The sequence below is a fragment of the Aeromonas sp. L_1B5_3 genome, from assembly GCF_963866575.1.
Classification (GTDB): Bacteria; Pseudomonadota; Gammaproteobacteria; order Enterobacterales; family Aeromonadaceae; genus Aeromonas; species Aeromonas jandaei.
In genome coordinates this window covers 1-167,292 of the sequence record NZ_CAWMDN010000111.1, presented here as the reverse complement: position 1 = coordinate 167,292, position 167,292 = coordinate 1, and the positions used below count along the sequence as shown (strand labels likewise).

Genomic DNA, 167,292 nt, shown 5'->3' with positions numbered 1-167,292 from the left:
TTGAGGCAGTTGAGGCAGTATCAAAATCTCTTAAAAAAAAGCCGGGACAAGCCCGGCTTTTTCTTTATCACTCAGCAGCTGCTTCAGCAGCGGCCGGGCGGTCTACCAGCTCAATATAAGCCATAGGGGCGTTGTCGCCAGCACGGAAACCGCATTTCAGAATGCGAGTATAACCGCCGGCGCGCTCCAGGTAGCGCGGGCCCAGTTCATTGAACAGCTTAGCCACGATCGCGTTGTCGCGAGTGCGGGCAAATGCCAGACGACGATTAGCAACGCTATCAGTCTTGGCAAGGGTGATCAGCGGTTCAACTACACGACGCAGCTCTTTTGCCTTAGGCAGAGTCGTCTTGATGATCTCATGACGAACCAGGGAGCTGGCCATGTTGCGGAACATAGCCTGACGATGGCTGCTGTTCCGGTTCAGTTGACGACCACTCAAACGATGGCGCATGACCTTATCCTTCTAACTAAATCTGTGAAACCCGTAATCTGGATTACTCGTCAGCGATGCTGGCGGGCGGCCAGTTCTCAAGGCGCATGCCAAGAGACAGACCACGGGAGGCCAACACGTCCTTGATCTCAGTCAGGGACTTCTTACCGAGGTTAGGAGTCTTAAGCAACTCAACTTCGGTACGCTGTACCAGATCACCAATATAGTGGATAGCTTCTGCCTTCAGACAGTTCGCAGAACGAACTGTCAGCTCCAAATCATCGACAGGACGCAGCAGAATCGGATCAAACTCGGGTTTCTCTTCTTTCTTCTCGGGCACGCTGACATCGCGCAGATCCACGAAGGCTTCCAGTTGCTCAGCCAGGATAGTGGCAGAACGACGGATGGCTTCTTCAGGATCCAGAGTACCATTGGTCTCCATGTCGATAACCAGCTTGTCCAAGTCGGTACGCTGTTCCACACGTGCTGCCTCAACATTGTAGGCAATACGAACGATGGGGCTGAACGCGGAGTCCAGCAGCAGGCGACCAATCGGACGCTCTTCGTCATCGTTGTGAACACGAGCAGAAGCAGGCACATAACCGCGACCGCGCTGAACTTTCAGGCGCATGCTGATTTCAGCATTGGCACCAGTCAGGTGGCAGATTACGTGCTCCGGGTTTACGATCTCGACTTCATCACCGTGAGTGATATCACCTGCGGTAACGGGGCCTGTTCCAGACTTGGTCAGGGACAGAGTTACCTCGTCCTTGCCTTCCAGCTTCACAGCGATACCTTTCAGGTTGAGCAGGATTTCAAGAATGTCTTCCTGTACACCTTCTTTGCTGCTGTACTCATGCAGTACACCGTCAATTTCGACTTCAGTAACTGCACAACCGGGCATAGAAGACAGCAAAATACGACGCAGGGCGTTACCCAGCGTGTGACCAAAGCCACGCTCAAGTGGCTCAAGAGTCACTTTCGCATGAGTCGGGCTAACTTGCTCGATGTCAACTAGCCGCGGTTTAAGAAAATCTGTTACAGAACCCAGCATTGTGTCCTCTCTTTAGAAGCTAGCTTTACTTGGAGTAAAGCTCGACGATCAGCTGTTCGTTAATGTCGGCAGACAGGTCGGAACGCTCTGGCAGGCGCTTGAAGGCACCTTCCATTTTAGCGGCATCAACCTCTACCCAAGTCGGCTTCTCGCGCTGACCAGCAACCTCAAGGGCAGCTTTGATACGCGCTTGCTTCTTAGCCTTCTCACGAACGCAGATCACGTCCTCAGGGGAAACCTGGAAAGAAGGAATGTTCACAACGCGGCCGTTTACCATGATGGCCTTGTGGCTCACCAACTGACGAGATTCAGCGCGGGTAGCACCGAAGCCCATACGGTATACGACGTTGTCCAGACGACCTTCCAGCAACTGCAACAGGTTTTCACCGGTGTTACCCTTTTGACGGGCAGCGTCGCGGTAGTAGTTGCGGAACTGTTTTTCCAATACGCCGTAGATACGACGAACTTTTTGTTTCTCGCGCAGTTGCACACCGTAGTCGGACAGACGCGGCTTACGAGCGCCGTGCTGACCAGGAGCGGTGTCAATCTTGCACTTAGAATCAATCGCGCGAACACCAGACTTCAGGAAGAGGTCTGTGCCCTCACGACGGCTAAGCTTAAGCTTAGGACCGATATATCTTGCCATCTTCTTTCTCCAACAATCCTAGACCAAGTAGCTACCAGCGTTACACGCGGCGCTTCTTGGGAGGACGACAACCGTTGTGCGGGATCGGAGTCACATCAGTAATGTTAGTGATGCGGAAACCAGCCGCGTTCAGGGCGCGGATGGAAGACTCACGACCGGGACCCGGACCTTTGACCATGACTTCCAGGTTCTTGACGCCATATTCTTTGGCCATCTCACCAGCGCGTTCAGCAGCTACCTGAGCAGCGAACGGGGTGGACTTACGAGAACCACGGAAACCGGAACCACCAGAAGTAGCCCAAGACAGAGCGTTGCCCTGACGGTCAGTAATGGTCACGATTGTGTTGTTGAAAGATGCATGAACGTGCGCAATACCGTCGCTCACTTGCTTTTTAACGCGCTTGCGAGCACGAGTCGGAGTTTTAGCCATTTTCTACCTTCCCGTTACTTCTTGATAGCCTTGCGCGGACCCTTACGGGTACGAGCGTTGGTCTTGGTACGTTGACCACGAACAGGCAGGCTACGACGGTGACGCAAACCACGGTAGCAACCCAGATCCATCAAACGCTTGATGTTCATGGAAATCTGACGACGCAGGTCACCTTCAACGGTGAATTTACCTACTTGTTCACGCAGACTCTCGATCTGAGCTTCGTCCAGGTCTTTAATTTTCACATTCTCAGCGATACCGGCTGCGGCACAGATGGCCTTGGAGCGGGTACGACCGACGCCATAAATAGCAGTCAAAGCGATGACTGCATGCTTATGGTCAGGAATGTTAATGCCAGCGATACGGGCCACTATTCACTCCTACATATAGTAGATTACGACCACCACAAAGCCCGTGAGCGGATACGTGGCGGTCAACCAATACACAACAAAAGTTGGCTGGCTATATTAGCCAGCACAACTATTTGTTGCAAGTACTAACCGTAAAAAATTAGCCTTGACGCTGTTTATGCTTAGGCTCGCTGCAAATCACACGCACCACACCGTGACGCTTGATGATTTTGCAGTTACGGCAGATTGCCTTAACGGAAGCACGAACTTTCATTGCTTAACTCCGTAACTACGCCGACCTTTAGCGGCCGTAGCCCTTCAGGTTGGCCTTCCTCAGGACATCACCATATTGATGAGACATCATATGGGTCTGAACCTGAGCCATGAAGTCCATGATAACCACCACGATAATCAGCAGCGAGGTGCCACCGAAGTAGAACTGTACGTTCCAGGCAGTCATCAAGAACTGGGGTACCAGACAGATAAAGGTTATATAGAGTGCACCTGCCAATGTCAGGCGAGTCATAACCTTATCGATATAACGTGCTGTCTGCTCGCCCGGGCGAATCCCCGGGATAAAGGCTCCACTCTTCTTCAGGTTATCTGCTGTCTCGCGGGGGTTGAACACCAGCGCGGTATAGAAGAAGCAGAAGAAGATAATGGCTGCTGCATAGAGCATCTCGTAAAGCGGCTGACCCGGCTGCAGGACCATAGAGACCTGTTGCAGGATGTCGGCTACTTTACCCTCGCCCTGACCAAACCAAGAGGTAATGGTCCCCGGGAAGAGGATGATGCTGGATGCGAAAATCGCAGGAATCACACCGGCCATGTTGACTTTCAACGGCAGGTGCGTGCTTTGCGCGGCGAATACCTGGCGGCCTTGTTGACGCTTGGCATAGTTAACGACGATACGACGCTGACCACGCTCCACGAACACCACAAAGTAAGTCACTGCGAAAACAATCAAGCCCAGCAACAACAACAGCAGGATGTGCAATTCCCCTTGACGTGCCTGTTCGGCCGTAGCGCCAATGGCATGCGGCAGACCGGCAACGATACCTGTGAAAATAATCAACGAGATACCATTACCAATCCCACGCTCGGTAATCTGCTCACCCAACCACATCAAGAACATGGTACCGGTGACCAGACTCACAACCGCTGTGAAATAGAAGCCCAGACCCGGATTAGTCACGAGTCCATGCATCATATTCGGCAGACCGGTTGCAATACCAATGGCCTGGAAAGTTCCCAAAACCAGCGTGCCCCAACGGGTATATTGGCTAATCTTGCGACGGCCGGATTCACCCTCTTTCTTGAGTTCAGCAAGAGCAGGATGAACCACAGTCAGCAGCTGGATAATGATCGACGCCGAAATGTACGGCATGATCCCCAACGCAAGAATAGAAGCACGCGAGAGTGCACCACCACTGAACATGTTGAACATCTCAATGATGGTGCCCTTCTGTTGCTGGAACAACTCGGCCAGTACGGCGGCGTCAATACCAGGAATCGGCACATAAGAGCCTGCACGGAAAACGATAATCGCCCCGAGAACGAAGAGCAGACGGCTCTTCAGTTCACTCAGACCACCCTGTGCTTTAACATCCAATCCTGGTTTCTTAGCCATTGTACTGATTATTCCTCGATTTTACCGCCAGCGGCCTCGATGGCTGCGCGTGCACCTTTGGTGACGGACAGACCACGAACGGTCACAGCACGGTCAATGTTGCCAGACAGAACAACTTTAGCGAACACGATGTTTTTAGTAATAACACCGGCTTGCTTCAGAGTGCTCACGTCGACCACATCACCTTCTACCAGGGCGATTTCGTTCAGACGCACTTCGGCAGAAACCAAAGATTTGCGAGAGAAGAAACCGAACTTCGGCAGACGGATTTTCAAAGGCATCTGGCCGCCTTCGAAACCGTTGCGAACTTTGCCGCCACCGGAACGAGAGGTTTGGCCTTTAACACCACGACCACCAGTCTTGCCCAGGCCGGAGCCGATACCACGGCCACGACGATGTTTTTCAGGCTTGGAACCAGCGGCCGGAGACAGAGTGTTCAGACGCATGCTTAGCCCTCCACCTTAACCATGTAATAAACCTGGTTGATCATACCGCGTACGCAGGGAGTATCTTCCAGCTCAACGGTGTGACCAATGCGACGCAGACCCAGACCACGCAGAGTCGCCTTGTGCTTGGGCAGACGGCCGATAGAGCTGCGAGTTTGAGTTACTTTTACAGTGTTAGCCATGTCGCATTACCCCAGAATTTCTTCAACGCGCAGACCACGCTTGGCAGCGATCTGTTCCGGTGATTGACCGTGAACCAGAGCGTCTACAGTTGCGCGAACAACGTTGATTGGGTTGGTGGAACCGTAGGTCTTAGCCAGCACGTTGTGGATACCGGCAACTTCCAGAACAGCACGCATAGCGCCGCCTGCGATGATACCAGTACCTTGAGAGGCCGGCTTCATGAACACGGTGGAACCGGAGTGAACACCTTTCACCGGGTGGTGCAGGGTGCCGTTGTTCAGCTCAACCTTGTTCAGGTTACGCTTGGCCTGTTCCATTGCTTTTTGAATAGCAGCCGGAACTTCACGGGCTTTACCGTAACCGTAACCTACACGGCCGTTACCATCACCCACCACGGTCAACGCGGTGAAGGACATGATACGACCACCTTTAACAGTTTTCGAAACACGGTTTACTGCAATCAGCTTTTCTTGCAGTTCGCCGGCTTGAGATTCGACTTTAGCCATCTTCGACTCCTAGCTTAGAACTGAAGACCAGCGTCACGTGCAGCAGCTGCCAGAGCAGCGATACGGCCGTGATACTTGAAACCGGAACGATCGAAAGATACGTTCTGAACGCCTTTGGCAATAGCACGCTCAGCGATAGCTTTACCTACAGCGGTAGCAGCATCTGCGTTACCGGTGTATTTCAGAGCTTCACTGATGGCTTTCTCTACTGTGGAAGCAGAGGCCAGAACTTCGGAACCGTTGGCTGCAATAACCTGCGCATAGATATGACGCGGGGTACGGTGAACAACCAGACGGGTAGCTCCCAGTTCCTGCATCTTTTTCCGAGCACGAGTAGCACGACGGAGACGAGCTGCTTTCTTGTCCATAGTGTTACCTTACTTCTTCTTAGCTTCTTTAGTACGCACTTGCTCGTTGGCATAGCGTACACCCTTGCCCTTGTAGGGCTCCGGAGCGCGGTAAGCACGGATATCGGCGGCGACTTGGCCAACCAGCTGCTTGTCAACGCCACGCAGAACGATTTCGGTCTGGGACGGGCACTCAGCGGTTACACCAGCCGGCAGCTCATGCTCTACCGGGTGAGAGAAGCCCAGAGCCAGAGCGACAGCATTGCCCTTGATGGAGGCTTTGTAACCTACACCAACCAGCTGCAGCTTGCGCTCGAAGCCTTGGGTAACACCGATTACCATGTTGTTGACCAATGCACGGGCAGTACCGGCCTGAGCGTCAGCACCAGCGATGCCGTCGCGCGGGGCGAACTTCAGTACATTGTCTTCTTTGGTCACTTCTACACCGGCGTGAATAGAACGAACCAGGGAACCTTTACCACCTTTGATGGACAGTTCCTGACCGTTCAGAGTCACTTCTACGCCAGCAGGAATAGTGACGGGTGCCTTAGCAACGCGAGACATTTCCGACCTCCTATTAAGCGACGTAGCAGATGATCTCACCGCCCATGCTTGCTTTGCGAGCAGCACGGTCGGTCATCACACCTTTAGACGTGGACACGATAGCAACACCGAGACCGCCCATAACTTTCGGCAGATCAGTAGTGCGCTTGTAAATACGCAGGCCGGGACGGCTCACGCGTTGGATCAGTTCTACAACCGGCTTGCCCTGGAAATATTTCAGTTCAATTTCCAGTTCCGGCTTCACGTCACCAGCTACGGTGTAGCCAGCGATGTAACCTTCTTCTTTCAGCACTTTGGCAATAGCCACTTTCAGCTTGGAAGAAGGCATGGAAACCGCAACTTTGCTCGCCGCCTGACCGTTACGGATGCGGGTCAGCATATCCGCGATCGGATCTTGCATGCTCATAGTCTAACTCCCGAGATTCTTTACCAAGAGGCCTTTTTCAGGCCCGGAATTTCGCCCTTCATGGCATGCTCACGCACCTTGATGCGAGACAGGCCAAACTTGCGCAGGAAACCGTGCGGACGACCAGTAATGTTGCAACGGTTACGCTGACGGGACGGACTGGAATCACGGGGCAGCTGTTGCAGTTGCAGAACAGCATCCCAACGCGCTTCTTCAGAAGCGTTCATATCAACGATGATAGCTTTGAGCTCGGCACGCTTGGTTGCGTACTTGGCTACCAGCTTGGCACGCTTTGCTTCGCGCGCTTTCATGGATGTTTTAGCCATAACCCTAACCTTACTTGCGGAATGGGAAGTTAAAGGCAGCCAGCAGAGCACGGCCTTCTTCATCGGTATTCGCGGAAGTGGTGATGGTGATATCCAGACCACGGACGCGATCGACTTTGTCATAGTCGATTTCCGGGAAGATGATCTGCTCACGCACGCCCATGGAGTAGTTACCACGACCGTCGAACGCTTTAGCGTTCAGGCCACGGAAGTCACGGATACGCGGTACGGAGATGCAGATCAGCCGTTCCAGGAACTCCCACATACGCTCGCCACGCAGGGTTACTTTACAACCTATCGGGTAGCCTTCACGAATCTTGAAGCCCGCAACAGATTTGCGAGCTTTGGTGATCAGCGGCTTCTGACCGGAAATGGCAGCCATATCGGCAGCAGCATTTTCCAGCAATTTCTTGTCAGAGATCGCTTCACCAACACCCATGTTCAGGGTGATTTTCTCGATCCGAGGGACTTGCATGATAGTCTTGTAACCGAACTGCTTGGTCAGTTCACTTACTACATCGGATTTGTAGTAATCATGCAGTTTCGCCATCGTTAAACTCCAATTACTTCACAAGTTCGCCGGTGGATTTGAAGAAACGAACTTTTTTTCCGTCTTCAATCCGGAAACCAACGCGGTCAGCTTTGCCAGTGGCAGAGTTGAACAGCGCTACGTTAGATACATCGATGGGGGCTTCTTTGGTGACGATACCGCCAGCCTGACCCAGTGCGGGTACCGGCTTCTGGTGTTTCTTCACCTGGTTGATGCCTTCCACGATTACCTTACCTTTAGCAATCAGAACTTGAGTGACTTTGCCACGCTTGCCCTTGTCTTTGCCGGTAAGAACAATCACTTCGTCTTCGCGACGGATTTTAGCTGCCATCGTTCGACTCCTTACAGTACTTCGGGTGCCAGGGACACAATCTTCATGAACTTCTCATTACGCAGTTCACGGGTCACCGGGCCAAAAATACGAGTACCGATCGGCTGTTGGTTGTTGTTAAGCAACACAGCCGCATTGTTGTCGAAACGGATGACTGAGCCGTCCGGACGACGAACGCCTTTACGGGTGCGTACGACCACCGCGTTATACACATCACCTTTCTTCACTTTACCGCGAGGAATAGCTTCCTTGATGGAAACTTTGATGATGTCGCCGATGCCGGCGTAACGGCGGTGCGAACCACCCAGAACCTTAATACACATTACACTGCGAGCGCCGGAGTTGTCGGCAACACCCAGCATACTTTGCATCTGGATCATCTTAGTGCTCCGCTTTGTTTACTTCTTATCCCTTTCGGGATCTGGCTGCCTTCAAAAGGCGCGAAACTATAACACAGGATTTTTAGAAAAGGTAGCCTAAAAAACAAACGGCCCCTGAAAGGGGCCGTTTGAGCTAAAAAGTACCGATTAGGCCTTTTCTACAACGGCAACCAAGGTCCAGGACTTGGTCTTGGACAGCGGGCGGCACTCGCGGATTTCCACGAGGTCACCAGCTTTGCACTCGTTGTTTTCATCATGTACGTGCAGCTTGGTAGTGCGCTTGATGATCTTACCGTAGATCGGGTGCTTTACCTTGCGCTCGATGGCAACAGTGATGGACTTGTCCATCTTGTCGCTGATTACACGACCCTGCAGAGTACGGATTTTGTCAGTCATTACGCACCTGCCTTCTCAGTCAGTACAGTCTTGATACGTGCGACGTCACGACGCACTTGTTTCAGAGTGTGAGTCTGAGCCAGTTGGCCGGTGGAAGCTTGCATGCGCATGTTGAATTGCTCACGCAGCAGGCCCAGCAGCTCCTGGTTCAGTTCTTCGACGCTCTTTTGACGCAGATCTTGGGCTTTCATCACATCACCGTCTTAATTACGAAAGTGGTCTGAACAGACAGCTTGGCTGCGGCCAGGGCGAACGCTTCACGCGCCAGAGCCTCAGGTACACCGTCCATCTCGTACAGAACCTTGCCAGGCTGGATCGGGCAAACCCAGTATTCCACGTTACCCTTACCTTTACCCATACGAACTTCGAGGGGCTTTTCGGTAATCGGCTTGTCCGGGAACACACGGATCCAGATCTTACCCTGACGCTTAACGTGACGGGTCATGGCACGACGGGCTGCTTCGATTTGACGAGCAGTCAGCTGACCACGAGATGTCGCCTTCAGGCCAAAGGTACCGAAGGATACTTCGTTACCAGAGGTGGCCAGACCGCGGTTACGACCTTTGTGGGTCTTGCGGAATTTAGTACGCTTTGGTTGCAACATTTACCGAATCTCCTTACTTGGCAGCGCGGCGCTTGTTGTCACGCTTGGGCTTCGCAGGAGCTTGCTCTTGAGCAGCGGCAGCGTTGACAGCAGCCAGACCGCCCAGAACTTCGCCCTTGAAGATCCAAACTTTAACGCCGATCACACCGTAAGTGGTGTGGGCTTCAGAAGTTGCGTAGTCGATGTCGGCACGCAGGGTGTGCAACGGCACACGACCTTCACGGTACCATTCGGTACGCGCGATTTCAGCGCCGCCCAGACGACCGGAAACTTCCACTTTGATGCCCTTGGCACCCAGGCGCATTGCGTTCTGTACGGCGCGCTTCATAGCACGACGGAACATTACACGACGCTCCAGCTGGGAAGTGATGCTGTCGGCAACCAGTTTGCCATCCAGCTCCGGCTTGCGGACTTCGGAAATGTTGATCTGAGCAGGCACGCCAGCAATAGTGGCTACAGCTTTGCGCAGCTTCTCAACGTCTTCGCCTTTCTTACCGATCACAACACCCGGACGAGCGGTGTGAATGGTCACACGGATGCTCTTGGCCGGACGCTCGATGGTGATCTTGGACAAGGACGCGTTTTTCAGTTCCTTGGTCAGGAACTGGCGTACTTGAAAATCGCTGTACAGGTTGTCAGCGAAGTCTTTGGTGTTCGCGAACCAGGTAGAATTCCAAGGCTTGGTAATACCCAGGCGAATGCCATTAGGATGTACTTTCTGACCCATTGCTTATCTCCCAGCCTTAGCGTCGGATACCACTACGGTGATGTGAGCGGTACGCTTGAGGATACGATCCGCGCGACCTTTGGCACGAGGACGGATGCGCTTCATGGAGGGACCTTCGTCGACCATGATAGTAGCAACACGCAGGGCGTCGATGTCGGCGCCTTCGTTGTGCTCAGCGTTTGCAATGGCAGATTCCAGCACTTTCTTCACCAGAACAGCAGCCTTTTTCGGGCTGAAGGTCAGGATGTTCAGAGCCTTGTCTACGGACAGACCACGTACTTGATCGGCTACCAGACGAGCTTTCTGGGCAGAAGTACGGGCATAACGGTGTTTAGCGATAGCTTCCATCATTTATCCCTTAGCGCTTCTTAGCCTTCTTATCAGCAGCATGGCCGCGATAAGTACGAGTCGGTGCGAATTCACCCAGTTTGTGACCGATCATTTCTTCGGTAACGAAAACCGGAACGTGCTGACGACCATTATGGACAGCGATGGTCAAACCGATCATGTTCGGGATGATCATTGAACGACGGGACCAGGTTTTAACCGGCTTTTTATCCCCGCTTTCCACCGCTTTCTCTACCTTCTTCAGCAAGTGCAGGTCGATAAATGGACCCTTCTTGAGAGAACGTGGCATGGTGATTCCTCTATGTTAACAATTACTTGTTACGACGACGTACGATGTACTTGTCGGTACGCTTGTTCTTACGGGTCTTGAAGCCTTTAGCCTTCTGGCCCCATGGGGACACAGGCTGCATGCCCTTGTTACGACCCTCACCACCACCGTGCGGGTGGTCAACCGGGTTCATCGCCATACCGCGAACGGTCGGACGAATACCACGCCAGCGGTTTGCACCGGCTTTACCCAGTTGACGCAGCATGTGCTCGGAGTTACCGACTTCGCCGATGGTAGCGCGGCACTCGGCCAGAACTTTACGTACTTCGCCGGAACGCAGACGCAGAGTTACATAGTTACCTTCACGAGCCAGGATCTGGATGAAAGTACCAGCGGAACGAGCCAGCTGGGCACCTTTACCAGGCTTCATCTCAACAGCGTGAACGGTAGAACCGACCGGGATGTTGCGCATCGGCAGGGTGTTACCTACCTTGATTGCGGCATCAGCACCAGAAGCGATTGCATCACCAGCTTTCAGGCCTTTCGGAGCCAGGATGTAACGACGCTCACCGTCTGCATACAGCACCAGGGCGATGTTTGCGGTACGGTTCGGATCGTATTCCAGGCGCTCAACTTTAGCCGGGATACCGTCTTTGTCGCGCTTGAAGTCGATCAGACGGTAGTGCTGCTTGTGACCACCGCCGATGTGGCGAGTGGTGATGCGGCCGTTGTTGTTACGACCACCGGTTTTGTCTTTCTTGTCCAGCAGAGCTGCAAAGGGCTTACCCTTGTACAGTTCCTGGTTGACGATCTTGACGACGTGGCGGCGGCCCGGAGAAGTAGGCTTGCACTTAACGATTGCCATTTTTCAGAACTCCTCTTACTCGGCTGCGCCCATGAAGTCGATGTCCTGACCAGCTTTCAGGGTCACATAAGCCTTTTTCCAATCGGAACGACGGCCTACGCGTGCACCTGCGCGCTTGGTCTTACCCTTCATGTTCAGGGTACGGACGGTCTCAACTTCGACCTCGAACAGTTTCGCAACTGCAGCTTTGACTTCCGCCTTGGTGGCATCAACAGCAACTTTGAACACGATAGTGTTCTGCTTTTCTGCAACCATGGTGCTCTTTTCAGAGATGTGCGGAGCCTTCAGAACTTTCAGCAGACGCTCTTCACGGATCATGCCAGCATCTCCTCGATTTGCTTAACTGCGTCAGCAGTCATCAGAACCTTGTCGAAAGCGATCAGGCTGACCGGGTCGATACCGGCAACGTCACGCACGTCAACTTTGTACAGGTTGCGAGCAGCCAGGAACAGGTTCTCATCGACTTCAGCAGTCACGATCAGAACGTCAGTCAGTTCCATTTCTTTCAGCTTGGCGATCAGTTCTTTGGTCTTCGGAGCTTCGATGCCGAACTTCTCAACAACGATCAGGCGCTCTTGACGTACCAGCTCGGACAGGATGCTACGGATAGCGCCGCGGTACATCTTCTTGTTTACTTTCTGGCTGTGATCTTGCGGCTTAGCAGCAAAAGTCACACCACCGGAACGCCAAATGGGCGAACGGATGGAGCCAGCACGGGCACGACCAGTACCCTTCTGACGCCACGGCTTTTTGCCGCCACCAGACACTTCAGAGCGAGTCAGCTGCGCACGAGTACCCTGACGGGCACCAGCGGCATAAGCAACGACAACCTGGTGAACCAGAGCTTCGTTGAATTCGCGCCCGAAGGTAGTCTCGGAAACTTCAAGAGCGCTCTTGGCGTCTTTCATTACCAATTCCATTACTATCTCCTCAGACGTTACGCTTTGACGGCAGGTTTAACGATCACGTTGCCGTTGGTTGCACCCGGTACTGCACCTTTGATGAGCAGCAGGTTGCGTTCAGCGTCAACACGAACCAGTTCCAGGTTCTGAGTCGTTACACGCTCAGCACCCATGTGACCAGCCATCTTTTTGCCCTTGAATACACGGCCCGGGGTCTGGTTTTGACCGATGGAGCCAGGTACACGGTGGGACAGAGAGTTACCGTGGGTCATATCCTGGGTACGGAAGTTCCAGCGCTTAACAGTACCGGCAAAACCTTTACCCTTGGATGTGCCGGTAACGTCTACCAGCTTAACGTCAGCGAGAAGATCTACTTTCAGCTCGCTACCAACAGTGAAAGTTTCACCGTTGTTCAGGCGGAATTCCCACAGACCGCGACCGGCTTCTACACCAGCTTTGGCGAAGTGGCCAGCTTCCGGCTTGGTTACGCGGCTAGCTTTCTTGGAGCCAGTGGTAACCTGAATAGCGTTGTAGCCGTCGGTTTCTACAGATTTGACCTGAGTTACACGGTTAGCTTCAACTTCGATAACAGTCACCGGGATAGAAACGCCATCTTCAGTGAAGATGCGAGTCATACCCACTTTGCGACCTACAAGACCGATTGTCATTGTTATCAACCTCTTTCCGTAATTAACCCAGGCTGATCTGGACGTCTACACCAGCTGCCAGATCCAGACGCATCAGGGCGTCTACGGTCTTGTCAGTCGGCTCAACGATGTCTACCAGACGCTTGTGAGTGCGGATCTCGTACTGATCACGCGCGTCTTTGTTGACGTGCGGGGAGATCAGAACGGTGAAACGCTCTTTGCGAGTCGGCAGCGGGATAGGACCGCGAACCTGCGCGCCAGTGCGCTTAGCAGTTTCAACGATTTCCGCAGTGGACTGATCAATCAGACGATGATCAAAAGCCTTCAGGCGGATACGGATTCTTTGGTTCTGCATTGACAGAGCTCCAATAGATAAAAGAACATAAATCAACACCGCCCGACCGAGATTTCTCCCGCCAGAGGTGTGATTTTTCACGTTTCTCCCCATATCGGGGAGACTGTATGGCTGGTTCCCACAAAGGGGATACTCAGCAAGCAGACATATCGTCTGGCTGGCCTCATGGGCAAGCGGAGGGGATTATACGGATTTTTCAAATTTGCGCAAGTGAAGGCGAACAGATTGTGCGCAATTTTATGTGACAGATGGATCTCGCACTCACCGCCTCTCCTCCCCTGCGGGCAGCACTGACGACAAGCCGGCAAGCAGACTGATAGACTGGGCTCCACCTTCGTCAATGGAACGACTCCCACATGCTCAAGGATCAAAAGAAAGCCTATCAATATGGCCTCTGTGCCGTTGCGCTCTGGTCGACGGTCGCCAGTGCCTTCAAGATATCGCTCACCTACTTTGAACCGGTGCAACTACTGCTGGTCGCGGCGTTTACCTCGACCCTGACGCTGACAGCCATCGTGGCCAAGCAGGGTAAACTGGGTCTGCTGGGCAGCTACATCAAGGCACGCCCGCTTTACTATCTGGCGCTGGGTGTACTCAATCCCTTCCTCTATTACCTGCTGCTGTTCAAGGCCTATGACCTGCTGCCTGCCCAGCAGGCGCAGACCCTCAACTACACCTGGGCCATCACCCTCAGTCTGCTGGCCGTTCCCTTCCTCGGTCAGAAACTGCGTCGTCGCGATGGCGTCGCCATCGTGCTTGGCTACTTTGGCGCGTTGGTGATCGCCACCAAGGGGGATATATTCGGCCTGCAGTTCGACAGCCCGCTCGGCGTAACGCTGGCACTGGTGTCGACTCTGATCTGGGCCAGCTACTGGATCCTCAATACCCGCAATCAGGGGGATCCTATCGTCAGCTTGCTGCTTGGTTTCATCATCAGCCTGCCCTTTATCGTCGTTGCGACCTGCCTGCTCTCCGATTTTGCCATGACCGCTTGGCAGGGATGGGCAGGCGCCATCTATGTAGGGCTGTTCGAGATGGGTTTCGGTTTCGTGCTTTGGTTGATGGCGCTGCGCCACGCTACCAACACAGCCCCCATCAGCAACCTTATCTTCATCTCGCCGTTTGCCTCGCTGGTGCTGCTCAACTTGCTGATCGGCGAAACCATTCACCCCGCCACCCCGATCGGGCTAGCCCTGATCGTCGCGGCCCTGCTTATTCAGCAGCTGAAATATGGCAAGCGCTATCGCAATACTGCCAAGCCACAAGCCTGAGCAAGCAGAAGGGGCGTATCTCTCGATACGCCCCTTCTCTCAATCCATCCACTCCTGCGGCTGGTTCTTGGGTAACCGCAGCTCGACCAGCAAGCCACCCAGCTCGGAGCGTCCCAACCTGATGGTGCCGTGATGCTGGGCCATGATCTTGGCTACGATGGCCAGTCCCAAGCCGCTCCCTCCCACGGTGCGAGCCACATTCCCCTGAGTAAACGGCTTGAGTACCCGGGTGTAGTCCTGCTCCGGGATACCCGGGCCATCATCGGACAAGCGCAGGCGAACCCAGTGACCATCGTCTTTCAGCTCGGCATGCAGGCTGCCTGCCCCATAGCGTAGCGAGTTGCCTGCCAGATTGGTCAGCACCCGCCGCATACTGATCGGGTTGCAGACGACGCGCACCGCATCCTTCGGCAGGGCGAGGTCAACTTCGAGCCCCTGCTCGGTGTGCATCAGCAAGGTGTCGTGCACCAGCTGGGTCAAATCGGCCGGTGAAAACTGCTGACCTTCATCGGGACGGATGTAGTCGATGAACTGGTCGATGATGGCGTTGGATTCATCGATATCGGAGTTGATGCTCTCCTTGAGGTACTCGTCCCCCGACGACATCATCTCGGTCGCGAGGCGAATGCGGGTCAGCGGGGTACGCAGATCGTGGGAAACCCCCGCCATCATCATATTGCGCTCCTCGATCAGGCTCTTGATGGAGTGCGACATATGGTTGAAGGTGCGGGTCAGACGGCGTACTTCACGGGACCCCTGCTCGCCCAGCGCCTCGGGGAACTCCCCTTTGGCCACCGCAACGGCCCCCTCCTCCAGATCCTCCAGCGGGCGAACCAGCTGACGGGCAAAACGCCAGGCGGCAAAGAGGGTGATCACCAGCAGCACGCTCATATAGAGGATGAGCGGCTCGATATCGTCATCTTCAATCTCGGTCAGCGGGATCCTGACCCAGGTTTTGTTGGCCTGGGGAGGCTGGATCCAGATGATGTAGTGATCCTGGATCTCGACCCGCACCTTGGTCTTGCCACCAAGCTCGCGACTGATGTTCTCCTCCAGATAGGCATAGGGCTTGGAGTCGTTGAGTCCATGCTGCTCCGCTTCGCTCTGGGTGTAGATATCGCTGCCGGTCGCCACATAGACCAGAGCCTCGGCGTCATCGCTCAGCGCCAGCTGATTGCTCTCGACCGGAAAGATGAGTTTGACCTGATTGGCCAGCAGGTGACTGATCTGCTTGACCGTCGGGGCCAGCAGATAGTTGTAGAAGGTAACGTAGGAGACTGCTTGATAGACGATCAGCACGGCCGCCAAAAACCAGAGCATGCGTGAAAACATGCTCCCGACTTTTTTCATGCTCTTTCACCATCAGGCACAAAGACGTAGCCCAGACCCCAGACAGTCTGCAGATAACGCGGCTGGGTCGGGTCCTGCTCCAGCAGACGGCGCAGGCGCGACACCTGCACGTCGATGCTGCGCTCGGTGGCGGTGTATTCGCGACCCCGGGCCAGATTCATCAGCTTGTCGCGGGAGAGCGGCTCGCGCGGGTGGCTCACCAGCACCTTGAGCACGGCAAATTCACCGCTGGTCAGCGCCATCGGCTCACCATCGCGGCTCAGCTCGCGGGTCGCGAGATTGAGCTGATAAACCCCGAAGTTAACCACCTTCTCGGCTGCGGATGGGGCACCGGGCAACTCGACGGTATGACGGCGCAGCACGGCACGGATCCGAGCCAGCAGCTCGCGCGGATTGAACGGCTTGGGCAGGTAGTCATCCGCCCCCATCTCGAGTCCGACGATGCGATCGACATCATCCCCCTTGGCAGTCAGCATCAATACCGGGATCTGGTTGCCCCCCTCGCGCAGACGACGGCAGATGGAGAGACCATCCTCGCCGGGCAGCATCAGGTCGAGCACCATCAGGCTGAAGTTTTCACGGGTCAGCAGACGATCGGCCTGCTCGCCGTTGGCAACGCCACGCACCACGAACCCCTGTTCGGTGAGGTAGCGCTCCAGCAGGGAGCGTAATTTCAGATCGGCGTCCACCACCAGGACCTTGTATTGCTGCTGACTCATTGGATTGCCTCGTCGCCTTAATCTGCCTCCAATACTAGGGCGGGGCACTGCGGGAGCAAAGCATAAATATGTTACCGGTTATTGCTTGATGGTTGCGGAAGCGGAAGTCAATCGAACGAAAATCGTATTGGCCATATCTTGTCGCAGCCACCCGGATACCATGATTTCACTCGACAGCAGAGGGACAAAAGCTAATATTCCCGTGCAGTTAGCACCACCTCTCTATCAGACCAGGTCAGAGATCATCATGAAGACAAAGCTGATCACCCGCGAAGGTTACAACAAACTGAAGGAAGAGCTCGATTTCCTGTGGCGTCAGGAGCGACCCGAGACCACCCGCAAGGTGGCTTGGGCGGCCAGCCTCGGTGATCGCAGCGAGAATGCCGACTACCAGTACAACAAGAAACGGCTGCGGGAGATCGACCGGCGGGTTCGTTACCTGCGCAAGTGTCTGGAAGAGTTGGGGATTGTCGATTACGCCCCCGCTCAGGAGGGCAAGGTTTTCTTCGGTGCCTGGGTCGAGGTGGAGAACGACGAGGGCGAGACCAAGCGCTTTCGCATCGTCGGCTATGACGAGATCTTCGAGCGCAAGGATTACATCTCCATCGACTCCCCCATGGCCCGCGCCCTGCTCAAGAAAGAGGTGGGTGACGAAGCCATCGTGCGCACGCCAGTCGGTGACGTCTGCTGGTATGTCAACGACATCAGTTACCCGCGCTAGCCCGTCCCCGATGCCGACCATCTGGTTGGCATCCCCTCCTGCGCGCCCTATAGTGCTGGCACTTGGCGCCATTGAGCCAGACCCGACCACAGAGGTTCTTAACAGAAACCATGACACAGACCATCGAACATCTGATCGCCGCCGAGCTCAATGCTCGCCCGCAACAAGTCGAAGCCGCTGTACGCCTGCTGGATGAAGGCGCGACCGTGCCCTTCATCGCCCGTTACCGCAAAGAGGTGACCGGCGGTCTGGACGACAGCCAGCTGCGCACCCTGGAGAGCCGCCTCGGCTACCTGCGCGAACTGGCAGATCGCCGCCAGGTGATCCTGCGCTCCATCGAGGAGCAGGGCAAACTGACCCCAGAGCTGGCCCGCAAGCTGAACGAAGCCGACAGCAAGACCCGGCTGGAAGACCTCTATCTCCCCTACAAACCCAAGCGTCGTACCAAAGGGCAGATGGCCATCGAGGCGGGGCTGGAACCGCTGGCCGACCTGCTGCTGAGCGACCCGATGAAAGAGCCCGAACAGGAGGCGGTTCGCTTCCTCAACGCCGAGCAGGGGATCACCGACAGCAAAACGGCTCTCGATGGCGCCCGCTACATCCTGATGGAGCGCTTTGCCGAGCAGGCCGACCTGCTGGAGAAGCTGCGCGACTACCTGTGGCAAAACGCTACCCTGCGCGCTCGCATGGTGGCTGGCAAGGAGCAGGAAGGGGCCAAGTTCAAGGACTACTTCGAGCACGACGAACCGCTGCACAAGGCCCCCTCCCACCGGGTGCTGGCCATGCTGCGCGGCCGCAACGAAGGTGTGCTCAATCTGGCGCTGGTCGCGGGTGACGATGAGGGTGCCAGCCCTTGCGAAGGGATTATTGCCCATCACCTCAAGCTCAACCTGCAAAATCGCCCGGCCGACAAGTGGCTGCAAGGGGTGGTGAGCTGGACCTGGAAGATCAAGCTATCGCTCCAGATGGAGACCGAACTGATCGGTCGCATCCGCGAGTCAGCAGAGGACGAGGCGATCAAGGTATTCGCCATGAACCTCAAGGATCTGCTGATGGCGGCTCCGGCCGGCATGCGTTGCACCATGGGGCTGGATCCCGGCATCCGTACCGGCGTCAAGGTAGCCGTGGTCGATGCCACCGGCAAGCTGGTCGATACCGCAACCATCTATCCGTTCGAACCCAAGCGCCAGATCGACCAGAGCCTCAAGACCCTGAGCGAGCTCTGCCAGAAGCACAAGGTCGAACTCATCAGCATTGGCAACGGCACCGCCTCGCGGGAGACCGACCGCCTGGTAAGCGATCTGTTCGAACGCTATCCGGCCGCCAAGGCTCAGAAAATTGTGGTAAGCGAAGCGGGAGCCTCGGTCTATTCCGCCTCCGAGCTCGCCTCGCTGGAGTTCCCGGATCTCGACGTCTCACTGCGTGGCGCCGTCTCCATCGCCCGCCGTCTGCAGGATCCGCTGGCCGAGCTGGTCAAGATCGATCCCAAGAGCATAGGTGTGGGTCAGTACCAGCACGATGTCGGCCAGAGCCAGCTGGCCCGCCGGCTCGATGCCGTGGTCGAGGATTGCGTAAACGCGGTCGGGGTGGATGTGAACACCGCTTCGGTCGCCCTGCTCAACCGGGTATCCGGTCTCTCCCAGACCCTGGCCCAGAACATCGTCGCCTACCGTGACGAACACGGCGCCTTCCAGAATCGTCAGCAACTGCTGAAAGTGAGCCGGCTCGGCCCCAAGGCGTTCGAACAGTGTGCCGGCTTCCTGCGCATTCGTGGCGGCAGCAACCCGCTGGACGGCTCGGCAGTACACCCGGAATCCTACCCTGTGGTAGAGCGGATCCTCGCCAGGCTGGAACAGACCGTGGATAGCCTGCTCGGTAACAGCAGCCTGCTGCGTACCCTCAAGCCTGCCGACTATACCGACGAGCAGTTCGGTGTGCCCACCGTCACCGACATCATCGGCGAGCTGGACAAGCCGGGCCGCGACCCGCGCCCCGAGTTCAAAACCGCGACCTTCAAGGAAGGGGTGGAGAAAATCAGCGATCTGGTGCCCGAGATGGTGCTGGAGGGGGTGGTCACCAACGTCACAAACTTTGGCGCCTTCGTCGATATCGGCGTCCATCAGGATGGCCTGGTGCACATCTCCTCTCTCACCGACCGCTTCGTCAAGGATCCCCGCGAGGTAGTCAAGGCCGGTGACATAGTGCGAGTGAAGGTGCTGGAGGTGGACGTGCCGCGCAAGCGGATCAGCCTGACCATGCGCCTTGACGAAAAGGCAGGTCAGCCGGCACGCAAACCGGCCGAGCCGCGCCACACCGGAAACGCCAAGCCGAAACTGGCGCCCCGGCAGAGTGCTCCGACCGAGGGAGCCATGGGCAACGCCTTCGCGGCGGCCCTCTCCAAGCTGAAGAAATAAGCGCTCCAGAAATGCAAAAAGCCCCGCGAGGGGCTTTTTTGTCACTGTTACTCGGCGTTATTGGGCCAGTGCGGCCAGAATGGCGTCAGCCTCCTGATGGGCTGCCAATACTTCCCGCAGCCGGTTGAAGGCCTTGCAGGCCTCCTGCGGGTATTTGCCGTAGGAGACCACCCCTGTGTGGCTCCAGCCTGCGGCAAGCATCACTTTCTTCTTGAAACTGGTGCCCTCGGTGCCACCACCACCCAGCTGCATCAGAAATTGCTCCATCTGCAGATGGGCCGGCGGTACACGGGAGAAGGTAGTGAAATCTTCCGGTTTGACTTCATCGAAATGCATGACAGCTCCTGTAAAAATAGGATGGGCCTGATCTTCAGGTTAGTTGCAAAAATGGGGTGTGCTGCCGAAAGTTGCTGGCACTGCGTCAGATGCGCAGACTAAGTGACTGGTTTGCAGCCGGGCTCACAGACTGCTGATAGCGGTTGGCGATCACCTGATTGCGCTTGTCCATGTAAGCGCTCAGCACCCCGTCCGTACTATTGCTGCGTTCGGCTATCAGCTCTTTGCGTGCTTTGGCTTCGCTCGCAGCGGCACTGCGTGCGACCGATAGGTCCTGAGCTGATGGCTCGGCAGGGGCCAGCGCTGCCGAACGGATTTGCTGCATTTTGGTGATGGTGGCAGCAGCATCACCGGGCACTGCGCTGGTGTCTATCTGGACTTCACCGCCGGTCGCATAGCGCTTGCCATCCGGCCCCTGAGTAAACTGGTAGGTCGGCATTCCCGCATAGCTACCGCCAGCAGAGTGATGCGCCTGTTCATGGGTACGCACCTCCTGATCCCGGTCGGCCAGATCCTGAACCTGTTGCTCGTGCCGCCTTTGCTGTTCCTGCTCTTTATTATTCGGGTCTTGTTGCTTGCGCTGACCATCCTCCCCCGTTGCTTCGACAAAACGGTGGTCGAGGGGATTTTGTACGGTGGATTGGTTGCCTTCCCGGCTGCTTTGGGTGGCAGGGTTGGTGTTGGTCGCCTGACCGGCTTTGGATTTCTCTTTCTGGGAGCCGACTTCAGATTCGGCAACGGAAGCCTGGCTCGAGCGAGCCTGCGGGATCAGTTCTGCCCGGCGATTATCCGTCCGGGCCGCTTCCACCTGAGGTTGCAGCTGCGTCGGAATAAGGGGGGGCAGACTGACATTGATGTTCATCTCACACCCGGATGTCGATCAGGGTTCCCATCATGTCGCTGGCAGTCTTCATCACCTTGGCGGAGGCTCCGGCTTGCAGCTCGGCAGACTTGAGGTTGACGAGTTCGTCCGGCACTTGCACCTGATCCCCGCTTGGCGTGTTGAGACGGGCAAGCTGGCCGGATGCCCGATCGGCAACCTGCTCGGCTCGCTGGAATCCCTGCAGGCCACTGTTAAAGGCGGATTCAATACGCATGGCGTTACTCCTCTGATCACAGCTTAATTATCCGCCAGACCAGAGGATTAATGAAGCTTTGCGGCTACTTTTTAGCCAACAAAATCTCGAAGGATTTCAATGAATTCGTCAGGATGAGAAATAAAAGGTGCATGTGAGGCCTTGCTGAAGGTGATGCTTCGACTAGCGGGGTAGCGTTCATCCAGCAGAGGAATGGCCGCTTTGGGCACCAGTGAATCCAGCCGACCATAGATGCGCAGCCAGGGCAACGCCAGGGATGTCAGGTCATCGCGCAGATCAATATCAGCCAGCAAACCGAGCCCCGCCTCCAGTGCTGCGAACTGGGGAGCAGGTCGTTCCGCAAGCCAGTGGCGCAGCTGACGGATATCGTCCCGGGCATGTTCGCTGCCCATCGCCTGGATCGCCAGAAAGCGCTCTATGGTCTGGCGAAAATCCCCCGCCAGCATCTGGTTGAAGCCGGTCAGCACCTTGGGGGCAATTCCGGGCCACTCATCCCGTGCCATAAAGCAGGGAGAGCTGGCTACCGTGATCAGGGAGTGCAGCCGCTCGGGATGAGTCAGCGCCAGCTGGCTTGCCACCAGACCTCCGAGTGACCACCCCACCAGATGGCACTTCTCTGGCAACACGGGGGCGACCTGCTCAGCCAGCCATGGCAGGTTATAGTCGACCCCTTCGGCCAGCGGGCTGTTGCCAAAACCGGGCAGATCCACCAGATGAACCCGGTAATGTACCGCCAGCTGCTGGGCGATGCCGTGCCACACTGCGCCGTTCATTCCCCATCCGTGCAACAGCACCAGATCGGGTCCCTGACCAAACTGCTCTACCGATACGCTCATCTAGACTCAAGATCCCTGTTCATGTTCTTGGGGTCAGCATGTTAAAGCGCCTGCTTGCCAAAGCAAGTCCACTGTTCGGCAGCCACGCCGACTGGCAGGGGATCTGCCTGCTCTGTCGGCAGCCTTGTGATGAGGAACCTTTGCTATGCAGCTGGTGTCGGCAGTCCCTGCATCAGCCCCAGCAGCGCTGTCGACTCTGCGCTGCGCCGCTGCCGGAAGAGATACAGACCGAGCTAGTGTGTGGCCGCTGCCAGCGCAGGCCACCGCCCTGGGAGCGACTCCAGGTGATCGGTGACTATCAGCCACCCTACCCGGCCCTGATCCCGCGCCTGAAGTATTCGGGGCAAATTCTGCTGGCCCCCCTGTTGGCCCGCTTGCTGGCAGATCATCTCGATTGCGATGACCTGCCAGAGGCGATTATTCCAGTCCCTCTGCATTGGTGGCGTCAGTGGTGGCGCGGCTTCAACCAGGCGGAGGAGATCGCCTGTCACCTGAGCCAGCTAACCGGAATTCCTTGCGATAACCGGCTGCTGCGCAGGATCAGAGCAACGCCACAGCAGACCAAACTCAGCGCAGGCCAGCGGCGTCGCAATCTGCGCGGCGCATTTCATATCGCGTCGCACCACTATCGTCATATCGCTCTGCTCGATGACGTGGTTACCACCGGAGCCACCGCCGGTCAGCTTACCCGCCTGCTTCATGAGAGCGGGGTCACAAAGGTGGAGGTCTGGGCCATCTGCCGCACCCAGAGGCATCTCAAGTAGCCATCGGCATGCTACCCAAGCCTTGCTAACCGCGTTATCATGAATACCCTAGTCGTACACTCAGGTTTATGAGGATAGTGATGATCAGCATTTCCGACGCCGCCCAGGCCCATTTCCGTAAACTGCTGGAAAAACAGCCTGATGGCACCAATATCCGGGTGTTTGTGGTCAATCCGGGAACCCAGAATGCCGAGTGTGGCGTATCGTATTGCCCACCCGATGCCGTGGATCCGGAAGATCAGCACCTGCCTTTCAGCGGTTTCGACTGCATGGTCGATCCCCTGAGCGCCCCCTTCCTGGTGGATGCCACCATCGATTTCGTCACCGATCAGATGGGCTCCCAGCTCACCCTGAAGGCGCCGAACGCCAAGATGCGCAAGGTTGCCGACGATGCCCCGCTGATCGAGCGCATCGAGTACACCCTCATCTCCGAGGTTAACCCCATGCTGGCCGGTCACGGCGGCAAGGTGACCCTGACCGAGCTGACTGAAGATGGCTACGCCATTCTGCAGTTTGGCGGCGGTTGCAACGGCTGCTCCATGGTCGATTACACCCTGAAAGAGGGTATCGAGAAGCAGCTGCTGGAGAAATTCCCGGGCGAACTCAAGGGTGTCAAAGACGCCACCGAGCACCAGCGCGGCGACCACTCCTACTACTGATTTGTTGCCCTTGCGGCGCAAAGAAAAGGCCCCGCCATCCGGCAGGGCCTTTTACATGGGCAATCGGCAGATTACTCGTCCTTCTTGTCTCGCGACAGCAGGGCGATGGCGGCCTCTTTCGGGTTTTTCCCCTCGTAGAGCACCTTGAAGATCTGTTCGCAGATGGGCATCTCGACGCCGCAGCGCGCCGCCAGCAGATGCACCTCCTTGGTGTTGCGATACCCCTCTACCACCTGACCGATCTCGGTCATGGCAGTGTCGACATCTTTACCGGCGCCGAGCGCCAGTCCGAAGCGACGGTTGCGCGACTGGTTGTCGGTACAGGTGAGCACCAGATCCCCGAGCCCAGCCATCCCCATAAAGGTTTTGGCATCGGCTCCAAGCGCAGCTCCAAGACGCTGCATCTCCACCAGACCCCGGGTGATGAGCGCGGTTCTGGCGTTGGCACCAAAACCCAGCCCGTCGGAGAGACCGGCACCGATGGCGATGACGTTCTTCACTGCACCACCCAGTTGCAGACCGACGAAGTCCGGATTGGTATAGACCCGGAACGAACGGCCACAGTGCAGCAGATGGGAGAGATCGTCGGCGAAATCATCGTGGGTCGAGGCGACTGAGATGGCGGTCGGCATGCCGGCAGCCAGCTCCTTGGCGAAGGTCGGGCCGGAGATGACCGCCAGCGGCATCTCGTCACCCAGCACCTCGCGGGCCACATCCTGCAGCAGGCGGCCGCTGTCAGGCTCCAGCCCCTTGGTGGCCCAGGCGATACGGGTATCGGGGCGCAGGAAGGGTTTGACCTGAGTCAGCACCTGGCCGAATACGTGACTCGGCACAACCAGCAGCAGTACGGGGGCAGCCTGTACCGCACGTTGCAGATCCGCAGTCAGTTGCAGGTCGGCGGGGAAAGGGACATCCGGCAAAAATGCCTTGTTGCAGCGATCCTGTTCCAGCGCGGCGACATGGGCGGGGTCATGACCCCACAGCAGGGTCGGATGACCGTTGCGCGCCAGAGAAATGGCAAGGGCGGAGCCGTAAGACCCCGCCCCCAGGACCGAGATAGCGATCTGGTCAGCCATTATCAGGCTTCCGCAGTCGCCTGCTGGGCCTGAGCTTGCGCCATGTGCTGGGCAAACAGGGCATCGAAGTTGACCGGTGCCAGGTTCAGCTGCGGGAAGGACCCCTTGCTCACCATGTTGGCCACGGCTTCGCGGGCATACGGGAACAGGATGTTCGGGCAGAAGGCAGCCAGGCAGTGGGCCAGTTGCGGCTCCGGCAGGTTGCCGATGGTGAAGATACCGGCTTGCTGAACTTCGCACAGGAAGGCAGTTTCGGTTTCCAGCTTGCAGGTGACGGTCAGGGTCAGCACCACTTCGTAGACGCTGTCAGCCAGGATGTTGGTCTTGGTGTCCATATCCAGCTTGACGTCCGGCTGCCACTCTTTCTGGAAGATGTGCGGGGTGTTGGGCGCTTCGAAAGAGACATCCTTGGTGTAGACACGCTGGATGTGGAATTCCGGTTGTACTTCCTGGTTGTTGATCTCGTCAGCCATTTCGTTTGCTTCCTTTTATATGGATAAGTGGGCACAGGCCCTGCTTGAATCAGCGTTAATCAGCGCTTCTTGGTGACCGGCAGATTTTCTGCACGCCACTGGGCCATGCCACCGCCGAGCACATATACCTGCTGGAATCCGGCCTTGCTCAGTTGACGAGCTGCGCCGCCCGCAGTCATTCCCGACTCGCACACCACTATGATGGGGGCATCTTTATGCTTTTCAACCGGGCCCAGGTTATTGCTCTGGATCTGGGTGAGCGGCAGGTGCTGGGCACCGGCCAGATGGCCCTTGGCGTACTCTTCCTGACTGCGAATATCCACCACGGTGGCGTTTTCACGGTTGATCAGCAGGGTCGCGGTGTGGTTGTTGACGGTTTTTACCGGAGAGAAACGGGCACGCACAGTGGTGTAAACCAGAGTGCCTGCCAGGCCGAACCAGGCTGCGGTCAGCAGCGGGTTGCGAGCCGCGAAATCCAAATACTCTTGCATCTTCTACTATCCAGGGATCAAGACAAGGGCCCGAGTATACATGGGGGAATAGCCAAGATCAGCCATCTTGGCGGGAAAGCGCGAGCAGGCTCCCATCACGATTCGGTATGTTGCGCCCCTGAAACGGCGCTGTGCGGAGCCGAGGGGGTCGCCCTTGGCTATCAGGTGACTATTTCGGCAGATGTAGTAATATTACGCTAGTTTCATTTCCCGCATTTTTTCCAATCCGAGAGGACATAGTCTTATGTCAACAGCTAAGAAACCTTTGGTTCTGGTCATCATGGACGGTTGGGGCTACAGCACCAAGCAGGAGTTCAACGCCGTCGCTGCCGCCAAGACTCCCAACCTCGATCGTCTGGCCCGTGACTACACCAGCACCCTGATCTCCGGCTCCGGCCTGGACGTAGGTCTGCCGGATGGCCAGATGGGCAACTCCGAAGTGGGCCACGTCAACATCGGTGCCGGTCGCATCGTCTATCAGGAGCTGACCCGCATCTCCAAAGACATTCAGGACGGCCCCTTCTTCGAGAACGTGGAGCTGGCCAAGGCTGTTGACGCTGCCGTGAGCAACGGCAAAGCCGTCCACATCATGGGTCTGATGTCTCCGGGTGGCGTACACAGCCACGAAGAGCACATCATGGGCATGATCGAGATGGCCGCCAAGCGTGGCGCCGAGAAGATCTACTTCCACGCCTTCCTGGATGGCCGCGACGTGCCGCCGCGCTCCGCCCAGTCCTCCATCGAGCTGTTCGACGCCCTGTTTGCCAAGCTGGGCAAAGGCCGTTTCGCCTCCATGATCGGCCGTTACTACGCCATGGACCGCGACAACCGCTGGGATCGCGTGCAGCAAGCCTATGACCTGATGACCCAGGGCAAGGGCGAGTTCACCGCCGAAAGCGCCACCGAAGCGCTGGCTGCCGCCTATGCTCGCGACGAGAACGACGAGTTCGTCAAGGCCACCCGTATCGGTGAAGCAGCCCCGATGGTTGACGGCGATGCTTTGATTTTCATGAACTTCCGTGCCGACCGTGCCCGTGAGATCACCCGTGCCTTCGTTGACAGCGACTTCACCGGCTTCGCCCGTGCTGCACAGCCGAAACTGAACTTCGTGATGCTGACCGAATACGCGGCCGACATCAAAACCGCCTGTGCCTACCCGCCGACCGCTCTGGTCAACACCTTGGGTGAGTGGCTGGCCAAGCAGGGCAAGACCCAACTGCGCATCTCCGAAACCGAGAAGTACGCTCACGTCACCTTCTTCTTCAACGGTGGCGAAGAGGCCTGCTTCACTGGCGAAGATCGCGAAATCGTCGCCAGCCCGAAAGTGGCTACCTATGACCTGCAGCCGGAGATGAGCTCCGAAGAGCTGACCGACAAGCTGGTTGCAGCCATCAAGAGCGGCAAGTACGACGTCATCATCTGTAACTACCCGAATGGCGACATGGTTGGTCACACCGGTGTGTTCGATGCCGCCGTCAAAGCCTGTGAAGCCGTTGACCACTGCATCGGTCGCGTTACCGACGCCTTGGCCGAAGTGGGTGGCGAGTGCCTGATCACTGCCGACCACGGCAACGCCGAGAAGATGATGGACGAAGAGACTGGTCAGGCTCACACCGCCCACACCAATCTGCCGGTTCCGCTCATCTACTTCGGTCGTAAAGCCGAGGTTGCCGAGGGTGGCAAACTGTCCGATCTGGCCCCCACCATGCTGACCCTGATGGGTCTGCCGGTGCCGCCGGAAATGACTGGCAAGCCCCTGATGATTCTGAAATAATCCTTCCCCATGCGGGGATGCGAAGTTATTTCACCAAAAACCAGTCGCGTCGGCCTGTTGGCCGGCGCGCTGTTTTTTTGCCTGTCGTTTGGCGCCAGCAAACCGGTTTTTGCCGCCAATCAGCAGCTGGGCGCCATGCAGTCCCAGATCAAGGAACAACAGCAGACCATCAAGCTCAGCAAGCAGGAGCTGGCCAAGCTCAACGCCCAGCTCAAAGCTGACGAGCAGGCCATCTCGGCCGCGGCCGCCAAGCTTGATGAGACCAGGCAACAGCTCAAGCAGAACCAGCAGAAGCTGGCCAATCTGCAAAAAGACAAGCTGGCGCTGGAGCAACAAGCCAAACATCAGAAGCAACTGCTGGCCAAGCAGGCGGAGAGCGCCTTCACCGCCGGCAGTCACGATTACCTCAAACTGCTGCTCAATCAGCAGGATCCGGCCAAACTGAGCCGCTCCCTCGACTACTACGACTACCTCAACAAGGCGCGCATCGAAGCCATCGAGGCGCTGCGTGCCACCCGTGACAAGCTGGCGAAAAACCAGCAAGCCACCAAAGAGACCGAAAGCAAGCTGCAGGCCCTGCTGAGTGAACAGCAGGAGCATCACCAGACCCTGCTGGCCAGCCAGCAGAGCCGGGCCAAGGTGCGCAACCAGCTGCAACAGTCGGTTGAGGATGACGAACAGAAGCTGACCCAGCTGGTCAAGGCGGAGAAAGCGCTGAAGGCCCGGCTGGAGGAGCTGCGCCGCAAGCGGGAAGAGCAGGAGCGCCGCGAACGGGCCGAACGGGAACGGCTGGCCAAGCTGAAGGCGGAACAGGAGCGTCAGCGCCGTCTGGCAGAACAGCGCCGCGCCGAGCAGCAGCGTCAGGATCAGGCGAGCCAGCAGGAGGTCGCCAGCACCAAGCCGGAGCGCGGTTCCGGCATCAGCAGCGCCGGCCACTACACCGGGCTCAAAACCAACGGCAGCCTTCGCTGGCCGGTACAGGGGCCGATCCTCATCGCCTACGGCTCGCCGCGTACCGCCGAACTGAAGTGGAAAGGCACCCTGATCGGCGCCAGCGAAGGAACCCAGGTCAAGGCGGTCGCCCCGGGTCAGGTGGTTTACGCCGACTGGCTCGACGGCTTCGGTATGCTGTTGGTGATCGACCACGGTAGCGGCTACATGAGCCTCTACGGTCACAACCAGTCGCTGCTGCGTCAGGTGGGCCAGAATGTGGAACAGGGCGAACCGGTGGCGCTGGTCGGCGACAGCGGCGGACAGGACAGGCCCGGCCTCTACTTCGAGATCCGCTATCAGGGCGAGGCCATCAACCCGACCAAGTGGCTGGGCAAGCGCTCGTAACGCCGCGCACCAGCCCACATCAGCCAAAAGCCTGCCCTGCGCAGGCTTTTGTCATTCAAGGGGAAGAGGCTCCTCCCCTCTTTGGTGAAAAATTACATATTTTTCAGTCAGCTCAGGGGAAGACGATCAAACCTACCTGCTCCAGTAGTGTCTGCTGCTGATCCTCGTTAATCATCACCCCCTGCAGATCGATCCGGCGCAGATCCAGCCCCGGCAGATCGCATTGGCGCAGGTCGCAACCCTGCACGTTGAAGCTGCTCCAGTCGATCTGGCCAAACTCGGAACCACTGAGGTCAGACCCCGCCAGCGAGGCGCCGAACAGGTTGGCCCCCTGCCAGCGGTTGCCACTGAGCTCGCACTTCTCCAGCAGGCAGCCTTCGAAACTGGCATAGCTGAAGTTGTTGCCGGTCAGGTGCGCCTCGCAGAAGTAGCTTTTGGCGGTGATCCGGTTGGCAAAGCTGGCATGGGCAAAGTTGATGCCTACCGCCTGACAGTCGCGCAGCTCCAGCCCCAGACACTGGCTGCGACTGCAATCGACCATGGTGAGATCGCAGCGCAGAAAGCTCGCCTCACGCAGATCGCAGCCCTGCATCAGACTGCTCTGCTCGCTCTCCCGATCGTAGAAGCTGCAATCGACGAAGCGGCTCTCGCCAAGATCGAGCCAGGAGAAGTCACAGCCGATAAAACGGCACTCCGAGAAGTGCTCCCCCTCCACTTCATCCTGCGTGAAACGCACCTGTGCGAACTGCTTGCCTTTTACCATCGGAAATCTGCCTCTTTACGGTTTCATATGCTGACTTTCGCCGCCAAAAACGGTAATGTTACAAGTAACATTCATCCTGGATACCGTCATGAGCCCCACTCGCAAGCGCCGCCCCACCCTGCAGGATATCGCCAACCTGACCGGGGTCACCAAGATGACCGTCAGCCGCTATCTGCGCGATCCGCAGACCGTGGCCGAGGGCACCCGCGAACGGATCGCCGCAGCGGTGGAGGAGCTGGGCTATATCCCCAACCGGGCGCCGGACATTCTCTCCAATGCGACCAGTCGTGCGATCGGGATCCTGATCCCCTCCCTCTCCAACCAGGTCTTCTCGGCGGTGATCCACGGCATCGAAGCGGTGACCCGGCCGGCGGGTTACCAGACCCTGCTCGCCCACTACGGCTACAGCCCGGAGCGGGAGGAGGAGCAGATCGCCTCGCTGCTCTCCTACAACGTGGATGGCCTGATCCTCTCCGACAGCCGCCACACCGAGCGCACCCGCAAGATGATCGCCACTGCCGGCATTCCGGTGGTGGAGACCATGGATCTCCCCCCCGACCCCATTGACATGGTGGTCGGCATGGATCACAAGGCGGCCGCCCGGGCCATGGTATCAGAGATGCTGCGCCGGGGCCGACGTCAGGTGGTCTATCTCGGCGCCCGTCTCGACGTGCGGACCCAGCTGCGGATGGAGGGCTACTACCAGGCAATGCAGGACTTCGGCCTCACCGGCCAGCACCTGCTGACCGAGCAATCCTCCACCTTTACCCTCGGCGGCGAGCTGCTTGATCAGGCGCTGGCGCGCTACCCCGACCTCGACGGCATCTTCTGCACCAACGATGACCTGGCCGTCGGCGCCCTGCTGCAGTGTCAGAGCCGCTGGATCCCGGTGCCGCAACAGATTGCCATCGCCGGCAGCAACGCCCTCGACATCGGCCACGCCATGACCCCCAAGCTGGCCAGTATCGTCACCCCCCGCGAAGAGATCGGCCGCGAAGCGGCCACCATGCTGCTCGCCCGCCTCGGCGGCAAACCGCCAGCCGAGAGCCGCAAGGATATGGGCTTCACCCTCTATGAGGGGGAAAGCCTCGGCTGATCCCTTGCCATCATGGCGCGTTTGCCCGTCATGATGGCGTATCCTGCCACCGCTTCTCGCCATCCTCTGCTCTATGCTGGCCCGGCATTCCAGCCACATGTCAGGAGCAGAAGATGAACAACACCGAACGATTGCAAGCCTGCCTGCAGCGCGTTGTCTGCAATCCCCGCTTTACCCTGGCCGAGCTCGACCAGTGGTTCACCCCGGATTACTGCCAGCAGGTGAACGGCGAGCAGCTCGACTACGCCGCCTTTCGCCAGCACATAGCGACGCTCAGAGATCATCTGGCCGAAGCCACCATCGAGTTTGTCGCCACCATCGCGCAAGGGGACAGGGTGCACTCGACCCATGTGGTACGAACCACCCGTCACGATGGCGCCCCGCTCATCTGCAAGGTGAGCGGTCTCTTCACCTTTCGCGACGGCAAGATCTGCCAGACCGACGAGGTGACCTGCCTGTTGAGCGGCAGCGAGCAGGATGCCGACATAGGTTCACGACGCTGAGTCACGCCGGACGAAACGCTGGAGCGCGCGGGAGAAGGCGGCGGGATCTTCGTAACCGAGCAGGTCGGCAATCTGCGCCGATGTGACCCCCTGATACTGCAACTGGCGGGCCCGCCCCATCACCACCTGCTCGCGCCACTGGCGGAAGGTACAACCCAGCTGCTGGAGGAAAAGCCGGTTGAGGGTGCGCAGCGAAGCGCCGCAATCCACGGCCAGCTCGGCAAGCATGGTATTGATGGAGGGAGCCTGACAGAAGCGCTCCAGCACCCGCAGCAGGCGCGGGTCGAGGTTGGCCGCCAGCGCAGGCTGGGCCGCTTGCGGGGCTGCTCGCGCCAACTCGTGGCCAATCACCGTCAGATAGGCCTCCCGCTCGGCCCCCTCCTCCAACTCACTGAGACGGGCAAAGAGGCCGGCCAGCAGCGGTGTCACCTGGCGCAGGCCAAAAGGGGCTGATACGAGCGATGGGGTATAGATAAGCGAGAGGCGAGAGTGGCGCAGCACGCGAAATTCATGCTCCCAGCCCACCGGAATAAAGCAGAGCTGGCCGGCAACCAGCAGCTCGCTGGCAGCACCGCCGGTGATAACGCCGCCACCGTCGTGCATGTAGCAATACTGGGCCTGCGGATGGCAGTGCAACGGAGTGAAGTGCCCTTGCGGGCAGGAGCGATGAAGAAAAGACATGTCGGCCAGCCGGATAAGAAACCGACCACGACCATAAGGGAGCAGACGGCCCCCTGTAAATGGCTTTTCCGCCGTCATAATGGCCAAAAGAAGCAGGCCACCCGAGGGTGGCCTGTTCGATTTATCTACACAACTTGCGCTTAACGTTTAACCAATTCAACCGCTTCGCGGGAGAGGCGAGTCACCTCTTCCCAGTTGCCGCTCTTGACCGCATCGGCCGGCAGCATCCAGGAGCCGCCGACGGTGGCCACGCACTTGAGTGCCAGATAGTCGGCCACGTTTTTCGGGCCGATGCCGCCGGTGGGGCAAAACTTCACCTGGGGCAGCGGCGCGGCAATGGCGGAGAGCGCCTTGGTGCCGCCGTTCGCTTCGGCCGGGAAGAACTTCAGGTGGTCGTAGCCCGCTTCCAGCGCCTGCATCACTTCAGACGGAGTAGCCACACCCGGGATCAGCGGTGCGGTGCTCTTGGCCGCGTGGGCCAGCAGGGCCGGGGTCATCCCCGGGGAGATGACGAAACGGGCACCGGCGGCGACGGCGGCGTCAAACTGCTCGCAGTTGAGCACGGTACCGGCACCGACCATGGCATCCGGCATCGCCTTGGCGATGAGGGCGATGGCATCGAGCGCCACCGGGGTGCGCAGGGTGATTTCGAAGACAGAGATGCCGCCGTCGAGCAGCGCCTTGGCCATCGGCAGGGCCTGATCCAGCTCGTTGATAACCATCACGGGTACCAGCGGGGAGGCGGCAAACACCTCGGCCGGGGTCACTTTCCAGTTCTGCATAGCTCTTCCTTAGTCAAAGATGGTGGCGCCACACTCGGCGCTCGATACCGCGCGACGCATCACGCTGAACAGTTCACGGCCCCACCCCTCTTGTTCCGGAGTGAGGTCAATCTCGGCCTGGGTACGGCCACTCAAATCGGTCAGGCAGTCGAGGCTGCCGTTTACCGCATCAACCCGCAGCAGATCGCCATCGGCAAGCAGGCCGATGGCCCCGCCGTGCAGCGCTTCCGGGGTGACGTGGATGGCGGCCGGGATCTTGCCGGAGGCACCGGAGAGACGGCCATCGGTGACCAGCGCCACCTTGTAACCGGCTTTTTGCAGGTTGCCGAGCACCGGCATCAGCTTGTGCAGCTCCGGCATGCCGTTGGCGGCCGGGCCATTGTGGCGCACCACGATCACGGCATCCTGATTGAGATCGCCCGCCTTGTAGGCCGCTTCCACCGCATGCTGGGAGGAGAAGACCCGCGCCGGCGCTTCAATCACCCGATACTCGGGAGCCACGGCGGAGACCTTGACCACGGCGCGGCCCAGATTGCCCGCCAGCAGCTTGGTGCCGCCGGTGGCCTGGAATCGGCTACCGGAAGGCGACAGCACGCTCGCATCGCCGCTCTCACCGACCGGCTGCCATACCAGCTGGCCGTCGACCAGAGTCGGACGGCTGAGGTAATCCTGCATCTCGCCAAAGACCGGGGTGGCATCCATATGGATCAGCCCCTCTTCGGCCAGACGGCGCATCAGACCGGGCACACCGCCCGCCTGTTCGAAGGCGTTGACGTCGGCCGGGCCGTTCGGGTACATGCGAACCAAGAGCGGCACCACGTCGGAGAGATCGCTGATGTCATCCCAGGTCAGAACCAGACCGGCGGCACGAGCCAGCGCCACCATATGGATGCTGTGGTTGGTGCTGCCGCCAGAGGCGAGCAGGGCCACCAGACCGTTGACCAGCGAGCGCTCATCCAGCACTTCGCTCAGCGGGCGATAGGCGGGGGAGCCTGGGATCATGGCGCTGATGCGGCGTGCCGCCTCAACGGTCAGGGCATGGCGCAGTTCGCTGTGCGGGTGGACGAAGGCAGAGCCCGGCAGCATCAGGCCCATGGCCTCGAACACCAGCTGGTTGGTGTTGGCGGTACCGTAGAAGGTGCAGGTGCCCGCCGCATGGTAGGCGCCGCACTCCATCTGCAGCAGGGCGTCGCGGCCCACTTCACCGGCAGCGTACTGCTGGCGAACCTTCACCTTCTCGTCGTTGCTGATGCCGCTCGCCATCGGGCCGGCAGGAACAAACGCCGTCGGCAGGTGGGCGTGGGAGAGGGCCCCCATGATCTGGCCCGGGGCGATCTTGTCGCAGATGCCGAGCAGCAGGGTAGCATCGAAAGTGTTGTGAGAGAGCGACAGCGCGGTTGCCTGAGCGATCAGGTCGCGGGAGAAGAGGGACATGTCCATTCCCGGCTGACCCTGGGTCACCCCGTCGCACATGGCGGGCACGCCGCCAGCAACCTGAGCACTGTGGCCAAGTTCGGCCAGCGCGCCCTTGATGATATCCGGATAGCCCTGATAGGGCTGATGGGCGCTCAGCATGTCGTTGTAGGCGGTGACGATGCCGACGTTGGCACGGGTCATGTCGAGAATGCGACCCTTCTCGTCACTGCTGCAGGCGGCCACGGCGTGGGCCAAATTGCCACAGGCCAGTGCGGCGCGGGTCTTGCCCTGCTCGGCCTGACGCTGGATGCGGGCCATAAAGGCCTGACGACGGGCAGCACTGCGCTCGCGGATGCGGGCAGTGACGTCGGAAATTACCTTATGAATCATTGGGCTTGCTCCAATGCTGTGACGGCGCGGTCAACCACCTGTTCGAAGGTGCCGTCGATATCGATGTGGAATACACCGGCTTCGCCATCCGGGCGCTCCAGAGTATCGAACTGACTTTGTACCATGCTTTCGCGCATGAAGTGGCCCTTGCGGGCACGCATCCGCTCGAGGATCAGCGGCTGGCTGCCGTCGAGGAAGATGAAGCTGACCGACTCGTTGCCTTCGCGGATCTGGTCGCGGTACTTCTTTTTGAGAGCGGAACAGACGATGATGCCGGTCTCGTTCTTCTGCTCGAGACTGTAGGCGGCGTCGCGGATCCGCTCCAGCCAGGGGGCGCGATCCTCATCGTTGAGGGGGTTGCCGCCAGCCATCTTCTGGATGTTGGCCTTGGGGTGGAGATCATCACCATCGATGAACTTGGCGCCCAGCGCTTCTGCCACCTTGAGGCCCACGCTGGATTTACCGCTGCCACATACACCCATCACGATAATGCACTTACCCGCCATAATTTGACCTCTGTCCCACTTTTCAAAAAACCAGCTGTTGATGGGTTCTAATCTAGCACGTTACCGGTAACATGTTACCGGTAACGATTAAAAATGTGAAGTCTGCCACAGACTGAGCAAACCCATAGTCACCTGGGCATATGATGTTGAGCCCTTGCCATAAATCTAAATAAATCATAAAGATATGGTTTGTCGACGGATCGACAGGGTGTCACTACCGAACTTGGATTAAGGAACGCATAACAATGTCTGACCTCTCCCTGATCATGACGGCCGCCGGCTCGATTGTGCTGCTGCTCTTCCTGGTGATGAAGGCTCGTCTGCACGCCGTCGTCTCCCTCATTCTGGTCTCCATGGTGGCCGGTCTTGCCGCCGGCATGAACCCGGCCGACATCGCCGCCACCATCCAGAAAGGGATGGGCGGCACCCTCGGCTTCGTTGCCGTGGTGGTGGCGCTGGGTGCCATGTTTGGCAAGGTGATGGAAGTGACCGGTGCCCTCGACCGGGTGGCTCACACCCTGCTCGGCAAGTTCGGCGTCAAGCGCGCCAACTGGGCCATGGCCCTGACCGGCTTTGTCTGCGCCCTGCCGCTCTTCTTTGACGTGGCCGTGGTGCTGCTGATCGGCGTCGCCTTCGCCATCGTCCGTCGCGGCGGCGGCAGCGTGGTGAAGATCGGTATCGCCCTGCTGGCGGGTATCGCGACCTGTCAGGCCTTCCTGATCCCGGCTCCGGGCCCGATCCTGGTCGCTTCCCAGCTGGGTGCCGACTTCGGCTATATGATCCTGTTCGGCCTGATCGCCGCCGTACCGGCGCTGATCCTGGCTGGCCCGCTGTTCGGTGACTTCATCAGCAAGATCGTCGATGTGCCGCTGCCCGCCGATGCCCAGAACAGCGTTCACGATGACAGCAAATCCCTGCCCTCCTTCGGGTTGGCCATGGGCCTCATCGGCCTGCCGCTGCTGATGATCGGCCTCAAGACCATCGTCGGCCGCTTCGTCGAGGCGGGCTCTACCCTGCACAACTGGCTGGAGTTCATCGGTCACCCCTTCACCGCCATCATGGTTGCCTGTCTGGCCGCCTTCTATCTGCTGGGTATTCGCCGCGGCATGTCCCGTGACGAGGTAATGAGCGTCTGCAACAGCGCCATCCAGCCGGCCGGCGTCATCATCCTGGTTACCGGTGCCGGTGGCGTGTTCAAGCAGGTGCTGGTTGATTCCGGCGTGGGTGCCGCCCTTGGCAACATGCTGGCCGACTCCGGTCTGCCCATCGTCGCACTGGCCTTCATTCTGGCCGCCGCGGTACGGGTGATTCAGGGCTCCGCCACCGTCGCCATGCTGACCGCCTGTGGTCTGGTGCTGCCGATGCTGGAGCCGCTCGGCCTGAACGGTGCCCAGCTGGCTGCCGTCACCATCGCCATCGGCGGCGGTGCCATCGTGCTCTCCCACGTCAACGACTCCGGTTTCTGGCTGGCCAACCGCTACCTCGGCCTCTCCGAGAAGCAGACCCTGCAGACCTGGACCGTGATGGAGACCATCATCGGCACCACCGGCGGCGTGATGGCGATGATCATTTACAGCTTCCTCTGATCACTGCCGATACGCACAAAAAAGGCCTCACTTGTGAGGCCTTTTTCATCTTTCTGACGATTCTTTCTTTGGCTGAGAGGGCGAGATTGCTAGAATCGCCTATTCATCGCTCCGAGTGGAACGCTTAACCCCGTGATTTCAGGTCTCTCTATGCATTCATCGGCCCATTATCGACAACTGCTGACACGCCTGCCCCAGATCGCCGTCGCGGCAGACCAGTTTGAAGTGCTCTACAGCGCCAAGGATTTCAAGCGCCGCATTCTTGCACTCATTGCCAGTGCTACCCAGCGTATCTATCTGGTCGCGCTCTATCTGCAGGATGACGACGCGGGTCGCGAGATCCTCACCGCCCTCTACGAGGCCAAGCAGCGCAACCCGGCTCTCGACGTCAAGGTGTTCGTCGACTTCCACCGTGCCCAGCGCGGCCTGATCGGCAAGGGCAAGCAGGGTGGCAACCACCTGATGTATCAGGAGATGGCAGCCCGCTACGAGCACAAGATCGAAATCTACGGCGTTCCGGTCAAGGGGCGCGAGCTGCTCGGCGTGTTGCACCTCAAGGGCTTCATCTTTGACGATGCGGTGCTCTACTCCGGTGCCAGCCTCAACGACATCTACCTGCACCAGCAGGATCGCTACCGCTTCGACCGCTATCACCAGATCATCAGCCCGGAGCTGGCCCGCAGCATGGTCAACTACGTGGATGACCTGTTCGTGAAGAGCGACGCGGTGCAGCGACTGGATCGCAGCGACGTGCCCAGCGCCAAACAGCTGAAGGGGCCGATCCGCCGCTTCAAGCTGAGTCTGCGTCAGGGGCAGTACCGCTTCGCCACCATGCCGGTCAACACCCAGGAGGTGGCCATCACCCCGATGGCGGGTCTGGGCAAGCGCAACAACCAGCTCAACCAGATGATCCGCAATCTGGTGCGCTCCACCGAGCGGGAGATCTTCATCTGTACCCCTTACTTCAACCCGCCCAAGGAGTTGAGCAAGGATATCGAGGATCTGCTGCAGCGCGGCTGCAAGGTAACGATTGTGGTGGGCGACAAGACCGCCAACGACTTCTTCATCCCGCCGGAGGAGAAGTTCTCCACCATCGGCGGCCTGCCCTATCTCTACGAGACCAACCTGCGCAAGTTTGCCGAGCGCAACCAGCATCACATCGATGATGGTCGTCTCAACCTGATGCTCTGGTGTTGCGAGCGCAACTCCTACCATCTCAAGGGGATCTTCGTGGATGACGAGTGGGCCCTGCTCACCGGCAACAACCTCAACCCGCGCGCCTGGGCGCTGGATCTGGAGAACGGCCTGCTGGTGCACGATCGTCGCCACCACCTGCGTCCCCAGTTCAATGCCGAGCGGGAGAACATTCTGGCCAACACCAAGCGGATCAGCCACTTCGATCAGGTAGAGCAGATCCACGACTACCCGGAGCAGGTGCGCAAGCTGCTGGGACGGATCCACCGGGTCAAGGCTCATCTGCTGCTCAAGCGGATCATCTGACCCCGGCGCGCACAGCGCCCACCCAGCCCAACGGCAATCAGACCAAGGCCTTCCGTTTTCGGCAGGCCTTTGTTATATCCGCCATCTCCCCCGCGTTGGCGACCCAACCAGCAGCAACTCGGCTTGCATCGGCCCCTCAACAACCCCTATCATCTGGACATATTTACAGTGTTTTCGGGCATCTAATTGATGAAATTGGATAAAATTCCTCTCGACAGCCTCAAGGGTGTCGGCAGCAAGATGCAGGAGAAGCTCGAGCGGCTGGGACTGGCCACGGTACAGGACCTGCTGTTCCACCTCCCCCTGCGCTACGAGGACCGCACCCAGGTGTGGCCCATCGGCGATCTGCCGCCCGGCCTGCACGGCGCCGTCGAGGGGGAGATCCAGGACACTCAGCTGGTGATGGGGCGCCGCCGCATGCTGGTCTGCCGTATCAGCGATGGTACCGGCACCCTCACCCTGCGCTTCTTCAACTTCACCGCCGCCCAGAAGAACAGTCTGGCGACGGGCCGCCTGATCCGCTGCTTTGGCGAGGTACGCCCCGGCAAATACGGGCTGGAGATGGCCCACCCCGAGTACAAGCTGCTCGGCGAGGAGCAGGCCGGCCAGACCGAAGAGGCGCTCACCCCCGTCTACCCGACCACTGAAGGGCTACGCCAACTCACCCTGCGCAACCTCACCGATCAGGCGCTGGCCCAGCTCGACCTCTATGGCGTCGAGGAGCTGCTGCCCGCCGGCCTCTATCCCCACCAGATTGAGTTGGCCGCCGCTCTGAAGCTGCTGCACCGTCCGCCCCCCTCGGTGGCGCTGCCGCTGCTCGAAAGCGGCCAACATCCGGCCCAGCAGCGACTGGTACTGGAGGAGCTGCTGGCTCACAACCTCTCGGTCTTGAAGGTGCGTGCTCAGGCACAAACCCAGCTGGCCCGCGCCCTCAAACCGGCTCCCGCGCTGGTCGAACAGCTGCTCGGCGCCCTGCCGTTCAAGCCCACCGGTGCCCAGAGCCGGGTGGTGGCCGAGATAAGCAAGGATCTGCAACAGAGCCACCCCATGATGCGGCTGGTACAGGGTGACGTGGGCTCCGGCAAGACCCTGGTCGCAGCGCTGGCCGCCCTGCAAGCCATCGGCAACGGCTGTCAGGTGGGTTTGATGGCGCCGACCGAACTGCTGGCGGAACAGCACGCCATCAACTTCGCCAAGTGGCTGGAGCCGCTCGGCATCGGAGTCGGCTGGCTGGCTGGCAAGCAGAAAGGCAAGGCACGGGAGGAGGCGCTGGCCGCCATCGCCGATGGCAGCGTCAAGATGGTGGTGGGCACCCACGCCATCTTTCAGGAGCAGGTGGTGTTCCAGCGTCTGGCGCTGGTCATCATCGATGAACAGCACAGATTCGGGGTGCATCAGCGCCTCGCCCTGCGCGAGAAAGGGGAGCGGGAGGGGGTACATCCCCATCAGCTCATCATGACCGCCACCCCCATCCCCCGCACCCTGGCGATGACCGCCTATGCCGACCTCGACACCTCGGTCATCGACGAACTGCCGCCGGGCCGAACCCCCATCACCACGGTCGCGCTGCCCGACAGCCGTCGCGGCGATGTGATCGAGCGGGTCAAACTCGCCTGCACCGAGGGCAAGCAGGCCTACTGGGTCTGCACCCTGATCGAGGAGTCGGAGGTGCTGGAGTGTCAGGCTGCCGAGGATACCGCCGCCGAGCTGCAAAACCTGCTGCCCGGCCTGCATATCGGGCTGGTACACGGCCGGATGCGCCCGGTCGAGAAACAGCGGGTGATGGAGGAGTTCAAGGCAGGCATACTGCAACTGCTGGTCGCCACCACCGTCATCGAGGTGGGGGTGGATGTGCCCAACGCCAGCCTGATGATCATCGAGAACCCGGAACGGCTCGGGCTGGCGCAGTTGCACCAGCTGCGCGGCCGGGTCGGACGCGGAGCGGTAGCCTCTCACTGCGTGCTGCTCTATCATGCCCCCTTGTCCAAAACGGCCCAGAGCCGGCTCGGGGTGCTGCGTGAGACCAACGATGGCTTCCTCATCGCCCAGCGCGATCTGGAACTGCGCGGCCCGGGGGAACTGCTCGGCACCCGCCAGACCGGTCTGGCCGATCTCAAGATCGCCGATCTGGTGCGGGATCAGCCGCTTATTCCGCAGGTACAGAAGATGGCGCGCTTCCTTATGGATAGGCATCCGAGTCATGTCGAACCCTTGATACGGCGCTGGCTTGGCTTGCGGGATCACTATTCCAATGCCTGATCGAGGTAGATGCAAAAGATGGGCACATGTCCTTATGGATAGGCACCCGAGCCATGTCGACCCGCTGATCCGCCGCTGGCTCGGCCTGCGTGATCACTACTCCAACGCCTGACCACATAACAGAAACAGGAGGAAAGCACTTATGAATTCCTGGCTACGCGGCCTGCTCTACACCTTTGCCTTCCTGCTGCTCTTTGTCTGGGTTGCCCTCGGCCTGTTCGACGCCGAGCGCGCCAAAGGCCCCATCGCCAGCTGGATCAGCCAGCAGACCGGCGTACCGGTCACCATAGGACGACTGGTATTCAACCCGCTCCACCCCTACACCCTGCTGGCGGAGCAGGTGCGCTACGGCGATGCCGTCTCCCTCGACAAGATCTATCTGGAGATCGAGAGCATCGACTGGCTGAGCCGCGATGTGCGGATCGCCCATCTCGACCTCATTCGCCCCGCCATCAAGCTGCCGCTGCCCAACCAGCTGCCCAGCCTGCCGGTGCACTCCCTCTCCATCGGTGACAGCACTATAGACAGGCTGAGCCTTGAGAGCGACGGGCTGACCCTGCGCGGCCTCAACGCCACCCTGAGCGACTGGGATCTGATCGATCCGAAACGCCAGCCACAGGCCAACCTGACTCTCAACATCGGCCAGCTGGAGACACCGCAGTTCACCTTCGCCCGTCTCAGCCTGAAAGGGCGGCTGGAGGGAGAGGTGCTGCGCAGCGACAAGCTGGTGACCAACCTGTTTGACGGCCTGCTGGAGAGCGGCATGGTGCTCGACTGGCCGGCACGAACCCTCGAACTGCACGATCTCAAGGCGCGCGGCATGCGGGTCGAACTGGGGGATCTGGCACAGCACCAATTCCCCCTGCGGCAGGTGTCGCTGGATCGCGGCCAGTTCGACCAGGTGAGCATCAACTCCATCGAGCAGGAGCTCTCCTTCAACAACTTCAGTGGCCAGCTCACCGCCTTCAACTGGCAGGCTGGCAGCCAGCCAAGCGGCTATCTGGCGGGCACGCTGGGCGACATGGGGCGCGGCCTGTTCCAGCTGGAGGGGATCAAGGGCAAGCTCGCCTTCTCGCCCCCGCAGCTCGACGGCGAACTGCAGGGCAAAGCCTATGAAGGGGAGTTCAATGTCGAGCTCTCCCTCGACACCCAGCAGCAGAAGCTGACCCTGAAAGACGTGGCGCTGAGCGGCATGGATATCAGCCTGCCGCAGGGGTGGTGGCAGGATTGGCAGGGCTGGCGCCCGCAGCAGGTGGATATCCGCAAGCTGGCGTTCGACAAGCTCAAGGTGCTCTCCTTCGACGATTCCATCCCTCTGTCGCTGACCGGCTGGCAGCTCTACCTGAGCGATCTCGCCCTGCGCGGCAATCAGCCCGGCCCGCTGCTTGGCCGTGCCCGTATCGAGAGCAAGTGGTTCGAGCTGGTGTGGGATGGCCTCAGCGCCCGCAACGGTGAACTGGATGGCGAGCTGACCCCCAGCTCCTGGCAGCTGGGCAAGCTCACCAGCTCGCTGCCGGATGAGGGCAGCCTCAGCATGAGCGGCCAGTGGGCACGCGAACCGGGCCAGAGCAGCACCCTGCAGTTGAAGGCGACCAAGCTCGATCTGGAGCAGTGGGGCAAGATGTTCGGCTCTCCTGTTTCCTTCTCCGGCAAGGCAGACCTGAGTGCCGACCTGCAGGCGGAGCACGGCAGCGCACCGGGTGAGTGGCGCAGCACCCTGCAGGGCAACTTCGCCCTCGACGCCAACGAACCCTTCTGGGACAAGGTGAAGATAGACCCGCTGCTGGATCAGTGGTTCAAGCAGGCAACGGCGCCGGCGCTCAATCCGGATCAGCTGTGGCAGGCGATGCAGGGGGGCGATACCCCCTTCTACCGCGTCAGGCTGCAGGGCAAGATCGACAAGGGGCAGCTGCAGCTCGAACAGGCTGGCGCCTCCACCATCACTCACCTGCTGGGTGCGCAGGGCGGCCTCGATCTGGTCAAGGAGCAGTGGCAACTCGATCTGGGAGTGCTCAACGGCAACCGCTGCGCCGAGCTTATCGGCCAGTGGCGCGGCCCGCTCACCGCGCCTACTCTGAGCTGGGATTTCAAGCAGAAGCCGGATGGCTGCGGCTGGGAGACCGGGGTGCGCTACCCGCCACAGGGCAACAGTGCGCCACTCTGGCGACCGGCTCCTGCGCCAAAAGCTCAAGCCCAAGCCCAAGCCGAGCAGGCGACCAACAGCCCGCAAGGGTAAAACAAACAAGGCCTCATGATGAGGCCTTGTTTGTTTTGTGGCGAAGCACGTTGCCGTTAATGGCCCGGTCGCTTGACCGGCTGCACCACGTAGTGACCGCAGAACTCCGCCGCCAGCTTGCCGCCGCTGAACAACTGGATATTGAGGCTGAAGGTGGCAGGCTCGCCCCGTTTGAGCGGCTGCAGCACGGCGGGCATCCCCTCGCGGGCCACCCGCGCCTCCGGCTCCTCATCGACCGGGCCATGATATTTGATGGAGCTCTCGGCCAGCACAGGTTCGCCCACCAGCCCCTCTTCTTTAAGTTGCAGCCAGATTAGTCCCCAACCCGCCAGCACACACTGGCTGTAGACACTGCCGGCAAACATGCTGCCGTGCACGTTGAGGTTGGCCGCCAGATTGGCCTTGAGGTGGAAGGTCTGACCATCGTAGTGGCTGATGTGCATCCCCATCTTCTCGCTGATGGGCACCCCGCGCGACCAGCGGGTGGTGAGATCCTGACACCACTCCGGGCGATACTGGATGGTCTGCAACGGGCTCAGGGATTTGATCATCTGGCGATGGGGAATGCGGCCAAAGGAGACGGGGCCGCCCCCCACTTCGAGAAAACCGCACTTGCGATAGAACTCCACCGCCTCCTGACGGGCGTTCATCACCAGCCGCTTCACCTTCTCGCTGCGGGCCAGCTGCTCGAGATCCTCCACCATTCGGACACCCAGCCCCTGGCCGCGATATTCGGGACGCAGCGCCATAAAGCGGATCTGCGCCTCGTCACCGCCGATAAAGAGACGCCCCACCGCGATGGGGGTGCCATCGGGTGCCAGCATCAGCCGGTGAATGGCAACCGTGTCGTATTCGTCCCGCTCGGAACCGACGGGCAGATTGAAGGGTTTACGCAGAAGTTCCCAGCGCAACTGGTAATAGGCATCCAGCTCGGCGGCTGTCTGAGGGGTGACTACCCGATACATAGTTTCATCCTTGAGTTTGCGCCGACTGGCAGATGGAAGGGCTTACACAGACGTTTCCAGCGCAGCTTGCAGTAAGTACCCGGCTCGGCTGCCGTTTGGGGGGTGACCACCCGGTACATAGATCGATCCTTGAGTTACACTGGTCGGAAACCATCTTGCCGTGCAAATTCATGGACTTCAATCTGCAAGCGTACCAAGCCGATCACTTGTTGCACCTCAGCGTCAAGCCCCAGCGCCGCCTCACCGTGCAGGAAAACAACCAGCACCGCTGGCTGGAGATAGATGGCGTGGTGCAATCCGCCATGTCGCTCGCCGACCCCGCAGCCCTCTGTCTGCCCCATCAGCGGGTCATCGCCTGCCTGCTGCCGGAACAGGCCGGGCAGATCCTCGAACTCGGGCTGGGTGGCGGCGATCTCACTCGCCATCTGAGTCAGCGCTGGCCCGATGCCCGCCACGAGTGTGTCGATCTCGACGAAGAGGTGCTGACCGTTTATCAGCAGTTTTTCCAGCATCAGGAGAGTGATGAACGCGCCGCGCCGGCACTCCATCAGGCCGATGCCCTCGCCTTTCTGGAGCAGAGCGAGCAGCAGTACGATCTCATCCTGCTCGATCTCTTCAGTCAGGATGGCAACCCGCTGCTGCTGTTTCAGGAGCGGCTCTACCGGGCGCTGGCTCCCCGCCTCTGCGGCACTCTGGTCATCAACCTGTTGCCACGCACCGAACTGGAGCTAACCCACGCCCTGACACTGATAGAACAGTGGATTGGCCCGGCTACCCCCTATCCGGTCGCAGGGCTCATCAACGTGATCGTCCACGTCATACCGCGGGATCAGGCATCCTCAGACCTGTAGCCAGAAGGTAACCGGGCCGTCGTTGACCAGCGCCACCTTCATGTCGGCGGCAAAACGCCCGGTTGCGGTCGGGATGCCGCTGGCAGCAGCCTTCGCCACGAAGTAGTCATAGAGGCGTTCGGCCTCGCTCGGGTGGGCACCGCAGGAGAAGCTGGGACGCATCCCGCTCTTGGTATCGGCCGCCAGGGTAAACTGGGAGACCACCAGCAGGCTGCCGCCGATCTGGCTGACATTGAGGTTCATCTTGCCGTTCTCGTCACTGAAGACCCGATAGCCGCTCACCTTGTGCAGCAGTTTGTCGGCCTTGGCCTCATCATCCCCCTGCTCCACCCCGAGCAGCACCAGCAGCCCCTGACCGATGGCGCCGGTCACCTCTCCCTCGACAGTCACGCTGGCCTCGGAGACCCGCTGAATCAGTGCAATCACATCCCTCTCCTCTCAAAACAGAACGACCGCCCCGGCTCGATTGCAGGGGCGGTCGTCGATGCTACCAATAAACCGGTGGCCAAGGCGATGGCTTAGCCAAGCTCCTCGCTCGCCGGCTTCTCGTACTCGCCGAGGCAGGCGGTAGTCTCCGCACCAAGCAGCACCACCAGCCAACTCAAATAGACCCAGACAAACAGGATCGGGATGGTGGCCAGCGCGCCGTAGATGGCCTGATAGGAGGGGAAGCTGGTGATGTAGATGGCAAAGCCGCGCTTGGCCAGCTCGAACAGGGTCGCAGCCACCAGCGCGCCGATAAAGGCGTGTGCCAGCCGCACCTTGCAGTTCGGTACCACGGTATAGACCAGCAGGAAGGTGAGCACCGAGAAGAGGAACGGCAAGCCGCGCAGCAGCAGATAACCGATGCCGAACAGGCTCTCGGCGCCAAACAACCGCAGCGAGAAGATGTAGGAGGAGATGGCGATACTGGCCCCGATAAGCACGGGCCCCAGGGTGAGGATCATCCAGTACATGGCAAACGCCTGCGCCAACGGGCGGCCCTGGGTCGAACGCCAGATGTAGTTGAGGTTCTTGTCGATGGCGGAGATCAGCATCAGCGCCACCACCACCAGCGCCCCGATCCCCACCGCCGTGGTGTTGGTGGCATTGGCGACGAAGCCGTCGATGTACTCCTTGAGCACCTCTCCCGCCGTCGGCACGAAGTTGTGGTAGACGAACTGCTCCATCGCCTGTTTGAGGCTCTGGAACACAGGGAAGGCGGACATCATGCCAAAGACCACGGCGATCATCGGCACCAGCGAAAGCAGGGTGACATAGGCCAGATAGCCGGCGGTGACCGTCAATCGGTCCTGCTGGAAACGGCCCCAGACAAACTGGGCAAAGTGGCGACCATCATGGCGCAAGAAGGAGAGGGCGTGGGCCAAACGGCCGCTGACAGGCTGCTGCATCTTGATTCTCGTTAGCGTCATAGTGGCAATATTGTGTCAGAGGAGAGCGCTGTTTGACCACCTTTGAACCCGATTTGCCCCCATCTCCCCCAACCAGTCACCCGGCTGGCGTCTCTGACTGTCGCCAAAAGCAGAGATAAAAACGGCCCCGCTATGGGGCCGTTTGCAATGCTGGATTACAGCATGTAGTTCGCAGGCAGCTCGATGCGGGCGACGCCGGAGGCCACCGCCGCCAGCGCCACGGCGCGGGCTACGCGCGGCAGCAGACGGGCATCCATCGGCTTGGGAATAACGTAATCCTTGCCGAAGGCGAGCTCGCTGACCCCGGCGGCGGTCAGCACCTCGGCCGGCACCGGCTCCTTGGCCAGCGCGCGGATCGCCTCGACCGCGGCAATCTTCATGGCATCGTTGATGCGGCTGGCACGGGCATCCAAGGCACCGCGGAAGATGAAGGGGAAGCAGAGCACGTTGTTGATCTGGTTCGGGTAATCGGAACGACCGGTACCCATGATGAGGTCGCTGCGCACCCCGTGGGCCAGTGCCGGTTTGATCTCCGGATCCGGGTTGGAGCAGGCGAAGATCACCGGATTGGGCGCCATCAGGGCGACCGCTTCGGCGGGCAGCACATCGGGGCCGGAAACACCGACAAACACATCCGCCCCTTCGATAACATCCATCAGGGTGCGCAGCGGGGTCTCGTTGGCGAAGCGCTGCTTGTACTTGTTGAGATCGCTGCGGCCGGTGTGGATAACACCCTGACGATCCAGCATGAAGATGTTGTGCGCCCTGGCACCACACTTGATCAGCAGGTCCATGCAGGCGGTGGCGGCAGCCCCCGCCCCCATGCAGACGATGCGGCTGTCGCTGATGAGCTTGCCCTGGATCTCCAGCGCGTTGAGCAGACCGGCAGCGGTGACGATGGCGGTACCGTGCTGGTCATCATGGAACACCGGAATATCGCAGCGCTCGATCAGCGCCTGCTCGATCTCGAAACACTCCGGCGCCTTGATATCTTCCAGATTGATGCCGCCGAAGGTATCGGCGATAGCCGCCACCGTGTCGATGAACTGCTGGCTGGTCTCGTGCTTCACCTCGATGTCGATAGCGTCGATGCCGGCGAAGCGCTTGAACAGCAGGGCCTTGCCCTCCATCACCGGCTTGGAGGCCAGCGGCCCCAGATTGCCCAGACCCAGAATGGCGGTGCCGTTGGAGATGACGGCCACCAGATTGCCCTTGCCGGTATAACGGTAGGCATCGGCCGGGTTGGCGGCGATCTCGCGCACCGGCTCGGCGACACCCGGGCTGTAGGCCAGCGCCAGATCGCGGGCGGTTTCGGCAGGCTTGGTCAGGGCGATGGCAATTTTGCCCGGTACGGGCTGGGCGTGGTAATCGAGTGCTTCTTGACGCAGATCGGACATGGGGGACCCCGATGTGGTTGGTGCAAATGAGGTGCCGGCAGGGGGCACGCAGAAGGGCGGGGATCATAAAAGAAAGCGGTGGGCATGCCCAGCAGATCATGCTGCCACTAGCCAGATCAGACCAGTTTGTTTAGCACCATCCCCCAGCCACAGATACCACTTTAGTTATAGATCCTGCACTACAGGTGCAAAAAATGGCGGCAAGTTGCCCTGCCGCCATCATGTGCCCCTGCGTGCCGATTACTGACCCGAGTAGACCGGCAGCAGGTTCGCCATCGCGAGGAAGTGGAACAGTGCGGTCGCCAATCCGAACAGGATCAGCAGCCAGGCCACCAGCTTGCCACCCGGGGTGACGAAATGGGGGGCTGCGCTGCCACCGGCAGCCCGGGCGCGGAACTTCAGCACCAGCAGCGCCGGAATAAGACAGGTCCACACTGTGGCCACCGCGCCGGCATAACCGATGGCCAGCAGGAAGCCGAACGGGAAGAGCAGCGAGAGCAGCAGCGGTGGCAGGAAGGTAACAGCCCAGCTCTTGCAGCGACCGGCACGACTGTTGTCGAACTTGAACAGATCCGCCAGATAGTCGAACACCCCGAGCCCCACCCCGATAAAGGAGGAAAGAATGGCCGCCATGGAGAAGCCGTTGATAGCGCTGGCCACCCGCTCCGACTCGATGACACCGGAGAGCGCCTTCAGCAGCACGTTCACATCGCCGCCCTGGGCAATCACGGGGGCGAACTCCTGACGGGGCAGGTTGCCGAAGATCCCCAGCAGCCAGAGCACATAGAGCGCCAGCGCGATCAGGGTTCCCCCCAGAATCGCCCACTTTGCCTGCCGTTCGTTCTGGTAGTAGGCGCGCAGGGAGGCAACCGAGTGGTGATAGCCAAACGAGGTGAGCGCCACCGGCAGCATCGCCATCGCATAGGGGGCGTAGTGACTCTCACCACCAGCCAGATCGAGCAGGGTCGGCAGCTTGATATGGCCGAGCAAACCGGTCACACCGAGGGCGAAGCTGATGATCATGAAGGCGATCAGCACCACAGAGATGCGGTCAACGGCGCGGGTCGAGTGCCAGACCACCAGCGAAAACACTGCCACAAACAGCACGGAAGCGAGCTTGCTGTCGATCCCCAGAATCCCCTGCAGGATGGCGCCCGAGGAAGTAATGTAGGCGTAGAGCAGAATGCCGCCGACAAAGTAGACCGAGAGATTGTTGAAGAAGTTGAGCCGCTCCCCCAGCAGTTCGCGGGTCACGGTATTGAAGGAGACGCGCATGTCGTGGTGCTGGAAGGCTTCCAGCAGCATCCAGCCGGAGAGGGTCATCATCACCATGGTGACGGTCAGTGCCAGCACAGACCAGAGGGTCCAGGCCCCCGCCCCCGAACTCGGCAGACCGAGCATGCCAGCCCCCACGCAGACGCTGGCGATAATGCAGGCGCCCCCCAAAATTGATGGTTTTTTCTTCATAATCCCTTCTTTTTTCTGACTGGTTATCTATCCGCGGTAAACAAGACCGCGGCATGATGCCAGCCTTTGCCCGGGGAAGCACCTCAATATGGGCCAAAGGGAAGCGCCTGACTGGCCACAGCCAGCGCCATCAGCGCGAAGCCAAGAGGTTTAATCCATTACGGGGATCCCGGCTTTCGCCTCCGCCTCTCTGGCGATTGCCTCGGTCATCCCCTGAAAAATGAAGAGGTGGAACGGCAGCATGGCGAGCCAGTAGGCCAGCCCCCAGGCGCCCTGCGGATGCCAGTGAGCGGTGACCCGGATACGGGTCAACCCGGACTCCTCCGGCAGGATGTTGAACTCCAGCCGACCCACGCCCGGGGCCTTCATGTTGAACAGCAGATCGAGCCTGCGCCCCTCATCCACCCCGAGGATCTGCCAGGAGTCGAGCATGTCACCCTTCACGAAGCGATCGGGATTGCTGCGGCCACGGGTGCGAGCCGGACCGCCGATCAGGTGATCCATCCATTCGCGCACCACCCACAGCTGATTCATGTAGAAGTAGCGCTTCTCGCCACCCAACTGCTGCAACACCTGCCACACCACCTCGGGGGAGGCGAGACAGATGGCATCGCCGCTGGCGGTACGGTCATAGAAGCCATATTCGGGATGGCGCCAGCGCAGGCCAAGGGGGGTCTCCTGCCCCTGCTGCTCGGCCCCCAGCTTCTGCTCCAGCGCCAGACTCTCGGCCAGTGCCTCGTCGAAGCTGAGCAGGGTCTGTGGCAGTAGGGCACGCAGCGGGCCATCATCGGCCGGAATATCGTGCTTGAGGCCACCCACCAATGCCTTGGCCACCGGCTGCGGCACCGAAGTGACAAACTGCAGCCACCAGGCGGAGAGACGCGGACTCAAAAACGGGATGGGAATGATGGGACAGCGCTTGCCGATATGGGCGGCGAACTTCTGCAACTGCTGTTGATAGCTGAGCAGTTCTGGGCCGACCGCATTGAAGATGCGACCATCCACCTCGTCGGCTTCCACCAGCCCACCCAGATAGTGCAGCAGGTTGGACAGCGCAATCGGCGGCGTGCGCGAGCGCACCCACTTTGGCGTCACCATCAGCGGCAGGTTGAACACCAGATCCCGCATCACCTCGAACGCCGCCGAGCCGGGCCCGACAATGATACCGGCACGCAGCTCCACCGTCGGTACGCCGGATTCACGAAACAGCTCGCCACAATGGCGGCGGGAGTTGAGATGGCGGCTGTTGCACTGCTCCGGCTGGATTGCCCCGAGATAGATGATACGGCGCACCCCGGCGGCGCGGGCGGCGGCAGCAAAGTTCTTTACCCCCTGCTGCTCCAACCGGTGAAAATCGGCTCCCGCTCCCATGGCGTGCACCAGATAGAAGACGGTATCTATGCCCGCCAGCGCTGGCAGCAGGGTGATGGGCTTGAGGCTATCGGCGAGGCGAAACTCGCCCCCCTCAGGCAAGCGGCAGGGACGGCGCGCCCCGGCAATCACCCTGTAGCCCAGCGTTTGCAGGTGAGGCACCAGATAGGAGCCTATATAGCCCGCCGCCCCCATCACCAGACAGTTTCTCATCCTCTCTCCCCTTCCCTTATCGTCCCGGCTACCGGGCTGGCAACCTGAATGCCCATCATCCAGCCTCACCGTCACTTTGCAACATGGAACTAACAATTCTGCCTGTTAGTCCGATTTGGTGTTAATCCCGGTTCATTCTCTGGTCGATAACTGACCAGATGTATAGCGCCGAGGGCGAAGATATGCGCATCGATCACTACGACCTCCAAGGGGAGGTGCAATACCGGCAGCAACAGGCGCAAGCCCGCAAGGTGCGCAGACTGGGACCGGTCACGCCACAGGCCAATGGCACCAACGGGACGGCCGCCACACCGTCATCCGGCGAGCAGCGAACCACCCTGATGCAAGCCAGTGCCCTGACGCTGCAAGCCAGCAGCCGGAGCAATACCCAGACTCCCCCGCAGACGACAGCCGCACCAGCCAAAGCGGAGGGGAGTAAAAATCAGGAGGAGAACGGCGTTCCCAACGACGGGCTCGACAACCACCAGCGGCTTATCAAGCTGATGATCGAGGCGATGCTGGGCCACGAGATAGAGCTGCCGGATCCTATCAAACCGACCGACCAGAGCGCGGAGGGGGTGAACTCCCCGACGGGCGACAGCAGTCAACCCGCCGCCGAGCCGGATCAACTGGTGGAAGTAACCGACAGCCTGCTGCAAAAGGAGCAGCTCAACGTAGTCGCCTCGGCCAGCATAGAGACTCAGGATGGCCAGAGCCTGCAACTTGATCTCGGTTTTGTGCTGGACTGGCGCCAGCTCGATATCAGCAAGCGCCGCACTACCCTCAATGCCCTCAAGGATCCGCTGGTGCTCAGTCTGGATGGAAAAATCGCCGGCCTGACCGACGCCCGGGTCAAGTTCGACATCGATCAGGATGGCAAAGAGGACAGCCTGCCGGGCCTGCGCGAAGGGAGCGGCTTTGTGGCGCTGGATCGCAACGGCAACGGCACCATAGATGACGGCGGCGAGCTGTTCGGGGCCCGCTCCGGCAACGGTTTTGGCGAGCTGGCAACCCTGGATGAGGATGGCAACGGGGTGCTGGACGAGCGGGATAGCCAGTTCTCGGCGCTGCAGTTCTGGCAGCCGGAACACTCCCCCATCGCTCTGGTGGAGCTGGGGATCGGCGCCATCCTGCTCCATCCCCTCGACACCCCCTTCAACCATCTGGGGGAAAGCGGCAATCAGGGTGTACTGCGCCAGTCCGGTCTCTATGTGACCGAGCAGGGCAAGGGCGGCTGGGTGCAGCAGATCGACCTGCGGGTCTGAAACCGGCACCCGCATGGCAAACCCGGTCGCGGACGAAGCCCGTCAGCGACCAGAACCTGACTCAATTCAGCTCGGTGGGGTCGATATCCAGACTCCAGCGTACCCGCTTGGTCTCGGACCACCCTTCCAGCTCCTTCACCGCCCAATCGAGCAGCTGGGCCAGTGGAGCCCGGTTCGGCCCCTGCACCAGCAACTGCATGCGGAACTTGCCCGCCTTGCGCTCCATAAAGCCGCTGATGGGCCCGAGCACCTGAACATGGGGATAGTGAGCGCTGCGCAGGGTATCGGCGAGGCGGCTGAGGAACAGCTGCACCTCGTCACGGCCGTTGGCCTCGGCCCGAAACAGTCCCTGATAGCTGAACGGCGGCAGCCCCAGCAGGCGGCGCTCTTTCAGCGCCGTGTCGGCGAAGTGGCCATAGCCGTTCTGGGTCAGATCCTGCAGCAGGGCGTGCTCGGGATGGTGGCTCTGCAACACCACCAGCCCGGGCTTGCTGGCGCGACCGGCACGGCCCGCCACCTGGGTGTAGAGCTGGGCCAGTTTCTCGGCGGCGCGAAAATCGGCACTGAATAGAGCACCATCCACATCCAGCAGTCCGACCAGCGTCACATCCGGGAAGTGGTGGCCCTTGGCCAGCATCTGGGTACCGATCAGGATCTTGTACTTGCCCGCCTTGATGTCGCCGAGGTGGGTCTCCAGCTCCCCCTTGCGACGGGTGTTATCCCGATCGATACGCACCACCGGATATTGCGGGAAAACAGTGCCGAGCAGCTGCTCCAGCTGCTCGGTGCCCACTCCCGAGCCGATGAGCTCGTTGCTGCCACACTCGGGGCAATGGTGGGGCAGCGGGCGCACGCTGTCGCAGTGGTGGCAGTGTAGCCGCCGCCCGGCCTGATGCCAGGTGTACCAGGCATCGCAGCGCTCACAGGCGGCGCTCCAGCCGCACTGGTGACAGATCAGGGCCGGGGCATAGCCACGGCGGTTGAGAAACAGCATCACCTGATTGCCCGCCGCCAGATGCTCTGCCATCAGCTGCTCCAGCTGAGGGGATAGCCCAGCCTGCAGCCGCACGTTCTTGATATCCAGAATCACCTGACGGGCGGTCTGGGCGTTACCGGCACGACGGGTCAGAGTGAGATGGTGATACTTGCCGGTGCGGGCGTTGTGCAGCGTCTCCAGCGACGGGGTAGCAGAGCCAAGCAGGATGGGGATCCCGGCACGATGGGCCCGCATCACCGCCAGATCCCGCGCGTGGTAGCGAAAACCGTCCTGCTGCTTGAAGGAGCCGTCGTGCTCCTCGTCGATGATGATGATGCCGAGGTTGTGAAACGGGGTGAACACCGCAGAGCGGGTGCCGATCAGGATGGCAGCGCCGCCGTCGCGGCAGGCGAGCCAGGCGTCGAGCCGCTCCCGATCGTTCATGGCCGAGTTCATTGCCACCACCGGCACGTTGAAGCGGCGCCGAAAGCGGTTGATGGTCTGCGGGGTAAGGCCTATCTCCGGTACCATCACCAGCGCCTGCTTGCCCGCCTTGAGCAGCGGCTCGAGGATGCTCAGGTAAACCTCGGTCTTGCCGGAGCCGGTGATGCCATCCAGCAGGAAAGCACCGAACTTGTCGCTCTGGCTGGTAACGGCAGAGACGGCCAGCGCCTGCTCGCCGTTGAGGCGCAGCCCCTCCCCCGGTTCAAAACGGGCAGCCCAGTCGCCATCGTGGCTCGGCTCCAGCGAACGCTTCTCCAGCAGTCCCTTCTTCTCCAGCGCGGTGAGTGCGGCAATCTGGATCTCCTCCTGCTTGAGGGCGGAGGGGGTCTGCGGCCCCTTGCGCAGCAAGGCGAGCGCCTGCTGCTGCTTGGCCGCCCGCTTGAGCTCGTTAAGGTCGATGGCCATACCGGCGTCGGTGGCAAACCAGAACTCCAGCTCGCGATAGGCGGCAGGCACCCCCTTGCGCACCAGCACCGGCAGGGCGTGCGGCAGCACCTCTCCCAACGGGTGCTGGTAGTAGCTGGCGCTCCAGTTCATCAGCGCCAGAATGTCAGGCCCCAGCACGGGGGCACTATCCAGCACCCGCTTGATGGGTTTGAGCTTGTTGCGAGTCACCTGGCTCTCGGCCGGGTGATCCACCACCAGCCCGACCAATGTCTGCGGGCCGAAAGGGATCTCGACCCGACAACCGGGAGCAGGTAACGGCAGGGGGGAGAGATAGTCGAAATGACGGCGTAGCGGCACCGGTACAGCCACACGAACCAGATCCAGCGTTTGGGAAGAATTCACCAGAGGTTGCCTATTTTTTCTGCGAAGCCACTTGCCTGATCTCAGGCATTTCCTATATTATTCGCAGCCTTTGAAACTGTGTTCAACAATCGTGTGGTGTCCGACAAGAGATCGGATGGCGACACGGCCTATTACTTTGAGGTTGTCCATGAAAGCTGGTATCCATCCTGACTACGTAGCCATCACCGCCAAGTGCTCTTGCGGTAACGTCATCAACACTTTCTCTACCATCGGTAAAGATCTGAACCTGGACGTGTGCTCCGAGTGCCACCCGTTCTACACCGGCAAGCAGAAAGAAGTTTCTAGCGGCGGCCGCGTAGACAAGTTCAACAAGCGTTTCGGTGCGATGACTTCCAAGAAGTAATTCTACTTCTGACGAATTCTGAAAAAGACGCCTTATGGGCGTCTTTTTTGTTTCTGTGGTCTTCCAATCATTCACGTTTTTCGCCCGTGAGGTTTAGTGCCCACGCTCGCGCACCCTGCGCAGATAGACATATCCCTCCCCCGGACTCCCCCAGCGCGCCTTGCCCGCCAGATCATAAGCCCGATCCAGCAGTCTGACACTGTTGGGACCAATCCAGACATGCTGCACCAGCGTGCTGGCGCCACCGAAATCGGTAGCACAGTGGCCAACCCGGGTATGACCGGCATATTCACCGGATGGCGTGCGGCTCAACCAGATCTCGCAGCCACGGCGCAGAGATAGTTGCTGGGGGGTGAGGCTATCGAGCAATTCCGGATTGTGCCAGGCGCCGGCAAAGTCGGTGGCCCGCGGCATGGTCAGCTCGGCCATCAGAATGCGTCCGTCAGGACTGGGGGAGAAACGGTAGATCCGCTGGCGGAAGGGGCGAACGGCCCGCAGGGTCAGATACTGCTCGGCATAGACCCAGCGATAACCCTGATAGCCACGCCAGATCTCCACCAGACGCAGTTCAGCGCTGGTAAAGCGGTCGTCATATCGCGCCTGCTCCTGGCTCGAAAAATCACCGCTGAACCAGCTGAGCAGCGGCTCCATGCCGGAAACTGTGGCCCGGGATGATACTCCTGCCGATACCAGACAGGAGCAAAATAGCCCGAATACGGCCACCAGCAACTTTATCATCGAATCCTTCCGAATCATCATAGTGGCGGCGATTATATGAGCGAAGCTGTTCAATAACAGCCATTACGATCAAATCATTGCCACTCTGGTGAAAAAACCTCGCAAGGATGCCCGCCCGATCACTAAACCCGGTATTTCGCGACCGCCTGATTCAGCAGCTTGGCCTGCTCGTTCAGACCCTGACTGGATCTGGCATTCTCCGCTGCCATGGCGCTCGACTCCTGTGCAATGTCGCGGATGTTGTTGACGTTGCGGTTCACCTCGTTGGCAACCAGGCTCTGTTCCTCGATCGCTGCCGCAATCTGGGTGCTCATATCCATGATGTGGGTAACATCCTGAGTGATCTGCTCCAGCAGTGCCCCCGCCACGTTGGCCTGATCAGAACTGCGACTCCCCTGCTCGCGGCAGGTCGCCATCACCTCGACGATACTGCCGGTCTGCTTCTGCAGCGAGCTGATGATGCCGGCGATCTCCTGCGTCGATTTCTGGGTACGGATGGCAAGGCTGCGCACCTCATCCGCCACCACCGCAAAACCGCGCCCCTGATCCCCCGCCCGCGCCGCCTCGATCGCCGCGTTGAGGGCCAGCAGGTTGGTCTGCTCGGCAATACCGCGGATCACGTCCAGCACCGAGCCGATGGTCTCGCTCTCTCTTTGCAACTGGCCAACCTCGCGCGATGAGTGCTCGAGATTGTCAGCCAGCAAGCGGATCTGGTCGACGGTATTCTCCACCGCACTGCGCCCCTCCATCGCCTTGTTGTTGGTCGCCTGGGCATTGTTGGCAGCCTGCTCGGTATTGCGGGCGATCTCCTCTATGGTGGAGCCCATCTCGGTCGAGGCGGTAGCAACCATGTCGGTCTCCTGCAGCTGACGAGCCGCGCCCTCACTGGTACGTTTAACGTTGTCCGAGAGGTGATCTGCCGCCTCCGTCAGGGTATGCACGCTCTGCTTCACATCGCCAATCAGGTTGCGGAACCCGCCCAGCATCACATCGAGGTTACCCGCCAGTTGAGCCATTTCATCGGCGCCCTGCAGCTCGATCTTGAGGCGCAGGTCATTATCCTGGCGAATGCGATTGACGGTATCATTTACCCGGCTAATGGGACGATCGATGCTGCGACCCAGCAGCACGCTCATGATACCTATCAATACGATGATCACCCCGCCACACACCAGCATCAGGGTATTGAGGCGAGCAGTCTGCTGATCCAGCTCACCGGCGATATGCTGGTCGACGGCAGAGAACACCTGCTCGGTCTGATGAACCAGACCCCGCATCTGGTTGCGCAGCCCTTCATCCTCATTCAGCCCCAGCACCTGCATACCCTGCACCAATGCAACAAAGTCCTGTCGGTACTGTTCACTCGCCTGTTCCAGCTTGCCGCGGTCGGCCTCCGGCAAGGCGGCCAGACTCTGCTGAAAACTCTTGTGCAGAGTCTGGAAACGGTCGAGATACTGGACATCGGATCGCAGCATGAAGTCTTTCTCCGCCCGTCTCAGCTGCAGCATGGTGATGAGCAACCCCTGCTGATCCAGCTTTTTGAGGCCATCTTCCACTTCATGCACGGCAGTCCGCAGCTTGCCATAGAGCCCATCCTCCGGCCCCAAACCAATCTTCTGCTGCTGGGCAACCAGCTCCAGAAATGCCTTGCCGTAAGCCGCCATCTGCTGATCCAGCCTGGCCAGATCGGCATGCACCGCAGCCAGGTTGTCGTCACGGCCCAGGGTCTCGTCCAGCTGGTGGAACTGCGTCATGACCTCATTGAAATGGTTAACGAAGCTCAGATCCTTGCGCAACAGGAAATCCTTCTCGGCCCGCCGCAGATTCAGCATGGCGATCTCCAGCCCGTCCACATTGCGCTGGGCTTGTGTCAGGCTGCGGGTGACCTGGCTCGAATAGATAAAGAGGCCGCTCAGTACCACCATGGCAATCGCAACCAGTACGGTATTCAGAATCAACTTATGACGGATCAGCACGATGCACCTCTCACCTGTACGGATGAACTGCATTGAGCTTATGCGGAAAACGTTATCCCTGTGGCTGTTCAAGGAATATTCATTGAAATGCCGGTCTCACTCCTTATACTGGATCCACCTGTTTCCAGCCGTGGATTTGACACTATGGAATACAACACTTCAGAACTGTGCGACATCTATCAGGACATGGTGGATGTGCTCGAACCCATGCTTTGCTCCTTCGGCGGCCGCGCCTCTTTCGGCGGCGTCATCACCACCGTCAAGTGCTTCGAATCGAACGGTCTCATCCGTGAGCTCGTCAAAGAGAACGGCGTTGGCCGGGTGCTGCTGATCGATGGCGGTGGCTCCATGCGCCGCGCCCTGATCGACAGCGAAATCGCCACCACTGCCGCTGAAAACGAGTGGGAAGGGATTGTCTGCTACGGCTGCGTCCGCGAAGTGGATATCCTCGAAGATCTCGACATCGGCATTCAGGCGCTGGCGGCCATTCCGGTCGGTGCCGACAGCAAGGATGTGGGGGAAACGGATCTGCCGGTCAATTTTGGCGGAGTCACCTTCCTGCCTGACGATCATCTCTACGCCGATACCACAGGGGTGATCCTCTCCCCCGAGGCACTCGACATCGAGTAAGCCAGCAGCATGATGACGGGAGCAACTGCTCCCGTTTTTTATGCCTGCAATTTGCCGAAACCGGGACAAAAAAAGAGGGCCAGATAAACTGGCCCTTAACTGGAAGCAATGTGAGCAATGTCGTGCCTTCACAAGAAGTCCATCACGTTGGAACGGATGAGGCCTTTCCCGGAAAACAAGTTAACGATAATCATTCTCATTTATTTGAGCAAGCTTTATTTGCCAATCAGGCAAAAAAATTGGCCACCGCTAAGGGTGGCCAATTTCATCAGGCTTGTCGGACTGCGGATTGCAACCCGGGCAATCCTGCCTCTCCAACCAGTTTGCGACTGAGATAGCGCAGCAGCACGCCGTAGAGCGGCACAAACAAACCAAGGCTAATCAGCAGCTTGAACACATAGTCCACGGTCGCGATCTCGACCCAGTGCTCCGCCATGAAGGGGTCGCTCGTGCGCCAGAAGGCCACACTGAAGAAGGCGATAGTATCGACCATGTTGCCAAACAGGGTGGAAGCAGCTGGCGCCACCCACCAGTGCTTGAGCAGACGCAGGCGGTTGAATACCACCACGTCCATAAACTGGCCCACCAGATAGGCCATAAAGCTGGCCAGCGCGATGCGTGCCACGAACAGGTTGAATTCGGCCAGATGGCCTACACCCTGGAAGCTCCCTTCAAAGAAGAGTACGGAGAGCACATAGGAGATGGCCAGTGCCGGCAGCATCACGGTCTGGATTATCTTGCGCGCCAGACCGGCACCGAAGATCCGCACCGTCAGGTCGGTCGCCAAAAAGATAAACGGGAAGCTGAACGCACCCCAGGTGGTGTGAAAACCGAAGACGGTGATAGGCAGCTGAACCAGATAGTTGCTGCTGGCAATAACGAGGATATGGAACAACGACAGGCGAACGAGCGCCGTTTGGTACTGCTCAGGGGTCAGATTCATCTTGTGACCTTTTTGGTTAATGGGGTTAGGGAACCCATATCGCCACCATTGGCGATAAGCGAAGCGCGAGATTATACGCCCCGCACGCGATAGTTCAATCTTTATGCTGTCTGGCAAGCCAGAGCAGCGCCTCCCGATCTTCAGGATGCACCGCCTCCAACCAGCAGCCGCTGTAGTGCTCAAACTCCAGTCTGAACTGGCTCCCCTCGAAATCCAGCAACCAGCTATGGCGATCGGCACCGACATCCCGCTCCAGTGGATGCAGCTCCCACGCCTGCAGCAGCGCCCCGGCCAAGGCCGGAAAAGTGTCCCAGTCGAGAACGGGGCACGCCAGCATTACAACTCCGGCATCGCTATCTATCTGCTTGATCTGCCATCTCATTCCAAATCTCTCAGCTGCTGCAGGAGAGCTCGCCACCGCAATACCATACCGGTTGCGGGGTAGCGAGATCCTCATATTCGGGTTGCTCATCATAGGGGCGTTGCAAAGCGGCAAACAAGCGCTCGAACGGCTGCATATCGCCCGCCTCGGCAGCATCGATCACCTGCTGAGCCAGCGCATTGCGCAGCACATATTTGGGATTGATGGCATCCATCCGCGCCTTGCGCACGGCATCCTCGCTTCCTTCGCGCATTAGCCGTGCCCGATAGCGTTCCAGCCACGCCTGCCAAACACCTGGTTCAGACAATAGGGCCAGCAGAGACGCAGGCCACGCCCCCTCTTGCGTCACCTCGCCGAGACGGCGCAGGAACAGGTGGTAATCCACTTTGTTAGCCGCCAGCAACCGGAACAGCTCGCGGAACAGCGCCGAGTCATCCTCCTCCCACACTGCCAGCCCGAGTTTGGCCCGCATCAGTTCGGAGTAGTGCAACATCAGCTGCTGCTCGTACTGGGCCAGCGCCGCTGCCAGCGCATCACCGTCGACATGCCCCGCCAGCGCCTGCGCCAGCTTTTGCAGATTCCAGTAACCGACCGCCGGCTGCTGATCCAGCGCGTAACGACCCGCCGGATCCGAGTGGTTGCAGACAAAATCAGGCAAGTAGGCGTCGATAAAGCCGTAGGGGCCGTAATCCAGCGTCAGGCCGAGCAGCGACATGTTGTCGGTGTTCATCACCCCGTGACAGAAGCCCGCCGCCTGCCATTTGGCAATCAGCCGCGCGGTGCGACGCACTACCTCGGCAAACAGTTCGGCACCACTCTCCAGCTCGGGGAAGTGGTGGTGCAGCAGATAATCGATAAGCAGCGGAATCTTCTCCCCCTGCCCGCTCCAGGCGAAATACTCGATATGACCGAAGCGCAAGTGGCTGGGGGCGGTGCGCAGCACGGTCGCCCCCGTCTCCACTTGTTCGCGGTAAACGGGCTCCTGGCTGCCCACCAGCACCAGCGCCCGGGTGGTCGGTATGCCGAGGGCATGGAGCGCCTCGGAGGCCAGATATTCGCGAATGCTCGAGCGCAATACGGCGCGGCCATCGCCAAAACGGGAGAAGGGGGTCTTGCCCGCCCCTTTCAGATGGAGATCCCAGCGCAAGCCATCGGGCGCCAGCTGCTCACCCAACAGCAGCGCCCGGCCATCGCCAAGCCGTGGGCTATAGCCGCCGAACTGATGGCCGGCATACACCTGCGCCACCGGCTGCATGCCGGGCAGTAATTTTCCCTCACCACAGCAGGCGATCCACTCAGACTCGCTGACGCCTCCCAACCCCAGCTCATCCAGCAAAGCGCGGTTGAGGTGAAGTAGCCGGGGTTGTTGTAGCTGCTGGGGCACCACAGGTTCACAGGCCCAGGGCAGTTCGCTCGCAAAAGTGTTGATCAGCTTCATGGTTGTGCCATTCATCCCTGAGTATGCTCGTGTCACTCTTTATACTGCCGTCAGCAGGCTGTCCGCCAACCGGCAATCCTCATTTGTTCAATTCAAGGAGAAAAAGATGCAAAAGTGGCTATATGCCCTACCCCTGCTGGCTCTGGCCTGGGTTCATCAGGTCAAGGCAGCCGATATCGAAGCGGGCAAGACCAAAGCGGCCGTCTGTGCCGCCTGTCACGGCGTGGAAGGCAAGGCGATGATCCCCAACTACCCCCATCTGGCCGGACAGAATGCCGCCTATCTGGTGAAACAGCTGAAGGCTTTCAAGGATGGCAGCCGCAAAGAGCCCCTGATGGTTCCCTTTATGGCACCGCTCACCGATGCGGATATGGAGAATCTGGCGGCCTATTACGCCAGCCTCAAGTAATCTGCTGCACCCGGCTGTCGGGCGCCTCCCCGTTGGCGAAGCATCCATTCGGCCGTGCTTCGCCAAGCTTTCTTACCTTCGGCAATAGTCGATGATCAGGTCCATAAAGGCTTCCCCGAAACGCTCCAGCTTGCGGTGACCGACGCCGTTGACCGCCAGCATTTCCTCCTCGGTCATCGGCATCAGCTGTGCCATCTCCACCAGTGTGGCATCGTTGAATACCACGTAGGGCGGCACCTCTTCATCTTCGGCAATCTGCTTGCGCAGGGCGCGCAGCTCCTTGAACAACCGCTTGTCATAGTTGGCATTGTCGAGCAGACCGTTGCGCTTCTCCTTGCGGCTGGAGATAGGCTGCAAGCGGGGCACTGCCAGCTCCAGCTTCACCTCGCCACGCAGCACGGGGCGGGCCGCTTCGGTCAACTGCAGCACCAGATTGCGGGTGATGTTCTGGGTCAGCAGCCCCTTGTGGATCAGCTGGCGGATCACGCTCATCCAGTATTCGTGGCTCTGATCCTTGCCGATGCCGTAGGTCGAGAGCTTGTCGTGGCCGTGATCCTTTATGCGCTGGTTCAGCGACCCGCGCAGCACCTCTACCACATAACCCACCCCGAAATTCTGTCCCACCCTCCAGACGCAGGAGAGCGCCTTCTGGGCATCTTCGGTGCCATCATAACTTTTGGGCGGATCGAGGCAGATATCGCAGTTGCCGCATGGCTTGTCGTTGTACTCGCCGAAGTAGTTGAGCAGCACCTGACGGCGGCAGGTCTGCGCCTCGGCAAAGGCCGCCATTACGTTGAGCTTGTACTGCTCCACCTGCAGCTGCTGGGGGTTCTCGATGTTGTCGAGCAGGCGGCGCACCCGACCGATATCGGCAGGATCGTAGAGCAGCAACGCCTCGGCCGGAGTGCCATCGCGCCCGGCGCGACCGGTCTCCTGATAGTAGGATTCGATGTTCTTCGGGATGTCGTAGTGCACCACGAAGCGCACATTGGGCTTGTCGATGCCCATACCGAACGCCACCGTCGCCACCACTATCTCGATGTCATCCTTGAGGAAGGCCTCCTGGGTCTGCTGACGCAGCTCGAGCGGCAGACCCGCGTGATAGGGCGCCGCCTTGCAGCCGTGGCGGGATAGCCGCTCGGCCACCTCCTCCACCCGGTTGCGGCTGGAGCAGTAGACGATGCCGCAGTTGCCCTTCTGGCTCTGCACGTAGCGCAGCAGCTGCTCGGCCGCCTTGAACTTCTCCACCAGGCTATAGCGGATATTTGGGCGATCGAAGCTGGCAGTGTGAATAAAGGGATCGTTCAGCTCGAGGCGGTGCAGCATATCGCTGCGGGTCGCCTCATCGGCGGTGGCGGTCAACGCCACCACCGGCACCTGCGGGAACCACTGCTTGAGCCGGCCCAGCGCCGCATATTCCGGTCGGAAGTCATGGCCCCACTGGGAAACGCAGTGCGCCTCATCGATGGCGAACAGCCCGAGCGGCAGTTCGGCCAGCCGGTCCATAAACTCGTGCTGAAGCAGTCGCTCGGGGGAGACATAGACCAGCTTGATCTCGCCACGGCGCATGGCGGCGAAGTTCTGGATCATCTCCTCCCGGCTCAGGGCCGAGTTGATGTAGACCGCTGCCACACCGTTGGCTCGCAGGCTGTCGACCTGATCCTTCATCAGTGAAATGAGTGGAGAGACCACCACCCCGAGCCCGGGCCGCAGCAGCGCCGGGATCTGGTAACAGAGCGACTTGCCACCGCCTGTGGGCTTGAGCACCAGCGCATCGCGCCCCGCGACGATCTGCTCGATAATCTCGAGCTGACCCGGCCGGAACTGCTGATAGCCGAAGACCGCCTGCAGCAGGGCAAGCGGACTCTCTGGCTGAGGATCTGGCAGGGTTTCGGCAATCGCGGTCATGGGCTCTCCTTTGGGGTCGCCATTCTAAAGCAGCCGCCGCCCACAATAAACCTGCCATTGCGACTGTTAAAGAACTGTTGCAGACTGGCTGGAGCTTTTACTCGGCTTTGCAAACAGGGAGCGGATTCAAGGAATGAAACAGATGCTCAAGAAGATGGCGCTCAGTGGCATTGCCAACCTGTTCGCCGAAAAGATGCCCTTCAACAAGCTGATCGGCATGCAGGTGACCCACTACGACTTCGACCGGGTGGAGCTGCGTATCCAGATGGAGGAGAAGCTGATCGGCAACCCCTTCCACAACATCCTGCACGGTGGAGTCACTGCCAGTCTGCTAGATGTTGCAGGTGGTATGATAGTCGCGGCCTCCTGCATCGATGAGCTGGAGGATTTTTCCCCCAGTTATCTCAAGGAGCGATTCTCCCGCCTCGGCACCATAGATCTGCGGGTGGACTATCTGCGACCGGGGCGCGGCAACGAGTTTATTGCCACCGCCCACATCATCCGGGCCGGCAGCAAGGTCGCGGTAGCCCGCATGGAGTTGCACAACGAAGAGGGGACCCATATCGCCTTTGGGACCGGCACCTATCTGGTAGGCTAAACGCCATTAATGCATAAAAAGCACTCTGCTAATCCACTTTTAATCATTAGATTCCCTACCCTCTCTGGTTAAAGCAGGTCCATACTCATAGTCGGGATTGTGTGCAGAGGGAGGATTGCAGGTGATGAGTGCGAAACTGGCCATCAAACCATCCAGAGCCTTGTTGACACAGCTCGAGTCCATGCTCGACGAGGTGCAGACACCCGAGTGTCGCCACTGGTTGGAACAGGAGCTTGAGGGGTATTCTCTCTCCTCACCCCTGCCTTGGTATCGCATCGTCCCCTGTCGGCAACGCGGTCACTTTCTGGACCTGAAGACGGGAAAATATTTGACCTGTCACATCAACAGTCAAACGCTAAGCCAACGCGATCTGGCCCAAATTCAGTTCATTTATGCCCGTGAACCCGCCGCCCACTATTTGCTGCAACGCAATTCCGGTATTGAGCCCTGGCCAGAACAGCTGCTGGAAGATTATCAGGAGCAGTTGATCCCCGGCCACCTATGCCTGCAAGCCTGGCATGAGCCCGTGATTTCATTACGTGAACAACTGATGGAGGGAATCGAACATTTTATTTGTGAGTACCCCAAATACGCGGCCTTGCTGCCCCAACACAGTTTAAAGGCCTTGCGGCATCAGCACTGGCATATCTGAACAAGCGCCTGGCGCGCAAGGAGGGCACCATAGACAAGAACCATAACGAGATTGCCACAATCTAGAGTGCCGGAGTCAGAATAGACTCCACCAATGGGCCACCAAGCGGTGGCCCTTTTAATATCTTTGGTTTTGCTTCGGCCCCGCATACAGCAAGTGAAATCACTCGGCTAATTGGCAGGTCGGCAGGTCGGCAGGTCGGCAGGTCGGCAGGTCGGCAGGTCGGCAGGTCGGCAGGTAAAGTGAATCGAGAAAGCTAAATGCAAAAAGGCCGCTCTATTGAGCGGCCTTTTCAAATTTGGTCGGTGTGAGAGGATTCGAACCTCCGACCCCTTCGTCCCGAACGAAGTGCGCTACCAAGCTGCGCTACACACCGATGTCTGCGGGACGGGAATTTACCGAAAGGGCCGACCCGACACAAGCCTTTTTTGCATTTAAAGGGAAAAAAAGTGCCGTTCGCTCAACTATTCAGCACTCTTCGCCCCCGTTTACCGAAATGCAGCCGGATGGTGACATTCCACTAACTCTGCCTCAAGGCAAGCGCAGCGACTCGGGCCCCAGCAGACGACGTTGCCAGTCAGCGACTGTGCCGTGCTCCAGCCAATCCGCCGCATGCTGACGCCAGTTGGGTGAGAGGGACGGATTCTCCAGCAGCAACAACAGATCCGCTTCGTTGCGCACCTGATTGAACAGGATATCGGCGGTGCGCTTCACCGTCAGCTCAGGGTAAGGCCTGTCCACCAGCTCCATGGTCGCCTCGGGGGCAACCATCCCCTCCTCCAGCACCCGCAGCAGCCAGCCACAACGGCCGCTCAGCTGCATCACCTGCGACATCTGGCCATAACCGAAACGCTGGTTGAGCTTGAAGCAGGGCGATCTCGGCTGACTTATCTGGATCAGTACCTCACCAAGTCGATAGACATCGCCAATACAGGCCTGCGTCTCGGTCAGACCGAGGCCAGAGAGGTTCTCGCCAAAGGCGGCGGGTTGCCAGGGAGTGCGGGGAGCAGGAAGACCCAACGCAGTTTGCCAGGTCTGCCACCAGGGATAATGGTCAGCTGGATAGAAGTGGAGCGCCCGGTCCGGGCCGCCGTGATGACGCTGATCGCTCTGCTCGTCCTCTTCCAGACCGGCAAAGGTACAAAGAACCGGCACGGTCACCGGCTGCTTGTGGATGGCAGAGACAAGGCCGGGCACCAGCTCGGTGCCACGGCCGCTAAAAAGGGAGATCCGCATTCTCATCCTCCGGGTTGACGAGAGAGTGCGGATCTTAACACGAGGTCAGGCAACCGCCTGCATCTGGGTGGTCATGGCGATCTCGGCACGGCGACGCTTCTCTGCCTTGGCCATCAGATACCAGCTGCCAAAGGTAAACAGCGATACCGACAACAGGATCAGACTGGCAACCGCGTTGATCTCCGGTTTCACCCCGAGCCGCACCGCCGAGAAGACCTCCATCGGCAGGGTGGTCGAGCCCGGGCCGGAGACGAAGCTGGCCAGCACCAGATCATCGAGCGACAGGGCAAACGACATCATGCCACCCGCAGCCAGCGAGGGGGCTATCATCGGGATGGTGATCAGGAAGAACACCTTCCACGGTTTGGCCCCCAGATCCATGGCAGCCTCCTCGATGGAGAGATCCAGCTCGCGCAGGCGCGCCGACACCACGATCGCCACATAGGCGGTACAGAAGGTGGTGTGAGCAATCCAGATGGTCAGCATGCCGCGCTCGGCAGGCCAGCCCACCAGCTGGGCCATCGCCACGAACAGCAGCAGCAGCGACAGACCGGTGATCACCTCGGGCATCACCAGCGGCGCCGTCACCATGCCACCGAACAGGGTGCGGCCACGGAAGTGCGGGATCCGGGTCAGCACGAAAGCCGCCACAGTTCCCAGCGCGACTGCCGCAATCGCGGTATAGAAGGCGATCTCCAGCGAGCGCAGCACCGAGCCGATCAGCTGCTTGTTGTCGAGCAGGCCAAAGTACCACTTGAGCGACCAGCCCCCCCATACCGTCACCAGCTTGGAGGCGTTGAAGGAGTAGATCACCATGATGACCATGGGCAGATAGATAAACAGCAGCCCCAGCCAGAGCATCAGCTTGGCAAAACCAAAACGTCTCATCATGCCTTGCCCTCCAGCTCTTTGGCCTGGTTACGGTTGAACAGAATAATGGGGATGATCAGCACCGCCAGCATCACCACCGCCAACGCAGAGGCCACCGGCCAGTCGCGGTTGTTGAAGAACTCCTGCCACAGCACCTTACCGATCATCAGTGTCTCCGGGCCACCCAGCAGTTCCGGGATAACAAACTCCCCCACCACCGGGATGAACACCAGCATGCAGCCGGCGATAATGCCGTTCTTGGAGAGCGGCACCGTGATCTGCCAGAAGCGGGTCAGGTTGCGGGCTCCCAGATCTGATGCGGCCTCCAGCAGGCTCTGGTCATGCTTGACCAGATTGGCGTAGAGCGGCAGTACCATGAATGGCAGGTAGGAGTAAACGATGCCGATATAGACCGCCAGGTTGGTATTGAGGATCTGCAGCGGCTCGTGGATCAGACCGATGCTTAGCAAGAAGCTGTTGAGCAAGCCGTTGTTGCTGAGAATACCCATCCAGGCGTAGACCCGGATCAAAATCGCGGTCCAGGTCGGCATCATGATGAGCAGCAGCAGAACGGTCTGGGTCTCCTTGTTGGCCCGGGCGATGGAGTAGGCCATCGGATAGCCGATCAGCAGACAGAGGATGGTGCTGATAAACGCCATCTTGAGCGAACCAAGATAGGCGGCGATATAGAGCTCATCCTCCTGCAACATCAGGTAGTTGCCCATGTTGAGCAGGATAGTGAGCTGGTTGTCGGCCCAGCTCACCACGTCGGTGTATGGCGGGATCGCCACATCCGCTTCGGCAAAGCTGATCTTCAGCACGATGATGAAGGGCAGCAGGAAGAAGAGGAACAGCCAGAAGAAGGGGATGCCGATCACCAGCTGGCGACCCCACACATGCTTCAGTCGTCTCAATGCCTTCATGATTGCAGCACCACGCCGCTGTCATCTTCCCAGTAGAGGAACACCTGGTCATCCCAGGTTGGCCGTTTGCCGTGGCGTTCGGCATTGGCGATGAAAGCCTGAACGATTTTGCCCGAGGGCAGTTCGATGTGATAAACCGAGTGGCCGCCCAGATAGGCGATGTCGTAGACCTTGCCCTTGGTCCAGTTGAAGTCCGGATGCTCGATCTCCGCCGGTTTTTGCAGGCTCATCAGCAGCTTCTCCGGGCGCAGGGCGTAGGTCACCTTCTTGTTTTCGGCACGGGAGCTGATGCCGTGGCCCACATAGATGGGCTGCTCCAGATCGGCACAGGCGATAATGGCGTGGTCCTGCTCATCCTCCACCAGCAGACCGTCGAACAGGTTGACGTTGCCGATGAACTCGCACACCAGCCGGCTGGCCGGGGTTTCGTAGATATCCATCGGGCTGCCGATCTGCTCGATGCAACCGAGGTGCATGATGGCGATCCGCTCGGCCATGGTCATCGCCTCTTCCTGATCGTGGGTCACCATGACGCAGGTAACCCCGACCCGTTCGATGATCTCGACCAGCTCGAGCTGCATCTGGGAGCGCAGCTTCTTGTCGAGCGCCCCCATGGGTTCATCCAGCAGCAGCAGTTTGGGGCGTTTGGCCAGCGAACGGGCCAGCGCCACCCGCTGGCGCTGGCCACCGGAGAGCTGGTGCGGCTTGCGGCGGGCATACTGGGTCATCTGCACCAGCTTGAGCATCTCTTCCACCCGGGCATCGATCTCCGCCTTGGGCAGGCCATCCTGCTTGAGGCCGAAGGCGATGTTTTGCGCCACCGTCATATGGGGGAAAAGGGCGTAGGACTGGAACATCATGTTGATGGGACGCTCGTAGGGCGGCATATCGGTGATATCGACACCATCGAGATAGAGCCGCCCCTCGGTCGGACGTTCGAAACCGGCCAGCATCCGCAACAGGGTCGACTTGCCGGAGCCGGAGCCACCGAGCAGGGCGAAGATCTCCCCCTTGTTGATGTTGAGCGATACGTTATCGACAGCCAGCGTTTCATCGAACTGCTTGCTTACCCGATCAATCTTGACCAGCACTTCTTTACGCTGCTGGCTGCCCTCGAGGGCTTTCTTGTAGGCACTGGAGGCTATCGCCATTACCAAACTCCCCAACGTGATATCGACCTCGCGGCCGATCCATAAAAGCAATTTGGCGCCCCCGAACGGGCACCAAGGTTAGGTTCCGGACTTGACCTTGCTCCAACTCCGGGTCATCAGCCGCTGGATTGCACGAGGATGTTCCTGAGAGACATAGAGTCGTGCCAGCACCGGCTGAGGTGGATAAACAGATTGATCATCGCGCACCTTCTCATCCATGAACGCCGCCGCCCTGGCATTGGGATTCGCATAGCCCACATAGTTGCTGACCTTGGCGATCACCTCGGGCTGGAGGACGTAGTTGATGAGGGCGTGCGCCTCTTTGACATTGGTGGCATCGGCCGGGATCGCCATCATGTCGAACCAGAGATTGCCCCCCTCCTTCGGGATGCTGTAGGCAATCTTCACCCCCTTGCCGGCCTCGTTGGCCCGCGCGGCGGCCTGCAAAATGTCGCCGGAAAAACCCGCCGCCACGCAGATATCGCCGTTGGCGAGATCACCGATGTACTTGGAGGAGTGGAAGTAGGCGACATAGGGGCGCACCTTGAGCAGCTGCTCTTCGGCCCGCTTGATGTCCGCCGGCTCATGGCTGTTGGGGTCGAGCCCCAGATAGTTGAGGGCGGCAGGGATCATCTCGTCGGCGGAGTCGAGGAAGGCGACGCCGCAACGGGAGAGCTTCTCCATGTTTTCCGGCTCGAAAATAACCGCCCAGGAGTCGATCTTGTCGACCCCCAGCACGGCCTTGATCTTGTCGACGTTGTAGCCGATGCCGTTGGTACCCCAGAGATAGGGCACGGCGTATTGATGGCCCGGATCCACCTTGTCGAGCTGGCTGAGCAGCACCGGATCCAGGTTGGCCATATTGGGCAGCAGGGATTTGTCCAGCTTCTGGAACGCTCCCGCCTTGATCTGTTTGGCCAGAAAGTTGTTGGAGGGCACCACCAGATCATAACCGGTACGCCCCGTCAGCAACTTCCCCTCCAGGGTCTCGTTGGAATCGAACACGTCATAGACGGTCTTGATCCCGGTCGCCTGCTGGAAATCGCTGAGGGTGGTCTCGCCGATATAATCAGACCAGTTGTAGAAATGGAGTTCAGGTGCTGCCTGAACGCCACTTGCCAACCCCATGGTCAGGGCAATGGTTGCCAATCTGGTTGTATGCACGGTTTCAGTTCTCCTGTGTTTAGTGGTTGACCGTCTGCGCATCCTCTCGCGCGGCCCATCCCGAAAGATGGCATCACTACCCTCCCGGCCGAACTGCGGACCGGGAGGGGCACTCGTCACTTACTTGCCGGACTTGATCTTGGTCCAGCTGCGCGTCATCACACGCTGCACCTTGGCCGGCAGATCCGGGAAGGTGTAAATCTTCTGCATGGTCTCTTCGCTCGGATAGATACCCGGGTCGTTGCGGATCTCCGCATTGACCAGCGGGGTCGCCGCCTTGTTGCCGTTCGGGAATTTCACCATGTTGGTGATGTTGGCGATCACCTCGGGCTTCATCAGGTAGTTGATAAAGACGTGGGCGGATTCGACGTTCTGGGCATCGGCCGGGATGGCGATCATGTCAAAGAAGCTGCCCGCCCCCTCTTTCGGGATGGTGTAGGTCAGCGACACGCCGTTGTTGGCCTCTGCCGCCCGCGCCTTCGACTGCTGCAAATCACCGGAGTAACCGACCGCCACGCAGAGGTTGCCGTTGGCCAGATCCGAGATGTACTTGGAGGAGTGGAAATAGGCGGTATAGGGACGGATGGAGAGGAACAGCGCCTCGGCCTTCTTCAGCTCGTCCGGCTTCTGGCTATCCGGCTTGAAGCCCAGATATTGCAGGGCGGCCGGCAGCATTTCGGTCGGCGAGTCGAGGAAGGAGACACCGCACTCCTTCAGCTTGGCCATGTTCTCCGGCTTGAACACCAGATCCCAGGAGTTGACCGGCGCATCGGCCCCCAGCACCGCCTTCACCTTCTCGGGGTTGTAGGCATAGCCGATGGTGCCCCACATGTAGGGGATGGAGTACTGGTTGCCCGGGTCACTCGGCTCGAGCGCCTTGAGCAGGGCAGGGTCCATGTTTTGCCAGTTGGGAAGCTTGGACTTGTCCAGTTTCTGGAACACGCCCGCCTTGATCTGCTTGGCCAGGAAGGGGTTGGACGGCACGACGATGTCATAGCCCGATTTGCCGGCCAGCAACTTGGCCTCCAGCACCTCGTTGCTGTCGAACACGTCATACACCACCTTGATGCCCGTCTCTTTCTGGAAGTTATCCAGGGTATCCGGCGCGATGTAGTCGCTCCAGTTGTAGACGTGCAGCACCTTCTCGTCGGCCATTGCTCCGGCACTTGCCATGACCAGAGCCACAGAGGCAGCGATCACTCCCGTTTTGAAAGACATCATCCTTGTCTCCTAAGCAAATTGTATGCGCATGCCAACCTGCCCGGCCGCACCTCAACCCTTCAGCTTGGCGGCTGTCAGATCCAGACTGAGCCTGGCGAGCTTGACCAATTCATCAACCTGTTCCTCGGTGATGACCAAGGGGGGCGATATGATCATGGTATCGCCTACCGCCCTCATCACCAAGCCATTGTTAAAGCAGAACTCCCGGCAGGTCATCCCCGCATTTGCGTGGGCTGGAAAACGCTGGTTGGTCTGTTTGTCCTGCACTATTTCCAGTGCGGCAACCAGTCCGCGGCCACGGGTTTCCCCTACCAGCGGATGGTCGGCCAGCTCCGCCCAGCGGCGCTGCAAATAGGGACCGATGTTATCATGGACGCGCTTAACTATGCTCTCTTTTTGCATAATCTGGATATTGGCAACCGCCACCGCACAGGAGACCGGGTGACCCGAATAGGTGAAGCCGTGGTTGAACTCACCCCCCTCCTCCACCAGCACCTTGGCGACCCGGTCGCTTACCATGACGGCGCCGAGCGGCAGGTAGCCCGAGGTAATTCCCTTGGCCAGACACATCAGATCCGGTTTGATGCCAAACCCTTCGCTGGCAAACCAATGACCGGTGCGACCAAAGCCGCAGATCACCTCGTCGGCGATGAGCAGAATGCCGTATTGATCGCAGATGCGCTGGATCTCGGGCCAGTAGCTGTCAGGTGGAATGATGACGCCGCCCGCTCCCTGGATCGGCTCGCCGATAAAGGCAGCCACCTTGTCCACCCCCAGCTCCAGAATCTTCTGCTCCAGCTGGCGCGCACGCTCCAGTCCGAATTCGTGGGCACTCATCCCCTGCCCTTCACCGAAGTGATAGGGCTGGTCGATATGGACTATGCCGGGAATGGGCAGGTTGCCCTGCTGATGCATCCCCTTCATGCCGCCCAGACTCGCCCCCGCCACGGTCGAGCCGTGATAGGCGTTGTGGCGGCTGATGATCACCTGCTTCTCCGGCTGCCCCTTGCTGGCCCAGTAGTGACGCACCATCCGCAGCACAGTGTCGTTGCACTCGGAACCGGAGCCGGTAAAGAAGACGTGGTTGAGATGGGACGGCGTCACTTCGGCCAGCAGGGTGGCCAGCTCGATCACCGGCGGGTGCGCAGTCTGGAAAAAGAGGTTGTAGTAGGGAAGCTGCTCCATCTGTCTGGCCGCGGCATCCACCAGCTCCTGCCGGCCATAACCCATGTTGACGCACCAGAGCCCCGCCATACCGTCCAGAATGCGCTTGCCTTCGGAATCTTCCAGATAGACGCCACTAGCCTTGGTGATGATACGGCTGCCCTTCTTGTTCAGGGCCTGAAAGTCGGTAAAGGGGTGCAGGTGGTGGCTGGCATCCTGTTGCTGCCACTCACGGGTAGTCTGTTGCATTGTTAGCTCCTCGGTTCCTTCGATTTAGCTGGTTCTGTTCATCACATAATCAGGAGGGCTGCCACTCCCGCAGTCACGGCCACTTTCGGGCGGCCTGCGGCTGCAGCGCGGCTTGCTCCTCGCGTTCTTAATTCGAGCCAAAAACTGTTATCAACCATGCAACCAGAGCGGTGGCGAGCCACTTTTCGCTCACAACCATCCGCGGGGGGAGGCACTCCTCCATCCCGTATTACCGGTTACAGGCAGGGGAGGCTGCCTGCCTCCCCGATTCGGACGATGCGTGGCCGGCACGCATCCGGGTCAGACGTTCAGCAGCAGGAATTCGCGCTCCCAGCGGCTGATCACCCCGAAGTAGGTCTCGTACTCTTTGCGTTTGACCGCCACAAAGGCACGGGTAAAGCGCTCGCCCAACATCTCCTTGATGGGATCACACTGCTCCAGATGGCTCAGCGCCTCCTCCAGTGAACGGGGCAGGCTGTAGGGCAGCTCGTAGGCGCTCGATTTCATCTCCGGCAGCGGCTCCAGCTTCTCCATCATGCCGAGATAGCCGCACGCCAGAGTGGCGGCCAGCGCCAGATAGGGGTTGGCATCGGCACCGGCGAAGCGGTTCTCCACCCGGCGGGCACTGGGGTCTGAGAAAGGCACGCGCAGGCCGCAGGTGCGGTTTTCCACCCCCCACTGGACGTTGCGCGGCGCGCTCTCGCCGAAGGTGAGGCGGCGGTAGGAGTTGACGTTGGGAGCCAGCAGGGCGGTCACCGCGGGGGTGTACTTTTGCAGACCGGCGATGAAGTGCATGAACAGCTCGGAATTGCCGCCATCCGGAGTACCGAACAGGTTGCGGCCGTTCATATCCTCCAGACTCTGGTGGATGTGCATGGCGGAGCCCGGCTCGTTGCTCATCGGTTTGGCCATGAAGGTGGCGTAGATGCCGTGGCGGTGGGCGGCCTCACGCATGGTGCGCTTGAACAGGAACACCTGATCGGCCAGATCGATGGCATCACCGTGCAGGAAGTTGATCTCCATCTGGGCGGCGCCTGATTCGTGGATCAGGGTATCCACCTCCAGCTCCTGCGCCTCGCAGTAGTCATACATGTCTTCGAAGATGGGGTCGAATTCGTTGACCGCATCGATACTGAACGACTGGCGGGCGGTCTCCGGGCGACCGTTGCGGCCGACCGGCGGCATCAGCGGATAGTCGGGGTCTTCATTGCGGGTGACCAGATAGAACTCCAGCTCGGGCGCCACCACAGGTTTCCACCCCTGCTTCTCGTAAAATGACAGAACGCGACGCAGCACGGAGCGCGGCGCTATGTCGATCAGCTTGCCGTTGACGTCGAAACAGTCGTGGATCACCTGGGCAGTCGGCTCCAGCGCCCAGGGGACAAAGCGGATGGTGTTGGGGTCGGGGTAGAGCTGCATGTCCCGCTCCAGCGGGTCGATCATGCTGTCGTCATCCGGATACTCACCTGTCACTGTCTGGGTGAAGATCACCTCGGGCAGTCGCATGCCCCCTTCGCGCAAAAACTTGTTGGCTGGAATGATCTTGCCCCGGGCGTTGCCGGTGAAATCCGGGAACAGACACTCCACTTCCGTGATGCGATTGCTCTCCATCCAGCCCTTGATACTGTCCATGTTAAACCCCGACTCTACGGTTGCCATTGGCAAGGGTGTCTAATATATGGAACACCCTTGTTATAAAATTGTAATCAACACCACCATAAAAGCCCGCCATGAAGGGCAATGTCAAGGGTGTGTGTTTAAAAAACTATAAATAACGGCGCATATAATGACCAATGCGGCACCAAATACTAAACACTCGTGGCCTCGCCTCTCGCCAGTGCAAAGCCGGTGCCAACCGGCCAGAACCAGATGTCAGATCCCGTCAGATCAGCCGCTAAAGAGGCCATTTTTTTGCAAAGGCGCACAATCCGTATCCTATTTGCTTTGCTTGGCTGCTTTTTTTTGGTACAAGGCCCGCCCTGATTTGCACTCTCTTGCATGAAAACGGTGCAAATCGGGATACAAGGGCTTGGTCTGCAGGCAGACAGCCCCCATAAACAGGGATAATTGGGTTAGTAAACTGACTGGTAGTAAATCGTATGTGTGATTTCATGACTGAAGACCAACTGGCCTTTTACAAGGGACAGATCGAGCGCCAGATCCTCGAACTCGAAGATCGCCTCAACTCCCAGGCCAGCCAGGCCATCGCCACCGACACCAACGAGATGGCCGATGAAATTGACCGTGCCAGCATCGAGGAAGCCCGCCGTCTGGAGCTGAACCGCATCGAGCACGACAAGCTGCACCTGCGCAAACTGCGCGGCGCGCTGAAGCGCATCAGCGAAGGGGATTTCGGTTACTGCGAATCTTGCGGCGACGAGATCTCTCTCAAGCGTCTGCATGCCCGTCCGGAGTCCCGTTTCTGCGTCGAGTGCCAGAGCACCAAGGAATTCAACGATACCCACGTGTTCCGCCGCGTCGCCTGATCCCTCTCCGGGAAATCACTCTCCTCTGGCAGCAATAGGCGGTCGACAAGCGAGGGCCAACGCCCGAATCTTGCACACCGCGCCGCAGCAAGAGGGTGAAAAGTTCTGTTAGACTCCGGGCACGTCCCGGACTCTACAGGAGAACAGAGAGTGAAATGGCTCATCAAACTGTGTTTGTGCCTGCCGCTGCTGGCACAAGCACAGGTTCTGACGGTCAAGGTGCCCAGTCGCCCCGTCAACAATCTCGATCAGGAGTACCAGTACAAGCTGCTGGAACTGGCCCTGACCCACTCCGGCACCCCCTTTCGCATCCAGCCCGTCGAGCTCGATCTCAACCAGTTCACCCTCCAGCAGCAGCTGAGCAAGGGCAAGACCATCAATGTTTTCTGGATGGGCACCTCCAGCGCGCTCGAATCCTCCCTGCTTGCCGTCCCCATTCCGCTGTTTCGCGGGCTGGAAGGGCTGCGCCTCTCCTTCATCCACGCTGATGCCCAAGAGAAGTTCAACCAGATCAATACTCTGGCCGATTTGAGGCAGATGAAAGCGGCGCAAGGGGTCGGCTGGGCTGACAACAAGATTCTGGAAAGTGCCGGCATCCCGACCTACTCCGGTCGCTTCAGCACCCTGTTTCGCCTGATCAACGACGGCGACAAGGTCGATTTCTTTCCGCGCGCACTGGTGGAGATCTTCGCCGAGCGCAGCGAGCTGGTGGCGCAATACCCCAACCTCGCCATCGAGCAGCATCTGCTGATCCGCTACCCCTTCGCCCAGTTCTTCTTCGTCAGCCCCGAGTACCCCGAGCTGGCCAAGGCGATCCAGACCGGCCTTGAGCGGGCCTATGCCGACGGCAGCTTCATGCAGTTCTTCCGTGAAAACCCGAAGATCCGCGAAGCGCTGGCCAGCGCCAATCTCGACCAGCGGGTCACCATCCAGCTGCCCAACCCCGATATGACGCCGTTGCTCAAGAGCATTCCGGCGCAGTATTGGGAGTATCCCCCGCAGGGATAAGCTGCCAGCCGCCCCGTCAGGGGCGGTGCTGTTTTTGTTCCTATCAAAGCTGATGCAGCCGGACTCCCCGCTTGGGATCGGACAAGCACTTGTGACAGCCGCTGACGGGCGCAGAGCTGCGCCTATGGCGGGATCCGGCTAGCTATAAGTTAAAATTGGGTCATAAAGGGAAAAGCCATAAATTAAATTTATAGCGATACCAAAGCCTCTCAAACAAACGGTCAGCACGGGTCACAGGCCCGTCAGAGCCATCGCCCGATCCACACACCCCCTCTTGCATTACCATCTGCCGCTATCTGATCAGAACGCGGCATGGGCCGGCGTTGCCATCTGGCATTGGTCGCGCGCTTCCGCCATCATGCTTGCGATGCCGCGCCCGTTTAACGGAGCGGCCAGAGCAGCTAACCGGAGCGTGCGCCAGGGAGGTGCCATGAAGGGAATCGAAGAGTGGTTTGAGGAGTACGGCCAGAGCCATCGCCATCCGGTCAACGTCGCCATCCACAAGCTGGCAGTGCCGGGCATCTATCTCTGCTCACTGGGGCTGCTCTGGAGCCTGCCTGCCGGGCCGCTGCCTGCGGGGCTCAACTGGGCGGCGGTGGCCGCCATTCCGGTGCTGGCTTTCTACCTGCAGCTGTCGTTTGCCCTGTTCGTCGGGATGGCGGGGCTGACCGCACTCGGGCTGGCCTTCTGCCACCAGTGGCAGGGGCCGCTGCTGTGGCCCGCGCTGTTTATTTTCGTGCTGCTCTGGATAGCCCAGTTTGTCGGCCACAGGATCGAGGGAAAACGCCCCTCCTTCCTCGCCGACCTGCAATTTCTGCTGATAGGCCCCGCCTGGGTGCTTGCCAGCCTCTATCGTCGCCTGGGCATTCCCTATTGAGGGAGGCTGGGCCAACAGGAGAGACCATGTCATACCGCCACACTCTTAATTCACCTCTGCGCCGCGCCCTGCCCCTGCTGCTGGGCGCCCTGTTCGCCGGCCCGGCGCTGGCCGACAAGGCTGATACCGTCGGCGAGGTGAGTACCGCCTTCAAGCTGTTCGGCCCCAACCACAAGATCCTGGTGGAGGCGTTCGACGATCCCCGCATCGACGGTGTCGCCTGCTATCTGGCGCGCCCCAAGACCGGCGGGGTCAAGGGCGGGCTCGGGCTGGCGGAAGATCCCTCCCACGCCTCCCTCTCATGCCACCAGATTGGCCCCATCACCCTGCCGACGAAGCTGAAAGCGGGGGAAGAGGTGTTCGACGTCAGCACCTCGCTGGTGTTCAAGGAGCAGAAGGTGGTGCGCTTTTACGACCAGAAGCGCAATGCGCTGGTTTACCTGACCTACAGCACCAAGCTGGTGGATGGTTCGTACAAGAGTGCAGTCAGCGCCGTCCCCATCATGCCGTGGGGACAATAACCAGCCGGTTTGTCCGGTGATAGTTGACTCGCTTTGTTGTAATTTAACTACAAATCATCTGCGGAGAGCACACCATGAAAGTCGCCGTATTCAGCACCAAGAGCTATGACAAAGAGCATTTCACCCAGGCCAACAGCCGCTTCGGCTTTGAACTGGAGTTCTTCGATGTGCGGCTGGAGGCCAAGACGGCCCGACTGGCCCACGGCTTCCCGGTGGTGTGCTTGTTCGTTAATGACGACGCCGACCGCGAGGTGCTGACCGAGCTGGCGGCCAACGGCACCAGGGTGATCGCCCTGCGCTGTGCCGGTTACAACAATGTGGATCTGGCCGCCGCCAGGGAGCTGGGCATGAAGGTGGTGCGAGTGCCCGCCTACTCCCCCGAGGCAGTGGCCGAGCACGCGGTCGGCATGATGATGTGCCTCAACCGCCGCATCCATAAGGCTTATCAGCGCACCCGCGACGCCAACTTCTCGCTGGAGGGGCTGGTCGGCTTCAACATGCACGGCCGCACCGCCGGCATCATCGGCACCGGCAAGATCGGCATCGCCACCCTGCGTATCCTCAAGGGGTTCGGCATGCGCCTGCTGGTGAACGACCCTTACCAGAATCCGGCTGCCATCGAGCTGGGGGCCGAGTATGTGGATCTCGACACCCTGTTCCGCCAGTCCGACGTCATCAGCCTGCATTGCCCGCTGTTCAAAGAGAACTACCACCTGCTCAATCAGGAGGCGTTCGCCAAGATGAAGGACGGGGTGATGATCATCAACACCAGCCGCGGCGGCCTGCTCGACTCCAACGCCGCCATCGAGGCGCTCAAAACCTCCCGCATCGGCGCGCTGGGGCTGGACGTCTACGAAGAGGAAGAGGATCTCTTCTTCTCCGACAAGTCCAACGAGGTGATCACCGATGACGTGTTCCGCCGCCTGTCAGCCTGCCACAACGTGCTGTTCACCGGTCATCAGGCCTTCCTGACCCGCGAGGCGCTGCACGCCATCGCCGACACCACCCTCGGCAACATTCAGGCTATCGAGAGTCAGGGCCGCAGCGACAACGAGGTCGAGTAACCCCCCGCGCGCTATTGCAGCGCCTCAACTCTGCACGCCGGGTTGTGAGACCCGGCGCCATCGGGTAGGCTAGCTCCCCTTTTTTCCAAGGAGCTGACTGCCCATGTTTATCGGATTTGATTACGGTACCTCCAACTGTGCCGTGGCCGTGATGGAACAGGGCAGCCCGCGGCTGCTCAATCTCGGCCCCTCCCGCTACCTCCCCTCCACCCTGCACGCGCCGCACCGGGACGCCATCGCCGGTCTGCTGGCCGAAGGGCTGGCCGACAGCCAGCAGGCGGCCTATCTCAAGCTGCGCGGCCCCGTGGTGACCCGGGCCCAGGCGGTGCGACGCCAGATGCGCGAAGAGGGGCTGATCGACGAGCTGAGCTTTGGCGGTGCCGCGCTGGAGCGCTATCTGGAGGAGCCGGACGAGGGCTACTACATCAAGTCGCCGAAATCCTTCCTCGGCGCCTACGGCCTCAAGGCCCCCCAGATCGCCCTGTTCGAAGATATCGTCTGCGCCATGATGCTCCACGTCCGCCAGCAGGCGGAACAGCAGCTCGGCGCCCCGATCCGTCAGGCGGTGATCGGCCGTCCGGTCAACTTTCAGGGGTTGGCTGGCGAAGAGAGCAACCGTCAGGCCATCGCCATTCTGAGCGAGGCGGCCCGCATCGCCGGCTTCGAGCAGGTGGAGTTTCTCTACGAACCGGTGGCAGCCGGTTTTGAATTCGAGGCGCGCCTCACCGAAGACGCCGTGGTGCTGGTGGTGGATATCGGCGGCGGTACCACCGACTGCTCCATGCTGCGGATGGGCCCGAGCTACCGCGACCGGCTCGATCGCACCGACGATCTGCTCGGCCACAGCGGCCAGCGGATCGGCGGCAACGACTTCGACATCCGCCTGACGGTGGAGGGGATGATGCCGCTGCTCGGCATGCACGAGGTGCTCAAAACCGGCAAGCCGCTGCCCCACCCGCTGTTCTGGGATGCAGCCGCCATCAACGACGTCAGCGCCCAGAGCCGTTTCTACAGTCTCGATACCGCCCGCCAGCTGCAGGATCTGCAGCTCGACAGCCAGCCCGGCAGCAAGCTGGGGCGCCTTGCCAACCTACGGGCCCACAAGCTGAGCCACCAGCTGGTCTGGCGCGCCGAGCAGGGCAAGATCGCCCTCTCGGAGCAGGAGAGCAGCCGCCACTCCCTGAGCGAGCTGGAAAAAGGGCTGGAGGCAGAGCTGACCCGCGAGCAGCTGGCCGGCGCCTCGGCCCTGCTGCTGGAGAAGATTGGCGAGTTGATGGATGAGGCGATCGCCGCCGCCGGCGTGCAGCCCGATCGCATCTTCGTCACCGGCGGTAGCGCCCGCTCGCCGCTGATCGCCAGCTTTATCCGCCAGAAGCTGCCGACCATCCCGCTCGAGGGTGGCGATGACTTCGGCTCGGTGGCCGCCGGTCTGGCCCGTTATGCCGAGCGGATCTTCGCAACCAAGCCCTGAATGGGGCTAAATCGCCAGAGTGTTGCCATTTAACGACACTCTGGCGACAAAGGGGCGACAGAAGCGGTCGGTCGCCCCAGCTTCCGCCCTGCTACGGGGCAAGCAAACAGGCTATGCTTGCGGCTCCCATCAACCGGAGCCCCGCCATGTCCAGATTGTCACTCCTGCTCATCCCCCTCTTCCTGCTCGCCGGCTGCAGTTCAGCCCCCTTTGTCCGGCAGGATCTGCAACATCACCACTGGGTATTGAGCAAGCTGGATGGCGAACCGGTTGCCGCCTTGCGCGACAATCCACCCGACTTCGAGATCGGCGAGCACTTCACCGTCAACGGCATCGCCGGCTGCAACCGCTACTTCGGTCAGGGCCATATGAAAGGGGACAGGTTCTGGGTCACCAGCTTGGGCAACACCGAGATGGCCTGCATGCCCCCGCTCGACACCATAGAACAGGCCGTGTTGACCACCCTGACCGAGGGGGCGACCCTGAGCGGCTCCAGCCAAGACCTGGTACTGCAGGGCAAACAGCACCGTTTGGAATACACCCTGCGCGACTGGGTGCTCTAGGGCTCACAAACCGGCATTACAAACAGGAACATGTTGCCCGGCTGTGGCACAATATGAGGCAGTGTTCGCAATGGAGGCTGCCTCAGCCATGTCGATGGATCGTCTGTTTGACAAGATCAAACAACTCCCCACCATTCCCAAGCTGCTGCACGAGTTGATGCAGAGCTTCAACGACGAGAATGCCCGCATCGACGAGATTGCGGCCAAGATCGCCATGGATCAGGTGATCAGCGTCAAGGTGCTGCGGATGGCCAACTCGGCCGCCCTGCGCCGTGGCAACGAAGTGACCTCCATCGATCAGGCGGTGATCCGCCTCGGCTTCAACCGGTTGCGCTCCATCGTGGTCGCCTCCGGCATCATCGGCAGCTTCAAGGCGCCCCCCAGCTTCGACAAGAACAAGTTCTGGACCGAGACCTTTCAGGTCGCCACCATCGCCAAGACGCTGGCGCAGGAAGCCAGGGTGCTCGACCCCGAGACCGCCTTTACCTGCGCCCTCATCCACAACATCGGCGAGCTGCTGATCCAGAGCACCTTGCCGGAAGAGGCGGAGCTCATCAATCTGGCGATCCAGAAGGGGAGCAGCCGGGTCGAGGCCCAGCGCGAGATGCTGGGCTATGACTATGCCCAGCTCGGTGCCGAGCTGGCGCGGCGCTGGAACCTGTCGGAGAGCTTCGTTGACGCTATCTCCCAGCAGCTGGATCCCCTCTCCCACGATCCGGTCAGCAAGGAGGCGGTACTGATCCGGCTGGCGGTCTTCATCTCCTTCGCCTGGAACGCGGGCGTACCTGCCCAGGCCATCATCGCCCGCTTCCCCAAACCGCTCGCCGATCAGCTGGGACTGGATCCCAAATCGCTGGCCGGCCAGCTCGAAACACTGCATGAACAGGGTAATGCCCTCGCCGATCTTCTGACTCAATAAGCATCATGACCCATCCGTTTCTGTTTCATCCCCAGGTGGCGCCCTGGTTCAAAGAGAGCGCCGATGCCCTGCAACTGACCCTGTTCAGCGAGCTGGATGCCCCCATCCACGAGGTGTGGCTGCGCCACGAGCCGGACAACGAGGAGTACCTGATCCCGATGACGGCGATCTCGACCCGCGACCGGCTGCAGGTATGGCAGGTGAACCTGCCACTTGGCAAGGGGCAGGATATCCACCTTTACTGCTTCAAGTGCCTGACCGACGAGGAGCAGTGGTGGCTGCACGGCGCTGGCGTCAGCGCCGCCATGCCGCCGCGCGAGCAGCATTTTCGCTTCAACAGCCTGCACCAGCCACCGACCTGGGTGCAGGATCAGGTGTTCTATCAGATCTTCCCCGACCGCTTCTGCAACGGCGACCCGTCCCTCAGCGTCAAGCATCACGAGTACGAGTACCGCGGCAAGGCGGTCATCAGCAAGGCGTGGGGCGAGCCGGTCAGTCGTCACGAAGAGGGGCATGGCGCCTGCGAATTCTATGGCGGCGATCTGGCGGGGATCGATGCCAAGCTGCACTACCTGCAATCCCTCGGGGTGACGGCGCTCTACCTCAACCCCATCTTCGATTCGCCGAGCAACCACAAGTACGACACCCTGGACTACTTCAAGGTGGATGCCCACCTCGGCAGCAACGAGCAGTTCGCCGAGCTGACCCGCAACCTGCACCAGCGCGGCATGAAGATCATTCTAGATGCTGTGGTCAACCACACCTCGACCCAGCACCCCTGGTTCTGCCCGCCGCTCGGCGCCCAGAGCAACCCGGATTCGCCGTGGCGCAGCTTCTACACCTTTGACAACGAAGGGGATTACGTCAGTTGGAAGGGCATTCGCAGCCTGCCCAAGCTCGACTTTTCCTGCGAGAAGGTGCAGGACGCCGTCTATCGGGCTGATGATGCCATCCTGCGCTACTGGATGCGCGCCCCCTACCAGATCGACGGCTGGCGCTTCGACGTCATCCACATGCTGGGTGAGCGCGGCACCGCCGAAGGCAACAGCGGCCACGTGCGCGCCATTCGCGGCGCGGTGAAGCAGGAGAACCCGGACGCCTACGTGCTCGGCGAGCACTTCTTCGAGGCGAGCCAGTGGCTGCAGGGGGATCAGGAGGACGGCGCCATGAACTACTACGGCTTCGCCCATCCGATCCGCGCCTTCCTGGCCGGCAAGGATATCGCCTACCACCCCATCAAGATCAGCGCCGAAGAGCTGGATCGCTGGCTCAAACTGGCGCGGGCTCACATCCCGTTCAAGAACCAGCTGGCCCAGTTCAATCTGCTGGACAGCCACGATACCGCCCGCTTCCTCCACCTGCTGGGCGAGGACAAGCAGCGGATGCGCCTCGCGGCCACGTTGCTGCTCACCTATATCGGCGTGCCCTCCATCTACTACGGCGACGAAGTGGGGCTCTCCGGCGGCAACGACCCGGACTGTCGCCGCTGCTTCCCGTGGGAGACCACGGCCTGGGATCACGTGCTGCACGACCACTATCGCCGGCTGATCCAGATCCGCCGTCAGCGTCCCTCGCTGCGCCGCGGTGATATCCAGACCCTCTATGCCGGCCCCCACAGCTATGTGTTTGCCCGCACCCTGCAAAGCGATCAGGTGGTGGTGGCCTGCAACCGCCGCCCGAGCGAGCCGCGTACCATCAGCCTGCCCCTGTGGCAGACCGCGAGCCCCGCCAGCCGCTTCACCGACGCCTTCAACGGCGAGAAGTTCGAAGTGGTGCAGGGGGAGCTGCAGCTGACCATTCCGGCCAACTCGGCCCGGGTGCTGCTCTCCAGTTGAAGAGCGTTATCTCGCCAATAAAAAAACCGGAGCCTGTTGCTCCGGTTTTTTTATGCGCCACAGCTGGCCGGCAGTGCCCTTGTGCAGAGCACCTGCGAACCGGGCTGAGCATCAGTAGTTGATGCTGACGTAGGGCACTTCCGGCACCTGCCATAGCTGTTTGAGATAGACGGTGAGCACGAAGAAGAAGTTGGCCAGCAGGTTGGCAAAGCGGTAGAGGATGGGGTCGAAGCTGACGCCACTCTCCTCGAGGCGTACCAGCAACCGCACCACCTTCTTGCTGCCACAGCGGCACAGATGAAGGGTCGGGATCGGCTGCGGCCCTTGCGGCAGCACAAAACCGGTGACCCGGCCCCGGCTCGCCTCGTTGTAGTGGTCGTAACGGGCCTTGAGCCACTCAAGGTCTGCCTCGAAGATCCCCAGCTTGCCGCGCACCGAACCGTTGAGGTTATAGATAAGGCGCTGCAACGCCGCGAGATCCGCCAGCATGGGCGCAATATCGGCATCCGGCGAGAGGTGTGACAGCACGGCACCGACCTGGCAGCAGAGCTCGTCGGTGGCGATCTCGAAGTCACACTTGAGCGAGGTTTCGAAGATGAAGGGGTAGCAAAGCTCGCGCTTGTCTCGGGGCTTTTTCGGGTTCATTGGCTGGCCGCATCGGGAAAAAGGCCAGTTTGCCAGCCCCCGCAGGAGCTGGCAAACGGCCGGTCAGGAGTTAATCAATCCCGATGGCAAGCACTCAGGCACTCTTGCCGCTGCTTGCAGGGTCGGTCGCGGGCTGGAACTGGCTCAGCATCCGCAATGCCTGCAGCATGCGTTCGTTGAAGCTGGTGAAGCTACTGACCTGCGCCGGATCAGTCTGACCACGCGCAGCCAGCACGGCCGGGGTCAGCGCCTGCTGCTGGGACTCCGGCAGCACGGCATCGGCCTGCTTCTGTACCTCGTCCAGCTTGGGCAGATAGTCGGCAAACGGCTTGAGCAGATCCTGCAGGGAGCTGGCTCCCTGATAGGTCTGGCTCAGCTTGACGCTCTGCTTGAGCTTGAGCGAGTAAGAGGCAAGCTGGGTGTCATCCAGCTTCAGGTCGCCTGCCTTCTTCAGCACATCGTCCAGATTGCCGGAGAAGAAGTCGCCAGCCAGACCGTCGATCCCCTTGACCAGCTTGCCGATGGAGTCCATCTCCTCCTTGCTGAGATCACCCTCCAGTGAAAAGCTGAAACTCTGGCTCGATTTGAGACTGAACTGGCTGCCGCTGTCGCTCTTCTGGGATCGGGTCTGCCAGCTGTCGTTGAAGCGCAGCACCACCTTGTCGCCATCCTTGGTCTGGATCTCCAGCGACCCCTGCTGGCGACTGGCCATCTCGGCCTGCCCCATATCGGTCGTGGAGACCTTGCCAAAGAACTCCTTCTCGAACTCGTCGAGCCCCTTCTGGATCAACTTGTAGCTCTGATCCATGCCGGTCTTGATATCGCCGTTGTCAGCCCAGTCACCCAGCTGCTTGCGAGCGTCACCAAACCCCTTGTCCACCCCTTTGCGAGCCTGCTCCATCATGCCGGTCAGGGCATCATCCGACTTGCCGTCGGCACGGGCCGCACCCAGCCGCCCTGTGACAAACTGCAACACGTTGTCCGCCACCGACTGGAAGTCGAACAGGGTATCCGGGGTAACCTCTTCCGGCTGATCCTGGGTCTTGGGCGCCTGATAGCTCTGCCCGTTAATCTCCAGCGCAAACTGCAGCGCCTGCTGGATCAGCACCTGCGCCCACTTCGGGGGCTTGTGCAGGGAGACCTCATCCTCGCTGTTGAGCTGTTTTGACTCCGCCTGTTGCGGCGATTTGGGAGAAACACCCACTCCCTTGGGTTGGGCTGCGCCCACGCCGTCGATCTGCATAATGTGTCCTCCCACCATGCCTGTAGATCCGGTATCGGCCTGACTGAACACTTCTTGACCACAAAATGCTGGACAATCTGCGGCTGGCTTTTAAAATCGGGCCCCTTTGGGTGGCCTGTTGCCATCCCGCGATTTCGACCCGGCCCGGCCGGTGTGCACATGAGGTATCTATGACCCAGTCCCAACAGCCTTCTGCGGATGCTCCGGCGCCAAGAACCCCGGCCGACTACCAGGCCCAGCTCGATGAGAAGAGCGCGCGCCTCACCGGGCTGTTTGCCAGCTTCAACCCTCCCGCGCTGGAGGTGCACAGCTCACCGGCGGAGTACTACCGGATGCGCGCCGAATTTCGCATCTGGCACGAGGGGGATGACCTCTTTCACTGCATGTATGCCCCGGCGACCAAAGAGATTATCCGGGTCGACCACTTCCCCACTGCCAGCCGCCTCATCAACCAGCTGATGCCGGTGCTGCTGGAGGGGCTGCGTCCCCATCAGGTGCTGCGTCGCAAGCTGTTCCAGATTGACTACCTCTCCACCCAGTCCGGCCAGATCATCGTCAGCCTGCTCTACCATCGCAAGCTGGAGAACGAGTGGCAGCAGGCCGCCGAGGCACTGCAGGCCGATCTGCGCGCCAAGGGTTTCGAGCTGCAGCTGATTGGCCGCGCCCACAAGCAGAAGATTTGTCTGGGCGATGACTTTGTCATCGAGCAGCTCAACGTGGCCGGTCGCCAGCTCATCTACAAGCAGGTGGAGAACAGCTTCACCCAGCCCAACGCCGCCATCAACGAGCAGATGCTGGGCTGGGCGCTGGAAGTCACCAAGGGGAGCGAAGGGGATCTGCTGGAGCTCTATTGCGGCAACGGCAACTTCTCCATTGCGCTGGCGCAGAACTTCCGCAAGGTGCTGGCCACCGAGATCGCCAAGCCGAGCGTGGACTCCGCCCAGTTCAACATCGCCGCCAACGGCGTCGACAACCTGATCATCCTGCGCATGTCGGCCGAGGAGTTCACCATGGCGATGCGCGGCGAGCGGGAGTTCAACCGCCTCAAGGGGGTCGATCTCGGCGCTTACCAGTGCAACACCATCTTCGTCGACCCGCCCCGCGCCGGTCTCGACGATGCCACCGTCAAGCTGGTGCAGGAGTACGACAACATCCTCTACATCTCCTGCAACCCCGAGACTCTGCAAGCCAACATGGCCGTGCTGGGCGATACCCACGAGATCGCCCGCTTTGCCCTGTTCGACCAGTTCCCCTGGACCCACCACATGGAGGCCGGAGTCTACCTGCGCCGCAAGGCGGGTTGATTCTAAGGGATAAAAAAACAGGGCCGCTTGGCCCTGTTTTTTTATGGCGTATCCGGCCATTACCGCAGCCGGAAGTGGCTCACTATCTCCCTGAGCCGGTCGTAGGTCTGCTGCATCGAACCTGAACTGGCGACCGTCGCCTCCCCGTTGTGGGTCAGCTGGCGGATCACCTCGGCGATGGCGCTCATGTTGCGGTTGATCTCCTCCGCCACTGCGCTCTGCTGCTCCGCCGCCGTGGCGATATGGCTGATGAGATCATTGATCTCCACCACCTCTCCCGCCATCAGATCCAGCGACTCGTTGACCCTGGTAGTGTTCTCGGCCGCCCCCTGACAACTCTGCTTGGTGTTCTCCATCGCCTCCACCACGGTGCGGCTGCCCCGTTGCAGGCTGGCCAGCATGGTCTGGATCTCCGCCGTGCTCTGCTGGGTGCGGGCGGCAAGGGAGCGAACCTCATCGGCCACCACTGCAAAGCCACGCCCCTGCTCGCCAGCACGAGCCGCCTCGATAGCAGCGTTGAGGGCCAACAGGTTGGTCTGCTCGGCAATGCTGCCGATCACCCCCAGCACGGAGCCTATCTGCTGCACATCCTGCTGCATCGCCTCGATGGAGCGGGCCGTCTCCTCCACCTCGTCCACCAGCGCCATCACGCTGGCCATCGCCTGATCCACCACCTGCCGCGACTGGCTCGCCAGTTGCTGGCTCTGGCCGGTGAGTTGGGCGGTGCTGGCTGCACTTTCCGACACCGAGACTGCGGTGCGGCTCATCTCGTTGATGGCAGTCACCACCTGCTCGGTCTCGCGCACATGATCCGCCAGCAGGGACTGGGCAGCGCCGGTCTGGCTGGCCAATCCGGCAATGCCGCTGTTGAGCTGACCGCTCGCCTCCTGCACCTCGCCCATCATCTCCTGCAGCCGCTCGATAAAGCGGTTGATGCCGGCCGAGATCTGGCCCAGATCATCGGTACTGGTCACCGCCAGCCGGCGGGTGAGATCGCCACTGCCGCGAGAGAGCTCCAGCACCAGATCCCGCAGCGAGAGGATGGGGCGATAAGCCACGTTGAGCGCCAGTATGGCGAGTACCATCACCACCACGGCAACACCAAGCAGCGCCATGATGATCTGGCCGTTGAGGGCCCGGGTCATGGTCTGGATGTAGTCGAGGTCGATGTAGCCGGTCAGGGTCCAGCTGTTGCCGCGAATATCCAGCTGATTGGGGCGCGCTTCGCTCTCCCCCTGCGGTTTGCTGTTGTAGAGCTCATTGCCCTGGCCATCGGCCAGCGAGAAGTAGCGCCCCTCGCCGCTCATTTTCTCCAGCAGGCTCTTGAACTCGCTCATGTCGAGGTAGTAGAGATAGGCCGAATCGGCACCTCGCGGCACCAGTATGGTGATGACCGGCTTGCCATCCACCTGTTGCAGCGGGCTGACGGTGATCTGGTTGTTGGCGGCGGGGATCAGCTTGCGCAGCGCATCGACCTTGGCCGTATCGTTGATGACACCGCTCACGTCGAAGGCCATGTCGCCGATCACTTTGACGATATTGTGAAAGCCGGTCTCTTGCAGGGTCTTCTTGACGTTGGTCACCCCGAAGTTGAGGTTGGCGGCCAGCAGGATTTTTTGATTGATGTCGCTGGCCAGCTTCTCTTTGACCAGAGTGATCTGTTCATTGATGTTCTTGGTCGCCTGGGTGCGGATGTAGGCGCTGATGAAGTGATTGACGCTGAACCAGGCGGTACCTATGGTGACCAGAATGGCCAGCAGCAACAGGACGTAAATCTTGACCTTGAATGGCATGGGATCCCTCCAGAAGAGAGGGTTGGCAACGCCAACCCTCCCTGCCAATCGTTATTTCTTCTTGGCGTACTTCATGGAGTCCAGTGCCACCGCCAGAATGATGATGCCGCCCTTGATGATGAACTGCCAGTAAGGGCTGACGCCGATATAGGTCAAACCATAGTTGATCAGGGTGAAGATAAGTACGCCGGTGATCACACCTGCGACAGTTCCCACCCCGCCGGCAAACGACACCCCGCCCACCACGCAGGCTGCGATGGCATCCAGCTCGTACATGAAGCCGAGGTTGTTGGTGGCACTACCGATCCGGCCCGCTTCCAGCATACCGCCGAAGGCGTAGAAGACCCCAGCCAGCGCATAGATCATCACCAGATTGACCGCCACGTTGACGCCGGAAACCTTGGCCGCTTCCGGGTTGCCGCCGATGGCGAAGATGTTCTTGCCAAAGCGGGTCTTGTTCCACAGCACCCAGACAAAGACGCTGGCGATGGCCGCGTAGAAGGTGAGATAGGAGAGCTTGAAGCCGCCGATCCGGATAAAACCCTGGGCGAAGCTGGAGAAGCGGGGGTCAAAACCGGCTACCGGCGAAGCCCCTACCGAGTCAAAGTAGAGGGAGTTGATACCGTAGACGATGATCATGGTCCCCAAGGTTGTGATAAAGGGGGTCACGTTCAGATAGGCGACGATAAGACCGTTGACCAGACCTATCAGGGCTCCCACCACGCACACCAGCAGAATTACCGCAGGAATGGGCACCTCCCCCAGCGTCGGGAAGACCTTGTTGACGTTGGTCAACGCCTGCAGCATGGTCGCCGCGATGAGCGCTGCCAGACCGACCTGACGACCGGCCGAGAGATCTGTCCCCTGGGTGATGATGATACCTGCCACCCCCAGCGCGATAATGACCCGCACCGAGGACTGGGTCAGGATGTTGCTGAAGTTGGTGAGGCTCAGGAAGGAGGGTTCCTTGATCACGATGATCATGAGCAGCACCAGCAGCACCACGTAGATGCCGTTCTCCTTGAGCGCCCGCATCAGATTGAAATTTTTAGCCGACTCCATAAATGTCTTCCTGTCTCTAGAGGTACAGAGATGCCAGGCGCAGTATCTCGCTCTGGTCAGTTTCTTTGGTATTGACGATCCCGGCGACCCTGCCATTGCTCATGACCATGATGCGGTCGGTGATGCCGAGCAGTTCGGGCATTTCGGAGGAGATGATGATGATCCCCTTCTCCTTCTTCGCCAGCTCCAGAATGAGCTGATAGATCTCGAACTTGGCCCCCACATCGATGCCACGGGTGGGCTCATCCAGCATCAGGATCTCCGGCTGGGTCAACAGCCAGCGGCCGATGATCACCTTCTGCTGGTTGCCCCCGGAGAGGGAGCCAATCTGGGTCTGCTGGGTCGGCGTCTTGACCCGCATGGAGTCGATGACCCACTGAGTATCGCTCTTCATCTTGTTGTCGCTGAGCAGCCCCATGGAGCCCTTGTAGTTGTCCATGTTGGCGATCAGGGAGTTGAAGGCGATATCGAGACGGGAGTAGATACCGGTAGAGCGGCGCTCCTCGGTCACCAGCGCAAAGCCGTTGCGTATCGCTTCGTGGGCGTTGTGGTTGGCCACCTCTTTGCCGTGCAGCTTGATGCTGCCCTGGCTGCGATCGCGAATGCCGAACAGGGTCTCGACGATATCGGTGCGCTTGGCCCCGACCAGCCCGGCGACACCGAGGATCTCACCCTTGTGCAGGTTGAAGGTGATGTCCTGAATGGAGGGCTGGTTCTTCGCCGTCAGATGTTCGACCTCGAGGATCACCTCTTTCGGCTGGTTGGTTTTTTCCGGGAAGCGCTGGGTGAGCTCGCGACCGACCATCATGCCGATGATCTGATCCATGGTCATCCCCTTGAGCGGCTGGGTCGCCACCCACTGGCCATCCCGCAATATGGTGATCTCGTCACAGAGCTGGAAGATCTCTTCCATCTTGTGGGAGATGTAGACGATGCCGCACCCCTTGTCCTTCAGCTTGTTGATGATCTTGAAGAGATGACTCACCTCTTTCTCGGTCAGCGAGGAAGTGGGTTCATCCATGATGACGATCTTGGCATCGTAGGAGAACGCCTTGGCGATCTCGATCATCTGCATCTGGGAGACGGAGAGGGTCGCTACCTTGACCCGCGGGTCGATGTCGATATCCAGCTCCTCGAAGATGCGTTTGGTGTCTTCGTACATCTTGCCGTGGTCGATGAACCACCCTTTGGTCGGGTAGCGACCTAGCCACATGTTGTCCATTACGGAGCGCTGCAGCACCAGGTTGAGCTCCTGATGCACCATGGAAACGCCGTTCTCCAGCGCCTCTTTGGAGGAGGTGAAGTTGATCTCCTGCCCCTTGAAGAAGATCTTGCCCTGATCCTTCTCGTAGATGCCGAACAGGCACTTGAGCAGTGTCGATTTTCCCGCCCCGTTCTCGCCCATCAACGCATGCACAGAATGAGGACGGACCCGTAAATTGACATTATCGAGTGCCTTGACGCCAGGAAAGCTCTTACTGACGTCAATCATCTCCAACAGCCATTCTGATTGTTGCTGTGTTGTCATATCAGCCATCACATCTGGTTGAAAAAAGGGCAAGGGGATCTCCCTTGCCCTGGAGGAGGGAATTATTCGAATTGGGACAGGTTGTCTTTATCTACGCCGACGTAGGGAACACGCACGACCTTGTTGACGATGTTCCACTTGGTGCCTTCACCGGCCGCTTTACCTTCAGCCAGGTTCTTGGTCAGCTCGTAGGTCGCCTTGGCCTGGTTGGCCGCATCGTTCAACACGGTACCGGCCATGGCACCGCTCTTCACCAGTGCCAGCGCTTCAGGCAGCGCATCGACACCGAATACCGGAATGGCAGTCTTGCCCTGTGCTTTCAGTGACTCGACAGCGCCCATCGCCATGCCGTCGTTGTTGGCGATGACCACTTCGATCTTGTTGGCGTTCGGGCCGGAGATCCAAGCGTCCATCTTGTCCTTGGCCATGGCGGTATCCCACATACCGGTATCCATGTGCAGCTGCTGGGTCTTGATGCCGCCGTCATTCAGGGTCTTGATGACGTAAGTGGTGCGCGCTTCGGCATCCGGGTGGCCCGGCTCCCCTTTCAGCAGCACGTACTGAATAACGCCATCCTTGTTCAGATCCCAGGCCGGATTGGCTTTCCAGTGTTTGGCAATCAGGTGACCCTGGATGATGCCTGACTCCTTGGAGTCGGTACCTACGTAGTAGGCCTTGTCGTAGCTGGCCAGATCGGCAGCACTCGGCTCCTTGTTGTAGAAGACTACCGGAATATCTTCGCCACGGGCCTTTTCAATCACCACGGGAGCGGCAGCCGGGTCAACCAGGTTGATGGCCAGCGCCTTCACGCCCTTGGCCAGCAGCACGTCGATCTGGTCGTTCTGCTTGGACTGGTCGTTCTGGGAGTCGTTCATCAGCAGCTCAACCCCGGGGTTGGCAGCCGCTTCCTTCTCGATCGCCTTGCGCACCACCGCCATGAAGTTGTCGTCATATTTGTAGACGGTCACCCCGATGCGGGTTTCAGCGTGGGCAGCAGTGGCACCAGCCATCAGGCCCAGCAGCAGGGCAGCAACGGTCGTCATTTTTTTCATTGTGTGTGCTCCGATGTATCTATCCATGAGTTGTAGGGTGGCGAGCTATTGAGCAATCGCCATTCAATGTAATCAATTTGTTGTCATTTCTTCTGTGATCATGACGACAAAATGAAAACGATTACACTCTGTTACATTGAATCTTTTTCTTATTTTTCAAAAACATAAATTCAAGCGTTAATTTTTGGACTCAATCTATTCCGCAGCATTGAGGCTAGTCGCTAACAGGCTGTTGTCAAAAAGCTCAACCAAGGGTGCAGTGCCAGCGATAGCGACGGGCAGTCAGCTGATACTCGGGGCGCACGCTCTGGCTCCAGGAGTCATCCCCGCCCACTCCCATGTGAGCACCATCGAGGCAGACCCACAGCCCCTCCTCTGCCACCAGATCGCTCTGGTGACGGGCAGTGGCCAGCTGCTGCTGGCTGAAGCGACTGACGCTGAAATGGAAAGCGCCACTCACCTGCAGCCCGCCCAGCTGCAGCTCGCGGGTATCGCAGCGCAAGCCGTTGTCGGTCGGGAAGACGTAAGGGGTGTGCATGGCCTCCAGCGGCAGGCTCCAGCGACCCTGATCGGCGCCCAGCAGGCGATCCAGATAGTTTTCGTGGGGGCCGCGTCCCAGCCACTGCACCTGCTCAACCGGGTCAGCCAGATGGATTAGCAGACCGATCCGCGGCAGCGAAGGCAGCACCTGCGCCAGCTCGCACTCGATGTCGAGACTCATGGTGCCGTCGTCAGCAAAGCGGTGATGCCAATGGCTCAGCAGTTGCAATTGATCCTGATGGAAATAGCCGTGAGTCACCCTCAGCTCGCTGCCGGCAACCACCACGCCCAGACAGCGGTGCTGCCACTGCTCGAGGCCACAGACCTGCCAGCGGGCAATCCAGGAGTTGGGGTCGGCGTGATCCGCTTCGCTGGTGCCAATGTCGTTGTCGAGCGGCGCGCGGTAGAAGTGATCCATGATCGGCGCCAGCAGCTGCTCCTGCCCCGATTTCTGCCAGCTGGTGATGCGACCGCTCTGCTTGTCGAGCCGCCACTGAGTGTTAGCAGTGGTGACCAGCCAGCCATCGGCCTGCTCCACCATAGCCGCAGGTCTGACTGGTGCAGGTAGCGCCAGCGGTGACGGCAGCATGAATTGCTGGCGCGCCACCTCGTGCCCAGCCTCCGACCATGGGGTGGCATTCGGCTGCAAGATGGCCAGATCGAGCCAGGCCAGCGAGCCTGCCGCAAAGGCGGGTAGCGTCCCGCTCAGGGTCAACTCGACCACTCCTTGCGCTGCCAGCGCGAGAGACACCTCTCCCTCCAGCACCACTTGGCCGTTTTCACTCAGCTGCCAGCAAAGCCGCTCGTTGTCGGTGGTACGGAACAGATATTCGCTCTCGATCCGCACTCGCAGCGGGGTGTGCTCAAGCAAAGTGAAGCGGAACGGCTGCTGGGCGCGCTTTGCCTCGAACAGCGTGGGATGGGGAGTGCGATCCGGGAACAGCAGGCCGTTGCAGCAAAACTGGCGATCGTTTTGCACATCACCGAAGTCGCCGCCATAGCCCCAATAGTGGCGGCCATCGGCGGTGTATTTGTCGAGCCCCTGATCGACCCAATCCCAGACAAAGCCCCCCTGCAATCTCGGATGATCGCGAAACGCCTGCCAGTAGTGGGCATAGCCTCCCAGACTGTTGCCCATGGCATGAGCATATTCGCAGAGGATCAGCGGCCGATGCTCCTCGGGCAGGCCGATCCACTTGGCCAGCGCCCACTTGGGCACCGCCGGGAAGGGTTGATCCTGATGGGTTCTGGCATACATGGGGCAGATGATGTCGGTCGCCGGGGTATCGGCCCCGCCCCCCTCATACTGTACCGGACGGCTCGGGTCGCTGCGCTTGATCCAGCCATACATGGCATCGTGGGCCGGGCCGTAACCCGACTCGTTGCCCAGCGACCAGATGATGATGGAGGGGTGGTTGAAATCCCGTGCCACCATGCGGGTGGCCCGCTCCAGAAAGGCGTTGCTCCAGGCGGGATCCCGCGCCAGGCGCCCCATGGGGGTCATGCCGTGGGTCTCCAGATTCGCCTCATCCACCACATAAAGGCCGAGCCGATCGCAGAGGCGATAGAAGTCGGGATGGTTGGGATAGTGGGAGCAGCGCACCGCGTTGAAGTTGTGCCGCTTCATCAGCAGCAGATCCCGCTCCATGGTGGCGCGATCAATGGCATACCCTTTGGCGGGGTGGTGTTCGTGACGGTTGGCACCGCGAATAAGCAGCGGCTGACCGTTGACCCGCAGCAGACCGCCACGGATCTCCACTGTCCGAAAGCCCACATCATAGGCTTCGCTCTCGATAGGCTCGCCCTGCTCGTCCAGCAGGGTCAGGGTCAGGCGATAGAGGTGAGGCGTCTCGGCGCTCCACTGGTGCGGCGCAGCCACATCGAGCCACAGCTCGGCGCGATCGTCATATGCCCCTTTTTCATCAATGGCTTGGGTACCGATCGGCTGACACAGGGTCGCAACCCGCTCGCCACCGTCATAGAGATTGGCCTCCACCGAGAGGCCAACTGCATTGGCCGCCTGCAGTGCAATCTTGAGGCGGCCATCCCGATAGCGGGCATCCAGCTCGGGGGTGACCCGAATATCCATCAGATGACGGGCCGACTTGTGCAACAGACTGACGGAACGGAAGATCCCAGACAGCCACCACATATCCTGATCTTCCAGATAGGAGCCGTCGGACCAGCGCAACACCAGCACCGCCAGCCGGTTGCGACCGGCCTGCAGATATGGGGTCAGATCGAATTCGGCGGGCAACCGGCTGTCCTGAGAGTAACCGACCCAGCGACCGTTGCAGAACAGGTGGAAGGCGCTGCTCACCCCGTCGAAGATGATCCGGCTCTGGCCGCTGGCCAGCCAGTCGGCCGGAAGTTCGAACTCACGGGAGTAGCAACCGGTGGGGTTCTCTGCAGGCACCCGAGGCGGATCGCAGGGAAAGGGGTACTTGATATTGGTGTAGATGGGGCCATCGGTAAGTGGCCGTGCTGCCGGATAGGCGGCATCCAGCTGCCAGTTGCCCGGCACTGTAATGGGACAGGCATCCGCCAGATCCTGCGCCAGCCAGCTCTCGGGCACCAGCTCGGGAGCGGCAAAGAAGGAGAAGCGCCACTCGCCATCCAGTGAACGGCGTGAGGGTGAAAGGAGATCGTCTCTGGCATCCGCTTCGCTACGCCAGCTGAACATGGGGGTATGGGCTGCCAGGCGGTTTACCGAAGTAATCACCTGAGTCTGCCAATCCTGACGCGCCACTATCTCCCTGAGCATTCCCCTTCTCCCTGATGACTGGAAAACGTATTCCAGTCTAGAGAAGTGTGGCTAGGGGATCGGCGATCTCGCTCACACAGATGTAAACGATTACACTAATTTTGTTAAGTAAAGCGGAGTAAAAACCATTAAAAATAGGTAAAACAATAAAAGCTCGAGAAATGAGCTGCAAACGGCCCCTATCCAGCGCGAACCGGCGCTACCGAGTGACGATTGATCAAGGTCGGGGTATAGATGCGGTTCTGCTGTGCCTCGCTCTCCCCTGCCGCCAGCTGCAACGCCAGCTTGGCTGCCTGACTCGCCATCAACTCGATGGGGTACCGCATGGTGGAGAGCTTGGGCCTCAGGTATCTGGCGTAGATGATGTCATCGAAGCCCACCACCGAAACCTCCTCCGGCACCCGCAGCCCGTTGTCCGCCAGCACCGAGATGGCTCCGGCCGCCATGGCATCGTTATAGGCCACCACAGCGGTCACCTTGAGCCCCTTGGCCAACAGGTTGAGCATGGCGCGCTCGCCCCCCTCCTCGTTCGGCGTGCCGCTCTCGATAAGCTCGGGATCCGCCGCCAGACCAGCCTCTGCCAACCCGTCCTGATACCCCTGCAGCCGCAAGGTGGCATCTTCGATGGCGTGATCCGAGCTGATAAAAGCGATGTGGCGGTGACCCAGCTCGATCAGATGACGGGTTGCCGTGGCGGCCCCCAGCCGGTTGTTGAGGGCGATGCAGCGCCCCTTGATGGCAGGAATATCGCGATTGATAAGCACCATGCCGGGCACCCGCATGGCGTAGTCGCAGAGCTCTTCGTCGCTGAGCGCCTTGCTGTGCACCACCAGAGCCTCGCAGCGCTTGCCGATCAGCAGCTCGATCGCCTCGCGCTCCTGGCGCGCCTTGTGAAAACCGTTACCCATCAACAGGTGGAGATTCTGCTCGACGGCCACACCGGAGACCCCCTTCACCAGAGCCCCGAAGAAGGGATCCGCCACGTCTCCCACTACGACGCCCATGGTATCGCAGGTCTGGCTGACCAGCGCCCGCGCGTTGGCGTTGGGGGTATAGCCCAGCTCCGTCATCGCCTTCTGGACGGCGGCGCGGGAGGCGGCACTGGCCTTGGGCGAGTTGTTCATCACCCGTGAAACCGTTGCCACCGACACATTGGCCAAACGGGCGACATCCTTGATGGTACTCATGCTGTTTTCACTTATTTCACTCTGCGACAGATTGACCATTATACCCACCAACCCCATTGAAAACAGGGGATAACGCACGATCTGCCAGAGAAGCGATCACAAAAGCAGTGTAATCGTTTACACCATTTTGCAAGCAAGTTCACAGTTTGCAAGCCAACCCCTCGGCTAGACTGCTTCCAGACACTTTTTCAGTGGAGAGCAAGATGAAGGTTCTGGTCACCGGCGGCTGCGGATATATCGGCAGCCACACCTCTCTGGCCCTGCAAGCCGCAGGCATGACCCCGGTCGTGGTGGACAACCTCTGCAACAGCAAGCGCAGCGTGTTGACTCGAGTCGCGGCTATCAGCGGCCAGCAACCCGTGTTCTATCAAGGGGATATTCGCGATGCCACCCTGCTGGACCGGATCTTCGCCGAGCAGCAGATCGACGCAGTAATCCACTTTGCCGCCCTCAAGGCGGTCGGCGAGTCGACCCGCATTCCACTGGATTACTACGAGAACAACCTCGGCGGCACCCTCACCCTGCTGCAGGCGATGAAGCGGGCTGGCGTGCACAATCTGGTGTTCAGCTCCTCGGCGACCGTCTACGGCGATCCCGCCAGTCTGCCGATCCGCGAGGATTTCCCCCGCAGCGCTACCAACCCCTACGGTCGCTCCAAGCTGATCATCGAGGAGATCCTCGAGGATTTGCACCTGGCCGAGCCGCACTGGAGCATGACCCTGCTGCGCTACTTCAATCCGGTCGGCGCCCACGAGTCGGGCACCATGGGGGAAGATCCCCAAGGCATTCCCAACAATCTGATGCCCTATATCACTCAGGTCGCCATCGGCCGTCGCGACTGCCTGTCGGTCTTTGGAAACGATTACCCAACTGTGGATGGCACCGGCGTGCGCGACTACATCCACGTGATGGATCTCGCCGAGGGGCACGTCAAGGCACTGCAACACTGCGCTGGCAAGGGTGGCGTGCACACCTACAACCTGGGCACCGGCCAGGGCCAGAGCGTATTGCAGCTGGTCGCCGCCTTCTCCAATGCCTGCGGCAAGCCGCTGCCGTTTCGCATCGAACCGCGTCGCCCGGGCGATATCGCCGCCTGCTGGGCCGATCCGGCCAAGGCCGAGCGCGATCTGGGCTGGCAGGCAATCCGGGACATAGACGCCATGTGCGCCGACAGCTGGCGCTGGCAGTCCGCCAATCCGAACGGTTACGAGGAGTAGGCCCGCCTGCTCCCCGGTAATAAACGACTCTATTTTTCAATACCTTATTCAGGAGAGATGATGTTCAACCCCGTCGATCATCCCCATCGCCGCTTCAACCCGCTGACCGGCCAGTATGTGCTGGTCTCCCCCCACCGGGCCAAACGCCCCTGGCAGGGGCAGGTGGAGAAGGTGAGTCAGGCCCCCAAACAGGCACACGATCCCGACTGCTTCCTCTGCGCAGGCAACACCCGGGTCACCGGCGACATCAACCCCGATTACAAGGGCACCTTCGTCTTTACCAACGACTTCGCCGCCCTGATGCAGGATACCCCGGCCGCCGATAGCGCCAGCGATCCCCTGCTGAAACTGGAGGCCGCCCGCGGCACCAGCCGGGTGATCTGCTTCTCGCCGGATCACGGCAAGACCCTGCCCGAGCTACCGCTGCCCGCCATCGAAGGGGTGATCACCACCTGGATGGATCAGGTCGCCGAGTTGTCGGCCCAGTGGGAGTGGGTGCAGGTATTTGAAAACAAAGGCGCCGTCATGGGCTGCTCCAACCCGCACCCCCACGGCCAGATCTGGGGCAGCGATTTCCTGCCCAACGAGATCGCCCGCGAAGAGCAGCACCAGCGTGACTGGCTGGCCGAGCATGGCCGTCCCATGCTGCTGGAGTATGTGGAGCGGGAGCTGGCGGATCGCTCGCGCATCGTGGTGGAGACCGAGCACTGGCTCGCCGTAGTTCCCTTCTGGGCCGCCTGGCCGTTCGAAACCCTGCTGCTGCCCAAGGCGCACGTCCCCTCCATGCTCAACCTGACCAAGGCCCAGCAACAGGATCTGGCGGTGGCGCTCAAGGAACTCACCAGCCGCTACGACAACCTGTTCGAGTGCAGCTTTCCCTACTCCATGGGCTGGCACTTTGCACCGCCCAAGTCGGATTGCCCCGATGCGTGGCAGTTGCATGCCCACTTCTATCCGCCCCTGCTGCGCTCCGCCACCGTGCGCAAATTCATGGTCGGCTTCGAGATGCTGGCCGAAACCCAGCGCGACCTGACTCCGGAGCAGGCCGCCGAGCGGCTGCGCGCGCTGAGCCCCATTCACTACAACCAGACCAATCAAACCAATGAGGAGGCCCTATGACCCCGAGCCAACGCGTCAGCACCGTTTTTGCCGAGCAATTTGCCAAAGCGCCCGATCTGCTGGTGCGTGCCCCCGGCCGCGTCAACCTCATCGGTGAACATACCGACTACAACGACGGCTTCGTGCTGCCCTGCGCCATCGACTACGAGACCTGCGTCGCCATCGGCCTGCGCGATGACCGACAAGTGCAGGTGATCGCCGCCGACTACGGCAACCAGCGCGACCAGTTCGACCTCGACCAGCCCATCGAGCACCACCCCAGCCAGCGCTGGAGCGACTACATCCGCGGCGTGGTGAAATATCTGCAGGAGCGCGGTTATGCCCTGCGCGGCCTCGATCTGGTGGTTTCCGGCAACGTGCCGCAGGGGGCGGGACTCTCCTCCTCCGCCTCGCTGGAAGTGGCCATCGGTCAGGCCTTCAAGGAGGCGCTGGGGCTCACCATCACTCAGGCCGAGATCGCCCTCAACGGTCAGCAGGCGGAGAACAAGTTCGTCGGCTGCAACTGCGGCATCATGGATCAGATGATCTCCGCCAGCGGCAAAACCGACCACGCCCTGCTGCTCGACTGCCGCTCGCTGGAAACCCGCCTCATCCCCATGCCCACCGATCTGGCGGTACTGATCGTCAACTCCAATGTGCGCCGTGGTCTGGTGGACAGCGAATACAACACCCGTCGCCAGCAGTGCGAAGCGGCCGCCCGCCACTACGGAGTCAAGGCACTGCGCGATCTCGATCTGGCGGCTCTCGAAGCGGGCAAGGCCGGACTGGATGAGGTCTGCTACCGCCGTGCCCGCCACGTGGTAGGCGACAATACCCGCACCCTGGCCGCCGCCGATGCGCTGGCGCAAGGGGATCTGGTTCGTCTCGGCGAGCTGATGGCCGATTCACACGCCGCCATGCGTGATGACTTCGAAATCACAGTGCCCGCCATCGACGGTCTGGTGGAGATCATCAAGGCCAGGATCGGCACCGAAGGTGGCGTGCGGATGACTGGCGGCGGCTTCGGCGGCTGCGTGGTCGCCCTGCTGCGCCCCGAGAAGGTGGCCGAGGTGATCGCCGCGGTTGAGGCCGAGTATCCGACCCGCTTCGGCCTCAAGGCTGACTGCTACGTCTGCTCTGCCAGCGCCGGTGCAGGCAAGCTATGAGCAGCGCCATGACGCCATTCGAACTGGAAAACGAGGAGGGGCTGCGCCTGCGCGGCCTCGACTTCGGCGCTACCCTCACCTCCCTCACCCTGCCGGTGGCGGGCAAACGGCGCGAAGTCCTGCTGGGTTGTGCCGACGACGCCTATCCCGCCCAACAGGTGTGGCTAGGCGCGGTGGCGGGACGTTTTGCCAACCGCATCGGCGGCGCCGAGCTACTGCGTGATGGCCAGCGCTGGTCACTGGATGCCAATCAGGCACCCAACTGCCTGCATGGCGGGCAGGCGGGCTTTCATCGTCAGCGGTGGCAAATCAAGGAGCTGGAAGCGGATCGGGTCAAGCTGGCGCTGCTCTCCCGGGCGGGGGATCAGGGCTTTCCCGGCAATCTGCGGGTAACCCTGGAGTACCGGCTGGAGCAGAGCGATCTGGTGGTGGATTTTATCGCCAGTACGGATGCCGCTACGCCGGTCAGCCTCACCAGCCATGCCTACTTCAATCTCGATGACAACCCCGACAGCGGCGATGTGCGTGACCACCTCATCAGCATCAATGCCGACCACTTCCTGCCGACCGACCCAAGCGGTTTGCCGATCGCCATCACCCCGGTGGAGGGGCCATTCGATCTGCGCCAAGAGCGCCTTGTCGGGCTGGATTGGCTGAGCCATCCCCAGCAGCAACAGGCCAAGGGGTACGATCACGCCTTTGTGCTCAACGGCCCGGCGCAGGAGTGGGCTGCTCGCGTGGTATCGGGTGACAGACAGCTGGCGATGGAGGTCTACACCAACCAGCCCTCGCTGCAGTTATACAGCGGCAACTGGCTGGCCAATACCCCGAATCGCCAGGGTCTGGCGCACCGGGATCACGACGGCTTCTGTCTGGAGGCGCAGCAACTGCCCGACAGTCCGAACCGGCCCGAGCTGGGCGACCCCTGGCTGGTGCCGGGCGAGCGCTATCACCACCAGACTCGCTACCGCTTTATCCGCGACTGACTTAAAGGTTTCACAATTTTTCCGTAGCAGCGCCAGCCACATTCGAGCAAGATAAGCCGCCCCGAGACCCTTCCGGGGCGTTTTTGCATCAACGTAGCAAGGATTCTGTTCGATGACTGACACCTATAGCCTGCTGGTCGCCTTTATTCTGGGCGTCGTCGAGGGGCTGACCGAGTTCCTCCCCGTCTCTTCAACCGGCCACATGATCATCGTCGGCCATCTGCTGGGCTTTGAAGGGCCCAAGGCCGCCACCTTCGAAGTGGTGATCCAGCTTGGCTCGATTCTCGCGGTGGTTGCCGTCTTCTGGCGCCGCCTGTTTGGTCTGATTGGCATCCACTTCGGTCAGAAGCCGGAACCGGGCCACGCCACTCTGTCGCTGATCCATGTCATCCTCGGCATGATGCCCGCCATCGTGGTCGGTCTGGCCATCCACAGCTGGATCAAAGCCAACCTGTTTGGCCCGCAGACCGTGATGTATGCGCTGGTTGCGGGCGGTATCCTGCTGATCATCGCCGAGAAGTTCCGCCCGGCGGTTCGCTCCGAAACCCTGGATGACATCAGTTACAAACAGGCGTTTGGCATCGGCCTGTTCCAGTGTCTGGCGCTCTGGCCCGGCTTCTCACGCTCAGGCGCCACCATCAGCGGCGGCATGCTGATGGGGATCAGCCGCCATGCAGCGGCCGAGTTCTCCTTCATCATGGCGGTACCCATGATGATGGCGGCCAGTACGCTCGATCTCTACAAGAGCCGCGACTTCCTCTCCATGGCCGACTTCCCGATGTTTACGGTGGGTTTTATCACCGCCTTCGTGGTCGCCATGATCGCCATCAAGAGCTTCCTGGCGCTGATCCGTCGCCTCGACTTCATCCCATTCGCCATCTACCGCTTTATCGTGGCATTCGCCGTCTATCTGCTGTTTGTCGCCTGACCCTCAGCCAGCAATCAAATGACAAAAGGGACCGCAAGGTCCCTTTTTTATTGTCCAAGCCCCTCAGTAGAGGTGCTGACTGATGCCATTGAGCAGCCGCGACAACCCCTTGGTGAACTGCACCGGCGCATCCTGCACCGTGTAGCAGAGGCAGCCATCCGGGGTATGCGGACTGTGGGCATGGTTGGCATCGCGCCAGATAAAATCCCCGGCCTGATAGAGGGTATCGCCATCCTGAATATTGCCCGCCAGCAGCAGGGTCAGCTCATAACCCTGATGGGTGTGCTCGGGGATGCGGCCGCCCGCTTCGATATGGAGCAAACTGGCGCGCGCCCCCATCTCGTCCAGCGGCAGACTCTGCTGACGAATGGCCCCGATATGGCGCCACTTGGGCGAACGGTAGCGGGCCAGCACCCGTGGCAAACGGTAGGCGTGACCGGCTACCTCCAGCTCGCCGGGCTGGGCTCGGGGCAGATCGATAACGGGTGCGGCAACCGGTTCGGGCTGCGCCAGAATATCCGCCAGCATGGCGTCGAATCCGGCGTCCAGTCCCACTTCATCGCGGGAGTCCAGCTCGGGCTCTGCTGGCGAGGCAAGATATTGCTGCGCCAGCTCCTCTTCGAATGTCTTCAGTCGGGCAGCACAATCGGGGCAGAGTTCGCAGTGGGCGGAGAGCCCCACCGCCAGCGGCAGAGGGAGCTCGTCGGCGGCGAAGGCACGCAGCATAGGGTCGGTCGGATGGGCTTTAATCATGGCCTTGCTCCACTTGCTCTTTCAGTTTCTGTAACGCCAGCCGGAGGCGGGACTTGATGGTACCGAGCGGCACGCCGAGTCGTTCCGCCAACTCCTGCTGGGAGAACTCCTGCAGATAGATGCCACGCACCACCTGCTGTTGCGGCTCCGGCAGGGTGCCCAAATAATGGGCCATCTGACGGGTCAGCACCGCATCTTCCCCCCCGCTCAGGTGCTCCTCTTCGGCCTGAAACTCCAGCACCGGCCACAGCTCCTCGGCACAGAGATCCTCCTTGCTGGCGCGACGACGGCGCAGCATGTCAAAGCACTGGTTGCGCATCACGGTATAGATCCAGGTGGTCGGCGCCCCCTTCTCGGGGTGGTAGAGACGCGCCTTCTGCCACACCAGCAGCATGGTCTCCTGCACCAGGTCCATGGCGTTGGCTTCGCTGCCGAGGTGGCGCAAGCCGTAGCTGCGAATGCGCGGCGCAAAGTGTTGGAACAGGCGGGCAAAAGCAGCCTTGTCGGCCTGCTCTGCCACCCTGATCAGCAGAGATTTGAGGTCGCCATCCGGGTTATCCATCACGGGCGAGGTCCTGCGTATGGTCGAGTGTGGTTGGCCAGTATATGCCATTGCGCCATCCCTTTGGTGTGCTGTCGAACATGCTGTGGTGATGACTTGTACGGCGCTGCGGCAGTGGCGGATCAGCGGGTCAGGAAAAAATCAGTGGCTGGCCACCAGCACCCCCTTGAGCAGGGCGATGGCGGGCTGATTGTCGGCGGCGGCCAGCAGCAGTTGTTTCTGTTCAGGGGGGATCGGCAGCACCTCCAGCCAGCGCTGGGCCACCCAGTTGCCATCGTCCCAGCGGGGCGCGGGATAGAGGGCGGCGTAGTCGGGATAATCGGCAAACACCTCCCGCAACGTCTCGACCAGCGGCTGCTGATCGGGATGGAGCCGGCGGGGCGGCCAGGCCGTCAGCGGCGTCACCTCGCCGATACGCAGGCCATCGGGCTCCTGCCACAGATCCTCTATCTGCACCCGCTCCATCCCCTGCACCGTGATCCCCAGCATGCCGTCCGGCAGCCGGTCGAAGTCGATGACCTTGACCCGGGTGGCGATGGGCAGCATGTTGCGCAGGGCGTCGGGCTGGCGCGGATCCACCATGCAGAGGGCAAAGCCCGCCTCCCCCGCTTCGGCCACCATCCGCAGGTATCTGGGCTCGAAGATCCGCAGCGGCATGATGCCGCCGGGCAGCAGGTGGGCTGATAGGGGAAACAGTGCCAGTCGCATCACAAACTCCTTGCTGGGTTACGACTCTAGGTACGTGCAACAGCCAGCGGGAGATCAGTGTCGGGAAAAACCCTTAACAATCAGGGGAAATAGCCTGGACAAGGCGCTTCGATATGCAGTAGAAATGGATAAGCACCGTAATTTCCGTCCAATATTCTGGAATATGGCGCCAAACGCAGTGAAATATCCGCCCGACAGCGAGCGGCGGGTCATCCCTATAGTTTTCTCGAGCCGATGCGGGTAAAATTCACGCCCTTATATATCAGTCATTTTTCGACGCGCAACCTTGGTGGTCAGTTATGAAAGAGCATATTCATCATCTACTTGAACAAACGGTAGCCAATCTCAAGTCAGCAGGCGTCCTGCCGGCGGACCTGGAAGCCCGCGTGCAAGTAGACCGATGCAAGGAAAAAGCTCACGGTGACCTGGCCACCAACCTGGCCATGCTGCTGGCCAAGCCGGCCCGCAAGAATCCCCGTGAGCTGGCGGCTGCCATCATCGAGCACCTGCCTGCCTCCGACCTGATCGCCAAGGTCGAGATCGCCGGCCCCGGCTTCATCAACTTCTTCTTCGACCAGCGCTGGCTGGCCGGTCAGGTCGAGGCCATGGTCACCTCGGCCAACGCCAACGTGAAGTTGCCGACCCCGCAGACCGTAGTGGTGGACTACTCCGCCCCCAACGTGGCCAAAGAGATGGCGGTGCACCACATCCGTTCCACCGTACTCGGTGACGTAGCCGCTCGTGCGCTGGAGTTCCTCGGCCACAAAGTGATCCGTGCCAACCACATCGGTGACTGGGGTACCCAGTTCGGCATGCTGATCGCCTATCTGGAGAAGATGGCCAACGAGAACGCCTCCGACATGGAGCTGCGCGATCTGGAAGCCTTCTACACCCAGGCCAAGCGTTGCTACGACGAAGACGAAGCCTTCGCCGAGCGCGCCCGTAACTACGTGGTCAAGCTGCAGGGTGGCGACGAGTACTGCCGTACCATGTGGAAGAAGCTGGTCGACATGACCATGGAGCAGAACCAGCGCAACTACGACCGCCTGAATGTCTCCCTGACCAACAAGGACATCATGGGCGAGTCCATGTACAACGACATGCTGCCGGAGATCGTGGCCGACCTGAAAGCCAAAGGGCTGGCGGTCGAGAGCGAAGGCGCCACCGTTGTCTTCCTGGACGAGTTCAAGAACAAGGATGGCGAGGCCATGGGCGTCATCATCCAGAAGAGCGATGGCGGTTTCCTCTACACCACCACCGACATCGCCTGTGCCAAATATCGTTACGAAACCCTGGGCGCCGACCGGGTGATGTACTTCATCGACTCCCGTCAGCACCAGCACCTGATGCAGGCCTGGACCATCACCCGCAAGGCGGGTTATGTGCCGGAATCCGTGCCGCTCGAGCACCACGCCTTCGGCATGATGCTGGGCAAGGATGGTCGTCCCTACAAGACCCGCTCCGGTGGCACCGTCAAGCTGGTCGACCTGCTGAACGAAGCGGAAGAGCGCGCCGCCGCCCTGCTGGAGAGCCGCAACAGCGACCTCTCCGCCGAAGAGAAGGCCGAAGTAGTGCACGCCATCGCCATGGGTGCGGTCAAGTATGCGGATCTCTCCAAGAACCGCACCACCGACTACATCTTCGACTGGGATCTGATGCTCTCCTTTGAAGGCAACACAGCTCCTTACCTGCAATACGCCTACACCCGTATTCAGTCCATCTTCCGCAAGGCCGGCGTCGATGCCGCTACCCTGACCGGCAATGTGACCCTGAACGAGGAAGCGGAAGAGACCCTGGCCCAGAAGCTGATCCAGTTCTCCGACGCGGTCAACGGCGTGGCGGACAAGGGGATGCCGCACCTGCTCTGTACCTATCTGTACGAGCTCTCCGGCAACTTCATGACCTTCTACGAAGCCTGCCCGATCAACAAGGATAGCGTGGACGAAGCGACCCGTCAGAGCCGTCTGCTGCTGTGTGCTGCCACCGCCAAGGTGCTCAAGCTGGGCCTCGGCGTACTGGGTATCTACACCCTGGAGCGCATGTAATAGATGGCGACCCGGGATTATGTCGGCAACCGTCCGCGACGTCGCGCGGGCGGTCGCAACACCAAGAAAGCGGCTCCGCGCCGCTTTCCTGTTATCCCGGCCCTGCTGGCCGGGGTGCTGCTGGCAGGCTTTGGCGGCTTCCTCTACATGATCAATGGCAAGGGCAACGATGCCCCGACCATCGAAGAGCAGGTCAAAGCCAACAAGCCCAAACCGCAGAACAACGGGTTGCCTCAGGAGAAGTGGAGCTACATCGAACGGCTTGAGAACAAGCAGGTCGATATCATAGAGCCGCCGACCCAGCCGGGCGTTCTGCCGCCGCCTCCTGCCGATACCATGACCCTGCAACCGGAGAAGCTGCCGCAGCCGGTACCGACCGACATTCCCCAGCCGGGAACGCCCATCGGCCAGCCCAAGCCCTATCAGCCCAATCCGGCAACAACTCCCTCCACCTCCGGTGCGCCGGTTGCCAGCGCCCAGGAGCAGGTGATCGACCGCAAGGCCGAGCGTGAGCGGATGGAGCGGGAGATCCGTGCCGAGCTGGAGCGTGAGCGAGCCGCAGCCGCCAAAGCCCAACCGGCAGCCCAACAGCCTGCCCAGACCGCAGCAGCTGACAGCGGCCGCTATATGATGCAGTGCGCCGCCCTGCGCTCGCAGGATTCTGCGGAGTCGCTCAAGGCACGCATCGCCTTCACCGCAGGTCTCTCCTCCAGCCTGCAGGTGATCAATGGCGCCAACGGCACCGTCTACAAGGTGATGGTCGGCCCCTTCAACGGCAAGGCCGCCGCCGACGCGGCCAACCGCAAGCTGCAGAGCTCAGGCATCAGCGGCTGCATTCCCAAGAAAGGGTAAGCGCCCGTTTTACCATGAGGGGCCGGGTGGCAACACCCGGCCCCTCTTCTTTGGGCTCCCTTCGCACCCATAGCCCCATCTCGCGCTTGTCCCGACCGATTGCAGGCTTGAAAAGCCGTTTTGCCATCCCCATCTTTTCTACCATGCACAGTCAGGCCGTCATTCGGCTCAAGCGAGGTAAGTAAAGTGACTACCATAGTTTCAGTTCGCCGCAACGGTCAGGTCGTCATCGGTGGCGATGGTCAGGTTTCTCTTGGCAACACCGTCATGAAGGGCAACGCCCGCAAGGTTCATCGCCTCTACAACGGTAAGGTACTGGCAGGTTTTGCCGGTGGTACCGCCGACGCCTTCACCCTGCTCGAACGCTTCGAAGCCAAACTGCAGGCCCATCAGGGTAATCTGGAGCGCGCCGCCGTGGCGCTGGCCAAAGATTGGCGCACCGATCGCGCCCTGCGCCGCCTCGAAGCACTGCTGGCCGTCGCCGACGAGCAAAAATCCTTCATCATCACCGGCAACGGTGACGTGGTGCAGCCGGAGCACGATCTCATCGCCATCGGCAGCGGCGGCAACTTTGCCCAGTCCGCGGCCATCGCCCTGCTGGAAAACACCGATCTGGATGCCAGGAGCATCGTCGAGAAGGCGCTCAAGATCGCCGGCGACATCTGCGTCTTCACCAACCAGCACCACACCGTCGAAGTGCTGGACTATTCGGCCAAATAAGCCGGCTACATAGCAACCAATTCTCCAAGGGGTGGGCACTGCCCGCCCCTGATACAGGAACTCCATCATGTCCGAGATGACCCCGAGAGAAATCGTCCACGAACTGGATCGTCACATCATTGGTCAGGCCGATGCCAAGCGTGCGGTGGCCGTTGCCCTGCGCAACCGCTGGCGCCGGATGCAGCTCAACGAAGAGATGCGCCATGAAGTGACCCCGAAGAACATCCTGATGATCGGCCCGACCGGTGTCGGCAAAACCGAGATCGCCCGTCGTCTGGCCAAATTGGCCAACGCCCCCTTCATCAAGGTGGAAGCGACCAAGTTCACCGAAGTGGGCTATGTCGGCAAGGAAGTGGACAGCATCATTCGCGATCTGACCGATGTCGCCATCAAGCTGGTGCGCGAGACCGAGATGGAGAAGATGAAATACCGCGCCGAGGAAGCCGCCGAAGAGCGCATTCTCGATGCTCTGCTGCCCAACCCGCGCAACACCTGGGGTGAGGAAGAGAAAGCCGACAACTCCAACACCCGCCAGATCTTCCGCAAGAAACTGCGCGAAGGTCAGCTGGATGACAAGGAGATCGAGCTGGATCTGGCAGCCTCCCCGATGGGCGTCGAAATCATGACCCCGCCGGGCATGGAAGAGATGGCCAACCAGCTGCAGGGGCTGTTCCAGAACCTGGGCCAGAACCAGAAGAAGAAGCGCAAGATCAAGGTCAAAGAGGCCATGAAGGCGCTGATCGAAGAGGAAGCGGCCAAGCTGGTCAACCCGGAAGAGCTGAAGCAGAAAGCCATCGCTGCGGTCGAGAACAACGGCATCGTCTTCCTCGACGAGATCGACAAGATCTGCAAGCGCGGCGAGAGCTCGGGCCCCGATGTCTCCCGTGAAGGGGTTCAGCGCGACCTGCTGCCGCTGGTCGAGGGCTGCACCGTCAACACCAAGCACGGCATGGTCAAGACCGACCATATCCTGTTTGTCGCCTCCGGCGCCTTCCAGATCGCCAAGCCGTCCGACCTCATCCCCGAGCTGCAGGGCCGTCTGCCGATCCGGGTCGAGCTGACCGCGCTGACCACTGAAGATTTCGAGCGGATCCTGACCGAGCCGAACGCCTCCCTGACCGATCAGTACAAGGCGCTGATGGCCACCGAAGGGGTCAATATCGAGTTCACCCAGGATGGTATCCGCCGTCTGGCCGAAGCGGCCTGGCAGGTCAACGAGCGTACCGAGAACATCGGTGCCCGCCGTCTGCACACAGTGATGGAACGCCTGATGGAAGATATCTCCTACGACGCCTCCGAGAAATCCGGCGAGACCTTCGTCATCAACACCGACTACGTCAACGCCCACCTCGGCAAGCTGATTGAAGACGAGGATCTGAGCCGCTTTATTCTGTAAGCGCGCCCCTCCCGATAAAACGCCTCCCTTCGCGGAGGCGTTTTTATTTCTCCACCACCTCCGTCATCTGCCCGGATTCTGGCCCACACCTGCGGCAACCCGTTCAATCCCAAGCCGTTTCCAAACTTCCCCTTGCCAACGTCCGCCGTTTTTTCATCCCCGCTGAAATCTGCTCAAAAAAAGATCTTTCCTATTCTCGGCGGCTGATTTATACATACGTATAAATCAGATCAAAATCTGTGCAGCAGGAACCAGAAAGATGAATCCAACCCGGCAGAAACTGCTCGATACCGGCCTCGCCATCGCCACCGAGAAGGGGCTGCGCGGCCTGACGGTGCGCGAGCTGGCGGCGGCGGCCGAAGTGAACCTCGGCTCCTTCGTCTACCACTTCGGCAACCGCGACGCCTTTATCGACGAGCTGGTCGAGCTCTGGTACGCCCCCCTCTATGACGAGCTCAAGGCGGTGGCAGCCAAAGGCTCCTACCCCTCCGCCATCGCCATGTTCGAGGCGACCATGGAGGCGCTGATCGGGCTGGTGGCGCGCCAGCGCGGCTTTATCAACCACCTGTTTGGCGATGCGCTGGCGGGTGAAGGGGCGGCCCAGCGCTTTCTGCTCAGCCTGCCGCGCCGTCATCCCCTGCTGCTGATCGAGCAGGTACGGATGGCACAGGCGGAAGGGTCGCTGGTCGCGGGTCACCCGCTCCAGCTGATGATCTTCATCATGGGGTCGGTCGGCCTGCCGCTGGTGATCGCCGGCAGCGGTCGCCAGCTCGGCTGGCTGCCCGAACAGGCCGCCCCCTTTCTCAGTCAGATAGACAGCCCAGAGGCCGCCAGACAACGGCTGGTATGGGCCCTGCGCGGCCTGCGCCCCACCGACATGAAAGAAGGAGAAGCGGCATGAAACAACGCATTGCAATCGTAGCCCTGCTGCTAACCGTTATCGGTGGCTACCTCTGGTGGCAGGGGCTCCCGGCCGACGGCTCCATCCTCTACGGCAATGTCGATATTCGCGACGTCAATCTGGCCTTTCGGGTCGGCGGCCGGGTCGATCAGGTGCTGGTCGATGAGGGGGATAGGGTAAAAGCCGGTCAACTGCTGGCCCGCCTCGATCCGGTTCCCCTCACCCACAGCCGCGACAGCGCCCGCGCCAATCTGGCCGCGCTCACTGCCGCCAACACCTTGATCCACAAAGGCTATCGCAGCGAAGAGACCGACCGCGCCCGGGCCGCACTGGCCGCCGCCGAAGCCGCTGCACTGGAGGCCGACCAGCAGTGGCGCCGCCAGAGCGCATTGGCCGCCACCGGCGCCATCTCCCGCGGTCAGCTCGATACTGCCCGCTCCCAGCGGGATCAGACCCAGGCGCAGGTACGCTCGGCACGCGAACAGCTCGCCCAGCTCGAAACCGGCTACCGCCCGGAAGAGATTGCCCAGTCCGATGCCCAGCTGGAAGGAGCCAAAGCGACGCTCGCCAGTGCCGAACTGGCGCTGGCAGATGCCAGCCTGACCGCCCCCAGCGACGGCATCATCATCAGTCGCGCCATCGAGAACGGCAGCATGGTGCAGAGCGGAGCGACCGCCTTCAACCTCTCCCTGACCGCGCCAGTCTGGGTGCGCGCCTATGTGGAGGAGCCCTGGCTCGGCCACTTCCCGAGCGGCGCCAAAGTGACCCTCACCACCGACTCGCGGCCGGACAAGCCCTATCACGGGGTGGTGGGCTTTGTCTCGCCCACCGCCGAGTTCACCCCGAAATCGGTGGAGACGCCGGACCTGCGCACTCACCTCGTCTACCGGCTGCGCATCGTGGTGCAGGACCCCGACCCGGCCCTGCGCCAAGGGATGCCGGTCACCGTCAGGCTGGCGCCATGAGCTGCGCCATCTCCCTTGAGGGGCTCACCAAACGCTTTGGCGAGCGAGTCGCCCTCAACGCCATCTCGGCCACCATTCCGGCTGGCGGCATCACCGGGCTGGTTGGCCCCGATGGCGCGGGCAAGAGCACTTTGCTGCGCCTGCTGGCCGGTCTGCTGATCCCCGAAGCGGGCACCATCCGGGTGCTGGAGCTGGACCCGGTGAGCGAGGGGGATCAGCTGCGCCAGCGCCTCGGCTACATGCCCCAGCAGTTTGGCCTCTACGAGGATCTCAGCGTGCTGGAGAACCTCACCCTCTACGCTGACTTGCGCGGCGTACTGGAGCCCGAACGCACGCCCACCTTCGCTCGGCTGCTCGCCTTCACCGATCTTGCCCGCTTCACCGCAAGGCCGGCAGGCAAGCTCTCTGGCGGGATGAAGCAGAAACTCGGGCTGGCCTGCGCCCTGCTCGGCACCCCGGATGTGCTGCTGCTCGACGAACCGGGGGTCGGGGTCGATCCCATCTCCCGCCGCGCCCTCTGGCAGATGGTGCGCGAGCTGGCCAAGGGAGGGATGACGGTGCTCTGGAGCACCGCCTATCTCGATGAGGCGGAACTGTGCGACCACGTGCTGCTGATGGCGGATGGCGAGGTGCGCACCAGCGGCACGCCAGCCGATCTGATGGGAGCCATGGCCAGCCGCTGCTGGCTGCTGGAGTCGGGGCAGCTGGATGGCCGCGAGCGGCGCGCCCTGCTGCGCCGGGCGCTGGCTCACCCGGCAGTGATGGATGGCGCGGTGGCGGGGGAGCGGGTTCGCCTGCTGCTGAACCCGGGCATGACGCCCCCACCGCTGGCGGAGCTGCATCTCGCCAACGGCGCCTTTCAACCAGCCCAGCCCCGGCTGGAGGATGCCTTTATCGACCTGCTCGGCGGCGGCCCCGGCGGGGAGTCGAGTCTGGCAGCCGGGATGCGGGAAGCCGAACTGCCGCAGGGAGTCTCCCCCGAGGCGGTGATCGAGGCACGCCACCTCACCAAGCGCTTCGGCGATTTCGCCGCCACCGATGATGTCAGCTTTGCGGTGCGCCGCGGCGAGATCTTCGGCCTGCTCGGCCCCAACGGGGCGGGCAAGTCCACCACCTTCAAGATGGAGTGCGGCCTGCTGCGCCCGAGCGAGGGACAGGCGCTGGTGACCGGCATCGATCTGGCCCACAGCCCCTCGGCGGCGCGCCAGCGCCTCGGCTACATGGCGCAGAAGTTCTCTCTCTACAAACAGCTCACCGTGGCGCAGAACCTCTCCTTCTTCGCCGGTATCTACGGCCTGTTCGGCCGCCACCAGCAGACGCGGATCGATGCCATGGTGACTGCCTTTGCCCTCGCCCCCTGGCTCGATCAGAAGGCGGAATCCCTGCCGCTCGGCCTGCGCCAGCGCTTATCGCTGGCCTGCGCCCTGCTGCACGAGCCGCCGCTGCTGTTCCTCGACGAGCCCACCTCCGGGGTCGATCCGGTGACCCGGCGCGAGTTCTGGTCGCACATCAACGCGCTGGCCGACCACGGCGTCACAGTGCTGGTCACAACCCACTTTATGGATGAGGCGGAGTATTGCGACCGCATCGCCCTCATCTATCGCGGCAAGCTGCTGGCGCTCGGCACCCCGGACGATCTCAAGGGGCTGGCCGCCAAAGAGGCGGCGACCTCTTTGCCAACCGGCTCCTTGCCGACCTGTTCTTTGCCAACAATGGAAGAGGCTTTTATCACCCTGGTCGAGCGGGCCAGCGAGGAGGACGCATGAGCATCAACCGTCGGCGACTGCTGGCCCTCTGCCGCAAGGAGACGCTGCAAATCGTCCGTGACCCGAGCAGCATCCTCATCGCCTTCATCATGCCGGTGGTACTGCTGGTGGTGATGGGTTACGCCATCAATCTGGATGTGGACCACCTGCGCCTCGGCATCTGGCGTACCGACAGCGGCGCCCCGGCAGTGCGGCTGGAGCAGGCCCTGCGCGGCTCTACCGCACTGGAGATCCACAGCGGCCCGAGCAAGGAGTCCCTGCTCGCCAGTCTGGCCCGTGGCGAGATCCGCGGCCTGCTGGTGATCGATGACGGCTTCTCCCGCGCGCTGGCCGGTCAGGGCAATGGCACGCCGCAGGCGCTGCTGCTGACCGACGGCTCCGAGCCCAACACCGCCAACTTCGTCACCAACTATGTGCTGGGGATCTGGCAGGGGTGGCTCGCTGGCGAGGGGGTTGCCATGCCGGTGTCGATAGAGAGCCGCGCCTGGTTCAACCCGGCGCTGGTGAGCCGCAACTTTCTGGTGCCGGGCTCCATTGCGGTGGTGATGACCATCATTGGGGCCCTGCTCACCTCGCTGGTGGTGGCGCGGGAGTGGGAGCGCGGTACCATGGAGGCGCTGCTCGCCACCCCGGTCACCAAGGGGGAGCTGCTGCTCTCCAAGCTGCTGCCCTACTATGGCCTTGGCATCATTGCCATGTTGCTCTGCCTGCTCTTCTCGGTGGCGGTGATGGGCGTGCCGTGGCGCGGCTCCCTGCTGCTGCTCTTTCTGGTCACCAGCGTCTTTCTCGGCAGCGCCCTCGGGCTCGGGTTGTTTCTCTCCACCGTGATGCGCAGCCAGTTCAATGCCGCACAGGCGGCGCTGATCGCTGCGTTTCTGCCCGCCGTGATGCTGTCGGGCTTCGTGTTCGAGATCGCCAGCATGCCGCCGCTGCTGCGGGCCATCACTCACCTCATTCCGGCCCGCTATTTCGCCAGCTCCCTGCAGACCCTCTATCAGGCGGGTAGCGTCTTCTCGATCCTGCTGGTCAACGGTTTCTGTCTGCTGCTGCTGGCCGGTTTCTGGCTGGCCCTGACCGCCCGCAAGACGCGGCGCACTCTGGAGTAACCCATGCTGATCCGACTCTGGTGGCTGATCCGAAAAGAGCTGCTGGCCCTGATGGGCAATACCCAGGGGCGCTTTCTGCTCATCATGCCGGTGCTGCTGCAAACCGCCCTCTTCCCGTTCGCCGCCACTCTGGAGGTGACCGGCAACACGCTGGCCATCTACAACCAGGATGGCGGTGCCCAGAGCCGCGAGCTGCTGGAGCGCCTCACCCATATGCCCGCCTTCACCACCATCATCCCGGTGCAGGGCGAGGCGGGCATGACCGAGGCCATCACCGGGCAGCAGGCGCTGCTCGGGCTGATTATTCCGGGGGATTTCTCGCGCCGGCTGGCGCGGGGCGAACCGGCCAAGGTGCAGCTGATTATCGATGGACGCCGCTCCAACGGCGGTCAGGTGGCGGCGGGCTACATCAGTCAGGTGATCGCCCGCTGGCAAAGTGAGGGCAAGGGGCAACCCGAACTGGCGGTACGCAACCTCTACAACCCCAACGTCGAGTTCCACTGGCATATCCTGCCGGCGCTGGTGGCCATCATCACCACCACCGGCTGTCTTATCGTTACCGCCCTCTCGGTCGCGCGGGAGCGGGAGGAGGGCACCTTCGATCAGCTGCTGGTCTCCCCCCTCACCGCAGGCTGGATCATGGCGGGCAAGGCGGTGCCCGGCATCATGGTGGCGGTGGGACAAGGGTGCATAGTCGCGCTGGCCGCCCGTTTTGTCTTTCACCTCCCCTTTGCCGGCAGCCTCAGCCTGCTGATGGCGGGCATGGTCTGCTACGGGCTGGCACTGGCCGGGATCGGGCTCTTCATCTCGTCGTTCTGCTCGACCCAGCAGCAGGCCTTTCTCGGAGTCTTCTCCTTCACCGTACCGGCGGTGATCCTCTCGGGCTACATCTCGCCGGTGGAGAACATGCCGCAGGTGTTCCAGTGGCTGGCGGCTATCGACCCCCTCACCCACTTCATCGTGCTGCTCAAGGGGGTCTTCCTCAAGGGGTTTGACTGGTCGGCCGCCTGGCCCCTGCTCTGGCCGCTGCTCGCCATCGCCGGCGTCACCCTGTCGCTGGCGCTCGCCATGTTCCGCCGCCATATCGCCTGACGCGCCACCTTGTTCAGCTGATGCCGGTCTCGCCAGTGCGAGGCCGGCCTTTTTCCGCCAGAAGTTTTCACTCCCGGCTGTTGCTAAAGCGCTCTTGCTCTTCACCATCCCTCACTCCAAGCCAGCGCAGAAATCATCAACTGGTATACCTATTTTTGTATATCTTTGAATTTTATCGAATTACCCCTGACGAGATATATAAATAGACACTTGATTTGCATCAATTGCCCGCCCCTGCCGACTGGGTAGCCTAGCCCCAGAATGATGTTTTATTACTCCAAACTAGAGGCAATCATGAGCAAAGTCAGACTGGTCGTTGTGGGCAACGGCATGGTGGGGCACCGCTTCATCGAAGAGTTGATCGAGCGGGCCGACCCGGGCCGCTACGAGATCACCGTCTTCGGTGCAGAACCCCGTCCCGCCTACGATCGCGTCCATCTCTCCTCCTACTTCTCCCATCACACCAGCGAAGATCTCTCCCTCGTCAAACCCGGCTTCTACGACAAGCACGGCATCCGCCTGCTGCTCGGCGAAGCGGTGAAAAAAATCGACAGGGCCAACCGCGAAGTGCACTCCAACAAGGGCACTGTGGTCGGGTACGACAAGCTGGTGCTGGCCACCGGTTCCTACCCATGGGTGCCGCCCATCCAGGGCAGTCAGCACCACGAGTGCTTCGTCTATCGCACCATCGAGGATCTGAAAGCCATCCGCAGCGCCGCCAAGAGTGGCAAGAGCGGGGTGGTGATCGGTGGCGGCCTGCTTGGCCTCGAAGCCGCCGGCGCCCTCAAGGCACTGGGTCTCGAAACCCATGTGGTGGAATTTGCTCCGGTACTGATGGCCGAGCAGCTCGACGGTCAGGGCGGCCAGCTGCTGCGCCGCAAGATTGAATCCATGGGGGTGCAGGTACACACCAGCAAGAGCACCAGCGAGATCCTGATGCATGGCGGCGAGCAGGCGAAACACCGCCTCGCCTTCGCCGACGGCAGCCAACTGGAAGTGGACGTGGTGGTCTTCTCCACCGGCATTCGCCCGCAAGATACCCTCGGCCGTTACGGTGATCTCGCCATCGCCGAGCGCGGCGGCATCGTCATCGACGATCACTGCCTCACCTCCGACCCCGACATCTACGCCATCGGCGAGTGCGCCGCCTGGCAAGGCCGCTTCTTCGGGCTGGTAGCGCCGGGCTACAAGATGGCCCAGATCACCGTCGACCATCTGCTAGGCAGCGACAGCCGCTTCGAGGGGGCGGACATGAGCGCCAAGCTGAAACTGCTCGGCGTCTCCGTCGGCTCCATCGGTGATGCCCACGGCCGCACTCCGGGCAGCCACAGCTATGTGTTTCAGGACGATCAGGCTGGCGTCTACAAGAAGATCGTGGTGAGCGAAGACAACAGCCGCCTGCTCGGCGCCGTGCTGGTGGGTGACGTGGAAGATTACGGCAACCTGCTGCAGATGATGCTCAACGCCCTGCCGCTGCCGAGCCACCCGGACACCCTGATCCTGCCCGCCTACGCCGGAGCCAAACCGACTCTGGGGGTGGATGCCCTGCCGGAAAACGCCCAGATCTGCTCCTGCTTCGACGTCTCCAAGGGCGACATCGCCAAGGCGGTGACCGAGGGTCACACCACCCTTGCCGCCATCAAGCAGCACACCAAGGCCGGTACCGGCTGCGGCGGCTGCGTGCCGCTCATCAGTCAGGTGCTCAACGCCGAGCTGGTGAAGCAGGGCATCGAGGTCAACAACCACCTCTGCGCCCACTTCCCCCACTCCCGTCAGGAGCTGTTCCATCTGGTCAAGGTGGAGGGGATCAAGAGCTTCGACGAACTGCTGGCCAAACACGGTCAGGGCTATGGCTGCGAGGTGTGCAAACCGACCGTCGGCTCCATCCTCGCCTCCTGCTGGAACGAGCATGTGCTGAGCCCGCGTAACATCCCGTTGCAGGACACCAACGACATCTTCCTCGGCAACATGCAAAAAGACGGCAGCTACTCCGTCATCCCGCGCATGGCCGGTGGCGAAGTGACTCCGGAAGGGCTGCTGGCGGTGGCCGAAGTAGCCCGCGACTACAAGCTCTACACCAAGATCACCGGCGCCCAGCGCATCGGCCTGTTCGGGGCCCAGAAGGATGACCTGCCCGCCATCTGGCGCAAGCTGCTGGCAGCCGGATTCGAGACAGGTCAGGCCTACGCCAAGGCGCTGCGTATGGCCAAGACCTGTGTCGGCAGCACCTGGTGCCGCTTCGGCGTGCAGGACAGCGTTGGCCTCGGGGTCTTCCTCGAGAACCGCTACAAGGGCATTCGCACCCCGCACAAGATGAAGTTCGGCGTCTCCGGCTGTACCCGTGAGTGTGCGGAAGCGCAGGGCAAGGATGTCGGCATCATCGCCACCGACGCGGGCTGGAACCTCTATGTGGGCGGCAACGGAGGTATGAAGCCGCGCCACGCCGACCTGCTGGCGTCTGACCTCGACCGCGAGACCCTCATCAAGCTGATCGACCGCTTTATGATGTTCTACGTCACCAGCGCCGACAAACTGCAGCGCACCTCGGTCTGGCTCAGCAATCTGGAAGGGGGCGTCGACTACCTGCGCGAGGTGATCGTCGACGACAAGCTGGGGCTGGCCGACACCCTGGAGCGCGATATCCAGACCCTTATCGACAGCTACGAGTGCGAATGGTCGCGCACCCTCAACGAAGAGGAGGCGCTCAAGCGCTTCAGCCACTTCATCAACAGCGACAAGCGCGATCCGGACGTCCAGTTCGTCGCCGAGCGCGACCAGCACAGACCCGCCACTCCGGCCGAGCGCATCCCCGTCTACCAGATCGAGGTGGAAACCAAATGATGAAACTTGCCTGCCAACTCAACGACATACTCCCTGGCACCGGCGTCTGTGCTCTGCTCGAGGGGCGTCAGATCGCCCTGTTCCGCCCGAGCGCGGTGGCCGAGGTGTTCGCCATCGACAACCGGGATCCCTTCTTCGCCGCCAACGTGCTGTCGCGGGGCCTGATCTGCGAACACGACGGCGAGCTCTGGGTGGCCAGCCCGCTCAAGAAGCAGCGCTTTCGCCTGAGCGATGGCCACTGTTTCGACAACCCGGCCATGTCGGTTCAAAGCTATCCCGTTGAAGTGCGCGACCAGCAGATCTGGGTCGCCGTCTAAAGCCAAATTCACTCTCTTTCGGGCTGCCTGCGGGCTGCCCTTTCAAGGACTCACAAGATGTACACGGAAACCATTAACAAGTGCGCCGCCAACGCGGCCCGCATCAACCGCTTCGAGCGCAGCGACAAGCTCGGCTTCTGGCTCAGCTCCGCCATGGCGGGGGCCTATGTGGGCCTCGGCATCATCCTCATCTTCACCCTCGGCAATCTGGTGGATCCCGCCATCCGGCCGCTGGTGATGGGGGCCACCTTCGGCATCGCCCTGACCCTGGTGATCATCGCCGGCTCCGAGCTGTTTACCGGCCACACCATGTTCCTCACCTTCGGGGTGAAAAGCGGCAAGATCACCATGGCCGACCTGCTGCGCATCCTGCCGCAGACCTGGGCCGGCAACCTGATTGGCTCCGTCGTGGTGGCGCTCATCTACTCCTACGGCGGCAGCCTGCTGCCGGATGCAGGCAGTCTGGCCCACAAGGTGGCGCTGGCCAAAACCCAGGCTCCGGCCCTGACTCTGTTTATGAAGGGGATCCTCTGCAACTGGCTGGTCTGCCTCGCCATCTGGATGGCGCTGCGCACCGAAGGAGCCGCCCGCTTCATCGCCATCTGGTGGTGTCTGCTGGCCTTTATCGCCTCCGGCTACGAGCACTCCATCGCCAACATGACCCTGTTCGCCCTCTCCTGGTTTGGTGCCCACTCCGAGGCCTACACCCTGGGCGGCATCGGCCACAACCTGCTGTGGGTGACCCTGGGCAACACCGTCTCCGGCGCTCTCTTTATGGGCCTCGGCTACTGGTATGCCACCCCCAAGGCCGAGCGCCCGGTCGCGGTGAGCGACACCACCAGCACCGCCAACCAGACCCGAACCGCCTGATCCGGAGGCCCCATGGACTACTTGCCCATCTTTTGCCGACTCGACAACAAACCCGTGCTGCTGGTCGGCGGCGGCGAGGTAGCGGAGCGCAAGGCGCGCCTGCTGCTGGATGCCGGTGCCCAGCTCACAGTAGTCGCCCCCGAGCTCGACCCCGAGCTGGCTGAACTGGCGGCCAACGGCAGCATCGAGTGGCTGGCCGGTGAATTTGCGTCGCAGCAACTGGCGGGCAAGTGGCTGGTGGTGGCCGCGACCGATCGGCGCGAGGTGAATGCGCTGGTTTACCAGAGCGCCAATCAGGCGCGGATCTTTGCCAACGTGGTGGATGACCCGAAACGCTCCAGCTTCATCATGCCGTCGATCATCGATCGCTCGCCGCTGATGGTGGCCATCTCCTCCGGCGGCAAGGCGCCGGTGCTGGCCCGGCTGCTGCGGGAAAAACTGGAAGCCCTGCTGCCTCAGCATCTCGGCGCCGTGGCGACCTTCGCCGGCAGCCTGCGGGAGCGGGTCAAGGCCCGCTTCGCCAGCATGGGGGAGCGGCGTCGCTTCTGGGAGCGGCTGCTCGGGGCAGACCAACTCGGGCAGGCACTGGCGCGGGGCGATCACGCCTCTGCCCACCAGCTGGCCGACAACCTGTTTGCCGATGAAAGTCACTCCCGTGGCGAGGTGGTGCTGGTGGGGGCTGGCCCCGGCGATCCGGGCCTGCTCACCCTGCACGCCCTGCGCCAGATGCAGCAGGCGGACGTGGTGGTCTATGACCGGCTGGTCTCCGACGAAGTGATGGCGCTGGTGCGCCGGGATGCCAAGCGCATCTTCGTCGGCAAGCAGGCGGGCAACCACTGCGTGCCGCAGGAGGGGATCAACCAGCTGTTGCTGGAGGAGGCGAAGAAGGGCCAGCGGGTGGTGCGGCTGAAGGGGGGCGACCCCTTTATCTTCGGCCGTGGCGGCGAGGAGCTGGAGACGCTGGTCGGCACAGGCATCGGTTTTCAGGTGGTGCCCGGCATCACCGCGGCCAGCGGCTGCGCCGCCTACGCCGGTATTCCGCTCACCCACCGCGATCACGCCCAGAGCGTGCGTTTCGTCACCGCCCACGGCAAGGGGGGCGCCCGGGATCTCGACTGGCCGCTGCTGGCCAAAGATCGGCAAACACTGGTCTTCTATATGGGGCTCTCCTCCTGCGCCACCATCCGCGAGCAGCTGCTGGCCCACGGCAAGGCGAGCAACACCCCGGTGGCGCTGATTGAGCGCGGCACCCAACCCTGCCAACGGGTCATTCGCGGCACCCTCGATGAGCTGCCCGCGCTGGCGGTGGGGGTCGAAAGTCCTGCCCTCATCATGGTGGGCTCGGTGGTCACTTTGGCCGACCAGCTCGCCTGGTTTGGCGCAGCACCACAGCCTCAGCGAGCCCTCGCCTGAACCCTGCCAACGCCTCTCTTAAGAGGCGTTTTCTCTGCCCCGCACCCTGACCAGATAATGCGCCCAATAGTGTTAAAATCAGGCTGAATTCCTGACAGCCCGCTGCACTGGACAACCTCTATCATCAAGCCCCCATGTAAAGAGCAAACATCCACGGGTAATGATGATGACAATCACCTCCATCAGCCAATCGCAGCATACCAGCGGCACCTCAATATCAGCCCCCATCAGCCCAACAAACGTCCCCAAGCACGATGGTCCATTAGCCAAACGTGACCTGCAATCCATAACCGAACGCCCCGGGCTGCTGGCCCGCTTCTCCGCCGCCGTGCAGCACAACCTGCCTGGTCGCTCTCTGCTGGATCGCCAGCTGACCAGCGACGGCAAACCCAACCCGACCAGCGCCTTCCGCTTCAGCATGATCAAAGATCGCCTGATACACCTCGGCGTTCGCCTATTCCTCGGCACAGTCCGTGACTCGGTACCCCAGCATGGCGGCAGCGTCACCTTCAAGTTCGCTCAGACCAAGGGGGCCTTCCTCGGTGAGATCATGAAACACGGGGACACTTCGGGCGGCGTGTGCGAGTCGATCTCCGCCCACTGGATCAGTAGCCACGCCAAGGGTGATAGCCTGTTCAACCAGCTCTATACCGGCGGCCAGAAAGGTCAGTTTCAAATTGACACGCTGGTCTCCATCAAGCAGTTGCAGATGGACGGCATGCAAGAACACGTCGATCAGGCTCAGGTCACAAGCAACTGGCTCACCGACCACAACCTCGTACCGCGAATGAGCAAATCCGGTTATCCAATGCCCCCTGTTTCTGGCCAAACAGGTTCACAAGGCCCGGAACAGCTGGTTGCAGCGATTCTGGATACCCGAGGTGAAAGTGCCGAGTACAAGAAGATCAGTTTCTCGGGCAAGATGGCCGGCCACACAGTGGCAGCCCATGTGGATGAACAACAGGGAGTTACCTTCTTCGATCCCAACTTTGGCGAGTTCCATTTCCCTGACAAGGGACAGTTCAAAAACTGGTTTACCAACGCCTTCTGGCCAGGCTCCAAATACAATCTTGAGATCGGACTTGGGCAGGAGTTCGAGGTTTACAACTTCAAGGGGGCTGACGCATGAGCCATTCCACCTATCGTGAACTGGTAGAGGGGCTGTTCAACCGGCTGGGGATAACTCCTCTTCCCTCCGAAGAGGGGGTTTATACCCTGCTGGTCGACGAGCGCCTGCGGGTGATGATCGGCTGCTATCAGGAACAATGGCTGCAACTCTACTGTGAACTGGGCCCCCTCCAGCCCCCCAGCGACAACCTGTTCGGTGCCCAGTGGCCAGCCCATGTACAGGGTACGCTGGATGGGCAGACGATCCTCTGGTCCCAATATCCTCTGGCACTGCTGGATCAGACGAGTCTTGAAGCTTGGCTAGAACGATTTATCGACGATGCCGAGGCCCGGCTTGCCCCGCCAGATTGCCACGGCTCGTTGCGAGCAAGCCCCCACCTGCTGAGAATTTGAACCACCTCAGCCCGGGGTCGCCCCCCGTCACCCGATCCCGGCTGAATAACTCTCTCACCGGGATCGGGCGATGGCCATGGCTGGCAATCTGTGAGTATTTAAAAGAGCTGAAGGGATCAACCCACTCTTCATAAGTTAAAGTTGGGTCATTCAGGTAAAACCCATAAATTAAATTTATACATAGCCATTTTCCCCCCAAACCGCCCTCCTCCTGCCATTGCGCCTGCACCAAACCCTCGCCCGATCTATGCTGGATAAATCTCTGCACCACTGCGCGCCGTCATAACCTGTTGTTTTAAGTCTGGTATCCTATGGCTATTCGGCCCTATGGCCACCAGCTCAGGAACCTCTCCATGTCTCTTCCCATCAAAAACAGCGCCAGGCAGCGTGCGGAAGACAGATCCCGCATTCTCACCCTGCTGCTGCGCGATGACGCCCTCACCGACAGCCTGCTCGATCCGCAGGCGGTGCAGGATGCCGAACAGCGCGACCAGACCAGCGAGCTGACCCGGCTGGTCAACAGCCTGCCCGCCGCCGACGTCGCCGATGCGCTGGAGTCGCTGCCGCCGGATGAGCGCCATGTGTTGTGGGCGCTGGTGAGTGAAGAGAAGCGCGGCCAGACTCTGGTCGAGGCGTCGGAGACGGTGTGGGACAGCCTCATCAGCGGCATGAGCGACAAAGAGCTGCTCGATGCCCTGCGCACCCTCGATATCGACGATCAGATCTATCTGGGCCAATACCTGCCCCGCAACCTGATGGGACGGCTGCTTACCTACATGGCCCCCGCCGACCGGGATCGGGTGCGCGAGGTGATCCGCTACGGCAAGCACACCGTCGGCGCCATGATGGATTTCGAGATCATCACCATCCGCCCCGAGGTGACGCTCGCCACCGTGCAGCGCTATCTGCGCCTGCGCGGCAAGATCCCCGCCAACACCGACAAGCTGTTCGTCATCGATCGGCGCAACCACCTGCTGGGGGAGCTGCCGCTCACCACAGTGCTGCTGCACAAACCGGACACCCGGGTGAATGTAGTGATGGAGCAGGATCCGGTCACCTTCGATCCGGAGGATAACGACGAAGCGGCCGCCCGCACTTTCGAGCGGGATGACCTGCTCTCCGCCGCCGTGGTGGATGGCAAGGGCAAGCTGATGGGTCGCCTCACCGTCGAAGAGGTGGTGGACCTGGTCTATGAGGAGAGCGACACCGACCTGCGCCGGATGGGGGGTATCAGTGAAGAGGAGGATGTGTTCGCGCCCGTCTCCAAGGCGGTCAAGACCCGTTGGGCCTGGCTTGCCATCAACCTCTGCACCGCCTTTGTCGCCTCGCGGGTGATCGGCCTGTTCGAGCACACCATCTCCCAGCTGGTGGCGCTGGCAGCCCTGATGCCCATCGTCGCCGGGATCGGCGGCAACACCGGCAACCAGACCATCACCATGATAGTGCGGGCGCTGGCGCTGCAGCACATTCAGGCAGGCAACCTCTCCTTCCTGCTGCTGCGCGAACTCGGGGTGGCGCTGATCAACGGGCTGGTGTGGGGCGGCACCATGGGGGTGGCGACCTTCCTGCTCTATCAGGATGCGGCGCTGGGCGCCGTGATGACCCTGGCCATGGTGCTCAACCTGCTGGTGGCGGCGCTGATGGGGGTGATTATCCCCATGACCATGAACCGGCTCGGCCGCGATCCGGCCGTGGGCGCCAGCGTGATGATCACCGCCATCACCGACACCGGCGGCTTCTTTATCTTCCTCGGTCTCGCCACCCTGTTCCTGCTCTAAACCCGCGCAAGAAAAACCCCCTCCTCTCCATATAAAAAGCCCCGGCATAGCCGGGGTGAAAACGGAGAGGAAAACATGTGGAAGTCATTAAGGCTGCTTGTCAGCCATCAGTACAAAACCATTCATCTCGGGGAAGCCGATCACCAGAGTCTCTTTGCTGGTTTGCGGGTGCTTTATCACTGTGGAGTAGGCAATCTCACCATTTTTGGCGGCCTTCAGCCCCTTGAGCCACTTATCGGCAATATAGCCAGCACCGACCATCTCTCTGTTGAAGTTGCACTTGGGATCCGCAAATCCGGTAAACGTCAGCGCACTCAGTCCTGCGCTCGCGGTACCTGTGCCCACCAGAGTGCAACCATGGTAGGGGAATTGAATTTCAACGGTCAATGCACCGCTGTTGTTGCTGGTCTTGATATCCCCGACCATAGCGTCGGTCTCGCCTTTATAGTCCGCCTCGCTCCAACGGGCACCATTTTCAATCGAGAGTGAAGCCAGTTTCCGAGTGGAGATCTGGCCACGCCACCCGGCAAAAATTTCGGTATTGTCGCCAAACTTGAGACCGTTGGTGGCAAAGTCAAACGCTCTGAGCTTTTCGGTCTGCCCCTTGAGGTTGACTACCTCCTGCTCCTTGAAGGAGATCAGATGATAATTGCTTTCCGAGCTGCCGGAATGCGTGAGACCTCGCTCGGAGTCACGAATCACCGAAATGGGGTAGATGCCATCTTTATCGGCATCTTTACCGGTTTTGCCCAGCCATTGGGAAGCCGTGTCATTCTTTTCCATCTCGGCCCAAACGCCCCAGCGTTGCTCTTTGTTCCGCTCGGGATAGACCAGAGCAAATCCCTCGGCGCCGGCAATCATCTTCAATGGGGCGCCATCTTTGTCCCGACCCAGCAGGTTGGCTTCGTGAACACCAACCTCCGGCAGATCCAGCGGCAGGCGCTTGGCAATACTGTTGGCAGCTTTTTCGCCATCACAGGCGGACAGAGCTGCAGTGCAGGCCAAAGCCAGCAGCGCCTTGTTACACATTCTCATGGTTGTTGTTCCTTGCGATTGCTTTGTAATTAGAGGTGCAATAAATCGGCGCTGAATTTAATTGAGAGGTCACTCGGCAGTCGAATGGAGATCTGTAACCAACCATTACAGACGAGCAAAAAGGCCCCAAAAAAGATCCAGTTACCCCACCCTTTTTAGCGAAACCGCAGCAATACAAGGCGTCACGCATGGCGAGAAAAATTGGAAAAAACTGCCAAATCAGACCCATAGCTCTATTGATAGGAGCCATCTTAGTCGGGAGTGTTAGCAGGCTCACAGCCACCCTCTTTGGTCGCCGATAAAATGCCCGATGCTGGCAATTCCCATAACAAAGAGAACCCTACCCATGAAAACCACTCTCAAATTGAGCGCAGTGGCCGTTATTCTTTTGCTGTCCGGCTGCAACGACAACAACTCTCAGGCTCCCGGTGACGTCAACCTGAGGCTGATAGAGACCTCGGATATCCACTCCAACCTGCTGGGTTATGACTACTACCAGAACAAGCCGGATGCCTCACTCGGCTTCTCCCGCACTGCAGTGCTGATCCGCAAGGCGCGCGAAGAAAACGCCAACAACCTGCTGATCGATAACGGCGATCTGATTCAGGGCACCCCGCTGGCCGACTACATCCACGACCAGCAGGTCAAACAGCAGTGGCTGAGCAAGCAGACTCACCCCGCCATCAAGGCGCTGAACACCCTGAACTATGATGTCGGCAACCTGGGTAACCACGAATTCAACTTTGGGCTCGATTTCCTCGCCGCGACGCTCAAGGGGGCCAACTACCCCTATATCAACGCCAACGTCTTCGAGGCCGATGCCTTCAGTCGCGATGGCAAGGGCACCATCGACTGGAGCAAGCAGAAGTTCAAACCCTATGTGCTGCTGGATCGTCAGGTGAAAGATGCCAACGGCAACAACCAAACCATCAAGGTTGGCGTACTCGGCCTGACACCGCCCCAGATCACCCAGTGGGACAAGCGCAATTTGGAGGGCAAGGTGGTGGTGGCCGATATGGTCGAGACTGCCGAGCACTATGTGCCCGAGATACAGGCCAAAGGCGCCGACATCGTAGTGGTGGTCGCTCACACCGGCATCATTGGCGACCCGCGCGAGCCGCTGATGGAGAACGCCGCTCTGCCGCTGGCCAAGGTGAAAGGGGTCAACGCCCTGCTGCTGGGCCACGCCCACCGCACCTTCCCGGGTGATTACCCCAACATGACCGACGTGGATAACGACAAGGGCACCCTGGCGGGCGTACCGGCTGTCATGCCCGGTGTATGGGGCAACCACCTCGGTATCATCGACCTGCATATGACCTGGCAGGATGGTCGCTGGCAAGTCAGCTCCAGCCAGGCACAGCTGCGCAAGATCGACAGCAGCGCCACCAGCGTGGAAGATCAGGCGGTGGTCGATCAGGTCATCACCGAGCACGAGCAGGCCAACCAGTGGCTGGATGAACCGCTCAGCAAGATTACCCAACCCATCCACAGCTTCTTTGCGCTGGTACAGGATGATCCCTCCATCCAGATCGTCAGCGATGCCCAGCTCTGGCACGCCAAGAAGTTGCAGCAGGATGGTCAGCTCAAGGAGAAGTGGCCGATCCTCTCTGCCGCCGCACCGTTCCGCGGGGGCCGCAATGGCCCGACCGATTTCACCTATGTGCCGGCGGGCAATATCTCCCTGCGCAATGTGGCCGACCTCTATGTCTACCCCAACACCCTGCAGGTCGTGGCCATCAACGGTGCCACCGTCAAGGAGTGGCTGGAGAAGAGCGCCGTCCAGTTCAACAAGATCGACCCCGCCAATCCCGCAACCCAGTGGCTGGTCAACGAGAAGTACCGCACCTACAACTTCGATGTCATCGACGGGGTCAACTACAAGGTCGATGTGACCAAGGCGGCCCGCTACGACGTGGATGGCAACAAGGTGAGCGACAGCTACCGCATCACCGATCTCACCTATCAGGGGCAACCGGTCGATCCGGCCCAGATGTTCTATGTGGTGACCAACAACTACCGCGCCAGCGGCGGTGGCAACTTCCCGGGCATCAACAGCAAGGTGATCGTCCATGAAGATCCCTTCGAAACACGCGAAGTACTCTCCGAGTATCTGAAGCTGCTGGCCACCAACAATCCGGGCGGCTTCACGCCAGCGGCAGACAACAACTGGCAGCTGGCCCCTCTGCCCGGCACGCTGGATCTGCGTATCTACAGCTCTCCGCGCAGCGAGGCGCAAGCCCTGACCGGCGGCAAGCTGAACTATGTGGAGACCCTGCCGGCCAGCGATCCCAAGCACCCCGGCTTTGGTGTCTACAAGCTGGTCCCCTGAGTCAGAAACCAACCATCCGGCCAAGCCCCCTCCCGTATGAGGGGGCTTTTTTATTTCCAGCCCACCCGGCAAGGCGGCCACAGTATCCACGCAGCAGCAGCCATAAAAAAACAGGCCCACCGAAGTGGGCCTGCTGTTATCTGTGTGGTCGGGAATATCGCGCTTAAGGGCGCTACTCCCGCTCCTTCACATAGGGTGTACCAAGTGCCTTCGGCGCCACGGCGCGGCCGATAAAGCCGGCCAGCAGGAACACGGTCAGGATGTAGGGCAGTGCCTCGATGGCCTGCACCGGAATGGCGAAGCCACCGATGCTGACCCCTTGCAGGCGGATGGCGACCGCATCGAGGAAGCCGAACAGCAGGCAGGCAGCCATGGCATTCCAGGGGCGCCACTTGCCGAACACCAGCGCCGCCAGTGCCATAAAGCCCTTGCCCGCACTCATGTTGGGGATGAATTGGGCCGTCTGGGCCACCGCCAGATAGGTGCCACCGATACCGGCCAGCAGGCCGCCGATGAGGAGCGCGGTGTAGCGCATCCGCACCACAGAGATACCGGCGGTATCGACCGCTGCCGGTGCCTCACCCACCGCCCGCAGCCGCAGACCGAAGCGGGTACGGAACATCACCCACCAGGCCAGCGGTACGCAGGCGAACGCCACGTACTCCAGCAGGGAGTGGCCGCTCAAGAGCTCGCTGTAGAGCTGGCCAATCACCGGCACATCGTAGAGCTCCTTGGCATAGGGGAAGTCGATGGGAGCAAAGCGAGCATCGCCGGAGAGCGCCGGCGTCTGGCCACCCTGATCGAACCAGTAACGACCCAGCGTCACAGTCAGACCGGCCGCCAGAATGTTGATGGCCATCCCGCTCACCACCTGATCACCGCGGTGGGTGATGGTGGCAAAGCCGTGCATCAGGGCAAACAGCACCGAGATGGCAATCCCGGCACCCAGTCCCACCCAGGCGGAACCGGAGACCGCCGCCGCCGCACCACTGGCGAACGCCGCCGCCAGCAGTTTGCCTTCCAGCGCGATGTTGACCACCCCGGAGCGCTCGCAGAACATGCCGGCCATGGCGGCCAGAATGAGGGGCGGCGCGGTACGGATGGTGGCATCCAGCATCAGGATCAGAATTTCAAACATGATCAGGCCCCCTTGACTTGCGCAGAGCGGTTGGCAAACGCCAGATAGAGCTGCTCGATGCGCGGACGCATCATGTGCTCCAGCGCGCCACAGAACAGGATCACCAGACCCTGCAACACCACGACGATGTTGCGGTCGACACCGAATTCGAAGCTGAGCTCGGCGCCCCCCTGATAGAGGAAACCGAACAGCAGGCTGGCGATGATGACGCCGACCGGGTGGTTGCGCCCCATCAGCGCCACCGCGATACCGGTGAAGCCGAACCCTTCCACGAAGTTGAGCTTGATCTGGTGCAGCTCACCCTGCAGCACGTTGAGGGCGAAGAAGCCCGACAGCATGCCGGAGATGACCATCGCCAGGATCACTACCTTGGGATAGGAGATACCGGCATAGGCGGAGGCACTCTGGCTGGCGCCGACCGAGCGGATCTCGTAGCCCCAGCGGGTGTGCCAGATAAAGACCCACACCATCGCCGCACAGATCAGCGCCCAGAAGAAGCTGATATTGAGCGGGCTGTTCGGCATCTCGACGCCAAACAGGCTCGCCAGCCCGGTCATCTTGGGCAGCCAGCTCGCTTCGGCAAACACCCGGCTCTCGGTCGCCATCGAACCGGGCGGCTTGAACACCTCCACCAGCAGATAGGCCATCAGCGAGGCGGCGATGAAGTTGAACATGATGGTGGTGATAACGATGTGGCTGCCGCGCTTGGCTTGCAGCCAGGCCGGAATAAAGGCCCAGGCCGCACCGAACAGACCACCGGCAACGATGGAGAGCGGCAACAGCAGGGAGAACGGCAGCACATCGCCGAGGGTCAGACAGACCAGACCGACCCCCAGACCACCGATATAGGCCTGACCTTCACCGCCGATATTGAACAAACCGGCGTGGAAGGCGACCGCTACCGACAGACCGGTGAAGATAAAGCCGGTTGCGTAGTAGAGGGTGAAGCCAAACCCTTCACCGGTGCCAAACGCGCCGTACCACATAATCTTGGCGGCATCGACCGGGTTGATCTCGAGGTAGTAGAACAGGATGGCCGACACCAGGAAGGCCAGCAGGATGTTGACCGCAGACACGACGCCCACGGAGACCCAGGCAGGGATACGTACTTGGCTCATCAGTGGGCCTCCTTGGCAACTTCATCCGGCACTATGTTGGCCATCATCAGGCCGATAGTGCGCTCGTCCGCTTTGGCGGCATCCAGCTCGCCGACGATGCGACCGTCGGCAATAACCAGAATGCGGTCAGAGAGACTCATGATCTCGTCCAGTTCGACCGAGACCAGCAGCACCGCCTTGCCCTTGTCGCGCATGGCGATGATCTGCTGGTGGATATACTCGATGGCACCGATGTCGACCCCGCGGGTCGGCTGGCCAATCAACAGCACATCCGGGTCCTGCTCCACTTCACGGGCGATCACCAGCTTCTGCTGGTTGCCACCGGAGAAGTTGGCGGTCTTGTGGTCGGGATGGGGCGGGCGCACGTCCCACTTCTCCATCTTGGCCTGGCAATCCTGCTGGATCGCCTCCTTGTTCTGCAGCCACCCCTTGTTGTATTGCGGACGGCGGTGATAACCGAGGATAAAGGCCTCTTTCGCCTCGAAGCGGTTGATGAGACCCATCTTGTGGCGATCTTCCGGCACATGGCCGAGGCCGAAGTTGCGCACCATCTCGGGATCGGCCGCATGATCGGCGCTCACCTTGTGCACGCCGCTGCGGCTGCTGATGGTAAAGCCGCCCTTGCTCGGCTTGATGATGCCGCCAAGCAGGCTGAGCAGCTCGGACTGGCCGTTGCCGGAGACCCCGGCGATGCCAACCACTTCACCGGCGCGCACCTCGAAGCTGACCGACTTGACCCGCTCCACCTTGCTGGCGTCGAAGTAGCTAAGCCCCTCGACCTTCAGCTTGGCTTCGCCCGGCTGGGTCGGCCCCTTGTCGACCTTGAGGCGCACCTTGCGGCCCACCATCAGTTCGGCCAGCTGTTCCTTGTCGGTATCCTTGGTGGCAACGTGCGCCACCATCTCGCCGCGGCGCATGATGGAGACCTGATCCGTGATGGCCAGGATCTCGCGCAGCTTGTGAGTGATGAGGATGATGGTCGCCCCCTGATCCCGCAGCTTCTCCAGCACCTTGAACAGGTGATCCGCCTCTTGCGGGGTGAGTACCCCGGTCGGCTCGTCGAGGATCAGGATGCGGGCGCCGCGATAGAGCGCCTTGAGAATTTCGACCCGCTGTTGCAGGCCCACCGGCAGATCTTCCACCTTCTCGTGCAGCGGCACTTCGAGACCATAGTCCCGCGCCAGCTCGCCGAGCAGCTTCTCTGCCGACGCCACGCTCTGCTGAAGGTGCCAGCCATTTTCAGCGCCGAGGATGACGTTTTCCAAAACCGTAAAGTTGTTCACCAGCATGAAGTGCTGGTGCACCATGCCCACGCCTGCGGCAATCGCATCTTGTGAACCGTGGGGTTTGAAAGGATTCCCGTCGATGAACATCTCGCCTTTATCGGCATGGTAGAAGCCGTAAATGATGCTCATCAGGGTGGATTTACCGGCGCCGTTTTCGCCAACGATGCCGTGAATACTGCCTTTCCGAACCTTAAGGTCGATCAGCTTGTTGGCGTACACTTCGCCGAACCGCTTATCGATACCTCTTAATTCGATGGCATAGCGATCTGTCTGGTCCATGATGCAGCCCTGCGTTTCATGAAATAAGACTGTAAAAACCGGCCCGTGCGGGCCGGTCGGTGCGTTGAGAGTCGTAGCAGCAACTATCTAATTAGTATTTGCAGGTATTGTCGCTCATGTAGTCATGAACCTTGACCTTGCCTGAAATAATCTCGGCCTTGATGGCATCCACCTTGGCTTTCATCTCCGGAGTGATCAGCTTCTCGTTGTCCTTGTCGAGCGCCCAATCCACACCGCCTTCGGCCAGACCCAGGTTCTTGATACCCGGTTTCCACTGGCCCTTGGCCGCGTCATCCCAGGTTTGGTAAGCAGCCAGACCCACAGACTTGACCATGGAGGTCAGCATGGTGCCCGGTTGCAGGTGGTTCTGGTTGGAGTCTACGCCGATGGCAAACTTGCCGCTGTCCTTGGCTGCCTGATAGACACCGATACCGGTACCGCCGGCTGCGGCGTAAACCACGTCAGCGCCCTTGGCGAACTGGGACTTGGCCAGCTCGGCACCTTTGGCCGGGTCAGCAAACGCGGCCGGGGTGGAGCCCGCCATGTTCTGGAACACTTCGATCTTCGGATTGACGTACTTGGCGCCCTGCTCGTAGCCGCACTCGAACTTGCGGATCAGCGGGATGTCCATGCCACCCACGAAACCGACCTTGCCGGTTTTGGAGGCGATGGCAGCCAGTGCACCCACCAGGAAGGAACCTTCATGCTCCTTGAAGATGACGGACTGTACGTTCGGCTTGTCGACCACCATGTCGATGATGGTGAACTGGGTTTTCGGGAATTCGGTCGCAACCTTCTCTACCGCAGAACCCATGTTGAAGCCGACCGCCACGATCGGGCCGTTGCCACGGCTGGCCAGACGACGCAGACCCTGCTCACGCTGGGCTTCGTTCTGGGGCTCAAACTCTTTGACCTTTACCCCTTTGTCCTTGTTGTAAAGCTCGACGCCGTTACGGAACACGGCTTCGTTGAATGATTTGTCGTACTTGCCCGCGGTGTCATAGATCACGGCCGGCTCGGAAGCAGCCTGAGCAGAGAGAGCAGCGAGAGTGAGGGAGGCCACGGTGGCCAGTTTGAGCACTTTAGTCACGATCGTATCCTTGATTGTTATTAAGTGAGGGAACTTGCTTGCCCGCCGAAGCGGGTCATCTAGCACGCAGGGTTACTCTAAGTCAGCCCCGGTGCGGGTCAAGCAAATGATAAGGGAAAAACGTTTGCGTTAACGGTTTGAATTATAAGCAAATAACCTTATAAGCAGTTGTTTTTTAGCTATTTTTCAGTTGTTTATGCTGACAATTCAGAGACCCAAACGACATTTTTCTTATTGTTCAATTGGTTACTCTAAACCGTTTTCCCCGGTTGGGCATCCGCCCCACCCATCGCCCCGTGATCCGGCTCGCAAAATAACCGCGCGGCGCACCATCCGGCCACTGGCTACAGCTGGAAACCATCCCCTCTCCGCAACCATTTTGCCAACCAGAAACCGCCGCAGTCGCCCTGCCCGACTCCCCTCACCTGCCCGTCGTGCGGAGTTTGCAGTTGGTCTGACGGGGGGATGGCCGTATAATCGCCGCCTGTATAAATAAACAGGAGTGGTGATGGACGTTTCAACCCTGCTCGACGGGCTCAACGACAAGCAAAGAGATGCCGTTGCGGCGCCCCGCAGCAACCTGCTGGTGCTGGCCGGTGCCGGTTCGGGCAAGACCCGGGTACTGGTGCACCGTATCGCCTGGCTGATGCAGGTGGAACGCTGTTCACCCTTCTCCATCATCGCGGTCACCTTTACCAACAAGGCGGCGGCCGAGATGCGCGGCCGGGTCGAAAAAGTGATCGGCGACGGCGTGCGCGGCATGTGGATCGGCACCTTCCACGGCATCGCCCACCGCCTGCTGCGGGCCCACCATCTGGATGCCGGCCTGCCGCAGGATTTCCAGATCCTCGACTCCGACGACCAGTACCGGCTGATCCGCCGGGTGCTCAAGGCGCTCAATCTGGACGAGAAGCACTGGGCCCCGCGCGCCGTGATGGGCTACATCAACGGCAAGAAGGACGAGGGGCTGCGCCCCGGCGACATCGACCTCTACGGCGATCCCGTCACCCGCACCTATCAGCAGATCTACAAGACCTATCAGGAGACCTGCGATCGCTCCGGTCTGGTGGATTTTGCCGAGCTGCTGCTGCGCGCCCACGAGCTGTGGCTCAACAAACCGCACATCCTCGAGCACTACCGCGACCGCTTCCAGAACATCCTGGTGGACGAGTTTCAGGATACCAACGGCATCCAGTACGCCTGGCTGCGGATGCTGGCGGGCAACAGCGGCAAGGTGATGATCGTCGGCGACGATGATCAGTCCATCTACGGCTGGCGCGGCGCCAAGATCGAGAACATCCAGCGCTTCCTGACCGACTATCAGGGCGCCGAGACCATTCGCCTCGAGCAGAACTACCGCTCCACCGCCAATATCCTCAAGGCCGCCAACAGCGTCATCGCCAACAACGCCGAGCGTCTTGGCAAGGAGCTGTGGACCGAAGGGGCCGAGGGTGAGCCGATTTCGCTCTACGCCGCCTTCAACGAGGTGGACGAAGCGCGCTTTGTGGTCGGCCGTCTCAAGGATTGGAAGGAAAAGGGCGGCCTGTTGGCCGACTGCGCCATCCTCTATCGCTCCAACGCCCAGTCACGGGTGCTGGAAGAGGCGCTGATGCAGGACGCCATGCCCTACCGCATTTACGGCGGCCTGCGCTTCTTCGAGCGGCAAGAGATCAAGGACGCCATGGCCTACCTGCGGCTTATCAACAACCGTGGCGACGACGCCAGCTTCGAGCGGGTGGTCAACACCCCGACTCGCGGCATCGGCGATCGCACCCTCGAGATCCTGCGCGGCAACGCCCGCGATCAGGGGCTCAACCTGTGGCAATCGGCCAAGGCCCTGCTCAACGACAAGGTGCTGACCGGTCGCGCCGGCAATGCGGTGCGCGGCTTTGTCGAGCTGATCGACGCGCTGGAGGAGCAGGTCGCCATGCTGCCGCTGCACCAGCAAGCGGATATCGCCATCCAGAACTCTGGCCTCAAGGCGATGTATCTGGCAGAAAAGGGCGAGAAATCCCAAGCGCGGGTAGAGAACCTGGACGAACTGGTCACCGCCTGCCGCCAGTACCAGCGCCCGGACGAGCTGGAAGATATGAGCGATCTCTCCGCCTTCCTCGCCCACGCGGCGCTGGAGTCCGGCGAGAATCAGGCGGACGAATATGCCGACGCGGTACAGCTGATGACCTTGCACAGCGCCAAGGGTCTGGAGTTCCCGCTGGTGCTGCTGGTCGGCGTCGAAGAAGGGATGTTCCCCAGCCAGCAATCCACCGAAGAGTCGGGCCGGCTGGAGGAGGAGCGCCGCCTCTGTTACGTCGGCATGACCCGCGCCATGGAGAAGCTCTACATCTGTTATGCCGAGAGTCGCCGCATCTACGGCCGCGAGATGTTCCACAAGCCGAGCCGCTTTATCCGCGAAATGCCCGCCGAGTGTCTGGAAGAGATCCGGCTGCGTACTCAGGTCAGCCGCCCCACCCAGTACGGCCGCTTTAGCCAGAACGAGGTGCAGCAGAGCTTCGACGCCAGCGGCATCAAGCTCGGCCAGCGGGTGCTCCATCCGAAATTCGGCGAAGGAATCGTGCTCAACTTCGAAGGGGTCGGCCAGCAGAGCCGGGTGCAGATCCAGTTCGACGACGTCGGCGCCAAGTGGCTAGTAACGGCCTATGCCAGATTGGAAGCGCTGTAGGGTAAAGCCCCTTTAGATTGGTCACTTTCCCAATAAAAAAGGAGCCATAGGCTCCTTTTTTATATTTGTCCAATTATTTTGTTCAGCAATAATAATCAAAAATTCCGCTGTAAAACATCATAATGGCATTATGACCGATTACACGACTAGTTGTTGCTATTCATATAATTAGTATATTTGGTATTAATCTCAACTAGAGCTTGATTAAAATTGATCATATAATCCTCATCAACTTTAACATTTTCGGTATTTTTCATTTTCGATAACAATATTCCGATATCTCGTATTAACTCAGAGTAATAGTGCATGACCGTATCTTCATTTAAATCTCTCATCAAAATCCATAGAATATATACATCCTGAAGATTTCGTCTAAACGCTCGTACATTTTTAACGTTGAGCATATTATTTAAACTAGTATCCAATGAAGTGTCATCAAGAGCATTGAATTCGAGTTGAAGCATTTTCTTGATTAATGCAATACATCTTTTGGTTCTTGTAATGTACAAATAGAACTCTTCTTTAATAATGGGATTTGAATCAAGCCCATTAAGGAATGCAGTTATAGCAGACTTATTTTTAATCCGACAGTTTAATCTATCTTGTTTGAGATAGAACTCAACGCCATTATGGTTATTAGATGTTGACCTAGCCCGATCAAGATAAGATAGGACAGTTATCATCTCCTCATTATCCATTCGGTCTTGTGATCTATCTTCATTAGTTTTACGAACATAAAACCACGACACATTATCATTTACGATATCTTTTATAGTTTTTATTATGTCTTTATTGACTGTCGAGTTCCACATTTCAAACGAATTTTCTTTTATTGGGTAAGGTTTGTTATTTAACCTTATAAAAAGATCCACAGGCTCGAAGTTTTCGTTAATCTTATAGTCTATTTCTATTATAGTGAGGTCAAAATCAAATATTTTTTCTGATAAGGAAGGAGACAAATCACTAAATTTGCATCCATTCAACTCAGTAAGAACTTTTAGCCCTTTCAAAGAGAAGTTATTGTTCTTTGAATACTCTTGTCGTCCACTCTCATTTAAATACTGCTTTCCCATAAAGCCAAGTATCGAAAGAAGGCGTTGCTGCCCATCAATAACCTCTTTCACACCATCTTTGTTTTTAAATATAAAAATTGGGGGAAGGTAAACCCCTAACAAAATGCTCTCTATAATTGCCGACGCTTTAATTATGTTTATTCTTTCTTGGCGTTGATATGATGGCCTAATCATATATCTATTGGTATTAAGATCAGATATTATTTCTTCAATAGGCTCTGAGGATGGCTCTGGCTTCAAAAAACGCAACTTCTCTAAAGCATTCATTTTTGTCAAACCATCAGATTCAGTTTGCCTTAAGCTGTTGACTGTATCTTTAAAATCTTCATCCTTGATATAACCAGACAGGTTAACGCTAAATGTTGTCGAGAAGAATTGAGCTGTTTTTTCAAATCTCTCAACTATATTTTTATAATAATGAGCATCTTCCAACGAAAAATATGACAAATTAGCATTCATGAAGTCAACGATAGCGCTAATTGTTTTTTCATCGATTTTGTAATCAATCTCCTCTCTAGTCAAAAGCGTGAATCCCCAAAGAAGACTCTCGTAAATCAGCTTGTTATTTAAATTAGGATTGTTGGCTATTATCTTGGCATGAATATCAATAATTTCACATAGTAATTTCTTAAAGCCCAAAAAATAATCATTATGATCTTCTATTTTTTCACATGTGAACTGATACAATAATTCTCTAATATCTGTTCGACTTCCACTACTTGCATATGAATAGATTGGGAATTCAGGCATTATAATATAACGACGGATGAAATCCGTGATACTAGATAGCTGGAGATCACTCCCTTTTCTATTACTGAAAAAGCATGCAGTTATTGCTTCAGTAAAAGCATGGTCTGACTCAATGCTTTCTTTTATTACATGACTTAGAGGATCATCATCATATCGGGCGTTATCAAGCTCTGCTGACGATATTGGTGTTATACCTGTATTATAGCGGCGAAATATTTCTTTTTTAATTTTATCTTCAATGTCTGGAGAAAGTTCAGGCTCATTTACTACTTCAAATTCAAAGAGCCGAACTTTTGTATCCAGAAATATATCCTTAATTTCTGGTTTCAACTCATTGAAGTTATGGTCCTTTAAAATCTTAAGGTCAACAAGCCCATTCCCAGTCAATTTGAAACTATTTTCTTTAAATCTTTTTAAAGTTTCAAAACGCTGACGTCCATCTATAACTTCGACTTTCTTACCAGATTTAAAAAGTATTAACGGTGGTATATCCGTGCCAAGGAATACGCTTTCAATAAAAAATGTAGCTTTGGAGTTATCCCACACATAATTTCGCTGATAATATGGCTTGTAATCAATTCTAGATAAATTCCTGTCGCTCAACAAGGTCTTAACAGAAATAGAACGCATATTTATCTTTAAGTTTTCTTTAAATATTCTATTAAAACTATTACTCATTTCCGCAAGCCCTCTAGCATTGGTCACTAATAATAGATAGCGCTTTAGAACCATCAATTACAAATTTAACTTTTCCATTATGACTATCATGCAACACATGGATCATATCTATATTTTCTACTTTTACAAATTGGCTACCGTAGAGCCGATCATACAAATAGTGCAGAAAATAACTAATGGTCTGAGATTTTAATTTTATTAAGCCAGGTCTAATACTGCTAGACTTTAAATAGATAGTGAACGAGATATCATCTTCTGGTGTTGTTTCCAGAATAAAAATCATATTAATGCCGACGCACCATTCAATTTCCTTTGAGAATGGCATGTAATTATCATCAATGGAATATAACTTAGGAAGGGTGTCACTTATAAAATCATCAAGGAAGAATATCATCTTGCCAAGAGCAACATCATAATTGCTTGTGTGTTTTTGTAATGCTTTCACTTCAACCTTAGATGATAATCTAAGATGCTTTAACACATTATATTTCTTTATTAACGATCTAAAATTATACCCATACTCAGAGTGGGCATTGTAATTAATTAGGAATAACTCATCCTCTATCAACTGAGCCCTAACCACTTTTGCGTAAAAATATTTACCTTGTAAGTTTAGGTCATCTTGTTCATCTATTGTCTTATATATTCTGTAAATCACTTTAAGGTAGTGAGAAATTTTATCACTATTTGATAGATAAATACTCTGATATTTCAGGTTTATTATTGATAGCTTATCTTGATATGATAATGAAGTGTCTAACTTTATGTTTGATAATTCTAAATTAACTCTTTCGAGAAAGTTACTATTTCCTGATATTATTCCATTACGTATATCTATATATATACGGAGCAATGAATAAAAGTTAGCCTCAAACTGCTGTATTCTTGATGTCTTTGCCTGCTCCCTTAATGAATCACTTTGTTGAACAAACACTTCCCGAGCCATTCTGTACTCTTCTCTTATATACGACATTTCCTCCCTCTGGAGCGTCAATGCGTCTACTTGCTGTATCAGAGACTCGGAATTTGTTTTTATATCCTTCCTTTGTTCTATTAAACCATTATAAAATAATATCACCCCAGCTAATGCCCAAAGTGACCCTACAACTCCACCAATTATATCTCCAAACTGACACACTGTTGAATACTCAACAGCCGTCTCAGGAGAGTAAATATAAGCAATAAAGACAAACGAAAGTATAAACACAAAAACCAAAAAATAACCTATCGCAATTATTTTTATTGCACTTGTCTCATTAATTATCTTGTTCATTTTATATTTAAATTTCGATAAGAATGAATAACCAATACTATACAAGAAGCCTTAAAAATATAGCTACGGTGGTACTCTTGCTTCTATATACTCTTGAGCATTATGATTTTAATTCATGAAACAACACGCTACCGCCCCTGAATTACAGCCTCCAGTTTGCTAATTTAGCCTGTTATCTACCCACCTAATTAACAACATTTCAATGACTCCATTTCCTTCAGAGTCAAAGACATGTATCTTAACTTCTTACTTAGAAAGGGGGAAGAGAGCAATGTGAAATTTTGTGCGGCAAAACAAACTAATTAGAATTTTTATCGTTACAACCATTCATGACAGTGTGTTAGAAAAACTCTTGATTAAAGCTTTTATTGATTGGACATAAAATGATGTCTCACAAAATCCAAGCTTTCTTTTCAATATTCCCAATCACGCATAGTACCTAGATCTTAACCAGATCACTTAACCAGCTTGACCTCCTGCCAGACATAGTAGTTTTTACCCGCCTCGGTGCTGAAGTTCAGAGTGGCATCATTCTCCGACTTGGAGGTGATGGTGTGGCTGCCCGGCGTCACCTGCTTGAGGATATAGCAGTGGGCCACGGTATCCCCTACGGCAGAACCATCCACCATCAGCGGCATTTTCACCGCCGCACCGAAGGTCTCGTTGCGATAGATATAGAGGTTGGCCGCATCCTTGGGCGCCACAAACTGCTTGGCGGTGGCATCGGCCATGGGTACGGAAGCACAACCGGAAAGCAGCGCCGCCGACAGCAGGGCGGCACTCATCACTATTTGCCTGAACATAGTCGTTATTTTTTAGTGGGTTAACGGGGATTAAAGGTTCGCATGAGCCTGCACTGACTGACAATCGCTCAAATCGAACAGGGTGTGATTCGGCTCAATTTTTCAGCATTTGGCAGCCTCCCCTGTCGCTATCATCCCTCTCGCCAAATCGGCCATTGCTCTCCAGAGCCCCGCTGGCAGCCAAACGGGAGCGGGTGGCCTGCCGCCTGTCGGCATAAGACAAAACGATGGCATTTTCGCAAAACCTATAAATTAAATTTATACAAACCGTTTTGGCTGTCACTCGGGTATCAGGCTGTCGTTACAGGCGCCAACAAGGGGTTGGCCGATCTGAATTGCAACTGCGCGTTGCTTTAACCACACCGCCAGCCAAGGCATACTGCCCCGTCATAGATGGGAGTCATTAATGTCTAAGTGGATACCGACACTACGCCGGATGGGGCACTGGTTTTTGCGAAAAACGGCGCTGGCGCTGCTGACCAGCCTGCTGTTTATGATCTCGTTTACCCTGTTTCAATACGTATCGTGGTGGCCTGCACTGACCGAGGATACTTCCCTCGAATGGAGTGGCCTCTCTTCAGAAAGGACCTTTGCTGAACTGGCCCCAACCATGCTGGAGTTCAGCGCCTTACTCGCGTGTGTTTACTTACCCCTGTTTTTGCTGATACCCCGCCCGCTATTGTTGCCGCTCTTTGCCGGACTCTGGTTGTGGCAAACCTATGACCTCGCTTTTATGACGGCAACCGCTTCGACCTGGCTGCCACACGAGATCATCTGGAGCTTTATCCTGCCCCACACCCACTGGCTGCTGCTCACGCTGATGTCGCCTCTGCTGCTGATCCGCCATGCAGGCAGGCGGCTATTTGCGGCGGCTCCAGCCAGTCAGAAATGAGCCACCTTGCTGGCAGGCCGTAAGCAACGGGATCTTTCGATGACGCTTCGCTGATCGAATCAGTTCGATGGCTCAAACCGGCTTGAGGCGATGCAATATCAGGGTGGGCAATAGAGGAAGGGAACTCAGAAACCCGGCCGTCAGGCGCGGCGGCCGGGTGAATTGTAAAGAGTAGGGTGACAGGGAAAGGGATCAGCCTAGTCTAATCAACTCGATGGGGGCGTAGCGCTCCCCGGAGTTTGCCAGCAGCACGCACTTCTCGTGCTCCGCCTGATAGGGAGTCATGTTGTCGGTATGAGCCTCTTTCAGGAAGTCGACGGCGCCGGTGGCGGCAATCATGACGCGCTGACCCTGGTTCAGCACATTTCGGTTCCGGTCATAGATCTTCATTACACTCTCCTTTTCTTGTACCCGGGTGGGTGCTCCGGGCAGCGGGATCAGCCTACGCCTCTGAAAAAAGGTGATTTATGTCACAGATCAAAAAAGGGGCAGAGAGGGACTCATGGGGCGAAAAAGTCAGCGTTGCTGCGGCCATCCCCTGCGTTGGCCCGGCTGGCTACCACTCGCGCAGATATCGCCCGCCACCCCGTCGTGCCAAGCTGAGGGGAACTGGGTGTGACGGCGCCACCGGAGGGGATGATGTCACCGCTGCAACTGCTCGACGACCTGCTCGACCTTGTCGATTTCATTACCGACTTCCCGCGCTTCTGGCGGGTCTATGTGGGGCTTCTCTGCACCCTTGGCGCCTGCGCGCTGGTTGCCCGCACCCGGGATTCACCCGACGGGCTGGAGTTCGTGTTCGGCGTCATTGTGGTGCTTGGCATCGGCCTGACCCTGCTCTGGCAGCGCGCCGCCCGCTGATCGCCACCTCCTGTCGTATCACAGACCCCTGCCCCGCGCTTTTGTGCGCGCCGGGCTCGAACCCGGCAGCGGTTGGGGTATATTGATGGCCGATTAGCCAGTCTCATTCACCGTGGCCGCGCATGCGGGCCGCTGTTTCAACAAGATGGAGAGTGCTCATGAATCGCGATATCACCGCCCAGTTCATCAAGATGCTGACCAATCTGGATCACTGTCTGGCCAAAGCCGAGGCCCACGCCGCGGCGAAGCAGTTCAACGTGGACAACTTCTTCGGCGATCGGCTGATTGTCGATATGCTGCCCTTCAGCAAGCAGGTGCTGATCTGCTGCGATTCGGCCCGTACCGTGGTGGCCACCGCCAGCCACAGCGAGCTGCCGGCCATGGGCGATGAGCCCAAAACCATCGCCGATCTGCGCGCCCATATCGGCAAGACCATCACCTATCTGCAGGGCAAGCTGGACGCGGACTACAGCCAGTATGCCAGCGGTCGTTACGTGCCCCACTGGGCGGGTGGCAAGGGGATGGATGGCCATACCTGCGTCCATGAGTACGGCATTCCCAACTTCTACTTCCACCTCACCATGGCCTACGCCCTGCTGCGCCGCGCCGGGGTCGATCTCGGCAAGCGCGACTATCTGGGCGGGCTCAATATGCAATAAGGTCGCCCCGACCAGAATGACGAGAGCCTGCCATCTGGCAGGCTCTTTTTGTTGCAAGCGGCTGGCGCGCGGGGTGAATGCCCGGCCCGCCACCAGCCATTAAGCGGGAATATCCGGCTCCACCAGCGCCACCAGCTGGGTCAGCGACTCCTGCCAGCCGAGATAGCACATCTCCAGCGGGATGGCGGCGGGGATCCCCTCCTGCACCACCGCCAGCTCGGTACCGCAACTCACCGCGGTCAGGATGATGGAGACATGGATCACCCCGGCGAGGCCGGGCTCATCGAAGCGATCGGTGTAGCGAATCCGCTCGCCCGGCACCAGTTCGAGGTATTCACCGCCGAAGGTCTGGCTATGGCCGCTGGCAAAGTTGGTGAAGGACATCCGGAATGAGCCGCCAACCCGGGCATCCAGATGCTCCACCTGACAGGTAAAACCGTGGGGCGGCAGCCATTTGGCCAGCGCCTGCGCCTCGGTAAAGGCCCGATAGACCCGCATCGGCGGCGCCTTGATGACGCGATGAAGTCGCACTGTTCCTGTTGTCATGTTCACCTCCTTGCTGGATTGAGTCCCAAAGGATAGTCGCCAGAGCGGGAAACGCCCCATCGGGCGGCCATCACTCTGCGCTAGAAGGGGCCGTTGCTCTCGCGCAGCTTGTCGGGCAGACCGTCGTGATCGCCCAGCTCGCGCGCGGGCACGTCATCCCAGTGCAGCTTGCCGAGGGTGATATTGCGCTCGGGGTGGACAGCGTAGTGGATGCGGTTGTCCTCCCGATCGGTATCGCCGATGCAGAGCAGGCGGACAATCTCGTCGGTGTTGTTGATAAAGGCGTGGGCCAGCCCATCACCGGCCTTGAAGCCGACCGAATCGCCCGGTTGCAGCCGATAGAGCACGCCATCGAGCCAGACATCGGGGGTGCCTTCCAGCACGTGGACGAACTCGTCCTCGGTCTTTTCGGCATGGGGCCAGCTGGTACGGTGGCCGGGCTCGACGATCTCGTGGTGAATGCCGATGCGGCTAAAGCCGAAGTGCTTGCCGAGGGCGCAACCGCGCGACAGGGGCTCCTGACTGCCGGAGTAGTAGCGCGGCTCCTGCTCTTGCAGCTCGCTCCAGTGTTTGATGCAGGGGTGGCGGTTCATAGTGGTTCCTTATGATGCTATGAGGGGCAGTTAGAAAGGGCCGTTGCGCTCGCGCAGCCGGTCAGGCAGCCCATCGTGAGCACCCAGCTCCCGCTCGGGCACGTCATCCCAATGGCGTGCACCAATCTGGCGGTTGTACTCGGGGTGCAGGGCATAGTGGATGCGGTTGTCGGCGCGATCCCGATTACCTACGCAGAGCAATCGCACCGGCTTATCGGTATTGTTGATAAAGGTGTGGGCCAGCCCGTCACCGGCCTTGAAACCGACCGAGTCGCCCGGTTGCAGCCGATAGAGCACACCGTCGAGCCAGACATCGGGGGTGCCTTCCAGCACGTGGACGAACTCGTCCTCGGTCTTTTCGGCATGGGGCCAGCTGGTGCGGTGGCCGGGCGCCACCAGCTCGTGGTGAATACCGATGCGGCTAAAGCCAAAGTGCCTGCCCAGTGCGCTGCCGAGGGACATCTGTTCCTGACTACCGGGATAGCATCCCGGCTCCGGCTCTTGCAGCTCGCGCCAGTGTTTGATGTTGGGGTGACGGGTCATAGCGATTCCTTTTCTATGAGGGGGTGGTCACGGAAGGGTCATCCTAACTGCCAAAATGTGGGGGAGAAAAGCAGAAATCGGTCGGCCCGTTGCACAGCGGATGGTGTGGTGGCGGACTCGGCAACGGACTGATCGCCCTGCTGGCAAGGGCTGCGAGCCATGGCGGCGGCCCGCCAGCGGGCCAAAAAAAGAGGGAGCCGCTGGCTCCCCTCTCGATGATGTCGGTGCTTACTTGCCGAGCTTACTTGCCGAGATTGTCGGCCAGCTGTTTGGCGCGGTTGGCCGCCCACTGGTCGATCATCTTCTCCATCTCCTCGGCGGTGATGGGCGAATCCTTGTGAGTGGTATCCGGGGTCTCGCGGGCATCCATCACCCGTACCAGCAGCTTGCCGCTCTGGGAGTCGAGCAGCTGGGCCATGCTGCCCACCTTGAGCAGGTAGGGCTCCTTGCCGATCACTTCGCGGGTGACGTTGATGGCGATCTTGGCCGGCATCAGGTCACGCAGTTTCGGGTCGGGGCGAGTCAGGTCGAAGTTGGTGACGGCAGCCTGGATCCGCATCACTTTCGGGCCGGGGGCGGTGGCAATCTTGACGCCGTGCTTGATCAGTTCGCTCTGGAACTTGTCGTGGTAGTAGCGGCCAATCTGGTTCTGTTCGTTGGCGGTCAACAGATACCACTGGCCATTCTCCTGCCGGATAAACTGGAGCGGATCGAGCAGCACCTCATTGTACTGGCGCAGATCAACGCCCGGCTCCTTGTAGACTCGCTGGTTGGGGTTGCTCTCGTTCGGCTGGAAGGCGCTGAAGGGGACAGTTTGCAGCGACTGCAAGCTGTAGGAGACCTGATTTTTTACGGCGCAGCCGCCCAGAAGGGCCGCCGCCATGGCAACCATCACGACCTTTTTCATATTTGCTCCTGCATTGACCGATTGTTTTTACTGTGGATTTTGCTCCACACGGCGGGCGATCCCGTGCTGGTTGCCTCCGATTCACCCAGAGAAATACCCTATTTCCCCCCTCTCTCACAAGCGCCATCTGCCGAATGTTCAGGCGCCATCCAAGTTGTCATAAGGAACGGGGGAAAATGCCCGCCAGCGGGTAGGCGACAAACCCAATCGGTGCAGGGAGACGGGGGACGAATCCCCCGCCTTCTGTCTGTCAGGCGATAAGCTCGACGCCCATGCTGGCCAGAATGGAGAGGCTCACCGTTGCAAACAACACACCGGTGACCAGATTGAGTGGCCGCTGAACCCGTTGCAGCAGCTGCTGGGCGCGGGAGGTGGAGAGGCTCCAGGCCAGCATGCCGAACCAGCAGACCGAGATGATAAAGAGCTCGACCACCAGCAGGCTGCGGGTCACGCCATCCACCTCTGGCGACACCATGGCCGCCAGCATGCCGATAAAGAACACCAGCGCCTTGGGGTTGAGCAGGTTGGTGGCGATACCGGCGCGCACGCCCTTGCCCCAACCGGATAGCTCGCTGGCGGCGCTCTGCATCACGGTGCTGCTCTGCTGGCGAGCCGCCATCAGAGCACCCCAGCCCAGCCAGCCCAGATAGAGGGCGCCACCGCACTTGATCACCATAAACAGCATGGGGTTGTTGGCGATCAACATGCTGATGCCGGTCAGGCTGAGGGTGGCGTGTACCATAATAGCGAGCGAGATGCCCAGCGCCGCGCCAAGGGCGGTCGGCCGGTGCAGGCTGGTGCGCAGGATCAGGGCAAAATCGGGGCCGGGGCTGGCCAGCCCGATAAGGTGCATAAGGCCAAGGGTAAGGAAAAGACTGGTCAGCATAGCAACTCTCAAAAAAGTGATATGCCGCCAGCATGGCGGATCAGCGGGGCGTCCGGCTTGTAAAAGATTGCATCTGGGCACGAAATTCGGCGGGCGTCAGACCAAAAGCCTGGCGAAAACCGTGGTGGAAGTGGCTCTGGTCGAAGAAACCGACCGCCAGCGCCACCTCGCTCACCGCCATGCCGCTCGCCAGCAGCCGCTTGCCCTGCTCCAGCCGCAGCCGCTTGAGCCAGGCGTAGGGTGTCATGCCGCTGCGCTTCTTGAACTGGCGCAAAAAGGCGAAGCGATCGAGACCGACCAGCCCCGCCAGCTCCTCCAGCGAGTGAGGCTCGTCGAGCCGGGCCAGCAGATAATCGCGCAGATAGCGCAGTTGGGGATCGGCCAGCTGGTGCACTTCGGGCGCCAGTTGCAGCAACTCCCCGAGCAAAGCGAGCAGCTGCCCCTCGATCAGCAGGCCATCAGCCTGCGGATTGTCGAGATAGCTGTGCAGCTGGGCAAAGCCCTGATAGAGGTCGGGCCGGCTCTGCAGCCCCTTGTCGAAGAAGGGCTCCGGCTGATCGGGCAGCCAGAGGGAGAGCTGCTGCGGATCGATGGCGAAGACCCGCACTTCGTACCCTTCCGGTAGCAGGCTGAGACCGTCATGCACCTCGTCCGGGTTGACGGTCGACAGCTCACCGCGCACCAAGGTGTGGCTGTTTCCCTTGTGGATAAACTTCTGGCCACCCCGCTGCACCAGCCCGATATGGTAGTCGAGATGGACATGGCGGCCATAGCTGAACGCCCGGTGATGGGAGTGTGACAGCTCGACCCCCGGCAGGTGCGGGGATTGCCAGTAGCGGATAAGGGAATCAGTGGTACTCATGGGCTATAGATACACCGCAAGCAAGCAGGAGAGCTTGTAGATTATTGCATTCCGGCCGCGCGGTTGCAGCAGGCTCAACGACCACCCAAACGAGCCGGCGGATCCACCAGCGAGACGAGGGGGTGCTGCTCGAACACATGTTGCAACGCCTGCGCCAACGCGGGCTGCCGCGCCGCCAACGTTTTGGCCAGCGCCATGTGCACTTCCAGCGGGGTAACCGGCAGATAGATGAGGCGGGTCGCCACCGACTGCTGGGCCCGGAAGTAGTTGGCCGAGATATCGTTGGAAAAGAGCGCGGCATCGATCCGCCCACGCACCAGCTTCTGCATGTTGCCATGCTCCCAGTTACGCTGGGAGAGAGCATCAATCCGGATCTGAGGATGCTGCAGCAGTGGCGGCACGATCGCCTGACTCGACCAGCCAATCGCGGCGCCGTAGAGATCCTCCTGCCGCTCGACCGACCGCAACCGTGATGGCGCCAGCACCACCAGCACTGGCCGCAGCAACAACAGATAAGGCTCGACATAGTGGATGTGCTTTGCCCGCTCGGGGGTATAGCTCAACAACGGAGTCAGTTCGCATTCACCACTTTCTAGATTACTGAGCAAGCGCGCGACATTGAGACCCTGCCATGCGATCGGCCGCCCCAGCACGGGCTCTACATGAAGTCTGAAATAGTCGATCACCGGCCCGGAGACCTTGCCCTGCGGATCGATGGAAACCAGTGGAGCCAGCTGGAAAACACATCCCCGCAGGGGCGCACTGGCCGCGACAGATGGGTTGAACATGATAGAGGGAAGAACAAGTGCCGAGAGCACTGACAGCAAACGCATACCTGAAAGAGAAATGCCCATAAGTGCCGACCCGATACCCTGATAGCCATCAGCATGGCACAAGGCAGTAGGGCGGGCTATCTCCCCCCTTGCCCCCAACTTGCCGCCGGATATCACCAGCCGGTTCTATTGCGATAAAAATCAATAAACCCTTTGTTTTGATAGGTTTTTTATCATTGCGTATATTGCCTTCAAAATTCACGCCCATCTCTTAAGTGGTACTTTTATGAGACTATTACTGATTGCTTTATCCTTTTTTGCTGCAACTGCAAGCGCCAGTGAACAACTGTCCGTGCCTTACTACGACTGGGGCAGTTGCCCGTTTGAAGGATGTACCTATCAACAGTGGACAACCAAGCAGGAAGTGATTGCCAGAGCCAAGCCCTCTTGGACCGCCAAAGCTCTGTTCAAGGTACCGCGTGGTAAAAAGGTCGAGGGACTGACCGGCGTGGTCATCGTCGAAAAGGCCGGGACAGTCAAGATTCTGAAACCGGTCAAGCTCGGCTATAACGACAAGGGTGAGGGCCCGCTACTCAACCTGAAAGCGGGCGAACAGCTGTATACGCTGGCCAGTATCGGGGAAGGGGCGATGCGGTTCTGGTACAAGGGCAAGACCTATACGCTGGACTATGACTACGGGCGCACCCAGATCAAATATGGCGCCACACCGAAAAGCCAGTGGTGGGTAAAAATTCGTGACCAGCAAGGACGTGAGGGCTGGGTTGCCGAAGCCAAAAACTTCGCCCATATGGACCGTTTCGAGTAATAACGACAGCCTGCCCCAAGCTCGGGGGCAGGCTGTTGACGAGAGTTACTGCCCGGGTTGCAGCTTCATCTCCTGCAGATACTCCTGCACCTGCAGCTTGTAGTCAGCCTGATAGGAGAACTTGGTGCTGTCGCTCGCCGCAATCAGGTTGACTGCGGTACAGAACAGGGTGGCCGCCAGTAACCCCTTGCCAACCCACTGCGGGTAACGACGGCTCCAGCGCACCAGCAGCAGCAGGATCGGGAACAATGCGTAGGGGAAGATCAGCATCAGGTGCCAGTAGTTGAAAATGATGGGCGACAGGGCCGCACTCACCAGTACCGCCAGCACCGCCGCCAGCGCATAGAGGCCGAGCCAGCTCTCGCCATCTACTGGCGCACGGTCGCTGCGCAGCAGACGCGGCTTGAGTTCGCGCCACAGCTGCCAGTTGGCCTTGGCCGCCAGCAACACAGTTGCGGAACCAACCCCGTAAATCACGATGCGCCACACCCAGATCGCTGCCATCTGCAGGTATTCGTGGCCTGCCAGCCAGATGAACTGGGTGTCGTTGACCAGCTTGCTGGCAAACAGCCAGGAGCCGTAGCGCAGCCAGTAGAGCACTGATTTCAGCACCGGATAGACATGCACCAGACCCCAACCGATATAGCGCTGGCGCGCCTCGGGATCGACGTTCTGGGTGATATGGCTGTTGCTCATCACTTCCATGGCATAGGGGATCAGGGAGGCACCGATCAACAGGGCGGCCACCACCACCCCGCTCCAGCTCACCTTGAGAATGCGGCGCCAGAAGAGGTAGGTGGACATCACCGCCAGCAGCGGCCAGGAGTAGTGCAACTGCATCGCCATGCCGATAGCCAGCAGGTGCACGATCATGTGCCAGAAGGAGGCCCGCTCGCGCATATGCCAGGCCGACCAGCAGTGCATGGCTGAGAATAGGAACAGATAGGAGGGGTTGTAGAGCAGGCTCTCGTACTGGAACCAGGGGTTGAGCCAGCAGAGCACCAGAAACAGCAGACGCACCCGGTCATCAAACACCTGGCGGATCACCGCATCAAACAACAGGAACCCGACCAGCCGCATCGCCAGCAGCAGCACCATGGGTGCATAGGGAGAGTCCCATAGCAGCAGCGGCCCACCGATCAGCCAGGCCGACAAGCTGCCCGGCACATTGCCCACCGCACTCGCGGCATTGCCATAGCTGAGCCAGACCCCCTCATAGGCACCAAGGTAGCCCTTGTAAAGCATCTGGGTCTGATCGCCGGTGAGGAGTTGGTGATCGGAAAACAACCAGGAGAGCAGCAGCCCGACAAATATACAGGCCGCGAATAATGCGTTATGGTAGCGCCCACTAAGACCAATCATTGATCCACACCTATTGAAAAAATTGCTAACGACTTTAACAGTTGCCACCTGATTTTGCTCGTTTACGATTCACATTTTTAGTAGATTTACCAGTCAGTTATGAGACCTGCGGAGCAGTTATGACCCCTCCAGTTAAAAAGTTTTTATTCATTGTTGAAGACTTGTATGGTGGTGGTGCGGAAAAAGTTCTGCTCAATACTGCATCATTGCTAAAAGATGCCGGTGCCGATGTAACCTTGTTTACCTTGCGGGAAAAAATAGATCATACGTTGCCCGATAATATCCATCCGATTGATCTTGGCATTGTCACAAAACTGACCAAAGCCATATCCAATATTGCGGTTGAAAAAATACAAGCGTCACTGATCCTGAAAAGAATCAAAGATATTTCACCTGACGTCATCATCTCATGTTCATGTGACAAAATTACCAGACACCTGCCTGAAACACTGAATATTTATTACTGGATCCACGGTAATGTCACCGGTTTTTCCAAAGACAATGCCAAGGGATATGAAAAATTCAAGCGCTTCTATAATGGAAAAAAACTGATCTGCGTATCCCGTGGTATCGCAGACGACATTTTACAAAATGTAAAAGCCACACCAAAATCGTGTCAGATTATCTACAATCCGTTTAATATCGAGAAAATTCAGGCGTTGGCCAATGAGCCTTTCAGCAAGCCATTCGACAAGTATTTTATCCATGTCGGCACCTTCGAAGAGCGAAAACGCCACGATCGTCTCTTGCAGGCATACCAGCTAAGCAACGTTGATACGCCACTCGTGCTGATGGGCAAAGGGGTACTACGTCCGAAAATTGAAGCAATGATCGAGGATATGAACCTTGCCAACAAGGTGAAGATCATCGACTTTCAGAAGAATCCCTATCCCTATATCAAAGCTTCCCAAGCGCTTATTCTGACATCAGATGCAGAAGGGTTGCCAACAGTGCTTATTGAAGCACTTATCTGCCACACACCGGTTATCAGTGTGGATTGCCCATCTGGGCCTGCTGAAATATTGACAACACCACTCGATAAATTTCTAATCCCGATGGAAGATATCAGTGAACTGGCTATGGCAATTACAAGCATGGAGCGAAGAAGAATCCCCATTCATTCAAACTATTATCAACCTTTTTCTAGTGAAAGAGTGACCGAAGAATTTATATCTTTATGAGAAATAGTTGGGGAAAACCCCAACTCTCTATAGATAATCAGCCACCCACTTTTTAAATGCCATTTTAAATTCAGCAACGTTTATAAAGTTTACGTCTTGTTGTGCAGACCTGGTTTCTGCGTAGATAACACTTGAGCGAGGATTATTTGGATGCCACTCCACATTTTCTGGCATCCCGAAATTATCATTGTAAATACCGAGAACAGGTTTACTCAAACCGGTTGCAATATGCACTGTAGCAGTATCCACAGACACCATACCGGCACAATGCCTTGTCTGTGCAAAGAGTGAAGCGAGAGATGGTTTCTCATGATCAATAACAACCCTGGCTGGGTCACAAACATGAGATAAAACTCGTTCAACGTCCCTCTCACGCCCAGGTGGATACAATAGACAAATGTTGTAATTTGATGAATCAAGCATCGTGTTGATTAACTCTATGGTTTTCTCAACACTGAAACAACGGGATGTCCCACTGCCATATGGATTGAAGCACAACGTTTTATTACTTGGCCACCAAGAGCCAACCCAATCCTCAGCCCCCTTACACGAAGGCACTATATAACTGGTATCAGGGTTAGCAATCCCCATATGCTCCAACAGCACCTTAAATTTCTTCGCAAAGTGCATCCCTGTAGTTTTTTTACCGAGCTTGATATTAATACAGTCAAGCTCATCATCGAGTCCTGCTACATTTTTGCTCCCAACTTTGGAGATGAAATAAAGGTCCTTCATCTTCATTTTTTGGCTAAAATGCACAAGATAATCTACATTCCCCATGTCATTGGCTAATTTTTTGAGCTCACTATAGCCAGCTCTCTTGGGTATTTCAAAGACGCAATCAAAGTTAAAAAAGTCTCTAAACAATGGCGCCATCCCAGAACTGGTAATAACGTAGACTTTTCGCTCAGGAAATTTATTTTTAATCTCCCTTGCCACCCAGGAAGAGACGATTGCATCACCAAGCTTAGCATCCCACCTAACAAAAACAGTGGCACCGTGCGATAATGATCTCACTGATGAATGACGATCAAAAAGTAAAATACCCAGCTTGCGGCGAAGGACATCCCTCCATAACTGAAAGGTTTTAATCACAGTAATCACCTCCGTCACTCTATATGTTGGCCATAATTTCTGTCATCAATAGTCGATTGGAATAGTCCAACATCCAGACAGCATGGCTCAACACCAGCGGCTCTCAATTTATTCCACTGCAGCCGCCCAGTGAGATAATCAGCAGGCATTCTGATTGGATAAGCCATCTTCAGCAGTTTGAGAGCGCCAGCCTGTGTAAGAATATATCCTCCTGTAGATATAATTCCTCTTTGTGAGTTTTTACTGGGTGTTAAATATTTTGCCAAACGGTACCCTTCTGGCAAAGATGAATATATTGGAAAGTGTTTCGCCTTGCCATGATGCAAAAATACAATATCAGAATTATTTTTATTAATAATCTCTCTGACAATAGCTTTGAAATGCATGTGGACGTAAATATCATCTTCTAAAATGACACAACGAGGGATATTTCTCTCAACCATCATTTCATATATATTAATATGACTCATGGCACAACCGACCTCACCCAAGCTAAGGTCATGGCCGCAAGTCTCTCTTGCCAGATTGAAATCCACTTTCGCTAAGCGCTCTGATGGTAATGATTTACCATCAACCGCGTCGAAAAACTCAAAGTTAATCCCCAAATGAGACATCTGGCTCTCTACCATGGCCCGCCTGTCAGCACTACGTGTCAAACTAATAATAAATACGGGAATCATAGTTATGATAAATCCTGCTTGATTTCATGACAAAATAAAATAAATATTAGGCTTAATGAGTATAAATACATCATACTTTGGTGTTCGAAAGGCACATCAAATACCGCTCCGACAGCGAATGATATAGGGATAAAGACGCCTGCAGACACAAACCCCATTTCTTTCGCAAAAAACATTGCCGGTAATATAAGTATACCCAGTAAGAAAATGAATCCTATACCACCGCGAATAACTAAAGTCTGTAAATACTGATTGTGTGCATGCGCAAGTTCTGGGTTTAGCAACGCTTGCGGCACAAGACCCTGCTTCACTTGCTCTTGCTTTAACGCATCAAAACCATCGGTACCCACGCCTATTAATGGCGAGTCGATAAACCCCAACCAAGCGCTTTTCCATGCAACAGCTCTGAGCCCAAGAGATGTACTGTAATTTCCATTTTCCATGTTTACAACATCAGAAAGTCCAGCATCTATTCTATTTTTAACGATATTACTGTTTAAACATAGCATTCCGAGTACCAAGAACAACCCTAGCGTGATTGAAATATATTTCAATGGTTTTCTTTTAATTTTTAATAATAAAAGACATGTGATCACAACTATGAATGCTAGCCAAGCACCACGACTTTGTGAAAGATATAGAGCACAGAGAGAGAATAGTGCCGAAATAATATAAAGCCATTTTTCAAGGCGATTTTCTGAGAAATAAGCCGAAAACCAAAAATTGAGAATTGCCAATGTCAGGGCTGCTTGAGAAAAAATTATCGCATTTGTAAAACCCTCTACCCTAGCTACTCCATGAGTATACTGCCATATACTAATAATCCCCAAGCCCAATCCACCAAAAAAAATCCCATAAGAACCAGCTTTGAGCAAAGCAATGTGCCGTGGCATTAAAAATGAGAAACATACAATATATATTATACTCCGCATAATGCCATATTGGTCACCGTGAAGCTGTCTATTTACGAAAAGATAAATAGCATAAGATAATAAAATCCATATTATATAACGATTTCTAAGCCCCACCGGATAACGATGGATGTAAAAAGAAACCGTGCCAATTATGGATGCCACGACAATCAGGTTAGATAGATATGTTTTTCCATCAATAAAGAAAAACATTCCACTGAATGCAAAAATCAAGGTGGATGAAAAGATCAGAAGAGCAAATCGCTCCATGCTTATAACATTTTTTGATATCACTTTGATGTCCTGAAAACATAATTCCCGCGAATTTTGCGCCACAGCCCGAACACGTCAGTGCGGGGGAAGATAGCGATCCGGCGGATCTGGTAGGGGTCTTGGTGCATCGCTTTGGGGCCACTGTTGGTGGCAACGGCAAAACGATACCCTGCGGCTATAGCCTGCTCTTTAGCACTCTCGTTGATATCTCCGTAAGGATAGGCAAACGAGAGCAGCTGCTGGCCAAGCAAGGCCTCCAGCTGGCGTTTGTTCTCCTGAATTTCATGGGCTTGTTGCTCTGGCGGGAGTTTGCTCAGGCGAGGATGGGTCAGGGTGTGACCCCCAATCTCCACATGGCCACTCGCCGCCAATGCCTTGATCTGCTCGCCATTCATCAGGGGAACAGATGTATCGGGATTGGTCGGATGCTCCACATCCCAACGGTTATAGCCTTCACCAGTCACCACGTACACTACTGCTTTGTAACCATATTTTTCCAGCAGGGGCTGCATGCGGGTCAGATTGTCCTGATAACCGTCATCGGCGGTGATCATCAGGTACTTCTTGCCGTATTGCAGACGGTGGATAAAGCCTTTGTCCGCCAGATCGCGGAAAGTCAGGGTCTCGTAGCCAAGCCACTTCATCAGGCGCAGGTGCTTCTCGAACATGGCGATCGGCATCCAGGTACCGTGTACCCCTTTCTCGCTCTCGTGTTCGATAAAACGGTGGTACATGATGACCGGCATCTCGCGGCGCAGGGTTTCAACCACAGCATCCTGATAGATGGTTTCGAGGCCGGATACTACCCCCTGCAAGCAGTACTCGTCCTGAATCCGCTGGCGAATGGCTTCCGGCACCGTCTTGCTGGCCAGAGCGGATTTGATCTCGCCCTTCAGCGCAGAAAAATCGATAGCCAGATCCTTGGGACCGATATCGCCGAAGTTGCTCGCCAGCGCATCATCCAGATTCAGTTCGGTCACCAGACCGATGGCCTTGGCTTCGCCGATAGCGTAGGCGGGCCGGCCGCAGAGCAGCGCTTCCATGGCTACCCGACCGGCACCAATGACCAAGTCGCAACCCGCCAGCAGAGCAGGCACATCATCGACATAACCGATAAACTCGGCACGATCCTGAAAACGGGCAAAACGCTCGGGCACGCGGGTACCGCTCACAATCCGTACCTTGCAGGCATCCAGATCGAGTACTTCGTCGAGCAGGCGGTAGCAAAGCTCCCCTTTGGGGCCACTCAAACGGCCAATGATGGCGATCACCGGCTTGTCATTATCCGGCACCGGCACGGGCTGGAACTTGTCGGTCTCGATACCGTTGCGCAGCACCTGCACAATGGCGGGATCCACGCCAAGGTTGTCGATGATCTGCCGGGCGATATCCTCGCAAACAGCTACAGCCCTGAATCCAAGGGCATGGAAGGCTTTGCGGGATGCGTGTACCGGCTGGCGGCCATGTACCGTTGTGATCATCGGGGTGCCCGTCAGCTTGCAGGCAACATAGCTGCTCCAGCCGGAGGCGCGAGAGTGAGCATGTACCAACTGGATATGGTGCTTCTTGATGAGATAGATAAGGTAAAAGACGTGCCAGAAACGGCGCAGGATACTGCGCTTGTTGAATCGAAGCTTGAAGACGGGACCAAGGGTTGGCTTGGTCAGCGTATCCGACACATAAAAGACGTTGTGACCACGCCGGGTCAGTTCGTTGCCGACCGTGGTGGCATAAACCTCGGCGCCCGTCACTTCGAGCTGGGAGAGTGCCATCAATATATTCATGTCGCGCGCCCTCCATTAAAAAGACTTGAATGAATTACACAACTGGAAGGATGCTTGCTTTCCCCATCTAATAGTTGCTCGATCTGCCTCATACTCTCCCGGAGATTGAAAATCTTGGATCGCTCCTTCGACAAGGAACTATATGTTGATAGCATTTTTTTATTTTCAATCATTTGACGTACTGCCAGTGCAAGCGCATTTGCATCCCCGACAGGAACGAGAACACCATATTTTCCGCCATCGAGAGCTTCATTAGGTCCAGTACAATTTGTTGATACAATGGCCTTCCCCAATGCCATCGCTTCTACGAGTACAACCGGGTAACCCTCATAATGTGAGGACATAACGAACAGATCGCTATCAGCAAGATATGGATATGGATTTTCCTTGAAACCAAGTAATTTCGTACTATCACCAATATCATTAATATTGATAAATGACTCTAACCCAGCTCTATCATCACCTTCCCCCAAAATAGTAAGGTGATATTTAGCCCCTGCATCAACATTTATCTTATGAGCAGCTAGTAAGATGTCGAATCCTTTTTGGGCATTGCATAGCCGTCCAATAGCTATAACTTTTATTTGCCCTTCACTCGTAATAGTTTCATGACTTTTCCGCATTATGCCTTCGATATCAACAGGGTTATAAACCACTTGAGTATATGGTTTCACTTCAGGATACAATTTCAATAATGCATGCTGTGCACCTTTAGAGACACAGACAATGTCATCCATTTCTATATAAACGGTACGTTCAACTTTTCTGGAAAGAATTTGATGGCACAGTAAATCTATATGGACCCAGGCGATTTTTCGAACAACAGAATTCAGGTGAGATAGCAACAGAGAGCTATTCCCTTCCAAAAAAGCGATACCAACATCATATCGTTCATTAAATATGACATTTGCTAACCACTTGTTATTTACAACGAAATTCCACCAACGTTTTTTAATAGAGAAAAAAATTCTACGCTGAAACCATCCCGATGGTTCGGTCGGCAACATAAATTCTACTGTTACATCTTTCGGAACTTGAGATAAATATACACCCTCACGCCTTAATAACAGCAGCGTAATAGCGTATTTACTAAAATCCAAACGCTTAAGCGTTTCAATAAGGACCTTTTCGGCGCCTCCTCCGCCCAATGTTTCCATAATAAATAATACTTTTTTCTTCATGCTAACCACATAGAAAATAACGAAAAAGCCGCCTCATTGGCGGCCACTCCGCAAAAGCGAATAATCAGACCCGGTTGAGCCACGCCATGTAATCTGCAACCCCTTCGGCCACAGTCTTGAACTCGGCGTCATAACCTGCGTTGCGCAGCTTGGTCATGTCGGCCTGGGTAAAGCTCTGGTAGCGACCCTTGAGGTGATCTGGGAAAGGGATGTATTCGATAGAACCCTTCTGATGATGCTTGATCACCGCTTCGGCCACGTTCTGGAACGGCTCGGCGCGGCCGGTACCACAGTTGAAGATGCCAGAGTGCTGCGGGTTCTGCCAGAACCACAGGTTTACCTTGCAGACGTCGTCGATATAGATGAAGTCACGCATCTGGCCACCGTTGGGGAAACCGTCGCAACCTTCGAACAGCTTGGGATTCTCGCCCTTCTTCACCTGGGTATTGAGGTGGAAGGCAACAGAGGCCATGGAGCCTTTATGCTGCTCGCGCGGGCCGTAGACGTTGAAGTACTTGAGGCCGACGACCTGAGAGTTGATCTCCGGCATCCAGCGGCGCACGTACTGGTCGAACAGCTGCTTGGAGTAGCCATAGACGTTGAGCGGCTGCTCGAACTTGGGATCTTCGATGAAGTTGTCGTTGCGACCGCCGTAAGTGGCGGCAGAAGAGGCGTAAATGAAGGGAATTTCACGCTCGATGCAGTAGTGGAACAGGTCCTTGGAGTACTCGTAGTTGACCTCCATGATGAACTTGCCGTTCCACTCGGTCGTCGCCGAGCAGGCACCTTCGTGGAAGATAACCTCAATGCCGTCCCACTCTTCGAATTCGTCGCCGGAAACGATACGCGCCTGGAACTCGTCTTTGTCCATGTAGTCAGCGATGGTCAGATCGACCAGGTTGACGAACTTGGTGCCGTCGGTCAGGTCATCAATGACCACGATATCGGTCCGTCCTTGAGCGTTCAGCTGCTTGACCAGATTGCTGCCGATAAAGCCAGCACCGCCAGTTACTACGATCATGGAGTTTGCCTCTCGTACGTTGATGGCTACATGTGACTGCTTGTTAAAGCTGTGTATAGTGAGCCAATTTGAAATTGCCGAAAAGTTTATCACGGGCAGTCTGGGGATTCGACCTTGTTCCATTTGCCCCGGACGGAACCCGTTGGAGGAATGAGTGATGAAGACCAGAGACAGGATCATTCACAGCGCCACCGAGCTGTTTAACGATCAGGGTGAGCGCAACATCACCACCAACCATATTGCGGCGCACATGGGCATCAGTCCGGGCAACCTCTATTACCACTTCCGTAATAAAGAGGACATCATCCACTCCATCTTTGATCAATATGCCCGCCACCTGAGCGAAAGCTTCATCCCGACCCGCAACCGTGAAATCACCCTGCAGGATTTGATGGGTTATCTGGATGCCATCTTCTATCTGATGTGGCAGTTCCGCTTCTTCTACGCCAACCTACCGGACATCCTGAGCCGGGACGAGCCGCTGCAACAGAAATACCTCAAGGCGCAGGAACAGATGAGATCCTCGGTCGTGACCCTGCTCAAGAGCCTGCGCGAAGGGGGTATCATAGATGTGACTGACGCGGATCTGCCGGATCTCGGCCAAACCATCAAGATGGTGGTCACCTGCTGGATCCCATTCCAGATTGCCCAGGCCCCCAATACCCGCATCACCAAGCCACTGCTCTATCAGGGAGTACTAAAGGTGCTGTTTCTGCTTCGCCCCTACGTACAGCCGCAAGTCGCCGAACAGATCCGGCAGCTGGAGCAACACTACCGCCAACTGGCCCAACCAGCCGGGTGAGATCTGTTTCACAATTGTTTAATTGCAGAACAATAATTTGAATTAACCGCAACAAACTGAAGTAAAATGTGGCCCTCTGTTGATACTCAGCTGAAATAGCCAATAAGGATCGAGGATGTCTAACGGATTCTATCGTCACCTGACCGAGCAACTGCATCAGGTGCAAGCTGAAGGGTTGTACAAGCAGGAACGCATCATCACCTCCGCCCAGCAGGCAAGTATCGCCGTGGGTGGGGAGCAGGTACTGAACTTCTGTGCCAACAACTATCTGGGATTGGCCAACCACCCGGATCTGATCGCCGCTGCCCATCAGGGCCTCGACAGCCACGGCTTCGGTATGGCCTCGGTTCGCTTCATTTGTGGCACCCAGGATCAGCACAAGGAGCTGGAGCAGAAGATGTCTGCCTTCCTGGGCACTGAAGACACCATCCTCTACTCCTCCTGCTTCGATGCCAACGGCGGTCTGTTCGAGACCCTGTTCGGCGCCGAAGATGCCATTATCTCCGATGCACTCAACCACGCCTCCATCATTGATGGCGTACGGCTGTGCAAGGCCAAGCGCTATCGCTACGCCAACAACGACATGGCCGAGCTGGAAGCCCAGCTGAAACAGGCTGACGCCGATGGTGCCCGCTTCAAGCTGATCGCCACCGATGGCGTATTCTCCATGGATGGCGTTATCGCCGACCTCAAATCTATCTGCGATCTGGCCGACAAATACGATGCGCTGGTAATGGTGGATGACTCCCACGCCGTCGGCTTCATCGGTGAAAACGGTCGTGGCACCCACGAATATTGTGGCGTGATGGATCGGGTCGATATCATCACAGGCACTCTGGGCAAGGCGCTCGGTGGCGCCTCCGGCGGTTATACCTCCGGCAAGAAAGAGGTGATCGACTGGCTGCGCCAGCGCTCCCGCCCCTACCTCTTCTCCAACTCGCTGGCCCCCTCCATCGTTGCAGCCACCATCAAGGTGATCGACATGCTGGCCGAAGGTCACGACCTGCGCGCCCGCCTGCAGGAGAACAGCCGCTATTTCCGCGAGCGCATGAGTGCTGCCGGCTTTACCTTGGCTGGGGCCGATCACGCCATCATTCCGGTGATGCTGGGCGATGCCAAGCTGGCAGCCGAGATGGCCAGCCGCATGCTGGCGGCCGGTATCTACGTGGTAGGTTTCTCCTTCCCGGTAGTGCCGAAAGGTCAGGCGCGCATTCGTACCCAGATGTCCGCAGCTCACACCCGCGAGCAGCTGGACAAGGCGATCGACGCCTTCATCCGCATTGGTCGCGAACTCGCCATCATCTGATTTGCATCGAGGGGCCCTGTGCCCCTCCCTTCTTTCTGCATTCATAGCAAAGGATCCGCCATGAAAGCCCTGTCCAAACTCAAGCCCGAGATCGGCATCTGGATGACCGACGTTCCCACACCGGAGCTGGGCCACAACGACCTGCTGATCAAAATTCGCAAAACCGCCATCTGCGGCACCGACATCCATATCTACAACTGGGATGAGTGGTCACAGAAGACCATTCCGGTCCCCATGGTGGTAGGCCACGAATATGTCGGCGAAGTCGTCGCTATCGGCCAGGAAGTACGCGGCTTCGCTATCGGCGATCGCGTCTCCGGTGAAGGCCACATCACCTGTGGCCACTGCCGCAACTGCCGCGCCGGTCGCACCCACCTCTGTCGCAACACCACGGGGGTGGGCGTCAACCGACCGGGAGCCTTCGCCGAATATCTGGTGATCCCTGCCTTTAATGCCTTCAAGCTGCCGGACAACATCCCGGACGAGCTGGCCGCCATTTTCGACCCGTTTGGCAATGCGGTGCATACCGCCCTCTCCTTCGATCTGGTGGGTGAAGATGTACTCATCACCGGTGCCGGCCCCATCGGCATCATGGCTGCCGCCGTCTGCCGTCACGTTGGTGCCCGCCACGTGGTGATCACCGACGTCAACGAATACCGGCTGGAACTGGCACGCAAGATGGGCGCCACCCGTACCGTCAACATCGGCAAGGAGAAGCTCGCCGACGTGATGAGCGAGCTGGGAATGACGGAAGGATTTGACGTGGGGCTGGAGATGTCCGGCGTACCGAGCGCCTTCCAGGAGATGCTCGACAAGATGAACCATGGCGGCAAGATTGCCATGCTCGGCATCCCCCCCTCCACCATGGCTATCGACTGGAACAAGGTGATCTTCAAGGGGCTGTTTATCAAGGGGATCTATGGCCGCGAGATGTTCGAAACCTGGTACAAGATGGCCAGCCTGATCCAGTCAGGACTGGATCTCTCCCCCATCATCACCCATCGCTTCCACATCGACGAGTTCCAGCAAGGCTTTGATGCCATGCGCTCCGGCCACTCCGGCAAGGTGATCCTGAGCTGGGATAACTAACCTGTGGCCCTTAACTTGTTAAAACCCGGCATCCGCCGGGTTTCTTTTTCAGAAGCGCATCGTCAGACAGCGTGATACGGGCCAAAAGTTTGCTTGCAGAGTGTTTAACACTTCACACACAAGCGTTTAAATGGCTGTAACTATTCGGTTATAATCCGTCCGGTTCACAGGGATAATAAGAGAGTGCTGGGAGTATATGAGCGTGCTGAAAAAACTGAGCTATCTGCTGGCTGTCGGTATGACCGCTGTCAGCCTGTCCGGAGCAGCATTTGCTGCTGACGATATGTCACCGGATGCCATTGCCGAGCGGATCAAACCGGTCGGTCAGGTCTATACCGCCAAGGATCTGGAAGGTATTGCCGGTGCGGGCGCAGCGCCTGCGGCAGCCGCTTCTTCCGGCCCGCGCGATGGCGAGACCGTGTTCAAGGGCGCCTGCTTCGCTTGTCACGACACCGGTGCAGCCGGCGCGCCCAAACGTGGCGACAAAGCGGCTTGGGAGCCCCGTATCGCCCAGGGCATTGAAACGCTCAAGAAGCATGCCATCGGTGGCTTTACTGGCAAATCCGGCATGATGCCCCCGCGCGGCACCTGCGCAACTTGTAGTGACGAAGAGATTGAGAACGCCATCCACTACATGATCGACAAGCTCTAAGTATTTGAAAGGGCCGCATATGCGGCCCTTTCAATCTATCGCCTTCCAGCTACTCTTGTATGGTAGACATACTCGGGAGTTGCTCATCTCATGTCGTCCCAATCCATTGAATCCCACTATTCAACTCCTCTGCTGGCGTTGGTCTCGGCCATTATGGACTTTCCCGCGCCGCACACAGCAACGACCGATAACTACGACGCCCTGATCCAGCAGATTGACCAACTCTGCCCTCTGCAACACTTTGGCATGCTTGGCCTCTCCGATACCGGGTTGAACTGGGTCTATGCCCACAAGATCAGTGACTCGTTCAAACAGCAGCTGGGACGGGAGCAGTCCCGGATAACCGATCAACTGACCCAGCTGGATGAGGCCGATGGCTGGTGCGTTTTTCCTATCGAACATGGCCAGGTACAGTGGCTGCTGGCACGCAGCACACCAACAGATCTCCCGACCCTGCGCCTGCTGCTCGAATGTCTGGCCAAACGGCTGACCGAAACCCAGGCAGGCTCCCATCTGGCAGAGCCCCCCTCTCCGCTGATCCGCAAAGACCCCAACTGGCAGAAGAAAATCGAGAGCATCAGCCGCATCATGCGACTAGCCAATACCCTTCCCGGTCAGGCCCTTTTCTCCCAGCTGGAAGCTGTGCTGCGCCAGATGCTGGCTATCGAGGACATGCTGCTGGTTCGGCTCAATACTCACAAGCTGGAAAAGGTCTACCCGGCTACCCCTCATCAGAGCGATGAGTTCATCAGCGGTCTGTGTCATAGCACCAGCAATATCGAGGTCAGCAAAGAGTCGCTGTTCTGGCACAGCATGCCGCTGCGCCTGCAACAACAGTATTTCGCCCATTTCATCATCAGCACGTCCACCCCATTGGAGGCAGATGACAAACTCTTCCTCGACTTTTTGCGTGGCCAGCTGACGCTGCTGCTTGAGCTGAAGCGGATCCGCCAGCAGCTCAACGACATCAATACTGAAGACTCCATCAACCAGCGCCTCCAGCAGCTGCGCCAGACCAACCTCAGATTGCAAAAGCAGCTCAAACAGCATCAGGAGCTGGAACGCAGGCTACAATTTGACGCCTTGCATGATCCGCTAACCCAGCTGCCCAATCGGGCTTTGCTGATGAATCACCTCAACCACGCCATGACCCACTACAACCGCTACAAATCGCCTGGGTTTGCCGTGATTTTTATCGATGTGGATCACTTCAAGCAGATCAACGATACCCTGGGCCACAGCGCCGGGGATCAGTTGCTCAAGGAGATAAGCCGCCGCCTGCAAACCTGCATCAGGCAAAATGACTTGGTGGCAAGGCTGGGAGGGGACGAGTTCGTCATCTATCTGGACAGCAGCAAGAATGATGACGACATCAGCCCGGTTTTGAACCGGATCATCAGCCGGCTCTCCTACCCTTTCAGGCTGCTTGGCAACGAGCTGAGTATCACCGTCAGCCTGGGCGTCTCCATCGCATCCGAACAAACAACGGACATCAGCCAGTTGCTTCATCAGGCCGATCTCGCCATGTATCAGGCCAAGCGCAATGGCCGCAGCCGCATCGTCAGCTACTCGGAGGATTGCATCAACCAGAACTGGAACTCGCCGGAAGAGATGCTGGCCAGAGCACTGCGCGAAGGGCGTATCGTCCCCTACTTCCAGCCAGTGATCCGGCTGCAGGACAGCCGGCTGACCGGCCTTGAGGTGATGGCTCGCTGGTTGACGGAAGAAGGTGTGCTGAAAGATGCCTTTGATTTCATCCCGCTGGCGGAACAGTGCGGCCTTATTCTCGAGCTGGATTACCAGATCCTGCGCCACACCTGCCAGCAGCTGAAAAACTGGTTGCCACTGTCGGGACAGAGCAAGTTCAAGGTAGCGATAAATCTCTCCGGCAAGCATCTGGTCAACCACGACCATATCATGCGGCTGATAACCATTCTGGAAGAGGAGGGGGTCTCCCCCAGCTACCTGATATTTGAATTTAACGAGCGAGAGCTGTCACGGCAGGATTCCGATGCGCTGGCCTCGCTGCACGAGCTGCGCGCCAAGGGCATCCAGATCAGCCTCGACGATTTTGGGACCGGCTTCTCCTCCCTCAACGCCCTGTTCCACTTCCCGGTGGACTACATCAAGGTGGATGACAGCTTTACCCAGCGCATGTTGCAGTCCCCCAAAGACCTCGCGCTAATCCGCGCCATGCGCGACATCTGCCAGGATCTGGATTACACCCTGGTAGTGGAAGGCATAGAGAACCAGCAGCAATTGCAGAAACTGATCGATATTGGCTGCCGGATGGGACAGGGTCGTTATATCTCACCGCCCATGCCAGGCACCGACATAGTCCCGCTGCTTACCCCGGCCAGCCTTTAGGGTTAATCCTTCTTGAACATGGCACGCAGATTGGCCACCGCCATCTGCCCCTTCTGCTGGCGCTCCTCGGCCGTCACCTTTTTCTGGTTTTCCCATTCAAGGTCATCCTGCGGCAGCTCCAGCAGGAAGCGGCTCGGTTCCGGACGGACAGACTCGCCGTACTGACGACGCTCCTTGCAAAGAGTAAAGGTCAGCTCGGTCTGGGCCCGGGTAATGCCCACATAGGCGAGACGCCGCTCCTCCTCCACATTGTCCTCATCAATGCTGGTCTGGTGGGGTAGCAAGCCCTCTTCCATCCCAACCATGTAGACATAGGGAAACTCCAACCCCTTGGAGGCATGCAGCGTCATCAACTGCACCTGATCGGCGTCATCCTCCCCCTCGTTGCGCTCCATCATGTCACGCAGGGTGAGGCGAGTAACCACCTGTGCCAGCGTCATCGACTCCTCCAGCTCATCCCCCTCCAGCATCTCGGTGATCCAGCGATAGAGGGTAGAGACGTTCTGCATCCGCATCTCGGCTGCTTTTGGACTGGGCGAGGTCTCGTAGAGCCACTCTTCATAGTGGATCTCCTTGATCATGTCCCGCACCGCCTCCACCGGATTGCCGCGCAACGCCTCATCGCCAAGGCGTACCAGCCAGTTGGTAAATGCCTGTAGGGCCACGAGGCCCCGCCCGGAGAGGTGCTGCTCCAGCCCCAGCTCGAAGCTGGCGGCAAACAGACTTTTGCCGCGCTGGTTGGCGTATTGGCCCAGCTTCTCCAGCGTGGTGGGACCAATCTCGCGGCGCGGCAAGTTGACCACCCGCAGGAAGGCAGTGTCCTCATCCGGATTCACCAGCAACTTGAGGTAGGCCATGATGTCCTTGATCTCGGTACGGGAGAAAAACGAGGTGCCGCCGGAGATGCGATAGGGAATCCGGTTGGTCATCAGCGCCTTCTCGAAGATGCGCGACTGATGGTTGCCCCGATAGAGGATGGCGTAATCCTTGAACCGAGTGCGATTCATGAACTTGTGGCCCATCATTTCGGCGGCGATGCGCTCCGCCTCGTGCTCCTCGTTCTTGGCAAACAGCACCTTGACCGGCACCCCGTAATCGAGCTCGGAGAAGAGCGCCTTGTCGAACACATGGGGATTGTTGGCGATCAGGATGTTGGCGCACTTGAGGATGCGCCCCTTGGAGCGGTAGTTCTGCTCCAGTTTGATGAGCCGCAGGTTCGGAAAGTCTTCGTTCAGCAGCACCAGGTTCTGCGGCTTGGCGCCGCGCCAGGAGTAGATGGACTGGTCATCATCTCCCACAACGGTAAAACGGGCCCGCTCGCCGACGATCTGCTTCACCAGCTCGTACTGGCTGGTGTTGGTGTCCTGATACTCGTCGACCAGCAGGTAGCGGATCTTGTTCTGCCAGCGCTCGCGCACCTCCTGATTGCTCTTGAGCAGCAGGGTCGGCATCACGATGAGATCGTCAAAATCCAGCGCGTTATAGGCCACCATCTGGCGGTGATAACGCTCGTAGAGCTGGGCCATCAGCACCTCTTCCGGCCCGCGGGCAATGCGCATCGCGCGGGCTGGCAGAATCAGGTCGTTTTTCCAGTTGGAGATCTGGGTAATGAGGGCCGAGAGCTTGTCCTTGTCGTTGTCGAGCTCCGCCTCGGTCAGCTCTTTCAGCAGCGCCAGCTGATCTGTGTCGTCGAACAGGGAGAAGTTGGCCTTGAGATTCAGGCTCTTGTGCTCCCGTCGGATGATCTCGAGCCCCAGAGTATGGAAGGTGGAGACCATCAGCCCCCGCGCCTCCTTGCGCCCCAAAGTCTGGCCGACCCGCTCCTTCATCTCCCGCGCAGCCTTGTTGGTAAATGTAACTGCGGCGATGTTGCGCGCGTTGTAACCACACTGCTGCACCAGATAGGCAATCTTGTTGGTGATGACGCGGGTCTTGCCCGATCCGGCACCCGCCAGCACCAGGCAAGGGCCGGAAACATACTTGACCGCTTCGTTCTGATTGGGGTTGAGCTTCATGGGCCGGATCTCTTGGCTTATGATGAGGGGCGGCATTGTACCAGAAATCACCCGACGAGCCGTACCTGCTGCACGGCAGGCAACCGCCATTCCGGCTTATCGCGCCTTGTGTTCGGGCGCTATTTTCAGGATCATGGCCGACCTTTCGAGATGATGACTTTTTCCGGATGATGAGGGGAGCATGAATCAGCAACAGCACGACCAACTGCGCAGCCAGTTTCCGGCCTTGGCGCAGATGGTAAACGGCCACCCTCTGGTCTATCTGGACAACGCCGCCACTACCCAGAAACCGCACGCGGTACTGGATGCCATCGCTCACTACTATCGTGCCGACAACGCCAACGTACACCGTGCCGCCCACGCCCTGAGCGGCCGCGCGACCCGCGCCTTCGAAGCTGCCCGCGAGACGGTCGCCCGCTTTATCAATGCGCCCCGCAGCCAAGAGGTGGTCTGGACTCGCGGCACCACGGAGGCGATCAATCTGGTTGCCCAGAGCTGGGGGATGAGCGAGCTCAAGGCGGGGGAGGAAATCATCCTCAGCACGCTGGAGCACCACGCCAATATCGTCCCGTGGCAACTGGTCGCCCAACGCACCGGCGCGGTGATCCGGGTCATCCCGCTCGATGAGCGGGGCGATCTCGATCTGGCCGCCTATCACGCCATGCTGGGGCCACTGACCCGACTGGTAAGCGTGGCCCACGTCTCCAATGCCCTTGGCACCGTCAATCCAGTCAAAGAGATGGTGGCTGCGGCCAAGGCAGTCGGCGCTCTGACCCTGATCGATGGCGCTCAGGCGGTGGCTCATCTCGAGGTGGATGTGCATGCCATCGGTTGCGACTTCTACGCCTTCTCCGGCCACAAGCTCTATGGCCCGACCGGCATCGGCGTGTTGTGGGGCCGCACCGAACTACTGGAGCGGATGCCGCCCTGGCAAGCCGGTGGTGAGATGATCGATCGGGTCAGTTTCAGCGGCACCACCTTCAATACCCTGCCCTTCAAGTTCGAGGCGGGCACCCCCCATATCGCTGGTGCTATTGGCCTCGCCGCCGCCATCGACTTTATGATGGCGCAAGACCGGAGCTCATTAGCCAAGCATGAAGAGGCGCTGACCAGCTATCTGGTCGCAGGCCTGCAACAGGTGCCGGGGCTGCGTCTGATCGGCGAACCCGGCCAACGCGCCGGTGCGGTCTCTTTCCTGATAGACGACATCCACCCGCAAGATGCCGCCACCCTGCTCGATATGCAGGGGCTCGCCCTGCGAGTCGGCCATCACTGCGCCATGCCGCTGATGGAATCGCTCGGGATCGGCGGTACCCTGCGCGCCTCGCTGGCCTGCTACAACAATCGGGACGATGTCGACGCCCTGCTGGCCGCCCTGCACAAACTCAGTGACTTCTTCTAAGGCAGACAACCGAATGAGTGACCTCGCAAGCTATACCCAGATTGGCCTTGAGCCCAACGCCGACACCATCCGCCAGCAGTTTGCTGCCGCTCACGGCTGGGAGAACCAGTACCGGCTCATCATCCAGCTCGGCAAACAGCTGCCAGCGCTACCCGGCGAATGGCAGCAGGAGGAGTTTCGCCTCAAGGGGTGTGAAAGCCAGGCCTGGCTGAAGGGAGAACAAAGCGAGGATGGCTGCTGGCACTTTGCCTGTGATTCCGATGCCCGCATCGTGCGGGGCCTTATCGTCATCGTGCTGGCGGCACTCAACCACCAATCGTCTGCGGCGATCCAGGCTTTTGATATGGAAGGGTATTTCAGCGAACTTGGGCTTGAGAAACACTTGAGCCCGTCACGAGGTAACGGGCTCAGAGCGATCGTACTGGCGATCCGGGAACAAGCGGTCTAACCCGCCTTGTTCAGTGGTCGATTAGGCTTCGCCAATCGACCCTGCATCTTCATTCCCTGCCTTTTTCTCGGCTCGGGCGCCCCGTTCGGCAATCTTCTTCAAGACCCGGGACGCAGCGACCAGCCCAAAGGTTGCCGTCACCGGCGTCACAGCGCCAAAGCCGGAGGCGCAATCCATCTTCATAGTGCCATCGCTGGCTGCCTTGGCCTGACAAGTGCCGCCATTGCCATCCGGATAGCTCAGCTGCTCGGTTGAGAAGACACACTCCACCCCGAATTTGCGCACCGGATTCTTGCTGAAGTTGTGCAACCGGCGCAGGTCGGAGCGCACCTTGGCCGCCAACGGGTCTTGAATAGTCTTGGCCAAATCGGCCACAGTGATCTGGGTCGGATCCATCTGCCCGCCAGCACCACCCGCAACAATCACCGGGATCTTGTTGCGCTTGCAGAAGGCAATCAGCGCCACCTTGGCCTTGACCGAATCGATGGCATCCACCACATAGTCAAACTCCCGCTTGATATGTTCGGTCAGGTTATCGGCGGCGACGAAATCGTCCACCTCGATCACTTCACAATCCGGATTGATGGCGCGAATGCGCTCGGCCATCACCTCGGTCTTGAGGCGACCAACCGTACCCTGCATGGCGTGGATCTGGCGATTGGTGTTGGTGATGCAGACATCGTCCATATCGATCAGGGTGATCTGGTTGATGCCGGCACGAGCCAGCGCCTCGGCCGCCCAGGAGCCCACTCCGCCGATCCCCACCACACAGACCTTGGCCTGGCTAAAGGAACGCAGGGCATTCTGACCATAAAGACGGGCAATGCCCCCGAATCGCTGTAGATATTCTGCTTTCATACCACCACCTTGCTTGAGGGCGGCCATTATAACGGCAACCACCGCCAGCCGCGATGGCAGAACCGGAGAAAATCGGGAAGGAAAAACAGGGAAAACGGCAGAGAATAGAGGATAAAAGGTCAATTATCAGACTATTTGCTGAATTACAGGCAATAAAAAACCCCG

Annotated in this window: 163 protein-coding genes, 1 tRNA gene and 1 pseudogene; 65 read left to right on the top strand and 100 right to left on the bottom strand. The window is 58.9% G+C overall.

Going from position 1 to position 167,292, the window contains the following annotated elements; genetic code table 11:
- Positions 1-67: 67 nt before the first annotated feature.
- The 28 genes from rplQ to rpsJ all read right to left on the bottom strand — a co-directional run bounded on the left by rplQ (position 68) and on the right by rpsJ (position 13,691).
- Complete coding sequence (gene rplQ / locus AACR93_RS10080) at positions 68-451, bottom strand: 50S ribosomal protein L17 (protein ID WP_005307999.1); 384 nt, start codon at positions 449-451, stop codon at positions 68-70.
- Between the two features lie 43 nt (positions 452-494).
- Entirely contained in the window at positions 495-1,484 is a 990-nt protein-coding gene (locus AACR93_RS10075; RefSeq protein ID WP_005307997.1) for a DNA-directed RNA polymerase subunit alpha, read from the bottom strand.
- Between the two features lie 25 nt (positions 1,485-1,509).
- Positions 1,510-2,130, bottom strand: coding sequence for a 30S ribosomal protein S4 (gene rpsD / locus AACR93_RS10070; protein ID WP_005342696.1), 621 nt, complete (start codon positions 2,128-2,130; stop codon positions 1,510-1,512).
- Between the two features lie 40 nt (positions 2,131-2,170).
- Positions 2,171-2,560, bottom strand: coding sequence for a 30S ribosomal protein S11 (gene rpsK, locus AACR93_RS10065; RefSeq protein ID WP_005307993.1), 390 nt, complete (start codon positions 2,558-2,560; stop codon positions 2,171-2,173).
- A 14-nt stretch (positions 2,561-2,574) separates the two neighbouring features.
- Positions 2,575-2,931 (bottom strand): 30S ribosomal protein S13, encoded by a 357-nt coding sequence (rpsM, locus tag AACR93_RS10060; protein ID WP_005307991.1) that lies wholly within the window; start codon positions 2,929-2,931, stop codon positions 2,575-2,577.
- A gap of 139 nt (positions 2,932-3,070) precedes the next feature.
- The gene (gene rpmJ / locus AACR93_RS10055; protein WP_005319705.1) at positions 3,071-3,184 is read right to left on the bottom strand and encodes a 50S ribosomal protein L36; all 114 of its coding nucleotides are present in this window, start codon (positions 3,182-3,184) and stop codon (positions 3,071-3,073) included.
- Between the two features lie 27 nt (positions 3,185-3,211).
- A complete protein-coding gene (gene secY / locus AACR93_RS10050; RefSeq protein ID WP_005340602.1) occupies positions 3,212-4,540 on the bottom strand; it encodes a preprotein translocase subunit SecY in 1,329 nt (442 codons plus the stop codon).
- A gap of 8 nt (positions 4,541-4,548) precedes the next feature.
- The gene (gene rplO, locus AACR93_RS10045; protein ID WP_033115582.1) at positions 4,549-4,986 is read right to left on the bottom strand and encodes a 50S ribosomal protein L15; all 438 of its coding nucleotides are present in this window, start codon (positions 4,984-4,986) and stop codon (positions 4,549-4,551) included.
- A 2-nt stretch (positions 4,987-4,988) separates the two neighbouring features.
- A complete protein-coding gene (gene rpmD, locus AACR93_RS10040; protein ID WP_005307985.1) occupies positions 4,989-5,168 on the bottom strand; it encodes a 50S ribosomal protein L30 in 180 nt (59 codons plus the stop codon).
- A 6-nt stretch (positions 5,169-5,174) separates the two neighbouring features.
- On the bottom strand, positions 5,175-5,675 hold the full coding sequence (rpsE, locus tag AACR93_RS10035) for a 30S ribosomal protein S5 (RefSeq protein ID WP_005342686.1): 501 nt from the start codon (positions 5,673-5,675) through the stop codon (positions 5,175-5,177).
- Between the two features lie 14 nt (positions 5,676-5,689).
- Positions 5,690-6,043 (bottom strand): 50S ribosomal protein L18, encoded by a 354-nt coding sequence (gene rplR, locus AACR93_RS10030; RefSeq protein ID WP_005340606.1) that lies wholly within the window; start codon positions 6,041-6,043, stop codon positions 5,690-5,692.
- A 9-nt stretch (positions 6,044-6,052) separates the two neighbouring features.
- The gene (rplF, locus tag AACR93_RS10025; RefSeq protein ID WP_033115583.1) at positions 6,053-6,586 is read right to left on the bottom strand and encodes a 50S ribosomal protein L6; all 534 of its coding nucleotides are present in this window, start codon (positions 6,584-6,586) and stop codon (positions 6,053-6,055) included.
- 13 nt (positions 6,587-6,599) lie between these two features.
- Positions 6,600-6,992 (bottom strand): 30S ribosomal protein S8, encoded by a 393-nt coding sequence (gene rpsH, locus AACR93_RS10020; protein WP_033115584.1) that lies wholly within the window; start codon positions 6,990-6,992, stop codon positions 6,600-6,602.
- Between the two features lie 20 nt (positions 6,993-7,012).
- Positions 7,013-7,318: a 30S ribosomal protein S14 gene (gene rpsN / locus AACR93_RS10015; protein ID WP_005340609.1), complete on the bottom strand. Its 306-nt coding sequence runs from the start codon at positions 7,316-7,318 to the stop codon at positions 7,013-7,015.
- A 10-nt stretch (positions 7,319-7,328) separates the two neighbouring features.
- Complete coding sequence (gene rplE / locus AACR93_RS10010; RefSeq protein WP_033115585.1) at positions 7,329-7,868, bottom strand: 50S ribosomal protein L5; 540 nt, start codon at positions 7,866-7,868, stop codon at positions 7,329-7,331.
- 13 nt (positions 7,869-7,881) lie between these two features.
- Positions 7,882-8,199, bottom strand: coding sequence for a 50S ribosomal protein L24 (gene rplX, locus AACR93_RS10005; RefSeq protein WP_005307977.1), 318 nt, complete (start codon positions 8,197-8,199; stop codon positions 7,882-7,884).
- An 11-nt stretch (positions 8,200-8,210) separates the two neighbouring features.
- Positions 8,211-8,579 (bottom strand): 50S ribosomal protein L14, encoded by a 369-nt coding sequence (gene rplN, locus AACR93_RS10000; RefSeq protein WP_005307975.1) that lies wholly within the window; start codon positions 8,577-8,579, stop codon positions 8,211-8,213.
- A 147-nt stretch (positions 8,580-8,726) separates the two neighbouring features.
- A complete protein-coding gene (rpsQ, locus tag AACR93_RS09995) occupies positions 8,727-8,975 on the bottom strand; it encodes a 30S ribosomal protein S17 (RefSeq protein WP_005307966.1) in 249 nt (82 codons plus the stop codon).
- The gene (rpmC, locus tag AACR93_RS09990) at positions 8,975-9,166 is read right to left on the bottom strand and encodes a 50S ribosomal protein L29 (protein ID WP_005307965.1); all 192 of its coding nucleotides are present in this window, start codon (positions 9,164-9,166) and stop codon (positions 8,975-8,977) included. Before rpmC ends, rpsQ begins: the two co-directional genes overlap by 1 nt.
- Entirely contained in the window at positions 9,166-9,579 is a 414-nt protein-coding gene (gene rplP, locus AACR93_RS09985; RefSeq protein ID WP_005340612.1) for a 50S ribosomal protein L16, read from the bottom strand. Before rplP ends, rpmC begins: the two co-directional genes overlap by 1 nt.
- A 13-nt stretch (positions 9,580-9,592) precedes the next feature.
- Positions 9,593-10,306, bottom strand: a complete 714-nt coding sequence (gene rpsC, locus AACR93_RS09980; protein WP_005307962.1) for a 30S ribosomal protein S3 — start codon at positions 10,304-10,306, stop codon at positions 9,593-9,595.
- 3 nt (positions 10,307-10,309) lie between these two features.
- On the bottom strand, positions 10,310-10,654 hold the full coding sequence (gene rplV / locus AACR93_RS09975) for a 50S ribosomal protein L22 (protein ID WP_005319741.1): 345 nt from the start codon (positions 10,652-10,654) through the stop codon (positions 10,310-10,312).
- Between the two features lie 10 nt (positions 10,655-10,664).
- Positions 10,665-10,943 (bottom strand): 30S ribosomal protein S19, encoded by a 279-nt coding sequence (gene rpsS / locus AACR93_RS09970; protein ID WP_005307960.1) that lies wholly within the window; start codon positions 10,941-10,943, stop codon positions 10,665-10,667.
- Positions 10,944-10,965: 22 nt separating this feature from the next.
- Positions 10,966-11,787, bottom strand: a complete 822-nt coding sequence (rplB, locus tag AACR93_RS09965) for a 50S ribosomal protein L2 (RefSeq protein ID WP_041209710.1) — start codon at positions 11,785-11,787, stop codon at positions 10,966-10,968.
- A gap of 15 nt (positions 11,788-11,802) precedes the next feature.
- Positions 11,803-12,105, bottom strand: a complete 303-nt coding sequence (gene rplW / locus AACR93_RS09960) for a 50S ribosomal protein L23 (protein ID WP_005307955.1) — start codon at positions 12,103-12,105, stop codon at positions 11,803-11,805.
- Positions 12,102-12,707 carry a 50S ribosomal protein L4 gene (rplD, locus tag AACR93_RS09955; RefSeq protein WP_005340616.1) on the bottom strand — a complete coding sequence of 202 codons (606 nt, stop codon included), beginning with the start codon at positions 12,705-12,707 and terminating at the stop codon, positions 12,102-12,104. Before rplD ends, rplW begins: the two co-directional genes overlap by 4 nt.
- 17 nt (positions 12,708-12,724) lie before the next feature.
- Positions 12,725-13,357 (bottom strand): 50S ribosomal protein L3, encoded by a 633-nt coding sequence (gene rplC / locus AACR93_RS09950; RefSeq protein ID WP_005307947.1) that lies wholly within the window; start codon positions 13,355-13,357, stop codon positions 12,725-12,727.
- Positions 13,358-13,379: 22 nt separating this feature from the next.
- A complete protein-coding gene (rpsJ, locus tag AACR93_RS09945) occupies positions 13,380-13,691 on the bottom strand; it encodes a 30S ribosomal protein S10 (RefSeq protein WP_005307944.1) in 312 nt (103 codons plus the stop codon).
- Between the two features lie 356 nt (positions 13,692-14,047).
- On the opposite strand from rpsJ, the gene AACR93_RS09940 reads away from it, so the two are divergent.
- Complete coding sequence (locus AACR93_RS09940) at positions 14,048-14,962, top strand: DMT family transporter (RefSeq protein ID WP_043850659.1); 915 nt, start codon at positions 14,048-14,050, stop codon at positions 14,960-14,962.
- Positions 14,963-15,001: 39 nt separating this feature from the next.
- Here AACR93_RS09940 and envZ read toward each other — a convergent pair whose 3' ends face one another.
- Positions 15,002-16,312: a two-component system sensor histidine kinase EnvZ gene (gene envZ, locus AACR93_RS09935; RefSeq protein WP_041209712.1), complete on the bottom strand. Its 1,311-nt coding sequence runs from the start codon at positions 16,310-16,312 to the stop codon at positions 15,002-15,004.
- A complete protein-coding gene (gene ompR / locus AACR93_RS09930) occupies positions 16,309-17,031 on the bottom strand; it encodes an osmolarity response regulator transcription factor OmpR (RefSeq protein ID WP_043850658.1) in 723 nt (240 codons plus the stop codon). The genes envZ and ompR overlap by 4 nt, the downstream gene beginning before the upstream one ends.
- Before the next feature lie 247 nt (positions 17,032-17,278).
- On the opposite strand from ompR, the gene greB reads away from it, so the two are divergent.
- Positions 17,279-17,752, top strand: coding sequence for a transcription elongation factor GreB (gene greB / locus AACR93_RS09925; RefSeq protein ID WP_033115590.1), 474 nt, complete (start codon positions 17,279-17,281; stop codon positions 17,750-17,752).
- A gap of 110 nt (positions 17,753-17,862) precedes the next feature.
- Positions 17,863-20,166, top strand: coding sequence for a Tex family protein (locus AACR93_RS09920; RefSeq protein ID WP_043850657.1), 2,304 nt, complete (start codon positions 17,863-17,865; stop codon positions 20,164-20,166).
- Positions 20,167-20,223: 57 nt separating this feature from the next.
- Here AACR93_RS09920 and AACR93_RS09915 read toward each other — a convergent pair whose 3' ends face one another.
- From AACR93_RS09915 to bioH, 4 genes are all read right to left on the bottom strand, one after another.
- Positions 20,224-20,502 (bottom strand): hypothetical protein, encoded by a 279-nt coding sequence (locus AACR93_RS09915; protein ID WP_033115592.1) that lies wholly within the window; start codon positions 20,500-20,502, stop codon positions 20,224-20,226.
- A gap of 85 nt (positions 20,503-20,587) precedes the next feature.
- Entirely contained in the window at positions 20,588-21,364 is a 777-nt protein-coding gene (locus AACR93_RS09910; protein ID WP_043850656.1) for a putative metalloprotease CJM1_0395 family protein, read from the bottom strand.
- A 1-nt stretch (position 21,365) separates the two neighbouring features.
- Positions 21,366-21,599, bottom strand: a complete 234-nt coding sequence (locus AACR93_RS09905; RefSeq protein ID WP_043850655.1) for a flagellar hook protein FlgE — start codon at positions 21,597-21,599, stop codon at positions 21,366-21,368.
- A gap of 71 nt (positions 21,600-21,670) precedes the next feature.
- Positions 21,671-22,435 carry a pimeloyl-ACP methyl ester esterase BioH gene (bioH, locus tag AACR93_RS09900; protein ID WP_043850654.1) on the bottom strand — a complete coding sequence of 255 codons (765 nt, stop codon included), beginning with the start codon at positions 22,433-22,435 and terminating at the stop codon, positions 21,671-21,673.
- 38 nt (positions 22,436-22,473) lie between these two features.
- Here bioH and AACR93_RS09895 point away from each other — a divergent pair, with 38 nt between their 5' ends.
- Complete coding sequence (locus AACR93_RS09895) at positions 22,474-23,199, top strand: ComF family protein (RefSeq protein ID WP_043850653.1); 726 nt, start codon at positions 22,474-22,476, stop codon at positions 23,197-23,199.
- An 80-nt stretch (positions 23,200-23,279) separates the two neighbouring features.
- Positions 23,280-23,858 carry a Fe-S biogenesis protein NfuA gene (nfuA, locus tag AACR93_RS09890; RefSeq protein WP_033115597.1) on the top strand — a complete coding sequence of 193 codons (579 nt, stop codon included), beginning with the start codon at positions 23,280-23,282 and terminating at the stop codon, positions 23,856-23,858.
- A gap of 71 nt (positions 23,859-23,929) precedes the next feature.
- Here nfuA and gpsA read toward each other — a convergent pair whose 3' ends face one another.
- The 3 genes from gpsA to AACR93_RS09875 are packed head-to-tail and all read right to left on the bottom strand — an operon-like array spanning position 23,930 to position 25,898.
- On the bottom strand, positions 23,930-24,934 hold the full coding sequence (gene gpsA, locus AACR93_RS09885) for an NAD(P)H-dependent glycerol-3-phosphate dehydrogenase (RefSeq protein ID WP_043850652.1): 1,005 nt from the start codon (positions 24,932-24,934) through the stop codon (positions 23,930-23,932).
- A gap of 2 nt (positions 24,935-24,936) precedes the next feature.
- A complete protein-coding gene (secB, locus tag AACR93_RS09880; protein WP_033115599.1) occupies positions 24,937-25,407 on the bottom strand; it encodes a protein-export chaperone SecB in 471 nt (156 codons plus the stop codon).
- Positions 25,408-25,466: 59 nt separating this feature from the next.
- A complete protein-coding gene (locus tag AACR93_RS09875; RefSeq protein WP_043850651.1) occupies positions 25,467-25,898 on the bottom strand; it encodes a rhodanese-like domain-containing protein in 432 nt (143 codons plus the stop codon).
- A gap of 244 nt (positions 25,899-26,142) precedes the next feature.
- Between AACR93_RS09875 and gpmM the strand changes: the two genes are divergently transcribed.
- Both gpmM and envC read left to right on the top strand, forming a co-directional pair.
- On the top strand, positions 26,143-27,672 hold the full coding sequence (gene gpmM / locus AACR93_RS09870; RefSeq protein WP_043850650.1) for a 2,3-bisphosphoglycerate-independent phosphoglycerate mutase: 1,530 nt from the start codon (positions 26,143-26,145) through the stop codon (positions 27,670-27,672).
- Positions 27,673-27,681: 9 nt separating this feature from the next.
- Positions 27,682-29,010 (top strand): murein hydrolase activator EnvC, encoded by a 1,329-nt coding sequence (gene envC / locus AACR93_RS09865; protein ID WP_043850649.1) that lies wholly within the window; start codon positions 27,682-27,684, stop codon positions 29,008-29,010.
- A 112-nt stretch (positions 29,011-29,122) separates the two neighbouring features.
- Here the strand turns inward: envC and AACR93_RS09860 are convergent, their stop codons facing one another.
- A complete protein-coding gene (locus AACR93_RS09860) occupies positions 29,123-29,773 on the bottom strand; it encodes a Qnr family pentapeptide repeat protein (RefSeq protein WP_043850648.1) in 651 nt (216 codons plus the stop codon).
- Positions 29,774-29,861: 88 nt separating this feature from the next.
- Here AACR93_RS09860 and AACR93_RS09855 point away from each other — a divergent pair, with 88 nt between their 5' ends.
- Positions 29,862-30,869 carry a substrate-binding domain-containing protein gene (locus AACR93_RS09855; protein WP_043850647.1) on the top strand — a complete coding sequence of 336 codons (1,008 nt, stop codon included), beginning with the start codon at positions 29,862-29,864 and terminating at the stop codon, positions 30,867-30,869.
- A gap of 113 nt (positions 30,870-30,982) precedes the next feature.
- Positions 30,983-31,372 (top strand): nuclear transport factor 2 family protein, encoded by a 390-nt coding sequence (locus AACR93_RS09850; RefSeq protein ID WP_043850646.1) that lies wholly within the window; start codon positions 30,983-30,985, stop codon positions 31,370-31,372.
- Here the strand turns inward: AACR93_RS09850 and AACR93_RS09845 are convergent.
- From AACR93_RS09845 to AACR93_RS09830, 4 genes are all read right to left on the bottom strand, one after another.
- Positions 31,361-32,053, bottom strand: coding sequence for a helix-turn-helix domain-containing protein (locus AACR93_RS09845; protein WP_043850645.1), 693 nt, complete (start codon positions 32,051-32,053; stop codon positions 31,361-31,363). The two genes, AACR93_RS09850 and AACR93_RS09845, sit on opposite strands and share 12 nt — an antisense overlap.
- A gap of 140 nt (positions 32,054-32,193) precedes the next feature.
- Positions 32,194-32,835: a bifunctional 4-hydroxy-2-oxoglutarate aldolase/2-dehydro-3-deoxy-phosphogluconate aldolase gene (locus tag AACR93_RS09840; RefSeq protein ID WP_005342660.1), complete on the bottom strand. Its 642-nt coding sequence runs from the start codon at positions 32,833-32,835 to the stop codon at positions 32,194-32,196.
- 9 nt (positions 32,836-32,844) lie between these two features.
- On the bottom strand, positions 32,845-34,641 hold the full coding sequence (edd, locus tag AACR93_RS09835; protein ID WP_043850644.1) for a phosphogluconate dehydratase: 1,797 nt from the start codon (positions 34,639-34,641) through the stop codon (positions 32,845-32,847).
- Positions 34,638-35,147, bottom strand: coding sequence for a gluconokinase (locus tag AACR93_RS09830; RefSeq protein WP_005340649.1), 510 nt, complete (start codon positions 35,145-35,147; stop codon positions 34,638-34,640). The genes edd and AACR93_RS09830 overlap by 4 nt, the downstream gene beginning before the upstream one ends.
- Before the next feature lie 245 nt (positions 35,148-35,392).
- On the opposite strand from AACR93_RS09830, the gene gntU reads away from it, so the two are divergent.
- The 4 genes from gntU (at position 35,393) to AACR93_RS09810 (ending at position 42,728) form a co-directional block, all read left to right on the top strand.
- Positions 35,393-36,733, top strand: coding sequence for a gluconate transporter (gene gntU, locus AACR93_RS09825; RefSeq protein WP_019445052.1), 1,341 nt, complete (start codon positions 35,393-35,395; stop codon positions 36,731-36,733).
- Between the two features lie 150 nt (positions 36,734-36,883).
- Positions 36,884-38,233: a CDP-diacylglycerol--serine O-phosphatidyltransferase gene (pssA, locus tag AACR93_RS09820; protein WP_019445053.1), complete on the top strand. Its 1,350-nt coding sequence runs from the start codon at positions 36,884-36,886 to the stop codon at positions 38,231-38,233.
- 189 nt (positions 38,234-38,422) lie between these two features.
- The gene (gene recG, locus AACR93_RS09815; protein WP_019445054.1) at positions 38,423-40,492 is read left to right on the top strand and encodes an ATP-dependent DNA helicase RecG; all 2,070 of its coding nucleotides are present in this window, start codon (positions 38,423-38,425) and stop codon (positions 40,490-40,492) included.
- Positions 40,493-40,634: 142 nt separating this feature from the next.
- The gene (locus AACR93_RS09810; protein WP_043850643.1) at positions 40,635-42,728 is read left to right on the top strand and encodes an AsmA family protein; all 2,094 of its coding nucleotides are present in this window, start codon (positions 40,635-40,637) and stop codon (positions 42,726-42,728) included.
- A 56-nt stretch (positions 42,729-42,784) separates the two neighbouring features.
- Here AACR93_RS09810 and AACR93_RS09805 read toward each other — a convergent pair whose 3' ends face one another.
- Complete coding sequence (locus AACR93_RS09805; protein ID WP_043850642.1) at positions 42,785-43,693, bottom strand: bifunctional GNAT family N-acetyltransferase/hotdog fold thioesterase; 909 nt, start codon at positions 43,691-43,693, stop codon at positions 42,785-42,787.
- 170 nt (positions 43,694-43,863) lie between these two features.
- Between AACR93_RS09805 and AACR93_RS09800 the strand changes: the two genes are divergently transcribed.
- Positions 43,864-44,544 (top strand): spermidine synthase, encoded by a 681-nt coding sequence (locus AACR93_RS09800; RefSeq protein ID WP_041209730.1) that lies wholly within the window; start codon positions 43,864-43,866, stop codon positions 44,542-44,544.
- Here the strand turns inward: AACR93_RS09800 and dtd are convergent.
- From dtd to AACR93_RS09775, 5 genes are all read right to left on the bottom strand, one after another.
- Positions 44,533-44,970 carry a D-aminoacyl-tRNA deacylase gene (dtd, locus tag AACR93_RS09795; protein ID WP_033138812.1) on the bottom strand — a complete coding sequence of 146 codons (438 nt, stop codon included), beginning with the start codon at positions 44,968-44,970 and terminating at the stop codon, positions 44,533-44,535. The two genes, AACR93_RS09800 and dtd, sit on opposite strands and share 12 nt — an antisense overlap.
- 92 nt (positions 44,971-45,062) lie before the next feature.
- Positions 45,063-45,935, bottom strand: coding sequence for a virulence factor BrkB family protein (locus AACR93_RS09790; protein WP_041209731.1), 873 nt, complete (start codon positions 45,933-45,935; stop codon positions 45,063-45,065).
- 176 nt (positions 45,936-46,111) lie between these two features.
- A complete protein-coding gene (locus tag AACR93_RS09785; protein WP_043850641.1) occupies positions 46,112-47,353 on the bottom strand; it encodes a malic enzyme-like NAD(P)-binding protein in 1,242 nt (413 codons plus the stop codon).
- Between the two features lie 240 nt (positions 47,354-47,593).
- Complete coding sequence (locus tag AACR93_RS09780) at positions 47,594-48,820, bottom strand: aromatic amino acid transporter (RefSeq protein ID WP_033115616.1); 1,227 nt, start codon at positions 48,818-48,820, stop codon at positions 47,594-47,596.
- A 150-nt stretch (positions 48,821-48,970) separates the two neighbouring features.
- Positions 48,971-50,404, bottom strand: coding sequence for a DUF2867 domain-containing protein (locus AACR93_RS09775; RefSeq protein ID WP_043850640.1), 1,434 nt, complete (start codon positions 50,402-50,404; stop codon positions 48,971-48,973).
- 158 nt (positions 50,405-50,562) lie between these two features.
- Here AACR93_RS09775 and AACR93_RS09770 point away from each other — a divergent pair, with 158 nt between their 5' ends.
- Positions 50,563-51,669 carry a hypothetical protein gene (locus AACR93_RS09770; RefSeq protein ID WP_043850639.1) on the top strand — a complete coding sequence of 369 codons (1,107 nt, stop codon included), beginning with the start codon at positions 50,563-50,565 and terminating at the stop codon, positions 51,667-51,669.
- Positions 51,670-51,730: 61 nt separating this feature from the next.
- Here AACR93_RS09770 and priA read toward each other — a convergent pair whose 3' ends face one another.
- On the bottom strand, positions 51,731-53,938 hold the full coding sequence (priA, locus tag AACR93_RS09765) for a primosomal protein N' (protein ID WP_043850638.1): 2,208 nt from the start codon (positions 53,936-53,938) through the stop codon (positions 51,731-51,733).
- A gap of 148 nt (positions 53,939-54,086) precedes the next feature.
- On the opposite strand from priA, the gene rpmE reads away from it, so the two are divergent.
- Positions 54,087-54,302 (top strand): 50S ribosomal protein L31, encoded by a 216-nt coding sequence (gene rpmE / locus AACR93_RS09760; RefSeq protein WP_033115620.1) that lies wholly within the window; start codon positions 54,087-54,089, stop codon positions 54,300-54,302.
- Between the two features lie 93 nt (positions 54,303-54,395).
- On the opposite strand, the gene AACR93_RS09755 is transcribed toward rpmE, so the two are convergent.
- Positions 54,396-55,040 (bottom strand): chromophore lyase CpcT/CpeT, encoded by a 645-nt coding sequence (locus AACR93_RS09755; protein ID WP_043850637.1) that lies wholly within the window; start codon positions 55,038-55,040, stop codon positions 54,396-54,398.
- Positions 55,041-55,162: 122 nt separating this feature from the next.
- Positions 55,163-57,016 carry a methyl-accepting chemotaxis protein gene (locus tag AACR93_RS09750; protein ID WP_043850669.1) on the bottom strand — a complete coding sequence of 618 codons (1,854 nt, stop codon included), beginning with the start codon at positions 57,014-57,016 and terminating at the stop codon, positions 55,163-55,165.
- A 144-nt stretch (positions 57,017-57,160) separates the two neighbouring features.
- Between AACR93_RS09750 and rraA the strand changes: the two genes are divergently transcribed.
- Positions 57,161-57,646: a ribonuclease E activity regulator RraA gene (gene rraA, locus AACR93_RS09745; RefSeq protein ID WP_021138460.1), complete on the top strand. Its 486-nt coding sequence runs from the start codon at positions 57,161-57,163 to the stop codon at positions 57,644-57,646.
- A 268-nt stretch (positions 57,647-57,914) separates the two neighbouring features.
- On the opposite strand, the gene AACR93_RS09740 is transcribed toward rraA, so the two are convergent.
- From AACR93_RS09740 to AACR93_RS09730, 3 genes are all read right to left on the bottom strand, one after another.
- Positions 57,915-58,589, bottom strand: a complete 675-nt coding sequence (locus AACR93_RS09740; protein ID WP_043850636.1) for a 7-cyano-7-deazaguanine/7-aminomethyl-7-deazaguanine transporter — start codon at positions 58,587-58,589, stop codon at positions 57,915-57,917.
- A gap of 94 nt (positions 58,590-58,683) precedes the next feature.
- On the bottom strand, positions 58,684-58,971 hold the full coding sequence (locus AACR93_RS09735) for a DUF3630 family protein (RefSeq protein WP_043850635.1): 288 nt from the start codon (positions 58,969-58,971) through the stop codon (positions 58,684-58,686).
- Between the two features lie 10 nt (positions 58,972-58,981).
- The gene (locus tag AACR93_RS09730) at positions 58,982-60,409 is read right to left on the bottom strand and encodes a protein adenylyltransferase SelO (RefSeq protein ID WP_043850668.1); all 1,428 of its coding nucleotides are present in this window, start codon (positions 60,407-60,409) and stop codon (positions 58,982-58,984) included.
- A gap of 106 nt (positions 60,410-60,515) precedes the next feature.
- Here AACR93_RS09730 and AACR93_RS09725 point away from each other — a divergent pair, with 106 nt between their 5' ends.
- Complete coding sequence (locus AACR93_RS09725; protein ID WP_042029510.1) at positions 60,516-60,818, top strand: c-type cytochrome; 303 nt, start codon at positions 60,516-60,518, stop codon at positions 60,816-60,818.
- Positions 60,819-60,890: 72 nt separating this feature from the next.
- Here the strand turns inward: AACR93_RS09725 and recQ are convergent, their stop codons facing one another.
- Positions 60,891-62,726 (bottom strand): ATP-dependent DNA helicase RecQ, encoded by a 1,836-nt coding sequence (gene recQ, locus AACR93_RS09720; RefSeq protein ID WP_043850634.1) that lies wholly within the window; start codon positions 62,724-62,726, stop codon positions 60,891-60,893.
- A 133-nt stretch (positions 62,727-62,859) separates the two neighbouring features.
- Between recQ and AACR93_RS09715 the strand changes: the two genes are divergently transcribed.
- A complete protein-coding gene (locus AACR93_RS09715; protein WP_043850633.1) occupies positions 62,860-63,324 on the top strand; it encodes a thioesterase family protein in 465 nt (154 codons plus the stop codon).
- 124 nt (positions 63,325-63,448) lie between these two features.
- The gene (locus AACR93_RS09710) at positions 63,449-63,976 is read left to right on the top strand and encodes an AbiTii domain-containing protein (RefSeq protein WP_043850632.1); all 528 of its coding nucleotides are present in this window, start codon (positions 63,449-63,451) and stop codon (positions 63,974-63,976) included.
- Between the two features lie 299 nt (positions 63,977-64,275).
- Here AACR93_RS09710 and AACR93_RS09705 read toward each other — a convergent pair.
- The 9 genes from AACR93_RS09705 to AACR93_RS09665 all read right to left on the bottom strand — a co-directional run bounded on the left by AACR93_RS09705 (position 64,276) and on the right by AACR93_RS09665 (position 73,586).
- A tRNA-Pro gene (locus AACR93_RS09705) sits at positions 64,276-64,352 on the bottom strand.
- A gap of 155 nt (positions 64,353-64,507) precedes the next feature.
- A complete protein-coding gene (locus AACR93_RS09700) occupies positions 64,508-65,212 on the bottom strand; it encodes an MOSC domain-containing protein (RefSeq protein ID WP_043850631.1) in 705 nt (234 codons plus the stop codon).
- A gap of 45 nt (positions 65,213-65,257) precedes the next feature.
- Positions 65,258-66,103, bottom strand: a complete 846-nt coding sequence (locus AACR93_RS09695; protein WP_370689175.1) for an ABC transporter permease subunit — start codon at positions 66,101-66,103, stop codon at positions 65,258-65,260.
- The gene (locus AACR93_RS09690) at positions 66,100-67,005 is read right to left on the bottom strand and encodes an ABC transporter permease subunit (RefSeq protein WP_042029512.1); all 906 of its coding nucleotides are present in this window, start codon (positions 67,003-67,005) and stop codon (positions 66,100-66,102) included. The genes AACR93_RS09695 and AACR93_RS09690 overlap by 4 nt, the downstream gene beginning before the upstream one ends.
- Positions 67,002-68,156 carry a polyamine ABC transporter ATP-binding protein gene (gene potA, locus AACR93_RS09685; RefSeq protein WP_042029514.1) on the bottom strand — a complete coding sequence of 385 codons (1,155 nt, stop codon included), beginning with the start codon at positions 68,154-68,156 and terminating at the stop codon, positions 67,002-67,004. The genes AACR93_RS09690 and potA overlap by 4 nt, the downstream gene beginning before the upstream one ends.
- A 78-nt stretch (positions 68,157-68,234) precedes the next feature.
- A complete protein-coding gene (locus AACR93_RS09680; protein ID WP_043850630.1) occupies positions 68,235-69,320 on the bottom strand; it encodes a polyamine ABC transporter substrate-binding protein in 1,086 nt (361 codons plus the stop codon).
- A gap of 120 nt (positions 69,321-69,440) precedes the next feature.
- Positions 69,441-70,538 (bottom strand): polyamine ABC transporter substrate-binding protein, encoded by a 1,098-nt coding sequence (locus tag AACR93_RS09675; protein WP_082044092.1) that lies wholly within the window; start codon positions 70,536-70,538, stop codon positions 69,441-69,443.
- Between the two features lie 54 nt (positions 70,539-70,592).
- Entirely contained in the window at positions 70,593-71,954 is a 1,362-nt protein-coding gene (locus AACR93_RS09670; RefSeq protein ID WP_043850628.1) for an aspartate aminotransferase family protein, read from the bottom strand.
- A gap of 300 nt (positions 71,955-72,254) precedes the next feature.
- On the bottom strand, positions 72,255-73,586 hold the full coding sequence (locus AACR93_RS09665; protein WP_041209747.1) for a glutamine synthetase family protein: 1,332 nt from the start codon (positions 73,584-73,586) through the stop codon (positions 72,255-72,257).
- A gap of 467 nt (positions 73,587-74,053) precedes the next feature.
- On the opposite strand from AACR93_RS09665, the gene AACR93_RS09660 reads away from it, so the two are divergent.
- The 9 genes from AACR93_RS09660 (at position 74,054) to malZ (ending at position 82,698) form a co-directional block, all read left to right on the top strand.
- Positions 74,054-74,440 (top strand): TraR/DksA family transcriptional regulator, encoded by a 387-nt coding sequence (locus AACR93_RS09660; RefSeq protein WP_033115635.1) that lies wholly within the window; start codon positions 74,054-74,056, stop codon positions 74,438-74,440.
- A gap of 150 nt (positions 74,441-74,590) precedes the next feature.
- Positions 74,591-75,448, top strand: a complete 858-nt coding sequence (locus AACR93_RS09655; protein ID WP_043850627.1) for a hypothetical protein — start codon at positions 74,591-74,593, stop codon at positions 75,446-75,448.
- A 430-nt stretch (positions 75,449-75,878) separates the two neighbouring features.
- Positions 75,879-76,325 carry an Mpo1 family 2-hydroxy fatty acid dioxygenase gene (locus AACR93_RS09650; protein ID WP_043850626.1) on the top strand — a complete coding sequence of 149 codons (447 nt, stop codon included), beginning with the start codon at positions 75,879-75,881 and terminating at the stop codon, positions 76,323-76,325.
- A gap of 26 nt (positions 76,326-76,351) precedes the next feature.
- On the top strand, positions 76,352-76,846 hold the full coding sequence (locus tag AACR93_RS09645; RefSeq protein WP_043850625.1) for a CreA family protein: 495 nt from the start codon (positions 76,352-76,354) through the stop codon (positions 76,844-76,846).
- A gap of 74 nt (positions 76,847-76,920) precedes the next feature.
- Positions 76,921-77,910, top strand: coding sequence for a 2-hydroxyacid dehydrogenase (locus AACR93_RS09640; protein ID WP_041209751.1), 990 nt, complete (start codon positions 76,921-76,923; stop codon positions 77,908-77,910).
- Positions 77,911-78,013: 103 nt separating this feature from the next.
- Positions 78,014-79,381, top strand: coding sequence for a molecular chaperone (yegD, locus tag AACR93_RS09635; RefSeq protein ID WP_043850624.1), 1,368 nt, complete (start codon positions 78,014-78,016; stop codon positions 79,379-79,381).
- A 146-nt stretch (positions 79,382-79,527) separates the two neighbouring features.
- Positions 79,528-79,944: an META domain-containing protein gene (locus AACR93_RS09630; protein WP_043850667.1), complete on the top strand. Its 417-nt coding sequence runs from the start codon at positions 79,528-79,530 to the stop codon at positions 79,942-79,944.
- A 70-nt stretch (positions 79,945-80,014) separates the two neighbouring features.
- The gene (locus tag AACR93_RS09625; RefSeq protein ID WP_040069699.1) at positions 80,015-80,863 is read left to right on the top strand and encodes an HDOD domain-containing protein; all 849 of its coding nucleotides are present in this window, start codon (positions 80,015-80,017) and stop codon (positions 80,861-80,863) included.
- A gap of 5 nt (positions 80,864-80,868) precedes the next feature.
- Positions 80,869-82,698 (top strand): maltodextrin glucosidase, encoded by a 1,830-nt coding sequence (malZ, locus tag AACR93_RS09620; RefSeq protein WP_043850623.1) that lies wholly within the window; start codon positions 80,869-80,871, stop codon positions 82,696-82,698.
- A gap of 111 nt (positions 82,699-82,809) precedes the next feature.
- On the opposite strand, the gene AACR93_RS09615 is transcribed toward malZ, so the two are convergent.
- The gene (locus AACR93_RS09615) at positions 82,810-83,343 is read right to left on the bottom strand and encodes an ATP--cob(I)alamin adenosyltransferase (protein WP_043850622.1); all 534 of its coding nucleotides are present in this window, start codon (positions 83,341-83,343) and stop codon (positions 82,810-82,812) included.
- 94 nt (positions 83,344-83,437) lie between these two features.
- Positions 83,438-84,586, bottom strand: coding sequence for a DUF5610 domain-containing protein (locus AACR93_RS09610; protein WP_043850621.1), 1,149 nt, complete (start codon positions 84,584-84,586; stop codon positions 83,438-83,440).
- 170 nt (positions 84,587-84,756) lie between these two features.
- Here AACR93_RS09610 and trmA point away from each other — a divergent pair, with 170 nt between their 5' ends.
- Positions 84,757-85,890 carry a tRNA (uridine(54)-C5)-methyltransferase TrmA gene (trmA, locus tag AACR93_RS09605; RefSeq protein ID WP_041209755.1) on the top strand — a complete coding sequence of 378 codons (1,134 nt, stop codon included), beginning with the start codon at positions 84,757-84,759 and terminating at the stop codon, positions 85,888-85,890.
- Positions 85,891-85,949: 59 nt separating this feature from the next.
- Here the strand turns inward: trmA and AACR93_RS09600 are convergent, their stop codons facing one another.
- From AACR93_RS09600 to AACR93_RS09575, 6 genes are all read right to left on the bottom strand, one after another.
- The gene (locus tag AACR93_RS09600; RefSeq protein WP_043850620.1) at positions 85,950-87,683 is read right to left on the bottom strand and encodes a methyl-accepting chemotaxis protein; all 1,734 of its coding nucleotides are present in this window, start codon (positions 87,681-87,683) and stop codon (positions 85,950-85,952) included.
- Between the two features lie 51 nt (positions 87,684-87,734).
- Positions 87,735-88,745: a galactose/methyl galactoside ABC transporter permease MglC gene (gene mglC / locus AACR93_RS09595; protein ID WP_040069707.1), complete on the bottom strand. Its 1,011-nt coding sequence runs from the start codon at positions 88,743-88,745 to the stop codon at positions 87,735-87,737.
- A gap of 16 nt (positions 88,746-88,761) precedes the next feature.
- Complete coding sequence (gene mglA, locus AACR93_RS09590) at positions 88,762-90,282, bottom strand: galactose/methyl galactoside ABC transporter ATP-binding protein MglA (RefSeq protein WP_042029537.1); 1,521 nt, start codon at positions 90,280-90,282, stop codon at positions 88,762-88,764.
- A gap of 53 nt (positions 90,283-90,335) precedes the next feature.
- Entirely contained in the window at positions 90,336-91,325 is a 990-nt protein-coding gene (gene mglB / locus AACR93_RS09585; RefSeq protein WP_041209758.1) for a galactose/glucose ABC transporter substrate-binding protein MglB, read from the bottom strand.
- 244 nt (positions 91,326-91,569) lie between these two features.
- Positions 91,570-94,629, bottom strand: coding sequence for a beta-galactosidase (locus AACR93_RS09580; protein WP_043850619.1), 3,060 nt, complete (start codon positions 94,627-94,629; stop codon positions 91,570-91,572).
- A gap of 179 nt (positions 94,630-94,808) precedes the next feature.
- Complete coding sequence (locus AACR93_RS09575) at positions 94,809-95,816, bottom strand: substrate-binding domain-containing protein (RefSeq protein ID WP_042029539.1); 1,008 nt, start codon at positions 95,814-95,816, stop codon at positions 94,809-94,811.
- Between the two features lie 203 nt (positions 95,817-96,019).
- Here AACR93_RS09575 and galE point away from each other — a divergent pair, with 203 nt between their 5' ends.
- The 5 genes from galE to bacA all read left to right on the top strand — a co-directional run bounded on the left by galE (position 96,020) and on the right by bacA (position 101,211).
- A complete protein-coding gene (gene galE, locus AACR93_RS09570; RefSeq protein WP_043850618.1) occupies positions 96,020-97,033 on the top strand; it encodes a UDP-glucose 4-epimerase GalE in 1,014 nt (337 codons plus the stop codon).
- A 60-nt stretch (positions 97,034-97,093) separates the two neighbouring features.
- Positions 97,094-98,152 (top strand): UDP-glucose--hexose-1-phosphate uridylyltransferase, encoded by a 1,059-nt coding sequence (locus AACR93_RS09565; protein ID WP_043850617.1) that lies wholly within the window; start codon positions 97,094-97,096, stop codon positions 98,150-98,152.
- Entirely contained in the window at positions 98,149-99,297 is a 1,149-nt protein-coding gene (galK, locus tag AACR93_RS09560; RefSeq protein WP_043850616.1) for a galactokinase, read from the top strand. Before AACR93_RS09565 ends, galK begins: the two co-directional genes overlap by 4 nt.
- Complete coding sequence (galM, locus tag AACR93_RS09555; RefSeq protein WP_043850615.1) at positions 99,294-100,283, top strand: galactose-1-epimerase; 990 nt, start codon at positions 99,294-99,296, stop codon at positions 100,281-100,283. Before galK ends, galM begins: the two co-directional genes overlap by 4 nt.
- 112 nt (positions 100,284-100,395) lie before the next feature.
- Positions 100,396-101,211, top strand: a complete 816-nt coding sequence (gene bacA, locus AACR93_RS09550; RefSeq protein WP_043850614.1) for an undecaprenyl-diphosphate phosphatase — start codon at positions 100,396-100,398, stop codon at positions 101,209-101,211.
- A gap of 63 nt (positions 101,212-101,274) precedes the next feature.
- Here bacA and AACR93_RS09545 read toward each other — a convergent pair whose 3' ends face one another.
- The 3 genes from AACR93_RS09545 to AACR93_RS09535 all read right to left on the bottom strand — a co-directional run bounded on the left by AACR93_RS09545 (position 101,275) and on the right by AACR93_RS09535 (position 103,234).
- Positions 101,275-101,964, bottom strand: coding sequence for a ChrR family anti-sigma-E factor (locus AACR93_RS09545; RefSeq protein ID WP_043850613.1), 690 nt, complete (start codon positions 101,962-101,964; stop codon positions 101,275-101,277).
- Positions 101,957-102,526, bottom strand: coding sequence for a sigma-70 family RNA polymerase sigma factor (locus tag AACR93_RS09540; protein ID WP_043850612.1), 570 nt, complete (start codon positions 102,524-102,526; stop codon positions 101,957-101,959). The genes AACR93_RS09545 and AACR93_RS09540 overlap by 8 nt, the downstream gene beginning before the upstream one ends.
- Positions 102,527-102,667: 141 nt before the next feature.
- On the bottom strand, positions 102,668-103,234 hold the full coding sequence (locus tag AACR93_RS09535) for an LON peptidase substrate-binding domain-containing protein (RefSeq protein WP_043850611.1): 567 nt from the start codon (positions 103,232-103,234) through the stop codon (positions 102,668-102,670).
- A 299-nt stretch (positions 103,235-103,533) separates the two neighbouring features.
- On the opposite strand from AACR93_RS09535, the gene argS reads away from it, so the two are divergent.
- From argS to mgtE, 16 genes are all read left to right on the top strand, one after another.
- Positions 103,534-105,279: an arginine--tRNA ligase gene (gene argS / locus AACR93_RS09530; RefSeq protein WP_043850610.1), complete on the top strand. Its 1,746-nt coding sequence runs from the start codon at positions 103,534-103,536 to the stop codon at positions 105,277-105,279.
- Between the two features lie 3 nt (positions 105,280-105,282).
- The gene (locus AACR93_RS09525) at positions 105,283-106,131 is read left to right on the top strand and encodes an SPOR domain-containing protein (RefSeq protein ID WP_043850609.1); all 849 of its coding nucleotides are present in this window, start codon (positions 105,283-105,285) and stop codon (positions 106,129-106,131) included.
- Positions 106,132-106,317: 186 nt separating this feature from the next.
- On the top strand, positions 106,318-106,851 hold the full coding sequence (gene hslV / locus AACR93_RS09520; RefSeq protein WP_043850608.1) for an ATP-dependent protease subunit HslV: 534 nt from the start codon (positions 106,318-106,320) through the stop codon (positions 106,849-106,851).
- A gap of 67 nt (positions 106,852-106,918) precedes the next feature.
- Positions 106,919-108,247 (top strand): HslU--HslV peptidase ATPase subunit, encoded by a 1,329-nt coding sequence (gene hslU, locus AACR93_RS09515; RefSeq protein ID WP_033115662.1) that lies wholly within the window; start codon positions 106,919-106,921, stop codon positions 108,245-108,247.
- 259 nt (positions 108,248-108,506) lie between these two features.
- Entirely contained in the window at positions 108,507-109,148 is a 642-nt protein-coding gene (locus AACR93_RS09510) for a TetR/AcrR family transcriptional regulator (RefSeq protein ID WP_041209771.1), read from the top strand.
- The gene (hlyD, locus tag AACR93_RS09505) at positions 109,145-110,113 is read left to right on the top strand and encodes a secretion protein HlyD (RefSeq protein ID WP_043850607.1); all 969 of its coding nucleotides are present in this window, start codon (positions 109,145-109,147) and stop codon (positions 110,111-110,113) included. The genes AACR93_RS09510 and hlyD overlap by 4 nt, the downstream gene beginning before the upstream one ends.
- Positions 110,110-111,879, top strand: coding sequence for an ATP-binding cassette domain-containing protein (locus tag AACR93_RS09500; protein WP_043850606.1), 1,770 nt, complete (start codon positions 110,110-110,112; stop codon positions 111,877-111,879). Before hlyD ends, AACR93_RS09500 begins: the two co-directional genes overlap by 4 nt.
- Positions 111,876-112,985, top strand: coding sequence for an ABC transporter permease (locus AACR93_RS09495; protein WP_043850605.1), 1,110 nt, complete (start codon positions 111,876-111,878; stop codon positions 112,983-112,985). The genes AACR93_RS09500 and AACR93_RS09495 overlap by 4 nt, the downstream gene beginning before the upstream one ends.
- Positions 112,986-112,988: 3 nt before the next feature.
- Positions 112,989-114,077 carry an ABC transporter permease gene (locus tag AACR93_RS09490; RefSeq protein ID WP_043850604.1) on the top strand — a complete coding sequence of 363 codons (1,089 nt, stop codon included), beginning with the start codon at positions 112,989-112,991 and terminating at the stop codon, positions 114,075-114,077.
- Between the two features lie 294 nt (positions 114,078-114,371).
- The gene (gene nirB / locus AACR93_RS09485; RefSeq protein WP_043850603.1) at positions 114,372-116,918 is read left to right on the top strand and encodes a nitrite reductase large subunit NirB; all 2,547 of its coding nucleotides are present in this window, start codon (positions 114,372-114,374) and stop codon (positions 116,916-116,918) included.
- The gene (gene nirD, locus AACR93_RS09480) at positions 116,918-117,235 is read left to right on the top strand and encodes a nitrite reductase small subunit NirD (protein WP_043850666.1); all 318 of its coding nucleotides are present in this window, start codon (positions 116,918-116,920) and stop codon (positions 117,233-117,235) included. Before nirB ends, nirD begins: the two co-directional genes overlap by 1 nt.
- Positions 117,236-117,292: 57 nt before the next feature.
- Positions 117,293-118,105: a nitrite transporter NirC gene (nirC, locus tag AACR93_RS09475; RefSeq protein WP_043850602.1), complete on the top strand. Its 813-nt coding sequence runs from the start codon at positions 117,293-117,295 to the stop codon at positions 118,103-118,105.
- A 12-nt stretch (positions 118,106-118,117) separates the two neighbouring features.
- A complete protein-coding gene (cysG, locus tag AACR93_RS09470; protein ID WP_043850601.1) occupies positions 118,118-119,518 on the top strand; it encodes a siroheme synthase CysG in 1,401 nt (466 codons plus the stop codon).
- Positions 119,519-119,684: 166 nt separating this feature from the next.
- Entirely contained in the window at positions 119,685-120,647 is a 963-nt protein-coding gene (locus AACR93_RS09465) for a YopT-type cysteine protease domain-containing protein (RefSeq protein ID WP_043850665.1), read from the top strand.
- A complete protein-coding gene (locus AACR93_RS09460) occupies positions 120,644-121,039 on the top strand; it encodes a CesT family type III secretion system chaperone (RefSeq protein ID WP_041209779.1) in 396 nt (131 codons plus the stop codon). The genes AACR93_RS09465 and AACR93_RS09460 overlap by 4 nt, the downstream gene beginning before the upstream one ends.
- Positions 121,040-121,392: 353 nt before the next feature.
- Complete coding sequence (gene mgtE / locus AACR93_RS09455) at positions 121,393-122,817, top strand: magnesium transporter (RefSeq protein ID WP_043850600.1); 1,425 nt, start codon at positions 121,393-121,395, stop codon at positions 122,815-122,817.
- An 87-nt stretch (positions 122,818-122,904) separates the two neighbouring features.
- Here mgtE and AACR93_RS09450 read toward each other — a convergent pair whose 3' ends face one another.
- A complete protein-coding gene (locus AACR93_RS09450) occupies positions 122,905-123,852 on the bottom strand; it encodes a hypothetical protein (RefSeq protein ID WP_042029566.1) in 948 nt (315 codons plus the stop codon).
- Between the two features lie 346 nt (positions 123,853-124,198).
- On the opposite strand from AACR93_RS09450, the gene AACR93_RS09445 reads away from it, so the two are divergent.
- Positions 124,199-126,184: a bifunctional 2',3'-cyclic-nucleotide 2'-phosphodiesterase/3'-nucleotidase gene (locus AACR93_RS09445; protein ID WP_043850599.1), complete on the top strand. Its 1,986-nt coding sequence runs from the start codon at positions 124,199-124,201 to the stop codon at positions 126,182-126,184.
- A gap of 172 nt (positions 126,185-126,356) precedes the next feature.
- On the opposite strand, the gene AACR93_RS09440 is transcribed toward AACR93_RS09445, so the two are convergent.
- The 4 genes from AACR93_RS09440 to AACR93_RS09425 all read right to left on the bottom strand — a co-directional run bounded on the left by AACR93_RS09440 (position 126,357) and on the right by AACR93_RS09425 (position 131,095).
- Positions 126,357-127,322, bottom strand: a complete 966-nt coding sequence (locus tag AACR93_RS09440) for an ABC transporter permease (protein WP_043850598.1) — start codon at positions 127,320-127,322, stop codon at positions 126,357-126,359.
- Between the two features lie 2 nt (positions 127,323-127,324).
- On the bottom strand, positions 127,325-128,440 hold the full coding sequence (locus tag AACR93_RS09435; RefSeq protein ID WP_043850597.1) for an ABC transporter permease: 1,116 nt from the start codon (positions 128,438-128,440) through the stop codon (positions 127,325-127,327).
- Positions 128,440-130,005 carry an ABC transporter ATP-binding protein gene (locus AACR93_RS09430; protein ID WP_041209785.1) on the bottom strand — a complete coding sequence of 522 codons (1,566 nt, stop codon included), beginning with the start codon at positions 130,003-130,005 and terminating at the stop codon, positions 128,440-128,442. Before AACR93_RS09430 ends, AACR93_RS09435 begins: the two co-directional genes overlap by 1 nt.
- A 91-nt stretch (positions 130,006-130,096) precedes the next feature.
- Positions 130,097-131,095: a BMP family lipoprotein gene (locus AACR93_RS09425; protein ID WP_033115676.1), complete on the bottom strand. Its 999-nt coding sequence runs from the start codon at positions 131,093-131,095 to the stop codon at positions 130,097-130,099.
- Positions 131,096-131,603: 508 nt separating this feature from the next.
- Between AACR93_RS09425 and uvrD the strand changes: the two genes are divergently transcribed.
- Positions 131,604-133,775 carry a DNA helicase II gene (gene uvrD, locus AACR93_RS09420; RefSeq protein WP_043850596.1) on the top strand — a complete coding sequence of 724 codons (2,172 nt, stop codon included), beginning with the start codon at positions 131,604-131,606 and terminating at the stop codon, positions 133,773-133,775.
- 146 nt (positions 133,776-133,921) lie between these two features.
- Here the strand turns inward: uvrD and AACR93_RS09415 are convergent, their stop codons facing one another.
- From AACR93_RS09415 to AACR93_RS09405, 3 genes and pseudogenes are all read right to left on the bottom strand, one after another.
- Positions 133,922-136,276: a DUF262 domain-containing protein gene (locus AACR93_RS09415; protein WP_197077949.1), complete on the bottom strand. Its 2,355-nt coding sequence runs from the start codon at positions 136,274-136,276 to the stop codon at positions 133,922-133,924.
- Between the two features lie 13 nt (positions 136,277-136,289).
- Positions 136,290-137,549 (bottom strand): putative phage abortive infection protein, encoded by a 1,260-nt coding sequence (locus AACR93_RS09410; protein ID WP_156152931.1) that lies wholly within the window; start codon positions 137,547-137,549, stop codon positions 136,290-136,292.
- 464 nt (positions 137,550-138,013) lie between these two features.
- Positions 138,014-138,352: pseudogene (locus tag AACR93_RS09405) on the bottom strand (DUF2846 domain-containing protein); the annotation flags it as partial.
- A 436-nt stretch (positions 138,353-138,788) separates the two neighbouring features.
- Here AACR93_RS09405 and AACR93_RS09400 point away from each other — a divergent pair.
- The gene (locus AACR93_RS09400; protein WP_043850662.1) at positions 138,789-139,244 is read left to right on the top strand and encodes a hypothetical protein; all 456 of its coding nucleotides are present in this window, start codon (positions 138,789-138,791) and stop codon (positions 139,242-139,244) included.
- Positions 139,245-139,436: 192 nt separating this feature from the next.
- Here AACR93_RS09400 and ydfZ read toward each other — a convergent pair whose 3' ends face one another.
- The gene (gene ydfZ, locus AACR93_RS09395; RefSeq protein WP_005357022.1) at positions 139,437-139,634 is read right to left on the bottom strand and encodes a putative selenium delivery protein YdfZ; all 198 of its coding nucleotides are present in this window, start codon (positions 139,632-139,634) and stop codon (positions 139,437-139,439) included.
- Positions 139,635-139,859: 225 nt separating this feature from the next.
- On the opposite strand from ydfZ, the gene AACR93_RS09390 reads away from it, so the two are divergent.
- Both AACR93_RS09390 and AACR93_RS09385 read left to right on the top strand, forming a co-directional pair.
- Positions 139,860-140,105, top strand: coding sequence for a hypothetical protein (locus tag AACR93_RS09390; RefSeq protein WP_156152929.1), 246 nt, complete (start codon positions 139,860-139,862; stop codon positions 140,103-140,105).
- Between the two features lie 158 nt (positions 140,106-140,263).
- Positions 140,264-140,764, top strand: coding sequence for a DUF1993 domain-containing protein (locus tag AACR93_RS09385; protein WP_043850593.1), 501 nt, complete (start codon positions 140,264-140,266; stop codon positions 140,762-140,764).
- A 99-nt stretch (positions 140,765-140,863) separates the two neighbouring features.
- Here the strand turns inward: AACR93_RS09385 and AACR93_RS09380 are convergent, their stop codons facing one another.
- From AACR93_RS09380 to AACR93_RS09350, 7 genes are all read right to left on the bottom strand, one after another.
- Positions 140,864-141,310 (bottom strand): SRPBCC family protein, encoded by a 447-nt coding sequence (locus AACR93_RS09380; protein ID WP_043850592.1) that lies wholly within the window; start codon positions 141,308-141,310, stop codon positions 140,864-140,866.
- 80 nt (positions 141,311-141,390) lie between these two features.
- Complete coding sequence (locus AACR93_RS09375) at positions 141,391-141,903, bottom strand: cupin domain-containing protein (protein ID WP_043850591.1); 513 nt, start codon at positions 141,901-141,903, stop codon at positions 141,391-141,393.
- A 30-nt stretch (positions 141,904-141,933) separates the two neighbouring features.
- Positions 141,934-142,446 (bottom strand): cupin domain-containing protein, encoded by a 513-nt coding sequence (locus tag AACR93_RS09370; RefSeq protein ID WP_043850590.1) that lies wholly within the window; start codon positions 142,444-142,446, stop codon positions 141,934-141,936.
- Between the two features lie 241 nt (positions 142,447-142,687).
- Positions 142,688-143,353 (bottom strand): DUF3313 domain-containing protein, encoded by a 666-nt coding sequence (locus tag AACR93_RS09365; protein WP_042029579.1) that lies wholly within the window; start codon positions 143,351-143,353, stop codon positions 142,688-142,690.
- A gap of 250 nt (positions 143,354-143,603) precedes the next feature.
- Positions 143,604-144,239 carry a LysE family translocator gene (locus tag AACR93_RS09360; RefSeq protein ID WP_041209799.1) on the bottom strand — a complete coding sequence of 212 codons (636 nt, stop codon included), beginning with the start codon at positions 144,237-144,239 and terminating at the stop codon, positions 143,604-143,606.
- 40 nt (positions 144,240-144,279) lie between these two features.
- Positions 144,280-145,101: an AraC family transcriptional regulator gene (locus tag AACR93_RS09355; RefSeq protein WP_041209800.1), complete on the bottom strand. Its 822-nt coding sequence runs from the start codon at positions 145,099-145,101 to the stop codon at positions 144,280-144,282.
- A gap of 74 nt (positions 145,102-145,175) precedes the next feature.
- Positions 145,176-145,889 carry a substrate-binding periplasmic protein gene (locus AACR93_RS09350; RefSeq protein WP_043850589.1) on the bottom strand — a complete coding sequence of 238 codons (714 nt, stop codon included), beginning with the start codon at positions 145,887-145,889 and terminating at the stop codon, positions 145,176-145,178.
- 271 nt (positions 145,890-146,160) lie between these two features.
- Here AACR93_RS09350 and AACR93_RS09345 point away from each other — a divergent pair, with 271 nt between their 5' ends.
- Complete coding sequence (locus tag AACR93_RS09345; protein ID WP_043850588.1) at positions 146,161-146,700, top strand: hypothetical protein; 540 nt, start codon at positions 146,161-146,163, stop codon at positions 146,698-146,700.
- Between the two features lie 45 nt (positions 146,701-146,745).
- Here AACR93_RS09345 and AACR93_RS09340 read toward each other — a convergent pair whose 3' ends face one another.
- Entirely contained in the window at positions 146,746-147,945 is a 1,200-nt protein-coding gene (locus AACR93_RS09340; protein ID WP_082044091.1) for a 3-deoxy-D-manno-octulosonic acid transferase, read from the bottom strand.
- 236 nt (positions 147,946-148,181) lie between these two features.
- On the opposite strand from AACR93_RS09340, the gene AACR93_RS09335 reads away from it, so the two are divergent.
- Positions 148,182-149,243: a glycosyltransferase gene (locus AACR93_RS09335; RefSeq protein WP_043850587.1), complete on the top strand. Its 1,062-nt coding sequence runs from the start codon at positions 148,182-148,184 to the stop codon at positions 149,241-149,243.
- A gap of 27 nt (positions 149,244-149,270) precedes the next feature.
- Here the strand turns inward: AACR93_RS09335 and AACR93_RS09330 are convergent, their stop codons facing one another.
- The 6 genes from AACR93_RS09330 to rfaD form a co-directional block, all read right to left on the bottom strand.
- The gene (locus AACR93_RS09330) at positions 149,271-150,338 is read right to left on the bottom strand and encodes a glycosyltransferase family 9 protein (RefSeq protein ID WP_231556918.1); all 1,068 of its coding nucleotides are present in this window, start codon (positions 150,336-150,338) and stop codon (positions 149,271-149,273) included.
- 14 nt (positions 150,339-150,352) lie between these two features.
- On the bottom strand, positions 150,353-151,018 hold the full coding sequence (locus AACR93_RS09325) for a glycosyltransferase family 25 protein (RefSeq protein WP_043850586.1): 666 nt from the start codon (positions 151,016-151,018) through the stop codon (positions 150,353-150,355).
- Between the two features lie 2 nt (positions 151,019-151,020).
- On the bottom strand, positions 151,021-152,199 hold the full coding sequence (locus AACR93_RS09320; protein WP_043850585.1) for an O-antigen ligase family protein: 1,179 nt from the start codon (positions 152,197-152,199) through the stop codon (positions 151,021-151,023).
- Between the two features lie 20 nt (positions 152,200-152,219).
- Positions 152,220-153,986, bottom strand: coding sequence for a polysaccharide deacetylase family protein (locus AACR93_RS09315; RefSeq protein WP_043850584.1), 1,767 nt, complete (start codon positions 153,984-153,986; stop codon positions 152,220-152,222).
- The gene (locus AACR93_RS09310; RefSeq protein ID WP_043850583.1) at positions 153,983-155,167 is read right to left on the bottom strand and encodes a glycosyltransferase; all 1,185 of its coding nucleotides are present in this window, start codon (positions 155,165-155,167) and stop codon (positions 153,983-153,985) included. Before AACR93_RS09310 ends, AACR93_RS09315 begins: the two co-directional genes overlap by 4 nt.
- 64 nt (positions 155,168-155,231) lie before the next feature.
- Complete coding sequence (rfaD, locus tag AACR93_RS09305; RefSeq protein ID WP_043850582.1) at positions 155,232-156,188, bottom strand: ADP-glyceromanno-heptose 6-epimerase; 957 nt, start codon at positions 156,186-156,188, stop codon at positions 155,232-155,234.
- Between the two features lie 157 nt (positions 156,189-156,345).
- On the opposite strand from rfaD, the gene AACR93_RS09300 reads away from it, so the two are divergent.
- From AACR93_RS09300 to AACR93_RS09280, 5 genes are all read left to right on the top strand, one after another.
- A complete protein-coding gene (locus tag AACR93_RS09300; protein WP_043850581.1) occupies positions 156,346-156,990 on the top strand; it encodes a TetR/AcrR family transcriptional regulator in 645 nt (214 codons plus the stop codon).
- Between the two features lie 115 nt (positions 156,991-157,105).
- Positions 157,106-158,296 (top strand): glycine C-acetyltransferase, encoded by a 1,191-nt coding sequence (locus AACR93_RS09295; protein WP_042029591.1) that lies wholly within the window; start codon positions 157,106-157,108, stop codon positions 158,294-158,296.
- Between the two features lie 60 nt (positions 158,297-158,356).
- Positions 158,357-159,385 (top strand): L-threonine 3-dehydrogenase, encoded by a 1,029-nt coding sequence (gene tdh / locus AACR93_RS09290; protein WP_043850580.1) that lies wholly within the window; start codon positions 158,357-158,359, stop codon positions 159,383-159,385.
- A 196-nt stretch (positions 159,386-159,581) separates the two neighbouring features.
- Positions 159,582-160,037, top strand: a complete 456-nt coding sequence (locus AACR93_RS09285) for a c-type cytochrome (RefSeq protein WP_041209812.1) — start codon at positions 159,582-159,584, stop codon at positions 160,035-160,037.
- Positions 160,038-160,127: 90 nt separating this feature from the next.
- Complete coding sequence (locus AACR93_RS09280; protein ID WP_043850579.1) at positions 160,128-162,404, top strand: putative bifunctional diguanylate cyclase/phosphodiesterase; 2,277 nt, start codon at positions 160,128-160,130, stop codon at positions 162,402-162,404.
- A 2-nt stretch (positions 162,405-162,406) separates the two neighbouring features.
- On the opposite strand, the gene rep is transcribed toward AACR93_RS09280, so the two are convergent.
- A complete protein-coding gene (rep, locus tag AACR93_RS09275; RefSeq protein WP_043850578.1) occupies positions 162,407-164,419 on the bottom strand; it encodes a DNA helicase Rep in 2,013 nt (670 codons plus the stop codon).
- Positions 164,420-164,600: 181 nt separating this feature from the next.
- Here rep and AACR93_RS09270 point away from each other — a divergent pair, with 181 nt between their 5' ends.
- On the top strand, positions 164,601-165,821 hold the full coding sequence (locus tag AACR93_RS09270) for a SufS family cysteine desulfurase (RefSeq protein WP_043850577.1): 1,221 nt from the start codon (positions 164,601-164,603) through the stop codon (positions 165,819-165,821).
- Positions 165,822-165,834: 13 nt separating this feature from the next.
- On the top strand, positions 165,835-166,269 hold the full coding sequence (locus AACR93_RS09265) for a SufE family protein (protein ID WP_021230702.1): 435 nt from the start codon (positions 165,835-165,837) through the stop codon (positions 166,267-166,269).
- 21 nt (positions 166,270-166,290) lie between these two features.
- Here AACR93_RS09265 and tcdA read toward each other — a convergent pair whose 3' ends face one another.
- Positions 166,291-167,127: a tRNA cyclic N6-threonylcarbamoyladenosine(37) synthase TcdA gene (gene tcdA / locus AACR93_RS09260; RefSeq protein WP_043850576.1), complete on the bottom strand. Its 837-nt coding sequence runs from the start codon at positions 167,125-167,127 to the stop codon at positions 166,291-166,293.
- Positions 167,128-167,292 lie beyond the last annotated feature (165 nt).

Coding starts and splice junctions, on each gene's coding strand:
- recG (WP_019445054.1), top strand. CDS start 38,423: ATGAAATTGGATAAAATTCCTCTCGACAGCCTCAAGGGTGTCGGCAGC.
- AACR93_RS09735 (WP_043850635.1), bottom strand. CDS start 58,971: ATGAGATGGCAGATCAAGCAGATAGATAGCGATGCCGGAGTTGTAATG.
- uvrD (WP_043850596.1), top strand. CDS start 131,604: ATGGACGTTTCAACCCTGCTCGACGGGCTCAACGACAAGCAAAGAGAT.
- envZ (WP_041209712.1), bottom strand. CDS start 16,312: ATGAAAAAAGTCGGGAGCATGTTTTCACGCATGCTCTGGTTTTTGGCG.
- rplE (WP_033115585.1), bottom strand. CDS start 7,868: ATGGCGAAACTGCATGATTACTACAAATCCGATGTAGTAAGTGAACTG.
- AACR93_RS09430 (WP_041209785.1), bottom strand. CDS start 130,005: ATGGACCAGACAGATCGCTATGCCATCGAATTAAGAGGTATCGATAAG.
- AACR93_RS09265 (WP_021230702.1), top strand. CDS start 165,835: ATGAGTGACCTCGCAAGCTATACCCAGATTGGCCTTGAGCCCAACGCC.
- rplQ (WP_005307999.1), bottom strand. CDS start 451: ATGCGCCATCGTTTGAGTGGTCGTCAACTGAACCGGAACAGCAGCCAT.
- AACR93_RS09350 (WP_043850589.1), bottom strand. CDS start 145,889: ATGTTCAACCCATCTGTCGCGGCCAGTGCGCCCCTGCGGGGATGTGTT.
- rpmE (WP_033115620.1), top strand. CDS start 54,087: ATGAAAGCTGGTATCCATCCTGACTACGTAGCCATCACCGCCAAGTGC.
- AACR93_RS09630 (WP_043850667.1), top strand. CDS start 79,528: ATGTCCAGATTGTCACTCCTGCTCATCCCCCTCTTCCTGCTCGCCGGC.
- yegD (WP_043850624.1), top strand. CDS start 78,014: ATGTTTATCGGATTTGATTACGGTACCTCCAACTGTGCCGTGGCCGTG.
- AACR93_RS09300 (WP_043850581.1), top strand. CDS start 156,346: ATGAAGACCAGAGACAGGATCATTCACAGCGCCACCGAGCTGTTTAAC.
- rpmD (WP_005307985.1), bottom strand. CDS start 5,168: ATGGCTAACACTGTAAAAGTAACTCAAACTCGCAGCTCTATCGGCCGT.
- rpsC (WP_005307962.1), bottom strand. CDS start 10,306: ATGGGTCAGAAAGTACATCCTAATGGCATTCGCCTGGGTATTACCAAG.
- rplO (WP_033115582.1), bottom strand. CDS start 4,986: ATGCGTCTGAACACTCTGTCTCCGGCCGCTGGTTCCAAGCCTGAAAAA.
- AACR93_RS09500 (WP_043850606.1), top strand. CDS start 110,110: ATGAGCTGCGCCATCTCCCTTGAGGGGCTCACCAAACGCTTTGGCGAG.
- AACR93_RS09730 (WP_043850668.1), bottom strand. CDS start 60,409: ATGAAGCTGATCAACACTTTTGCGAGCGAACTGCCCTGGGCCTGTGAA.
- AACR93_RS09920 (WP_043850657.1), top strand. CDS start 17,863: ATGACACAGACCATCGAACATCTGATCGCCGCCGAGCTCAATGCTCGC.
- nirC (WP_043850602.1), top strand. CDS start 117,293: ATGTACACGGAAACCATTAACAAGTGCGCCGCCAACGCGGCCCGCATC.
- AACR93_RS09780 (WP_033115616.1), bottom strand. CDS start 48,820: ATGAAGAAAAAACCATCAATTTTGGGGGGCGCCTGCATTATCGCCAGC.
- AACR93_RS09280 (WP_043850579.1), top strand. CDS start 160,128: ATGTCGTCCCAATCCATTGAATCCCACTATTCAACTCCTCTGCTGGCG.
- AACR93_RS09810 (WP_043850643.1), top strand. CDS start 40,635: ATGAATTCCTGGCTACGCGGCCTGCTCTACACCTTTGCCTTCCTGCTG.
- greB (WP_033115590.1), top strand. CDS start 17,279: ATGAAGACAAAGCTGATCACCCGCGAAGGTTACAACAAACTGAAGGAA.
- AACR93_RS09875 (WP_043850651.1), bottom strand. CDS start 25,898: ATGCAAGAGTATTTGGATTTCGCGGCTCGCAACCCGCTGCTGACCGCA.
- rplW (WP_005307955.1), bottom strand. CDS start 12,105: ATGATCCGTGAAGAGCGTCTGCTGAAAGTTCTGAAGGCTCCGCACATC.
- argS (WP_043850610.1), top strand. CDS start 103,534: ATGAAAGAGCATATTCATCATCTACTTGAACAAACGGTAGCCAATCTC.
- AACR93_RS09600 (WP_043850620.1), bottom strand. CDS start 87,683: ATGCCATTCAAGGTCAAGATTTACGTCCTGTTGCTGCTGGCCATTCTG.
- AACR93_RS09805 (WP_043850642.1), bottom strand. CDS start 43,693: ATGTATCGGGTAGTCACCCCTCAGACAGCCGCCGAGCTGGATGCCTAT.
- AACR93_RS09910 (WP_043850656.1), bottom strand. CDS start 21,364: ATGAACATCAATGTCAGTCTGCCCCCCCTTATTCCGACGCAGCTGCAA.
- mglC (WP_040069707.1), bottom strand. CDS start 88,745: ATGGAGTCGGCTAAAAATTTCAATCTGATGCGGGCGCTCAAGGAGAAC.
- AACR93_RS09640 (WP_041209751.1), top strand. CDS start 76,921: ATGAAAGTCGCCGTATTCAGCACCAAGAGCTATGACAAAGAGCATTTC.
- AACR93_RS09320 (WP_043850585.1), bottom strand. CDS start 152,199: ATGGAGCGATTTGCTCTTCTGATCTTTTCATCCACCTTGATTTTTGCA.
- rplC (WP_005307947.1), bottom strand. CDS start 13,357: ATGACAATCGGTCTTGTAGGTCGCAAAGTGGGTATGACTCGCATCTTC.
- AACR93_RS09295 (WP_042029591.1), top strand. CDS start 157,106: ATGTCTAACGGATTCTATCGTCACCTGACCGAGCAACTGCATCAGGTG.
- AACR93_RS09785 (WP_043850641.1), bottom strand. CDS start 47,353: ATGTCCGATCTGCGTCAAGAAGCACTCGATTACCACGCCCAGCCCGTA.
- AACR93_RS09905 (WP_043850655.1), bottom strand. CDS start 21,599: ATGCGTATTGAATCCGCCTTTAACAGTGGCCTGCAGGGATTCCAGCGA.
- AACR93_RS09410 (WP_156152931.1), bottom strand. CDS start 137,549: ATGAACAAGATAATTAATGAGACAAGTGCAATAAAAATAATTGCGATA.
- galK (WP_043850616.1), top strand. CDS start 98,149: ATGACCCCGAGCCAACGCGTCAGCACCGTTTTTGCCGAGCAATTTGCC.
- AACR93_RS09650 (WP_043850626.1), top strand. CDS start 75,879: ATGAAGGGAATCGAAGAGTGGTTTGAGGAGTACGGCCAGAGCCATCGC.
- AACR93_RS09755 (WP_043850637.1), bottom strand. CDS start 55,040: ATGATAAAGTTGCTGGTGGCCGTATTCGGGCTATTTTGCTCCTGTCTG.
- AACR93_RS09385 (WP_043850593.1), top strand. CDS start 140,264: ATGAATCGCGATATCACCGCCCAGTTCATCAAGATGCTGACCAATCTG.
- AACR93_RS09490 (WP_043850604.1), top strand. CDS start 112,989: ATGCTGATCCGACTCTGGTGGCTGATCCGAAAAGAGCTGCTGGCCCTG.
- AACR93_RS09325 (WP_043850586.1), bottom strand. CDS start 151,018: ATGATTCCCGTATTTATTATTAGTTTGACACGTAGTGCTGACAGGCGG.
- AACR93_RS09915 (WP_033115592.1), bottom strand. CDS start 20,502: ATGCATTTCGATGAAGTCAAACCGGAAGATTTCACTACCTTCTCCCGT.
- rplR (WP_005340606.1), bottom strand. CDS start 6,043: ATGGACAAGAAAGCAGCTCGTCTCCGTCGTGCTACTCGTGCTCGGAAA.
- AACR93_RS09440 (WP_043850598.1), bottom strand. CDS start 127,322: ATGTTTGAAATTCTGATCCTGATGCTGGATGCCACCATCCGTACCGCG.
- rpsJ (WP_005307944.1), bottom strand. CDS start 13,691: ATGCAGAACCAAAGAATCCGTATCCGCCTGAAGGCTTTTGATCATCGT.
- AACR93_RS09340 (WP_082044091.1), bottom strand. CDS start 147,945: ATGCTTTACAAGGGCTACCTTGGTGCCTATGAGGGGGTCTGGCTCAGC.
- mglA (WP_042029537.1), bottom strand. CDS start 90,282: ATGGCTGATATGACAACACAGCAACAATCAGAATGGCTGTTGGAGATG.
- rpmC (WP_005307965.1), bottom strand. CDS start 9,166: ATGAAAGCCCAAGATCTGCGTCAAAAGAGCGTCGAAGAACTGAACCAG.
- AACR93_RS09270 (WP_043850577.1), top strand. CDS start 164,601: ATGAATCAGCAACAGCACGACCAACTGCGCAGCCAGTTTCCGGCCTTG.
- gntU (WP_019445052.1), top strand. CDS start 35,393: ATGTCTGACCTCTCCCTGATCATGACGGCCGCCGGCTCGATTGTGCTG.
- ompR (WP_043850658.1), bottom strand. CDS start 17,031: ATGAGTCAGCAGCAATACAAGGTCCTGGTGGTGGACGCCGATCTGAAA.
- mglB (WP_041209758.1), bottom strand. CDS start 91,325: ATGAAAAAAATGACGACCGTTGCTGCCCTGCTGCTGGGCCTGATGGCT.
- rpsD (WP_005342696.1), bottom strand. CDS start 2,130: ATGGCAAGATATATCGGTCCTAAGCTTAAGCTTAGCCGTCGTGAGGGC.
- galE (WP_043850618.1), top strand. CDS start 96,020: ATGAAGGTTCTGGTCACCGGCGGCTGCGGATATATCGGCAGCCACACC.
- AACR93_RS09400 (WP_043850662.1), top strand. CDS start 138,789: ATGGGGCACTGGTTTTTGCGAAAAACGGCGCTGGCGCTGCTGACCAGC.
- nirD (WP_043850666.1), top strand. CDS start 116,918: ATGAAACTTGCCTGCCAACTCAACGACATACTCCCTGGCACCGGCGTC.
- AACR93_RS09770 (WP_043850639.1), top strand. CDS start 50,563: ATGTATAGCGCCGAGGGCGAAGATATGCGCATCGATCACTACGACCTC.
- rep (WP_043850578.1), bottom strand. CDS start 164,419: ATGAAGCTCAACCCCAATCAGAACGAAGCGGTCAAGTATGTTTCCGGC.
- AACR93_RS09355 (WP_041209800.1), bottom strand. CDS start 145,101: ATGAGTACCACTGATTCCCTTATCCGCTACTGGCAATCCCCGCACCTG.
- AACR93_RS09725 (WP_042029510.1), top strand. CDS start 60,516: ATGCAAAAGTGGCTATATGCCCTACCCCTGCTGGCTCTGGCCTGGGTT.
- AACR93_RS09840 (WP_005342660.1), bottom strand. CDS start 32,835: ATGCAGAACTGGAAAGTGACCCCGGCCGAGGTGTTTGCCGCCTCCCCG.
- rplD (WP_005340616.1), bottom strand. CDS start 12,707: ATGGAATTGGTAATGAAAGACGCCAAGAGCGCTCTTGAAGTTTCCGAG.
- gpsA (WP_043850652.1), bottom strand. CDS start 24,934: ATGGCTGACCAGATCGCTATCTCGGTCCTGGGGGCGGGGTCTTACGGC.
- AACR93_RS09460 (WP_041209779.1), top strand. CDS start 120,644: ATGAGCCATTCCACCTATCGTGAACTGGTAGAGGGGCTGTTCAACCGG.
- hslU (WP_033115662.1), top strand. CDS start 106,919: ATGTCCGAGATGACCCCGAGAGAAATCGTCCACGAACTGGATCGTCAC.
- AACR93_RS09645 (WP_043850625.1), top strand. CDS start 76,352: ATGTCATACCGCCACACTCTTAATTCACCTCTGCGCCGCGCCCTGCCC.
- rpsE (WP_005342686.1), bottom strand. CDS start 5,675: ATGGCTAAAGTCGAATCTCAAGCCGGCGAACTGCAAGAAAAGCTGATT.
- AACR93_RS09415 (WP_197077949.1), bottom strand. CDS start 136,276: ATGAGTAATAGTTTTAATAGAATATTTAAAGAAAACTTAAAGATAAAT.
- recQ (WP_043850634.1), bottom strand. CDS start 62,726: ATGACCGCGATTGCCGAAACCCTGCCAGATCCTCAGCCAGAGAGTCCG.
- mgtE (WP_043850600.1), top strand. CDS start 121,393: ATGTCTCTTCCCATCAAAAACAGCGCCAGGCAGCGTGCGGAAGACAGA.
- AACR93_RS09895 (WP_043850653.1), top strand. CDS start 22,474: ATGTTAAAGCGCCTGCTTGCCAAAGCAAGTCCACTGTTCGGCAGCCAC.
- rplV (WP_005319741.1), bottom strand. CDS start 10,654: ATGGAAGCTATCGCTAAACACCGTTATGCCCGTACTTCTGCCCAGAAA.
- AACR93_RS09800 (WP_041209730.1), top strand. CDS start 43,864: ATGGACTTCAATCTGCAAGCGTACCAAGCCGATCACTTGTTGCACCTC.
- bioH (WP_043850654.1), bottom strand. CDS start 22,435: ATGAGCGTATCGGTAGAGCAGTTTGGTCAGGGACCCGATCTGGTGCTG.
- AACR93_RS09535 (WP_043850611.1), bottom strand. CDS start 103,234: ATGCGACTGGCACTGTTTCCCCTATCAGCCCACCTGCTGCCCGGCGGC.
- AACR93_RS09695 (WP_370689175.1), bottom strand. CDS start 66,103: ATGATGAGACGTTTTGGTTTTGCCAAGCTGATGCTCTGGCTGGGGCTG.
- AACR93_RS09710 (WP_043850632.1), top strand. CDS start 63,449: ATGAGTGCGAAACTGGCCATCAAACCATCCAGAGCCTTGTTGACACAG.
- AACR93_RS09670 (WP_043850628.1), bottom strand. CDS start 71,954: ATGCAACAGACTACCCGTGAGTGGCAGCAACAGGATGCCAGCCACCAC.
- AACR93_RS09360 (WP_041209799.1), bottom strand. CDS start 144,239: ATGCTGACCAGTCTTTTCCTTACCCTTGGCCTTATGCACCTTATCGGG.
- AACR93_RS09285 (WP_041209812.1), top strand. CDS start 159,582: ATGAGCGTGCTGAAAAAACTGAGCTATCTGCTGGCTGTCGGTATGACC.
- AACR93_RS09625 (WP_040069699.1), top strand. CDS start 80,015: ATGGAGGCTGCCTCAGCCATGTCGATGGATCGTCTGTTTGACAAGATC.
- rplB (WP_041209710.1), bottom strand. CDS start 11,787: ATGGCAATCGTTAAGTGCAAGCCTACTTCTCCGGGCCGCCGCCACGTC.
- AACR93_RS09525 (WP_043850609.1), top strand. CDS start 105,283: ATGGCGACCCGGGATTATGTCGGCAACCGTCCGCGACGTCGCGCGGGC.
- AACR93_RS09370 (WP_043850590.1), bottom strand. CDS start 142,446: ATGACCCGTCACCCCAACATCAAACACTGGCGCGAGCTGCAAGAGCCG.
- nfuA (WP_033115597.1), top strand. CDS start 23,280: ATGATCAGCATTTCCGACGCCGCCCAGGCCCATTTCCGTAAACTGCTG.
- AACR93_RS09365 (WP_042029579.1), bottom strand. CDS start 143,353: ATGAAAAAGGTCGTGATGGTTGCCATGGCGGCGGCCCTTCTGGGCGGC.
- AACR93_RS09345 (WP_043850588.1), top strand. CDS start 146,161: ATGAGACTATTACTGATTGCTTTATCCTTTTTTGCTGCAACTGCAAGC.
- secB (WP_033115599.1), bottom strand. CDS start 25,407: ATGGCTGACGAGATCAACAACCAGGAAGTACAACCGGAATTCCACATC.
- rpsS (WP_005307960.1), bottom strand. CDS start 10,943: ATGCCACGTTCTCTCAAGAAGGGTCCATTTATCGACCTGCACTTGCTG.
- AACR93_RS09380 (WP_043850592.1), bottom strand. CDS start 141,310: ATGACAACAGGAACAGTGCGACTTCATCGCGTCATCAAGGCGCCGCCG.
- AACR93_RS09940 (WP_043850659.1), top strand. CDS start 14,048: ATGCTCAAGGATCAAAAGAAAGCCTATCAATATGGCCTCTGTGCCGTT.
- potA (WP_042029514.1), bottom strand. CDS start 68,156: ATGGCGATAGCCTCCAGTGCCTACAAGAAAGCCCTCGAGGGCAGCCAG.
- AACR93_RS09775 (WP_043850640.1), bottom strand. CDS start 50,404: ATGAGAAACTGTCTGGTGATGGGGGCGGCGGGCTATATAGGCTCCTAT.
- AACR93_RS09615 (WP_043850622.1), bottom strand. CDS start 83,343: ATGAACCCGAAAAAGCCCCGAGACAAGCGCGAGCTTTGCTACCCCTTC.
- AACR93_RS09310 (WP_043850583.1), bottom strand. CDS start 155,167: ATGAAGAAAAAAGTATTATTTATTATGGAAACATTGGGCGGAGGAGGC.
- AACR93_RS09565 (WP_043850617.1), top strand. CDS start 97,094: ATGTTCAACCCCGTCGATCATCCCCATCGCCGCTTCAACCCGCTGACC.
- rplN (WP_005307975.1), bottom strand. CDS start 8,579: ATGATCCAGATGCAAAGTATGCTGGGTGTTGCCGACAACTCCGGCGCT.
- tcdA (WP_043850576.1), bottom strand. CDS start 167,127: ATGAAAGCAGAATATCTACAGCGATTCGGGGGCATTGCCCGTCTTTAT.
- rpsK (WP_005307993.1), bottom strand. CDS start 2,560: ATGGCTAAAACTCCGACTCGTGCTCGCAAGCGCGTTAAAAAGCAAGTG.
- malZ (WP_043850623.1), top strand. CDS start 80,869: ATGACCCATCCGTTTCTGTTTCATCCCCAGGTGGCGCCCTGGTTCAAA.
- AACR93_RS09675 (WP_082044092.1), bottom strand. CDS start 70,538: ATGTCTTTCAAAACGGGAGTGATCGCTGCCTCTGTGGCTCTGGTCATG.
- envC (WP_043850649.1), top strand. CDS start 27,682: ATGCGGGGATGCGAAGTTATTTCACCAAAAACCAGTCGCGTCGGCCTG.
- pssA (WP_019445053.1), top strand. CDS start 36,884: ATGCATTCATCGGCCCATTATCGACAACTGCTGACACGCCTGCCCCAG.
- secY (WP_005340602.1), bottom strand. CDS start 4,540: ATGGCTAAGAAACCAGGATTGGATGTTAAAGCACAGGGTGGTCTGAGT.
- rplP (WP_005340612.1), bottom strand. CDS start 9,579: ATGTTGCAACCAAAGCGTACTAAATTCCGCAAGACCCACAAAGGTCGT.
- AACR93_RS09450 (WP_042029566.1), bottom strand. CDS start 123,852: ATGAGAATGTGTAACAAGGCGCTGCTGGCTTTGGCCTGCACTGCAGCT.
- gpmM (WP_043850650.1), top strand. CDS start 26,143: ATGTCAACAGCTAAGAAACCTTTGGTTCTGGTCATCATGGACGGTTGG.
- rpsH (WP_033115584.1), bottom strand. CDS start 6,992: ATGAGCATGCAAGATCCGATCGCGGATATGCTGACCCGCATCCGTAAC.
- AACR93_RS09335 (WP_043850587.1), top strand. CDS start 148,182: ATGACCCCTCCAGTTAAAAAGTTTTTATTCATTGTTGAAGACTTGTAT.
- AACR93_RS09715 (WP_043850633.1), top strand. CDS start 62,860: ATGAAACAGATGCTCAAGAAGATGGCGCTCAGTGGCATTGCCAACCTG.
- AACR93_RS09375 (WP_043850591.1), bottom strand. CDS start 141,903: ATGAACCGCCACCCCTGCATCAAACACTGGAGCGAGCTGCAAGAGCAG.
- AACR93_RS10075 (WP_005307997.1), bottom strand. CDS start 1,484: ATGCTGGGTTCTGTAACAGATTTTCTTAAACCGCGGCTAGTTGACATC.
- AACR93_RS09790 (WP_041209731.1), bottom strand. CDS start 45,935: ATGCAGCAGCCTGTCAGCGGCCGTTTGGCCCACGCCCTCTCCTTCTTG.
- rplF (WP_033115583.1), bottom strand. CDS start 6,586: ATGTCTCGCGTTGCTAAGGCACCCGTCACTATTCCTGCTGGCGTAGAA.
- rplX (WP_005307977.1), bottom strand. CDS start 8,199: ATGGCAGCTAAAATCCGTCGCGAAGACGAAGTGATTGTTCTTACCGGC.
- nirB (WP_043850603.1), top strand. CDS start 114,372: ATGAGCAAAGTCAGACTGGTCGTTGTGGGCAACGGCATGGTGGGGCAC.
- rpsN (WP_005340609.1), bottom strand. CDS start 7,318: ATGGCTAAAACATCCATGAAAGCGCGCGAAGCAAAGCGTGCCAAGCTG.
- AACR93_RS09510 (WP_041209771.1), top strand. CDS start 108,507: ATGAATCCAACCCGGCAGAAACTGCTCGATACCGGCCTCGCCATCGCC.
- hlyD (WP_043850607.1), top strand. CDS start 109,145: ATGAAACAACGCATTGCAATCGTAGCCCTGCTGCTAACCGTTATCGGT.
- cysG (WP_043850601.1), top strand. CDS start 118,118: ATGGACTACTTGCCCATCTTTTGCCGACTCGACAACAAACCCGTGCTG.
- AACR93_RS09465 (WP_043850665.1), top strand. CDS start 119,685: ATGACAATCACCTCCATCAGCCAATCGCAGCATACCAGCGGCACCTCA.
- AACR93_RS09845 (WP_043850645.1), bottom strand. CDS start 32,053: ATGTCTTTTCTTCATCGCTCCTGCCCGCAAGGGCACTTCACTCCGTTG.
- AACR93_RS09700 (WP_043850631.1), bottom strand. CDS start 65,212: ATGCGGATCTCCCTTTTTAGCGGCCGTGGCACCGAGCTGGTGCCCGGC.
- AACR93_RS09665 (WP_041209747.1), bottom strand. CDS start 73,586: ATGGACAGTATCAAGGGCTGGATGGAGAGCAATCGCATCACGGAAGTG.
- AACR93_RS09445 (WP_043850599.1), top strand. CDS start 124,199: ATGAAAACCACTCTCAAATTGAGCGCAGTGGCCGTTATTCTTTTGCTG.
- AACR93_RS09740 (WP_043850636.1), bottom strand. CDS start 58,589: ATGAATCTGACCCCTGAGCAGTACCAAACGGCGCTCGTTCGCCTGTCG.
- galM (WP_043850615.1), top strand. CDS start 99,294: ATGAGCAGCGCCATGACGCCATTCGAACTGGAAAACGAGGAGGGGCTG.
- AACR93_RS09830 (WP_005340649.1), bottom strand. CDS start 35,147: ATGGCGGGTAAGTGCATTATCGTGATGGGTGTATGTGGCAGCGGTAAA.
- rpsQ (WP_005307966.1), bottom strand. CDS start 8,975: ATGACTGACAAAATCCGTACTCTGCAGGGTCGTGTAATCAGCGACAAG.
- AACR93_RS09855 (WP_043850647.1), top strand. CDS start 29,862: ATGAGCCCCACTCGCAAGCGCCGCCCCACCCTGCAGGATATCGCCAAC.
- AACR93_RS09850 (WP_043850646.1), top strand. CDS start 30,983: ATGAACAACACCGAACGATTGCAAGCCTGCCTGCAGCGCGTTGTCTGC.
- rfaD (WP_043850582.1), bottom strand. CDS start 156,188: ATGATCGTAGTAACTGGCGGTGCTGGCTTTATCGGCAGCAATCTGGTC.
- rpmJ (WP_005319705.1), bottom strand. CDS start 3,184: ATGAAAGTTCGTGCTTCCGTTAAGGCAATCTGCCGTAACTGCAAAATC.
- ydfZ (WP_005357022.1), bottom strand. CDS start 139,634: ATGAAGATCTATGACCGGAACCGAAATGTGCTGAACCAGGGTCAGCGC.
- AACR93_RS09690 (WP_042029512.1), bottom strand. CDS start 67,005: ATGAAGGCATTGAGACGACTGAAGCATGTGTGGGGTCGCCAGCTGGTG.
- AACR93_RS09545 (WP_043850613.1), bottom strand. CDS start 101,964: ATGATTAAAGCCCATCCGACCGACCCTATGCTGCGTGCCTTCGCCGCC.
- rraA (WP_021138460.1), top strand. CDS start 57,161: ATGGAATACAACACTTCAGAACTGTGCGACATCTATCAGGACATGGTG.
- AACR93_RS09860 (WP_043850648.1), bottom strand. CDS start 29,773: ATGGTAAAAGGCAAGCAGTTCGCACAGGTGCGTTTCACGCAGGATGAA.
- bacA (WP_043850614.1), top strand. CDS start 100,396: ATGACTGACACCTATAGCCTGCTGGTCGCCTTTATTCTGGGCGTCGTC.
- AACR93_RS09575 (WP_042029539.1), bottom strand. CDS start 95,816: ATGAGTACCATCAAGGATGTCGCCCGTTTGGCCAATGTGTCGGTGGCA.
- AACR93_RS09435 (WP_043850597.1), bottom strand. CDS start 128,440: ATGAGCCAAGTACGTATCCCTGCCTGGGTCTCCGTGGGCGTCGTGTCT.
- trmA (WP_041209755.1), top strand. CDS start 84,757: ATGACCCAGTCCCAACAGCCTTCTGCGGATGCTCCGGCGCCAAGAACC.
- edd (WP_043850644.1), bottom strand. CDS start 34,641: ATGATTCATAAGGTAATTTCCGACGTCACTGCCCGCATCCGCGAGCGC.
- AACR93_RS09315 (WP_043850584.1), bottom strand. CDS start 153,986: ATGAATATATTGATGGCACTCTCCCAGCTCGAAGTGACGGGCGCCGAG.
- AACR93_RS09495 (WP_043850605.1), top strand. CDS start 111,876: ATGAGCATCAACCGTCGGCGACTGCTGGCCCTCTGCCGCAAGGAGACG.
- AACR93_RS09580 (WP_043850619.1), bottom strand. CDS start 94,629: ATGCTCAGGGAGATAGTGGCGCGTCAGGATTGGCAGACTCAGGTGATT.
- AACR93_RS09540 (WP_043850612.1), bottom strand. CDS start 102,526: ATGGATAACCCGGATGGCGACCTCAAATCTCTGCTGATCAGGGTGGCA.
- AACR93_RS09610 (WP_043850621.1), bottom strand. CDS start 84,586: ATGCAGATCGACGGCGTGGGCGCAGCCCAACCCAAGGGAGTGGGTGTT.
- AACR93_RS09660 (WP_033115635.1), top strand. CDS start 74,054: ATGTGTGATTTCATGACTGAAGACCAACTGGCCTTTTACAAGGGACAG.
- tdh (WP_043850580.1), top strand. CDS start 158,357: ATGAAAGCCCTGTCCAAACTCAAGCCCGAGATCGGCATCTGGATGACC.